Source organism: Streptomyces callyspongiae, assembly GCF_047200695.1.
GTDB lineage: Bacteria > Actinomycetota > Actinomycetes > Streptomycetales > Streptomycetaceae > Streptomyces.
In genome coordinates this window covers 56,007-237,875 of record NZ_JBJZOM010000008.1, presented here as the reverse complement: position 1 = coordinate 237,875, position 181,869 = coordinate 56,007, and the positions used below count along the sequence as shown (strand labels likewise).

138 protein-coding genes, 5 tRNA genes and 1 pseudogene (1 of these 144 cut by a window edge) are annotated in these 181,869 nt (G+C 72.4%); 90 read left to right on the top strand and 54 right to left on the bottom strand.

Annotation, left to right across the window (positions count from 1 at the left end):
• The 8 genes from ACL06G_RS10375 to ACL06G_RS10340 all read left to right on the top strand — a co-directional run.
• On the top strand, positions 1–1,665 hold a 1,665-nt coding region (locus ACL06G_RS10375; RefSeq protein ID WP_412785844.1), incomplete at its 5' end, for a condensation domain-containing protein.
• On the top strand, positions 1,662–4,916 hold the full coding sequence (locus ACL06G_RS10370) for a non-ribosomal peptide synthetase (RefSeq protein WP_412835756.1): 3,255 nt from the start codon (positions 1,662–1,664) through the stop codon (positions 4,914–4,916). The genes ACL06G_RS10375 and ACL06G_RS10370, both read left to right, overlap by 4 nt.
• Positions 4,913–15,661 (top strand): non-ribosomal peptide synthetase, encoded by a 10,749-nt coding sequence (locus ACL06G_RS10365; RefSeq protein WP_412835755.1) that lies wholly within the window; start codon positions 4,913–4,915, stop codon positions 15,659–15,661. Before ACL06G_RS10370 ends, ACL06G_RS10365 begins: the two co-directional genes overlap by 4 nt.
• Positions 15,662–15,673: 12 nt before the next feature.
• Positions 15,674–16,882, top strand: coding sequence for an FAD-dependent oxidoreductase (locus tag ACL06G_RS10360; protein WP_412785847.1), 1,209 nt, complete (start codon positions 15,674–15,676; stop codon positions 16,880–16,882).
• A complete protein-coding gene (locus ACL06G_RS10355) occupies positions 16,879–18,114 on the top strand; it encodes an acyl-CoA dehydrogenase family protein (protein ID WP_412785848.1) in 1,236 nt (411 codons plus the stop codon). The genes ACL06G_RS10360 and ACL06G_RS10355 overlap by 4 nt, the downstream gene beginning before the upstream one ends.
• A complete protein-coding gene (locus ACL06G_RS10350) occupies positions 18,111–18,878 on the top strand; it encodes a thioesterase II family protein (RefSeq protein WP_412785849.1) in 768 nt (255 codons plus the stop codon). The genes ACL06G_RS10355 and ACL06G_RS10350 overlap by 4 nt, the downstream gene beginning before the upstream one ends.
• Complete coding sequence (locus ACL06G_RS10345) at positions 18,878–19,486, top strand: class I SAM-dependent methyltransferase (protein WP_412785850.1); 609 nt, start codon at positions 18,878–18,880, stop codon at positions 19,484–19,486. Before ACL06G_RS10350 ends, ACL06G_RS10345 begins: the two co-directional genes overlap by 1 nt.
• Complete coding sequence (locus tag ACL06G_RS10340) at positions 19,462–20,952, top strand: MFS transporter (RefSeq protein ID WP_412785851.1); 1,491 nt, start codon at positions 19,462–19,464, stop codon at positions 20,950–20,952. Before ACL06G_RS10345 ends, ACL06G_RS10340 begins: the two co-directional genes overlap by 25 nt.
• A gap of 37 nt (positions 20,953–20,989) precedes the next feature.
• On the opposite strand, the gene alr is transcribed toward ACL06G_RS10340, so the two are convergent.
• On the bottom strand, positions 20,990–22,114 hold the full coding sequence (alr, locus tag ACL06G_RS10335) for an alanine racemase (RefSeq protein WP_412785982.1): 1,125 nt from the start codon (positions 22,112–22,114) through the stop codon (positions 20,990–20,992).
• A 666-nt stretch (positions 22,115–22,780) separates the two neighbouring features.
• Here alr and ACL06G_RS10330 point away from each other — a divergent pair.
• Together ACL06G_RS10330 and ACL06G_RS10325 are read left to right on the top strand one after the other, a co-directional pair.
• Positions 22,781–23,485: a LuxR C-terminal-related transcriptional regulator gene (locus tag ACL06G_RS10330; RefSeq protein ID WP_412785852.1), complete on the top strand. Its 705-nt coding sequence runs from the start codon at positions 22,781–22,783 to the stop codon at positions 23,483–23,485.
• 173 nt (positions 23,486–23,658) lie between these two features.
• Positions 23,659–24,201 (top strand): flavin reductase family protein, encoded by a 543-nt coding sequence (locus ACL06G_RS10325; protein ID WP_412785853.1) that lies wholly within the window; start codon positions 23,659–23,661, stop codon positions 24,199–24,201.
• A 55-nt stretch (positions 24,202–24,256) separates the two neighbouring features.
• On the opposite strand, the gene ACL06G_RS10320 is transcribed toward ACL06G_RS10325, so the two are convergent.
• Together ACL06G_RS10320 and ACL06G_RS10315 are read right to left on the bottom strand one after the other, a co-directional pair.
• On the bottom strand, positions 24,257–25,804 hold the full coding sequence (locus ACL06G_RS10320; RefSeq protein ID WP_412785854.1) for a tryptophan halogenase family protein: 1,548 nt from the start codon (positions 25,802–25,804) through the stop codon (positions 24,257–24,259).
• Positions 25,797–26,600 (bottom strand): tryptophan 2,3-dioxygenase family protein, encoded by an 804-nt coding sequence (locus tag ACL06G_RS10315; RefSeq protein ID WP_412785855.1) that lies wholly within the window; start codon positions 26,598–26,600, stop codon positions 25,797–25,799. Before ACL06G_RS10315 ends, ACL06G_RS10320 begins: the two co-directional genes overlap by 8 nt.
• Positions 26,601–26,928: 328 nt before the next feature.
• On the opposite strand from ACL06G_RS10315, the gene ACL06G_RS10310 reads away from it, so the two are divergent.
• Positions 26,929–27,150 carry a hypothetical protein gene (locus tag ACL06G_RS10310; protein ID WP_412785856.1) on the top strand — a complete coding sequence of 74 codons (222 nt, stop codon included), beginning with the start codon at positions 26,929–26,931 and terminating at the stop codon, positions 27,148–27,150.
• A gap of 332 nt (positions 27,151–27,482) precedes the next feature.
• Here ACL06G_RS10310 and ACL06G_RS10305 read toward each other — a convergent pair.
• Positions 27,483–27,555 (bottom strand) — tRNA-Arg (locus ACL06G_RS10305).
• Between the two features lie 329 nt (positions 27,556–27,884).
• On the opposite strand from ACL06G_RS10305, the gene ACL06G_RS10300 reads away from it, so the two are divergent.
• The 6 genes from ACL06G_RS10300 (at position 27,885) to ACL06G_RS10275 (ending at position 36,613) form a co-directional block, all read left to right on the top strand.
• Positions 27,885–29,540, top strand: a complete 1,656-nt coding sequence (locus tag ACL06G_RS10300; protein ID WP_412785983.1) for a dynamin family protein — start codon at positions 27,885–27,887, stop codon at positions 29,538–29,540.
• Between the two features lie 29 nt (positions 29,541–29,569).
• Entirely contained in the window at positions 29,570–31,966 is a 2,397-nt protein-coding gene (locus ACL06G_RS10295; protein WP_412835754.1) for a GTPase, read from the top strand.
• Between the two features lie 276 nt (positions 31,967–32,242).
• Positions 32,243–33,646 carry a Cys-Gln thioester bond-forming surface protein gene (locus ACL06G_RS10290; protein ID WP_412785858.1) on the top strand — a complete coding sequence of 468 codons (1,404 nt, stop codon included), beginning with the start codon at positions 32,243–32,245 and terminating at the stop codon, positions 33,644–33,646.
• 198 nt (positions 33,647–33,844) lie between these two features.
• Positions 33,845–35,509, top strand: a complete 1,665-nt coding sequence (ettA, locus tag ACL06G_RS10285; protein ID WP_412785859.1) for an energy-dependent translational throttle protein EttA — start codon at positions 33,845–33,847, stop codon at positions 35,507–35,509.
• A 29-nt stretch (positions 35,510–35,538) separates the two neighbouring features.
• A complete protein-coding gene (locus tag ACL06G_RS10280; protein ID WP_412785860.1) occupies positions 35,539–35,973 on the top strand; it encodes an acyl-CoA thioesterase in 435 nt (144 codons plus the stop codon).
• Positions 35,936–36,613, top strand: a complete 678-nt coding sequence (locus ACL06G_RS10275; RefSeq protein ID WP_412785861.1) for a DUF8010 domain-containing protein — start codon at positions 35,936–35,938, stop codon at positions 36,611–36,613. The genes ACL06G_RS10280 and ACL06G_RS10275 overlap by 38 nt, the downstream gene beginning before the upstream one ends.
• A 12-nt stretch (positions 36,614–36,625) precedes the next feature.
• Here ACL06G_RS10275 and ACL06G_RS10270 read toward each other — a convergent pair whose 3' ends face one another.
• From ACL06G_RS10270 to ACL06G_RS10260, 3 genes are read right to left on the bottom strand one after another with little or no spacing between them, the layout of a single operon-like run.
• The gene (locus ACL06G_RS10270) at positions 36,626–37,030 is read right to left on the bottom strand and encodes a globin (protein ID WP_412785862.1); all 405 of its coding nucleotides are present in this window, start codon (positions 37,028–37,030) and stop codon (positions 36,626–36,628) included.
• A 40-nt stretch (positions 37,031–37,070) separates the two neighbouring features.
• Positions 37,071–38,732 carry a thiamine pyrophosphate-binding protein gene (locus tag ACL06G_RS10265; protein ID WP_412785863.1) on the bottom strand — a complete coding sequence of 554 codons (1,662 nt, stop codon included), beginning with the start codon at positions 38,730–38,732 and terminating at the stop codon, positions 37,071–37,073.
• Between the two features lie 59 nt (positions 38,733–38,791).
• Entirely contained in the window at positions 38,792–40,315 is a 1,524-nt protein-coding gene (locus ACL06G_RS10260; protein WP_412785864.1) for a sodium:solute symporter family protein, read from the bottom strand.
• Positions 40,316–40,484: 169 nt separating this feature from the next.
• Here ACL06G_RS10260 and ACL06G_RS10255 point away from each other — a divergent pair, with 169 nt between their 5' ends.
• On the top strand, positions 40,485–41,972 hold the full coding sequence (locus ACL06G_RS10255) for a helix-turn-helix domain-containing protein (RefSeq protein ID WP_412785865.1): 1,488 nt from the start codon (positions 40,485–40,487) through the stop codon (positions 41,970–41,972).
• 48 nt (positions 41,973–42,020) lie between these two features.
• Here the strand turns inward: ACL06G_RS10255 and ACL06G_RS10250 are convergent, their stop codons facing one another.
• The 10 genes from ACL06G_RS10250 to ACL06G_RS10205 all read right to left on the bottom strand — a co-directional run bounded on the left by ACL06G_RS10250 (position 42,021) and on the right by ACL06G_RS10205 (position 55,065).
• Positions 42,021–43,073: an FHA domain-containing protein gene (locus ACL06G_RS10250; protein WP_412785866.1), complete on the bottom strand. Its 1,053-nt coding sequence runs from the start codon at positions 43,071–43,073 to the stop codon at positions 42,021–42,023.
• 224 nt (positions 43,074–43,297) lie between these two features.
• On the bottom strand, positions 43,298–44,533 hold the full coding sequence (locus tag ACL06G_RS10245) for a protein phosphatase 2C domain-containing protein (RefSeq protein WP_412785867.1): 1,236 nt from the start codon (positions 44,531–44,533) through the stop codon (positions 43,298–43,300).
• Positions 44,534–44,535: 2 nt separating this feature from the next.
• The gene (locus tag ACL06G_RS10240; RefSeq protein WP_412785868.1) at positions 44,536–47,073 is read right to left on the bottom strand and encodes a serine/threonine-protein kinase; all 2,538 of its coding nucleotides are present in this window, start codon (positions 47,071–47,073) and stop codon (positions 44,536–44,538) included.
• Entirely contained in the window at positions 47,070–48,425 is a 1,356-nt protein-coding gene (locus tag ACL06G_RS10235) for a coiled-coil domain-containing protein (protein WP_412785869.1), read from the bottom strand. The genes ACL06G_RS10240 and ACL06G_RS10235 overlap by 4 nt, the downstream gene beginning before the upstream one ends.
• Before the next feature lie 30 nt (positions 48,426–48,455).
• Positions 48,456–49,541, bottom strand: coding sequence for a glutamate ABC transporter substrate-binding protein (locus ACL06G_RS10230; protein ID WP_503167824.1), 1,086 nt, complete (start codon positions 49,539–49,541; stop codon positions 48,456–48,458).
• Positions 49,538–50,962 carry a GlnX family signal transduction membrane protein gene (locus ACL06G_RS10225; RefSeq protein ID WP_412785871.1) on the bottom strand — a complete coding sequence of 475 codons (1,425 nt, stop codon included), beginning with the start codon at positions 50,960–50,962 and terminating at the stop codon, positions 49,538–49,540. The genes ACL06G_RS10230 and ACL06G_RS10225 overlap by 4 nt, the downstream gene beginning before the upstream one ends.
• Positions 50,963–51,050: 88 nt before the next feature.
• A complete protein-coding gene (locus ACL06G_RS10220; protein WP_412785872.1) occupies positions 51,051–52,109 on the bottom strand; it encodes an N-acetylglucosamine kinase in 1,059 nt (352 codons plus the stop codon).
• A complete protein-coding gene (locus tag ACL06G_RS10215; protein ID WP_412785984.1) occupies positions 52,100–53,380 on the bottom strand; it encodes a family 4 glycosyl hydrolase in 1,281 nt (426 codons plus the stop codon). Before ACL06G_RS10215 ends, ACL06G_RS10220 begins: the two co-directional genes overlap by 10 nt.
• 100 nt (positions 53,381–53,480) lie before the next feature.
• Complete coding sequence (locus ACL06G_RS10210) at positions 53,481–54,056, bottom strand: DinB family protein (RefSeq protein ID WP_412785873.1); 576 nt, start codon at positions 54,054–54,056, stop codon at positions 53,481–53,483.
• 22 nt (positions 54,057–54,078) lie between these two features.
• The gene (locus ACL06G_RS10205; RefSeq protein WP_412785874.1) at positions 54,079–55,065 is read right to left on the bottom strand and encodes a mechanosensitive ion channel family protein; all 987 of its coding nucleotides are present in this window, start codon (positions 55,063–55,065) and stop codon (positions 54,079–54,081) included.
• Between the two features lie 293 nt (positions 55,066–55,358).
• Here ACL06G_RS10205 and ACL06G_RS10200 point away from each other — a divergent pair, with 293 nt between their 5' ends.
• A complete protein-coding gene (locus ACL06G_RS10200) occupies positions 55,359–55,898 on the top strand; it encodes an HNH endonuclease (RefSeq protein ID WP_412785875.1) in 540 nt (179 codons plus the stop codon).
• A gap of 174 nt (positions 55,899–56,072) precedes the next feature.
• On the opposite strand, the pseudogene ACL06G_RS10195 reads toward ACL06G_RS10200, so the two are convergent.
• A pseudogene (locus tag ACL06G_RS10195) lies at positions 56,073–58,889 on the bottom strand (beta-N-acetylglucosaminidase domain-containing protein); the annotation flags it as partial.
• A 726-nt stretch (positions 58,890–59,615) separates the two neighbouring features.
• On the opposite strand from ACL06G_RS10195, the gene ACL06G_RS10190 reads away from it, so the two are divergent.
• From ACL06G_RS10190 to ACL06G_RS10180, 3 genes are all read left to right on the top strand, one after another.
• Entirely contained in the window at positions 59,616–59,876 is a 261-nt protein-coding gene (locus ACL06G_RS10190; RefSeq protein ID WP_412785877.1) for a hypothetical protein, read from the top strand.
• 538 nt (positions 59,877–60,414) lie between these two features.
• Entirely contained in the window at positions 60,415–61,215 is an 801-nt protein-coding gene (locus ACL06G_RS10185; protein ID WP_412785878.1) for a DUF427 domain-containing protein, read from the top strand.
• A 74-nt stretch (positions 61,216–61,289) separates the two neighbouring features.
• Positions 61,290–61,541 (top strand): hypothetical protein, encoded by a 252-nt coding sequence (locus ACL06G_RS10180; protein ID WP_412785879.1) that lies wholly within the window; start codon positions 61,290–61,292, stop codon positions 61,539–61,541.
• 14 nt (positions 61,542–61,555) lie between these two features.
• On the opposite strand, the gene ACL06G_RS10175 is transcribed toward ACL06G_RS10180, so the two are convergent.
• Together ACL06G_RS10175 and pepN (ACL06G_RS10170) are read right to left on the bottom strand one after the other, a co-directional pair.
• Positions 61,556–62,125: a GNAT family N-acetyltransferase gene (locus ACL06G_RS10175; RefSeq protein WP_412785880.1), complete on the bottom strand. Its 570-nt coding sequence runs from the start codon at positions 62,123–62,125 to the stop codon at positions 61,556–61,558.
• Positions 62,126–62,369: 244 nt separating this feature from the next.
• Positions 62,370–64,964, bottom strand: coding sequence for an aminopeptidase N (pepN, locus tag ACL06G_RS10170; protein ID WP_412785881.1), 2,595 nt, complete (start codon positions 64,962–64,964; stop codon positions 62,370–62,372).
• Positions 64,965–65,231: 267 nt separating this feature from the next.
• On the opposite strand from pepN (ACL06G_RS10170), the gene ACL06G_RS10165 reads away from it, so the two are divergent.
• Both ACL06G_RS10165 and ACL06G_RS10160 read left to right on the top strand, forming a co-directional pair.
• On the top strand, positions 65,232–66,896 hold the full coding sequence (locus tag ACL06G_RS10165; RefSeq protein WP_412785882.1) for a TIGR03767 family metallophosphoesterase: 1,665 nt from the start codon (positions 65,232–65,234) through the stop codon (positions 66,894–66,896).
• A 75-nt stretch (positions 66,897–66,971) separates the two neighbouring features.
• Entirely contained in the window at positions 66,972–68,129 is a 1,158-nt protein-coding gene (locus tag ACL06G_RS10160; RefSeq protein ID WP_412785883.1) for a serine hydrolase domain-containing protein, read from the top strand.
• Between the two features lie 33 nt (positions 68,130–68,162).
• Here ACL06G_RS10160 and ACL06G_RS10155 read toward each other — a convergent pair whose 3' ends face one another.
• Entirely contained in the window at positions 68,163–69,263 is a 1,101-nt protein-coding gene (locus ACL06G_RS10155) for a hypothetical protein (protein ID WP_412785884.1), read from the bottom strand.
• 186 nt (positions 69,264–69,449) lie between these two features.
• Complete coding sequence (gene pepN / locus ACL06G_RS10150; RefSeq protein ID WP_412785885.1) at positions 69,450–72,050, bottom strand: aminopeptidase N; 2,601 nt, start codon at positions 72,048–72,050, stop codon at positions 69,450–69,452.
• A 154-nt stretch (positions 72,051–72,204) separates the two neighbouring features.
• Here pepN (ACL06G_RS10150) and ACL06G_RS10145 point away from each other — a divergent pair, with 154 nt between their 5' ends.
• Entirely contained in the window at positions 72,205–72,834 is a 630-nt protein-coding gene (locus ACL06G_RS10145) for a mycothiol-dependent nitroreductase Rv2466c family protein (RefSeq protein WP_412785886.1), read from the top strand.
• A 58-nt stretch (positions 72,835–72,892) separates the two neighbouring features.
• On the opposite strand, the gene ACL06G_RS10140 is transcribed toward ACL06G_RS10145, so the two are convergent.
• Positions 72,893–74,341, bottom strand: a complete 1,449-nt coding sequence (locus tag ACL06G_RS10140) for an amino acid permease (RefSeq protein WP_412785887.1) — start codon at positions 74,339–74,341, stop codon at positions 72,893–72,895.
• A gap of 238 nt (positions 74,342–74,579) precedes the next feature.
• Between ACL06G_RS10140 and ACL06G_RS10135 the strand changes: the two genes are divergently transcribed.
• The 3 genes from ACL06G_RS10135 to ACL06G_RS10125 all read left to right on the top strand — a co-directional run bounded on the left by ACL06G_RS10135 (position 74,580) and on the right by ACL06G_RS10125 (position 76,651).
• Positions 74,580–75,188: a biotin transporter BioY gene (locus ACL06G_RS10135; RefSeq protein WP_412785888.1), complete on the top strand. Its 609-nt coding sequence runs from the start codon at positions 74,580–74,582 to the stop codon at positions 75,186–75,188.
• Between the two features lie 99 nt (positions 75,189–75,287).
• Positions 75,288–75,779: a ribose-5-phosphate isomerase gene (locus tag ACL06G_RS10130; RefSeq protein ID WP_412785889.1), complete on the top strand. Its 492-nt coding sequence runs from the start codon at positions 75,288–75,290 to the stop codon at positions 75,777–75,779.
• Positions 75,780–75,841: 62 nt separating this feature from the next.
• Positions 75,842–76,651: an Fpg/Nei family DNA glycosylase gene (locus ACL06G_RS10125; RefSeq protein ID WP_412785890.1), complete on the top strand. Its 810-nt coding sequence runs from the start codon at positions 75,842–75,844 to the stop codon at positions 76,649–76,651.
• Here the strand turns inward: ACL06G_RS10125 and cpt are convergent.
• Entirely contained in the window at positions 76,639–77,190 is a 552-nt protein-coding gene (cpt, locus tag ACL06G_RS10120; RefSeq protein WP_412785985.1) for a chloramphenicol phosphotransferase CPT, read from the bottom strand. The genes ACL06G_RS10125 and cpt overlap by 13 nt on opposite strands.
• 70 nt (positions 77,191–77,260) lie before the next feature.
• Entirely contained in the window at positions 77,261–78,502 is a 1,242-nt protein-coding gene (locus tag ACL06G_RS10115; RefSeq protein WP_412785891.1) for a GNAT family N-acetyltransferase, read from the bottom strand.
• A gap of 161 nt (positions 78,503–78,663) precedes the next feature.
• On the opposite strand from ACL06G_RS10115, the gene ACL06G_RS10110 reads away from it, so the two are divergent.
• Complete coding sequence (locus ACL06G_RS10110; protein WP_412835753.1) at positions 78,664–79,821, top strand: SpoIIE family protein phosphatase; 1,158 nt, start codon at positions 78,664–78,666, stop codon at positions 79,819–79,821.
• A 55-nt stretch (positions 79,822–79,876) separates the two neighbouring features.
• Here ACL06G_RS10110 and ACL06G_RS10105 read toward each other — a convergent pair whose 3' ends face one another.
• Positions 79,877–80,983, bottom strand: a complete 1,107-nt coding sequence (locus ACL06G_RS10105; RefSeq protein ID WP_412785893.1) for an acyltransferase family protein — start codon at positions 80,981–80,983, stop codon at positions 79,877–79,879.
• Between the two features lie 597 nt (positions 80,984–81,580).
• On the opposite strand from ACL06G_RS10105, the gene ACL06G_RS10100 reads away from it, so the two are divergent.
• Complete coding sequence (locus tag ACL06G_RS10100; RefSeq protein WP_412785894.1) at positions 81,581–81,772, top strand: hypothetical protein; 192 nt, start codon at positions 81,581–81,583, stop codon at positions 81,770–81,772.
• Positions 81,773–81,904: 132 nt separating this feature from the next.
• Here ACL06G_RS10100 and ACL06G_RS10095 read toward each other — a convergent pair.
• Positions 81,905–81,975: transfer RNA gene (locus ACL06G_RS10095), tRNA-Gly, on the bottom strand.
• A 94-nt stretch (positions 81,976–82,069) separates the two neighbouring features.
• On the opposite strand from ACL06G_RS10095, the gene ACL06G_RS10090 reads away from it, so the two are divergent.
• From ACL06G_RS10090 to clpX, 5 genes are all read left to right on the top strand, one after another.
• Positions 82,070–82,146, top strand: a tRNA-Pro gene (locus ACL06G_RS10090).
• Between the two features lie 107 nt (positions 82,147–82,253).
• Positions 82,254–83,666, top strand: a complete 1,413-nt coding sequence (gene tig / locus ACL06G_RS10085) for a trigger factor (protein ID WP_412785895.1) — start codon at positions 82,254–82,256, stop codon at positions 83,664–83,666.
• 311 nt (positions 83,667–83,977) lie between these two features.
• A complete protein-coding gene (locus tag ACL06G_RS10080; protein ID WP_412785986.1) occupies positions 83,978–84,583 on the top strand; it encodes an ATP-dependent Clp protease proteolytic subunit in 606 nt (201 codons plus the stop codon).
• Between the two features lie 67 nt (positions 84,584–84,650).
• The gene (locus ACL06G_RS10075; protein WP_412785896.1) at positions 84,651–85,349 is read left to right on the top strand and encodes an ATP-dependent Clp protease proteolytic subunit; all 699 of its coding nucleotides are present in this window, start codon (positions 84,651–84,653) and stop codon (positions 85,347–85,349) included.
• Positions 85,350–85,484: 135 nt separating this feature from the next.
• Positions 85,485–86,774 (top strand): ATP-dependent Clp protease ATP-binding subunit ClpX, encoded by a 1,290-nt coding sequence (clpX, locus tag ACL06G_RS10070; protein ID WP_412785897.1) that lies wholly within the window; start codon positions 85,485–85,487, stop codon positions 86,772–86,774.
• A gap of 66 nt (positions 86,775–86,840) precedes the next feature.
• Here clpX and ACL06G_RS10065 read toward each other — a convergent pair whose 3' ends face one another.
• Positions 86,841–87,779 carry a hypothetical protein gene (locus ACL06G_RS10065; protein ID WP_412835752.1) on the bottom strand — a complete coding sequence of 313 codons (939 nt, stop codon included), beginning with the start codon at positions 87,777–87,779 and terminating at the stop codon, positions 86,841–86,843.
• Positions 87,780–87,908: 129 nt separating this feature from the next.
• Between ACL06G_RS10065 and ACL06G_RS10060 the strand changes: the two genes are divergently transcribed.
• The 17 genes from ACL06G_RS10060 to obgE all read left to right on the top strand — a co-directional run bounded on the left by ACL06G_RS10060 (position 87,909) and on the right by obgE (position 111,723).
• Positions 87,909–90,548 carry a valine--tRNA ligase gene (locus ACL06G_RS10060; protein ID WP_412785899.1) on the top strand — a complete coding sequence of 880 codons (2,640 nt, stop codon included), beginning with the start codon at positions 87,909–87,911 and terminating at the stop codon, positions 90,546–90,548.
• Positions 90,549–90,686: 138 nt separating this feature from the next.
• Positions 90,687–92,186, top strand: coding sequence for a bifunctional tetrahydrofolate synthase/dihydrofolate synthase (folC, locus tag ACL06G_RS10055; RefSeq protein ID WP_412785987.1), 1,500 nt, complete (start codon positions 90,687–90,689; stop codon positions 92,184–92,186).
• Positions 92,186–92,530, top strand: a complete 345-nt coding sequence (locus ACL06G_RS10050) for a DUF4233 domain-containing protein (RefSeq protein ID WP_412785900.1) — start codon at positions 92,186–92,188, stop codon at positions 92,528–92,530. The genes folC and ACL06G_RS10050 overlap by 1 nt, the downstream gene beginning before the upstream one ends.
• 80 nt (positions 92,531–92,610) lie before the next feature.
• Positions 92,611–93,024, top strand: coding sequence for a nucleoside-diphosphate kinase (gene ndk / locus ACL06G_RS10045; RefSeq protein WP_412785901.1), 414 nt, complete (start codon positions 92,611–92,613; stop codon positions 93,022–93,024).
• Positions 93,025–93,329: 305 nt separating this feature from the next.
• Positions 93,330–94,349 carry a rod shape-determining protein gene (locus ACL06G_RS10040; RefSeq protein WP_412785988.1) on the top strand — a complete coding sequence of 340 codons (1,020 nt, stop codon included), beginning with the start codon at positions 93,330–93,332 and terminating at the stop codon, positions 94,347–94,349.
• Positions 94,350–94,444: 95 nt separating this feature from the next.
• Positions 94,445–95,491 (top strand): rod shape-determining protein MreC, encoded by a 1,047-nt coding sequence (mreC, locus tag ACL06G_RS10035; RefSeq protein WP_412835751.1) that lies wholly within the window; start codon positions 94,445–94,447, stop codon positions 95,489–95,491.
• Between the two features lie 5 nt (positions 95,492–95,496).
• The gene (gene mreD, locus ACL06G_RS10030; RefSeq protein WP_412785989.1) at positions 95,497–96,219 is read left to right on the top strand and encodes a rod shape-determining protein MreD; all 723 of its coding nucleotides are present in this window, start codon (positions 95,497–95,499) and stop codon (positions 96,217–96,219) included.
• Between the two features lie 40 nt (positions 96,220–96,259).
• Positions 96,260–98,416, top strand: coding sequence for a penicillin-binding protein 2 (gene mrdA, locus ACL06G_RS10025; RefSeq protein WP_412785903.1), 2,157 nt, complete (start codon positions 96,260–96,262; stop codon positions 98,414–98,416).
• The gene (gene rodA / locus ACL06G_RS10020) at positions 98,413–99,612 is read left to right on the top strand and encodes a rod shape-determining protein RodA (RefSeq protein WP_412785904.1); all 1,200 of its coding nucleotides are present in this window, start codon (positions 98,413–98,415) and stop codon (positions 99,610–99,612) included. Before mrdA ends, rodA begins: the two co-directional genes overlap by 4 nt.
• A 51-nt stretch (positions 99,613–99,663) precedes the next feature.
• Complete coding sequence (locus tag ACL06G_RS10015; protein ID WP_412835750.1) at positions 99,664–101,166, top strand: CYTH and CHAD domain-containing protein; 1,503 nt, start codon at positions 99,664–99,666, stop codon at positions 101,164–101,166.
• A 96-nt stretch (positions 101,167–101,262) separates the two neighbouring features.
• The gene (locus tag ACL06G_RS10010) at positions 101,263–103,185 is read left to right on the top strand and encodes a TIGR03960 family B12-binding radical SAM protein (protein WP_412785906.1); all 1,923 of its coding nucleotides are present in this window, start codon (positions 101,263–101,265) and stop codon (positions 103,183–103,185) included.
• Positions 103,186–103,261: 76 nt separating this feature from the next.
• Complete coding sequence (locus tag ACL06G_RS10005; protein ID WP_412835749.1) at positions 103,262–104,053, top strand: GNAT family N-acetyltransferase; 792 nt, start codon at positions 103,262–103,264, stop codon at positions 104,051–104,053.
• Positions 103,992–104,774, top strand: a complete 783-nt coding sequence (locus tag ACL06G_RS10000; protein ID WP_412785990.1) for a TIGR03936 family radical SAM-associated protein — start codon at positions 103,992–103,994, stop codon at positions 104,772–104,774. The genes ACL06G_RS10005 and ACL06G_RS10000 overlap by 62 nt, the downstream gene beginning before the upstream one ends.
• A 242-nt stretch (positions 104,775–105,016) precedes the next feature.
• Positions 105,017–109,270 carry an Rne/Rng family ribonuclease gene (locus ACL06G_RS09995; protein ID WP_412835748.1) on the top strand — a complete coding sequence of 1,418 codons (4,254 nt, stop codon included), beginning with the start codon at positions 105,017–105,019 and terminating at the stop codon, positions 109,268–109,270.
• A 251-nt stretch (positions 109,271–109,521) separates the two neighbouring features.
• Positions 109,522–109,845, top strand: coding sequence for a 50S ribosomal protein L21 (rplU, locus tag ACL06G_RS09990; protein WP_412785909.1), 324 nt, complete (start codon positions 109,522–109,524; stop codon positions 109,843–109,845).
• A 14-nt stretch (positions 109,846–109,859) separates the two neighbouring features.
• Positions 109,860–110,114, top strand: coding sequence for a 50S ribosomal protein L27 (rpmA, locus tag ACL06G_RS09985; RefSeq protein ID WP_412785910.1), 255 nt, complete (start codon positions 109,860–109,862; stop codon positions 110,112–110,114).
• Between the two features lie 172 nt (positions 110,115–110,286).
• A complete protein-coding gene (gene obgE / locus ACL06G_RS09980; protein ID WP_412835747.1) occupies positions 110,287–111,723 on the top strand; it encodes a GTPase ObgE in 1,437 nt (478 codons plus the stop codon).
• A gap of 88 nt (positions 111,724–111,811) precedes the next feature.
• Here obgE and ACL06G_RS09975 read toward each other — a convergent pair whose 3' ends face one another.
• Complete coding sequence (locus tag ACL06G_RS09975) at positions 111,812–112,570, bottom strand: D-Ala-D-Ala carboxypeptidase family metallohydrolase (RefSeq protein ID WP_412785912.1); 759 nt, start codon at positions 112,568–112,570, stop codon at positions 111,812–111,814.
• 255 nt (positions 112,571–112,825) lie between these two features.
• Between ACL06G_RS09975 and proB the strand changes: the two genes are divergently transcribed.
• The 5 genes from proB (at position 112,826) to ACL06G_RS09950 (ending at position 117,859) form a co-directional block, all read left to right on the top strand.
• Positions 112,826–113,923 carry a glutamate 5-kinase gene (gene proB / locus ACL06G_RS09970; protein WP_412835757.1) on the top strand — a complete coding sequence of 366 codons (1,098 nt, stop codon included), beginning with the start codon at positions 112,826–112,828 and terminating at the stop codon, positions 113,921–113,923.
• A gap of 236 nt (positions 113,924–114,159) precedes the next feature.
• Entirely contained in the window at positions 114,160–114,585 is a 426-nt protein-coding gene (locus tag ACL06G_RS09965) for a DUF8830 family protein (protein WP_412785913.1), read from the top strand.
• Positions 114,586–114,681: 96 nt separating this feature from the next.
• Positions 114,682–115,950 carry a glutamate-5-semialdehyde dehydrogenase gene (locus tag ACL06G_RS09960; RefSeq protein WP_412785914.1) on the top strand — a complete coding sequence of 423 codons (1,269 nt, stop codon included), beginning with the start codon at positions 114,682–114,684 and terminating at the stop codon, positions 115,948–115,950.
• 79 nt (positions 115,951–116,029) lie between these two features.
• Positions 116,030–116,656, top strand: coding sequence for an SCO2584 family spore wall biosynthesis protein (locus tag ACL06G_RS09955; protein WP_412835746.1), 627 nt, complete (start codon positions 116,030–116,032; stop codon positions 116,654–116,656).
• 93 nt (positions 116,657–116,749) lie between these two features.
• Complete coding sequence (locus tag ACL06G_RS09950) at positions 116,750–117,859, top strand: SCO2583 family membrane protein (RefSeq protein WP_412835745.1); 1,110 nt, start codon at positions 116,750–116,752, stop codon at positions 117,857–117,859.
• 28 nt (positions 117,860–117,887) lie between these two features.
• Here ACL06G_RS09950 and ACL06G_RS09945 read toward each other — a convergent pair whose 3' ends face one another.
• A complete protein-coding gene (locus ACL06G_RS09945; protein ID WP_412785917.1) occupies positions 117,888–118,940 on the bottom strand; it encodes a M48 family metallopeptidase in 1,053 nt (350 codons plus the stop codon).
• 205 nt (positions 118,941–119,145) lie between these two features.
• Between ACL06G_RS09945 and ACL06G_RS09940 the strand changes: the two genes are divergently transcribed.
• The 7 genes from ACL06G_RS09940 (at position 119,146) to ACL06G_RS09910 (ending at position 123,610) form a co-directional block, all read left to right on the top strand.
• Positions 119,146–119,316: a hypothetical protein gene (locus ACL06G_RS09940; protein ID WP_412785918.1), complete on the top strand. Its 171-nt coding sequence runs from the start codon at positions 119,146–119,148 to the stop codon at positions 119,314–119,316.
• A gap of 64 nt (positions 119,317–119,380) precedes the next feature.
• Positions 119,381–120,016, top strand: coding sequence for a nicotinate-nucleotide adenylyltransferase (gene nadD / locus ACL06G_RS09935; RefSeq protein WP_412785919.1), 636 nt, complete (start codon positions 119,381–119,383; stop codon positions 120,014–120,016).
• Positions 120,013–121,731, top strand: coding sequence for an LCP family protein (locus ACL06G_RS09930; RefSeq protein WP_412835744.1), 1,719 nt, complete (start codon positions 120,013–120,015; stop codon positions 121,729–121,731). Before nadD ends, ACL06G_RS09930 begins: the two co-directional genes overlap by 4 nt.
• Before the next feature lie 122 nt (positions 121,732–121,853).
• Positions 121,854–122,276: a ribosome silencing factor gene (gene rsfS / locus ACL06G_RS09925; RefSeq protein WP_412785921.1), complete on the top strand. Its 423-nt coding sequence runs from the start codon at positions 121,854–121,856 to the stop codon at positions 122,274–122,276.
• Positions 122,273–122,920 carry a histidine phosphatase family protein gene (locus ACL06G_RS09920; RefSeq protein WP_412785922.1) on the top strand — a complete coding sequence of 216 codons (648 nt, stop codon included), beginning with the start codon at positions 122,273–122,275 and terminating at the stop codon, positions 122,918–122,920. Before rsfS ends, ACL06G_RS09920 begins: the two co-directional genes overlap by 4 nt.
• A 73-nt stretch (positions 122,921–122,993) precedes the next feature.
• Positions 122,994–123,066: transfer RNA gene (locus tag ACL06G_RS09915), tRNA-Ala, on the top strand.
• A gap of 310 nt (positions 123,067–123,376) precedes the next feature.
• The gene (locus ACL06G_RS09910) at positions 123,377–123,610 is read left to right on the top strand and encodes a hypothetical protein (RefSeq protein ID WP_412785923.1); all 234 of its coding nucleotides are present in this window, start codon (positions 123,377–123,379) and stop codon (positions 123,608–123,610) included.
• Here ACL06G_RS09910 and ACL06G_RS09905 read toward each other — a convergent pair.
• Positions 123,589–124,908 (bottom strand): glycosyltransferase 87 family protein, encoded by a 1,320-nt coding sequence (locus tag ACL06G_RS09905; protein ID WP_412785992.1) that lies wholly within the window; start codon positions 124,906–124,908, stop codon positions 123,589–123,591. The genes ACL06G_RS09910 and ACL06G_RS09905 overlap by 22 nt on opposite strands.
• Before the next feature lie 179 nt (positions 124,909–125,087).
• Between ACL06G_RS09905 and ACL06G_RS09900 the strand changes: the two genes are divergently transcribed.
• From ACL06G_RS09900 to ACL06G_RS09875, 6 genes are all read left to right on the top strand, one after another.
• Positions 125,088–125,160, top strand: a tRNA-Ala gene (locus ACL06G_RS09900).
• 234 nt (positions 125,161–125,394) lie between these two features.
• Positions 125,395–128,307, top strand: a complete 2,913-nt coding sequence (locus tag ACL06G_RS09895; protein ID WP_412835743.1) for a leucine--tRNA ligase — start codon at positions 125,395–125,397, stop codon at positions 128,305–128,307.
• Positions 128,308–128,454: 147 nt separating this feature from the next.
• Positions 128,455–129,204: a hypothetical protein gene (locus ACL06G_RS09890; protein WP_412785925.1), complete on the top strand. Its 750-nt coding sequence runs from the start codon at positions 128,455–128,457 to the stop codon at positions 129,202–129,204.
• A 103-nt stretch (positions 129,205–129,307) separates the two neighbouring features.
• Positions 129,308–130,159 carry a DegV family protein gene (locus tag ACL06G_RS09885; protein ID WP_412785926.1) on the top strand — a complete coding sequence of 284 codons (852 nt, stop codon included), beginning with the start codon at positions 129,308–129,310 and terminating at the stop codon, positions 130,157–130,159.
• A gap of 726 nt (positions 130,160–130,885) precedes the next feature.
• Positions 130,886–131,512: a ComEA family DNA-binding protein gene (locus ACL06G_RS09880; RefSeq protein ID WP_412785927.1), complete on the top strand. Its 627-nt coding sequence runs from the start codon at positions 130,886–130,888 to the stop codon at positions 131,510–131,512.
• Positions 131,513–131,546: 34 nt separating this feature from the next.
• On the top strand, positions 131,547–134,084 hold the full coding sequence (locus ACL06G_RS09875; protein ID WP_412785928.1) for a ComEC/Rec2 family competence protein: 2,538 nt from the start codon (positions 131,547–131,549) through the stop codon (positions 134,082–134,084).
• A gap of 18 nt (positions 134,085–134,102) precedes the next feature.
• On the opposite strand, the gene betT is transcribed toward ACL06G_RS09875, so the two are convergent.
• The gene (gene betT / locus ACL06G_RS09870; protein WP_412785929.1) at positions 134,103–136,229 is read right to left on the bottom strand and encodes a choline BCCT transporter BetT; all 2,127 of its coding nucleotides are present in this window, start codon (positions 136,227–136,229) and stop codon (positions 134,103–134,105) included.
• A gap of 337 nt (positions 136,230–136,566) precedes the next feature.
• On the opposite strand from betT, the gene ACL06G_RS09865 reads away from it, so the two are divergent.
• A complete protein-coding gene (locus tag ACL06G_RS09865) occupies positions 136,567–137,442 on the top strand; it encodes a hypothetical protein (RefSeq protein ID WP_412835742.1) in 876 nt (291 codons plus the stop codon).
• A 48-nt stretch (positions 137,443–137,490) separates the two neighbouring features.
• Here ACL06G_RS09865 and ACL06G_RS09860 read toward each other — a convergent pair whose 3' ends face one another.
• Both ACL06G_RS09860 and ACL06G_RS09855 read right to left on the bottom strand, forming a co-directional pair.
• The gene (locus tag ACL06G_RS09860) at positions 137,491–137,742 is read right to left on the bottom strand and encodes a hypothetical protein (RefSeq protein ID WP_412785931.1); all 252 of its coding nucleotides are present in this window, start codon (positions 137,740–137,742) and stop codon (positions 137,491–137,493) included.
• 76 nt (positions 137,743–137,818) lie between these two features.
• Entirely contained in the window at positions 137,819–139,495 is a 1,677-nt protein-coding gene (locus tag ACL06G_RS09855) for an LCP family protein (RefSeq protein WP_412835741.1), read from the bottom strand.
• A 173-nt stretch (positions 139,496–139,668) separates the two neighbouring features.
• Here ACL06G_RS09855 and holA point away from each other — a divergent pair, with 173 nt between their 5' ends.
• Positions 139,669–140,667, top strand: a complete 999-nt coding sequence (gene holA, locus ACL06G_RS09850) for a DNA polymerase III subunit delta (protein WP_412835740.1) — start codon at positions 139,669–139,671, stop codon at positions 140,665–140,667.
• A 234-nt stretch (positions 140,668–140,901) separates the two neighbouring features.
• Here holA and rpsT read toward each other — a convergent pair whose 3' ends face one another.
• The gene (gene rpsT / locus ACL06G_RS09845) at positions 140,902–141,168 is read right to left on the bottom strand and encodes a 30S ribosomal protein S20 (RefSeq protein ID WP_412785934.1); all 267 of its coding nucleotides are present in this window, start codon (positions 141,166–141,168) and stop codon (positions 140,902–140,904) included.
• Positions 141,169–141,398: 230 nt separating this feature from the next.
• Between rpsT and lepA the strand changes: the two genes are divergently transcribed.
• The 3 genes from lepA to hemW all read left to right on the top strand — a co-directional run bounded on the left by lepA (position 141,399) and on the right by hemW (position 146,746).
• Complete coding sequence (gene lepA / locus ACL06G_RS09840) at positions 141,399–143,279, top strand: translation elongation factor 4 (RefSeq protein WP_412785935.1); 1,881 nt, start codon at positions 141,399–141,401, stop codon at positions 143,277–143,279.
• Positions 143,280–143,542: 263 nt separating this feature from the next.
• The gene (locus ACL06G_RS09835) at positions 143,543–145,432 is read left to right on the top strand and encodes an AMP-dependent synthetase/ligase (RefSeq protein ID WP_412785936.1); all 1,890 of its coding nucleotides are present in this window, start codon (positions 143,543–143,545) and stop codon (positions 145,430–145,432) included.
• Between the two features lie 81 nt (positions 145,433–145,513).
• Entirely contained in the window at positions 145,514–146,746 is a 1,233-nt protein-coding gene (gene hemW, locus ACL06G_RS09830) for a radical SAM family heme chaperone HemW (RefSeq protein WP_412835739.1), read from the top strand.
• A gap of 10 nt (positions 146,747–146,756) precedes the next feature.
• Here hemW and ACL06G_RS09825 read toward each other — a convergent pair whose 3' ends face one another.
• Positions 146,757–147,620: a DUF3097 domain-containing protein gene (locus tag ACL06G_RS09825; protein ID WP_412785938.1), complete on the bottom strand. Its 864-nt coding sequence runs from the start codon at positions 147,618–147,620 to the stop codon at positions 146,757–146,759.
• Positions 147,621–147,642: 22 nt separating this feature from the next.
• A complete protein-coding gene (locus ACL06G_RS09820) occupies positions 147,643–148,362 on the bottom strand; it encodes an MBL fold metallo-hydrolase (RefSeq protein WP_412785939.1) in 720 nt (239 codons plus the stop codon).
• Positions 148,363–148,555: 193 nt separating this feature from the next.
• On the opposite strand from ACL06G_RS09820, the gene hrcA reads away from it, so the two are divergent.
• The 6 genes from hrcA to ACL06G_RS09790 all read left to right on the top strand — a co-directional run bounded on the left by hrcA (position 148,556) and on the right by ACL06G_RS09790 (position 154,086).
• Positions 148,556–149,572: a heat-inducible transcriptional repressor HrcA gene (gene hrcA, locus ACL06G_RS09815; RefSeq protein WP_412785940.1), complete on the top strand. Its 1,017-nt coding sequence runs from the start codon at positions 148,556–148,558 to the stop codon at positions 149,570–149,572.
• Positions 149,573–150,712, top strand: coding sequence for a molecular chaperone DnaJ (gene dnaJ / locus ACL06G_RS09810; RefSeq protein ID WP_412785941.1), 1,140 nt, complete (start codon positions 149,573–149,575; stop codon positions 150,710–150,712).
• 102 nt (positions 150,713–150,814) lie between these two features.
• The gene (locus ACL06G_RS09805; RefSeq protein WP_412785942.1) at positions 150,815–151,891 is read left to right on the top strand and encodes a nitronate monooxygenase; all 1,077 of its coding nucleotides are present in this window, start codon (positions 150,815–150,817) and stop codon (positions 151,889–151,891) included.
• Positions 151,888–152,637 carry a 16S rRNA (uracil(1498)-N(3))-methyltransferase gene (locus ACL06G_RS09800; protein ID WP_412785943.1) on the top strand — a complete coding sequence of 250 codons (750 nt, stop codon included), beginning with the start codon at positions 151,888–151,890 and terminating at the stop codon, positions 152,635–152,637. Before ACL06G_RS09805 ends, ACL06G_RS09800 begins: the two co-directional genes overlap by 4 nt.
• A 133-nt stretch (positions 152,638–152,770) precedes the next feature.
• On the top strand, positions 152,771–153,148 hold the full coding sequence (locus tag ACL06G_RS09795) for a histidine triad nucleotide-binding protein (RefSeq protein ID WP_412785944.1): 378 nt from the start codon (positions 152,771–152,773) through the stop codon (positions 153,146–153,148).
• A gap of 23 nt (positions 153,149–153,171) precedes the next feature.
• Positions 153,172–154,086 (top strand): ribonuclease Z, encoded by a 915-nt coding sequence (locus tag ACL06G_RS09790; RefSeq protein WP_412785945.1) that lies wholly within the window; start codon positions 153,172–153,174, stop codon positions 154,084–154,086.
• A gap of 37 nt (positions 154,087–154,123) precedes the next feature.
• Here ACL06G_RS09790 and era read toward each other — a convergent pair whose 3' ends face one another.
• The 6 genes from era to ACL06G_RS09760 all read right to left on the bottom strand — a co-directional run bounded on the left by era (position 154,124) and on the right by ACL06G_RS09760 (position 159,771).
• Positions 154,124–155,077: a GTPase Era gene (era, locus tag ACL06G_RS09785; RefSeq protein WP_412785946.1), complete on the bottom strand. Its 954-nt coding sequence runs from the start codon at positions 155,075–155,077 to the stop codon at positions 154,124–154,126.
• A gap of 82 nt (positions 155,078–155,159) precedes the next feature.
• Positions 155,160–155,510, bottom strand: coding sequence for a cytidine deaminase-like protein (locus ACL06G_RS09780; protein ID WP_503167825.1), 351 nt, complete (start codon positions 155,508–155,510; stop codon positions 155,160–155,162).
• Between the two features lie 53 nt (positions 155,511–155,563).
• Positions 155,564–156,907, bottom strand: a complete 1,344-nt coding sequence (locus ACL06G_RS09775; RefSeq protein ID WP_412785948.1) for a hemolysin family protein — start codon at positions 156,905–156,907, stop codon at positions 155,564–155,566.
• Positions 156,904–157,404 (bottom strand): rRNA maturation RNase YbeY, encoded by a 501-nt coding sequence (ybeY, locus tag ACL06G_RS09770; RefSeq protein WP_412785949.1) that lies wholly within the window; start codon positions 157,402–157,404, stop codon positions 156,904–156,906. The genes ACL06G_RS09775 and ybeY overlap by 4 nt, the downstream gene beginning before the upstream one ends.
• Positions 157,405–157,413: 9 nt before the next feature.
• Positions 157,414–158,508, bottom strand: coding sequence for a PhoH family protein (locus ACL06G_RS09765; RefSeq protein ID WP_412785950.1), 1,095 nt, complete (start codon positions 158,506–158,508; stop codon positions 157,414–157,416).
• A gap of 138 nt (positions 158,509–158,646) precedes the next feature.
• On the bottom strand, positions 158,647–159,771 hold the full coding sequence (locus tag ACL06G_RS09760) for a carbohydrate kinase family protein (protein ID WP_412785993.1): 1,125 nt from the start codon (positions 159,769–159,771) through the stop codon (positions 158,647–158,649).
• Between the two features lie 191 nt (positions 159,772–159,962).
• Here ACL06G_RS09760 and ACL06G_RS09755 point away from each other — a divergent pair, with 191 nt between their 5' ends.
• A complete protein-coding gene (locus ACL06G_RS09755; RefSeq protein ID WP_412785951.1) occupies positions 159,963–161,282 on the top strand; it encodes a family 4 glycosyl hydrolase in 1,320 nt (439 codons plus the stop codon).
• Between the two features lie 30 nt (positions 161,283–161,312).
• On the opposite strand, the gene ACL06G_RS09750 is transcribed toward ACL06G_RS09755, so the two are convergent.
• Both ACL06G_RS09750 and ACL06G_RS09745 read right to left on the bottom strand, forming a co-directional pair.
• Positions 161,313–161,582: a protealysin inhibitor emfourin gene (locus tag ACL06G_RS09750; RefSeq protein WP_412785952.1), complete on the bottom strand. Its 270-nt coding sequence runs from the start codon at positions 161,580–161,582 to the stop codon at positions 161,313–161,315.
• Positions 161,583–161,605: 23 nt separating this feature from the next.
• Positions 161,606–162,739, bottom strand: coding sequence for a M4 family metallopeptidase (locus ACL06G_RS09745; protein WP_412785953.1), 1,134 nt, complete (start codon positions 162,737–162,739; stop codon positions 161,606–161,608).
• A gap of 286 nt (positions 162,740–163,025) precedes the next feature.
• Between ACL06G_RS09745 and leuA the strand changes: the two genes are divergently transcribed.
• Positions 163,026–164,804: a 2-isopropylmalate synthase gene (leuA, locus tag ACL06G_RS09740; RefSeq protein WP_412785954.1), complete on the top strand. Its 1,779-nt coding sequence runs from the start codon at positions 163,026–163,028 to the stop codon at positions 164,802–164,804.
• Between the two features lie 68 nt (positions 164,805–164,872).
• Here the strand turns inward: leuA and ACL06G_RS09735 are convergent, their stop codons facing one another.
• A complete protein-coding gene (locus ACL06G_RS09735; protein ID WP_412785955.1) occupies positions 164,873–165,367 on the bottom strand; it encodes a YflT domain-containing protein in 495 nt (164 codons plus the stop codon).
• A 119-nt stretch (positions 165,368–165,486) separates the two neighbouring features.
• Entirely contained in the window at positions 165,487–165,699 is a 213-nt protein-coding gene (locus ACL06G_RS09730; RefSeq protein ID WP_412785956.1) for a hypothetical protein, read from the bottom strand.
• Positions 165,700–166,242: 543 nt separating this feature from the next.
• Between ACL06G_RS09730 and ACL06G_RS09725 the strand changes: the two genes are divergently transcribed.
• The 3 genes from ACL06G_RS09725 to ACL06G_RS09715 all read left to right on the top strand — a co-directional run bounded on the left by ACL06G_RS09725 (position 166,243) and on the right by ACL06G_RS09715 (position 168,708).
• Positions 166,243–166,962 carry a TerB family tellurite resistance protein gene (locus tag ACL06G_RS09725; protein ID WP_412785957.1) on the top strand — a complete coding sequence of 240 codons (720 nt, stop codon included), beginning with the start codon at positions 166,243–166,245 and terminating at the stop codon, positions 166,960–166,962.
• A 54-nt stretch (positions 166,963–167,016) separates the two neighbouring features.
• Positions 167,017–167,760 (top strand): DNA repair protein RecO, encoded by a 744-nt coding sequence (recO, locus tag ACL06G_RS09720; RefSeq protein WP_412785958.1) that lies wholly within the window; start codon positions 167,017–167,019, stop codon positions 167,758–167,760.
• 108 nt (positions 167,761–167,868) lie between these two features.
• Entirely contained in the window at positions 167,869–168,708 is an 840-nt protein-coding gene (locus ACL06G_RS09715; protein ID WP_412785959.1) for an isoprenyl transferase, read from the top strand.
• A gap of 34 nt (positions 168,709–168,742) precedes the next feature.
• Here ACL06G_RS09715 and ACL06G_RS09710 read toward each other — a convergent pair whose 3' ends face one another.
• The 4 genes from ACL06G_RS09710 to ACL06G_RS09695 all read right to left on the bottom strand — a co-directional run bounded on the left by ACL06G_RS09710 (position 168,743) and on the right by ACL06G_RS09695 (position 171,933).
• Positions 168,743–169,153, bottom strand: a complete 411-nt coding sequence (locus ACL06G_RS09710; protein ID WP_412785960.1) for a Fur family transcriptional regulator — start codon at positions 169,151–169,153, stop codon at positions 168,743–168,745.
• 94 nt (positions 169,154–169,247) lie between these two features.
• A complete protein-coding gene (locus tag ACL06G_RS09705; protein WP_412785961.1) occupies positions 169,248–170,132 on the bottom strand; it encodes a metal ABC transporter permease in 885 nt (294 codons plus the stop codon).
• On the bottom strand, positions 170,129–170,890 hold the full coding sequence (locus tag ACL06G_RS09700) for a metal ABC transporter ATP-binding protein (protein ID WP_412785962.1): 762 nt from the start codon (positions 170,888–170,890) through the stop codon (positions 170,129–170,131). Before ACL06G_RS09700 ends, ACL06G_RS09705 begins: the two co-directional genes overlap by 4 nt.
• Positions 170,891–170,928: 38 nt before the next feature.
• Positions 170,929–171,933, bottom strand: coding sequence for a metal ABC transporter substrate-binding protein (locus ACL06G_RS09695; RefSeq protein WP_412785963.1), 1,005 nt, complete (start codon positions 171,931–171,933; stop codon positions 170,929–170,931).
• 174 nt (positions 171,934–172,107) lie between these two features.
• Between ACL06G_RS09695 and ACL06G_RS09690 the strand changes: the two genes are divergently transcribed.
• Both ACL06G_RS09690 and ACL06G_RS09685 read left to right on the top strand, forming a co-directional pair.
• On the top strand, positions 172,108–173,490 hold the full coding sequence (locus ACL06G_RS09690) for a glycine--tRNA ligase (protein WP_412785964.1): 1,383 nt from the start codon (positions 172,108–172,110) through the stop codon (positions 173,488–173,490).
• A 139-nt stretch (positions 173,491–173,629) separates the two neighbouring features.
• The gene (locus ACL06G_RS09685; protein WP_412785965.1) at positions 173,630–174,790 is read left to right on the top strand and encodes an MBL fold metallo-hydrolase; all 1,161 of its coding nucleotides are present in this window, start codon (positions 173,630–173,632) and stop codon (positions 174,788–174,790) included.
• Between the two features lie 8 nt (positions 174,791–174,798).
• On the opposite strand, the gene ACL06G_RS09680 is transcribed toward ACL06G_RS09685, so the two are convergent.
• Positions 174,799–175,779 carry a carbohydrate kinase family protein gene (locus tag ACL06G_RS09680; protein WP_412785966.1) on the bottom strand — a complete coding sequence of 327 codons (981 nt, stop codon included), beginning with the start codon at positions 175,777–175,779 and terminating at the stop codon, positions 174,799–174,801.
• Positions 175,780–175,986: 207 nt separating this feature from the next.
• Here ACL06G_RS09680 and dusB point away from each other — a divergent pair, with 207 nt between their 5' ends.
• Entirely contained in the window at positions 175,987–177,135 is a 1,149-nt protein-coding gene (gene dusB, locus ACL06G_RS09675) for a tRNA dihydrouridine synthase DusB (RefSeq protein ID WP_412785967.1), read from the top strand.
• 31 nt (positions 177,136–177,166) lie between these two features.
• On the opposite strand, the gene ACL06G_RS09670 is transcribed toward dusB, so the two are convergent.
• Complete coding sequence (locus tag ACL06G_RS09670; protein ID WP_412835738.1) at positions 177,167–177,832, bottom strand: response regulator; 666 nt, start codon at positions 177,830–177,832, stop codon at positions 177,167–177,169.
• Positions 177,829–181,620, bottom strand: a complete 3,792-nt coding sequence (locus ACL06G_RS09665; RefSeq protein WP_412785969.1) for a hybrid sensor histidine kinase/response regulator — start codon at positions 181,618–181,620, stop codon at positions 177,829–177,831. The genes ACL06G_RS09670 and ACL06G_RS09665 overlap by 4 nt, the downstream gene beginning before the upstream one ends.
• A 68-nt stretch (positions 181,621–181,688) precedes the next feature.
• Here ACL06G_RS09665 and ACL06G_RS09660 point away from each other — a divergent pair, with 68 nt between their 5' ends.
• On the top strand, positions 181,689–181,869 hold the 5' portion of the coding sequence (locus ACL06G_RS09660; protein ID WP_412785970.1) for a SpoIIE family protein phosphatase. 1,670 nt of this gene lie beyond the right edge of the window; 181 of the gene's 1,851 nt are visible here — the first part of the coding sequence; its start codon is at positions 181,689–181,691; its stop codon lies beyond the right edge, outside the window.

The window sequence follows — 181,869 nt, the reverse complement described above, 5'->3', positions numbered from 1 at the left end:
GAGTCCCGCTCGACCGCGCCGCGGACCGTCGAGCTCGGCCCCACGGCGGCAAAGCTCATCGCCCTCGCGGCCGAGGTCATCGGCATTCCGGACGTCGACCCCTACGGCGACTTCTTCACACTCGGCGGCGACTCGATCATGGGCGTGCAACTGGTCTCCCGCGCCGCAGCCGAGGGCATGGAGATCATGGCGGCCGACCTCTTCCGGCACCGCACGGTGGCCGAACTCGCCGCCGTCATCGACGAGCGGAACGAGGGCGAGGAAGTGTCCACCACGGGCCTGCTGCCCCTCGCCCCCTTCCAGCGCGAGCTGTTCGCCCGTTCGGCACCCGCGTTGCCCACCGCAGTCCAGCAGTTCGCGCTGCCCGTCGACGCCGGTTTCTCGCCCGAGGCCGCCGCGCAGGCTCTCGCACTGCTGCTCCGCCGGCACCCGGGACTGCGCATGCGTTTCGCCGAGGGCGACGACGGCTGGGGCCAGCGCGACGCCGACTGGTCCGAGGAGGCCCTCACCGAGGCCGCCTACGTGCCGCTGATCGACCTCTCCGCACTTCCGGAGGATCGCAGGGAGAGCGCCGTCGCGCAGATGACGGACGAGATACGGGACGAGTTCGACCCCACGACCGGCCCGCTGGTGAAGGTCGCACTGTTCGATCTCGGTGAGGGGACGCGGCAACTCGTCTGGCTGTCCCACCTGCTGGTGGCCGACCTGCGGTCGCTGCAACTGCTGCTCACCGATTTCGCGGCCGCCGCGGAGCAGTTCCGGGACGGGGACCGCGCCGATCTGCTGCCGCCGACCCGCCCGTTCCCGCGCTGGGTCGAGCCGGCCGCACGGCACACCGTGGAGGAGACGAACGGCGAGGCCGGGACACCGCTGCCGCTCGGTGCCGGGGACGGTCCCGTGCAACGCTTCTCCACCGTGCTCGAGGCCGCCGAGGCCGACCGGCTGCTTGCCGGCGCGGCAGCCGCCTACCGGCTCACCCCCCGTGAGGTCGCCATCGCCGCCGTCGCCCGGGCCGCTCTGACCTCCGGGGGCGACGCGGACGTGCGGCTCGACGTCGAGGACGACGCCCGCGGCCTGGGCCTGGGCGACATCGACGTGAGCGAGAGCGTGGGACCGTTCGGGAGGACGCTGCCACTGGTTCTCGACCGTTCCGGCACCGAGGACACGGCCGCGTTGCTCACCTCCGCGAAGGACGCGCTGCGGGCCGCCTGCGGCCGCGAGGACACCACAGTCCCGACGACCGCTTCCCCGCCGCAGCTGCTGCTGCGCGACTTGGACGCGCTTGCCGAACTCCCCCGTCTGGGCTATCCCTTCATCCCCGACGGGCCGGTGGCACCACCCGCCTGGGACCCGGGCGCGGCGCCCGGAAGCCCCCTGGTCGTCACCACGTACAAGCTGGCCGGTCGCTGGCACATCGACTGGCTCGCCCGCGGTAACGAGGCCCACGCGCTGGCGGAACGGCTCTCCGGCCACGTCACCGAGGCCCTCGAAGCCATCGCCGTGCACTGCGACTCCGACGGGGCCGGCGGTGTCAGCCCCAGCGACTTCCCCCTGGCCGATCTCGACCCGGCGGCCCTGGCCGCTCTGACGGCCTCCCTCAAAGGCGACCCGCCCGGCGGCGGAGCCGACCCGACCGACGGCACGAGCACCGAGGTGATCCGATGAGGCTCGACGGCATCGAGGACGTCTACGAACTGTCCTCCATTCAGGAAGGTCTGCTCTTCCACAACCTGTACTCGCCGGGCGCCGGCGTCTACCTGGAGCAGATCACTCTCACTCTCAACGGCGACCTGGACGTGGACGCGTTCCGGCGTTCCTGGCAGACCATCGTCGACCGCCACCCCATCCTGCGCACCAGTTTCCACTGGGAGGGCGTGGGCAAGGCACTCCAGGTCGTGCACCAGCAGGTGCCGCTCGACCTGCCCGAGCTCGACTGGCGCGATGCCGGCGAGGAGGAACAGGAGGCGCGTTACGAGCAGTTCGCGCTCGAGGACCGCATGCGCGGATTCGCCTTCGACGAGGCGCCCCTCATGCGGACCGCGTTGCTGCGCACCGCCGACGACACCTGGCGGTTCTTCTGGAGCTTCTCCCACCTCCTCCTCGACGGCTGGTCCTTCGGCCTGTGCTTCTACGAGCTCACCCAGCTGTACAACGCGCTCGCCAAGGGCGAGGAGCCCCAGCTCGAGCCCGTCAAGCGCTACCGCGACTACGTCGCCTGGTGGAAGCGGCGCGACACCGAGGCTGCCGAGAAGTTCTGGGCAACCCACCTCGCCGACTTCGAGGCCCCCGAACGAGCGCTGGAACTCGGTTCGATCGACCGCCGCCCGCCCGGCCCCGGCGAGCCCAGCCACGGCATGCTGCCCGACCGCGACCTGGTCGCACTGGTCCCGCGGCTCGGCGAGGTCGCACGGGAGCACGGCATCACTGTCAACACCATCTGCCAGGGCGCATGGATGCTGCTGCTCAGCCGGTACCTCGGCCGGGACGACGTCATCGCCGGCTCCACCGGCACGCAGCGCCCGGCCGGCCTGCCCGGCGCCGAACAGATCATGGGCCCGATGCTCGCCACGATGCCGGTGCGTGCCCGCATCGACCACGACGCCGAGCTGATCCCGTGGCTGCGGGGGCTGCAGCAGGAGATGGCCGACGCCCGGGAGAACGCCGACATTCCGCTGCCCGAACTCCGCCGCATCGCGGAACTTCCCGGCGGGGCACCGCTCTTCGACATGGACCTCGCGTACGAGAACGTACCGGTGCCGGACATGACCCTGCACCGGTTGGAGATCGGCGAGTCCACCTACGACGGGCGGCCGCATTTCCCCATCACCATGATCATCATGCCGGGCGACCGGCTGCCGGTGCCGCGACTCGTCTACGACCGAACCCGGTTCCCCGACAAGGCCGCCGAGCGGCTCATCGAACACTTCTACACCGTGCTCACCGCCGTCATCGACGATCCCCACCGGCGGCTCGGCGAGATACCCGTGCTGCCCGAGAACGAGCGGGCGCAGCTGAAGGAGTGGACGGTCACCGAGCCGCAGCCCGTGCCCGGCTGCCTGCACGACCTCTTCGCCGAACAGGCCCGTGCCCGTCCCGGCGCCGTCGCGGCGGTCTGCGGTGCGCAGCGGCTGACGTACGCGGAACTGGACCGGCGGGCCAACCAGGTCGCGCACCGGCTCCGGGAGATGGGCGCCGGCCCGGACGCCCGGGTCGGCCTGGCCATGGAACGCTCGACCGACATGCTGGTCGCCGTACTCGGCGTCCTCAAGAGCGGGGCGGCCTACGTGCCCCTCGACCTCACCCACCCCGCCGAACGCACCGGCTGGACGCTCCGTGACGCCGACGTCTGCGCGCTCGTCACCCATGCCGAGGGCCGGGACCGCGCCCCGGATTTCCAGGGACCGGTGCTCGACCTCGACGCCGACGCCGACAGTGTCGACGCGCAGGACACCACTGCCCCGGAGCACGGTGCGTCCCCGGACTCCACGGCCTACGTCATCTACACCTCCGGCTCCACCGGCCGCCCGAAGGGTGTGGTCGTCACCCACCGCAACGTGGTCCGTCTGGTGACCGGATCCGGCACGCGCTTCGACTTCCGCGACGACGACGTGTGGAGCATGTTCCACTCCTACGCCTTCGACGTCTCGGTGTTCGAGACCTGGGGGGCCTTCCTCAACGGCGCCCGCCTCGTCGTGGTCCCCCGCGACACGGCGCGCTCCCCCGAGGACCTGCACGCCCTGCTCCGCGCGGAGGGCGTCACCGTGTTCAGCCAGACCCCGTCCGCCTTCAAGCAGTTCATGACGGTCGCACTCGGTGCCGACCCCGCCGACCCCGGGCTCCCGCTGCGCTACGTCGTCTTCGCCGGCGAGTACCTGGACATGCCCTCCCTCACCCCGTGGATCGAGCGGTACGGCGACGATGCCCCGCAGCTGATCAACATGTACGGCATCACCGAGGTGACCGTGCACTGCACCTTCCACCGGGTCACCGCGGAATCCATCGCCAGTGGGGTGCGCAGCAACATCGGCCGTCCGCTGCCGGACGTGCGCATCCACGTCCTGGACCAGCACGGCCGGCCCGCTCCCATCGGCGTCGGCGGAGAGATGTACGTCGGCGGTCCCGCTGTGGCCCGCCACTACCAGAACCTGCCCGAGGCGACGGCGGAGCGCTTCCTGCCCGACCCCCACGACGACCACCCCGATGCCCGCCTCTACCGCTCCGGCGACCTCGCCCGCTACCTGGAGAACGGCGAACTGGAGTTCCTGGGGCGTGCCGACCACCAGGTCAAGATCCGTGGCTTCCGTGTCGAGCCCGGGGAGATCGAGGCAGTGCTGCGCGGTCACCGGGACGTGACCGACATCGTGGTGCTGGCCCGCGAGGACACTCCCGGAGACCAGCGTCTCGTCGCCTACGCCGTCGCTGCCGAGCGCGACGGGCTCGCCGGTGAACTGCAGGACCTGGCCCGCCGTCATCTGCCCGAGCACATGGTGCCCTCGGCCGTCGTGCGCCTGGACGCGCTGCCGCTCACCGCCAACGGCAAGACCGACCGCGCCGCGCTGCCCTCTCCCGAAGGCGCCCGGCCCACCCTCGAGGCCGAGTACACCGCGCCGCGCACCGCCGTCGAGGAGAAGGCGGCCCAGGTGTGGGCGGAAGTCCTCGGTGTGGACCGGGTCGGCGTGCACGACGACTTCTTCGCCCTCGGCGGCCACTCGCTGCTCGCCACCCGTGTCGCGTTCAGCCTGTCCGCCGCGCTCGACGTCGAGGTGCCGGTCCGCACGGTGTTCGACCGGCCCACCGTCGCCGCCCTGGCAGCCTCGCTGGACGTGCCCGACAGCACGTCCGAGGACACCGCCGCCGCGCCCATTGCCCGGCGTGCCCGGGTCCGCCGCGGCGCCGAGGGAGGTGATCGGGCATGACCCAGGAGGAGACGTCCACCGCTGCGGCCCAGGCGCCCGGTGACGACGCCTTCGTGCTGCCCGCGACCTTCGGCCAGCGTCGGCTCTGGCTCCTCCAGGAACTCGAACCCGGCAGCGGGGCCGCCTACGTCGAGCACGTCGCGGTGCGCATGCGCGGCCCGCTGGACGGCGACGCCCTCCAGGCCGCGCTCGACCGGCTCGTCGAACGGCACGAGTCTCTGCGCACCGCCCTGACCCTCGTCGGCGAGGACCCGGTGCAGGCCGTGGCACCGCACCTGACCGTGCCGCTCACCCGCATCGACCTCACCGCCGAACCGGACCGGCTCGACGACGCCCTGCGCGACCACGTCGGCAAGCCCTTCGACCTCGCGCAGGCGCCGCTCTTCCGTGTCGCGCTGATCCGGCTCCGGGAGGACGACCACGCTTTCGTCGCAGCCTTCCACCACGCCGTGTACGACCAGTGGTCCGGCAGCGTGTTCATGCGGGAGCTGCTGACCTGCTACCGGGCCCAGCTCGACGGGACCCCCGTGGAGCTGCCGGAACTACCCATCCAGTACGGCGACTTCGCGGCCTGGCAGGAGGAACGGGCCGACAGCGCGCAGCAACGCGCCGAACTCGACCACTGGGCACGGCGCCTGTGGAACCTGCCCGTGCTGCACCTTCCCACCGATCACCCCCGTCCCTCCGTCCAGGCGCACCGGGGAGCCACCGTCACCGGCGAACTCCCCGCCGATCTGGTGCGGGCACTGGAGGAACTCGGCCGGGCCGCGGGCACCACACCGTTCATGACCTGTCTGGCCGCGTTCACCGCGGTGCTGCACGGCTGGACCGGGCAGGACGACATCGCGGTGGGCACCCCCGTGGCCGGCCGCGACCGGGCCGAGGTGCAGAACCTCATCGGCTTCTTCGTGAACAACCTGGTGCTGCGCACCGACCTCTCCGGCGACCCGAGCTTCACGCGGCTGCTGGAACGAGTGCGCGGCACCTGCCTGGAAGCGTACCGCCACGCCGAGGTGCCCTTCGAGCGGATCGTGGAACGGCTGGCGCCCGAACGGGACCTGTCGCGCAGCCCGCTGTTCCAGATCATGTTCGTCTTCGGCAACGTTCCGATGCCGACGACCGAGATCGGGGACCTGCGCATGGAGATGCTGCGCACCGACCCCGGTACCGCCAAGTTCGACCTGTTCTTCGCCCTCGTCCCGTACGGCGACGGCATGCGGGCCGTTCTCGAGTACGACACCGCACTGTTCGAGCCGTCCACCGCGCAGCGGCTGCTGGACCACTTCCGGCGGCTGCTCGCCGCCGCCGTCGCCGACCCCGACCGTCGCCTCACGCACCTGCCGCTCTCCTCGGCCGCCGAGGAACGACGTCTGGACGAGTGGGGCACCGGGCCGCGCCGTCCCCTGCCGGATCGGCCCCTGCCCCGGTGGTTCCCGGAGCGGGCCGGTGCCCATCCCGAGCGCACCGCCGTCGGCTGCGACCGCGAACGCCTCACCTACGGCGAGCTGGCCGATCGCTCCGCCCGGCTGGCCCGGTACCTCGAGGGCCGCGGTATCGGCCCCGGTTCCCGGGTCGCCGTCGCCCTGCCGCGCGACAGCGGGATGCCGGTCGCTCTCCTCGGGGTCCTCCGGGCCGGGGCCGCCTACGTGCCGATCGACCCCGAGCACCCCGCCGAACGCAACAGGTTCGTCCTCGACGACGCCTCGGCCTCCGCCCTCGTCACCACCGCCGACCTGGCCGAGCGGCTTCCGGCACCGGACCTCCCGGCCGTGCTGCTCGACCGGGACGCCGACGCCGTCGCCGCCTGCCCCGCCACGGCTCCGGACGCGGCGGGCCAGGACGACCCGGCCTACGTCATCTACACCTCCGGATCCACCGGACGCCCGAAGGGCGTCGTCGTGCCGCACCGTGCCTTGGCCAACCTGCTCGCCGCCATGGCCGAGAAGCCCGGCTGCGGCGAGCATGACGTGCTGGCGTCCGTGACCACGCTCTCCTTCGACATCGCCGCTCTCGAACTGTTCCTCCCGCTGGTCACCGGAGGCCGCGTCGAGATCGTCCCTTCCGACGAGGCTGCCGACGGCGAACGGCTCGCCGCCCGGCTGCGCCGGTGCGACGCCACCGTCCTGCAGGCCACGCCGACCACCTGGCGGCTGCTGCTGGACGCCGGCTGGCACCCCGGCGGGCGCCCGTTCACCGCCCTGTGCGGCGGCGAGGCCATGCCCACCGATCTCGCGCACGCCCTCGCGGCGACGGGTGCGGCCACCTGGAACATGTACGGGCCCACCGAGACCACCGTCTGGTCCGCGGCCCACCCGGTCCGCGGCGACGAGTCGACCGTGCCGCTCGGGCATCCCGTCGCCAACACCGAACTGCGGGTGACCCGACCCGACGGGCGGCGCTGCCCCGTCGGCGTCCCCGGCGAACTGTGGATCGCCGGCGAGGGACTGGCGGACGGCTACCTGAACCGTCCCGAACTCACCGCGGAACGGTTCGTCCCCCACCCGGACACGCCCGACGACCCCGACCGGCGCGCCTACCGCACCGGTGACCTCGCCCGCTACCGCGCCGACGGCACCCTGGAGTTCCTCGGCCGCACCGACCACCAGGTCAAGGTGCGCGGCGTCCGCATGGAACTCGGAGAGATCGAGGCCGCCCTCGCCGCCCACCCCGACGTGCGGGAAGCCGTCGCAGCCGTGCGCGAGGACACCACCTCCGGGGCCGGCCCGGAAGGTGCCACGGGCGACCTCCGGCTCGTCGGCTACCTGGTGCCCGAACCCGGCGCGGCGGACCTCGACGACCTGCCCCAGCGCGTGCACGCCCACGCCGTCGCCGAGCTGCCCGCCCCGATGGTGCCGGCCGCCTACGCGGTGCTGGATGCCCTGCCCCTCACCCCCAACCGCAAGGTCGACCGCAACCGGCTGCCCGCGCCGGAGACGACCGGCACCCGCCGCAGGGCGCACCTCGCGCCGCGCACCGACGCCGAACGCGCGATCGCCCGCGTCTGGTCCGAGGTCCTGGGCGTCGACGACATCGGTGTGCACGACGACTTCTTCGCGCTCGGCGGCCACTCCCTGCTCGCTGCCCGCGCCGCCGCCCGCCTGCGCAACCGCCTGGGGATCGACCTGCCGGTACGCGCGCTCTTCCAGAAGCCCGTGCTCGGCGAGCTCGCCGGCGCCCTCCCCCGTCCCGGTGACGACACCCGGCAGCTCACCCCCGTACCCCGTCTCCCCGAAACGGACGGTCCGCACGCCGGTTGCGTGCTGCTGCCCGCCTCCTTCCAGCAGCGCCGGGTCTGGTTCCTGCAGCAACTCGATCCCGACAGCGCCGGAGCGTACGTGCTCCACGGAGCACAGCGGCTGCGCGGCCCGCTGGACACCGGGGCGCTGCGCCGCGCTGCCGCCCTGCTGACCGAGCGGCACGAAACGCTGCGCACCTCCTTCACCGTCACGGACGACGAGCCGTTCCAGGTCGTCCACCCCACCGAGGCCGCTCCCGGGATGCTGCGCCTGGTCGACCTCACCGACGAGCCGGACGCCCTCGACGACCGACTCCGACAGGGCGCCACCAGCCCGTTCGACCTGGCCCGCCCGCCCCTGGCCCGCCTCACGGTGCTGCGGCTCGGCCCGGAGGAGCACGTACTCCAGCTCGTCCTGCACCACGCCATCGCCGACCGTCTGACCATCGACGTCCTCACCCGCGAGCTCGCTGCCGCCTACACCGCCGAGCAGGCCGGTGCGGCACCACAGCTCCCCGAACTCGCCGTCCAGTACGGCGACTACGCGGCCTCGCAGCAGGAGTGGCTCGACGGTCCGGAACCGGCGACGCAGATCGCCCACTGGCGTGAGCGCCTCGACGGGCTGCCCGTCCTGGACCTGCCCACCGACATGCCGCGTCCGGCCGCTCCCACGTACCGGGGCGCCACCCGCACGGCGGACCTGCCGCCCGAGCTGATGCGCCGCCTGGAGGAGCTCGCCGCCCGGCACGACGCCACGCTCTTCATGGTGCTGCTCGCCGGCTACGCCCTGCTGCTGTCGCGGTGGAGCGGGCAGGACGATTTCGCCATCGGTTCACCCATCGACAGCCGCAACCGTCCGGAGCTGGAGGGCCTGGTCGGGTATCTCACCAACAACCTGGTGCTCCGAGCGGACCTGGCCGAAGAGCCCTCCGTCGGCGAACTGATCCGCAGGGTCCGCGAGACCTGCCTCGACGCGTACGCGCACGGCGACGTGCCGTTCGAGAAGCTCGTCGAGGAACTCCGGCCCGAGCGCGACCTGACACGCAGCCCGCTGTTCCAGGCCATGTTCATCGCCGTCCACCTCGGGGCGCCCGGCATGGACCTCCCCGGCCTGGACAGCACACCGCTGACACCCGCAGCCGAGTCCGCCAAGTACGAGTTGACGTTCACCGTCTTCCCGCACGGCGACGGGCAGCGCGTCGTCGCCGAGTACCGCAGCGACCTCTTCCACGCCGCGACCGTCGGCCGCATGCTCGCCCAGTACGCCACGGTGCTGGAGCAATTGGCCGACGACGACGCGCGCCCAGTCGCCCGGATCGACGCGCTGCCCGCCGACGAGCACGCGCAGCTGGAGCGCTGGGGATTCGGACCGGCCCTCGACATCCCCGGAACCACCGTGGACGGCCTGCTGCGGCCCGGCTTCACCCGGTACGCCGACCGTGTCGCGGTCAGCCGGGGCGGTGAACGCCTCACCTATGCCGAACTCGACCGGCGCGCCAACCGGCTGGCGCACCGGCTGCGGGCCGAGGGCGCCGGCCGCGGCACGCTCGTCGCGCTGTTCATGGAGCGCTGCCCCGACATGATGGTCGCGCTGCTCGGCACGCTCCGCGCCGGAGCCGCGTACGTGCCGATGGAGGTCAACTTCCCCGAGGAGCGCCTGCGGTACCTCCTGGAGGACTCCGGGGCGGTCGCCGTCCTCACCCAGGACCACCTCGCCGGGGCGCTGCCGAAGACCACCGCGCGCGTACTGCGACTGGACGCCGACCGCGCCGAGATCGACGAGCAGCCCGCCACGGCACCGGAGCCCGCAACCGGCCCGGACGATCTCGCCTACGTCATCTACACCTCCGGATCCACCGGACGGCCCAAGGGCGTCGCGCTGCCCCACCGGCCCGTCGTCAACTTTCTGCTGTCCATGCGCGAGGAACCCGGCATGGACGCGGCGGACGTCGTGGCGGCAGCCAACACGGTGTCCTGCGACATGCCGGTCCTGGACCTCTACCTGCCGCTGCTGTGCGGCGCCCGCATCGAGATGGTCCCGCTGGACGAGGTGACCGACGGCGAGCGGCTTTCCGCAGCCCTCGCCGCTGCCGGCGTCACCTACCTCCAGGGCACCCCGACCACGTGGCGGGTGCTTCAGGAGGTCGGCTGGACACCGCCCTCCGGACTCGTCGCACTGGCCGGGGCCGAGAAGGTGCCCGCCGACATGGCGCACTGGCTCGCCGGGCACGGCGCGACCGTGTGGCACATGTACGGGCCCACCGAGACGACGGTCTGGTCCACGGTCCACCGGGTCGCACCCGAGGACGACCCGCTGCCGCTCGGGCATCCTGTCGCCAACACCGAACTGCTCGTCCTCGACCCCGGCCGGCGCCGCACCCCGATCGGTGTGCCCGGCGAACTGTTCATCGGCGGCGACGGACTGGCCCGCGGCTACCTGCAGCGCCCCGGGATGACCGAGGAACGCTTCGTCCCCGACCCCCGCGACCCGCAGCAGCGGCTGTACCGCACGGGCGACCTGGTCCGCTACCGGCCCGACGGCGCCCTGGAGTTCCTCGGCCGCACCGACTTCCAGGTGAAGCTGCGCGGCTTCCGCATCGAACTCGGCGAGATCGAAGCGGTGCTGCGCGCCCACCCCGCCGTCCGCGACGCCGTCGCCACCGTCCGCGAGGACACCGCGGGCGACCCGCGGCTGGTCGGGTACGTGGTGCTCGCCGAGCCGCGTGAGCAGGAAGGACTCGTCGAGGAACTGCACGCCGAGGCACGGGCCGTGCTGCCCGCCCACATGGTGCCCAGTGCGATGGTCGTCCTCGACGAGCTGCCCCTCACCCTGAACCGCAACAAGGTCGACCGTGCCAAGCTGCCCGCTCCAGAGGGGCGGCAGCGAGCAGGCCAGGGCGACTTCACCGCTCCCTCCGACCCGGGCCAGCGGCGCGTCGCCGACGTGTGGTCCGAGGTACTGGGCGTCGAGGAAGTCGGCGTGCACGACGATTTCTTCGCACTCGGGGGCCACTCCCTGCTCGCCACCCGGCTGGTGGCGGCGCTGCGCACCGCCACCGGCGTTCCCTTCGCCGTCCGCGACGTCTTCGAACGGCCCACCGTCGCCGGTCAGGCCGCTCTCCTGGAACAGGAGGGGGACCGCACCGGACCCCCTCCCATCGCGCCCCGCGGCACCGGTGGCGACGGCCCCTACGAGACAGTGCCGGCGTCCGCGCAGCAGCGCCGCGTGTGGTTCCTGGACCGCCTCTCCCCGCAGAGCGCCGGCGCCTACCTGATGCCCGGGGCCCTCCGCCTGCGCGGGGCCCTGGACACCGACGCGCTGCAGCGCGCGGTGGACACCGTGGTCGCGCGCCACGAGGCGCTCCGCACCTCCCTGGGCACCGAACGGGGTGAGCCCGTGCAGCACATCGCCCGCAGTGCCGCGCTTCCGGTCGAGCACGTCGACCTCACCGGAACGCCTCGGCAGGAGCGCGAGGAACGCCTGCACGACCTGCTGGCGGACGAGGCGAACCGGCCGCTCGACCTCTCCGTGGCACCCCTGGTCCGCATCACCCTGGCCCGGCTCGGCGACGACGACCACGTCCTCGCGGTCGTCTCCCACCACGCGATATCCGACCGGTTGTCCACCGAGATCATGGTCACCGAACTCACCCGGGCGTACGAGGCGTTCGTCGGGGGCGAAGTTCCGGACCTGCCGGCGGTGCCCGCCCAGTACGGCGACTACGCGCTGTGGCAGCGGCAGCACCTGGCCGGCGACCGGCTCGACGCCGAGGTGGCCCACTGGCGGGACCGCCTTGCGGGCGTCCCCGTCCTCGATCTGCCCACCGACGCGCCACGGCCCGCGAGCCAGACCCACACCGGCGCCGTCCGGTCCGTCGCACTGCCGCGGGCCACGGTGACGGACCTGGAGCGACTGGCGTCCGGCGAGGGGGGCACCCTGTTCATGGGGCTGCTCGCCGCCTTCACCGGCCTCCTGCACCGGCTCTCCGGCCAGGACGATCTGGCGGTCGGTACCCCGCACTCGGGCCGGGGGCACCCGCAACTGGGCGAAGCTGTCGGCTATTTCGCCAACACGCTCGCGCTGCGCTCGGATGCCGCCGGCGATCCGGCGTTCCGCGCCCTGATCGGACGGTTGCGCGAACGCTGCCTCGATGCCTACGAGCACGCCGAGGTGCCGTTCGAACGGCTGGTGGAGGAGCTCAGGCCGGAGCGGGATCTCTCCCGCAGCCCCCTGTTCCAGGTGCTGTTCATTCTGATGCCGCTGCCGGCCCCGACCCTGGACCTGCCCGGAGTGCGTGCAGAGCAGATGGAACTCCAGGGCAGCGGCGCGAAGTTCGACCTCACCCTCATCGTGCAGCCGGGAGCCGGGGACGACGACTGGCGACTGCACCTGGAATACAACAGCGACCTGTTCACCGCGGCCACCGCCGACCGGCTGCTCCAGCGGCTCCTCACCGTGATCCGCGCGGCCCTCGCCGCCCCGGACGCGCCGTTGTCCGAACTGCCCCTGCTCCCGGAGGAGGAGACCACCGCCCTCCGGCAGTGGGGAAGCGGCGCACCCTCCGCAGCGCTCCCGGACACCTGCGTACCGCAGCTGTTCGAGGCACAGGCAGCCCGGAGCCCGGGCCGCCTCGCCGTCCGATGCGGCGAAACGTCCCTCGGCTACGGCGAACTCGACGCCCGCGCCAACCACCTTGCGCACCGGTTGCGCGAACAGGGCGTGGGTCCCGGCACGCTGGTCGGGCTGTTCACCGAGCGGTCCACGGAGACCTTCGTCGGCCTGCTCGCCGTGCTCAAGGCCGGTGGTGCCTACGTGCCCGTCGAGCCGGCCCATCCGGCCGGCCGGGTCCGCGCCGTCCTCGATGCGTCGCGCGTCCGGCTGGTCCTTGTGACCGAGGAGACCGCCGCCCGGCTGCCCCGCTGCGACGCGCGGACACTGCTCATCGACGACAGGGTCGGGGAGCAGTCCGGCCATGCACCCGAGCCGGTCGCGGAACCGGACGACCTCGCGTACGTCCTGCACACTTCCGGCTCCACCGGCCGGCCCAAGGGCGTGGAGATCACGCACGGTGCTCTCTCCCACCTGCTCTCGGCCCTGACGGGACTGGGGTGGATCGACGAACACGCCCTGATGGCCGCTCCCACGACCCCCGCGTTCGACCTGTCCGTGCCCGACCTGTTCCTGCCGCTGGTCACCGGAGCCGGCATCGAGATCGTCCCGACCCGGGAGACCGGGGACGGTCCGGCCCTGGCCCGCAGGCTGCTGGACCGCGGCGTGACCGCGATGCAGGCCACGCCCACCACCTGGCAGCTGCTGCTGGACGCCGGCTGGGCACCCGGCGGCCCGTTCACCGCCGTCTGCGGCGGCGAACCGGTACCCGCCGATCTGGCGCGGCGGCTGCTGCGGGCCGGAGCGACCGTCTGGCACATGTACGGCCCCACCGAGGCCACCGTGTGGTCCACCGCGTACCGCGTGACCGGGGAGGAGACCAGACTGCCGCTGGGCGCGCCGCTGCCGGGCACCCGGCTGCGGGTGGCCGACAGCGAGGGCCGTACCAGCCCGGTGGGCGTGCCGGGCGAACTGTGGCTCGGCGGCGGCCAGCTGGCCCGCGGCTACCTCGACAGTCCCCGCCTGACCGCCGAACGGTTCGTGGCGCACGACGGGCAGCGCTGGTACCGCACCGGCGACGTGGTGCGCCATCGTGCGGACGGTGCACTGGAGTTCGTGGGGCGCGACGACTCGCAGGTCAAACTGCGCGGCTTCCGTGTCGAGCTCGGCGAGATCGAAGCCGTTCTCGGCGACCACCCGCAGGTCGCCCAGGCCGTCGCCGTCGTCCGCGAGACCCCTCTCCCCGGTCCGGCCGGCGGGGGAGGCGCCGCCACCGGTGACAAGCGCCTGATCGCCTATCTGGTCCCTGCCGCACCGGGCGACCTGGACGATGGCGGGGTGCAGGTGCTGCGCGCCGCAGCCGACCGATTGCCGGCGCACATGCTGCCCACCCGCGCCGTGGTGCTCGACGCGCTCCCCCTCACCGCCCACCGCAAGGTCGACCGCGCCGCGCTGCCGGCACCCGCCGACGACACGGCGACCGTGCCCGGCGACGCGTACCAGGCGCCGCGCACTCCCTCCGAGCGACGGCTGGCCGACCTGTTCGCCGACGCCCTCGGCCTGGAACGCGTCGGGGCGCACGACGACTTCTTCGCGCTCGGCGGCCATTCCCTGCTCGCCGCACGCGCCCACGCGCGCATCGAGGAGGAATGGCCCGGCGCACCCGGCGTGCGCGCCCTCTTCGAGCATCCCACCGTGGCCGGTCTGGCCGCCCTCCTCGACACCACCGGCGGCACCCGGCAGCAGGCGGACCCGGCTGCCGACGCCGTACTGGACGAGGGCATCCGTCCACGGCCCGGTCCGGACCGCCCCGCACCGCCGCGCCACACGCTGCTCACCGGCGGCACCGGCTTCCTCGGCGGCCACGTCCTGGCCCGGCTCCTCGCACACGGCGGAACCGAGGTGCACTGCCTCGTCCGCGCCGCCGACCGCGATTCCGCCCGTGACCGGCTCGTCGCCCACCTCGTCGCCCTCGACGTGTGGGAACCCGCATGGGAGGGCCGGCTGCACGCTGTCCCCGGCGACCTCGCCGCACCCCGACTGGGCCTGCCGCCGGACGACTTCGCCGCACTGGCCGAACTCTCCGATCTCGTCGTCCATGTCGGGGCGGTGGTGAACTACGCACTGCCGTACGCCGATCTGCGGGACGCCAACGTCGACGGCACCCGCGAAATCATCCGGCTCGCCACCGAAGGGCGGCCCACACCGCTCCACCTGGTCTCCAGCCGCGCCGTCTTCGGCAGCGCCCGGGGCGGCCGCGCCCTGCGCGAGGACGACGTCCCCACGAGCCCGCCCTACGACGACAACGGCTACGCGCAGACCAAGTGGACTGCCGAGCAGTTGGCGAGGGAGGCCGCACGGCGCGGGCTGCCCGTCGCCGTTCACCGGCCGGGACGCGTCGGCGGCGACAGCCGCACCGGCGCCTGGCGCAGCGACGACGTCGCCGGCCACATGATGCGCGCCTGCGCCCTGGTCGGCATGGTGCCCGACACCGACCTCGCCACCGATCTGGTGCCCGTGGACCAACTCGCCGCCGCTATGGCCGCCCTGGCGCTGCGGCCGGACGCTCTCGGCGAGACCTTCCACTACGCGCCGCCCGCCAAGGCGCCGCTGCGGCTCCTGCTGGACGCCCTGCCCGCGGCGGGGCATCCCGCACGGCTCGTGTCGCCGCGGGAGTGGTTCGAGGCGGTGCGTGCACGTGCCGACGGCGCCCACGATCCCGGACTCGACCTCGTGGTGCGCGACTACGCGCCGCTCGCCGACGGGCGGGCGGGGGATTGGCGCGAGCCGGACTACGACCACTCCACCACGACCCGGCTGCTCGGCGGCGACACCGGCTTCACCGCCACCGACAGCGCCCTGCTCGCCCGCTATCTGCGGGCGATGGACATCACCTCGTAAGACGGAGGAGACGTGCCCACACCACCCAGCACCGACCGCCCGGTCCTGATCGCCGGGGCAGGCATCGGGGGCCTCACCGCAGCCCTCGCGCTCGCCCGGCGCGGCTTGCCGGTCGCCGTCTACGAGCGGCGCGAGGGCAAGGAGATCGTCATGGCCGGCAGCGGCCTGACCATCTGGAGCAACGCCACCACCGCGCTCGGCAGCCTCGGACTGACCGACGCCCTCCTCGCCGCGGGCGAGGAGGTGCGCGGCGGCAACAGCGTCAACGAGCACGAGCGCGTCATCTACACGATGCGCACGGCCCGCCACACCTGGCCCGGCAGCGTCCCCTCGGTCAGCATCAGCCGCGGCGACCTCGCCGACCTGCTGATGGGCGCCTGCGAGGAAGCCGGTGTGCCGCTGCACCTGGGGCGGCGCTGCGTCGGCTACGAGGACGGTGCGGACGGGGTGACGCTGAAGCTCGAGGACGGCGAAACCGTCCGGGGCAGCGTGCTCGTCGGCGCCGACGGCATCCGCTCGGCGATCCTGACGCAGCTGAACGGCGGACTGCCGGAACCCCTGTACACCGGTCGTTCCACCTACCGCGGCATCAGTCCGTCCTCGGAGGGGCTGGAACCCGGACTCGTCTACATGTTCCACCACGCCGGGACCAAGGTCGGCGGCGGAGCCTGGCACGTCGGCCGCGACCGGGCCGCGTGGACGCTGAGCTGCGCCACCCCGCCCGGAGGCCGGGACGAGGCCGGCACCCTGCACCGGCGTGCCACGGAGCTCGCCGCCCCGCTGCCCGGACTCCCCAGCCGTCTGGTGGCCGCGACGCCTCCCGAGGCCGTGATCCGGACGGACATCTTCTACCACGACTGGCGCGAGCACTGGGGCGAGGGCCGGGTCACCCTGCTCGGCGACGCCGCGCACGCCATGCCCACCGACCTCGGGCAGGGAGCCTGCCAGGCCATCGAGGACGGAGTGGTGCTCGCCGACGTGCTCGCCTCGCACGAGGATCCGGTCGCCGCGCTCCGTGCCTACGAGGACCGGCGCATCGCCCGTGTCCGTTGGGTGCGCGAGCAGGTCATGCGCATGGTGAAGCTGCCCCAGATCGAGAACCGCCTGGTCAAGTGGCTGGTCAACAAGCTGGTCGCACCGGTCGTGATCGCGTTCAAGCAGCGCGCCCTGTGGCGGGAACTCCAACGCCCGCCGCTGCCGGTGGAGGAGGCGCACGGATGACCGCCGAGGTGCCCCGTCCCCTGTCCTGGCTCACCCCGGACGAGGACGCCTGGCGGGCGGAAGTCGCCCGTTTCGCCGAGAAGGCGGTGGCCCCTCGCGCCGCCGCCATGGATGCCGAGGCCCGCTTCCCGGACGAACTGCTCACCGAACTTGCCGCGGCCGGCCTGCTCGGCGTGCAGGTGCCGGAGTCGTACGGCGGCCGCGGCGGCGGGCTGTTCCACGTCGTCCTGGCGATCGAGGAACTCGCGAAGGCCGATCCGGCCACGGCCGTCCTCGTCGACGTGCAGAACGCCCTGGTGACCCAGGCGCTCCTGAGCCACGGGACCGGGGACCAGAAGCGCGGCCACCTGCCCGTGCTGGCCGGTGGCACCGTCGGGGCCTTCGCGCTCTCCGAGGAGCACTCCGGCAGCGACGCCCTTGCCCTGGCCACCACCGCCACACCCGACGGGCAGGGCTACGTCCTCGACGGCACCAAACGCTGGATCACCAACGCCGCCGAGGCCGGACTGTTCCTGCTGCTCGCACGCGTACCGGACCGAGGGGTCACCGCCTTCCTCGTCGACCGCTCGGCGGAGGGGCTCACGGTCGGCGAACGCACCCCGAAGATGGGCATCCGGGCCACCTCCACCTGCGAGGTGCACCTCGAGGCCGTGCGGGTCTCCGCCCGTTCCGTCCTCGGCCGGCCCGGGCAGGGCGACGTCGTCGCCGTGAGCACGCTGGACATCGGCAAGCTCGGCATCGCCGCCCAACTGGTCGGCCTCGCCGACGGCGCGCTGTCCGCAGCCGTCGCCTACGCACAGGAGCGCGAGCAGTTCGGCCGTCCGATCGGCGCCTACCAGGGAGTCCGCTTCCCGCTGGCGGAGGCGGGCGCGGCGCTCGACGCCGCCCGCGTGCAGCTGTACAACGCGACGCGGCTCGCACAGCACGGCGCGGAGCACGCCGAACTGACGCGGGCCACCTCGACCGCCAAGTACCTGGCCTCCCAGTGCGCCGAGCGCACCGCCTCCCTCGCCGTCGAAGTGCTCGGCGGCAACGGCTTCGCCGTCCACGGAGGAGTGGAGAAGCTCTACCGCGACGCGAAGGTCGGCACCATCTACGAGGGAACCTCCAACATGCAGTTCCGGACCCTCTCCGCCCTGCTGCTCCGCGGCGTCGCCGAACACTCGGGAGACGCCGCGGCCACGGACCAGGACCTCAGGGGCGGCGCGGCGAGGACGGAGGCCGCACCGTGACACGGCCCTCCGCCCCGCACATACGCCCGCTGCGGCTGTTCTGCCTCCCCTACGCCGGCGGTTCCGCGGCTCGCATCTACCACGACTGGGCGCGCCTGCTCCCGGAGCACGTGGAGCTGTGGCCGCTGGAACTGCCGGGCCGCGGCAGCCGGATGGTCGAAACGCCCTGCTCCACCGTGGACGCCCTGGTCGACGACCTGGTGCACACCGCGCTCGGCGCGATCGACGGACCCTATGCCCTGTTCGGACACAGCCTGGGCGGACTGCTCGCCTTCGAACTCGCCCGGCGTCTGGAACACGCCCACCGGCGGCCGGCGGCCCACCTGCTGGTCTCCGCCTTCGAAGCCCCCGACCTGCCCACCGAACCCGACCGCGACCACCTGCTGCCGGACGACGAGTTCCGGCTCCGTCTCCACGAACTGGCGGGCACACCCAAGGAGGTCATCGACAACGACGACCTGATGGAACTGCTGATCCCGGTGCTGCGCGCCGACTTCACCGCGGTCAACACCTACCGGCTGGGTTCTCCGTGGCTCCGGCTGAACTGTCCGCTCACCGTTTTCGGCGGCCTCGACGACCCGGAAGCGCCTCCGCACACCCTGCGCGCCTGGCAGCACCGCTCCACCGGCCCGTTCCGGCTCCGCCTGCTGCCCGGCGACCACTTCTTCCTCCACACCGAACAGTCCCTGTTGATCGACGCGGTCCTCGACGCGCTCGACACCGCCGAAGCGGACGCCGGAGAGCGCCGCGAAAGGAAGGCCTGATGCGCCCCTGGCTGTACAACACCCTCTACCGGCTCGGCGTCGCCCCCTGGGACACCGGAGTACGTCCCCACCTGACCGAGTTGCTGGATTCCGGCCGGATCAAGCCCGAGGAGGGCCGCCGCAGGGTCCTCGACCTCGGCTGCGGCACCGGTTCGGAATCCGTTCACCTCGCGGAGAACGGCTTCGAGGTGGTCGGGGTCGACTATTCCTCCGTCGCGCTGGACCGCGCCCGCGCACTCGCCCGGCACAAGGGGGTGGAGGACCAGTGCCACTTCGTGCACGGCGACATCAGCTCCCACCCCATTCCCGGTGTCGAGGGCACGTTCGACGTGGTCCTCGACTTCGGAGCCCTGGACGACATGACGGGCGACCCCCGCCGCGGCATGGCCGACCTCATCCACCGCTACTCGCGCTCCGGCGCCGTCTTCGTGCTGTGGTGCTTCTACGCCCGCAAGGAGGACGTGCCCCGCTTCCGGTTCGCCGGCGTGTCCAAGATGCACAGCATGCTCGAACCCGGTGAGGAACAGGATCTGTTCGGCGCCGACTTCACGATCGAACACCTCGACTCCCCGGAGCACACCGCGTGTTTCGTGATGACGAAGAAGTGACGGCCCGGACACCGGCGGGCCCGGCCGAGCGGACGACGGTCCCCTCGGCCGGGCCCGGCGAGAAACGGCTCACCCTGCTCGTCGTCTGCTCCGCCCTCTTCCTCGCCCTGCTCGACTCCACCGTCATCAGCCTGGCGCTGCCCACCGTGCAGCGCGACCTGAACGCCGGTGTCGAGGGCCTGCAGTGGATCGTGGACGGCTACATCCTGCTGTACGCGGCGCTGCTGCTCACCGGTGGAACGCTGGGCGACCGCTTCGGCCGGCGCCGGGTCTTCCTGGGAGGCATGGCCGTCTTCCTCGCGGGCTCGCTGCTGTGCGCGCTCTCCGGATCGGTGGCCACGCTCATCGCGGGACGGGCCGTCCAGGGCGTCGGTGCGGCTGCCGTCACGCCGCAGACCCTCGCGATCCTCGCGCAGGTCTTTCCCGGCGAACGCGAGCGGGCCCGTGCCTTCGGCACCTGGTCCGCCGTCTCCGGGCTGGCGCTGCTCCTCGGGCCGGTCGCCGGGGGAGCCCTGGCCGAGCTCTTCGGCTGGCAGAGCGTGTTCCTGCTGAACCTGCCGATCGGCCTGGTGGCCCTCGCCGCCGGACGGCGCCTGCCCGCCGCGACGGCCGTGCGGACGCCGCGTCCGCTGGACCCGGTGGGGCAGCTGCTCGCCTTCGCCTCACTCGCGCCGCTGACCTACGGACTGGTGGAGGGGCCCCGCTCGGGCTGGCACAGCATGCCCGTGGTCGCTGCTCTCGCCGTCGCCGTCGCCTCTGCGGGTGCGCTGCTGGTCTTCGAGCGCCGCACCGCGCATCCCATGCTGCGGCTGGACCTCTTCCGGATCCGTACCTTCTCCGGAGCCACCGCGGTCACTTTCCTCGTGGCCTGCGGACTCAACGCCGGGTTCCTGCTGCTCAGTCTGATGCTCCAGGTCCTGGGCGGGGCCGACGCGTCGGTTGCCGGCCTACGGCTGCTGCCCACCATGGCCGCGATCGTCGTCGCCGCGGCGGTGGCCGGACGCGTCTCCGCGCGGTTCGGCCCCCGGCCACTCGTCCTGGTGGGCACGGCCACCGCGGGGATCAGCCTGATCTCCCTGGGAGCCCTCGCGGTCGGTGAACGGTACGTGCTGTGGTGGCCGCTGCTGGTGCTCATGGGACTGGGTATCGGCATGGTGATGTCCCCGAACAACGCGGCGCTGGTGGGCAGCGCACCGTCGGACGCCTCCGGCCAGGCGGCGTCGATGGGTGCGGCGTCCCAGCAGGTCGGGGCCCTGCTCGGAGTGGCGTCGCTGGGTCTGTTCCTCACCGGGGCGGTGCTGGGCCGGGCCGGTTCCGGCGGCAACGGGGGAGAGGATCCGTCCGCCGGTGCGGCACCGGACGGACTTGCGGCGGCGCTGGAGAGCGGGCTGCTGGCGGCGGGGACCTGCTACCTCCTCGCAGCGGTGGTGGCCGCGCTGCTGATCCGGACGAATCGGCAGGACTGACGTACCGGTGAGCCGCGCGCCACCGGTGGCGCGCGGCTCACCGGTACGTTCGGGGGACGCGCGCCCCGATGCCGGTCACCAGCTCGTTGGTGAGGGTTCCCAGTGGCCGGGCCCACTGCGCGGCGGTGGGCTCCCCGGCATCGCCGGGGCCGAACAGCACGACCTCGTCCCCCGCCGCGGCCTCCGCGGTGCCGAGGTCGAGCATGAACTGGTCCATGCACACGCGTCCGGCGATCGTGCGCCGTCGTCCGGCTGCCAGCACGGGCGCCACGCCGCCGGCCTGCCGCGGAACGCCGTCGGCGTAGCCCAGCGGGACCAACCCCAGGTGCGTGGCGCACGTGGTGGTGTAGACGTGGCCGTAGGAGACGCCCTGTCCGGCCGCGGCCGGTTTCACCTGCGCCAGTCGGGCCGCCAGAGTCATCGCGGGGCGCAGGTCGTGCGGCGCGAGCGGCCGGTCCGGCCAGAGTCCGTACACGGCGATGCCGGGACGCACCAGGTCGAAGTGCGCATCGGGAAGGGTGAGTGTGGCCGCGGAGTTGGCCAGATGACGCATCTGGGGGCGTGCCCCTGCCCGTTCGGCGACCTCCAGCGCCTCCCGGAACGCATCGAGCTGCCGGCGGGTCCGTGGCTGCCGGGGGTCGTCGTCGGAGCCGAGGTGCGACCACACGCCGACCAGTTCGATCAGGCCGTCCGCCTGGGCCTTCAGCGTGTCCTCCACAAGGTGCAGCCACTGCGACGCCGCGGCGCCGCCCCGTCCCAGGCCGGTGTCCACTTTCAGGTGTACGCGGGCGGGAACTCCTGCCCGGGCGGCGCCCTCGGCGATCTCCCCGACGGCCCATGGCTCGCTCGCCGACACGTCGATCCCCGCCGCCGCGGCCGACTCCCACGGAGCTCCGGGAGTGTGCAGCCAGCACAGGACGGGTGCGTCGATTCCGGCATCGCGCAGCCGCAGCGCCTCGGCCAGGGTGGCGGTGCCCAACCAGCGGGCTCCGGCAGCGAGTGCGGCCCGCGCCACGGGCACTTCCCCGTGCCCGTACCCGTCGGCCTTGACGACCGCCATCACCTCCGCGCCGCGTGCGGCCTCCCGCAGCAGCCCCACGTTGTGGCGTACGGCTCCGAGATCGACGGTCGCCTCGGCGGCGTGTGCATTTCTCACATTCAGCACGGTACGAGCAGGTGGCGATGCGGGAGCAGCCGCACGCGTCGTGCCCGATGGTGCGGCCCGGTCGGGTACCCCGATCGGGTACCCCGACAGTCCACTCCGAACGGCGCATCGACGAAGGGCGATTTTCGGCCATGGCTGGATGTCGCAAAACCGGCGTGTTCCGGCAGGGGCGGAGCCTGGTTCCGTCAGGAGGACATCGTCTCTGCCGCATCGTCACGCCGATGAAACCCCCTCTTCGATGTCGCCGGCAAAGCAAAGGAGTCGGGCCGGAGGGTGCGGTGGGTCGCCGCATTTCCCGCGCGGGAAACCGTGGTTGAAATGCAAACGAATTTAGCTGTAGGGCGCAGCGACCGTGTATGTGTCTCCGGATATGTGTTTGGCGTGAACCTGACGAGTAGAAATGCGAGTTCCTGTTCTCGACGTGCGGTTTCGGAGGGGTGTGTGGTGCTGCTTCACCGCATCTCGATCTCAAACATGGAAGCGCTTCATTTTGCACTTCCTGGTCTTCTTCCCGCCTGCCAAACGGAGTTGTAGCGTCCGCAGTTGGGCGCGCGCCAGGAGGGTGGCTCACGCCTCGCCCCCGAGTGGCGGTCCGGCAGGCCCCATCGCCGGACTCGGACGGCACCCCCCCAATGAGTCGCATACACACGAGGAGAGTGGCTGGTGAACCACGAGGCGATCCACCGTTCCGATGCTCCCGAACTGGTCGGAGACAGTGCTCTCGGTCGGCTGGAAGTCATGATCTTTCATCGGGACGAGATCTTCCGCAGTGGATTGAAGACTCTGCTGCGGTCTCTTCCGGGTGTGTCCGGAGTCCATGTCACCGACAGTGCGACGAGGGCCCGTACCGCTCTGATCGACCGGCGGCCCGACGCAATGCTGGTGTCTTCCTCCCTCGATGCATCCACCCTCAAGGATCTGCTGACGGCCGCGGAGCGGGCGGATGTCAAGACACTGCTGCTGCTGTCCTCGCTCGACCGCGAGCGGGTGCGCCGAGCCAGCCGGCTCTCCGCCCAGGGGTTCCTGCTCGAGCCCGGCCTCGACGCCACCGGTCTGATGCAGGCACTGAACACCGTCGCCCGCGGCGAGATAGCGGTTCCCCCGCTCCTGGTGCAGGAGCTCCTGACCGAGATGAAGACAGGTGGCAGGGCCGACACCGGGCCGCAGCTGACTCCGCGCGAGGAAGCCGCTCTCTCGTTGCTGGTCGAGGGTATGAGCAATAAGCAGATCGCCCGGCGGCTGGGCATCTCCGAGCACGGAGCCAAGCGCCACGTCTCGAATGTCCTCGCCAAGTTGAACTGCCCGAACCGGACGGTCGCGGCCGTGGTCGCGGTCGAGGAGGGACTGATCCCGGCGCCCCGCCACTGAGACCCGGCAGGCCTCGGCGGAAGGTGAGTGCGGGCGTGGTGATACCCGATCGGCCACCTCCGCCGGGCTGCCCGATCTCGTACCGAGTTCGGCGGTCGCTGCGACCGCGGTGCGCTCCTAGGGTCCGCAGTACCGCTGCCCGCACGCGACGAGCTGCGAAAGGCTGACCGACCATGACCCCTGCCGTCCCCGGCCGCCTCGCCTCTCCGGCACGGACGACCGACCGGTTCCGCACCATGATGAGCGCCTTCCCCAGCGGAGTCGCCGTGATCACCGCCGTCGACGAGTCGGGCGACCCGCACGGCATGACCTGCACCTCGCTCTGCAGTGTCAGCGTGACGCCGCCGACCCTGCTGGTGTGCCTGGACGAACGCAGCGGCACCCTCGGGGCACTCGCCGCGGGGGGCCTGTTCGCCGTGAACCTCCTGCACGCACGGGGCCGTACCGCCGCCGAACTGTTCGCCGGCCCCGTTCCGGACCGCTTCTCGCGGATCGGCTGGGAACCCTCGCCGCTGCACGGGATTCCGGCGCTGACCGGGCACGCCCACACGGTGGCGGAATGCCGGGTGGCCCGGTCGGTACCGGCGGCCGACCACACCATCGTCGTGGGCGAGGTGCGGAACGTCCTGGAACTGCCGGAGGCAGCCGACCCGTTGATGTACGGGCGGCGCAGCTACGGCCGGTGGACGGATGCCGGCGGGGTCACCGCGCTCTGACCCCGCCGGCCGCTCCGTCCCCGCCTGCACCATCCCCCACCGGCCCCCGGAACACTCACCCGTGGAACTGCGCCAGGTAGTCCCGCTGGCTCGGCATCTCGGCCACCAGACGCGCCGACTGCTCCCGCACCGCGGCGAACTCGCGCTGCGCGTCAGCCTCGTCCAACAGATCCAGCGCGGGATGGGAACGAGCCGGCCGCCTGCCCATGCCGAGCAGCATCACGTTGTACGAGTAGGGCTCGAAGCCGTGGTAGTGCGGATAGATGCTGTCGTCTGACGGCAGCCGCGACTCCCACAGCCGTCGCCGTTCGGCCATCCCTTCCGGCACCGCCCGGTCCTTCGCGGCCTTCCAGTACGGCGTGTCCTCCCGGGTGGCTGCCTTGTAGTGCAGCACCAGGAACTCCTTCACACCGTCCATGCACCGTGCCACGGCCCGGTTGTATCCCTCGGCCAGGCCCTCGTCACGGGCCTGCGCCGGGAAGTACCGGACCAGTTGTTCGATGCCGTACTGGATGAAGAAGATGCCCGTCGACTCCAGTGGCTCCACGAAGCCGCTCGACAGTCCGATGGCCACGCAGTTGCCCACCCACGAACGGCGGTTGCGTCCGATGCGCATCCGTACGTGGTTGGCCTCCGCACCCTCGGCGGCCGGCCCGACGAACCGCCGCAGCTCGGCCTCCGCCTCCTCCGGTTCGCAGAACTGCGAGGAGTAGACGTAACCGGTGCCGATCCGCTCGTACAGCGGAATCGTCCAGATCCATCCCGCACCGCGCGCCGACGCGGTGGTGTACGGCGGCATCTCCCGGTCGCCGTGGTACGGCACGCGCAGCGCCACGGCGCGGTCGTTGGGCAGCACGTCCTGGAAGGACTCGAACGGTTCCCCGAGGGTCTTGTTGATCAGCAGGCCGCGGAACCCGGTGCAGTCGATGAACAGGTCGCCGTCGATCACCCCGTTCTCCCGCGTGGTGACTCCGGTCAGCAGGCCCTGCTCGTCGCGGCCCACGTCCACCACGTCGTCCAGCACCCGCCGCACCCCGCGCCGGGTCGACCAGCCGGCGAGGTACTCGGCCAGCATGGCGGCGTCGAAGTGGTAGGCGTAGGGGAACTGGGTGTCCTGGTCCGCCATGGTGGTGTACCGGAGCCGGTCGCCGCCGTCGTGCAGCGAGGACTCGAACAGCCCGCCGTCCAGCCGCTTCGGCGAGCGCTTGGCCTCGCACAGCGCCGGCAGGACGTAGCACGCCTCGTCGAACCGGCGCGTGCTGTCGCCGAGTTTGACCCACCAGTCGGCGAGCGTGAAGTTCTGTGCGGTGCGCAGGCGTTCGAAGGGGTGGTAGAAGTGCTCGCCCGGCCTGCCCCAGTCCTCGAAACGGATGGCCAGCTTGTACGAGGCGTTGCAGGCCGGCATCCAGTCCCGCTCGGCGAGACCCAGGTAGTCGAAGAAATGCCGCACGGTGCTGAAGGTGGCCTCCCCGACGCCCACGGTCGGGACGTTGGCCGACTCCACCAGGGTGACCGAGAGCCGGTCGCCGAACGTCGCGCGCAGATACGAGGCCGTCATCCAGCCGGCCGTACCGCCGCCCACGATCACCACGTTGTCAACCATACGGTTGATCTCCTTCCTGGAAGCCGGTCGTGCGGGAGCTCTGCCACTCCCACAGGTAGGGGAAGAACCGGTGGCGCAGAGTGCGCTCGAGGTAGTCGATCGACGTGCCCCCGGTACCGGGGGTGAAGCCCCCGATCATCCGGCGCACCAGCGACACGTGTTCCGTCCGCCAGCGCAACCACAGGTCGTCGAAGTCCAGCAGCAGCTCGCTCAGCGCATACAGGGGCGAGGCGGCCCATCGGCGGGTGCGAAGATCCGCCCATCGTGCGAGGCCGCTCCGGAGCGCCGCCTCCTGATGCGCCCGGGCGACACTCCGTTCCCCGAGCGTGCGGGTCACCGCCTCGGGCAGCGTTCCGCCGCACACCGTGCGAAGGTCGGTCAGATACGTCTCGTCCCGGAGGCCGCAGAGGACTTCCAGTTCCCGGAACTGGGCGGACTGGAAGCCGCTGGCCGTGCCGAGGCTCTCGCGGAAGTCCTGAAAACTCTCCGGCGGCAGGGCGCGCAGCGTGCGCATCTGGGCCAGGAGCGCCTCGACCACGTGGTTGCCGCGCCGCAGCACACCGCAGCCCTCCACGAACCGGTCGGCGTCCAGCAGCATCACCAGCCGCCGCTGGTCCGAGACCAGCAGCCGGAACCAGAGCTCCATGGCCTGGTGAACGACGACGAAGTGCAACTCGTCCGGGTTGCCGCTTCTCGGCTGCTGAAGGTCCAGCAGCTCCGGAAGCCGCAGGTAGCTCGCGTAGGTCAGCTCGCGGGCAGCGAGAGGTTCGGGATGCCTCCCGGCGACCGTCACCATGCCGTGGTTCCCTCCCGTGCGGACAGGGCTCACCACCCTGCTGGTCGCGGTGGCCCGGCGACAGACCCGGAAGAGGTGACGGAACGACCGCCCTCCGGGGTACCCGTTCGGGCACCGTCAACATGCGCTTCCGACCTGTCGCCGAGCGCTCGGTACTCCGGGCGGGCGGCTTCGCGGTTCCCCATCACGGTGTACGGCCCGGGGGCTTTACCGGGCGGCGTCCTACCCGATCGCGCGGAGAACATCGGCAAGCCAGACCAAGTGGTGGCCCACAGCCCGGTCCGGATCGGCGAGCAGGTCCTGTTAGGTGCTGCCACGAATCGGTGAGTTGTCCGATCATGATCGTTCTCGGTTCGCCGAGGACGGCATCGAGCTCGTCACCGGGTATGGACCAGAAGTCCTCGCGTTCGAGTGCTACTGCGCTGCCGACTGGCGCTCCGATGTGTCGCAGCGCCAGGTCGAAGGCGTGCCGGAGCTGGTCGAGCGGGATCTGGAGAGGTTCGTCGGCCATGTGCTCATCATGTCGGTTTGGGACCTCGGGGCGACGTGAGGAGCCGATGCTGTTCCGCAGAGGGCCGACTTCTGTGAGGCGCCGGCTCGATGGCCAGCCAGCTCACCGCCACCACCGCCATGCCGTCACCCAGCAAGGAGAGCGCGACCCCGGTGAGGACGCGCCGCGGCATGGAGCCTCGGTCTCCGCCAGGAGTTCGCGGAGGAGGGGCTGGGCGCCGGCTCCGGCACCATCGTCCCGGCCACGCTCGCGCCACAGCCGTGACCGGGGCGGCGATCCGCTCCGTGAGTGCCGGCCCAGCCCCCACGCGCGCGACGATGCCCCCGAACCCGCAGGTTCGAGGGCTTCCGATGTCCGGGGACATCACCGTGCGCCCCCGGCAGGACTCGAACCTGCGGCCAAGCGCTTAGAAGGCGCCTGCTCTATCCGCTGAGCTACGGGGGCCTTGTGGGGTCGCGGGTGGGCGGTCCCACCCCCGAGGCCGTGCTCCGGCCAAGGATAGGGGCAGGCGCGTCCTGCTGCTTCACGTCCGCGACGGGTTGTAAAGGTTCGGTGAAGCGGTCTCGATACTCGCAGGCTACGGCGATCCGTGCAGCAATTTCGGCGACTCGCAAGGTGGGTGTTGCGCAGTCGTTATGGCTGGATGCGGTGGTGCCCGACCCGCGGCCCCGGCAAGGGGGCCCACCAAGGGATCCCGAGTGATTTTCGGTGATGAGACACCCGAAACGCTTCAAAAAGCCTGCAAAATTGGGCATTCTTCTGCTGTGGCGATCTTGGAGGCACAGTCCGAACTGCTCGACGCGCTCACCGTGCTGCGCGACCGCGTCGCCGCCGTGCGCCTTCCCCTGGCCCTGCCGGGAGTGGAGCGGGCCCGGCGCTCGCGTACCGAACTGCTGGCCCAGCTCGACGACTACCTGCTTCCGCGGCTGCGCGTGCCGGAGGCGCCGCTGCTCGCCGTGGTCGGCGGATCCACCGGCGCGGGCAAGTCGACCCTGGTCAACTCGTTGGTGGGGCGGCGGGTCAGCGAGGCCGGCGTGCTGCGGCCCACCACCCGCACCCCGGTCCTGGTCTGCCACCCCGAGGACGAGCACTGGTTCGCGGGGGAGCGGGTGCTTCCCGGCCTGGAACGGTTGTGGATGCCCCGTCAGGAGGACGCCCATACCGTGGGAGGCTCCGACGACGACCCCCACGGACCCTTCGGTGCGGAGGCCGTCCCGGAGACCTCCGGACTCGCCGTGCGCGTCGAGACCGAGCCCGGCATCCCCCGCGGCCTCGCACTCCTGGACGCGCCTGACGTCGATTCACTCGTGGTGCGCAACCGCGACCTTGCGGCCCGACTGCTCTGCGCCGCCGATGTCTGGGTGCTGGTGACCACCGCGGCCCGCTACGGCGATGCGGTGCCCTGGCACCTGCTGCGTGCCGCGAAGGAGTACGACGTGGTGCTCGCCGCCGTCCTGGACCGGGTGCCGCACCAGATCGCCGACCAGGTCTCCGAGGAGTACGCGGCCATGCTGGCGCGCGAGGGGCTGGCTCGGGTGCCGCGCTTCACCGTGCCGGAACTGCCGGAGTCCGCGGGCGGCTCCGGACTGCTGCCCATGACCGCGGTGGCGGGCCTGCGGGAGTGGCTGGGCCGGTGCGCGAACGATCCGGCAACGCGTGCGGCGGCCGCGTCGCGCACGGCGTCGGGGGCGCTGGCCTCCCTCCGGTCGCGGGTGGGTGCCCTCGCCGGGGCCGCCGCGGCCCAGCACGCGGCCACGGTGCGCCTGACGCGGCAGGTCGACGACGCCTTCGACGACGCCGCCTCCCAGGTCTCCCGGCTCACGACCGCAGGCGGGCTGCTCGCGGGCGACGCGGCGGCCCGCTGGGCCGGGTTTCCCCTGGACAGCGCGGGCGACGAGGTGCTCGACGCCTTCACCGAGGGCCTCACGGCACTCCTCGTGGGCGCCGTTTCCGCGGCGGGCGAGCGCATCGCGGCGGCGTGGCGCGCCGAGCCCGGGGCTCCCGTCGACACGACCGGGAGCCCCGTCGCGCTGACGGAGGAGCGCCGGGGGCGTATCGGTCTCCTGGTCCGGCGCTGGCGCCGGTGCGTGGAGGAGCTGGCGGACGAGGAGCTCCGCGCCGCGGAACGGAGTGCCGCCGACCCCGAGGAGACGGCTGCGCGGCTGGCCGTCTGCCTGCTCGGCGGCCCCGAGGCCGAGGACGGTGCGGCCGGGTCTCTGCGGGCCTCGCTCGGCCCGGAGGCCGCCGAGCGTCTGCGGGAGCGGGGCGGACGGATTCTCGGCACGTGCGTGGAGCGCGTACTGAACGGCGAACGCGAGCAGTGGCTGGCGCCGCTGGACGACCTCGGCGCCGCCCCGGACAGCCAGGTGGAGCTGGTTGCCGCGTTCTCCGTACTGCGCAGGACCGAGGCGGCGCGGCCGCAGCCGTAGCCGCCGCTCAGCGAAGGAGAGGTGACGCAGTGACGGATGGCAGCGCGCCGGACGGCGCAGGCGGCCGGACCGCCGGTCCGGAACCGCGGAGCGCCGGCCCCGGGGAAGCCGCGGACGCGGCGTCGTGGCCTTACGACCGCCGTTCGGCGGCGGAGCCCGCCTGGCCGGCGGCCGACGGGGGCCGGGATCCGGCACCCGCGCAGGTCTTCCGCCCCGAGGCCGCACCCGCGGCGGACGAACCGGAGACGGGGACAGCGATGGCGCCGCCCACGAACCGGATGCCGTCCGAGGCCGGCACGCCGTCCGTCCCGCCGCTGCCGGAAGGACCGCCGGAGCCGCCGGTGCACGGCGAGCCCGCTCCGCCTCCGGACCCTGCCGGGCACCGCTGGGACGACGGGCTGATCGCCCGGCGAGCCCCCCGGTCGCCGGCCGGTCCCGCCGAGGGTGCGCAGGCGCCGCCCGCCTCCGGCGATGCGTCTCCCGGAGCGGGGGAGGCCGGCACGCCCGCACCGCTGCCGCGGACTCCTCGACCGGACCGGACCGGTGCGTCCCCGCAGACCGCCGACCCGCAGCGTTCGGGGGCCCCGGAGCCCTCCGGCACGGCCCGTGCACGCAGCGTCGACGCAGACGACCGCCCTGCCCCGCCCACTGCTCCGCGGCCCCGTGCTCAGCGGCCCCCGGGGGCGGGCGGCCTTCCCGCTCCCGACGGGCTCGGTGCCGGACCGGTCGGCGGTCCGCTCCGTCACCGGCTCGCCGCGCTGCGCGAACTGATCGGCCTCTCCCGCACGCGCCTCGACGGCAAGGTGCTCGCGGAGGCGGGCCGCGTCCTCGACGAGGCAGGGGCCCGGGCACAGCTCTCCGCCGCCTACACGACGGTCGCGCTCGCCGGCGCGACGGGGAGCGGCAAGTCCTCCCTGTTCAACGCCCTGGCTGGGCGGGAACTGAGCGAGACGGGGCTCCGCCGCCCCACGACCTCGCAGCCCGTGGCCTGCACCTGGGAGGCGGAGCGCGAGGGCGGCGCCGACGGTCTGCTGGACCGTCTCGGCGTGGCTCCCACGATGCGGCGGCGCGTGCGGGACGCCGCTCTGCACGGGCTCGTGCTCATCGATCTGCCGGACCACGACTCCGTCGCCCCCGACCACCGCGCCTACGTCGACCGGCTGCTGGGGCTGGTCGACGCGGTGGTGTGGGTGGTGGACCCGGAGAAGTACGCGGACGCGGCCCTCCACGAGCGCTACCTGCGTCCCTTCGCCGGATACGCCGAGGTGAGCTTCGTCGTCCTCAACCAGGTCGACCGGCTCTCCGGGGACGCGGCAGAGGCGGTACTGCACGACCTGCGCCGTCTGCTCGACGAGGACGGCATGGCGCTGGGCGACCACGGCGAACCCGGCGCGCGGGTACTCGCCACCTCGGCGCTCACCGGCGACGGCATGACCGAACTCCGCCAGGAACTGGGTGCGTTCACCGCGTCGCAGCAGGCGCCCGCACTGCGCCTGACGGCGGATCTGGACGGCGCCGCCGAGCGGCTGCGGCGGGTGTACGCCGACCCGGAACTTCCGGCACCGGTGGGCCTGACGGACGCGGACCGGGAGGAGTTCGAGGACCTGCTCGCCACGGCCGTCGGTGCCTGTGCGGCGGGGCAGGCGGCGGAGCGCGCCTGGCTGCGCCACGCGGAGCGTTCCTGCGGCACTCCGTGGTCCCAGCTCGTGCGCCGGAACGACGAACGCAGGTCCCGGACCGCCGCTGCCCCGGGGGCCTCCTCGAGCGCGGGTGCCGCGGAGTCCGGGGCGGAACCGGGCGGGGCCGCGGCGTCCGAGGTGCGGGTGGCACGCCCGGTCGTCGCGCATGCGGTGCGGCAGGTGGCGGAACGAGCGGCGGCCGGGTTGCCCGCCGCGTGGCGGAAGACCGTCCGCGACGCGGCGTGGAGAGGAGCCGACGGCCTGCCGGAGGAACTGGAGGTCGTGCTCGCCGAGGCCGCTGCCGAGGCGCCGCTCGCAGCGGCTTCGGGGCCCGGCGGCTCCGGTGCCGTGCGCGGGAGTGGGCGGCACCCGCTGCGACCGAGGATCACGCGGCCGCCCTGGTGGACGGCGGCGGCCCTCGTCCAGGGACTGTTCCTCTCGCTCCAGATCGTCGGCATGCTCCTGCTGGCGGGCGCCGTCGCGGGAGTCCACCGGGGCGGCCTGTGGCTGCCGGCGCTGCTGGTGCTCGGCAGCACCCTCGGCGCTCCCGCGGTCGCGGCGGGGTGCCGGGCCGCGGCCCGCGGGCCCGCACGGGCGTACGGGCAGGAGGAGGAGCGCCGCCTGCGCCGCCTCTCGGCGGGCTGCGGGCGCACCCGGGTGCTGGAACCGGTGGCGGCGGAACTCCTGCGCTACCGGGAGGTGCGCGAGCAGTACGTGGTGGCGGCCGGCGAGGGCGGGCCCTGCTGACGGCCCGTGAAGGGTGCCCGCGACGGCACGCGACGGTGTTCATCGCTCAACCGAGGCCTCTACCAAGGGAGTTCGGTGCGCGGCCTACATCCCCTTCCGTCGGATTCCCTCGATAACGATTCCGATTCGGAACGCGTGGACGGAGAGGATCGAGGGGAAGGCGGTTCGCCTGTCTACCTACGATCCCTGGGGTACGCACGGGGGTTCGGAGACTGTGTTCGGCGGGACGGCGTCAACTCCTCGACCTTTCGCCTGTCCTGCCCGGAGGGGAAGAGCATGACATCTGTTCGTGGACGGGCCGTCTCCCGTCTTGCTGCCGCGGTTTTGGCCCCGGGCCTGCTCGCGGCGGGGGTGCTGTCCGGCGCGGGGACCGCCGCGGCGGACGACGCCCCGAGCCATCCGGGTGGCGCGTCGGCCGTCCTCGACGGCCTCGACACCTACGGCAACGCGCTGCTCGTCGAGGAGGACGGCGAGCAGCGAACGGTCGGCGCCGGCCTGTTCCGGATGACCGTCGAGGGCGGCGGCACCCTCAAGACGTACTGCATCGACATCGCCAACCCCACCGTGGACAGCGCCGGCTACAAGGAGGTGGGTTGGAACCAGTCCTCCCTCGACGGGAACCGCGACGCGGGGAAGATCCTCTGGATCCTGCAGAACTCCTACCCGCAGGTCGACGTCGACGCGTTGGAGGCCGAGCTCCACACCGAGTTGACGGAGGCCACGGCAGCCGCCGGCACCCAGGTGGCCATCTGGCGCTTCTCCGACAAGGCGGACGTCACCGCCGCCGACCCGGCTGCCGAGAAGCTCGCGGACCACCTGGAGGCCGAGGCCCGGAACGTGGCCGAACCCCGGGCGTCGCTCGAGCTGGGCCCGGCCGCCGTCTCCGGCAGGGCCGGGGAACGTCTGGGCCCGGTGACGGTGGACACCAACGCCGGGACCGTCGCCGTCGGGGCACCGACCGGTGTGACCGCGGGCGACGTGAAAGTCGTCGACGTCGACGGCAAGCCGCTGACCACGGCTGCCGACGGCAGCGAGCTGTACTTCGAGGTTCCGGACGGGGCCGAGCCCGGCGAGGCCCGCGTCACCGTGCAGGCCAGCACCAACGTGCCGGTCGGGAGGGCCTTCGTCAGCGACGAGGTCACCAGCCAGACGCAGATCCTGGCCGGCTCCAGCGACTCGACCGTGACCGCGACGGCGACCGCCCACTGGGCGGAGCGCGGTGCCGTTCCCGCCGTGACGGCCGAGAAGAACTGCACCGCCGGGGGCGTGGACGTCACCGTCACCAACCCGGGCGACGAGGCGTTCGCCTTCACGCTGGCCGGCGAGGAGCAGGAGATCGCCGCCGGCGACACCCGGACCGTCACGGTCCCGGTCGAGGAGGACCGGACCTACGAGATCACCGTCACCGGCCCCGGCGGTTTCGAGCGGACCTTCTCCGGCGTGCTCGACTGCCGCACGGCGACCACGGCCGGTGACGAGGGCACCACGACGCAGACGGGCGCCGTGACCCCCGCCGACCAGCCGGCCTCGGTCGCCGACGGCGCCGACCTCGCGGAGACCGGGAGCAGCAGCAACACCCCGCTGATCGTCGGCGTCGCCGTCGCCCTGGTGGCGGCCGGAGCCGGTGCCATGCTGATCGTCCGCAGGCGCGGCGCCACCGGTTCCCCGGACGAGGACTGACGGTCCGCGGCACAGGCTGCGCCGGTCACCCCGTGCGACCGGCCGGCGACGGGGCGGCCCCCTGCGGGCCGCCCCGTTTCGGTGTACGCCCTCTCATGCGGCAGGATGGGACGCGTATGCCTCGCGCGCGGTGTCTTCCGCCGCGCGCCCAGACCCCCGCGGCACGAGCCGCACGACTCCACTGGCGGACGGTTTCTCTTGGCTGAGTTCATCTACACCATGCGCAAGGCGCGCAAGGCGCACGGCGACAAGGTGATCCTCGACGACGTCACCCTGAACTTCCTGCCCGGCGCGAAGATCGGTGTCGTGGGCCCCAACGGCGCCGGCAAGTCCACCGTGCTGAAGATCATGGCCGGCCTCGAGCAGCCCTCCAACGGCGACGCCTTCATCTCGCCCGGCTACAGCGTCGGCATCCTCCTCCAGGAGCCCCCGCTCGACGAGTCCCGAACGGTCCTGGAGAACGTGCAGGACGGCGTCGGCGAGACCAAGCAGAAGCTCGACCGCTTCAACGAGATCGCCGAGCAGATGGCGACCGACTACAGCGACGCGCTCATGGAGGAGATGGGCAAGCTCCAGGAGGAGCTCGACCACGCCAACGCGTGGGATCTGGACGCCCAGCTGGAGCAGGCCATGGACGCCCTGGGCTGCCCGCCCGGCGACTGGGCCGTCACCAACCTCTCGGGCGGTGAGAAGCGCCGCGTCGCGCTCTGCAAGCTGCTGCTCGAGCAGCCCGACCTGCTGCTGCTCGACGAGCCCACCAACCACCTGGATGCCGAGTCCGTGCAGTGGCTGGAGCAGCACCTGGCCAAGTACGAGGGCACCGTCGTGGCCATCACCCACGACCGGTACTTCCTGGACAACGTCGCCGAGTGGATCCTCGAGCTCGACCGCGGCCGCGCCCACCCCTACGAGGGCAACTACTCCACCTACCTGGAGAAGAAGCGCGCCCGTCTGAAGGTCGAGGGCCAGAAGGACGCCAAGCGCGCCAAGCGCCTCAAGGACGAACTGGACTGGGTCCGTTCCAACGCCAAGGGCCGGCAGGCCAAGTCGAAGGCGCGTCTGACCCGCTACGAGGAGATGGCCGCCGAGGCCGAGAAGACCCGGAAGCTGGACTTCGAGGAGATCCAGATCCCGCCGGGCCCGCGCCTGGGCAACGTCGTCGTGGAGGTCGAGAACCTCAGCAAGGCCTTCGGGGACAAGGTCCTCATCGACGACCTCTCCTTCTCGCTGCCGCGGAACGGCATCGTCGGCGTGATCGGCCCCAACGGCGCCGGCAAGACGACGCTGTTCAAGATGATCCAGGGCCTCGAGGAGCCGGACTCCGGTGCCATCAAGGTCGGCGACACGGTCAAGATCTCCTACGTCGACCAGACCCGGGCCAACATCGACCCCAAGAAGACGCTGTGGGCGGTCGTCTCCGACGAGCTCGACTACATCAACGTCGGCCAGGTCGAGATGCCGTCCCGCGCCTACGTCTCGGCGTTCGGCTTCAAGGGGCCCGACCAGCAGAAGTCGGCGGGCGTGCTGTCCGGCGGCGAGCGCAACCGCCTCAACCTGGCCCTCACCCTGAAGCAGGGCGGCAACCTGCTGCTCCTGGACGAGCCCACCAACGACCTCGACGTGGAGACGCTCTCCTCGCTGGAGAACGCGCTGCTGGACTTCCCCGGCTGCGCCGTCGTCGTCTCCCACGACCGCTGGTTCCTGGACCGCATCGCCACCCACATCCTCGCCTACGAGGGCGAGAGCAAGTGGTTCTGGTTCGAGGGGAACTTCGAGTCGTACGAGAAGAACAAGGTCGATCGGCTGGGCCCGGACGCGGCCCGTCCGCACCGGGCGACGTACAAGAAGCTCACCCGAGGCTGAGCGGAGCGAGGACGAGGAGCGGGATCGCCGTGCGCCACACCTTCGCGTGCACCCTGCGCTGGTCGGACATGGACGCTTTCGGGCACGTCAACAACGTGGTCTTCCTGCGCTACCTGGAGGAGGCCCGGATCGACTTCATGTTCCGGCTGGCGCGGCAGGCGGACTCCGGTGCCTTCACCGGCGGTTCGGTCGTGGCCCGGCACGAGATCGACTACCTGCGGCCGCTCGTCCACCGGCACGAGCCCGTGACGATCGAGACGTGGGTCGCCAAGGTCGGTGCGGCGGCGGCGACCCTCTGCTACGAGATCAAGGACGGGGACACCGTCTACGTCCGGGCCGGCACAGTGGTGGTTCCCTACGACCTCGAGCGGGAGCGGCCGCGCCGGCTCTCCGCCGAGGAGAAGTCCTTCCTGGAGGAGTACTTCGATGACAGCGCCGGCGCAGCGACGCCTGGTCTTCGCTGACCCCGGGGAGGCGGCCGCCGTGGCCGCCTTCCTGGGGCGGCTGCTGCGCTGGGAGAAGGGCGCAGCCGTTCGGCTCCAGGCGGGCGGGGGAGTGCTGGGTGTGTTCGCCCGCCCGGCCCGCTTCGAGGTGTTCGCCGTCCTGACAGCGCGGCTCCTCGATTCCGCGGCGGCGGACCTCACCGTCTCCGCGGGCGAGCTGTTGGAGGGCATCGACGAGGAGAGCGAGTCGGTCGGCCTCCCCGGCGAGGTCACCGGGCCGTCCTGGGCCGGCCTGCTGCCGCCGCGCAGCGGATGGAGCCGGGTCGCCGACCTCTCCGCCTCCGGGGTGCGCCAGGGAGCGGCGCAGGTCGTCGCCGAATTCCGCAGCCGCACGGAGGCCCTGCCGCCCGAGGAGCGTACCCGTGCCCGCCTGGACGCCCTGGCCGAGGAGATCTGGGACCGGCGGCTGCACGGAACGGCACTGCCGCTGCGGGCGGTGCACGCCGCCCACGCCCTCGGGTTCCTGCACGGGGAGGGCACGCCCGCGCTCTTCGACGCAGGCCCGTGGCTGCGGCTGGGCACGCCCCGCGGTTCGGTGATCGCCCGCAGCAGGGGTGCGGTGCCCCGGCCCGGTGCGGGCCTCAGCGTCACCCCGGTCTGACCGGTCGCAGCACTAGTCCGCAGTGTTGATCATGGACCCTGCGGCGTAGACGAGGTAGTGCCACAGCTGGCGTTCGTGCTCCGGTTCCAGCTCGAGGCTGTCCACGGCGTCCCTCATGTGCCGCAGCCACGCGTCGTGCGCGGCGCGGTCCACCGTGAACGGGGCGTGCCGCATCCGCAGCCGCGGGTGGCCGCGGTTGTCGCTGTAGGTGCGGGGGCCGCCCCAGTACTGCATGAGGAACAGGGTCAGGCGTTCCTCGGCCGGTCCGAGGTCCTCCTCCGGGTACATCGGCCTGAGCAGCGGGTCCTCGGCGACACCCTGGTAGAAGCGGCGGACGAGCCGCCGGAAGGTGTCCTCGCCGCCGACCTGCTCGTAGAACGTCTCGGTCTGCAGGCTGCCGCGCGGAATCTCCATCACGCCCCCATGGTCGCAGATCCTCCCGGCGATCACGCCGGTGCTACGGCGCGCGGTCCGCGGACGGTGCCGGGGCGGGCGCGGTCCGGTGCGTGGGGGCGAACATCCTCGGTGCCGCGGGCAGCACGACCACGGCGGGCCCCGGTGCGGACATGGCCGCCGCCAGGTCGTCGCGCAGCCGTTCGGGGGCGGTGCGGATGGCCGGGACGCCGAAGGATTCCGCCAGAGCGACGAAGTCGGGGCCGGTCAGGTCCGTGGCCGCCGGGGCGCCGAACGCGTCCGTCATGTACGCGCGGAGGATGCCGTACCCGCCGTCGTCCACGACGAGCCAGGTGACCGGCAGGTCGTGCTGCCGTGCCGTGGCGAGTTCGGCGATCGAGTACATCGCCCCGCCGTCCCCCGACACCGCGAGCACCGGACTGCGGGCCGGACCGGCCGCCGCCGCACCGAGCGCGGCGGGGAAGCCGTACCCCAGACCGCCCGCGCCCTGGGCCGAGTGCATCGGTCCCGAGCGCGGATCGAAGGCCGACCACGCCCAGTACCCCAGGATCGTCATGTCCCAGAAGGTCGCGGCGTCGTCCGGCACGGCCTCACGGATGTCGGCGAGGAGTGCGCGTTCCGCGGCGAGGTCCTGGCTGTCGAGCCGCTCGCGGACCAGAGCCAGGAGCCTGCGCGCACGTGCCGCGCCGTCCCCGGCCGGGCGGGGCGCGGTCTCGTCGGCGAGTGCGCCCAGTGCGGCGCGGGCGTCGGCGTGCAGTCCGAGCGCGGCGTGGTTCGCCTCGAGCTTGCCGAGGTCGGCCTCGATCTGGACGAGTGTCCCGCGGGGGGTGAACGTGTGGTAGTTCGAGGACAGTTCGCCCAGCCCGGACCCCACGACGAGCAGAACGTCGGCGTCCTCCAGGAGTTCGGTGGTGTGCTGGTCCTCCAGCCAGGACTGCAGCGACAGCGGATGGTCCCAGGGGAAGACTCCTTTTCCGCCGAAGGTGCAGGCCACCGGGGCGTCCAGGAGTTCGGCCAGCCGCAGCAGTTCGGCCTGCGCCCCGGCACGCACCACGCCGCCGCCGGCCAGGATCGCCGGTCGCGCGGCCGCGCCCAGTGCGCCGGCGGCCGCCGACACCAGCTCCCGGCGTGGCGGCAGCGGGCGGGTGTCCGCGGCCAGGTCGCGGACCGGTGGCACCGCTGTCGGCGCGCTCAGCAGGTCCTGCGGAATCTCCACCCACACCGGGCCGGAGGGCGGTTCGAGTGCCTCCGCCCACGCCGCGGCCAGGGCGGAGGGGATCTGGGACGCCGCTCGCACGGTGCGTGCCGTCTTCACGACCCCGCGCAGCGTCCCGGCCTGGTCCTGCAGCTCGTGCAGGAAGCCTCGGCGCGCGCCGCCCAGTCCCGCGACGGGGATCTGGCTGCCGATCGCGAGTACGGGTGCCGACGCCGCCGCGGACTCCTGGAGCGCGGCGGAAGCCAGCAGCGCCCCGGGCCCCGTGGAGAGCAGCAGTGGAGCGACGCTGCCGGTCACGCGGGCGTACGCGTCCGCGGCGAAGGCCGCGTTGTTCTCCACCCGCATCCCCACCAGGTCGAGCGAGGAGCGGCGCACGGCGTCGAAGGCGCCGAGGGCATGCTGTCCGGGAAGGCCGAAAACGGTGCTCGCGCCGAGTGCGGCGAGGGATTCGGTGACCAGATCGCCGCCGGTGCGCAGCGGGAGAGGCATGGGCTGGGGTGTCCTTCGTGGTGCGGGCGGAGGCGGTGGCCGGACGGTCGGTGCGGAGGCTACGCGGAGTGTGCGGGGTCGGTGTCCTGCCGGGCGGATGCGGAACTCCCCGCCGTTCCCTCGGCACCCGAGGGCTCCGCCTCGTCACCGCGGCCCGCGAGACGCTCGCGCCACTGCTCCAGGCGTTCCGGGTCTGTGGGCCGGCCGGCAAGACTCACCGCCACGTAGGCGACGAGCGCGGCGATCAGCCCGTAGTAGATGGGTTCGGTCGCGAGCATGCCCTTGGCGATCATGGTGACGACGACGGTGATCCCGCCCGCGCCGACGGCGGTGAACGCTCCGGCGGCCGTGCCGCGCTTCCAGACCAGTCCGCCGAGGATCGGAACCAGCAGGCCGCCGACGAGGAGGTTGTAGGCGACGGTCAGGGCCGCCACCACGTCGTCGATGGCGACGGAGATCGCGATGACCGCCACGCCCATGAGGACCACGAACGTCCGGTTGTCGCGGACCTCGTCGCCCTCGCGTGCCGCTCCGTCCGCCGCGCAGCGGCCTCCCCGGCGCCGCAGCCGGACCCAGATGTCGTTCCGCGCGACCGTCGCGCACGCGATCAGTGCCCCGGAGGACGTCGACATCACCGCGGACAGGGCCGCCGCCAGGACCAGTCCCGTGACGCCCACGGGCAGGGCGTCCCCGGCGATGACCGCGAAGGCGTTGTCCGCGCGGGCGAGGTTCGGGTACAGCACCTTCGCGGCCGTGCCGATCACGGCTCCGGCCAGGGCGTAGGCCAGACAGTACGTGCCGGCCACGGTCCCGCCGTTCCGCGCGACCCGGTCGCTGCGGGCGGTGAAGACCCGCTGCCAGATGTCCTGGCCGATCAGCATGCCGAACGAGTAGACGAGCACGTAGGTGATGACCGTCTGCGTGCCGATGTTCATGGGGGAGAAGTAGTCGTCGGGCAGTTCCGCCCGCATCCCGTCCCACCCGCCGGCGCGGTACACCGCGAGCGGCAGCAGCAGGATCAGCACGCCGAGCGTCTGCACCACGAACTGCACCATGTCGGTGAGGGTGATGGACCACATGCCGCCGAGCGCCGAGTAGCAGACCACGATGGTGCCGCCGAGGAGGATCGCCGGCACCCGGTCGAGTCCGAGGACGACGTCGAAGATGGTGGCGTAGGCGATGGTCGACGTGGCGGCGAGCATCAGGGTGTACGCCCACATCACGATGCCGGACACCAGGGCGGACGGACCTCCGTACCGCAGTTCCAGCATCCGGCCGACCGTGTAGACGCGCAGCCGCGAGATACGGGCGGAGAAGACGATGCTGAGCACCAGCAGGCCGACACCGATCGTCACGACCAGCCAGGCGCCCGACAGGCCGTACCGGTACCCCAGGCCCACCCCGCCGATGGTGGAGGCGCCTCCCAGCACGATCGCGGCCATCGTGCCCGAGTACAGGGCCGGCCCGAGGCGCCGCCCGGCGACCAGGTAGTCGCTGGTGGACCGTGCTTTGCGCATGCCCCACCAGCCGACACCGACCATGCCCGCCAGATACATCACGATCACTGCGTAGTCGACGGTCATGAACGCTCCTCGGTCCGGGGGAGAGCGACGGTGGGGACACGTCGCGTGGGAGGAAGGCCGCGTCACAACCTAGGTATCCGCCGAACGGCTGAGAAGTGTACGTTTCCTCCACCCGCGGCCCGCGCCGTGTGCGCACCGCACCGTTCTTCTCGCCGCTCCGGGAGCCCTCGTGAACGACCCGCCGCCGCCCACCCCTTCGGTGCCGCTCGGCGCGCTGCTGGCCGACCGGAGCCTCGGGCTGGGGCAGGTCGCCGGCCCGCGGTCCACCGGGATCCGGGTCCACGCCGTCCACACCAGCGAGATGGCCGATCCTGTGCCCTACCTCCTCGGCGGCGAACTGCTGCTCACCGCCGGCGTGCACGCGACCGCGACCGCCGGGGGCGGACGGGACGCCGAGGCCCATTGGGACGGTTACGTCGCCCGCACGGTGCAGGCCGGTGCCGCCGCGCTCGGGTTCGGCATCGACCCCCTCTACGATGCGGTGCCGCCCGCCCTCTCCGCCGCCTGCGACCGGAGGGAACTCCCGCTGCTGAGGGTGCCCGGCAGGACCCAGTTCACGGCCGTGGCCCGGGTGATGTGGCAGTTGCTCGCCGATCGGCGCCACCGGGAGCTCCGCAGGCTGAGCGCTGCGCAGCAGGCACTCAGCAACGCGGCGACCAGGGCGCACCCGGTGCCGGCGGTGCTGGCGCAGTTGGCGGAGCAGACCGACGGCTGGGCGGTCGTCCTCGACGGGTACGGCCGGGACCTGGCGACGGCAGGCACCGTGCCCCCGGCTCCGGTGCGTGAGGATCTGGTGGGTCTCGCACGGCGGTTGAGCGCCTCGCCGTCCTCGGCGGCGGGAACCTCGCGGGCCTGGCGCCTGAGCGCCTTCGCCCTGACCGGCGGTGGTGACGAGCGGTTGGCGCTGGGCGTGTGCGCGCCCCACCACGACGGCAACGACGACGCGGTCGCCCGGGTCGCCGTCGTGCTGCTGTCGCTGCTCACGAGCCGGCGCGGCGGGACCGGCAGCGGGGGACGGCTCCCGGCCGCGCTGGTGCGTCTGCTGCTCGGGGCGTGTCCCGACGAGGCCGTGTCCCTGTTGCGCCCCGGGGCCGAGCGGTGGACCGTGGTCCACGGAAGGCGCCGCGGCCCCGCCGAGGACAGCGGCCCGCTGGCGCTCGCCGCGCTCGCGGCGGACCTGGACACCGATCTGCTCGACCTGGACGGCGACCTGCTGCGGGCGCTCGTTCCCGGGGACGGCCCCGCCGAGGCCCCGCCGGGGTGGACTCTCGGGGCGTCCTCACCGGCGCCGCCGGACGCTCTGGAACGGGCGGGCCGGGAGGCGGCACGGGCTCTGCGGCGTGCCCGGGCGGAGCATCGGCCGCTGGTTCGGCAGCGCCCCGTCGAGGGGCGTGACGTCTCCTCGCTGCTCGTCCCGGACGAGGCGCGACCGGTGGCCCGTGCGCGGCTGCGGCCGCTCCATGAGCGGCCCGAACTTGTCGAGACGCTGCGGATGTGGCTGTCGGTGCACGGCAGTTGGGACCGGAGTGCGGTGGCTCTCGGCGTGCACCGCAACACGGTCCGGCAGCGCGTCGCTCGGATCGGACGCCTGCTCGACGCGGACCTCGGTGACGCCGACGAACGGGCCGAGCTGTGGCTCGCGCTCCGGTGGCTGTGAGGCGGGGCCCGGCGGAGCCCGGCCGGCACGGCCGGGCTCCGCCGGGTGTCAGCCGAAGTGGAGGGTGATCGTCGTCCAGGCGCCGACGTGGACCTGGTCGCCGTCACGGAGCGGCACCGGCACGAAGGGCTGGATCGGGTCCTCGCCGCCGTTCACCGTCGTGCCGTTCGTGGAGTTCTGGTCGACCACCGACCAACTGCCGTCCGGCTGCGCCACGAGAAGGGCGTGCTGGTGGGACACCCCGGGGTCCTCCGGAGCCCGGCCCAGGTCGATGTCGGGGGACTCGCCCGTGGAGTTGCGGCGGCGCCCGATCGACACCTGCTGCCCGGTGAGCGGCAGTTCGTGCTCGGCCGAGTACGCCGGCAGGTTCAGCGCCGACGCCTCCGGGCCGCTGCGCTGCATCATCGCCGCGAAGTACTCGCGGTCCGGGGCGACGACCGCCGTCCAGGAACCCGACTGCGGCGGCCCCTGACCGCCTCCCTGCTGCGGCCCCGGTCCGCCCGCACCGCCCGGAGGAGGAAGTGTCCAGTCGCCGCTGGGCGGCGACTGCCGGCCCGTGTCGTGCGGGGCCGGTGGTGGCGGCTGCTGCGGGGCCTGGTGCGGCGGCGGGGCCGGCGGGGCGTGGGCTGCCTCCGCGGGCGCGCCGTGCGGCGGGTAGCCGTAGCCGCCCTGCGCCGGGTATCCGGGACCCTGCGCCGGTGGGGCGCCGCCGTGGCCGCCCCACGGGTCCGGCGGGGGAGCCTGCGGGTAGCCGTAACCCCCGCCGGGGCCGTGCTGCTGCGGCGGTTGCTGCTGAGGAGCCTGCGGGTAGCCGTATCCGCCCGGCGGCTGGGCCGGCGGAGCCTGCGGCGGGCCCTGTTGCGGGTGGCCGCCGTGCTGTCCGTGCGCCGGCCCGCCGTGGTGGGGAGGTTGCGGGTAGCCGTAACCTCCCTGCTGCGGCACGTGGCCCGGCGCCGGTTGCGGGGGAGCGGGCGGCGCACCCGGACCGGGAGGTCCCGGGACACCGGCCCCGGGCGGGCCGGACGGGCCGGGCATGCGGTGACCGCACACCTCGCACCAGTCGTCGGCCGCCGACTGGTGGCCGTTCGGGCAAGTCGGCATGGTCGTGCCTCCCCCATCATCACTGCGGCTCTGTCGGTACGGGCCCTCGCGGGCCGTGCACCGAGGGTCCCGGGGCGTGACCCGGACGACCCTCGTTCTCGTGGAACAGTACCCGGCGGGGGCCTCCCGGAGTCGACGCCGTCGGGAGCGGCCGGCGTGCGGCGGGCCACACCGCCCGCCGCACACGGGGGCGCGGCGCGCGGTGTGGCCTGGTTCGTCCGCCTTCAGGGGTGGTCCGCGGACCGTTGCGGAGTGGTGAACGGCACCACCGCCACCGTCACGTTGTCGTGGCCCCCGCCGTCGAGGGCCAGGCCCACCAGATGCCGTGCCGCCGCGAGCGGCCGCTCCGCGGCGTCCGGCGGTACCGCCTCGGCCATCTGCCGGGCGGTCTCGGCGTAGTTCCACAGACCGTCGCTGCACACCACGACCACACCGGAGCGGTCCGGCTGGAACGAGGCGGTGTGCGGGTCGAGTTCGTACGCGTCCGCGCCCAGCCAGCCGGTGATCGCGTGGGCGCGCGGGTCGGCCTGGGCCTGGGCCTCGGTCATCAGTCCCGAAGCGACCATATGGGCCGCCCAGGAGTCGTCCGTCGTCAGCCGGGCGGGGCGCGCGTCGCGGTCGTCGGGGACCCAGTAGGCGCGGCTGTCCCCCACCCAGCCGACGGTGAGTACGCCGGGCGTGACCACGGCACCGACGATGGTGCAGGCCGGGGCGTTGCGCTGGGCTGCTCGTTCCTCGTCGGTGGCCAGCACGTCCACGGCGTCCCCCGCGGCGACGAGCGCGTCGTGCAGGGCCTGCTGCGGATGCACGTCCCGCGGGAGGGAGGCGCACAGCGAGGCCGCCGCCGCCTCCGCGGCCGCCTCGGACGCCCGGTCGGACCGCTGGGCCGAGGAGACGCCGTCGCACACGACGGCGATGCGGGCGGCCTCCCCGGCGGGAGTGCGTGCGGCCGCGAGCGTGAAGAAGTCCTCGTTCCGACGGCGACGCAGCCCCAGATCGCTGACTCCTCCGGCACCGTCCCGCTCGCGTTCCCAGTGGTCGCGGGCGACGGGCTGCTGGTGCCCGCAGTCCGTGCAGTGGCCGTCGGGGCCGACGGCGCCGGTGCCGCAGGCCACGCAGTGTTCCGTGTCCGGGGAGTCGTCGCGGGTTTCCGCCGGTGCCGGGGCATCGCCGGGCCGGTGCGCGCCGTGCGCCGGTTCCGCGTGAGCGTCCCCGTCCCCGCCCGCCCCGGGCGCTCCCGCTCCCGGCCGGAGCGAGGTGGTCACGGGATCGTCCCCGACGGTTCCGGCGCCGCTTCCGTCGCCCGCACTCCCGGCGGCGAGCGGCGCGGGCGACGGCGGTGCGGGGGTCGCCTGCGGAACGGCGGGCAGCGCCGTGCCACAGGCGCCGCAGAAGCGGTCTCCCGCCTCCGCGGGTTCGTCGCAGCCGGGGCAGGCCGACGGTCGCTCGTTCTGTGGCATCGTCACACCCATGTTCGGGGGCGGATGCGGTTGGCCCGCTCCACCAGTTCGATCCTCTCAGAGCCGGACTGCGCCAGCCTGGCGAGGCGCCGCAGGGACCGCTCCAGGCCCTCCCGCAGCCGGCCCTCCTCCGGTACGGCCTCCAGCAGGGGCAGCACGTGCCCGTCCAGCACCGGCCGGGCGGCGATCACCCAGTCCAGCGCGCTCCCCAGCACCTCGCAGATCAGCTGCTCCAGGCGCAGCGCGTCGAGCCCGCCCTCGCGCAGCAGTTCCACCTGACGCCCGGCGGCGCACAAATCCTGGTACAGCGGTTCGCGGGGGTCGCGTCCCCGCAGGCGCGCCCGCACGGCCGCGACCCGCGCCGCCACGTGATGGCTGGAGGACTCCGGCACCGATTCCAGCGCTCCGACGGCCCCCGCTCGGTCGCCGAGCGCGAGGCGGACCCGGGCGAGTCCGAACGCGGCGCTCACGAACGCGTGGTCCGTCGCCCACACCAGCCGGTAGTACTCCGCAGCGTTGTCCCACTGGCCCAGGGCCTCCGCGCAGACGGCGAGGGCCAGCTTGGGAGCCGGCTCGCCGGGGAACGCGTCGTGCACCGCCTCGAAGGAGACCGCCGCGGTCCGCCGATCCCCGGACGTCAGCGCCGTGAGCCCGCGGTACCACACGACCCGCCAGTCGTCGGGGTGGTGCTCCTCCAGCGCGGCGAGCGCGTGCGCCGCGTACCGTCCGGCGTGCGGAGCGTCCGACTCCAGTCCGGCCCGCAGCTCCCGCAGCCGACGTTCCACGGAGTCGGCCGGTGCGTGCGCGAGAGCGGCCGCGACCTCCCCGGGGGACGAACCGGCCAGCCCCGCGAGGAACCCGGCGCAGGGGTCGCCCGGATCCACCAACGGAACGGGGAGTGCCAGCGCCGCCGCTGCCGTCCGGAAGGGAGCACCGGAGGGACCGGCCGTCGGAGCGGGCGGTGCCTGCGGCGGCGCCGCGCGTCGCCGACGCGTCGCCGGGCGCGGCCCGAGCACGGAGGGCTCGCCCAGCGCCGGACCCGCCGGTTCGCTGTCGACCACCCGCAGTTCCGTGCCGAAGAGGGACGAGAGCGCGGGCTGAGGCTGCCCCGTCCGCAGCGCGACGACCTCCCGCAGCACTCCCGTCAACTGCTCCGCCATGTCCTGGGCGGAGGCGAAACGGCGCCGCGGGTCGGGGTCGGTGGCGCGGACCAGGAAGCGGTGGAAGGACTCGTACCTCCGGAACACCTCCACTTCCTCCGGAGCCGGCAGGTCGGTGGCGTAGGTCGTGGTGCAGCCGGAGAAGTCGAAGGTGAGCACGGCCAGGGTCCGCGCCACCGTGTACAGGTCGGAGGCCACCGACGGGCCGACCCGGGGCACTTCGGGAGCCTGGTACCCCACCGTGCCGTAGACGGAGCTGCTGTCGTCGTCCATCCGGCGGACGGCCCCCATGTCGATCAGCTTGAGACGGTCCTCCTGCTGGATCGCGTTGTCGACCTTGAAGTCGCAGTAGAGCAGATTGCGGGCATGGAGGTGCCCCAGCGCCTCCAGGGCCTCGATGCCGTACGCGCAGGCCTGCTCGACGGGCAGCGGATCACGGCGCCCCTGCGGGGTGCGGCGGGCGTTGGCGATGTCCTTCAACGACCGGCCGCCGACGTACTCCATCACGATGTAGCCGTCGAGGCTGCCGGTGTGCCGGTCGGGGTGCTCCACGAAGTTGTAGATGCGGACGATGTTGGCGTGCTCGATCTCGGCGAGGAATCGGCGCTCCGCGATGGCCGCGGCCATCGCCTCCTCGTCCCCGGTGTCCAGCAGCCCCTTGAGAACCACCCAGCGCCCCGCGACCGCGTGGTCGACCGCCAGGTAGATCCAGCCGAGGCCGCCGTGCGCAAGACAGCCCGCGACCTCGTACTGGCCGTGCACCACGTCGCCGCGGCGCAGTTTGGGCACGAAGGAGTACTTCTTGCCGCACTGCGTGCAGAAGCCTTCGGTGCGTCCGGGACGGCCGCGCCGCGTGCGCCCCACGGGGGCACCGCACTCCGGGCTGCTGCAGAAGCGCCTCCGCTCCGGCACCTCGGGGTTCGCCAGCACCCGCGTCGCGGGATCGGCCCGCGGCACCTGCGGCACGGACACCAGTCCGGCCCCGAGGCGGGTGCGCGTCGACGCACCGGAAGAGGCGCGGGAGTTGCGGACCGACACCGACGGGGCGACACCGCGTTCGGACGGCCGCTCGGGCAGGCTCCCGGAGACCGAGCGCCGTGAGGCCCGGGACGGCGAGGAACCCGCGGCCCCGGCACTCGTGGTGCCGTCCACCGACCCGTACCCCGACGGTCCCGGGCGGCCGGGGCCCGTCCCGGGGGCCGTACCGGGGGGCGGCACCGGGGCTCCGGGGGCCGTACCGCAGACGGAGCAGAGCGAGGCACCCCCGGAGCCGGTGTCCCGATGGACGCCGGGGCAGCCCGGTTGCCGGCAGGCCCACCCGCCGGTTTCCGCGCGGTGCTCCGGATGCGGTGCTCCCTGCGCCTGCGAGGCGGTGTTCATGCGTCCCCCCTGTGCTCGACGGCGGCCCTGTCGCCCCGCCCCGATGCGTCGTCCTGGCCAGTCCCGCGGCCCTGGCGCGGCAGCAGGGCCTCCTCCGCCGCTTCCCGGTACCGGCGCAGGGCGGCCTCGGCAGCGCCGAGATCGCAGGGAACGCTCCACAGGATGCGGCGCGCCGCGTCGTGCCGTTCGGCCAGAACTGCGTCCCCAGCCATGCCCTGCTCGGTGATCCTCGCACGACAGGCGTCCAGCCTGCCCCGCAGTTCGGCCCGCACCGCGAGCGGCGCCGTCACCGCCTCCAGGGAGTCCCGTGCCCGCCCGAGTTCCTCCTCGGCCTGCTGCTCCAGCGAGTCCAGCAGCGGCGAGAGCCGGTTCCAGCGGGCGTACCGCCGGTGCTCGACGGCCCGCGCGGCCTGCTCGTACAGGGCGGTCGGCGGTCCGCTCACCGCGGGGACCTCCGAGGCGGCGATCTTCGCCAGCACCTCGGTGCGGGCCGTCCGGGCCTCGGCGAGGGTGCGGTCGGCGCGGGCCAGCACGTCGCGCAGCCGCAGCAGCCGCTCCTCCGCGTCCCGGCGTACCGTCAGGACGGCGTCGATCTCGCGGCGCACGTCCTCCAGAGCCCGGGCCGCGGTGTCGTAGCGTCGGGTGTCCGGACGTCCGCTGCCCGGGGCGGAACTGCCGCCGCCACCGGTCCAGAACTCCAGGGGGTCGCGGAGCACGTCGTCGCGCAGCCGGTGGAGTTCGGCCGTGATCGCCTCGAGTTCGTCACCGGACGGGTGTTCGCCGGGCCGCACCCCCACAGAGTGGGCGAGGGACCGGACGCGGCGCAGTTCCTCGGCGAGCAGGTCGATGCGGGCGGGCAGCGCCGACCACACCGTGTCCGCTGCCGCGACCACGTCGAGCACCTGGGCGTACCAGGCGTTCATGCGCTGCACCAGCTCGGTCAGCGTGACCTCCTCGCAGCGGTCCTCGGCCCCGGCCGCGGATTCCGCTGTTCCGTCCGGCCCTTCGACGGCCGCGGGTATCGCGACGGTGCCGCACAGCAGGGCCGTGAGGTCGGTCAGGTCGTCCCGGGTGGGCCAGCGGTGCCGGGCCCGGAGCTCACGGGCCCGGCGCAGGGTGGCGGTGTAGAGGTCGAAACAGGTCCACAGGCGGTGCAGGACGCGCTCCGCACCCTCCCATCGCCGGGCGGTCGTCCCGGCCAGGTCGGCCCCCTCCAGCAGGCGGCGCCCGGCATGGTCCTGCAGGGCGATGAGGGTGGACTCGACCGCTTCGCGCTCGGTGTGGAGACGGGACAGTTCACCGTCCGCCTCCTCCCGGCTCATGGCCGGTCCGGTGGGTCGCGGGGAGCCCATGATCACCTCGCTGCTCGGCTGCGGTCGCGCTCAGTCCTGGTACACCGGTTCCGGCGGAGCGGGGCGTTCCGCGGCGCCGCCCTCCATCATGGTGCCCAGCCACCGTTCGTACGAGGCCCTCCAGCGGCTCCGGTCGCCTCCCGCACGGTAGTTCTCGAGCACGCGGTTGACCCGGCGCACCAGGTCCTCGTCGTCCAGGTTCATGGCGACGCCGTACGGCTCGACCGTGACGGGCTCGCCGACGAGTTCCATCGCCGGATCCTGGGCGACCTGGCCGGCTCCGAGCGCGTTGTCGGTGAGGACGGCGTCGGCCTCGCCCAACTGGACCCTGACCAGGCAGTCCAGCTGGTTGGCGACCTCGACCCGCTGCACGTCCAGCGCCGAGTACTCCCCGTCCGTCAGCAGGCGCTGGGCCGTGGAGCCCCTGGCGGTGCAGACGCGTTCGCCCTCGACGCTCTCGTCGAGGCCGGTGATGCCGCTGCCGCGCGGCACGACGAGCTGCTGTCCGCTGCGGAAGTACGCGGTGGAGAACGCCACCTGATCGGCTCGTTCGCAGTTGACGGTCATGGTGCGCACGACCATGTCCACGTCCCCGTTGCGGACGGCAGGTATCCGGCGGTCGGTGGGGATGGTCTTGAACACGATCTGCGGGTCCGGGCCCAGCAGGTCCTCCGCGATCGCGCGCACCAGGTCGATGTCGAACCCTGCCAACTCGCCCGTCGCCGGGTTCCGGTAGCCCCAGAGGTAGCTGTTCTGGTCGACCCCCGCGATCAGCCGGCCGCGCTCCTGGACGCGTCGCACCGCGGTCCCGGCGGCCGCCGAGGGCCGCAGACTGGCCGTGGGAGGCAGGCCGTCGGCGCACGCGGTGGGCTGTGCGGGAGAGCCGGGGCGCGCCACGGAGCCCGCGGGGGCGGTGAGTGGAGCCGCCCGGTGGTGTGCGGCCCGTGCCGCCGTCCCCGACCTCACCGCGGTGTCCCCGGAACCGCCCGCGGGCAGCGTGTTCACCGCGGCCAGCAGTGCCGTGACCGCGGCGGCCGACGCGAGCGCCGTCGTCCGTCGTCCGCCCGTCGCTGTGCTGTCGAACCTGCCGGTGCCCGGCACGTGGCGCCTCCTCATCGGTACTCCGCCAGGCCGCGTCCGATGCCGAACAGGACGCCCGCCGTGCCGAGCACGGCCAGTACCGCCGCCCCGGCCGCAAGTCCCGTCAGCGCGGCGCGGCCGTCGGATGCCGCCGTCGCGAACTCCGCCTGTTCATGGGCGCTCGCCTCCCGCAGGGAGGTGCTGACCCGGTCGAACGCCTCGCCGGTGGTGTCCGCCTCCCGGCCCGTCACCCGGGCGACGGCGGCGGCGTAGTCCCCGGCGTCCTCCGCCGCTGCCGCCTCGCGGTGCCGGGCACGCCAGTCGTGGAGCGCCCTCCGGGCGGTCTCGACCGGCTTCCGTCCGGCCGGGTCGTCGGCCAGCTCCAGCGCCTCGCCGAGCAGACCGTCCGGAGTGCGGCTCTCCCCGCTCTCCGGGCCGGCCACCCGTTCCATCAGCCGAACCGAGCGCTCCTCGTACAGCCCGCCGGCGCCGCGGGTGACGAGCCACATGTTCTCGGCGCCGCGCGCCTGGAGCGAGCCGGTCCACGCCTCGTTGAGTACGTGCAGCGATCGGGCGCCCTGCTCGTCCGCGGCGTCGAGGGAGGAGCGGGCCAGCGCCGTGGCCGCCGTGAGCCACAGCAGCGCGAGGAGCGTCGCCGCCGTGGCACCCACCAATCCGGGGCTCAGCACCCGGTTGGTGCGGAGGTAGTGGCGCCGCTGAGCCGCGCCGAGCGCGCCGAGGGCCAGGATTCCGGCGGCAGTGGCGGCCCACGGCCAGGATCGGGCCCGTGCCTGGTCGGCGCGGAGCCGGGCGGTCTCCGCCCGGTGCAGATCCCGCGCCGAGGGGAGCAGCTTCTCGTGCATCTGTTCGTTCGCGTAGCGGAGGTAGGCCCCTCCCAGCGGCAGCCCCTGCCGGTTGTCGGCCTGGGCCGCGCCCACCAGGCCCGTGTAGTGGGGCAGTTCGCGGTTGAGTTCGGCGATCTCCCGATCCGCCGCACCGGAGCTCTCGCTGTCGGCGGCGGCCTTGGCCAGCAGTTCCGAGGCGCGGCGGATGTCCCGCACGTAGCGCTCCCGTACCGTGCGCGATGCCTCGCCGCCGGCCAGGAAGCCGTCCGCGGCCGTGGTGTCGGCGTCCGCCAGGGAACGGTAGAGGTGTGCCGCGTTCTCGCTGAGCGGCTGGCTGCGGTCGATCACGGCGTCCGCCGCGGAGGCGCGCTCCGACACCTGCCAGGCCGTCAGGGCGCCGAAGCAGAGCAGGAGCAGAGCGAGGACGGCGCCGAGCCCGCGGAGGCGGCCCGGTTCGGTGGTGGCGGCCCGGCGGCTGCGGTGCAGCGCGTCACGCCAGGCACCGCGGCGGGCCGGCGGTACCGGCTGCTCCTCGGGCACGGAGCGCCGCCACGTCGGCGCCGAGGACGGCGGCGGCACACTCGGCGGCCATGCTGCGGGCGGCTGACTCACGCTGATACTCCCCCTGGACGTGCGTTCCCCGCGCAGCAGTATGACGGCAGACGCCCGCGGGAACATCGGGCGGCCCCGGATCTTGTTCCTATCGCGACGTTCCCGCGCGTCCCAGAGGGTGCCGCGGATCCGTGGCGAAGACCTGTGCCCGCAGCCGGGAGCACGCGGCAGCCGGCGCGTGCGTGCGGTCGAGGCCGAGGAGGGCGGCGCCCAGCACCGGCGGGTCCTCGCACATCACCGGGACGGCCGACGGCGCCCGCTCCGCCAGCTGTTCGTGCAGCCGCTCCTCCAGCACGCGGCGCCGTGCGGCGAGTACGCCGCCGCCCAGCACCACCGGGGTGGCGCGCTGCGTCAGACCGAGTGCCTCCAGCGCGACCACGGCGAGGGCCACCACCTCGTCCGCCTGCCGCCGCACCACCGACCGCGCCACCGGGTCGCCCTCCTCGGCCGTCGCGAACAGCACCAGTGCCGCCTCCGCACGCCGTGCCGGGGACAGGTCCCCCAGATGCAGTGCCTCGATCAGCGCGTACATCGACGGCAGGCCGAAGCGGGCCGGGAGCCGTTCCGCGAGCTCCGTGTGCTCGCCCCGCCCGTCGGCGGCACGCGCCGCATGCCACAGCGCCTCCTCCGCCAGCCACGCTCCGCCGCCCCAGTCGCCGGAGAGACGTCCGAGCGCGGGGAAGCGATGCGTGCGCCCGGCGCCGTCCTGCGCCACGCAGTTGATGCCGGCGCCGCACACCACCGCCACGCCGTGACGCTCCGCGGTGGCGTCCGCCAGACCGGCCCGCAGCAGGGCGAAGGTGTCGTTCCGGACGACGTGGCGGATACCCCAGCCCCGCGCCCGCACCGCCTCCGCCAAGTCCCGTTCCTCCCGCGGCAGGTCGGCGTTGGCCAGGCAGGCGACCACTTCCTCTGCGAGCGGGGCGCCGCCCTCTCCCGGGCAGGCCGCCGCCTCGGCCGCGCTGGCCACCACGGCGGCCAACTCCGCCATGGCGGCGCGGACCCCGACGGTGGGCGGGCGGAAGCCGCCGCCGCGCGCGGAGCCCAGCACCCTGCCGTCCCGCGCCACCAGCGCCACGTCGGTCTTGCTGTTCCCGGCGTCGACAGCGAGGACCGCGGCGTCCGGAGCGCCAGGGGTCAAAGCCACGGGAGGTACTCCCGGTTGTGCGCGAGGAGCCTGTCGGCGAGTGCCTCGGCGCGGTCGTGCTGACCGATCAGCGGATGGGCGAGCAGCGCCTTCTCGACGCGGTGGCGTCCGCCGTGCAGTGCCGCCTCCCGCGCCAGTTCCTCGTACGCCGATACGTGCGCGACGAGCCCGGCGTACAGCGGGTCGAGTGCCGGAGCGGGCAGCGGTTCGGCACCCGAGGGCGACACGTGCGCCGGTACCTCGACGACGGCGTCGTCGGGCAGGAACGGCAGCGTGCCGCCGTTGCGGACGTTCACGGCCTGCACCGAGCCCGCCTGCCCCGTGCCGCCGGTTCCGTCCCCGAGCAGCGCGGCGGTGAGGGCGACGGCGGCCTCCGAGTAGAAGGCGCCGCCGCGCTGCGCGAGCAGGTCCGGCTTCTCCCGCAGCTCCGGGTCCGCGTACATCCGCAGCAGCCGCTCCTCCAGCCGGGCCACGTCGCTCGCGCGGGACGGCTCGGTGCGCATCCGGGCCACCACGCTGTCGTGCGCGTAGTAGTAGCGCAGGTAGGGGGAGGGGACGAGGCCGAGCCGCGCCAGGACGGCGTGCGGCAGCCGCAGTTCCTCCGCGAGCTCCGCGCCGTGGTCGGCGAGCAGGCGCGGCAGCAGGTCGGGTCCGTCGGGACCGCCGTGCCGCACGGCGAGCTCCCAGGTGAGGTGGTTGAGCCCGTAGTGCTCCAGGTGCAGTGCGTCGGGCCGGGTGCCCAGCAGGGCGGCGAAGGTTCGCTGCAGATGGATCGCGACGTTGCACAGCCCCACGGCGCGGTGCCCGGCGTCCAGCAGCGCCCGCGTCACGATGCCCACCGGGTTGGTGAAGTCGACGATCCATGCGCGGGGGTTGCGGCGGCGGATGTGCTCGGCGATGTCCAGCACCACCGGCACGGTGCGCAGCGCCTTGGCCAGGCCGCCCGCTCCGGTCGTCTCCTGGCCGACGCAGCCGCACTCCAGCGGCCAGGACTCGTCCCCGCCGCGCGCCGCCTGCCCGCCGACCCGCAGTTGCAGCAGCACCGCGTGCGCCTCCACGGCCGCGTCCAGGTCGCTGGTGGTGGTGACCTTCGCCGGATGGCCCTGCGCGGCGAGGATGCGGCGGGCGAACGAACCCACGGGGGCCAGCCGGTCCGTCGAGGGGTCGATGAGGACGAGCTCCTCCACGGGCAGGCTGTCCCGCAACCGGGCCAGTCCGTCCACGAGTTCGGGTGTGTAGGTGGAGCCGCCGCCGACCACGGCGAGTGTGATGCTCAACGGTGCCCTCCGGGACGCGGGAGCGGACAGGACAGCTCCGGACCCTAGCCGCCCGCCGGGCGGCCGGGGGAGTGCCGCGACGCGCCCGCGGCGGCTACTCGCCCGTCGAGCCGTCGACCGCCTCCCTGAGCAGGTCGGCGTGGCCGTTGTGACGCGCGTACTCCTCGATCAGATGGGTCAGCACCCAGCGCAGCGAGACCCGGTCCCGGCCGCCCCACGCGGCGTGCGCGACGTCGAGCGCGCCCGGCCCGTCCTGCGCGAGGCGTGCCGCCACGACGGCACGGGAGCGCTCCACGCGCTCGGCCCACAGCCGCCGCAGCCCCTCGCCCGACTCCTCCGCGGCGCTGTGCCACTCCCAGTCCGGCTCCGCCCGCCAGTCCACGTCGTGCCACGGCGACGGCAGCTCCTCGCCGGCGACCACCTCGGTGCACCAGTGGTCCTCGACGAGCGCCAGGTGCTTCAGCAGGCCGCCCAGCGTCATCGACGTCGGCGGCAGCGGGGTCCGCAGTGCCTCGTCCCCCAGGCCGCGGCATTTCCACTCCAGGGTCGCGCGCTGGTGCTCCAGGAAACCCAGCAGCGTCGCCGCCTCGTCCCCCCGGTGCGGCGGTTCGGGCCGTCCCTGCGCGTCGGTCTCCGCGCAGGGCTCCGTGTCGGATTTCGCTTCGGTCATGTGCGGCACGGTAGCCGCCGCCTCACGCATCCGCGCGGGATTTCCGCAGCGAGACCCGGGCCGCACCGGCGCCGAGCGACGCGTCGTCGACGATGCGGATGCCGCGGGCATCGAGCGTCCGCTTGATCCGCCAGCGCAGTTCGCGCTCCACGCCGACCGCCTTCCCCGGCATGGTCTTCGCGGCGACCCGTACCGTCATGGAGTCCAGCGTGAGCGCGTCCAGGCCGAGGACCTCCACGCCGTCCCACAGCAGCTCGTCCCAGGGCTCGGAGTCCGCCAGGTCCTGGCCCGCCGCCGTGATCGCCTCGCGCACCCGGTCCAGGTCCTCGGCCGCGTGCACCTGGACGTCCACGGACGCCGTGGCCCACCCCTGGCTCAGGTTCCCCACCCGCTTGATCTCGCCGTTGCGCACGTACCAGATCTCGCCGTCGTCGCCGCGGAGCTTGGTGACCCGCAGCCCGATCTCGAGCACGATTCCCGTCGCCTCGCCCGCGTCGACCCGGTCACCGACGCCGTACTGGTCCTCCAGCAGGATGAACGTCCCGGTGAGGACGTCGGTCACCAGGTTCCGGGCGCCGAAACCGAGGGCCACACCGGCCACGCCGGCACTGGCCAGCAGCGGGGCGAGGTCGATGCCGAGAGTGGAGAGGACGACCATCCCCGCGGTGCCGAGGATCAGCACGGAGGAGATGCTGCGCATCACCGAGCCGATCGCCTCCGACCGCTGGCGCCGTCGTTCGGCGTTCACCAGGAGGCCCCGCAGCGCGTTGCCCGCCTCGGCCTCGGACCTCCGGTTCATCCGTTCCACGAACGTGGTGATCGAGCGCCGTACCAGGAAGTTGAGCACCAGGGCGACGGCCAGGATCACCAGGATGCGGACGCCGCCGCTCAGCCACGACTCCCAGTTCCGCTCGACCCAGCCGGCGGCGTCGCCCGCCGAGCGCCGGGCGTCGTCGAGGGAGGGGACAGTCGGGTCGGGAGAGGGCTCTGCAGAGGCCGAGAGGAACACTGGTCAACCTTCCGTGCGGGTACGCGCGCCGCACCGCGGGGGCGCTGACGGACCTGGGGGCGTACGCGGACGGACGTCGCCCACACTAACGGCGCAGCTCGCGCCGCCCGCGGTTCCACGTGCCGGTGTGACGTGTTCGGCGTCGTCCGCGGCGGTGGACGGGGCGGTGGTGTGGCGCAAAACACGCTCGGTGCGTTACCGGGCCGTGGTGGCGCGGGAGCAGGGGCAGGCGACACACTGAGGTGAGATCGTCCCGGCGCGAGCCACGCGCCGCCGACGTACAAGGAGGCACCGTGCCGCATGTCCTGGTCCTCAACGCGTCGTACGAGCCCCTGGGCGTCGTACCGCTCCGCCGCGCGCTCATCCTCGTGCTCAACGACAAGGCCGTGTGCCTCGAGGAGTCCGGCGCCCTGATGCACAGCGCGACCCGCGTCATCCCCGCCCCCAGCGTCGTCCGTCTGAAACGGTTCGTGCGGGTGCCCTTCCGGGGGCCCGTGCCGCTGACCCGCCGCGCGCTCTTCGCCCGCGACGGAGGCCGCTGCGCGTACTGCGGTGGCGTCGCAACCAGCGTCGACCACGTGATCCCGCGCAGCCGGGGAGGTCAGCACACCTGGGAGAACGTGGTGGCCGCCTGCCGCCGCTGCAATCACGTCAAGGCCGACCGCCATGTCGCCGAGATCGGCTGGCGGCTGCGTCACAAACCCGCACCGCCGTCCGGACTGGCCTGGCGGATCATCGGCACGGGACACCGGGACCCGCGCTGGTTGCCGTACCTGCAACCGTACGGAGCCGACGACGCCATGGCCCGGGTGGACGGCAGAATACCTGCCTGAATCCGGGCCTTCGCTGTGTCGTGACCCGTGCCTGCTGCCGGAGGCAGCGTCCCCGAGGCCTGCGCCCTTCCCGCGCTTCCCGTCGTCCTCACGGATCGCGTACGCCTCCACCGACCACAGCGAGTAGCCGAAGCGGGTCGCGCGCTCCACGCCCTGCATGCGCAGGTAGCGGGTGTCCGGCGGGGTGTCCATCCGCACGGTCTCCCTGCCGCCGCGCCCGTGGCCGACCTCCGCGACGGTTCGCCACGTCCGTCCGTCGGGCGACGCCTCGATGCGGTAGCGCCTGCCGTACGCCTCCTGCCAGTGGAGTACCAGCCGCCCCACGCGCGCGGGGCCGTCCAGGCGCAGCTGCAGCCAGGCGTCGTCCTGCGGAGGCGACGACCAGCGGCTCTCGGGGTCGCCGTCGGCCGCCGCCGGGGCCGGGAAGTCCGGAGTCTCGTCCGCCGAGGAGGTGACCTCCGCGCGGCGTGCCAGATCGGGGCCGCCCGTCGCGGGGAAGGCCCGCACGGTGACGCTCTGCCGCTGGCCGCCGAAGGCCACATCCACCCGGTGCGCGCCGGGCCGTACGTCGGGGGCGGCGGTGATCTCCAGCGGCACCTCGGTCGTGGCGCCCTGCTGGACCGTGACCTGTGACGGCGCCCGCACCGTCAGCCCGTCCGGGGCGTCCACACGCAGCGCGCCCCGCACGTCCCGGGGGCTGCGGCCGGTCAGTACGGCGTCGACCTTCGCCGGGGCGCCGCCCGTCGTCGCGTACGCCTCCTTGTGCGACAGCTCGAGGGCGGTACCGGGCGTGTCCGCGTACCAGGGGGTGATCTCGTGCACCACCGGACGGCGCGAGTCCTCGTGCCAGCGCAGCCGCACGGCGTCGGCGGTGACACCCCCGGCGTCCGCCTGCGTCCAGCCGCCCTCCGACAGCTGCCCGACCCGCTGCCAGGCTCCGTCGGGCGTGCGCACGTCGATGTCCGCGCGGGTGTCCGAACCCGGCCCGGACAGCACGGTCACCGCGGCGAGCGGGCGCGCAGCGGGCAGCTCCAGCGTGACGGCGTCTTCCACGGGGTCACCGGGAGCCGTACGGGCCCGGTAGGCGGTGCCGGGGTCGCTGTCCGCGGCCTTCCGCACGGAGCCCCCGCGCCGCCCGGCGGGGCCGTGGACCGCGGTGGACCGCGCGGGCGCGTCGCGGTCGTGCACGCCGGCCCAGCCGTCCGCCGTCCGCAGCGCCCGGTCCAGGAATGCGGGCAGCACGCCCTTCCCGACCACGGCCGAGGCGTCCTGCGCCTCGGACCGCAGCCGGCGCAGCTCGAGTTGGGCACGCCAGGCGCTCGTGCCGTCGCCCCGCGACTGGGCCAGTAGCAGCCCCACCGCCGTGTCGCCTGCCCGGCCCAGCAGGGAGAGCTGGCGCAGCCACGGCTCCGCGTCCCGGGCCAGTCGCCCGGGCACCTGCCGGGGGGACCGCTCCATCGCCCGGAAAGCCTCCCGGAGGTGCTCGGCAGCCTCCCGGAGCTGCTTCCGGTCGCCGGAGCCGTGCGCGGCCCAGAAGTCCTCGATGAGTGGCCGCAGGTACGCCGACTCCTCGCGGCCCAGCATCGAGGACGCGTCGTTCCCGGCCAGTGCCCCGACCGCCTCCCGGCTGCGGGGGTCGGTGCCGGCCAGTTCCTCGATCGCCGCCCGCCACGACTCCTCCGGGTGGTAGTCGCGCGGATTCCATGCGAAGTCGGCGGCGGTGAACAGCGGGATGCGGGAGGCGACGGGCTGCGCCATGGCGCCTGCGAGCAGTCCGGCCGACCCGCCCGCCACCGCCGGGTCCCGACCCTGGTAGGGCCCGAGGAAGAGCCGCTCGGGGGCGTAGTCGTTCACCGGGTAGTTGTCGGTGGTGACCACCGGCTGCTCCGGGTAGGCCGCGCGGACGTCCGCCAGTTCCCCGCCGGTGACGGTGCGGGGCACCACACCCACCCCCGTCCAGGCCACCTGCACTCCGTCGCGGAGATGCCGGGCGAGCGCCGTGCGGTAGGCGGTGCGGCCCTCCTGGTAGAACTCCGTGGGAAGCACGGTCAGCTGCTGCAGGTCCAGGTGTCCGCGGGCACGGGCCGCCGCGAAGTGGGCCGCGACATGGTTGGCGAGTTCCGCCTGCGCGCGTGCCGCTGCCTCCGGGCCGGTCCCGTACGTCTCCGCGTCCGCGCTGCAGTGCCACTCCCGGTAGCTCACGTCGTCGAACTGCAGGTGGAAGGCGCGGAAGCCCAGCGCCCGCATGGCGTCCAGCTTCCGCACCAGCGCCCGGCGGTCCTCGGGCGAGGAGAAGCACAGGCTCTGGCCCGGCGAAACGGCCCAGCCCAGCACCACGTGGTTCTCCCGGGCACGCTGTGCCAGTGCACGGAAGTCCGCCCGCTCCGCCGCGGGGTAGGGGTCGCGCCAGCGGGCCGCCTGGCGGTAGGGGTCGTCTCCGGGGGCGTAGAGGTAGCGGTTCTGCTTGGTACGGCCCAGGAAGTCGAGCAGTTCGAGGCGTTCGGCCCGGCTCCAGGGCTCGCCGTAGAACCCTTCGGTGACGCCGCGGACCGGCGCGGTGGGCCAGTCCCGTATCCGCACGCCGGGGAATCCGGGCACGCCGTCCCGCTCGACCACCAGCCGGCGCAGCGTCTGTGCGGCGTGGAACAGTCCGTCCTCGCCGGTCCCCGCGAGCGCGACGGTGGCCCGGCCGTCGGTCTCGCCCACCGCCAGCCGGTAGCCGCCGGGCGGCAGGTCTCCCGTCGGGGACGCGCCGAGCGCCCGCAGCGCCGGACCGGCAGCCTTGTCGCCCACGCGCACCACGGTCCCGCGGAGCGGCCCGTCCCCGCCGGTGTCGGTCTCGTGGACCGTGCCGGCGCCCGCGTCCCGGAGCGCCGCCTGGACGGTGCGCACCGCGAACCGGTCCGCGTCGGTGTCGGCGACGAGGGTGACTTCGCCGTCGACGGGAGCGAACGCCCCGCCGGCGCGGACGGACTGGGGTCGTGGCCGCACGGACGGCACGCCGGACGCGGTCCGTTCGCCCTCGCCCGCCTGCGGGGCGTCGCCCGGACCGTTGTCGGCGGGAGCGGCCTGCGCGGCCGGGGAGCCGCCGAGGAGGCCGGAGACGACGGAGGCGACAAGTGCGGCGGCGCCGGCCCGCCGCGCCAGGCGGCGAGGACGGCGCGGCCCGGGCACGACCGGTTCCGATGACTCCACGACGGCTCCCCTGATCGGCGGCGTCTCCGTGCGCCGCGCTGACGTCGACCTGTGCTGTCCCCCGCCTGCGGAGTCTCCCCCGCGCAGGCCCCGGTCACCCGGCGTGCGTCGTCCCGGGTACGGGGTCTGCCGTCCGGGGCGGAGCGGCCCGGCGCCCGCGTTCCCCGGGGCGCCGGGCCGCTCCCGCCGAGGCGGCAGTGCACCAATCTAGCGGTACGCGACGGAAGTCGGCCCCGCACGTACGGCGCCGGTGTGCCGTCCCTTCCCGGCGCCCCGGCCGGGGGCACGGAACCCGAATGACACAGGGGGTGGCAGGGCATCGCCCTGGGTGAGCGCGACGTAAAATGTGGAGTGCGATGGCCGTGATGTCCGAATCATGTTCGCGTACGGGCGCCTCCCGCAGGCAAATCGCCGCAGAAAAGTACGTGAGGTCGGCCACGATCGTTCGCCGAACACCCTTGCCGTCCCGCAGGCTGGGTAGGGCTCGCAATGACCACGACCATCCATGAACGGAGGCCCGCCGTGGCCACGTCCGCAGAAGCACTGATGACCGTACTGATTCCCAAACAGGCGCACGGGCCGGTGGAACCGGCCGGAGTCTCCGACCCCGACTCCGGTCTGGACGGCTCGTGCACCTGCGGTTGCGCCGAAGCTCCCCTGACCAGCGAGCCCCCGCTCGCCGATGTGGCTCCCCTGACCAGCGAGCTGCCCATCGCCGCCGAACTGCCGCTCACCAGTGAGCCGACCGGTACCGGATTCGGCACGGAGTCCACGGACATCTGATGGAGCGCCTCGCGCGGCTCGCGGCGGCGCACGGTGTCTCCACGTTCCACGAGCCCCGACAGGGCTCCGTGGTCGAACCCCCCGAGGAAACCCTCGTCGCCGTACTCGGCGCCCTCGGCGTCGACGCCGCGTCCCCCGAGCCGTACGCGAGGCTCTGTCCGAGACACGACCGGCAGGCGCGGAACCGACTGCTTCCGCCCACGGTCGTCCTGCTCTCCCCGTCCGGAACCGGAAACCTTCCCGACCTGCCCGAGGGCACCGCACTCCGCGTCCACGCCGAGTCCGGGCAGTCGACCGTGTGCCCGCTCCTTCTCTCGGAGCGCCGGAAGGCGCGGCGCGGCGGCCGGAGCCTCGGCCTGCGGCGCGAGGTTCCCCCTCGCCCCCCGGCCGATGCGCCGCCTAACGCGATGTCCTCGCCGACCGGGGCTCCGCGCTGGAGGACCACACCACCTGGTGCGCCCTGGCGGAGGTGCACGCGCTCTTCGAGGAGCTCCCCGACGCACTGGAACCGTGACCGCCGCCCCGATCGGAGCACCGCATGTCGCTCACCCACCCCGGCGGCCCGCTGGCGCCGCGGCACCCCGCCGCCGTCAACTACCGGATCGACGGGCCGGCGCACGTCCTGTTCCAGCATCCCTTCCCCCGCCGCGTCCGCGCCCTGCTCGACGGCCGCACCGTGCTGGACACCGTGCGCGGCACCCTGGTGCACGAGACCGGGCTGCCGCCCCAGCTGTACGTCCCGCGCGAGGACGTCCGCACCGACCTCCTCGTACCCAGCGACCACCGCACCCACTGCCCCTTCAAGGGCGACGCCGCCTACGCGTCGGTGAGCGCCGGTGGCCGGGTCGCGCAGAACGCCCTGTGGCACTACCCCGACCCCGTCCCGGCGGCCGCATGGCTGCGCGGCCTCGTCGCCCTCTACTGGGACCGGATGGACACCTGGCTCGACGAGGACGACGAGGTGTTCGGGCATCTCGCGGACCCCTATCACCGGGTCGACGTGCGGCCCGCTTCCCGCCGGGTGCGGGTCCTCGCCGACGGGGTGGAGATCGCCGCCACGCACCGGGCGATGCTCCTCTCGGAGACCGGGGTGCCCAACCGGTTCTACGTGCCGTGGGCGGACGTCCGCGCCGTGCACGTGGAACCGGCCGTGACCCGCACCGACTGCCCGTACAAGGGCCGGGCCTCGCACGGCTCGCTTCACGCCGGCGACCTCCGCCTCCCCGGTGCCGCCCACTGGTACCCCGAGCCGCTGCCGGAAGCGGCCCGCGTGGCCGGCCACGTCTGCTTCACGGGCGAGGGTGTCGAGACCCGCTGCGAGGACCCGGAAGCGGACTGAGGCGCGCCGCCGGGACGGAGGCCGAGCCGACCCCGGGCGCGCGGGCCGCGAGGCCATTGGTTACCGTCGGGGACGTGAAGACGAACGCCAAGACGAACGCGCTGCGCGCCGGTGCCCTGACGGCCGGTACGGCCGCCCTCACGGCTCTCACCACGTCCCCCGCCCTCGCCGTTGTCCGTGACGACGGCGACCAGCCGGGAGAGGGCATCAGCCTGGTGGAGACGCTCGGCCTCTACGTCGTCGCCCCCATCGCGCTCTTCCTCATCATCGCCGCGCTCGTCGTCGTCGGCGACAGGTCCGGCACGCAGCGCCACGGCAACGACTGACACGCTCCCGGCGTTCACGCCTCGCCGCGCGCACAGCGGCGGTCGTCGGGGAGCCGGCGGGCCGGCCGTCCTGCCGTCGCGGGCATCGTCAGTGAGATCCAGGTGTCGGGCGGCACCCCCGGCAGTCGGTCGGGCACCGCTCGGTGCTCCTCGGTCCACTCGTCCCCGGTGGCCCGGGTGGCGACGCGCCGCCAGAAGCGCACGGCGGTGGAGTTGGCGTCCTGGAACGGGATGCCCCACCGGCCGGGGTGCAGCTCCAGAATCCGGACGGCGGCGGGCAGGCCGAGACCCGAGCGGCGCGCTCCGCGGATCACGAAGAAGCTGTTCATGACGCGCACCGGAGCAGCCAGACCGCGGACGAACGCGAACCCCACGGGCTGCTCGTCCCGGGCCAGCAGGTAGGGGACGCGGTCCGCGGTGTCGTCGAAGGCCGCCTCGAGCCGCTCCTGGCCGTAGCGGCCGTCCGGTCCGGGCAGGTCCTGCGACACCTGGAACTCCGACATGTCGTGGCGGAACAACTGCCACAGCCGTTCCACAAGGGGGCGGTCGGCGGCCTCGGCGCGCCGGACGGCGGGGCCGTTCACGCCACGCTGCCCGGGGCACGGAGCGAGCGGCTGCGGCGTTCCCCGGCACAGCGCGCGGCGGGCGCGGCCGGACGGGAGAGGGCGTTGGTCATGGAGCGATGCTAAGGGCCGCCTGGGGCGCGGAGTTGCCGGTTCGTTCACACCGGCCGGTGGCTGTACCGGTCCGCTGCACTGATGAGTGCGGTGTCGTGTCGTGCCCGGCGCCGCCCGGGGCAGCGCCGGGCACGACCTCACAGCGTGCCGGTCAGCCCGCGGAGCGGGCGGCCGCCGCGTCGGCGGTCCGGGCGTTCAGCGCCCGCGCGACACCCGCACGCGACTCCGTGACCAGACGCCGCAGCGCCGCCGACGGCTCGGCCTCGGACAGCCAGCGGTCGGTCGCCGCCAAGGTCCCCTCCGCGACCTGCACGGTCGGGTAGAGGCCCACCGCGATCTGCTGCGCCATCTCGTGGCTGCGCGACTCCCAGACGTCCTTGAGCGCCGCGAAGTACTTCTCGGTGTACGGCTCCAGGAGCTCCCGCTGATCGGTCTGCACGAAGCCGGCGATCACCGCTTCCTGCACGGCGTTCGGCAGCGTGTCGGACTCCACGACGGACGCCCACGCCGCGGCCTTCGCCTCCGGGGTCGGCAGCGAGGCCCGCGCCGTCGCGGCGTGCCGCTCGCCGGCGGAGGTGGCGTCGCGCTTCAGCTCGTCGTCGATCTCCGCCTCCCCGGCGCGCCCGGTGGCCGTCAGCCGCTGCAGCAGCGCCCAGCGCAGGTCGGTGTCGACCGCGAGCCCCTCCACGGAAACGGAGCCGTCCAGCAGCCCCGACAGGAGGTCCAGCTGCTCGCCGGTCCGTGCGGTCGCGGCCAGAGCCCGGGCCCAGGCCAACTGGTGGTCGCTGCCGGCCTCCGCGGCGCGCAGTTGCTGCCGGGCGAACTCCGACCAACGGCGCAGCCCCTCCTCGCGCCACTCCGGCGCGGCGTACAGGTCCAGCGCCAGCTTGACCTGCCGGTGCAGGGACTGCACCACGCCGATGTCGGACTCCTTGCCGATGCCGGAGAGCACCAGCTCCAGGTAGTCGCGGGCCGCCAGCTCGCCGTCCCGCGTCATGTCCCAGGCGGCCGACCAGCACAGTGCGCGCGGCAGGGACTCGGCGAAGTCGCCCAGGTGGGCGGTGACCGACGCCAGGGACTCCTCGTCGAGCCGCACCTTCGCGTAGGACAGGTCGTCGTCGTTCAGCAGCACCACCGCGGGGCGGGCCCGGCCCCGGAGTTCGGCGACGTGCGTGAGCTCCCCCGTCACGTCGAGTTCGACGCGGTCGGTGCGCACCAGCTTTCCGCCCGCCGACTCGTCCAGGTCGTACAGACCGATCGCGATCCGGTGCGGACGCAGCGTCGACTCGCCCGACGCGCCCTCCGGCAGTGCGGGCGCCTCCTGGCGCACGGCGAAGGAGGCGATGTTCCCCGAGCCGTCGACATCGATCACCGGGCGCAGCACGTTGATGCCCGCGGTCTCCAGCCAGGCCTTCGACCATGCCTTCAGGTCGCGGCCGGAGGTCTCCTCCAGTGCGCCGAGCAGGTCCGTCAGGCGGGTGTTGCCCCACTCGTGACGCTTGAAGTACGCCTGCACCCCGCGGAAGAACTCGTCCATCCCCACGTACGCGACGAGCTGCTTCAGGACGGAGGCGCCCTTGGCGTAGGTGATGCCGTCGAAGTTGACGAGCACGTCGTCCAGATCGCGGATCTCCGCCATGATCGGGTGCGTGGACGGCAGCTGGTCCTGCCGGTACGCCCAGGTCTTCATCTGGTTGGCGAACGTCGTCCAGGCGTGCGGCCAGCGGCTGCCCGGCGCGTACGCCTGGCAGGCGACGGACGTGTACGTGGCGAACGATTCGTTCAGCCACAGGTCGTTCCACCACTCCATGGTGACCAGGTCGCCGAACCACATGTGGGCCAGCTCGTGGAGGATCGTCTCCGCCCTGATCTCGTACGCGGCGTCCGTCACCTTCGAGCGGAAGACGTACTGGTCGCGGATGGTCACCGCACCCGCGTTCTCCATGGCGCCCGCGTTGAACTCCGGCACGAACAGCTGGTCGTACTTCGCGAACGGGTAGGGGTAGTCGAACTTCTCCTGGAACCAGTCGAAGCCCTGCCGGGTGACCTCGAAGATCGCGTCCGCGTCCAGGTACTCGGCGAGGGACGGCCGGCAGTAGATCCCCAGGGGCACGCTCCGGCCGCCGCCCTCCCAGGTGCTGTGCACCGAGTGGTACGGACCGGCGATCAGCGCCGTGATGTAGGTGGAGATGCGCGGGGTGGGGGCGAACCGCCACACGTTCTCCGACACCTCGGCCGGCTCGGGGGTGGGCGAGTTGGAGATCACCGTCCACCCCTCGGGCGCCGTCACGGTGAACGTGAAGGACGCCTTCAGATCGGGCTGCTCGAAGCAGGCGAACACGCGGCGCGCGTCCGGCACCTCGAACTGGGTGTACAGGTAGGCCTGCTCGTCCACGGGGTCGACGAAGCGGTGCAGACCCTCGCCGGTGTTGGTGTAGGCGCAGTCCGCGACGACCCGCAGCTCGTTCCGCCCCTCCGCGAGGCCGTCCAGCGTGATGCGGGAGTCCTCGAAGACGGCTGCCGGGTCCAGGTCGCGTCCGTTCAGCGTCACCTCGTGGACGGCCGGTGCCACCAGGTCCGCGAAGGTGTCGCCCGCCTCCGCGGCGTCGAAGGCGACCGTGGTGATCGAACGGAAGGTGCCACCCTCCTGCGCTCCGCTCAGGTCCAGCTCGATCCGGTAGCTCTCCACGGCCAGCAGCCGTGCCCGCACCTGCGCTTCGGCGCGGGTCAGATTCGTCCCAGGCACGTCGTCATCTCCTCGTTGATAGCGGTTCCGTCATCCTTCCATGCGACCCGTGTGACGGATCTGTGGACACCCTCGGAGGGTGCGGTGCCGGCGCCCTCCACTCGCCCGCCCGCCCGCCCGTCCGCGGTGATCCCTGCACCGCGATGGGTGCCCCGGGTTCCCGGGCAGTTCAGCCGGCCGCCACCCCTGTCGCCGAGCATCCTGGAAGGGACGGCCCGACCCACGGCCGCCGTCCCGGTCCGTACACGACACTCCGGGAGGCACCGTATGACCCGTGCCCGTCCGCCGCACGGAACCGACCGCCGCACTCTGCTCGCGGCCCTGGGCGCCACCTCCGTGGCCGCCGGGCTCGGCACCGTCCTCGACCCCGCGGAGGGCGGTGCCCCCGCCGCGGAGGCTGCCCCGAGGCTTCCCTCTCCGCGCACGGCTCCCGCACACGCCGCCACGACCCTGTCGACGGCCGCCGCGCCGAAGGGCAGCGGCAGCTACCGGCGCCTCGACCACGGCCCGGGCTGGGGGCGCGTGGTCCGGGAGGACGTGGCCGCCGCCCGCGGCCGGCGCACCGCCGACCGGACCGTGCTCGCCTCCTTCGTCCAGCTCACCGACCTGCACCTGGTGGACGTGCAGCACCCGCTGCGCACCGAGTACCTCCGGGCCGCACGCACCAACGGCTGGCGTCCGCAGGAGGCGCTGTCCGTCGCCGGCGTCGTCTCCCTGATCGAACAGGTCAACGCTTTGGACGGCGGGCCGGAGACCGGCGCCCCGCTGGACTTCGTGATGACCACCGGCGACAACACCGACAACAACTGCACCGCGGAACTGGAATGGTTCCTCACCGCGATGACCGGCGGTCGGATCACGCCGAACACGGGCGACCCGCAGGTCTACGAAGGCGTGCAGAACAGCGGCAACCCCGTCTTCTGGCACCCCGAGGCCGACCTGCGGGACGTCCACAAGGAGCTCGGCTACCCCCGCCTGGAGGGATATCTGGAAGCGGCCACCCGGCAGGTGGTCAGCCCGGGACTGACCGTTCCCTGGTACGGGACGGTCGGCAACCACGACGCGCTGCCGGGCGGCTGCTACGCCGGTGGCGACGCCTTCCTCGCGGACTTCGCCGTCGGCGACCGGAAGCTCTTCTCCCTCCCGGCGTCCGAGGGCATGGCCCTGTGGCGCCGCAGACACGACGGGCTCGACCCCACAGGCGTCCATTTCAAGGAACTGCTGCGGGCCCACGCCCGCGACATGCGCCCGGTCACGCCCGACCCGCGGCGCGCCCCGTTCACCCCCCGGGACTACGTCGAGACCCACCTGGACCCCCGCTTCACCGGCCCCGGGCCGGTCGGCCACGGCTACACCGAGGCCAACGCGGCCGAGGACCGCCTTTACTACAGCTTCCGCATCTCCGACGACGTGATCGGCGTCAGCCTGGACACCACCCGGCGCGGCGGCCACTACGTCGGGGCCGTCGGCCGCACCCAGCTGCGCTGGCTGGAGCGGACACTGCGCAGGCACCGCGACGACCGCGTGATCGTGTTCAGCCACCACACCTCGCAGAGCACGCCGGACGGCGGGGCCGAACTGGTGGACCTGCTGCGGCGCCACCCGAGCGTGCTGGCATGGATCAATGGGCACAGCCACCGCAACGAGATCCTGCCGCACGGTTCCTTCTGGGAGATCACCACCGCCTCCCACGTCGACTTCCCGCAGCTCGCCCGGGTCGTCGAGATCACCGACAACCGGGACGGCACCCTGTCGGTGTTCACCACGCTCATCGAGTCCGCCGCACCGCACCGCACCGACCACGAAGACCTGAGCCGTACCGGACTGGCCTCGCTCTACCGCGAACTGGCGTTCAACGCCCCGGGACGCAGTTCACGACTCGCAGGGGAGCCGAAGGACAGGAACACCGAGCTCCTCCTGACGGCGCGGTGAGAGCCTTGTGAGGATCGCTGCGCGGAGCGCCCGCACCGCGGTCCCGGCTGCCGGGGACGCCTAGGGTCGGCACCCATGTCCCTGCGCAGCGTCGCCGCCGCCGTCGCGGCGACCGTCGCCGTGGTGGTGCTCTCCATGAACTCCTCCGTGGCAGCCGATCTCCGGCACGCCCGCACCGAGGCCGTCATGGACGAACTCCTGCGGCAGCAGCGTGTGCCGGGCATCCTCGCCCGTGCCGAGGACGGCAGCGGGGTGTGGCACCGGGCGGTCGGTGTCGCCGACCGCTCCACGGGCCGACCGCGGCACCCCGGGGACCGCTTCCGCGCAGGAAGCATCACCAAGACGTTCGTCGCCACCGTGGTCCTCCAACTCGACGCCGAACGACGCCTCGACCTCGACGACACCGTGGCGGATCACCTCCCGGGCCTGGTCCGCGGACACGGCCACGACGGCCGCCGCATCACGCTGCGGCAACTGCTCGGCCACACCAGCGGCATCCACGACTTCACCGACAGCGCCTTCTTCCGGCACCGCTACACCGGTGCGGGATTCTGGCGCCACCGCTACGACACCCGCACCGCCCGCGAACTCGTGCGCACCGCGGTGCGCCACCGCCCCGCGTTCGCACCGGGAACGGGCTGGGGCTACAGCAACACGAACTACGTGCTCGCCGGCCTCGTCATCGAGGAGGTGACCGGGCACGGTTACGCGGAGGAGATCGAACGGCGGATACTCCGGCCGCTCGGGCTGCGCCGCACCTCGCTGCCCGGCACCGAGCCGCGCATCGACGGCCCGCACGGGGAGGCGTACTCCACCCTGTACCGCGGAACCCCCGGAGAACGGAAGCACGGGCCGCGGATGCACGACGTCACGACTCTGAACCCGTCCGTCGCCGGTGCCTCGGGGGAACTCGTCTCCACGACCGGCGACCTCATCCGCTTCTACCGGGCCCTGCTCCGGGGCGGGTTGGTGCCGCACCGGCAACTGGCCGAGATGATGACGACCGTCCCCACGCGCGAGGGACACGGTGACCGGTACGGGCTCGGCATCCGCGCGCTCGCCCTGTCGTGCGGCACGACGGTGTGGGGGCACGGCGGCGGCATCCACGGCTCGGGTTCGACCGCGGCCGCCACTCGGAGCGGGAGGCACGCCGCCGCGTTCAACCTCAACGCGGACTGGGTGCCGGGGCGCGTGAGCGGAGTGGCCCTGCTGGAAGCCGAGTTCTGCGGCTGACGAGCCCGAGCGGCACCGTCCCGGCGGGCCGTCTCAGCGCGGCAGCACCTGCAGCTCCGTGGCGGGCTCGCGGTCCGCGGCCGCCGCGAGCGCGGTGCGCACCACCGCGGCCTGGTGCTCGGGGGCCTCCCGGAGTCCGCCCGGGGTCAGGTGCACCACCGTGATCCCGAACCGTTCCAGCACCTCGCGCTGCTGCGCGTACGCGTCCCCGAGGAGATCCTCGCCCGCAGCGGCGCCGAGCGCACCGGTCGCCCGGCACCGCAGAGGGGCGTCGATGCTCACCGCGACGGCCTGATCCGGCCAGTACGCGTCCACGCCTCCCAGGAACGGCCCGCCGGGCAGGCGTAGTTCGACGTTCCAGCAGGGTTGGGGCACGTCCCGGGTGCGCACCAGCTCGTACAGTCGTCCCTCCGCCACCGAGCGGCCGGCGGCTACCAGGTCGTCGACGGCTCCGGCGACACGGACGGTGGAGAGCAGCCCGGCCTCGGCCAAGGTGTCCAGGAGCTCGCCGGGCTCGCAGTGGTGCTGTTCCACGGCCTCGGTGAGCAGGGCCCGTACCGCCTGCGGGTCGTCCGTGTGCGCGACGGCGTCGGCGAGCGCCCGGTGCACCGGTGCCACCGGCACGCCCGCGAGGACCGTGCCCGCGGGCATCGCCCCGGAGCCGCGGTGCACGACGCGGGCGAAGCCCGTGGAGCGGGGACCGCCGCTGCCGGGAACGAGCACGTCGATCCGGTTCAGGGCCGTCAGTGGGGGAGTGGCGGTGAAGCCGTGCAGTGCGAGTGCGGCGGCGCCGGTGATCAGTGCGGCCGGGCCGGGTGCACCGTCGTGCGGGTCGGCCGGTGCACAGCTCGTGCTGGCGTGCAGCAGGACGGCACGGAGCCTGTCCTGGCTGGTGGGCGTATCGGCGCGGAGCAGGAAGACATCGGGGAGCAGCATCCGCCACGGGCCGCCGGGGCGGCTGTGCTCCGCCGCCTCCAGGGAGGTGACGCCGTGCGCCCGGAGCACCCGAGCGGTCGTCACGCGGCAGTCGGGAAGCGGCGGAGGACTGTCCGCCGCGGCCGCGGGGTCATCGCGCCGCACGTGCTCCGGGAACCGGTCGGACGGAGAGGGCGTGAGGGGCAGGTCGTGCGTCATGGGGGTGGAATGCCCGTCGCCGGACGGCACCCAACGGCTGTGACGGAGTCGTCGACGAATCCGGACAAAGCCATGGCTCCGTCACCGTGCGGCCCGCCATCGCCGTGCCGGCCCCGGCACCCTGCCGTCCCCCGGTGCCGCGGGGCGCCGGGGGACGGGTTCCGGATTCCGCGCGGAGCAGCCGGTTCACTCCGCCGTCGCGTCGCACGCCCGGCCGCGCAGGGCGCGGGCAAGGTCGTCGCGCGCCTCCAGGACCAGGCGGCGCAGCGCCGGAGCCGCATCCGGGTGGGAGTCCAGCCACGCGTCGGTGGCGTCCACCGTGGCCTGCTCGGTCTGCAGGGACGGGTAGAGGCCGCGCACGAGCGACATGCCGATCTCGATGGACCGTGCACGCCACACCTCTTCCAGCGCCGCGAAGTAGCGGGCCGTGTACGGGGCGGTCAGGGCGCGCTGCCCGGGCTGGTGGAAGCCGCTGACGGTCGCCTCCACCATGGCGTTGGAGAGCCGGTCGCCGGTGACCGCGGCGTCCCACGCCTGTTCCTTGACCTCTGCAGAGGGCCGGGACGCCAGCAGCCGCACCTGGTGGCGCTTGCCGGAGGCGGTGTTGTCGCGGTCGAGTTCCGCGCCCAGCACGGCCGCGTCCGCGCGGCCGTGCGCCGCGAGCGGCTCCAGCAGTGTCCAGCGGAGCTCCTGGTCCACGTCGAGGCCGTCGACGGATGTGGTGCCCGCCAGCAGGTCCTCCAGCAGGCGCAGATCCCGGGGGCTCTCGGCCGAGGCGGCGAAGAAGCGGGCCCAGGCGAGCTGGTGTCCGCTGCCGGGCTCCGCCCGGTGGAGCTGCTCCCGCGCTTCCTCGGCGAGCATCCGACCGGCCTCCTCCCGGTAGCCGGGCGACACGTAGTGCACCTGGGCGGTCCGCGACCAGGCGTGCAGCATCTGGAGTACCCCGATGTCGCTCTCGCCGCCGGCGAAGCGCACCACCGTCCGCAGGAACTCGCGGGCGGGCAGCAGGGCGTCGCGGGTCAGATTCCACAGGGCGGACCAGCACAGCGCGCGGGCCAGCGGATCGGTGAGCGCTCCCAGGTGCTCCCGCAGCGTGGCCAGGGAGCCCTCGTCGAAGCGCACCTTGCAGTACGTCAGGTCCTCGTCGTTGACCAGGACGAGGTCGGGGCGTTCGCACCCGCTCAGCTCCGGTACTGCCGTGCGCATCCCGTCGACGTCGACCTCGGCGCGTGCGTAGCGGGTGAGCGAGCCGGCCTCGTCGAGCCGGTACAGGCCGACGGCGACGCGGTGCGGTCGCAGCACGGGGTGGCTCTCCGGCGCCTCCTGCAGCACCGCCAGCTCGCCGACGCGGCCCTCGGCGTCGGGTGTCACCTCGGGGGTGAGCGAGTTGACGCCCGCCGTCTGGAGCCAGGACTTCGCCCACTCGCCCATGTCGCGGCCGGAGGTCTCCTCCAGCACCGCGAGGAGGTGCTGCAGTCGCGTGTTGCCCCAGGCGTGCCGCCGGAAGTAGCGCCGGGCGCCCTCCAGGAACGCGTCGCGCCCGACGTAGGCCACGAGTTGCTTGAGCACCGAGGCGCCCTTGGCGTAGGTGATGCCGTCGAAGTTGAGCTTGGCATCCTCGAGGTCACGGATGTCGGCGGTGATCGGGTGTGTGGACGGCAGCTGGTCCGCCCGGTAGGCCCAGGACTTGCGGCGGTTGGCGAAGGTGATCCAGCCGTCCGAGAACCGGGTGGCCTCCACCATCGAGAACGAGCCCATGAAGTCGGCGAAGGACTCCTTCAGCCACAGGTCGTCCCACCACTCCATGGTGACCAGGTCGCCGAACCACATGTGCGCCATCTCGTGGAGGATCACGTTCGCGCGGCCCTCGTAGGAGGCACGGGTGACCTTGCCGCGGAAGACGAACTCCTCGCGGAAGGTGACGCAGCCCGGGTTCTCCATGGCTCCCAGGTTGTACTCCGGCACGAACGCCTGGTCGTACTTCCCGAAGGGGTAGGGGAAGTCGAAGTGCTCGTGGAAGAAGTCCAGTCCCTGTTTGGTGATGCGGAAGATGTCGTCGGCGTCGAAGTGCTTCGCCAGGCCCTTGCGGCAGAGCGCGCCGAGCGGGATCTCGAGTTCCGTGCCGTCCTGGGCGCGGCGCCGGTACACGTCGGTGACGTGGTGGTACGGGCCGGCGACCACTGCGGTGATGTAGGTGGAGATGGGCTGCGTGCGGGCGAAGCGGTGAACCGAGGCCCGGCCCTCGTCGAGCGGCTGCGGCTCTCCGGTCTCCGCCCCGTTGCTCAGCACGGTCCAGGAAGCGGGCGCGGTGACCACGAAGTCGAACGGCGCCTTCAGGTCCGGCTGTTCGAAGTTGGCGAAGACACGCCGGGCGTCGGCGGGCTCGTACTGCGTGTAGAGGTAGACCTCGCCGTCCTCGGGGTCGTGGAAGTGGTGCAGCCCTTCGCCGGTACGGCTGAACGCGCACTGTGCGTCGACCACGAGCTCGTTGTCCGCTGCCAGGTCGCGCAGTTGGAGGCGCGCGCCGTCGAAGTCGGTGTCGGGGTTGAGGGACCGGCCGTTGAGCGTGGCGGAGTGCAGGGCGGGCGCGATCAGGTCGACGAACGTCGCGGAGCCCGGTTGGGCGCAGCGGAACCGGATGGTGGTGGTGGACCGGAACGTGCGCGGCCCGTCGGCGGGCGGCGCCGTCAGCGCGGACCGCACGTCGAGAGCCACCTCGTACCCGTCGACGGTCAGCAGCTCGGCACGCCGCCGGGCCTCGTCGCGTGTCAGATTCTCACCGGGCACGTCCTGCTCCCTTGTTTCACAGCCCTACGTCGAACACCGGGGATCATCGCACGATGCCCGGTGCAGCATCATCGGGGAATGCCCCCGCGCGTCGACACGTTCGCGGGAGAGCGGATCCTCGCACGACGGAACGACGACCCAAGGAGCAGACGGCATGCCCGAGAAGACGTCCGCGGAATTCTGGTTCGACCCGAAATGCCCCTGGGCCTGGCTCACCTCCCGGTGGATGCTCGAGGTCGAGAAGGTGCGTGACGTCCACGTCCGCTGGCGTGTGATGAGTCTCGCCGTGCTCAACGAGAACAAGCTCGACGAGCTGCCCGAGGGGTACCGCGAGATGCTGCGCTCCGCCTGGGGGCCGGTACGGGTCTGCATCGCCGCCGAGCAGGAGTTCGGCAGCGAGGTGCTGGGGCCGCTCTACACGGCGCTGGGGACCCGGTTCCACAACCAGGCGCGTGAACAGGACCGCGTGACCCTGGTGGAGGCGCTGGAGGAGGCCGGCCTGCCCGCCTCTCTCGCGGACGCCGCCGACTCGGACAAGTACGACGCCGAGCTGAGGGCGTCGCATGCGGAGGGCATCGACCTGGTGGGCCAGGACGTCGGCACGCCGGTGATCGCGGTTCCGGGGGCCGACGGCGGGCGCATCGCCTTCTTCGGCCCGGTCGTCACGCCGGCGCCCAAGGGTGAGGCCGCGGGGCGGCTCTGGGACGGCACCCTGCTGGTCGCCTCGACTCCCGGCTTCTACGAGATCAAGCGCACCCGCGACGAGGCGCCGCGTTTCGACTGACGCCCTTCCCTCTCCGGCCTGGCTGTGGCGGGGCCCGCTCCACTGCTGTGCGTGCCGGTCAGCTCGCGTCGACCGGTGCGGCTTCCGCGTCGGCAGCGGCGTGCCGCGCGAGGCGCTGGCGCAGCAGCCCCACGGCCGCGAGCGCCAGCGTGAGTCCGCCGGTGAAGTACAGCTGCAGCCTGGTCTCCTCGTTCCGCGCCATGAGGACCAGCACCGCCGCCATCGCCGCGAGGGCCACCCAGCTCAGGAAGGGGAACGCCCACATCCGCACCACGAGCCTCTCCGGCTCCTCGCGCTCCAGGCGGCGGCGCGTGCGGATCTGCGACACCGCGACGAAGCCCCACACCACCAGAATCGCCCCGCCGATCATGTTGAGCAGCCAGGTGAAGAGGGTGTCCGGCCACCAGTGGCTCAACAGGACCGCGAAGAATCCGAAGGCCGACGAGGCCAGGACCGTCCTGCGCGGCACCCCACCGGAGACCCGGCCCAGGAACGCCATGCCCTGACCTCGGTCGACCAGGGAGTAGGACATCCGGGATGCCCCGTAGATGTTGGCGTTCATCGCGGACAGCAGGGCGACGAGCACCACCACGTCCATGACGGTCGCGGCCGCCGGTACGTTCAGGGAGTCGAGGGCGGCGGCGTACGGGCCGGCCTCGACAGCGGCGGAGTCCCAGGGCACCAGCGTGACGATCACGGCCACCGAACCGACGTAGAACACCGCGATCCGCCACATCGCCGTCCGCACGGCGTTCGCCACGCCCCGCACCGGGTTCTCCGACTCGGCCGCCGCGATGGTGACGGTCTCCAGGCCGCCGTAGGCGAAGACCGAGGCGAGCAGGCCCAGGATCAGGCCCTCGGAGCCGTGCGGGAAGAACCCGCCCTCGCCGAGCAGGTGGCCGGTGCCGGGGGACCGCGTGCCGGGCAGGGCACCGGCGAGGGCCAGCGCCCCCAGCACGAGGAATCCCACGATGGCGAGCACCTTCAGCAGGGCGAACCAGAACTCGTACTCACCGAAGTTCTTCACCGAGGTCAGGTTCGTGCCGCAGAAGACCAGCATGAACAGTGCGACCCACATCCACGACTCGGTCCCGGGGAACCAGCCCGTCATGATCTCTGCGGCGCCGATCCCCTCGACGGCCACCACCACGCAGAGGAGGAACCAGAAGATCCAGCCGACGGTGAAGCCCGCCCAGGGGCCTATCGCCCGCTCGGCGTGCGTGGAGAACGCTCCGGACGAGGGGTGCGCGGCGGACATCTCGCCGAGCATCCGCATGACCAGCATCACCAGGAGGCCGGAGGCGGCGTAGGCGAGGATCGCTGCCGGGCCCGCCGCCGCGATGGCGGCGCCGGAGCCGACGAACAGGCCGGCGCCGATGACGCCACCCAGCGCGATCATGGACAGGTGGCGCTGTTTGAGACCGTGGGAGAGGGGCGTGGGGGAGGTGGGGTCCGGGCCGGCCGTTCCCTGCGGGGGTGCCGACTGTTCCGTTGTCGTCATGGGCATGAGGGCCGTTCGTCGGTGCGGGTCGTAGGCGGGGTCCGCGCGATGCGGAACCTTGTGTTCCGGTGGTCCGGTGCCGACAGCGTCCCGTTCGACGGCAGCCGCCTCCCCGGGTGTCCAGCATTCGGACACCCGGACCGCGTCCGGGCGCCGACCGGGTACGCCCCGGGCACGGGCGCCTCCGGGGCGTGAGTTAGCGTCGAGCGGTCCGACCCCGACCTTCCGACGACCGGAGCGCACCATGTCCGCCCTGACCAGCACCGCACACGCCGCGCGGCCCGGAACCGTCCTCGCCGACGTCCTGCCCGCCACCAGCAGCGGGCGGGCCCACGCCCGGAACGCCGCCCTCGTCGCCGGAGGCGCTGTCCTGACCGGCCTGGCGGCCCAGCTCTCGGTGCCCGTGCCCGGCTCCCCGGTGCCGGTCACCGGACAGACCTTCGCCGCGCTCCTCGTCGGAACCGCCCTGGGTGCCCGGCGCGGATTCCTCTCCCTGGGCCTGTACGCCGCCGCCGGCGTCGCCGGGGTCCCCTGGTTCTCCGAGGGGGCCTCCGGCGCCGCGATGCCGTCCTTCGGCTACATCCTCGGCATGATCCTCGCGAGCGCCCTGGTCGGGGCCCTCGCCCGGCGCGGAGGCGACCGCGGCCCGCTGCGCATGGCGGGAACGATGGCCGCCGGTACCGCCGTCATCTACGCCGTGGGCGTGCCGTACCTGGCTCTGGCGACCGGTATGACCGCCCAGCAGGCCCTGGCCGCGGGCCTGGTGCCGTTCCTCATCGGCGACGCCCTCAAGGCCGCGCTCGCGATGGGCGCGCTGCCGGCCGCGTGGCGGCTCACCGGGCGCAGCGACTGAAGCGGTCCGCCGCCGCCCGGGGACCGGCGCCCGGGCGGCGGCGGACCGCTGCACCACGGCGCGCGCACACCGCGTGCACGGGTCTCCTAGACTGCTCGCATGCGCGTCTACCTCGGCTCCGACCACGCCGGTTACGAACTCAAGAACCACCTCGTCGAATGGCTGCGGTCCGCCGGGTACGAGCCCGTCGACTGCGGACCCCACCTCTACGACGCCCAGGACGACTACCCGCCCTTCTGCCTGCGTGCGGCCGAACGCACCGCTGCGGACGGCGAGTCGCTGGGCATCGTGATCGGCGGCTCCGGCAACGGCGAGCAGATGGCCGCCAACAAGGTCAAGGGCGTGCGCTGCGCGCTGGCCTGGAGCGAGGAGACAGCGGCCCTGGCGCGGGAGCACAACAACGCCAACGTGGTGAGCGTCGGCGCCCGCATGCACTCCACCGAGGACGCCGTGAGGTTCGTCGAGACCTTCCTCGGCACCCCGTTCTCGGGGGACGAGCGGCATGTGCGCCGCATCGACATGCTCTCCGCCTACGAGATCACCGGAACCCTGCCCGACATCCCGGCGCACCACCCGGCACAGGACGACTGACCGCGCCGGACACCGTCCCGCGCGGTCCGAGGCCGGGAACGCCGGGAACCGGGAGGAACTCCATGCCCGAGGGGCACACCCTGCACCGGCTGGCGGCGGACTTCCGCGACCGGTTCGCCGGCCGCACCGTCCACGCCACGAGCCCCCAGGGGAAGTTCGCCGACGGCGCCGCGCTGCTCGACGGCCGGGAGGCCGAGGGCGCCGAGGCACACGGCAAGCACCTGTTCCTGGCGTTCACCGAGGGCGCCCGCGTCCACGTCCATCTCGGCCTCTACGGCACCTTCCGGTTCGCGGAGGGGCCTGCGGCGGCACCCGTCGGCCAGGTCCGGCTGCGGATCGCCACCGAGGAGACCTGCGCGGACCTGCGCGGCCCGACCCGCTGCGCGCTCGTCACCCCGCAGGAGGCCCGGGCGGTGGCGCAGCGGCTCGGACCGGACCCGCTGCGGGCCGACGCGGACCCGGACCGGGCGTGGGCCCGCATCTCCCGCAGCCGCAGCACGGTCGCGGCACTGCTCATGGACCAGAAGGTCGTGGCGGGTGTCGGGAACGTGTACCGCGCCGAAGTGCTCTTCCGCCATGGCATCGATCCCTACCGCACCGGACGCGACCTCACGCGCGACGAGTGGCAGGCTCTGTGGGAGGACCTGACCCGTCTGCTGCGGCAGGGAGTGCGGGACAACCGCATCGACACGGTCCGCCCGGAGCACACCCCCGAGGCGATGGGGCGCGAACCGCGGGTCGACGACCATGGGGGCGAGGTGTACGTGTACCGCCGTGCAGGCGCTCCGTGCCACGTCTGCGGCGGTGCGATCCGCACCGCCGAACTCGCCGCGCGCAACCTCTTCTGGTGCCCGGCCTGTCAGCAGCGCTGACCGTCGCCGGGCCCGGACCGTTCGACGCGGGCGGCGATGGTACGGGCGCACACCAGCGACTCGGTGCGCGTGGTGTCGACCTCCAGGTCGTAGGAGACGCCCCGGTGGACGTGCTCCGCCTGCGAGGCCGCCATCCCCGCCACGCGATCGCCGCGTGCGAGCTCACGCCCGGCGGCGACCGTGCTCGCGCACCGGACCCCGACCCACAGCACGGGCAGTCCGCCCAGTGCCCTCTGCCACCGCCGCTGCGACTCGGCTCCGCCCAGGAAGACGTCGTCGACGATAATCCTCGCTCCCGCACGGGCCATCGCCGCGACACCCTCCGTCCAGGCCGCCTCCAGCGCCCGGAAGTCCTCGCCGACGCTCACCCCGCCGTCGGTACCGAACACGATCCCGCCGTCGGACGCCCGCATCCTCGCGGGCAGGGCGTCCACGAACGCGTCGCAGCCGAAGGCCGGCCACGGGTCCGGCAGCACGGCCTGCAGGCACCTGACGATGCCCGACTTCCCGGAACTGGAACCGCCGTTGAGGATAATCATCCGTGTCGTCACGGGCTCACCGTAGGGCGACTCCCGCGCGGTGCGCCACGGAATTCGGCGTCGGCGCGGGTCAGAAACCGTGCGGGTTCCACGGCGCCACATCGCTGAGGAACGCCCGCGAGGCCTCCGCCACCGCGCCCTTCCGCTTCTCCCGCACCCGTCCTGCCGCGGCCAGTGCGGAGAGCGGGGTGCCGCCGAGAAGGACGGAGCCCAGCTCCCGTGCCGTCAGCGCGAGGTCCGCCTCGCCACGGGCCGGGACGCACTCGGCGCCCCGCGAGTCCCCCGTCAACCGCCATCGCCCCTCGTTCCAGGGGCAGAAGGGGTCCTCCACCTCGAACACCACGTCCACCGGGGCCGCGTACGCACGGCAGCCGAGGGCCTCGGCCACGTCCACCACCCGCAGGTGGATGCCGTCGCGGAGGGCGACGTGGCAGCGGCGCACATCGGTCACCATGTGCAGCCACGGGTCGTCGAGCGGGCGCCCGTCGACGACCAGCCGGCACGTCAGGTCGGTCTCGAAGAGGAACCGCAGCAGCGCGCCGTGTGCCGCGGGGTCCAGTGCCTCCAGGTCGTGCAGGAGCACCTCGCCCTCGGCGTTGTCCACCTCGTCGGAACCGGCACGTACCGCGTAGCGGGCGTAACCGCACAGCTCGCCGTCCCGTTCGGCCAGCACGCACTGCACCGGGGTGGCGCCACGACGATGGCTCGGCGGGTCGTGCAGCGGGACGCGCTCCCACCCCGGACGGCGTTCCAGCATCCCCGGCCGCAGCGGCACCCGTGCCGCGTAGAGCCGTTCGCACGCCGCCACCACGGCGTCGTCGCCGGCCTCGACCAGGCGCAGTCGTACGGCGTCCGCGCCGGGAGGCGGCACCAGCCCCGCGCGGAGCGTGTCCACCCGGGCGGTGATCTCCTCACTGGCCGCGCCGAAACCGAAGCGCCCGTAGATGGCCGGTTCGGAGGCGCGCAGCACCGCGAGCGGTTCGCCGCGGTCGTGCACGTCGTCCAGCAGCCGCCGCATCATGGCGGTGAGTACGCCGCGACGGCGGTGCGTCGGCTTCACACTCACCATGGTCACGCCGGCTGTCGGGACGACCGTGCCGCCCGGCACCGTCATCCGGAAGCTGAACGCGCCCGAGGTGCCGCACATCTCCCCGCCGTCCTGCGCCACGAGCGACCGGGAGTGTTCGATCACCCCGCTCCACTTGTCCCGCGACTCCGGGGCGAACGTGGTGCCGAACGCGGCACGGATGACGCCGTACCAACCGTCCAGATCGTCCGGTTCGTCGCGCAGCAGGCGCAGCTCGGTGTCCATGGGCCATGCCTAGCAGGGAGCGGCCCGTCCGGCGAGTGATTTTCGTCTCCGCCCGACACGCCCCGGGAGCACGAAGCCCGAGGGCGCACGGTATCTGTGGAAGGTCCGGGTCCGCACCAGGAATCGACGCTTCGGTGGCGAGGTCGCTAAGGTCCCGGGACATGGCACTACGGCGCGCGGGCGGCAGACCTCCGGCGGCCCGGCTGCTCCAGGCGAACAAGGCGTGGCACCGGGTCCGTACCGCTGTGCGCCGTTCCGCCGTGGACTACTTCCGCGGCGGAGGGCCCGACTGGATCGCTCTCGGCGCTCTGCTGCTGACCCTCCCCGCCATCACGACGGCCACCGTCGTGAACCCGCAGTGGTGCGCTCCCGAGATGCTGGCCCTGCCCGTGATCGCGGGCGGACTGCTGCTGCGCCCCGCCAGCCTGCTCGTGCTGTACGGGGCCGCGGCCGCCGCCCTGATCGTCGAGGCGGCCGTCCTCGCCCCCGTCGACTCGGGCGTCCGTGTGGTGACCCCGGGGACCATCCTGGTGGTCGCCGCCGTCGGGGTGTCCGGGCTGCTGGTGGCGCAGTTCCGCCGCCGTGTCGGCGTCCCCTGGCGACGCGGCGGCACCATGCTCTTCGACCTGCGGGAACGCATCCGCGTCCAGAGCAGGCTGCCCGCCGTGCCGAACGGCTGGCACCGTGAGATGTCGCTGCGCCCCGCCGGCGGGCAGTCGTTCTCCGGCGACTTCGTGGTGGCCGCCCGCACCGGACCGGAACGCCGCACGTTCGAAGTGGTCCTCACCGACGTGTCCGGCAAGGGCATGGACGCCGCGTCGCGGGCACTGCTGCTCTCCGGCGCCTTCGGAGGGCTGCTCGGTTCGCTGCCCCCGCACGACTTCCTGCCGGCGGCCAACGGCTACCTGCTGCGCCAGGAGTGGGAGGAGGGCTTCGCCACGTCGGTGCACCTGGTGCTGGACCTGGACTCCGGCGACTACGAGCTCTACTCGGCGGGCCACGTCCCCGCTCTGCAGCGCGACGCGGGCGCCGGGCGCTGGGAGGCCGTCTCCGCCGAGGGGCCGCTGCTGGGTGTGTACGACGGTGCGCAGTTCGACCCGGTGAAGGGCCGGCTGCGGCAGGGCGACGTGCTGATGCTGTTCACCGACGGACTGGTGGAGACGGCCGAGCGGGATCTCATGGACGGCATGGACCGACTCACCGGAGAGGCAGACCGTTACGTCCCGGGCGGTTTCGAGGGGGCGGCCTGGCACCTGATCGAGGCGGTGGCCGGCGACGTCAACGACGACCGGGCCCTGCTGCTGATCTCCCGCCGCTGAGGCCGTCCGCCCCGGCCGCTCCGTCACCCGCCCGCCCCACCGGGCACCTGCTGTGTCAGCCGCTCGCGCCGGCGGGCCGCCGGGTGCGCGGACCCTGCCGCGCCCCCGGCTCCGTGTCACGGCTGGCGGTGCTCGGCTCCTCGCGCGGGTCCTGGCGGAAGAGCCAGGACATGTCGGGTTCGATGGCGAAGCGGAACACGGCCCGCACCGGTGCCGTGCACAGGGCCGTCATCAGTGCTCCCGCGAGCAGCGTGATCGCCAGTCGGCTCAGCGGGTGGTCCATCCCCGCGAGGTCGTCCCACTGGAACTCCCGGAACACCTTGATCGGGTACGTGTGCAGCAGGTACGCGTACAGCGTCCCGGCGCCCAGCGCGGTGAACCAGTGGCGGCCCTGCGGCACCCAGTTCAGGAAGCAGGCCGTGAGCAGCACCGAGCAGCCGAAGAGGGCCAGGTACATCGCTCCTCCGGCCCAGGCGGGCACTCCGAAGGCGGCTGCACTGTCGGTGTGGAGCAGCCAGTTGGGATCCATCCGCGGAACGAGCCAGTACGTGAACACCGCGGTGGCGAGGAGGACGGCCGCGGACGGTGCGCGCAGCCGGTACTGCTTGACGCGTTCCAGGTGCTGCGGGCGGAGGTGGAGTCCGAGCACGAAGAACGGGAGGAACTGCAGCACCCGCATCATGTTGTAGTCGTCGCCGACGCTGGGCGTCACGCTCGCGAGAAGACCGATCGCCAGGGCGACGGGTACCGGCTGCCGAAGCCGTCGCCACAGCGGCGTCGTCAGCCGCCAGATGAAGAGCGCGGCGAGGAACCACAGGGCGAAGTTCGGCCGCTGCACGCTGAACTCCTGGCCGGGATGCGCCAGGAGGCGCATGAAGAGCGTGAAGGCCACCTCGCACACCAGGTACGGCACCACGATGGTGGTGACCAGACGCTGGATCTGTGCCGGCCTGCCCGTGAAACTCCGCGACAGATAGCCGGAGATGATGCTGAACGCCGGCATGTGGAAGGCATAGACCAGGAGGTAGAGGGCGGCGACGGTGCGACTGTCGTCGCGCAGTGGCGCCCAGGCGTGACCGATGCCGACGAGCAGGATCGTCAGGTACTTCGCGTTGTCGAGGAACGGATCGCGGGACGCACTCCGCGGATCCGGTGTCGACACGGCGGGTGTCCCGGCGGGGTGTGTCGCGCTCTCCGCCGGCTCCGGCCGACGCGGGGAGCGCCGGCGGGGCAGCAGGGAACGCACATTACGAACGTGCAACATTGACGGAACACTAGTCACTCTTTCCGCTCGAAAGGAAATCCCGCCCACGCCCCCTCGGGTGTCTCCGCATTCTCGGTGCTGCGACTGGGTGAAAACGTTTCACGCCCCGCCCCACCTGCTCCGATGCACGGGAAGAGGTGATCGTGAAAGAGCTGGAAAGAAGTCTCGGCGGGTCCGTGAATGAATGTGCAGCGCCGGGCTCGGCGGTGCGTGGCGGGGAAGTGCCGAGAATCACGGAATCATCACGACGTGGAATCCGGTGGGGCTCCCCGCTCGTCCGGTCCCGTGGGCGGGACCGGGCGAGCGGGGAGCCCGGCACGTGCCGCATTCCGGAGCGCCGGGCCCGCCTCCCGTGCGGCCCCGGGGCGGGGTGCGGCCCCGATGCGGCGTCAGACCGGCCCATCGTCACTGCGGTTGATGGCACGATGGAGCCGACGAGGGCTCCGAAGGCGGGTCCGGCGGGTCAGGTGCGACGAGGGCAAGGGTGTGATCGATGTGGAGATTTCGCTGTCGGTGGTGCTGCTGCTGGCGATCGTTCTCGTGGTGATGATCAAGGGCGGCTCCATCAAGCCGGGTCCCGCGATCGTCGCGGCGCTCTTCGGCTTCTTCCTCGCCGCCAGCGGCGCGGCCCCGCCGATAAACGACTTCCTGCAGTCCGTGGCCAGCACCATCAACAACATCGGCTGAGTCGCCGGTGCTCCGGCCTTCCCCGGCACTGTGGACTCCCGGGGAACGGTTCCCCGGCCCGTACGACGTTCGGCCCGGCCCCTGGGAAGAGGGGCCGGGCCGAGCCGGCAGGACGCACGTGTCCTCGTCGAGAGCGGGCGACGGGAATCGAACCCGCGTAGCTGGTTTGGAAGACCAGGGCTCTACCATTGAGCTACGCCCGCGTGCACCGCACGGGACAGGCCGGGTGACGGCCCGTTCCGCTGTCGTTGCGGCACGGAATGCATCGTACGGCATGTACTCTACGTGTCGCACCGACGGGGTGTGGCGCAGCTTGGTAGCGCGTCCGCTTTGGGAGCGGAAGGTCGTCGGTTCGAATCCGGCCACCCCGACCACGTAGTATGGCCGCATTGCGCGTACCTGTGTCGTGTCCGCATATTCATGCCGCACTCGGGGCGCCCCATTCTCATACCCCCAGCAGTCAGCCCCAAGGAGACCGACCGTGAAGAGCGCCGTTGAGAACCTGAACCCCACCCGGGTTCGGCTCACAGTCGAGGTGCCCTTCGAGGAGCTCAAGTCCAACCTCGACGCGGCGTACAAGAAGATCAACCAGCAGGTCACGGTGCCCGGCTTCCGCAAGGGCAAGATCCCCGCGCGGGTCATCGACCAGCGATTCGGTCGCGGTGCCGTCCTCGAGGAGGCTGTCAACGACGCGCTTCCGCAGCTCTACCAGTCGGCCGTCGAGGAGGGTGAGCTCACCCCGCTCGGCCAGCCCGAGGTCGACATCACCGAGCTCAAGGACAACGAGCTGCTGGCCTTCACCGCCGAGGTGGACGTGCGTCCCTCGATCGAGGTCCCGGACTACTCCGGCATCGAGGTCACCGTCGAGGCCACCGAGGTCACCGACGAGGACGTCGACAAGGCCGTCGAGCAGCTGCGTGAGCGCTTCGCCTCCACCTCCGTCGTGGAGCGGGCCGCCGCGGAGGGCGACGTCGTGAAGATCGACCTGGAGGCGAAGGTCGACGGCGAGGTCCTCGAGGACGGAGTCGCCTCCGGTATCGACTACACCATCGGCTCCGGCGAGCTGCTCGACGGCATCGACGAGGCCGTCACCGGTCTGGAGGCCGGCGGCTCCGCCACCTTCACCTCCGAGCTCAAGGGCGGCTCCGGTGCGGGCCGGGAGGCCGAGGTCAAGGTCGACGTCTCCACTGTCTCCGCCCGTGAGCTTCCCGAGCTGGACGACGAGTTCGCCCAGCTCGCCAGCGAGTTCGACACGCTGGAGGAGCTCCGCGAGGACAGCCGCAAGCGGCTCGGCCAGTCGAAGAAGTACGAGCAGGCCACCGAGGCCCAGGAGAAGGTGCTCGACGCCCTCATCGAGCTGGTCGAGATCCCTGTCCCGGACAAGCTGCTCGAGGACGAGGTCCGCACCCGCAAGGAGAACCTGGTCAACCACCAGCTCGCCCAGATGGGGATCGACCTTCCGACCTACCTGCAGATGCAGGACAAGTCGGAGGAGGACTTCGACGGCGAGCTGAAGGAGCAGGCGGTCAAGGGCATCAAGACCCAGTTCCTGCTCGACGAGCTCGTCACCCAGGAGAAGCTGAACGTCAGCCAGGAGGAGCTCACCGAGCACCTCATGCGCCGCGCGCAGTCCTCCGGCATGAGCCCCGACCAGTTCGCGCAGGCCGTGGTCGAGGGCGGCCAGGTGCCGATGCTCGTCGGCGAGGTCGCCCGCGGCAAGGCGCTGTCCGTCGTGGTCGAGGCCGCGACGGTCAAGGACACCAACGGCGAGGTCGTCGAGCTCGACGAGGAGGACGAGACGGCCGAGACCGTGTCCGCCGACGAGGCCGCCGGGGAGACCCGGGCCGACGGCGACGCCGAGGGCGCGGAGAGCTCCGAGGGCGACAAGGCCTGACGCCCGCGCAACGACCCTCCGAGGACCCCGGCCGCCCCGTGCGGCCGGGGTCCTTTTTCGGCAGTGGACCGGGGAACTCCCGCGCCGGCACGGAGAGGCGGAGGTCAAGCTGACAGCGAACAGCCACCCGTTGCGGGAGTGCCGCCGCCGACCAGCGCGTTAGGGTCCGTAGACACGAGGGCGAAGCCCTCCTCGGCCCGCCTCGCACCAGGCGCCGCGGAGAAGGGCCCGCCCGCAAGACGACGCCAGTGACGGCCACGCCGAATCGCAGCCGTCCGTACACACGAGCAGGTGGACACGTGACGCTTCCGATGCCCTCCGCCGCCGCTGAGCCCAACTTCGGTGGCGGCCTCGGCGACCAGGTCTACAACCGACTGCTCAACGAGCGGATCATCTTCCTCGGGCAGCCGGTCGACGACGACATCGCCAACAAGATCACCGCGCAGCTGCTGCTCCTTGCCGCCGACCCGGACAAGGACATCTACCTCTACATCAACAGCCCCGGCGGATCGATCACGGCCGGCATGGCGATCTACGACACCATGCAGTACATCAAGAACGACGTGGTCACGATCGCCATGGGCCTCGCCGCTTCGATGGGCCAGTTCCTGCTCAGCGCCGGCACGCCGGGCAAGCGGTTCGCGCTGCCGAACGCCGAGATCCTGATCCACCAGCCGTCCGCGGGTCTGGCCGGTTCCGCCTCGGACATCAAGATCCATGCGGAGCAGCTGCTCCGCACCAAGAAGAAGATGGCCGAGCTGTCGGCCCAGCACACGGGTCAGAGCATCGAGCAGTGGACCCGGGACGCGGACCGCGACCGCTGGTTCAACGCGCAGGAGGCCAAGGACTACGGCCTCATCGACGAGGTGTACGGCTCCGCGGCCGAACTTCCCGGCGGCGGCGGTACGGGCGCGTGAGCCCCGCCGGCTCGCCCCCGTCCCCGCTCCGCCTTCCGCAGCCAGCCTCTCACCAGGAGACACCGCGATGACCAGCCTTTCCCACATGCCCGGTACCGGCAGCACGGGCCCGACGACCGGCTCGCAGGGCCGCTACACCGGGCCGTCGCCCGACGCCCGGTACGTCGTTCCCCGCTTCGTGGAGCGCACCTCGCAGGGCGTGCGCGAGTACGACCCGTACGCGAAGCTCTTCGAGGAGCGGGTGATCTTCCTCGGCGTCCAGATCGACGACGCCTCCGCGAACGACGTCATGGCGCAGCTGCTGTGCCTGGAGTCGATGGACCCCGACCGTGACATCTCCGTCTACATCAACAGCCCCGGCGGCTCGTTCACGGCGCTCACGGCGATCTACGACACCATGCAGTTCGTGAAGCCGGACATCCAGACCGTCTGCATGGGCCAGGCCGCCTCGGCCGCCGCCGTGCTGCTGGCCGCCGGCACACCGGGCAAGCGCATGGCCCTGCCCAACGCCCGCATCCTGATCCACCAGCCGTACTCCGAGACCGGCCGCGGCCAGGTCTCCGACCTGGAGATCGCGGCCAAGGAGGTCCAGCGGATGCGGACGCAGCTGGAGGAGCTGCTCGCCAAGCACTCCACCAAGGACATCGAGCAGATCCGCGACGACATCGAGCGGGACAAGATCCTCACCGCCGAGGAGTCCCTGGAGTACGGACTGATCGACCAGATCATCACGACCCGCAAGGGTTCGGTCGATCTCGGGGGCTGATCCGCCCCACCAGCCCCCCTTGGACGCAGTCGTTCCAAGGGGGGCACACTTCGGCGGTGCGGGAAGGTACCGTCTTCTGTGCACGTACCTCGGTCCGTCGAGCGGACGGATCCCAGGCGATAGGGGAAGCACCTCGTGGCACGCATCGGTGACGGCGGCGACCTGCTCAAGTGCTCGTTCTGCGGCAAGAGCCAGAAGCAGGTGAAGAAGCTCATCGCGGGGCCAGGCGTGTACATCTGCGACGAGTGCATCGACCTGTGCAACGAGATCATCGAGGAGGAGCTCGCCGAGTCCTCCGAGGTGCGCTGGGACGAACTGCCCAAGCCCCGTGAGATCTACGAGTTCCTCGAGGGATACGTCGTCGGTCAGGAGGCCGCCAAGAAGGCGCTCTCGGTGGCCGTCTACAACCACTACAAGCGGGTACAGGCCGGTGAGAACGGCAATCCGCAGAACCGCGACGACGGCATCGAACTCGCCAAGTCCAACATCCTGTTGCTGGGCCCCACCGGCTCCGGCAAGACGCTGCTCGCGCAGACCCTGGCACGGATGCTCAATGTGCCCTTCGCCATCGCCGACGCCACGGCGCTGACCGAGGCGGGCTACGTGGGCGAGGACGTCGAGAACATCCTGCTGAAGCTGATCCAGGCGGCCGACTACGACGTCAAGAAGGCCGAGACCGGGATCATCTACATCGACGAGATCGACAAGGTTGCCCGAAAGAGCGAGAACCCGTCGATCACCCGCGACGTGTCCGGGGAGGGCGTCCAGCAGGCCCTGCTGAAGATCCTGGAGGGAGCCAGCGCCTCGGTGCCGCCGCAGGGCGGCCGCAAGCACCCTCATCAGGAGTTCATCCAGATCGACACGACGAACGTGCTGTTCGTCGTCGGCGGCGCGTTCGCAGGACTGGAGAAGATCATCGAGTCGCGGGCCGGTGCCAAGGGCATCGGGTTCGGCGCGGACATCCGTTCCAAGCGGGAGATCGAGGAGAGCAACCAGTTCGAGGACGTCATGCCCGAGGACCTGGTGAAGTTCGGCATGATCCCCGAGTTCATCGGCCGCCTCCCCGTCATCACCAGCGTGCACAACCTGGACCGCGAGGCGCTGCTGAAGATCCTCATGGAGCCCCGCAACGCTCTGGTCAAGCAGTACCAGCGCCTCTTCGAACTCGACGGTGTCGAGCTGGACTTCGATCGCCCCGCGCTCGACGCCATCGCGGATCAGGCGATCCTCCGCGGCACCGGCGCACGTGGACTGCGCGCCATCATGGAAGAGGTCCTGATGTCCGTGATGTACGAGGTCCCGTCGCGCAAGGACGTGGAGCGTGTCGTCATCACCGAGGACGTCGTGCACTCGAACGTGAACCCCACGCTTGTGCCCCGAACCCGTGACGCGGGCCAGGGCGAGCGGCGCGACAAGAGCGCCTGACGGGCTCCGGGAACGGGAAAGGGGCGCTCGGCAACGGCCGGGCGCCCCTTTCGTGCTTCGGTGCGGTCAGCCGACCGGGACGCGGACCTCGTTGCGAAGGTCGGCGGTCCGCTGCGCGGCGTCCTCGAGGGTGAGAGTGCTGGAGGCGTCGATCAGTGACACCGCGGCCAGGGTGCTGTTGTCACCCCAGGCGCAGATCGGGAACGTGCTGGGCACGCCCGGCGCGGTCTGACCGCTGTTCTCCATCATCTGGCACTTCATGTACCCGTTGAAGTCGTTCGGCGCCTGCTGCTCGGCATTGCCGACGAGCTTGAGGTTCGACGTCTCCGTGGCGTCCTCGAAGACGCTGTCCACCGCGCCCTCCGGGTCGTCCACCTCGCCGTAGGCCCCGAACAGCGAGAGCGCCTTCATGTTCTGCAGGTCGCTCGGGGAGGTGTCCGGGTCGGTCGGGTCCAGGGTGTTGTAGTTCTCCGACACCGCCGTGCCGTCGGCGATGCCCGCCTCGTCCATCTCGGACTGCGACATCTCCTGGGACGTGCCCTGATTGCTGCTCCTGTACTCGCCCAGCACCGTCTGCGGCGTCTCGAGCTTGTGCGGCCCGTCGTCCGCGATGTCGCTCCCGCCGCCGGTGCTCAGCACGATCGCGACGATCACGGCACCCACCAGCGCCAGCGAGCCCACGATGATCGCGACGGTCTTCCCCGTGCTGCTGCCGCCGCCCTGCGGAGGCATGGGCATGCCGGGCTGCTGGCCGTAGGGCATGCCGGGCTGACCGGGCGCACCGTACGGCTGCGGCTGTCCCGGAACCGGCGGTTGGCCGCCCCAACCGGGCTGCTGCGGGGGTTGCTGCGGGTAGCCGTAGCCGGGCTGCTGCGGGGGTTGCTGGGGGTAGCCGTAGCCCGGCTGGCCGGGCTGCCCCTGGGGCGGCGGGGCGGGCGCACCGTACGGACCGGGCTGTCCCTGCGGCTGGCCGTAAGGGCCCGGTGGCGGCTGGTTGTGACTCATGGTGCGCGTCCCCTCCGTTGCTGTGCGTATGAATGCGCACCGACATCCTGACGGACGTGACGACGGTGCGCTGCATCGGGGCACAAACCGATTCGAGACCATCACATGTGCCGCCGTAGACTGAGCGCCGTGACTGACGACACCCAGCAGGGTCCCGCGATGCACGGGTCCCGGACAGCAGCCCCAGCAGATCTGCCGACCCAGTACGCGCCGGCCGAGGTAGAAGGGCCGCTGTACGAGCGCTGGGTGGAGCGGGGGTATTTCGAGGCGAGCGCCAAGAGCGAGAAGCCGCCGTACACCATCGTCATCCCGCCGCCCAACGTCACCGGTTCGCTGCACCTCGGCCACGCCTTCCAGCACACGCTGATGGACGCCCTGACCCGCCGCAAGCGGATGCAGGGCCACGAGTCGCTGTGGCTGCCCGGCATGGACCACGCGGGCATCGCGACGCAGAACAAGGTGGAGCAGCAGCTCGCCGAGGAGGGCAAGTCCCGCCAGGACCTCGGCCGTGAGGCGTTCGTCGAACGCGTCTGGCAGTGGAAGGAGGAGTACGGCGGGAAGATCCTGGGCCAGATGCGGCGCCTCGGCGACGGCGTCGACTGGTCGCGCGAACGCTTCACCATGGACGAGGGCCTGTCCCGTGCTGTCCAGACCGTCTTCAAGCAGATGTACGACGACGGCCTGATCTACCGGGCCGAGCGCATCATCAACTGGTGTCCGCGCTGCCTGACCGCCCTCTCCGACATCGAGGTCGATCACCAGGAGGACGACGGCGAGCTCGTCTCCCTGAAGTACGGGGACGGTGAGGACACCGTCGTCGTCGCGACCACCCGCGCCGAGACCATGCTCGGCGACACCGCGGTCGCCGTCCACCCGGAGGACGAGCGCTACCGGCACCTGATCGGCAGGCGCATCAAACTGCCGCTGACCGGCCGGACGATCCCGGTCGTCGCGGACGAACACGTGGACCCCGGGTTCGGATCCGGCGCGGTCAAGGTGACGCCCGCGCACGACCCGAACGACTTCGCCATCGGCCGCCGGCACGACCTGGAGTCGCTGACGGTCATGGACGAGCGCGGCGTCATCACCGCGCACGGCCCCTTCGAGGGGCTCGACCGGTTCGAGGCGCGTTCCACGATCGTGGGCGCGCTGCGCGAACAGGGCCGGGTCGTCGCGGAGAAGCGCCCCTACGTCCACTCCGTCGGGCACTGCTCGCGGTGCAGTACGACCATCGAGCCGCGGCTGTCCATGCAGTGGTGGGTCAAGGTCGGCCCGCTCGCCAAGGACGCCGGTGACGCCGTCCGCGACGGCCGCGTCACGATCCACCCGGCCGACATGGCGAGCCGCTACTTCGAGTGGGTCGACCACATGCACGACTGGTGCATCTCCCGCCAGTTGTGGTGGGGACACCGCATTCCCGTCTGGTACGGACCGGACGGCGAGGTCCGCTGCGTCGGCCCCGACGAGGAGCCCCCGAGCGGCGAGGGCTGGGCGCAGGACTCCGACGTCCTGGACACCTGGTTCTCCTCCGGCCTGTGGCCGTTCTCCACTCTGGGCTGGCCCGAACGCACCCCGGACCTGGAGAAGTTCTACGCGACCGACGTCCTGCTGACCGGTCACGACATCATCTTCTTCTGGGTCGCCCGGATGATGATGTTCGGCCTCTACGCGATGGACGGCACACCCCCGTTCCGCACCATCGCCCTCACCGGCCTGGTCCGGGACGAGCACGGCAAGAAGATGTCCAAGTCGTTCGGGAACGTCGTGGACCCGCTGGACTGGATGGAGGCATACGGTTCGGACGCGCTCCGCTTCACCCTCGCCTCCGGCGCCAACCCCGGCACGGACGTGCCGATCGGCGAGGACTGGGTGAAGGCGTCGCGGAACTTCGCCAACAAGATCTGGAACGCGACGCGCTTCGCGCTGATGAACGGCGCCACCGTCGCGGGACCGCTGCCGTCCCCCGAGGAGATGACGGCCGAGGACCGTTGGATCCTCTCCCGCCTCAACGCCACGGTCGCCGAGGTGGACACCCACTACGACGACTTCCAGTTCGCGCGCCTGGCGGACGCGCTCCGGCACTTCGCCTGGGACGAGGTCTTCGACTGGTACGTCGAACTCACCAAGACCACCTTCGCCAGGGGCGGTCGGGCCGCCGAGGTCTCCGGCCGTGTGCTGGGCGAGGTCCTGGACGTGCTGCTGCGGCTGCTCCACCCGGTCGTGCCGTTCGTCACGGAGGCCCTGTGGACCACCCTCACCGGGCGGGAGTCCGTCGTCGTGGCCCCGTGGCCGCAGGACTCCGGTTTCCGGGACGCGTCGGCGGAGCAGGAGATCGCCACCCTCCAGCAGGTGATCACCGAGGTCCGCCGGTTCCGTGCCGATCAGGGCCTGCAGCCGGGCCAGCGGGTCCCGGCGCGCCTGGCGGCCGAGGGCACCCCCCTCGCCGCGCACGAGGACGCCATCCGTGCCCTGCTGCGGCTGGAACCCGCGGGTGAGGACTTCTCGGCGACGGCGTCCCTGCCGGTCGCCGGGGCCACGGTCGCGCTCGACCTCTCGGACGCCATCGACTTCGAGGCAGAGCGCAAGCGCCTGACCAAGGACCTCGGCGCCGCCGAGAAGGAACTCGGGCAGGCGACCGCGAAGCTGGGCAACGAGGGGTTCCTGGCCAAGGCACCGGAGCACGTGGTGGCGAAGATCCGTGACCGGAAGGCCGTCGCGGAGGCCGACATCGAGCGCATCAAGGGGCAGCTGGAGCGCCTGCCGGGTTGATCCCGGAGAGCCGGACGAGCGCCGTACGGGGCTTCCCGTGCGGCGCTCGCCGTCTTGCGGTGGTGGCCGGGCGGGCGCACTGCCCCCTTCCGTAGACTTGCGACCGTGAGCGAGCAGCCCCCAGAACCCGACGAACCGATGCCCGGCGATTCCGCTGCCGACCCCTTCGAGGAGATCGTCGGCGAGGAGACCGACCGCGACCCCGATCTCGCCGTGATCGAGGCAGGCAGCCGGACCCTCCGTGCCCAGGCGGGGCCGCCCCAGCCGGACGTGGTGCCCGCCCGCCCGGAGGACCCCGAGACCGATCGGGCGCTGCGCGAGGTCGAGGAGGAGCTGGCCACCCGTTGGGGCGAGACGAAACTCGACCCGTCCCGGGAGCGCATCGCCGCGCTCATGGACGTGCTCGGCGAACCGCAGCGGGCCTACCCGTCCATCCATGTCACGGGCACCAACGGCAAGACCAGCACCGCCCGCATGATCGAGGCCCTGCTCGGCGCGCTCGACCTGCGCACCGGCCGCTACAGCAGCCCGCACGTGCAGTCGATCACCGAGCGGATCAGCATCGACGGAGCCCCGGTCACGGCCGAGCGTTTCGTCGAGAGCTACCGGGACGTCGCCCCCTTCGTGGAACTGGTCGACGCCCGGCAGTCGTACCGCCTCTCCTTCTTCGAGGTGCTCACCGCCATGGCGTACGCGGCCTTCGCGGACGCGCCGGTGGACGTCGCCGTCGTCGAGGTGGGCATGGGCGGTACCTGGGACGCCACGAATGTCATCGACGCCGATGTTGCCGTGATCACGCCCATCTCGCTGGACCACACCGATCGCCTCGGCGACACCCCCGAGAAGATCGCCGCCGAGAAGTCCGGCATCGTGAAGACGGACTCCCGTGTCGTTCTGGCCCAGCAGCCCGTCGAGGCGGCGTCGGTGGTGCTCCGGCGCGCGGTCGACGTCGACGCCACGGTTGCGCGGGAGGGCATGGAGTTCGGCGTGGTCTCCCGCGAGGTCGCGGTGGGCGGTCAGCTCATCACGCTGCGGGGGCTCGGCGGCGAATACCCCGACGTCTTCCTGCCGATGCACGGCGCCCACATGGCGCACAACGCCTGCGTGGCGCTGGCGGCGGTCGAGGCCTTCCTCGGTATCGGCGGCGAGAACGCCCGCGAGCTCGACATCGAGACCGTCCGCCAGGCCTTCGCCTCGGTGGCGACGCCGGGCCGCATGGAGCTCGTCCGATCCTCGCCGTCCGTTCTGCTGGACGCCGCCCACAACCCGGCCGGTGGGCAGGCGGCCGCGGCCACCGTCGGTGAGGCCTTCGGGTTCAGCAGGCTGGTCGGCGTCGTCGGCTGCAGCGCGGAGAAGGACGTGAGGGGCCTCCTCGAAGCCTTCGAGCCGGTCTTCACCGAGGTCGTGGTGACGCGCAACGCGACCCACCGGGCGATGGACGTCGACGAACTGGCCGCTCTGGCCGTCGAGGTGTTCGGGGAGGACCGCGTGCAGGTCGAGCCGCGGCTCGACGACGCGCTGGAGGCCGCCATCGCCCTGGCGGAGGAGGAGGGTGAGTACGCCGGAGCCGGCGTCCTGGTCACCGGCTCGGTCTTCACCGTCGGCGAGGCACGGCTGCTTCTCGGAAGGGGCCGGTAGTGCGCACCCTCTGCGCGAGTACGCTGATCGGCGAGTTCTTCGTGATCGGGTTCGCGGGACTCGTCGCGATGCGGCTCAGCGACGTCTCCGCCACCACGATCTGGGCCGTCAGCGCGACGGGGATGCTGCTGTCGCTGCTGCTGTGCGGGATGCTGGGCCGCCCGTGGGCGGTACCGGGCGGATGGGCCCTGCAGGTCGGCCTCGTCGCCGGGGGGTTCGTGGTCCCTTCCCTGTTCTTCCTGGGAGCCTGCTTCGCGGGCCTGTGGTGGGCCTCCGTGCACTACGGGCGCAGGATCGACGCGGCGAAGGCCGCTCGGGCAGCAGCGGAGGCGGACACCGCCTGAGAACGCCGCGGGGGTCCCGTGTAGCCTCTGACCACCCCCGATACCCGCGTCCCACGCAGTATTCCCAAGGAGCACCGCACATGAGTCAGCGCACGCTCGTCCTCCTGAAGCCCGACGCGGTCCGCCGCGGTCTGATCGGTGAGATCGTCGGCCGTATCGAGAGCAAGGCGGGCTGGACCATCCGTGCCATGGAGCTGCGGACGCTGGAACGACCGGTGCTGGAGAAGCACTACGCCGAGCACATCGACAAGCCGTTCTACCCTCCGCTCATGGACTTCATGACCTCCGGCCCCTCCCTGGTCATGGTGGTCGAGGGCGAGCGCGTGATCGACGGGCTGCGTGCCCTGGCCGGAGCGACGGACCCGATCGCCGCCGCGCCCGGGTCCATTCGGGGGGACTTCGGGACGATCGTGCGCGAGAACCTGGTGCACGCCTCCGACTCCGAGGAGTCCGCCGCGCGCGAGCTCGGGCTCTTCTTTCCCGACTTCGCCTGATTTCCCCGCTGACGAGGCGTCAGCTGCGGGCCCCCGGTGACCTGGGGCAACATGAGGAATCCGCTCGTCCTTCCGCATATTTTCAGCCGTTCGGGGGAAGGCTTCACCCGAACACGACGTCACCGTTCCGGGGGACGAACGGTGTTCTCCCGAGAATGGCGGAGGAACCCTCGCTGCGGTTCCCGGAGTCCGCGTCTACGATGGAATCTCGCTTCTCCGCGTAGCGGTTTCCGCAGCTTCCCCCTGCCGTCCCGCACGCCACATCGCTCCAGTTGGAAGGCCAGACGTATCCTATGGCGAACAACATGTCGTTCATCGGCCGTGACATGGCTGTCGACCTCGGGACCGCCAACACGCTGGTGTACGTCAGGGGTCGCGGGATCGTTCTCAACGAGCCGTCCGTCGTCGCCATCAACACGAACACCGGCGGCATCCTCGCGGTCGGTGCCGAGGCGAAGAAGATGATCGGCCGCACCCCCGGCAACATCGTCGCGGTCCGCCCGCTCAAGGACGGCGTCATCGCCGACTTCGAGATCACCGAGCGGATGCTCCGCTACTTCATCCTGAAAATCCACAAGAGGCGTTACCTCGCGCGTCCCCGGGTCGTCATCTGCGTGCCCTCGGGTATCACCGGTGTCGAACGACGCGCGGTCATCGAGGCGTCCACGCAGGCCGGCGCCCGGCAGGTCCACATCATCGAAGAGCCGATGGCCGCAGCCATCGGCTCCGGCCTCCCGGTCCACGAGGCCACCGGCAACATGGTCGTCGACATCGGCGGCGGCACCACCGAGGTCGCGGTGATCTCGCTCGGCGGGATCGTCACCGCGCAGTCCATCCGCGTCGCCGGCGACGAGCTGGACAACGCGATCATCCAGCACATCAAGAAGGAGTACAGCCTCCTTCTCGGCGAGCGCACCGCGGAGAGCATCAAGATCACCATCGGTTCGGCGTACTCCCACGACAAGGAGGAGCACACCGAGATCCGGGGCCGCGACCTGGTCAGCGGCCTCCCGAAGACCGTCGTGATCTCCGCCGCCGAGGTGCGCAAGGCCATCGAGGAACCGGTGAACGCCATCGTCGACGCGGTGAAGACCACCCTCGACAAGTGCCCGCCGGAACTCTCGGGTGACGTCATGGACCGCGGCATCGTTCTCACCGGGGGCGGCGCACTCCTCCGCGGTCTCGACGAACGCCTCCGCCACGAGACGGGCATGCCCATCCACATCGCCGAGGACCCGCTGGACTCCGTGGCGCTCGGATCCGGCAAGTGCGTCGAGGAGTTCGAGGCCCTCCAGGAGGTCCTCGACTCGCAGCCCCGGCGCTGACGGTCCGGCCGGAGCCCCGGCCGGACTTCCGGCACCACAACACCACAACCGACACCGACCGCCCGGTCCCACGGAGAAAGGCACGGCCGCCGCACGTGAGGGATTCCCGAGAAAGCCGGCTGCTGCTCGTCCTGCTGGTCGCCATCGCGTTCGCACTGATCACGGTGGACCTGCAGGGAGGCGAGCAGTCCCCGCTCGACGGCGCGCGGCGCACCACCGCCTCCGCACTCGGACCTGTTCAGGAAGGTGTGTCCGACGCCGTCGACCCTGTCGGACACGCCATCTCCGCCGTACGGGAGTCGGGGGAACGCCACGACCGCCTCAAGGCGCTCCGGCAGGAGAACATGGAGCTCCGCCGCAAACTGGGCTCCGACGACCGGAACCGCTCCAGAGCCCGAGAACTCGACAGCCTGCTGCGCACCGCCGGGGCAGGCGGCTACGGCATCAAAGCCGCCGAGGTCATCGGCATCGGTGCCGCTCAGGGATTCTCCTGGACGGCGACCATCGACGTCGGCAGTGAGGACGGCATCACCCCCGACATGACGGTGATCAACGGCGCCGGCCTCGTCGGCCGCACCACCACCGTCGGTACCTCCACCTCGACCATCCTGCTCGCGAACGACCCCGACTTCACCGTGGGCACGCGCATGGAGGGCAACTCCGAACTCGGCTTCGCCGCCGGACAGGGAAGCGACTCCATGACGGTGCAGCTCCTCAACGGCAAGGCCCGCGTCGAGAAGGGCGATCGACTCGTCACGTTCGGATCCCACAACGGCACCCCGTTCGTGCCCGGCGTACCCGTCGGCGAGGTCTCCAAGGTCGAACGGCAGACCGGTGACCTGACGCGGACACTCCGCATCCGGCCCTTCGCACGGTTCACCCGCCTGGACCTCGTCGGCATCGTCGTGGAACCGCCCCGCAAGGATCCCCGGGACAAGGTGCTCCGCCCGAAGGAGCCGAAGAAGCCCGAGCCCGCCCCGACGGTCACCGTCACCGCGACGCCCGGCGCCGCACCGCCGGACGAGGACGGTGCCCAGGCCGCGCCACCGGCCCCCGGCGACACCGCCGCACCCGACACGAACAACCCCGACGAGCCCGCCGAGCCCGCCGAACCGGGCCCCGAGGCCCCAGGAGCTGAGTGACCGTGATGCGCGCCAACCGGATCCTGCTCTCCACCGCCTTCGTGCTGCTCGCGCTGATCGTGCAGGTCGGCATCCTGGCACGGCTCCAACTCCCCGGGGCCGTGCCCGACCTGCTGCTGCTGACCGTGCTGGGTCTCGCCATGGTGTACGGCCCGACCGGCGGAGCCCTCGTGGGGTTCGGTGCCGGTCTGCTCGCCGACCTCGCCCCGCCCGCCGACCACGCCGTCGGCAGGTACGCCATGGTGCTCTGCATCGTCGGCTACCTGGCCGGACTGACGAAGCCCGAGAACGGCCAGCACCGGTCCGCGACCCTGCCCATGGCCGTCGTCGGCGGTGCCGCCGTCGGCTCCACGCTGCTCTACGCCGGCGTGGGCGCTCTCGTGGGCGACTCTCCTGCGCTGAACACCGGCATCGGGGGCCTGCTGCTCACCGCCATCCTCTACAACCTCCTCCTGGCTCCGTTCACGGTTCCCCTGATCATGGCGGCGGCGCGCCGCACCGCGCGCGATCCCCTGGGGGACGGGACGACCTCCGGGACCGGCAGGAGCAGCGCCGCGTCCGGCTGGACCGTCGGCAGCGGCACCCTGCGTTCCGGGTTCCTCGCCGGCCGCAGCGTACGCAGCGTGCGCAGCGGCAGGCCCGCATCCTTCGGTGGCCCGCGCGGCTCCCTCATCGGCCGCTCCGCACGGAACAAGGCGGCGAGCATCAAGGGGGTCAAGCGGCTGTGAGCGTGCTGGGGCGACAGACCGACCACCGCGAGGGGAACGCATGAGCAACATCCCGGAGACCGGACGCACACCGCGCATCACGATCCGCATGGTGGCCATCCAGATCCTGGTGTTCTCCCTGCTGATCACTCTCGGCGGGCGGCTCTGGTACCTGCAGATCCGCAACGGCGACGAATACACGGCGCAGGCCGTGGGCAACCACGTCCAGCAGGTCGTGGAGCCCGCCGTCCGCGGCTCCATCCTCGACGCCCGGGGCGTCCCCCTGGCCGACAACGAGACCCGGCTCGTCGTCTCCGCCTCCCGCACCGCCCTGCTGAAGATGGACGACGGCGGCGCCGCCGTCCTCACCCGCCTGGCCGAGGTGCTCGACCTGCCGCCGGACGACGTGAAGAAGCGGGTGCGGCTCTGCGACGCGGAGACCCCCAAACCCTGCTGGAACGGCTCGCCGTACCAGCCCATCCCCATCACCGACGAAGCCACCGCGCAACAGGCCCTCACCATCCGGGAACGCTCCGAGGACTTCCCCGGCATCACCGCCGAGCCCAAGGCCGTACGCCGCTACCCCGCGCCCTACGGCGCCGACACCTCCCAGGTGCTCGGTTACCTGTCGCCCGTCACCGACGAGGAGATCAAGGAGGCAGAGGACAGCGAGAACCCCTTCCTCCCCTCCGACCAGATCGGCCGTTCCGGGCTCGAGCGCAGCTACAACCAGGCGTTGCGCGGCGACGCCGGCGTCACCGACTACGAGGTCGACAAACTCGGCCGGGTCATGGGCCAGTCCGAGAGCCAGCGGCCCGAAGCCGGATCCACGCTCATCACCAGCATCGACTCCCGCATCCAGGCCGTCGCCGAGCGCGAGCTGAAGGCGGGCATGAAGATGGCGCGCACCCAGTTCGACCACAACACCGGCCGCAACTACGAAGCCGACGCCGGTGCCGTGGTCGTGATGGAGTCCGACACCGGGCGCCTCGTCGCCATGGCCTCCAACCCCGAGTACGACCCCAACTCCTGGGTCGGCGGCATCTCCGCCAAGGACTACGAGAGGCTCACGAGCAAGAAGTCGAACTACCCGCTGATCAACCGCGCCATCCAGGGCGTCGCCGCACCCGGATCGATCTTCAAGGTCGTCTCCAGCTCCGCCGCGGTGCGGGCCGGCTACCCCTTCGACGGCAGCTACGACTGCTCCTCGGCCTACAGCGTCGGCGGCCACGTCTTCAAGAACTACGAGTCCCAGAGCTACGGAGCGATCAACCTGGGCCGTGCCCTGGAGGTGTCCTGCGACACCGTCTTCTACCGCCTCGCCCACCAGGAGTGGAAGAAGGACGGCGGGATGGAGCCCAACAAGTCCGCGAACGACTGGTTCTACCGGACGGCGCACGACTTCGGCCTCGGTGAGGAGACCGGCATCGACCTCCCCAACGAGGTCAGCGGCCGCGTTCCGGACCGTCAGTGGAAGCGCGACTACTGGGAGGCGAACAACGACTCCTGGTGCAAGGTGAAGAACCCCAAGACCTTCGCCGAGAAGATCGCCAAGGAGAACTGCGTCTCCGGGATGAAGATGCGCGCCGGCGACGCCATCAACTACTCCATCGGCCAGGGCGACACCCTTGTCACCCCCATCCAGATGGCCGTCATCTACAGCGCCATCAGCAACGGCGGAAAACTGATGGACCCGACCGTGGGCAAGGCCGTCGTCAGCGCCGACGGCTCGACCGTGGACCCGATCGAGCCCAGCTCCCACGGCAAACTGCCCATCAGCAGGAAGACGCTGAACCAGATCGACCAGGCCCTCGCCGGAGTCGCCACGCACGGCACCGCGGCATGGCGGTTCGCCGACGTGGGATGGCCGCAGAAGAAGATCCCCATGCACGCCAAGACCGGTACGGCCGAGGTGTACGGCAAGCAGACCACCTCGTGGTTCGCCACCTACACCGACGACTACACCATCGTGATGACCATCTCCCAGGGCGGCACCGGCTCCGGAGCTTCCGGCCCCTACGTGCGCAACATCTACGACGCCATCTACGGGGTCCAGGAGGACGGCTCCATCAACAAGAAGAAGGCGCTGCTGCCGGAGCCGGAGAAGGCCCTCCCGAAAATCAGCAAGAACGGGCAGATCCTGTCCCGGTTCTCCAAGAAGTTCGAGGCCGCCAATCTCAAGGCCCAGGCCGGGGGCGACGACGGGAGCACCGAGTGACCGACCGTTCCTACGGACTGGCCGGCTACGGCCCCCAGCAGCGCTCCGCCTGGCGCCGCGCCACCGCGCGCGACTCCGTGCTGTGGCGCCTCGACTGGCCGCTGCTCACGGCCGGCACGGTGCTGTCCCTCCTGGGATCGCTCCTCGTCTGGTCCGCCACCCGCAACCGGGACACCCTCAACCACGGCGACCCGCAGTACTTCCTCTGGCGCCACGTGCTGAGTCTGCTCATCGGACTGGGCCTGATGGCCGGAACGGTCTGGCTCGGCCACCGGCGGCTGCGCGGTGCCGTTCCCGTGCTCTACGGCATCTCCGTGGTGCTCGCGCTCCTCGTCCTCACTCCCCTCGGTGCCACCATCAACGGCTCCCGGGCCTGGCTCGACCTCGGCGGCGGGCTCTCGCTCCAGCCCGCCGAGTTCGTCAAGGTCACCGTGATACTGGCGATGGCGATGCTGCTGGCCGCCCGGGTCGACGCGGGCGACCGCGAGTTCCCCGACCACCGCACTGTGCTGCAGTCGCTCGGCATGGCAGCCGTCCCCATCGGCGTCATCATGCTCATGCCCGACCTCGGCTCCACGATGGTCGTCGTGTGCATCGTGCTGGGCGTCCTGCTCGCCTCCGGCGCCTCCTACCGCTGGATCATCGGCCTCTCCCTCGCGGGCATCGGCGGAGCTGTGGCCGTCTGGCTGCTCGGAGTGCTCGACGAGTATCAGATCAACCGCTTCGCCGCGTTCGCCAACCCCTCGCTCGACCCCCGAGGGGTCGGCTACAACACCAACCAGGCGCGCATCGCCATCGGCTCCGGAGGGCTCTGGGGCAAGGGACTCTTCGACGGCACCCAGACCACCGGCCAGTTCGTCCCCGAGCAGCAGACCGACTTCATCTTCACCGTGGCCGGCGAGGAACTCGGCTTCGTCGGCGGCGCGGCCATCATCGGCCTCATCGGCCTGGTGCTGTGGCGCGCCTGCCGCATCGCCCGCGAGACCACCGAGCTCTACGGCACCATCGTCGCCGCCGGCATCATCGCCTGGTTCGCGTTCCAGACCTTCGAGAACATCGGCATGACTCTCGGCATCATGCCCGTCGCGGGCCTGCCGCTGCCGTTCGTCTCCTACGGCGGCACCTCCATGTTCGCGGTGTGGATCTCCATCGGCCTGCTGCAATCGATCAAGGTGCAACGACCGGTGTCCGCCTGACACCCACCGGTCGGCGTTGCCGTACGTCCTCCAGGGGCCTACGTTTCCCTCATGGCGGACATGGTGCGCGAGGTCGAGCGGAAGTACGAGGCCACCGACGACACCGAACTCCCCGACCTCCACGTCAAGGGCGTGGCCACGGTCACCGACCGCGGCCACGCCACCCTCCGCGCCGTCTACTGGGACACCGCCGACTCGCGTCTCGCCGCCGACGGGGTCACCCTGCGCCGCCGCACCGGCGGCACCCATGAGGGCTGGCACCTCAAACTTCCCGCAGGCCCGCACACCCGCGACGAGTACCGCGTCCCCCTCGCCGCGTCGCCGCCGCGCACCCTGACCGCCCTCGTCCGCTCACGCGCGCGCACCGAGCCGCTGGAGCCGATCGTGGAACTCACCTCCGAACGTCACACGTTCCACCTCCAGGACGCCGAGGGAACTCTGCTGGCCGAGGTGTCCCGCGACACGGTGACCGCCACCCGGCTCGGCACCGACGACACCCCGACCGCACACTGGACCGAGATCGAGGCAGAACTCGCCGACGGGCCTCCCGAACTCCTCGAGCGCGTCGGGAAGCGACTGCGCAAGGCCGGCCTCCGGCCGTCACGCGCGGCATCGAAACTGCAGCGCGCGCTCGACGAGACCGGCGGAACGCCGCCCTCCTCCGAACCCGGGCCCCCGCCGACGCCGCGGAACGCCGGAGACCACGTCCTGGCCTACGTCCGCACCCAGGTGCGCGCGCTCGTCGCCCTGGACCCGGCCGTGCGCCGGAACCAGCCCGACTCCGTGCACCGGATGCGGGTCGCGACACGGCGACTGCGCAGCTGCTTCCGCTCCCACCGCGCCGTCCTCGACCGCTCCACCACCGATGCCCTCGGAGAGGAACTGCGGTGGCTCGCCGCAGAACTGGGCCAGGACCGGGACCGCGAGGTGCTCATGGACCGCCTCCTCGACCACCTCGCGCACCTTCCCCGCCCCCTCCGGCTCGGCCCGGTGCGCACCCGGCTGCACACCTACGACCGCGCACGCCGTACCCGCAGCCGCCGCAGTGTCACCGCGGTCCTCGACGGACGCCGCTACCTCGCCCTCCTCGACGCCCTCGCCGACCTGCTCGCCGACCCGCCTCTGCGACCGGCCGCGGCGAAGCCCGCCGAGCGCGTCCTCGCCCGCGCCGTCCGCCGTGACACCGCACGTCTCGACGCCCGCGTGCGCGAGGCGCTCGCCGCCCCGGCAGGAGACGCACGCGACCAGGCCCTGCACCGCGCACGGAAAGCGGCGAAACGCGCCCGCTACGCCGCCGAGGTCGCACGCCCCGCCCTGGGGAAGCCGGCGGCGAAACACGTCGAACGGACGACCGCTCTCCAGCGGCTCCTGGGCGACCACCACGACGGCGTCGTCGCCCGGGCCGCACTGCGCGACCTCGCACAGCAGGCACACGACGCCGGCGAGCACTCGTTCACCTACGGTGTGCTGTACGAGCAGGAGAGGACGCTCGCACAGGGCTACGAGCGCGACCTGCCTGCCGCCCGGCGTGCCGCGACCGAGCACCGCTTCTGACGCGTCCACGGCGGGGGAGGGGCCGGCTCCGGGGCACGTTACGCTGGAGAGTCACCTCACCCGAAGACGCCGCACCCTGATCCGAGGACACCACCCATGCCAGTCGAGTCGGTCTTCCCGCGCCTGGAGGCACTCCTCCCGCACGTCCAGAAGCCGATCCAGTACGTCGGCGGCGAGCTCAACTCCACCGTCAAGGACTGGGACTCCACCGACGTCCGCTGGGCGCTGATGTACCCGGACGCCTACGAGGTGGGCCTGCCCAACCAGGGCGTCATGATCCTCTACGAAGTGCTCAACGAGCGTGAGGGCGTGCTGGCCGAGCGCACCTACAGCGTCTGGCCCGACCTCGAGAAGCTCATGCGCGAGCACGGCGTGCCGCAGTTCACCGTCGACGCGCACCGTCCCGTGGGCGCCTTCGACGTGCTCGGTGTCTCCTTCGCCACCGAGCTGGGCTACACCAACCTCCTCACCGCCCTCGAGCTCTCCGACGTCCCCCTGGCGGCGGCGGACCGCACCGAGGACCATCCGATCGTGATGGCGGGCGGCCATGCCGCCTTCAACCCGGAGCCGATCGCCGAGTTCATCGACTGCGCAGTCGTCGGGGACGGCGAGCAGGCGGTGCTGGAGATCACCGACATCATCCGCGCCTGGAAGGACGAGGGACGCCCGGGTGGGCGGGAGGAGCTGCTGTTCCGCCTGGCCAGGACGGGTTCGGTGTACGTGCCGGGCTTCTACGACGTCGAGTACCTGGCGGACGGCAGGATCTCCCGTGTGGTGCCGAACCGCTCCGGTGTGCCGTGGCGCGTCTCGAAGCACACGGTCATGGACCTGGACGACTGGCCGTACCCGAAGCAGCCGCTGGTGCCCCTGGCCGAGACGGTGCACGAGCGCATGTCGGTGGAGATCTTCCGCGGCTGCACGCGCGGCTGCCGGTTCTGCCAGGCCGGCATGATCACCCGACCGGTCCGGGAACGCTCCATCACCGGTATCGGCGACATGGTCGACAAGGGCCTCAAGAACACGGGCTTCGAGGAGGTCGGCCTGCTGTCGCTGTCCTCCGCCGACCACAGCGAGATCGGGGACGTCGCCAAGGGGCTGGCCGACCGCTACGAAGAGGACAAGATCGGCCTCTCGCTGCCCTCCACCCGGGTCGACGCCTTCAACATCGACCTCGCCAACGAGCTCACTCGCAACGGGCGTCGTTCCGGCCTCACCTTCGCGCCCGAGGGAGGGAGCGAGCGGATCCGGAAGGTCATCAACAAGATGGTCTCGGAGGACGACCTGATCCGCACCGTCGCCACCGCCTACGGCAACGGCTGGCGGCAGGTGAAGCTCTACTTCATGTGCGGCTTGCCGACCGAGACGGACGAGGACGTGCTCCAGATCGGCGACATGGCGGTCAACGTGATCGCCAAGGGCCGCGAGGTCGCGAAGTCCAACGACATCCGGTGCACGGTCTCCATCGGCGGGTTCGTACCCAAGCCGCACACGCCGTTCCAGTGGGCGCCGCAGCTGTCCGCGGAGGAGACCGATGCCCGGCTGGGCAAGCTCCGCGACAAGATCCGCGCGGACAAGAAGTACGGCCGCTCCATCGGTTTCCGCTACCACGACGGTCGGCCGGGCATCGTGGAGGGACTGCTCTCCCGCGGCGACCGGCGGGTCGGTGACGTCATCCGCGAGGTGCACCGCCGGGGCGGCCGCTTCGACGGCTGGCGCGAGTACTTCAGCTACGACCAGTGGATGGAGGCGGCCGCGGCGACGCTGCCCGAGCACGGCGTGGACGTCGACTGGTACACGACCCGGGAGCGTGCCTACGAGGAGGTCCTTCCCTGGGACCACCTCGACTCCGGTCTCGACAAGGACTGGCTCTGGGAGGATTGGCAGGACGCCCTCGACGAGACCGAGGTCGAGGACTGCCGCTGGGACCCCTGCTTCGACTGTGGCGTGTGTCCTCAGATGGGCACCGACATCCAGATCGGTCCCACGGGCAAGAAGCTCCTGCCGCTGACGGTGAAGTGAGCCGCCGGGCGGTCCGCACGGGCTGCCCGGGGAAAGCCCCTGGCATCTCCCCGGGGCGGTCGGCAGACTGCCGGGCATGCCCGAACTGATGCTTCCGACCACCGCCGTCCGCCGCTCCTTCGTCGCCGCGATGGCGGAGTTCGAGGCGGAGGGGCGCTCCGGCGACGGCACGTCCCTGGGGGACGACCTCGCCGGGTTCGGCGGTGTCTGGCACGAGGCGGAGGGCTTCGCCGCCTATGTGGCGGCGGTCCGGGCGGACGAGTGCGAGGAGACGCTGCGGCGGGCCGGGTTCGTGCCGTGCACGACCTACTGGTACATCGACGGTGACACCTACCTCGGACGCTTCGCGATCCGGCACCGCCTCAACGATTTCCTCCACGAGCAGGGCGGGCACATCGGGTACGACGTGCGTCCCTCGGCGCGCAGGCGCGGCCACGCCACCGCGATGCTCCGTGAGGGGCTGCGGCACGCCCGTGTCCTGGGCATCGAACAGGTGCTGATCACCTGCGACCACGACAACTCCGCCTCGCGCAGGGTGATCGAGAGCGGTGGTGGGTCTTCGAGGACCGGCGCGGGGACAAGCTGCGGTACTGGGTACCGACGGTCTGAGCCCCCGGATCCGGAGAGGCGCGTACTCTGGACGGCAGGATCATCCGTGCGTGGGCGCACCACAGGGGCGCGACGGTACGGACTTCCGCCCCCTTGCACCTGTACATCCAAGGGCGGCCGCCCGGGGCGTGCCGCCCTGCACCGAGGAGAGAACCCTGGGCAAGCGACAGCCCGAAGGCCCGCCGCCCGCACCCGCGGTGCAGCGCATCCGACTGCGCTACACCAAGCGCGGCCGCCTCCGGTTCACCAGTCACCGTGACTTCCAGCGCGCCTTCGAGCGCGCGCTGCGGCGCGCCGAGGTGCCCATGGCGTACTCGGCGGGATTCACGCCGCACCCGAAGGTGTCCTACGCCAATGCGGCGCCGACGGGTACCGCCAGTGAGGCCGAGTACCTGGAGATCGGCCTCGTCTCCCGGCGTGATCCGGAGGATCTGCGCCGGAAGCTCGACGCCTGCATGCCGACGGGCCTCGACCTGACGGATGCGGTGGAGGCCCGCACCTCCGACTTCACCGACCGGCTCCGGGCCTCGGCCTGGGAACTGCGGATGGAGGGGGTGGCCCACGACGAGGCACGCCGTGCGGTCGACGCCTTCCTCGCGGCGGAGACGGTCGAGGTCCGGCGGAGGACGAAGAAGGGTATCCGGACCTTCGACGCACGCGCTGCCGTGGCTGCGCTCGACATCGGTGCGGTCACGCGGAGCGAGCACGATGGGCCGGGACAGCATCCTTGTGCGATACTGCGGCTGGTAGTGCGGCACCTGACACCTGCCGTACGACCCGACGACGTCCTGTCCGGGCTCCGCGCTACGGCCGACCTGGCGCCGCCGGTCCCTGTCGAGGTGACCAGGCTGGCGCAGGGGCCGCTCGATGAGGAGTCCGGCACGGTGACCGACCCGCTGGTGCCCGACCGCGACGCAGCCCTCGCCGCGACGGCGCCGAGCGCGGTCGCCCCGGAGACGACCGGGGCCGTCACCGCGTAGGTACGCAGTCGACGCGTCGCCGCCGACGCGAGCGCCAGGGAGCCACCCTGGCAGCTGACCGGCAGGCGGGCGCATGGAGACAGAAGACTTTCGCCGTAGCCGGACCCGCAGGGACGGAACCGGCGAGTGACACGAACAGCTCCCGAGCGGCGCCCGCGCCCGACGGGACGCGGCAGCGCGAGAGGCGCAGGCCGCGACCGGAGGGGCGTGGCGCCCGGGAGCGTGACGGGAGAACTGCCCGCATGCCCGAGCGCACCGACTCCGCAGCCGCGGAGAACATCGAGAACACGCAGAAGACACCGCTGGCGACCGGGCCGGCCGATCGTTCGGAGGCTGCCGGCAGCCCGAGCGACACCCTGCCCCCGCGCCGCCGGCGCCGCGCGTCGGCCCCGGCGGGTGCGCCGCCCGCGGCCCCTGCGGCACCTGCCCCGGAGAGCCTGCCCGCTGCCGCGGAAGCCGCTCACGAGGTGGCCCAGGACAGTGCCCCGGCGGTTTCCGCGGAGCCTCCTGCCCGTCCGCGCCGTCGCGCCACGCGGAAGACCGCCGCTCCGTCGGCCGCTTCCGCGGCGCAGGTCCAGGACGCGCCACCTGTCAGTGAGGGTGTGAGCGGGGCGACCGCTTCGGGTGCCGCCGCCGTGGCGGCGGACGAGCTGTCCGCTGCCGGTGGGGCGACCGGCGGGGAGGACGCGCACGCCCAGGAGTCTGCTGCTGCCGATGCGCCGCGGCGCACGCGGCGGCGTGCCACCCGTCGTACTTCCGCACCCGCGGGGGCTCCGGAGTCCGCCGGGAGCGGCGACCGGCCTGCCGGGAACGTCCGGGACGGCGGGGACGGCGGGGACACCGCCACCGCGGCCCCGGAATCCGGCTCCGTCCAGGACTCCGAATCAGCAGCCGGGGAGAAGGCGGCCGCCACGGCCGGCGGTACGTCCCGGGGCGGGGCTGCCCGTTCCCGTCGGCGGTCCACGCACGGGGAGTCCTCCGCCGCAGCCGACACCGCGGTGGACGAGGCGTCCGGCAAGGCCGCGCAGGACGGGAAGGCCGGTTCCGCGAAGGACGGCTCCGAGGAGCCGTCCGCAGCGGGCCGTACGCGCCGCCGGTCGGCGCGGAAGGCCGCCGGTGCTCCGCAGGAGCAGGGAGCGGAGAAGGCTGCTACGGCCGGTTCCGCGAAGGCTGCTGACGGGGCCGGCGAGACCGAGCGGTCCGCCGGTGGCGGGTCTGCCCGCAAGCCGGCGGCGAAGCCGCCCGTGGCAGTGTTCCAGGCACCCGTCTTCACCGAGCCGATGTTCCAGACTCCGCAGAGTGCCGCCGCCGAGGCCGCCGCCGAGCGGGCTCTTGCGGAGGACGGCGAGGACGAGCAGGACGAGCAGGACGGGGCCCCCTCCGCCCCCGCCGGCCGTGGCCGTCGGGGCGGCGGCGAGGACGACGGTGGCGACTCCCGTGCCGACGAGGCGGACGACGAGGGCGGCGACGGCGACCGTCCCACGCGCCGTCGCCGGCGCGGCGGGCGTCGCCGCCGCCGCGGCGAGCAGGCCGAGACGCAGGACGCCGCCCGTGGTGCCGATTCGGGGCCCGACGAGGAGGGCCGTTCCGGCGACGAGGACGACGAACCGGAGGACGCGCGGGACGAGTCCGGTTCCGGGCGTGGGACGGAGTCGGACGGGTCCGGTGCCGGCTCGGGCGGCTCGTCCAGCAGCTCGCGGCGCCGGCGCCGGCGCCGCCGCCGCAGCGGGGACAGCCCCGACAGCGCGCCGTCGGACGGCGACCCGGAGCGGACCGTCGTCAAGATCCGCGAGCCGCGGAAGAAGAAGGACCCGGAGCCTGCGGACGAGGTGCAGGCCATCAAGGGCTCGACCCGGCTGGAGGCGAAGAAGCAGCGGCGCCGTGAAGGCCGCGAGCAGGGCCGGCGGCGGGTGCCGATCATCACCGAGGCGGAGTTCCTCGCCCGCCGCGAGGCCGTCGAGCGCGTCATGGTGGTGCGCCAGAACGGCGATCGCACGCAGATCGGGGTGCTCGAGGACGACGTCCTCGTCGAGCACTTCGTGAACAAGGAGCAGTCGACCTCGTACGTCGGCAACGTCTACCTCGGCAAGGTGCAGAACGTCCTGCCGTCGATGGAGGCGGCGTTCGTCGACATCGGCAAGGGACGCAACGCCGTTCTCTACGCCGGTGAGGTCAATTTCGAGGCACTCGGCATGGCGAACGGCCCGCGGCGCATCGAGACGGCGCTGAAGTCCGGCCAGCCGGTGCTCGTCCAGGTGACCAAGGACCCGATCGGGCACAAGGGCGCGCGGCTCACCAGTCAGGTGTCGCTGCCGGGCCGGTACCTGGTGTACGTGCCCGAGGGGTCGATGACCGGCATCAGCCGCAAGTTGCCCGACACCGAGCGGGCGCGGCTGAAGCAGATCCTCAAGCAGGTCGTCCCGGAGAACGCCGGTGTGATCGTCCGTACCGCGGCCGAGGGCGCGAGCGAGGAGGAGTTGCGCCGCGACGTGGAGCGGCTGCAGGCGCAGTGGGAGGACATTCGGAAGAAGTCGCAGAAGGGCAACGCGCCGACGCTGCTCTACGGCGAGCCGGACATGACGGTCCGTGTCGTCCGCGACATCTTCAACGAGGACTTCTCCAAGGTCGTCGTCTCCGGTGAGCAGGCATGGGAGACGATCCACGGGTACGTGTCGCATGTCGCACCGGACCTGGTGGAACGGCTCCAGAAGTGGACGTCCGACGTGGACGTGTTCGCCACGCACCGGATCGACGAGCAGCTCACCAAGGCGCTGGACCGCAAGGTGTGGCTGCCCAGCGGTGGTTCGCTGGTGATCGACCGGACCGAGGCGATGGTCGTGGTCGATGTGAACACCGGCAAGTTCACCGGCCAGGGCGGCAACCTCGAGGAGACCGTCACCAGGAACAACCTGGAGGCGGCCGAGGAGATCGTGCGGCAGCTGCGGCTCCGCGACCTGGGCGGCATCATCGTGATCGACTTCATCGACATGGTGCTGGAGTCCAACCGCGACCTGGTACTGCGGCGGCTCCTCGAGTGCCTGGGCAGGGATCGTACGAAGCACCAGGTGGCCGAGGTCACCTCGCTGGGGCTGGTCCAGATGACGCGCAAGCGCGTGGGTCAGGGCCTGCTCGAGTCGTTCTCCGAGCCGTGCGTGCACTGCAACGGCCGGGGCCTGATCGTGCACGTCGAGCAGGCGCATGCCGCCGGTGGCGGCGGGGGCGGCAAGAAGAGCCGGAAGAAGCAGAAGGCCGCGGCTCAGGCGGCCGCCGCCGAGGTGGAGACCGCAGCCGCGCCGGAGGCCGAGCCGGAGCGGGCCGCGGGAGAGGCCGAGAAGTCCGAGAAGCCGGGGAAGCTGCCCGAGCCGGAGTTCGTCCCGGACGAGGAGCTCTACAGCACGGCTGCCGAGGCCGAGGCGGCGGCTGCGCGCGGCGGACGTTCCCGTCGCCGGGGCGGCCGCAAGGCGTCCGCGCCGGCAGGGCCGCCGAAGGCGGAGTCCGAGGCGTCTGCGGAGGCGGAGAAGCCGGCGAGGAAGTCCGGGCGGAAGTCCGCGGAGAAGGCCGGGAAGAAGTCGGCGAGCAAGGCCGCGGAGCCCGCTGCGGAGTCGGTGTCGCAGGCTGCGCCGTCCGGGGCCGCGACGGAGTCGTCGGACGGGACTGCTCCGGAGCCTGCCGCGGGGCAGCGTTCCCGGCGCCGCGCGCGCCGGAAGGCGTCCGCGCCGGCGGGCGCGCCGCAGGGCGACGCCGCAGAGGCCGCCGGTTCGATCGTGGTGTCCGCAGCGGCGTCGACGGAGGCCCAGGGCTCTCCGGAGCCCCCGGTGCAGGAGTCCGCTGCGGCGGACGGTGGTTCGGTTTCGGCGGAGGCGGCGCCGCGTGGCCGTCGTCGGGCGACGAGGAAGGCGTCGGCGCCGGCCGGTGTGCCGGAGGTGGCGGAGGGCGACGGCAGCGCGATCGTCGTGCCCGCGGTCGACCGGTCCGCTGCAGCGGGTTCCGATGCCGCACAGTCCTCGGTGCAGGAGTCCGCTGCGGCGGACGGTGGTTCGGTTTCGGCGGAGGCGGCGCCGCGTGGCCGTCGTCGGGCGACGAGGAAGGCGTCGGCGCCGGCCGGCCCGCCGGAGGTGGCGGAGAGCGAGGAGGGCGCGATCGTGCTTCCCGCCGCCCGCGTCGAGGACTCCGCGCGGCAGGCTTCCGAGGGCGGCGGAGCCGTGGAGGAGTCCCCGGATTCCGGGAGTGCCAAGAAGTCGGCACGTTCCGCGGCGAAGAAGGCGACCGCCCGCAAGAGCAGCACGGCGAAGAAGGCTGCTCCGAGGAAGTCGGCCGCGAGGAAGTCGGCCGCGAGGAAGGCGACCGCGAGGAAGGCCGACGCGGCCGAGAGCGCCGGAGCCTCCGCGGGTACGGAGAACGGAGCGGACGCCACGGTGGAGACGAAGGCGGCGAAGCGGGCGGCGGCGGCCGACCAGCAGAGCGCGCCGTCCGTTTCGGCCCCGGCCGAGGACTGACGGGCGGGCCGGCCCGGTCCGCCCCGTGCGGGAGTGGACCGGGCCGGGTTTGACCCGCTGGTCAAGGCCCCGTAGCCTTGACCTTCGGCGTGTCGTCAGGATGCGCCGCACTTCTGAGCAACTCCCTCCCGGGTCGATGTCGCGACATCCGCGGGAGAGGCCGTTCATTCCTCAGCGGAACCGTCGGGATTCACCTCCCGCCTGGGCGGCTGGCATCAGAGGTCCGAATCGAGCGAGAGAGAGCGAGAGTCGTGTACGCGATCGTGCGCACCGGTGGCCGCCAGCAGAAGGTCGCCGTCGGCGATGTCATCGAGGTTGACCGTATTTCCACCAGTGAGGTCGGCGACAACGTCGAACTCTCGGCCCTGCTCGTGGTGGACGGCGAGTCCGTCACCAGCGACCCGTGGGTGCTGGCCGGCGTGAAGGTTCAGGCCGAGGTCGTGGACCACCACAAGGGTTCGAAGATCCGGATCCAGAAGTACAAGAACAAGACCGGTTACAAGAAGCGGATCGGTCACCGCCAGCTGCACACCGCGCTGAAGATCACCGACATCCCCGCCCCGGCCGCGAAGTAAGGGACTGAGAACACATGGCACACAAGAAGGGCGCATCGTCCACCCGGAACGGCCGCGACTCCAACCCGCAGCGGCTCGGTGTGAAGCGCTTCGGCGGTCAGCTCGTCAACGCCGGTGAGATCCTGGTCCGTCAGCGCGGCACCCACTTCCACCCGGGCACCGGCGTCGGTCGCGGTGGCGACGACACCCTGTTCGCGCTGGACGCGGGTTCGGTGCAGTTCGGCACCCGTCACGGCCGCAAGGTCGTGAACATCGTTCCGGGCGAGTAACGGCCCGGTTCGGCACCGACACACTTCGCGAGGGCGGACCGCCGCTTCCCGTACGGGGGGCGCGGGACCGCCCTCGCCGTGTTCGCCACCCCGGCGCCCGGCAGGCGGCCGTGCTCCGCGACCCCACGCACCCCCTCACGCCAGTGATCCCCATGCCAGGAGGCATCCCGTCATGACCACCTTCGTGGACCGCGTCGACCTGCACATCGCCGCGGGCAACGGCGGACACGGCTGCGCTTCCGTGCACCGGGAGAAGTTCAAGCCGCTGGGCGGCCCCAACGGGGGGAACGGTGGGCGTGGCGGCGATGTGGTGCTGGTGGTGGACTCGGGTGTGACCACGCTCCTGGAGTACCACCACGGTCCGCATCGCAAGGCCGCCAACGGCAAGCCCGGAGAGGGCGGTCACCGGTCCGGCAAGGACGGCGGCGATCTCGTGCTGTTGGTGCCGGACGGCACGGTGGTGCTGGACGGCTCCGGCACCGTCCTCGCCGACCTGGTGGGCGAGGGGACCACGTTCATCGCCGCCCAGGGCGGCCGCGGCGGTCTGGGGAACGCCGCCCTGGCGTCGGCGCGCCGCAAGGCGCCCGGGTTCGCGCTGCTCGGTGAACCGGGGGAGACGCGTGACATCGTCCTGGAGCTGAAGACCGTCGCGGACGTCGCGCTGGTCGGCTACCCGTCGGCCGGCAAGTCCTCCCTCATCTCGGTGATGTCGGCGGCCAAGCCCAAGATCGCGGACTATCCGTTCACCACATTGGTCCCCAACCTCGGCGTGGTGACCGCGGGTGCCACCGTGTACACGGTGGCGGACGTTCCCGGTCTGATCGAGGGAGCGAGCGAGGGCCGGGGGCTGGGCCTGGAGTTTCTGCGGCACGTGGAGCGCTGCGAGGTGCTGGTGCACGTACTCGACTGCGCGACGCTGGAGTCGCACCGGGACCCGCTCTCCGACCTCGATGCCATCGAGAGCGAACTCGCCCAGTACGGCGGACTGGACGGCCGACCGCGGTTGGTCGCTCTCAACAAGACCGACGTCCCCGACGGCAAGGACCTCGCGGACATCATCCGTCCCGACCTGGAGTCCCGCGGGTACCGGGTGTTCGAGGTCTCGGCCGTCGCCCGCACGGGTCTGAAGGAACTGTCCTTCGCGCTCGCCGGCATCGTGGAGGAGGCGCGCGCCGCCCGCCCGCCGCAGGAGGCCACGCGTGTCGTGATCCGTCCCCGGCCCGTGGACGACACGGGATTCACGGTCAGCAAGGAGGGCGAGCTGTACCGGGTGCGGGGCGAGAAGCCGGAACGGTGGGTGCGGCAGACCGACTTCCACAACGACGAGGCCGTCGGCTACCTCGCCGACCGGTTGAACCGTCTCGGGGTGGAGGACGCGCTGCTCGATGCGGGGGCCCGGGAGGGCGACGGAGTGGCCATCGGGCCGGAGGGCGAGGCGGTCGTCTTCGACTGGGAGCCCGCCATGGCCGCCGGTGCGGAGATGCTCGGCCGGCGTGGCCAGGACCAGCGCATGGACGCGCCTCGGCCCGCCGCGCAGCGCCGCCGCGACCGGCAGGCCGAACGCGACGAGGTCCAGGGCGCCTTCGACGACTTCGATCCGTTCGCCTGACGGGCCGACGGGCCGACGGGCCGACGACGTGTGGCCCCTGCCCCCGCGGAGGCGGAGGCAGGGGCCACGGTGTGTTCCGGGGATCCCGTCAGCAGTTCGGCGCGCTCCAGAACTGGCTGGACTTGTTGCCCACGTGGGTGTGGTCGTTGTGGTTCGGGTAGCCCTGGCTGAGGATCTCCTCGAAGCCCGAGTCCTTCGCCTCGTCGAACATGGAGCACTGCGAGGGACCGCTGGCCAGGCCGAGGTCCGCTGCCTGCCCGTACATGTGGAGGCTCGTCGAGGAGCCGCCGACCGAGCTGTTGCAGGAGATGCTGCGGAAACCGGAGGTGATCACGATGGGCCGGTCGCCCAGCTTGTGCCGCAGGGCCTCCAGCTGCCACATGATGCGGCGGATGTTCTGCTTCGCGGTGGCTGCCGAGACCTTGCCGCCGGTGAAGTCGTTCTCGCCGCAGCTGTTGTTGAATTCGCCGTAGCTGAAGTGGACCGGTGTGCAGTCGGCGTCCTGCAGTGCGTAGAGCTTGTTGAAGGTCTGCGACCCGGCGACACCGTCGGCGGTCAGACCGTAGCCGGCCTGGAAACGTCTCACGGCGGACTCCGTCGCGGGGCCGAACTGGCCGTCGATGGCGATGTTCTGGCCGCGGGCCGCCCAGCCTGCGACGCGCTCCTGGAGCTGCGCCACGTCGCTTCCGCTCGAGCCGTTGCTGAGCGTACGGCTCCAGGTGTAGCAACTGTCCGCGGCAGCGGTTTCGGCGGTGGCGAGGTTCGCCGTGAGGCCGCCGGCCACCAGCAGGACGGCTGCGAGCAGGCCGCGCAGTGCGCGCAGCCCGAAGAGGCGATGGTGCGCCATGGACTCCTCCAGGGACATCGGGATCCGAATTTGACATGTACAGTAGAAAAGATCCGCTGTCTGTCAAGGCCGCCGCGACATCCCGCACCTGATCCGCGGACGCCGGACCACCCAGCCGTGACACGTCCGTCCGACTCCCGGACACGGCCCCGCGCACCGGTACGCCTGCCGTAGATTTGCTCCTCGAGACCGCACTGAACAGCACGAGAAGGAACGGGCAACGACGTGTCAGGCGCAGCAGGCCGACAGCAGGCCGTGGCGGACGCCCGCCGGATCGTGGTCAAGGTCGGCTCCTCGTCGCTCACCACTGCCGCGGGCGGCCTCGACGCGGACCGGGTCGACGCACTCGTGGACGCCCTGGCCGCACACCCGGATCGGGAGGTCGTGCTGGTCTCGTCCGGCGCGATCGCCGCCGGCCTGGCGCCGTTGGGGCTCACGCGCCGGCCGCGCGACCTCGCACGCCAGCAGGCCGCGGCAAGCGTCGGCCAGGGACTGCTGGTCGCCCGCTACACGGCATCCTTCGCCCGCTACGGGCGCCGGGTGGGGCAGGTGCTGCTCACCGAGGACGACACCAGTCGCCGCGCGCACTACCGCAACGCGTACCGCACGCTCGACCAACTCCTGGCGATGGGCGCCGTACCGGTCGTCAACGAGAACGACACGGTGGCCACCGACGAGATCCGTTTCGGCGACAACGACCGGCTCGCCGCCCTCGTGGCCCACCTCGTCCGCGCCGATCTGCTCGTCCTGCTGTCCGACGTCGACGGTCTGTACGACGGAGACCCGGCCACCCCCGGTACCTCGCGGATCGCCGAGGTCGGCGGGCCCGCCGAGCTGGACGGCCTCGACATCGGCTCCGCCGGCAGCTCCGGAGTCGGCACCGGTGGCATGGTCACCAAGGTCGAGGCGGCCCGCATCGCCGCCGCTGCCGGGGTGCCCGTGATCCTCACCTCGGCCGGGCGGGCCGGGCAGGCCCTCGCCGGTAGCGTCACCGGGACCTATTTCCGTCCCACTGGGCGCCGCACCGCCGGCAGACTGCTCTGGCTGGCGCACGCCAGCACACCCCGAGGTGCCCTGGTGCTGGACGACGGGGCTGTCTCGGCCGTCGTCGACGAGCACCGTTCGCTGCTCCCCGCGGGCGTCACCCGCGTGGAGGGGGACTTCACGGCCGGGGACCCGGTCGAGCTCCGGGACGACCGCGGCCGTGCGGTGGCACGAGGGCTCGTCAACTTCGACGCACGGGAGATCCCCCGCCTCCTCGGCCGCTCCACCCACGAACTCGCCCGCGAACTCGGCCCCGCCTACGAACGGGAGGTCGTCCACCGGGACGACCTGGTGGTGCTGCACCGCTGAGGAGGGCCGGCCGTCGTTCGCCTGTTCGCCTGACGCCCGCACGGGGTGTCAGGTACGGACGGGATCGGTGAAAGTCCCGCCAATCGGCGGACAGCTTCGGTAAAAAGGCCACGCCGCTCCGCGGGGACTGGTCGACTGCACACGCGGCGTCGTGGGGGCCACGGCCGCCGCAACCGAAGCGGGAGCAGGGCAGGCAGCAGCACTTCGCACCACACCAGCCATACCAGGAGGCCCGGGTGAGACGACTGGCAAGCGTCGGGGTCTCGGCACCCCCGGACTGCGAGCGGGCCGCACACGGCGCGCGGAACGAGGAGCAGGAGACCTCGCGGCTGTGGCACGTGACGCTCAGTGTGGCGGGCGCGGAGGCCCCCCTGAAGGAGGTGCGGCGCGCCCTGGAACAACTCGCCCACGACCACCCGTTCCTCCTCGCCAGCAGGTACGCCAACGATCGCGCGGAGATCCGGTACTGGGAGGAGGCGCGCGATCTGCACGATGCTGCGGCGGTCGCCCTGCGGCTCTGGGGCGAGCACCGCTCGACCGCGAACCTGCCGCCGTGGGAGATCGTGGGCCTGGAGGTCATCGGCCGCGAGACCTACCGGCAGCGCGTCGCGCAGGGACACGGCCCCGCCCCCGCCACCCCGGTGGGCGTCCACCCGTTCTGAGGAGCCCACGAGCCGTGTCACCCCGCGTCGCCGTGGCGTCCCGCAGCGTGGACGGTCGGAACCCGATCCCGCCCCTTTCTGGCTAAGCTGCACGGTATGAGTACCGGCGCAACCCCCGACCCGCCCGTGACCGCGGCCGCGCGGCGGGCCCGCGAGGCCGCCGCCGACCTGGCGCCGCTGCCCCGCACCGCGCGCGACGCGGCACTGCTCGCGATCGCCGACGCACTCGTCGAACGCGGTCCCGAGGTCCTCGCGGCGAACTCCCGCGACGTGGCCGCCGCCCGCGCGTCGGGCACGCCCGAGCCGACGGTGGATCGCCTCACCCTCACCACCGAGCGGATCGCCGCGATCGCCGACGACGTCCGCGACGTGGTGGCGCTGCCCGATCCCGTGGGCGAGGTGGTCCGCGGCTCGACCCTTCCCAACGGGCTGGAGCTCCGCCAGGTACGCGTACCGCTCGGCGTCGTCGGCATCGTCTACGAGGCCCGCCCCAACGTCACCGTCGATGCGGCGGCGTTGTGCCTGAAGTCCGGGAACGCGGTGCTGCTCCGCGGCTCGTCGTCCGCACACGCCTCGAACAGCGCGCTGGTCGAGGTGCTCCGGAGCGCCGTGGCCGGAGCCGGGCTGCCGGCCGATGCCGTCCAGCTGGTTCCCGGCGAGGGGCGGGAGCCCGTGCACGCGCTGATGACGGCGCGTGGGCTGGTCGACGTGCTCATCCCGCGCGGCGGCGCGTCCCTGATCCGCACGGTCGTCGCCGAGTCCACGGTCCCGGTCATCGAGACGGGCGTCGGCAACTGCCACGTGTACGTCGACGAGAGCGCCGACCCGGACACCGCGCTGCGCATCCTGCTCAACAGCAAGGCCCAGCGCCCCAGCGTGTGCAACGCCGCCGAGACGGTACTGGTGCATGCCGGGATCGCCGACACCTTCCTGCCCCGTGCCCTGGAGGCGCTGCACGCAGCCGGCGTCACGGTGCACGGCGACGCCGCATGGCAGAAGACCGGCGCCGCCGTCGTCCCGGCGACGGAGGCGGACTGGGAGACGGAGTACCTGGGGCACGAGATCGCGGCGGCGGTCGTGCCCACGCTCGGCGACGCGGTCGCCCACATCCGCCGCTGGAGCTCGGGCCACACGGAGGCGATCGTCACGCGCGACACCGAGGCCGCGCGGCGCTTCACCTCACTGGTGGATTCCACCGCGGTGATGGTCAACGCCTCCACCCGGTTCACCGACGGCAGCCAGTTCGGGTTCGGCGCCGAGATCGGGATCTCCACCCAGAAGCTGCACGCCCGCGGGCCCATGGGCCTCCCGGAGCTTACCTCCACCAAGTACGTGGTGACCGGTTCCGGGCACGTCCGCGAGTGACACCTGAACCCCCTTCGCATTCCGGCCGATTCCGCGCTCTCCCTGCCCGCATCGCCCGATTCGCACTACGCTGGACCACGTGCCGGAGGATCTGGGGGGCAGGCCGTCGCCCGACGGCGAGGAGCCCGACGAGGAGAACCACGGAAGAGCGGACGACGAGTTCGCCGCCGTGGTCCTCGACGAGGAGTTCGTGCGGTCCGCCGACGTCCACGAGCCGACGGCGGCGGAGCGGATGCTCGCGGCTGCCCAGCCGCACCCGGAGAACGACCTGCCGCGGCCCTGGGACGAGGGATACGTCCACGGCCCACCCGGGCAGAGCGATCCGGGGGACGGCTCCGGGACGACCCACGGCTTCGGCTTCGGCTACGACGCGCGGCCCGGCGGCGCCCACCCGCAGCACGAATACTCCGCCGACGACGGGGATCCGCAGGAGTACGACCCCGACGAAGCGCTCTACGGACCCGACGGCGCCGACCGGCCCTACCGCGGCCACGTGCGCTGGCAGCGTCCCGTCGCCCTGCTCCTCGCCGTGGTAATGGGTGTGGGCGTGGTGGCGCTGGCCTTCGCCGCGGTCTACCGCAGCGCCTCGGCCCAGCGGGACCGGCCCGCGCCCTCCCCGGCGACCGGCCTGGACATCTCCGGCAGGGACGGCGCCGGCGGTCCCGGCACGCCCGCCCGGGCCGTGCCCGCTCGGCCGGACGAGTGAGCGTCCACCGGTCCGCGACGGGTGACGTGCGGCGGGCCGAAGTCCCCTGCCGCAGGGCGTTTACGGCGGCCCCGCGCGACCTACCCTGAAGGTATGGCAGGTCGTGAGAAACCTCCCGAGGGGCCTCTCGACGAAGGGTCGGGGGGCGGGGACGACGAATACCGCTCGCTCGTCTTCGACGAGTCGTTCGTGGACGCCGCCCGTCTTCAGGAGTACTCCGCTCAGGAGCGCCTCGCGGACGAGGAACACGCGGCCGTACGGAGCCGGACCCCGGCCGCGCCCACGGACCGGGCCACCCCGCGTTCCCCCTCGCGGCAGGGTCTCGCCCTCGTCCTGCTGATCGTCGTCGCCTTCGGCACCGCGGTCTACCTGGGTGTCCGGAACCCGCTGCCCGAGCCGGCGCCCGCTCCGGCGACGGCGGCACGCATGTCGATCGTGCCGCTCTCCCCGCGCGGCACCGTCCCCGGAGCCGCCCCGCAGGACCTGTACGACCACTCGCCCGCGAAGGACTACCGCATCGGGGCGGACGGAGTCACGCTGCCCTCCTCCATCCGCCGGACCGACCACTTCTCGGCGAACCAGGTACTCGCCGCGCTCACCGGGGCCAAGGAGTACGTCGTCACCAGTTCCCTCGATCCCGCGGTCCTCACCTCCGGGGAGGTCCGGCCGGTGCAGACACTGCTCGACCCCGGCCAGCAGGGCCAGTTCGAGCTCAGCATCGACCGCCCCCGCGACGACGGGCACCACGCACCGGCCGGATGGATGGTGCGGTTCGACCCGGACAGCGTCGCGCTGGCGACGCCCGGGGTCCGGGTCGAGGGAACGCTCGACGTGACCGAGACCGGCGACAACGCCCTGGAGGTCGTCGCCGACCACGTCTTCGTCTACGCGCTCCGGCCCGCCGGAAGCGACGCACGCGCCGACGCCTCGCTGTTCACCGTCCGGCGTGCGGTGCGTTTCCACTTCGCGCGCGAGGACCTCACCCAGCAGCAGCTGCGGGTACGGAGCGTGGCCGTGCAGGCAGGGCCGATGGCCTGCGCGGGGTCCCACGCGGCGACGCTCGCACCGCTGCTCGCCGGCCGGAACGCCCCCGGGGACCGGCCGCCGGCGACCGATCCGTACGACAGGGGCAGCACCTCCCGCGCCGCGGTGTGCGGAGTGCTGCCCCCGAGCGCTCAGCCGTCCCCCGTGGGCAGCCGGTAGCGGCCGCGCCGGTGCGCCGGCCCGCCCCTCAGGCGTCGTCCGAGGAGTCGTTCCGCCGGCCGGTGAAGCTGTCCCGCAGCCGCCCTCCGAGGTCGCCGGCGCCTCCCGCGAGGTCGCGCACCAGTCCGACCAGGGGGTCCTTGCTGCGCTTGACGGTGTCGGCGTAGTGGTCTGCGGACTGCCGGAACGAGTCGGTCACGGACGTCTCGTCGTCGTCCCCCCGCCGCGGGTAGTGGCCGTCCATGATCCGCTGGTAGTCCCGGGTGGCCGCCCACTTGCGCAGCTCGGCCGCCCGCACCGCGGTGAACGGATGGCTGCGGGGCAGCACGTTCATGATCTTCAGCACCGAGTCGCGCAGGTCCCCGCCCGCCTCGTACTCGTCCGCCTGCCGCAGGAACGCGTCCACGTTCATCTCGTGCAGGTGGTTGCCTCCGGCGAGCTTCATCAGACCGCGCATCGACGCCTGCAGGTCCTGTCCGACGAGCAGCCCGGCACGGTCCGCGGACAGCTCGGACTTGCGGAACCACTCCCGCAGCGCGGTCACGATCGCCATGACGGCCATGTTGCCCAGCGGGATCCACGCGACCTTCAGCGCGAGATTCGTCAGGAACAGCAGCACGGTGCGGTAGACGGAGTGGCCGGAGAGGGCGTGCCCGACCTCGTGGCCGACCACCGCCCGCATCTCCTCCTCGTCCAGCAGCTCCACCAGGCCGGTGCTGACCACGATGATCGGCTCGTCCAGGCCGACGCACATCGCCTGCGGCTTCGGGTCCTGGGTCACGTACATGGGAGGAGTCTTCGGCAGGTCCAGGATGTAGCAGGCGTCCCGGAGCATGCTGTGCAGGTGCGCGAACTGCTCGTCGGAGACCCGGACCGAGTCCGACAGGTAGAGCAGGCGGAGGCTGCGTTCGGGCAGCAGCCCGCTGAGCGCCTTGAAGACCGTGTCGAAGCCGCTGAGTTTACGCAGCGCCACCAGGGCGGAGCGGTCCGCAGGATGTTCGTAGGCCCGCGAGGAGATCTTCGGGAAGCGGCGCCGTTCCCGTCCGGGGAGATGGCGGGTGCTGTCGTTGCCTTCGGTCATGGTCGGACTTCCCCCTCGTCGACTGGAACACCCAGCGTAATCCGTGCCGGCGGACCGCGTCCGCCCCGTGGCGGATCCGGGCTCCGGCGCCTGCCGGGACGGCTGCGAGGGCCGGTCGGGGTGAGTCCGTGCCGGGTCGGTGCATACGATGTGGCGCGGAAGACACCCAGCCCCAGTTCCTCTCACCGGACGGTTTGAAGCAGTCATGACTCTGATCAGCTCCGCGCACAGCACTCTCGTCGCCCTCGCCTCGGAAGGCGGAGCCGAACACGGCGGAGAGCACGCCAGCCTGAGCCCGTACCTCGCCGGCGGCGGTGCCCTGCTGGCGCTGCTCCTGCTGCTCTGGATGACCACCCGCTTCAACCGCGACCGCTGAGCCCGCTGCACCTCACGACCGCGAGGATGGGCGGCGAGCGGAAGAAAGGCTAAGGTCGGCACGCATGGGAGAGCACAAGGTGCCGGGCGCCGGCGCGCGGCGACTGGGCGTGATGGGTGGGACCTTCGATCCCATCCACCACGGCCACCTGGTCGCCGCCAGCGAGGTGGCGGCGCGGTTCGCCCTCGACGAGGTGGTGTTCGTGCCGACCGGACAGCCGTGGCAGAAGACCCACAAACGGGTCTCGCCGGCAGAGGACCGCTATCTGATGACGGTCATCGCGACCGCGTCCAATCCGCAGTTCTCCGTGAGCCGTATCGACATCGACCGGCCAGGCCGCACCTACACCATCGACACCCTGCGCGACCTCCACGCCGAGCACGTGGACGCCGAGCTGTTCTTCATCACCGGCGCCGACGCCCTCGCCCAGATCCTCACCTGGCGGGACGCCGACGAGCTGTTCTCCCTCGCGCACTTCATCGGGGTCACCCGGCCCGGGCACGCCCTCACCGACCCGGGACTGCCGGACGGCGGCGTTTCGCTCGTCGAGGTGCCAGCCCTGGCCATCTCCTCGACCGACTGCCGCGCCCGGGTGGAACGCGGCGACCCGGTCTGGTACCTGGTCCCGGACGGTGTGGTGCGCTACATCAACAAGCGCCAGTTGTACCGGAACGGGGGAGAGGAGGCGGCCCGCCCGTGAGCGACCCCTACGGCACCGACGGCTACGGCTGGGACCCCTACGGCGGGCAGCAGCCGCAGATCGTCGGCTACGACGAGTACGGCCGTCCCGTCTACGCCCAGGACGCCGCGCAGAACCCCGCTGCCCACGGCACCGGCACCCATTACGGCCCGCCCCACGACCCGTACGCGCCGCAGACCGGCCCGCAGCCGGCCGTGACCGATCCGTACGGCGTGCAGCAGCCCGACGGCGGGCAGTACGCCACCGGACAGTACCCTGCGGTCCCGCCGCAGGCGGAGCAGCCGTATCCGGCCGATCCGTACGGTCGGCCCAACGGCGGCTACGACCCCTACGGTCCCGCCGCCGACACCGGCGGCTGGGATGCCGCTGCCGTGGCCGGGCACACCGGCACGATCCCCGTGCAGGCGGCGCCGACGGACGCCCCGCCCTCCGCGTCGCAGCCGCGGTCGAACGCGCAGGCGGAGCCCTACGACACCGGCGAGTTCGCGTTCGTGGAGGAGGCGACCGACGCCTCCGAGGACGTCATCGACTGGCTGAAGTTCACGGAGAGCCGTACGGAGCGGCGCGAGGAGGCGAAACGCCGCGGCCGCAACCGCAAACGGGCCCTGGCGGTTCTCCTGGTCCTCGCGGTGCTCGGCACGACCGGCTGGCTCTGGTACGAGGGCAGGCTGCCGTGGCTCGGCGCCGCACCCGGCTCGGAGGCCTCCGTCGCGGGACAGCAGCGCGACGTGCTCGTGGTGCACCTGCGGACTCCCGACAGCGAGGAGAGCTCCACGGCGCTGCTGGTCGACAACGCCACCACTGGGCAGGGCACCACCCTGCTGCTGCCCAACTCCCTGGCGGTGACCACCTCGGACGGTTCCACCACGACGCTGAGCAAGTCCGTGGAGGACGAAGGGGCCACGCCCACCCGCGACGCCCTGAACCGGCTGCTCGGTGCCGACATCAAGGGCACCTGGCGACTGGACACCCCCTACCTGGAGATCCTCGTCGACACCGTCGGCGGCATCACGCTGGACGCGGACGTCACGGTGCCGGGCAGGAAGAAGGACGACAAGCCGCTGGTGAAGAAGGGCAAGGCCAGGGAGCTGGACGGCCGTGCCGCTGTTGCCTACGCGACCCACCGCGGCGCCACCGAGCCCAAGGACGCACAGCTCGCCAGGTTCGGGCAGGTGATGCAGGCGGTGCTGTCCGAGATGTCCACCGGCAAGGAGTCGGCGACCAAGACGGTGGAGGCCCTGGGGCAGATCCTCGATCCGTCCATCTCGCAGGCGTCCCTGGGGGCGTCGCTGTCCTCCCTCGCGAAGCGGGCTCAGAGCAACGCCTACCGCACCGAGGTGCTTCCGGTCCGTGGGGACGGCACGCTGAGTACGCGGACCAGTGACGGACTGGTCGCCGAGGTGCTCGGCGGCACCGTGCAGAACTCCGACCCCGACGCCGCCCCCCGGGTCGCCCTCCGCAACGCCGCGGGCGACGAGGGTGCCGACGACGCGGCCCGGGTGAGTCTCGTCAACGGCGGCTTCACCGTGGTCGGGGCGGCGAAGGCCGACAAGGTGAGCGAGGAGTCCCGCGTGATCTTCGGGGATGCCGCCCAGAAGGCACGCGCCACCTCGGTCGCCAAGACACTCGGACTGCCCGACGACGCGGTGGGCAAGGGCCGGGGGGCGAACAACGCCGATGTCACGGTGGTCCTGGGCGAGGACTACGACGGATAGGCGCGGCGCCCGATCGGTGCGGGGGTCGCCCGTACGGGGTCGACGGCGGCCCCGTACGGAACGTCGGCGGAGCGTGAGACCCTTGCTCACGAACCGTCCGCCACGATCGAAAGCAACTGCCTGTGACCGCCACCGACCGTTCCGTCGAGCTGATCAACGCCGCCGCCCTGGCCGCTGCCGACAAGCTCGCCCACGATGTCGTCGCCTACGACGTGAGTGACGTCCTCACCCTCACCGACGCCTTCCTCCTCGCCTCCGCCCCGAACGACCGGCAGGTCAAGGCCATCGTCGACGCGATCGAGGAGCGCCTGCAGAAGGAGCACGGCGCCAAGCCGGCGCGTCGCGAGGGCGAGCGCGAAGGCCGCTGGGTGCTGCTGGACTTCGTCGACATCGTGGTCCACGTGCAGCACGCGGAGGAGCGCGTCTACTACGCGCTGGAACGCCTGTGGAAGGACTGCCCGGAGATCGAACTGCCCGAGGAGGCCCGCGCCACCCGGGGCCGGGGGGAGCAGGAGGGCGGCCCGGAGGCGGAGGAGGCGCCGTGACCGTCGCGCCCTCCGGTCGCAAGATCGTCCTGTGGCGGCACGGCCAGACGTCCTGGAACCTCCAGCGCCGCTTCCAGGGCTCGACCGACATCGCCCTCACCGAGGAGGGCGAGGCCCAGGCGCGGCGTGCCGCCCGGCTGCTCGCCGCTCTCGAACCGCAGTCGATCATCGCCTCCGACCTGCAGCGCACCCGTGCCACGGCCGCGGAGCTCGCTCGGCTGACCGGCCTCGAGGTCCGGCACGACGCGAACCTGCGCGAGACCTACGCCGGGGTCTGGCAGGGGCTCACCCACGAGGAGATCGTGGGCCGTTACGGGGAGGAGTACGCCGCCTGGAAGCGCGGTGAGCCGGTCCGGCGCGGCGGTGGCGAGCTCGAGACGGAGGTCGCGGACCGGGCCGCGCCGGTCGTCGAGCGGAGTGCCGACAAACTCGGTGACGGCGGCACCCTGGTGGTCGTGAGTCACGGCGGCACCATCCGCACCACCATCGGCCGGCTGCTGGGGTTGGCGCCGGACACCTGGGAGGCGCTGGGCGGTCTGTCCAACTGCTGCTGGTCGGTGCTCGGTGACAGCCCTCGCGGGTGGCGTCTGCTGGAGCACAACGCGGGTACCCTGCCCGAGCCGGTGCTCGGCGACGACGACTGAGCCGGATTTCGCGAACCGGCCGGTCACCGGTTAAGCTTCTTCCCGTTCACGGCGCGGGAGCGCCGAAGAACGCGGGGCTATAGCTCAGTTGGTAGAGCGCTTGCATGGCATGCAAGAGGTCAGGAGTTCGATTCTCCTTAGCTCCACATTCCGTATCGACGCATCCCGTCTCCTTCCTCCGGAGGCGGGATGCGTCGTTTCTCCGGGGGGAGTGCCGGTGTTCCTCGGCTCGTCCCGCGGTGTGCGGGACTTCCCGTGCGGGACTGCTGCGAACGCCCGGGACGTGGCAGAATCGGGCGCGACGAGAGGGGCGGCTCACCGAGGAGGGCGGGAGCGATGCCGACCGTGCTTCCCAGGTGCCCCTCGTGCGGGTCATCGGACATCGCCCTGGTACTCGGCGACAATGGAGGGACTTCCTACGTGTGCACGGCCTGCGGCCAGACCTGGAGCTGACGGATGGGCGCACACAGCAGGAAATGCGACTGGTGCGGCAGCGGCACGCCCGTGGTGCGCGACATGGAACCGGCGAACGACCGGTACCAGTACTGGTGCGAGGACTGCGCGCGGGCGCTGATCATACGGGGCGACCCCATCGAGACCTACCGCGAGCTCGACGGTGAGCCCATCTACGGGCGCCTGCTCGACGAGCACTGCACGCTGAAGCGCTTCTACTCCTTCGCGAGCGCCTGAGGTGGGGCCCCTCGACGCTCCCGCGTTCCGGGAAGCGGGAGTCCGGGTGACCGGTGGGCCCGCCGAACGACCGAGGCCGTGAGGCACAGGAAGGCGATTCCGGCAGCCGGGTAGACCGCGGACAACGCCATGTGGGCCGCGTCCTGGTGGAGTTCGAGCCGGTCCGACCGGTCGGGGCTGTGCGGCACCCACCACAGCGCGTACGAGCAGAACACCCCTGCGCCCGCTGCCGTCGTCCACCACCAGCCGCGGCGTTGCCGGCGCAGTGCCTCGGCCACGAGCAGGACACCCGCCGGGACGCACCACACCCAGTGGTGCGACCAGGAGACGGGGCTGACCAGTAGCGCGGTCACCGCGCAGGCGGCGGCTGCCCAGGCCTGCGCACGGGGCAGCCGCGGTGCGGCGTGCAGCGCGGCCACCGCGACGGCCAGGCCCAGACCCGCGGCCGTCACGGAGGCCGTGGCGGCCGCGGGACCGGGGTCCCCGGTGTGCAGCGCGCGTGCCAGTACACCGTGCAGCGACTGGTTGGCGGTGTCCTCGGCGTTGCCGACCCGCTCCGCATGGAGAAGCACCTCGGTCCAGAAGGTGCGCGAGGTGCCGGGAAGCACCAGTGCCGCTGCCGCGGCGGTGGCCAGGAAGGTGGCGGAGGCGACAGCCGCCTGCCGCAGCCTGGGGCTCCGGGGCCACGGCCCCGGCGACGGTCTGCGCGAGGCGTCGCGCTCCCGGTGGCCGCGGACGGCGGCGAGGCCAGGGACCCGGATCGTGCCGTGCCGGACCCGGGCCATGCCGGCGAGCGCCAGGTACACCGCGAAGAGCGCCGGCGTCAGTTTGATCCCCGCGGCCAGACCGATGCCGACACCGGCCCAGCGGTCGGTCGGCCGACGCGCCAGGTCCCACAGGACCAGGGCCGCCAGCAGCAGGTTGATCTGCCCGTACCGCACCGTCGTCCAGACGGGTTCGCACCACACCGCCACGGCGGCCACCAGGGCGGTGGCGGCGGGGCGCGACTGCCGCCGGACGCCGGTGAGCCGCAGCGACAGGCCGGCCACCGCGAGCAGCAGGAGCAGGTTGCCCGCTGTCGCGAGCGAGCGCACCAGTGGCACGTCGAGCAGCGCCAGCGGTACGAAGAGCAGGGCGGCGAACGGCGGATAGGTGGCCGGCAGGTCCGCATCGGTGGCGCGCAGGGCGTACAGGTCGGAGCCTTCGAGGACGGCCCTCCCCTGGGCCCGGTAGACCAGGACATCGATCAGGGACGCGTCCGCGGCCCGCTGTGCGGCCCAGAACACGGCGAAGGACATCAGACACAGGACTCCGGCGACCGCCGGGCGGCGCAGCGCACTCACGGCTGACGACCGTACCGTGGGGTGGACCGGGAGCGGCGATTTGGCGGATCGCCTTTCCGTCCGTGTAGAGTGGGCTTCGCCGTCGCGGGGGCACCGCAGGAGAACTGCCCGAGCCTTGCGCGTCGGACCAATCCGGGGCTATAGCTCAGTTGGTAGAGCGCTTGCATGGCATGCAAGAGGTCAGGAGTTCGATTCTCCTTAGCTCCACCCGGTGAAACAGGGCCGCTTCCGGGCGGTCCTTTTTCGTGTGCTCGGCTCTTGCGGGGGTGCGGTACTCTGTGCTCATGCGTGCCGTACGCCTTCTGCTTAGCGGGCCGCGCTGACCGGTTCCGACCCCACCGGGCCTCCTGAAAGGCCGGGTCGGATTCAGCGCGGCGTCCCCTCCTGTGCGAGGGGATTTTTCGTTTGTGGGCAGAGACGACCGATGGAGCTTTGAGAACGATGAGCGAGACCACGACCGCAGCCGCGCAGAACGCGGCTCCCCATCGCTACACGGCGGCCCTGGCCGCCGACATCGAGGCACGCTGGCAGGACTTCTGGGACAAGCAGGGCACGTACGAGGCCCCGAACCCCGGCGGTGGCGAGCTGGGCGGGGACGTCGGGCTCGTCGAGCGGCCCAAGAAGTTCATCATGGACATGTTCCCCTACCCCTCCGGTGCAGGGCTCCATGTCGGTCACCCGCTGGGCTACATCGCCACCGACGTCTCCGCCCGCTTCCACCGGATGACCGGCCACAACGTGCTGCACACCCTGGGGTTCGACGCCTTCGGGCTGCCCGCCGAGCAGTACGCCGTGCAGACGGGCACCCACCCGCGCGCCTCGACCGAGGCGAACATCGTCAACATGAAGGCGCAGCTGCGGCGCCTGGGACTGGGACACGACCAGCGCCGGTCGTTCGCCACCATCGACCCCGGCTACTACAAGTGGACCCAGTGGATCTTCCTGCAGATCTTCCACTCCTGGTACGACCACGAGGCGAAGCGGGCCCGTCCGATCGACGACCTGGTCGAGGAGTTCGAGTCCGGCAGCCGTGCCACTCCCGAAGGGCGCGCCCCCTGGGCCGAACTGGACGCGCAGCAGCGGGCGGACCTGCTGGGGGAGTACCGCCTGGCCTACGCCTCGGACGCGCCGGTGAACTGGTGCCCGGGCCTGGGCACCGTGCTGGCCAATGAGGAGGTCACCGCCGAAGGCCGTTCCGAGCGCGGCAACTTCCCGGTCTTCAAGGCGAAGCTGCGCCAGTGGAACATGCGCATCACCGCCTATGCGGAGCGGCTGCTGGAGGATCTGGACGGCCTGGACTGGCCGGAGGCCATCAAGCTCCAGCAGCGCAACTGGATCGGCCGCAGCGAGGGTGCCCGCATCGACTTCCCCGTCGACACCGCCGGCGGCGAGGAGCACACCGCGATCACGGTGTTCACCACCCGTCAGGACACGCTGTTCGGCGCGACCTACATGGTGCTGGCCCCGGAGCACGACCTGGTCTCCGGCGAGGGGCATGCCGCGTCGATCGTGCCCGAGGCGTGGCCCGCGGGCACCGACACGTCCTGGACGGGCGGGTACGCCACCCCGGCCGAGGCCGTCGCCGCCTACCGGGAGCAGGCGGCCGCCAAGTCGGACGTGGAGCGGCAGGCGGAGGCCAAGGACAAGACCGGGGTCTTCACGGGGGCCTACGCCACCAACCCCGCGAGCGGGGAGCGGGTGCCGGTCTTCATCGCGGACTACGTGCTGACGGGCTACGGCACCGGGGCGATCATGGCCGTGCCCGCCCACGACGAGCGGGACTTCGCCTTCGCCCGTGCCTTCGGGCTGCCGATGCGCTGCGTCGTCGAGCCGAACGACGACCGCGGCACCGACCCCGACCGGTGGGACGGCGCGTTCGTGTCGCACGACGCCCGGCTGGTCGGCTCGGCCGGACAGCGCCTCACCCTGGACGGGCTGGACGTCGCGACGGCCAAGGCGAGGGTCAGCTCCTGGCTGGCCGAACAGGGCATCGGCGAAGGGACCGTCAACTACCGGCTGCGGGACTGGCTGTTCAGCCGCCAGCGGTACTGGGGCGAGCCCTTCCCGATCGTCTACGACGAGGACGGCATCGCACACGCGCTGCCCGAGTCGATGCTGCCGCTGGAGCTCCCGGAGGTGGAGGACTACTCGCCGCGGACGTTCGACCCGGACGATGCCGACACCCAGCCCGAGACCCCGCTGTCCCGCAACGAGGAATGGGTGCACGTCACCCTGGACCTGGGTGACGGCCGCGGGCCGCGCGCGTTCCGCCGCGAGACCAACACCATGCCCAACTGGGCCGGCTCGTGCTGGTACGAGATGCGTTACCTGGACCCGCACAACGACGAGCAGCTGGTCGACCCGGCCGTCGAGCGGTACTGGATGGGCCCGCGGGAGGGCATGCCGACCGGGGGCGTCGACCTCTACGTCGGCGGTGCCGAGCACGCCGTGCTGCACCTGCTCTACGCCCGGTTCTGGTCCAAGGTCCTCTTCGACCTGGGGCACGTGTCGGCCGCGGAGCCGTTCCACAAGCTCTACAACCAGGGCATGATCCAGGCCTACGTCTACCGCGACGCCCGTGGCATCGCGGTACCCGCGGCGGAGGTCGAGGAGCGCGACGGCGCGTACTGGTACGGCGGCGAGAAGGTCACCCGCCTGCTGGGCAAAATGGGCAAGTCCCTGAAGAACGCGGTGACCCCCGACGAGATCTGCGACGAGTACGGCGCGGACACGCTGCGGCTGTACGAGATGGCCATGGGGCCGCTGGACGTCTCGCGCCCGTGGGACACCCGGGCCGTCGTCGGCCAGAACCGGCTGCTGCAGCGCCTGTGGCGGAACGTGGTGGACGAGGGCACCGGCGAGGTCACCGTCACCGACGACGAGCCGGGCGAGGACACCCTCCGCGCCCTGCACAAGTCCGTCGACGGGGTGCGCGCGGACCTCGCGGAGCTGCGGTTCAACACCGCGATCGCGAAGATCACCGAGCTGAACAACCACGCGACCAAGCTGGACCGCGTGCCGCGGCAGGTCGCCGAGGGCCTGGTCCTGCTGATCGCACCGCTCGCTCCGCACATCGCGGAGGAGCTGTGGCGGCGGCTGGGGCACGATTCCTCCGTCGTGCACGCCGACTTCCCCGTCGCGGACCCCGCGTACGTGGTGGACGAGTCCGTCACCTGCGTCGTCCAGATCAAGGGCAAGGTCAAGGCCCGTCTGGAGGTCCCGCCGTCCGTCACCGAGGAGGAACTGGAGGCGGCGGCCCTCGCCGAGCCCGCGGTCGTCTCCGCGCTCGACGGCGCGGGAATCCGCAAGGTCGTCGTCCGGCCGCCCAAGCTGGTCAACATCGTCCCGGCCTGAGCGGTCCCCGCGCAGCCGGGCCCGCGCCCCCGGAGCATCCGGGGCGCGGGCCTGCGCGGTCCGGAACCCACGCGGCGCTCCGCCCGTTTAGGCTGGAGGAACGGGAGGAAGCCGCCACCGCACGACCGGTGAACCGAAGGAGCAGGCGTGGAGTTCGTCATCTGGGCCCTGATCGTTCTCTTCGTGCTCTTCACGACCCTCGGCATCGTCGTCACGGTCAGGACCGCCCGTGCCGTGCGCCGAGGCGTGGAGCGCACCAGCAGCCAGGTGCGCCGGACGGTGGAGGACACCGCCCTCAAGGCACGTACCGCCCAGCCGGGGCCCGTGGGTGAGGCCGCGCGTATCCGGCTGGAACTGCGGGCCTCCTTCGACAGCACGCGGGCGGCCCTGGAGAGCGGGGCGTCGGACGACCCCGGCCTCCGCGAGGCAGCGGCCCTGCTGGAGCAGCTCCACGGGCATGCCCGCAGACTCGACGAGGAACTCCGGCTGCTGACGGAACGGGAGCCCGACCGCGAGCGGATCGCCGCCCGGCTGCCGGAAGCGCGCGAGCGTGCGGCCTCGCTCCGCCGGTCCTCCGACTCGCTCCGGTTCGCCGCGCAGGACCGCGCGCGGGAGTACGACGCGGACAGCCTGGACGCCCTGCGGAACCGGATCGAGATCGAGTCGGGGGCGCTGCGCGGTTTCCGCGAACCGCCCGCCGGAACGCCCGGCGCCCTCCGGGGCGAGGCGGGGCAGCCCGGCCGCAGGGCGGTCCACACCGAGGACGTCGGGAGCGAGCGGGCGGAGCCCGAGGCGATCGAGCAGCACTGGTCCCGGAAGCCGACACTTCCCCGGAACGGCCCGTCGGCCGGCGCGGGGGACCGGCGGACCGAGCAGCGGGGCGACGCCCGCCCCTGAACGGCGCCGGCCCCCGGGCGGAGCACGCGCCGGACCCCTTCCTGCCCGGCGAACGCCGGGGTGGTGCAGGCGGACCGTCGACGCGGACGCTAGCCTCCACAGCATGGCTCGTCATGTCGCTGTCGTCACGGACTCCACGGCGTACCTGCCGCCGGAGATGCTGGAGAAGCACCACGTCACGGTGGTGCCGCTGACGGTGGTCCTCGACGGCCAAGCTCTGGAGGAGGGCACCGGTATCACCGCTCCCGCCCTCGCGCAGGCGTTGCGCAAGCACCTGCCGGTCACCACGTCCCGCCCGAGTCCGGAGACCTTCGCGGCCGCCTACCGTGCGATCGCCGAGGCGGACGAGGACCTGGACGGGATCGTCTCCCTGCACCTCTCCTCGGAGGTGTCCGGGACCTACGACGCCGCCGTGCTCGCCGCCCGGGAGGCGCCCCTGCCGGTGCGGGTGGTCGACACCGGGATGGTCGCCATGGCCCTCGGGTTCTGCGCGCTCGCCGCCGCCGGAACGGCGGGTGCGGGCGGCACCCTGGACGAGATCGCTGCCGTCGCCGAGGAACGGGCCGGGAGGACCACTGCCCACTTCTACGTCGACACGCTCGACTATCTGCGCCGCGGCGGCCGTATCGGTGCGGGACAGGCACTGCTCGGGTCCGCGCTCGCGGTGAAGCCGCTGCTGGAGTTGGCCGAGGGGCGCATCGGCATGGTGGAGAAGGTCCGCACCGCCTCGCGCGCCATCGCCCGGCTCGAGGAACTCGCCGTGCAAAGCGCCTCCGACGCCGACGTGGACATCGCCGTCCACCATCTCGCCGCCCCGGAGCGGGCGGACCGGCTGGCCCGGAACCTTCGCGAACGGGTTCCGGGCCTGGTCGACCTCCACGTCAGCGAGGTGGGAGCCGTCATCGGCGCCCACACCGGACCGGGACTGCTGGGCGTCGTGACCTCCCGCCGCTGACGGCAGCCACCCCCCGCGGGAAACCCGTACGGGTGGGCGAGTTGTCCACATCCCGCGCGTCGTCCCCAGAAGACGCCGCCCGGCCCCACGCGGCGCAGGCGCTGCCTAGCGTCCTGTGGCATGACCTCGCGATCACGCCACGACAGCCGCGGTCCGGGGCGCCCCGGCCGTCATCGCGCCCGCCCCGCCCGTCGCTCCGCTCCGGTACCGGCCGCCGGCCGCGACGGAGTCCGCCGTGCCCGGGACCTCCTCACCCAGCCGTGCGAGCGCACCGTTCCTCCCGCACATCTCCCGGCACGCGCCCCGGCACCACCGGTACCGCTGCCCGGACTCCCGTGCCGGGGCGTACGTGTCCTCGCCCGTCGCTCCGGCACTCCGCCGTCCCGCGAAAGGGAACCGAGCAGCTGCGCGCCGACGGGGCGGAGTACCCGGGGCCGTCCCGGTGCGGCTCTGCCGCGACCGGTGGCGATCGCCGCGGCGCGTGCGGCCGTGCGGCGATCCCGGGCAACCCTCCCCGGACCCGGACCCGGACCCGTCCCGACCGGCGCGGCAGGTCGCCGCTCCCGCCCGGACGCTTCCGTCGGCGGGTCCCCGGACCGCAGGGCCCCCGCCGGCCCGGAACCGCCGCCCACCGGCCCCGGCGCGGCGGACTCCGGTGGGCGGGGAGACGCCCGGCCGGCAGGGGAACGCATCCGCCTCGCCCTCCTGGAGCGCCTTCCGCTCTGGGTGCAGCTGCGCTGTGCCGTCGAGGGCAGGACTCTCGCCGCGCTCTCCCTCGCTCTGCTCGTCGCGGTCGGGTTCGGGGTGTACCGCTTCGTCGACGGCGGTCCGCGCACCGTGCGGGTGGCCGCGGCCGAACCCGTCGCGGCACCGGTGCGGACGGCCTCCGGAACGGACTCCGCGGAGGCCGGCGGACGGTTCCTCGTGATCGACGTCGCCGGTGAGGTGCGCGACCCGGGAGTGCACCGGCTGCCGCAGGGCTCCCGGGTCGAGGACGCGCTCGAAGCAGCGGGAGGCGTGCGCCCGGAGGCCGGTGAGGAGGCACAGTCGGCACTGAATCGGGCGCGGCGGCTCGTCGACGGCGAGCAGATCCTCGTGGGAGCCCCCCGCGCCCCCGGGACCGTTGCCGGGGGCGTACCGGGCACGCCACCCGCCGTCGCACCGCGGATCAGCCTCAGCTCCGCCACCGCAGCGGAGTTGGAAACCCTGCCCGGCGTCGGTCCGGTGCTGGCCCGCCACATCATCGAGCACCGCCTGGCCCACGGCGGGTTCACCTCGGTCGGCGGGCTCCGCGAGGTCGACGGAATCGGCGACGCCCGCTTCGCCGACCTCCAGCCGCTGGTCTCCCCGTGAACCGACACGATGCGGCACCCGGCCGGACCGTGCCGTGACCCCCCGTCGTGCCGACAAGCGCGCGGGAGAGATCCCGCAAGCTCCCCCAGCCCCCCGCCGCAGGGCATCCGTCCACGCCGCCTCACCGGGTCCGCTCGGGGCCGGCGATCCTCGCCAGGACGCCCCCACGGACCTGCGGTTGGTGGTGCCCGCGCTGGCGGCCTGGGCGGCGGCAGCCGCCGCCCCCCTGCTGCGGGCCCCCGTGCTCCGCGTCGGCCTGGCGCTGTGTCTCGGGACCGCGTGCGCCCTGGCGTGGTCCGGGCGGAGGCGGTGGCGTCCGGCGCCCAGCGCTGCCGGGAAGCGCCTCGCAGCGGCCATGACGCTGGCGTGTGCGGCGGCCGGCGCCGCGTCGGCCGGTCTGCACGCGGCGGATGTGAGCCGCGGTCCGGTTCCCCGGCTCGCGGCCGAGCGCGCCGCCGCGACCGTCCACCTGCGGATCACGGGCGATCCGCGCCGCACCGCTCCACGCATCCGCGGTGCGCGACGCACCTCCGGCGTCGTCCTGGTACCCGCCGAGGTGACGCGGGTGGCGGCATCGGGAAGCGGCGTCAGCACCTCCCGGGCCCCCGTGCTGCTGCTCGTCACCGCGGACCGCTCCGTCGCCGCCACCTGGCAGCGGCTCCTCCCCTCGACCGTCGTCCGCGCGGACGTCCGGCTCGCGCCGCCGGACCCCTCCGCCCGCGGCAGGGACCTCGCCGCCGTGCTCCGCACCGACGGTCCCCCGCAGCGGATCCGCGGGCCGAGTACGGCGCAGCGGGCCGCGGGCGGTCTGCGCGCCGGGCTGCGGAACGCCACCGAGTCCCTGGCGCCGGACGCGCGTGCCCTGCTGCCCGGGCTGGTCGTCGGAGACACCTCGCGCGTCCCGGAGGAACTGCGCGACGCCTTCCGCGCCACGGACATGCAGCATCTGCTCGCGGTCAGCGGCGGCAACCTCACGATCCTGCTGGTACTGCTCATCGGTCCGCCCGGCCGGGCCGCACGCGCCGAACGCGGCGGGCTCGCAGCCCGGTTCGGTCTCCCGCTGCGGGCGACCGCCGTGCTCGCCGCTCTCGTCACGCTCGGATTCGTGCTCGTGTGCCGCCCGCAGCCCAGCGTGCTGCGGGCCGCCGCCTGCGGCCTCATCACCGTCTGGGCGCTCGGCAGCGGCCGCCGCAGGTCGCTGCTCCCCGCCCTCGCGGCCGCGGTACTGGCCCTCGTCCTGGGAGATCCGCCGCTGGCACACGACCCGGGTTTCCTGCTCTCCGTCCTCGCCACGGCTTCGCTGCTCACGGTCGCGCCGCGCTGGAGCGCCGCGCTGCGCGGGCGGGGCGTGCCGGGACGACTCGCCGAGGCCCTGGCCGCTGCCGCCGCGGCGCAGGCCGCCTGCGCCCCGGTCGTGGTGCTGCTCTCCGCCCACGTCTCACTGGTGGCCGTCCCCTGCAACCTCCTGGCGGAGTTCGCCGTCGCACCGGCGACCGTTCTCGGGTTCGGCGCTCTCCTCACCGCACCGCTCTCCCCGTCCCTCGCCGAAGCCCTGGCCTGGCTCGGAGGGCACCCCACCACGGTCGTCGCCACCGTGGCCCGGACCGGCGCCTCGGTGCCGGGCGCCACCGTGGAGTGGCCCGACACCTGGGGCGGCGCCCTGCTCCTGGCCGCCCTGGTGGTCGTGTCGGCCCTGCTCGTGCGCCGGGTGCCGGTCCGTGCCGGAGGCTGCGCGGTGCTCGCCGCCGTCCTGGCCGTGGCCCTGTTCCGTCCTCCGCTGCTGACCCGGACGCTCACGGGCTGGCCTCCGCCCGGCTGGCGTCTCGTGGTGTGCGACGTGGGACAGGGGGACGCCGTCGTGCTGAACGCGGGGGAGCACGCCGCGGTGGTGGTGGACGCGGGACCGGACCCGGAGGCGGTGGACGCCTGCCTCACCGACCTGGGTGTCCGGACCGTCCCACTGCTGGTCCTCACCCACTTCCATGCCGATCACGTCGCTGGCCTCCCCGGAGTGCTGCGCGGGCGGGCGGTGGGCGCCGTGCAGGTGACGTCCCGGCAGCACCCGCCGGATCAGGTCGCGTTCGTGCACCGCACCGCGGCCGCGGCGGGGCTCCCGGTGATCCGCGCGCGGCCCGGGGAGCGGCGCCGCACCGGGCCGCTGCGCTGGCGCGTGCTCTGGCCGCCCGCCGGGACGCTTCCGGCGGGAGAGGAGGGCGAGGAGGCCAACAACGCCAGCCTCACGCTGCTGCTCCGCACCGGTCCGCTCACCGTCCTGCTGCCGGGGGATCTCGAGCCCCCCGCGCAGCGAAGCTTGTTGGAGACCCATCCGTGGCTCGGTCCGGTGGACGTCCTGAAGGTCGCGCACCACGGCTCGGCGTACCAGGAGGTGGAGCTGCTGGACCGGGTGCACCCCCGCATCGCCCTCGTCTCCGCCGGGACCGGCAACCCCTACGGGCACCCCGCGCCGAGCACGCTGCGGTCCCTGGAGGCCCGGGGAGCCGTCGTCGGCAGGACCGACCGGTCGGGTTCCCTCGCCGTCACCGAGGGAGGGAACGTCGTCTCCGCCCGCTGACCGGAGTCCGCCGCTCCGTCAGCCGGTGACGTCCGGAAGGTGCGCCTCGGGCGCGTCGGGACGGTGGTCGGGGAGTGTCGAGCGGGCGGACGCCTCGCGGTGCAGCCGGAGGAACTCCAGGTGGCGCTCGTACTGGTCGAGGATGTCGCCGATGAGCTGCTCCTGGGTGTAACCCATCACGTCGTAGCCCTGGTTGCCCTCGGAGAGCTGCACCTCGAAGCGCACGTAGGAGTCGTGGGTGGAGACGGACCGGGTGGCGAACCCGGGCGTGGGCCGCTCGACGGGCCACACCCGGTACACGAACTCGTCACCGGTGCCGATGTGGACCCGCAGCCCGACGTGCTCGATGCCGTTCTCCTCGTCGACGCCCTGCAGGAGTTCGGCGTCCGTGCCCTGGGCGCGGAGTTCCTCCGACACCTCCTCGAACGCCGGGCGGCACACCTCGTCGAGGAACCGGGTCGCGGCCCTCCTGCCGGGGAAGCTCAGCGCGCGGGCGAGCCGCTGCCGCCAGGTCCGGGCGGCAGCGGGCCCGTGGTGGGCGGTGCGCCCGGACAGCGACGACGGCAGTGTGGCGGTGAGGGCGTCCTCCCGCATGCGTTCCGTGCGCAGGGCGCTGTAGAGACCGGCCATGATCAGGAACATCACGAACGAGAACGGCAGCCCCATGATGATGGTGGCGTCCGTCAGGGCCTGCACGCCGCCCACGATGAGCATCGCGAGGGTGAGCAGACCGGTTGTCAGGGCCCAGAAGATCCGCAGCCATCCGGCCGCGTCGGTGACGGGCGTAGGGAGGTCGGAGCAGAGGTTGCCCATGACCAGCGCCCCGGAGTCGGCGGAGGTGACGTACAGCAGCAGCCCCACGAACGTCGCCAGCCCCGCGCTGAACAGCGCGCCCGGGTACTGGTCCAGCAGCCCGTAGAAACCCTGCTCCGGTGCGTTCATCGCGGCCTCGCCGAACGCGGTGTTGCCGTCCCGCACGACGAACAGCGCGCTGTTGCCGAACACCGCCAGGAACATGCCGGTGAAGAGGAAGGGGATGACGAGGGTGGCGGCGACGAACTGCCGCAGGGTGCGGCCGCGCGAGATACGGGCCAGGAACAGTCCGACGAACGGTGCCCAGGCGATCCACCAGGCCCAGAAGAACAACGTCCAGGTGTCCAGCCACTCCGTCGGCTGGTCGTAGGCGAAGGTGTTCAGGGTCATGGACGGGAAGCGGGAGACGTAGTCGCCGATGTTGAGCACCAGGGCGTTGAGCAGCCGGATCGCTCCGGCGGCGAAGAGTACGTAGAGCATCAGCACGACGGCGAGGATCACGTTCAGCTGGGAGAGCCGCCGGATGCCTTTGTCGACGCCCGCGGCAGCGGAGACCGTGGCCATGACGACCGCGACCGCGATCAGCCCGATCTGTGCGGGAAGCCCCTCCGGTACGCCGAAGAGGAACTTGAGCCCGTAGTTGAGCTGGACGACGCCGATGCCGAGGGAGACGGAGATCCCGAAGACCGTGCCGATGATGGCCGCCAGGTCGACGGTGTCGCCGATCCTGCCGTGGATCCGCCGCCCGATGATCGGGTACAGCGCCGAGCGGATCGCCAGCGGCAGCCGGTACCGGAAGGCGAAGTAGCCGAGCACCATGCCCATCAGCGCGTACATGGCCCAGCCGGTGATCCCGTAGTGGAAGAGCGTCCACACCACGGCCTGCCGGGCGGCCTCGAGGGACTCGGGGGTGCCTGCCGGCGGCGCCAGGTAGTGACTCACGGGGCCGGCGACGGAGAAGAACATCAGGTCGATGCCGATTCCGGCGGCGAACAGCATGGCCGCCCAGGCGAACAGTCCGTAGTCCGGCTGGTAGTGCTTCGGACCCAGCTTGATCGTGCCGTAGCGCGACACCCCGATGAACAGGACGAACAGCAGGTACAGGGTGGCGGCCAGGAAGTAGTACCAGCCGAACCAGGAGGAGATCCTGTCGACCGCCACGCCGATCGCTTCCTCGGCACCGGCAGGGGTCGCGATCGCCCAGACGGAGATGGCGAGGATCAGTACGGCGGAGCCCACGAACACCACGGGTTTGAGGCGGTGCTCCCTTTCCGGCCCGGTGTCGGCCGGTGAGCCCCCCGGAGCGGCTGCTTTTTCCCCTGCGGTCGACACGGCCGTGTTCCTCCTTCGCCGAGGAGAGGAGCGGCATTCCGGGGCCGGGGCGGCTGCCGCGGCGCGGCACGGGACGCCGGGGACCTCTGCGGACACCCGCATGTCCTGCGCCACGGGTGGGACAGCAGTCTTTGCGGGCGGGGCGGTGCAGTCCAGCACTCCGGCGACGTGTCGGTGGCCATGGCCGGTTCGGCGTAACGGACACCTCGTGCCCGGCGAGGTCGCGGAAGGGGGCGGGCCGTCCTGCGGCATGGCCGATAACCGCCACCGGCGGGACGACGATCATGCACAGTGCCAGCGGAAAACGATCAAGAACGTTCCGCAGAGGAGACGGGCCGTGCCCCAGAAGAATCACGACAGCAACGCGCTGGCCATGCTGCACAGCACAGTTCTGCACAGCGGCACCGAACAGCGCGAGGCGCTCACCACCGGTCTCGACGCCTTCCGGGAGAGCGTCGAGGCGTCCCTGGGAGCCATGAAGGGAGTCCTCTCGGGCGAGCTCCAGGACATAGGACGCCGGCTCACCGCCGTGCAGCAGGATCTCGCGGACGGCAGAGCCGGCGCCGAGCGGGGTTCGGGGGAGGTCAGGCGCTCCCTGGAGCAGTTGCAGAGCGAAGTGGAACGGCTGAGGGAAGCCGTGCAGACCGACCGGCGCCCCCGCCCTGAGCCGCCTGTTCCCGGGACGGCCGAGGCGCCGGTCCCCGACCCGCAGCCGCCGCTCGCGGTGCCTCCCGGCCCGGGTGAGCCGGCGCGTGCCGGGGCGGACCGCGCACCGGAGTCCGGCAGCGAAACGGGAGCGCACGGTCCGCAGGTGACCGAGGCCCATCGGGACCTGCTCTGCCAGGCGGCCCGGATCTCCTCCGCGTTCCTGGTGTGCCACCGGGATCTGTGGGAGTTCGTCTCCGGGCTGGCGGGTCGGCATGCGCACTTCCGCATGCCGTCGCAGATCGCCGACCGCGGGGACGACCGCATCGCGGCGGCGCTCTCCGGACGGTCGCTGATCGCGGTGCTGATCAGTCTCTGGGAAGTGCGGCACGCCGCGGAGGACGGCGGGGGCGACTGGGCTCTCGCGACCACCGTCTACGGACGCATCCAGGACGGTCTCGCCGCTCTCGCGCCGGGCGGGGATCCGGTCACCATCACGCTCGACGACCGCTCTCCCGCGGAGGACGACGCCGGCCCGTCGGCCGTCGTGCCCGCCCGCTCGCGCTGAGCGGGCCGGACGGTGGCCGCACGGCCCGCCCGCCGTCCGGCCACCGCGTCAGTCGCGCTCCAGCCAGCCCTCGTGCTCCTCGGCGAGTCCGTGGAGCGTCTCCGGATCGTGCGAGGCCCCGCCGTCCTCGAGGACCACCAGCCACTGGGCGTCCTCCGCGTCGTCCTCGCCCGCCAGGGCCTCCCGGACGAGTTGCGTGTCCTCGGGGTCGGCGCCGAAGCGTTCGGCGAGTGCGTCGGACACCTCCTCCGCCGCGTCGCGGTCGGGGAGGACCAGGATGTGTCGTACGTGCTCGGTCACCCGGCCATTGTCGGGGTGGCCTCTTCCCGGACGACCGCCGGGGCGGGCACCTCGGACGGGGGCGGTGCCGGAGGGGTCAGGCGGCGCAGCGCTGCTCGTCGGCCCGGAACTGCGGCACGTCGTCCGCGAGTGCGCCCGGTGCCGCGAGCTGCTCGCCCGGCCGGGTGAAGTCCGGGCCGAGGGTCAGCGTCATCGGTTCCTTCCCGCCGGTGCGCGTACCGGTCTCCCGGAGAGCTGTGTCGGGCAGCTGGAGGAGGCCGGCGAGGGTGGCGGCCTGGCCGGCCTGGTCCGGGGCGTAGGCCAGGACGGTGCTGTCGGTCTCCTGCGGCGCGTTGCCCGCGTTGGTGGACCGCGGCACCCCCTGCTCGTTCTGCAACCATGCGACGGTGCGCTGCGCCGCGCCGGTGGAACTGCCGCCGTTGAGCACATCGACGCGCACCGCTGCGGGCTCGACCTCTCCGGTCTGCTTCCCAACCTTCCCGCTGTTGTTCCCCGCGCCCTTGCCGCTCTTCTTCCCGTGCCCGCCGTTCGGCGCGGAGTCCGAACGGAGCGAACGGAACAGCGGTTCGGCCTTGCTCCCGTCGAGGACCACGGAGTAGCGGAAGCGCCCGGTCTGGTCCGGATTGTCCACCACGGGTGCGGTGACGAAGGTGATGTCGCCGGTCTCGACCTGCCGGAGGTCCTCCGCGAGGCGCATGAGTTTCTCGACGCTGCCGATGCCGGTGTCGACGGTCAGGGACTCCGTCGCCACCTCTGCCAGGTCGAGCAGTTTCCCGGGGTCCCTCAGCGTCCGGTCGGACTTCAGGCCGCGGATGAGCGAGCCGAGGAACTGCTGCTGCACGGCGATCCGGTCGAGGTCGCTCCGGTTGCCGAAGGCGTGGCGGGTGCGGACGAAGGCGAGGGCCTGTTCGCCCTCGACGACGCTGTGCCCGGCGGGGAGGCGCAGATGGGAGTCCGGGTCGTCCACCGCGTGCTCGACGCACACGTCGACCCCGCCGACGGCCGTGGAGAGGTCCTTCACCGCGTTGAAGTCCGCCATCAGGAAGTGGTGGATCTGCAGCCCGGTGAGCTGCTCCGCCGTCTTCACGGTGCAGCCGGCGTCGCGTCCGTCCTGGCCCAGGCTCTTGTTGAACCGGACATCCTGTAGGCCGGGTATCGTCCGCCGGGTTCCGTCGGCCTGTTCGACCGGGCAGTCGGGGATGTCGGTGATCAGGTCGCGGGGCAGGGAGACGGCCGAGGCGTGGGACCGGTCGGCTGCGACGTGCAGCACGAGGTTGGTGTCGGCGTGGCCCACGCTGCCCCGGTCGCCGTATCCCGTGTTGCCCTCGCCCTGCCGGCTGTCGGTGCCGATGATCAGAATGTTCATCGGCTTCCCGGTGCGGGTCGCCGGGGCGTCCCGTCCGAGGTCGACCGTGGACAGGTTGCCGTTGAGGTGCTGCAGGTAGAGGTAACCCGTCGTCAGGCCGGCGGCCAGCAGGAGCCCCAGCGCGAGACCGCCCCGGACCAGGACCGTGCGTGCCGTTCCGCGCCGCTTCTGCGTCCTTCTGCGCCGGCCGCCGCCGTCCGGTTCCGCCGTGGGTTCCTCGCGGTCGCCGGGCTCTCTCCCGCGGGTGTTCCCGGAGGGACGGCGCGGACGGGGGAGTGGCTGCGTGGGCTCGTCCCGCAGCACGTAGCTCCCCGTCCCGGGGTCGAACACCCACTGGTCCGCGGGGTCGACGGCAGCGTTCGTGCGTCCACGGCGTTCCGTGTCCACGTTCAAGAACCTTTCTCCCGGCCGCTGCGGGTCTCCCGGCTGCGGCGGGCGCCTCCCATCGGCGCCGAGGACATGCCGAGTGGGAGACGGACGAGCGGGGAGAACGGTTGTACGCTGCTCGTCCGGGACGCGGAGGACGGAACTGTCGTTGCGACGTGGGATGCTGAGAAGCGATGGCCGGTACCCGTGACAACACCTCCGACGACCCCCTCGCACCCGTGACGGTGGCGGTGGGGCAGGAAGAACTGCTCCTGGACCGCGCGGTGCAGCAGGTGGTGGCCGCGGCGCGCGAGTCCGACCCCGACACCGACGTGCGGGAGCTCGCCTCGTCCGACCTGCAGCCGGGCACACTCGCCGAGCTGACCAGTCCTTCGCTCTTCGCCGAGCGGAAGGTCGTCGTGGTCCGTGCCGCCCAGGATCTGGCGACGGACAGCGTCAAGGCGGTGAAGGCCTACTTCGCGGCCCCCGCCGAGGAGATCACCCTCGTCCTGCTGCACGCCGGCGGTGCCAGAGGGAAAGGCGTGCTGGACGCCGCACGGAAGGCGGGCGCACGGGAGGTGCCGTGCGCCCGCATGACCAAGCCGGGAGAGCGGCTGGCGTTCGTCCGCGGCGAGTTCCGCGCGGCCCGGCGCTCGGCCACCCCGGAGGCCTGCCAGGCACTGGTGGACGCCATCGGCAGTGACCTGCGGGAGCTGGCCTCCGCCTGTTCCCAGCTCGCCGCGGATGTCGAGGGCACCATCGACGACACGGTCGTCGCTCGCTATTACACGGGCCGCGCCGAAGCGTCCAGCTTCGCCGTCGCCGACCATGCCGTGGAGGGGCGCCCCGCCGAGGCGCTGGAGGCGCTGCGCTGGGCACTGTCGACGGGGGTCGCGCCGGTGCTGGTGACCAGCGCTCTGGCCCAGGGGGTGCGCTCCGTGGGGAAGCTCGCCTCGGCGCCGCGCGGCATGCGGCAGGGGGAGCTGGCCCGGGAGCTCGGTATGCCGCCCTGGAAGATCGACCGCGTGCGGAAGCAGATGCGGGGCTGGTCGGCGGACGGTCTCGCGACGGCACTCCGCGCCGTGGCCGCGGCCGATGCCGGCGTCAAGGGAGGCGGGGACGATCCCGAGTACGCACTCGAGCAGGCAGTGCTCACCGTCGCCCGGGCGGCCCGGGCGGCCCGGGCGCACTGAGCGAGCGGGCTGTCCGGTCGCCCGCCGCACCCGCGCACGACGCAGCCCCCGGAACCGGCCCTGGGGAGGGGCTCGGTCCGGGGGCTTCGCCGTGGATTCTTCGCGCCGCACCCGCGTGGCGAACGCAGGCCGCGTGCGGCGCACTGCCGAGTCTCGTACCGGTCACGCGGCGGAGTGAGAGGGCCCGCCGGGGTCGTGATCCGGTCAGTCGAAGCGGTCGGCCGGGAAGGTTGGTCAGCCCTTGAGGGAGGAGACCTTCTGCGCGAGCGCCGACTTCTTGTTGGCGGCGTTGTTCTTGTGCAGAACGCCCTTGCTGACGGCCTTGTCGAGCTTGCGGCCGGCCTCGCGGGCGGCGGCGTTCGCCTTCTCGGCGTCACCGGCGGCCACGGCCTCGCGGGTGCGACGGATCGCGGTCTTCAGCTCGGACTTGACCGCCTTGTTGCGCCGGCGGGCCTTCTCGTTGGTCTTGATCCGCTTGATCTGGGACTTGATGTTCGCCACGAATGAGCCTTTGCGGGTTCAGTACGGTTCTTCTGTGTGTGCTCTCCGTATGCACGAAGGCACAGCGGCCCAGGCTATCAGCAGCGGCTCCGGCCGCCGAATCGCCTTCTTCCGGCCCCGCTGCGCGGGGGTGGTGACGGACGCCCGTGCCCGGGGCGGGGCGTGTGCATGGGACGATGGGTGGGACTAGCGTTCCCCGAAGCCCTTATCCAGACCCGACAGGACACTGCGTGCCCGCGACCCCATCGAACGTGCCGGAGCCGAGCCGTACCGACCCGGCGCTGATCCGTAACTTCTGCATCATCGCGCACATCGACCACGGCAAGTCGACGCTCGCCGACCGCATGCTCCAACTGACGGGCATCGTCGAGGAGCGACAGATGCGCGCCCAGTACCTCGACCGGATGGACATCGAGCGTGAGCGCGGCATCACGATCAAGTCGCAGGCCGTCCGGATGCCCTGGAAGGCGAAGGACGAGGCGGACCGTGCGGCGTCGCACATCCTGAACATGATCGACACGCCGGGGCACGTCGACTTCACCTACGAGGTCTCCCGGTCCCTCGCGGCCTGCGAGGGGTGCATCCTCCTCGTCGACGCGGCGCAGGGCATCGAGGCGCAGACTCTCGCCAATCTGTACCTGGCGATGGAGCACGACCTCACCATCATCCCGGTGCTGAACAAGATCGATCTGCCTGCCGCGCAGCCGGAGAAGTTCTCCGCCGAACTGGCGCACCTGATCGGCTGCGAGCCGGAGGACGTGCTGAAGGTCTCCGCCAAGACCGGCGAGGGCGTCGACGTGCTGCTCGACGAGGTGGTGCGCCAGGTCCCGCCCCCGGTCGGTGTCGCCGACTCGCCCGCCCGCGCCATGATCTTCGACTCGGTGTACGACGCCTACCGCGGCGTCGTGACGTATGTGAAGGTCGTCGACGGCATGCTCGGCAGGCGCGAGCGCATCCGGATGATGTCCACCGGTGCCACGCACGAACTGCTGGAGATCGGTGCCAACTCCCCGGAGATGAAGCCCTCCGACGGGCTGGGCGTCGGTGAGGTCGGCTACCTCATCACCGGTGTGAAGGACGTCCGCCAGTCGAAGGTGGGCGACACCATCACCCAGCAGCACAAGGGTGCCGAGGAGCCGCTCGCCGGCTACAAGGACCCGAAGCCGATGGTCTTCTCGGGCCTCTACCCGATGGACGGCTCCGACTACCCGGAGCTGCGCGACGCCCTGGAGAAGCTGCAGCTCAACGATGCCGCGCTGACCTTCGAACCGGAGAACTCCGCCGCCCTGGGCTTCGGTTTCCGCGTCGGGTTCCTCGGGCTGCTGCACCTGGAGGTGATCAGGGAGCGGCTGGAGCGCGAGTTCAACCTGCCGCTGATCGCCACCGCGCCGAACGTGATCTACCAGGTGCGGATGGAGGACGGCACGGAGTACACCGTCACCAACCCCACCGAGTTCCCCTCCGGGAAGATCGAGACGGTGCAGGAGCCCATGGTCAAGGCGACCCTGCTGGCGCCGAGCGAGTTCATCGGCGCGATCATGGAACTGTGCCAGTCGCGGCGCGGCAACATGCAGGGCATGGACTACCTGTCCGAGGACCGGGTGGAGCTGCGCTACACCCTTCCGCTCGCCGAGATCGTCTTCGACTTCTTCGACGCGCTGAAGTCCAAGACCCGCGGCTACGCCTCGCTCGACTACGAGCCCAGCGGGGACCAGACCGCGGACCTGGTGAAGGTCGACATCCTGCTGCAGGGCGACAAGGTGGACGCCTTCTCGGCCATCGTGCACAAGGACAAGGCGTACGGCTACGGCGTGCGGATGGCGAACAAGCTCCGCGAGCTCATCCCGCGCCAGCAGTTCGAGGTGCCGATCCAGGCGGCAGTCGGCTCCCGGATCATCGCCCGCGAGACGGTCCGCGCGATCCGCAAGGACGTGCTGGCCAAGTGCTACGGCGGTGACATCTCCCGCAAGCGGAAGCTGCTGGAGAAGCAGAAGGAGGGCAAGAAGCGCATGAAGGTCGTGGGCCGGGTCGAGGTCCCGCAGGAAGCCTTCATCGCCGCGCTCTCCACCGACGACTCCGGTGGCGGCGACTCCTCCAAGGGCAAGAAGTAGCGGCACGGCGCGGGCCCGTCGCCCCTGTTCACCGCCCCTGTTTCACGGCGCGTCCCGTAGGGCGCGCCGTGAAGCGTGTGGCGGTCGTGTGTGGACTTCCCCGTGGTACCCCGCTCCCGGTCACGCTCCGGTATCGACACGGCCTCCGACCCCTTACATACGAGGTTCGTGGCGCTTAGTCTGAGCGCGGCTCCCTGGTTACTCGTGAGTCACAAGGGAGAGTCACCCAGAGTATGTACTTCACCCCGGGCCCGGAGGATGTCGTGAGCGACACACAATCCCTGATCGAGAACCGGCCGCCCTCCGTGGCGTCTCTGTTGCTGGAGCGCGTGCAGGCCACCCCGGACGCCGAGGCGTACCGCTACCCGGTGGCCGCCTCCGGCGACGGCCCCGAGGAGTGGCGCTCCTACAGCTGGGCCGAGGCTGCCGAACGTGTCTTCGCCGTTGCGGCCGGGTTGATGGCGCTCGGCGTGCGGCCCGAGGAACGGGTCGCGATCGCCTCGAACACCCGGGTCGACTGGATCCTGTGCGACCTCGGCATCCTCTGCTCCGGCGCGGCCACCACCACGGTCTACCCGAGCACCGATGCGGGCGAGACGGCCTACATCCTGGCCGACTCCTCCAGCCGCGTGCTCATCGCCGAGGACGCCTCCCAGCTGGAGAAGGTGCGGGAGAAGCGTGCCGAGCTCCCCGAACTCGCCCACGTGGTGGTGATGGAGGAGGCGGACGCCGTCGCCGCGGAGGACGACCCGGAGGACTGGGTGCTCTCCCTCTCCGAGCTCGCCCGGCGCGGGAAGGCCCACCTCGAGGACAACCCGGAGTGCGTCAGGAAGACCGTGGCCGGGCTGCGCTCCGACCAGCTCGCCACCCTCATCTACACCTCGGGTACCACCGGGAAGCCCAAGGGCGTGCGGCTGCCGCACGACTGCTGGTCCTACATGGCGAAAGCCATCGCGCAGACCGGGCTGGTCACCGGCGAGGACGTCCAGTACCTGTGGCTGCCGCTGGCGCACGTCTTCGGCAAGGTCCTCACCGCCGCCCAGGTCGAGGTGGGGCACGTCACCGCTGTCGACGGACGCATCGACAGGATCATCGAGAACCTGCCCGTGGTGCGGCCGACCTACATGGCCGCCGTCCCCCGGATCTTCGAGAAGGTCTACAACGGTGTGGCGTCCAAGGCGAAAGCCGGCGGCGCCGCCAAGTACAGGATCTTCCAGTGGGCCGCGGGCGTCGCGCGCGAGTACGGCAAGGTGACCCAGGACAACTTCCGCCGCACCGGAGTCGCCTCCGCCCCCGCCGGGCTGAAGGTCAAGCACGCTGTTGCCGACCGGCTCGTCTACGCGAAGCTGCGGGAGGCCTTCGGCGGCAACCTGCGGGCCTGCATCTCCGGCTCCGCCGCTCTCGCGCCGGACATCGGCTACTTCTTCTCCGGCGCCGGGATCCACATCCTCGAGGGGTACGGCCTCACCGAGTCCAGCGCCGCCAGCTTCGTCAACCCCGGTGAGGCGTACCGCACCGGCACCGTGGGCAAGCCGCTGCCCGGAACCGAGGTGCGGATCGCCGAGGACGGCGAGATCCTGCTCCGCGGCCCCGGCATCATGGAGGGTTATCACGGCCTCCCGGAGAAAACCGCCGAGGTACTGGAGGAGGACGGCTGGTTCCACACCGGGGACATCGGTGAACTCTCCTCCGACGGCTACCTGCGCATCACGGACCGCAAGAAGGACCTGATCAAGACCTCCGGCGGCAAGTACATCGCCCCCGCGGAGGTCGAGGGCCAGTTCAAGGCGATCTGCCCGTACGTCTCCAACATCCTCGTCCACGGCGCCGACCGGAACTTCTGCACCGCGCTCATCGCGCTCGACGAGGTGTCGCTGATGCAGTGGGCCGCCGAGCAGGAGGGCCTCGCGGGCAAGGAGTACGCCGAGGTCGTCGTCTCCGAACAGGTGCGCGCGATGGTCGGGGACTACGTGGAGCAGCTCAACTCCGGACTGCAGCGCTGGCAGACGATCAAGAAGTTCCGCGTCCTGCCGCGGGACCTGGACGTCGAGCACGGTGAGCTGACGCCCAGCCTGAAGCTGAAGCGACCGGCCGTGGAGCGTGAGTTCGGCCACCTGATCGAGGAGATGTACTCCGGGTCCCGAGAGGCCTGAGCGGAGTGGGGCGGCAGCCGGGTTTCCGGCTGCCGCCGGGCCCGCGCCCGGTCCGGGGCTGCGGGAGGTCACAATGGGCCCATGCCCTCCGCACTTCCCGACGGCGAACCGGTACCGCACGACGGCTCGCTGCCCGCCTCCGCGACGGCCGACGCCGCGGACCGTCCGCTCGGCTTCTACCTGCACGTGCCGTACTGCGCCTCGCGCTGCGGGTACTGCGACTTCAACACCTACACGGCAGGTGAGCTGCGTGGCGCGGGCGGTGTCCTGGCCTCCCGCGAGGACTACGCGGACACCCTCGCGCAGGAGGTCCGGCTGGCGCGGAAGGTGCTCGGGGACGATCCGCGCCCCGTGCGGACCGTGTTCGTGGGGGGTGGTACCCCCACACTGCTCCCGCCGGAGGACCTCGGCCGGATGCTGGCCGCCGTGCGCGAGGAGTTCTCCCTGGCCGACGACGCGGAGATCACCACGGAGGCCAACCCCGAGTCGGTCGACGCCCGCTACCTCGCCGAGCTGCGGGAGGCGGGCTTCAACCGGGTGTCGTTCGGCATGCAGAGCGCCCGGGCCCACGTGCTGCGCGTCCTGGACCGCAGCCACACCCCCGGACGCCCCGAACAGTGCGTCGCCGACGCGCGGAGGGCCGGGTTCGACCACGTCAACCTCGACCTGATCTACGGCACGCCGGGGGAGAGCGACGACGACTGGCGTGCCTCCCTGGAGGCGGCGCTCGCCGCCGCGCCGGATCACGTCTCCGCGTACGCCCTGATCGTCGAGGAGGGCACGCAGCTCGCACGGCGGATCCGCCGCGGCGAGGTGCCCATGACCGACGACGACGCGCACGCGGACCGCTACCTGATCGCCGACGAGATGCTCGCCGCCGCGGGCTTCCACTGGTACGAGGTGTCCAACTGGGCCCTCTCGGACGCGGCGCGCTGCCGGCACAACGAGCTGTACTGGACGGGCGCCGACTGGTGGGGCGCCGGACCCGGCGCGCACAGCCACGTCGCGGGCGTGCGCTGGTGGAACGTGAAGCACCCCGCCGCCTACGCCCGGGCGCTGGACGCCTCGCGGTCGCCCGGTGCGGGCCGCGAGGTCCTCTCCGCCGAGGACCGGCGCGTCGAGCGGGTCCTGCTGGAGCTGCGGCTGGTCCAGGGCTGTCCGCTGGACGTGCTCACGCCGGCCGGGCGCGCGGCCGCCCGGCGGGCGCTGGACCAGGGGCTGCTCCGCCCGGAGCCGTTCGGTGAGGGTCGCGCGGCCCTCACCCTCCGCGGGCGTCTGCTGGCCGACGCGGTCGTCCGGGACCTCGTCGACTGACGGGTGCCGGTCAGCGGCCGGGAGGGCCTCCCGTCGGGCCGCCCACGGTCACGTGGTCGATGAGGTGTTCCACCGGGCCCAGCAGGCCGGGTTCCAGGTCGCGGTAGGAGTGCACGGAGCGCAGAATCCGCTGCCAGGCGGCGCCGGTGTTCCGCGGCCATCCCAGGGCCTCGCAGACGCCGGTCTTCCAGTCCTGGCCGTGCGGCACCCGGGGCCACGACGGAATGCCGACGGCGGCCGGTTTGACGGCCTCCCAGATGTCCACGAACGGGTGGCCGACCACGAGTACGAGGTCCTCGCCCCGGGTCGCGGCGACCTCCGCGGCGATTCGCGACTCCTTCGACCCCGGCACCAGGTGGTCGACCAGGACACCCAGTCGGGCGTCGGGCGTGGGCCCGAACGCGTCCACGACCGCCGGAAGGTCGTCGACACCCTCGAGGTACTCGACGACGACGCCCTCGATCCGCAGGTCGTCGCCCCACACCTTCTCCACCAGCTCCGCGTCGTGGCGCCCCTCGACGTACAGGCGTCCGGCGCGCGCGACCCGGGCGCGGGCACCGGGCACCGCGACCGAGCCCGACGGTGTGCGGCGCGGAGCCGCCGGGGCGGCGCTTGCGGGGCGCACCAGCGTGACGATCCGTCCCTCCAGGAGGAACCCCCGCGGCTCCATCGGGAAGACACGGTGCGCCCCGAAGCGGTCCTCCAGCGTCACCGCGTTCCCTCCGGAGGTCTTCTCGCAGTCGATCACCGCCCCGCAGAAGCCGGTCGTCACCTCCTCCACCACGAGGTCCCGTTCGGCGGGCACCTCGGGGACGGGAGCGGCGCGGCGCTTCCAGGGCGGGGTCAGGTCGGGGTCGTACCGGCGGCTGCGCATCCGCCCATTGTGTCCGGACGCGTCAGGCGGAGGCGAAGCGACGGGCCAGACCGTCGCGTTGGGCGCGGAGGAACGCGGCGTCCACGACGGCGCCGTGGCCGGGGACGTACCGGGCGTCCTCGCCGCCGAGAGCCAGCAGCCGGTCCACGGCGGCGGGCCACTGCCCAGGCTGCGCGTCGTCCCCCGCCTGCGGCGGTCCCGACTCCTCGACCAGATCGCCGCAGAACACCACCGGGGGAGCGCCCGGGGCCCCTCCGGGCACCAGGACGGCCAGATCGTGCCCGGTGTGGCCCGGGCCGGCGTTGACCAGTACGGCACGGCGGTCGCCGCCCAGCGCGAGGGTCATCTCGCCGCTGACCGGGTGTTCCGGGAGGACCAGCGCGTCGGCTGCCTGGGCCGCCGTGTCCGCCGCCAGGCCGTGCCGACGGGCGTCGTGCCGGAGGGACTCGCGGCCGCCGCGCAGAACACGGTCCAGACCCACCGCGCCGTACACCTGGACTCCGGCGAAGGCCGCTGTGCCCAGCACGTGGTCGAAGTGGCCGTGGGTGAGCGCGACCCTGGTCACGGGCCTCCCGAACAGCTCCCGCAGCGATGCGCGGAGCGCCGCCCCCTCGGCGAGGGAGGATCCGGTGTCGATCACCAGCACGCCGTCGGGACCGGCCACCGCCCCGGCCGTCGCGTCCCACCGGGGCAGCCGGGTGCGCACCACGCCCGGTGCGAGCTCTTCCCACATGCCGTCCATGCCGCGACGCTACCGGTACGCAGACCGTGTCGCCCCTCCGCGGTGCGTGCCCGCGGTCCCGGGTGTGGACGCCCTTGCTCTGGGCATGGCATCCCGCCGTACACTTGGCTGCGAAACGCTGGCACTCGTCCCACGAGAGTGCCAGGCGAGCGGAGGCCGGACAGCCGGACACGGCCCGACGGGAGGTGCGCACGTGCTCAGTGAACGCAGGCTCGAGGTGCTGCGTGCCATCGTCCAGGACTACGTCGGCACCGAGGAGCCGGTCGGCTCCAAGGCGCTCACGGAGCGCCACAATCTCAAGGTGTCGCCGGCCACCGTCCGCAACGACATGTCGGCCCTGGAGGACGAGGGGTACATCGCCCAGCCGCACACCAGTGCCGGCAGGATCCCCACCGACAAGGGGTACCGGCTGTTCGTCGACAAGCTGGCCGGTGTCAAGCCGATGTCCTCGCCGGAGCGACGCGCCATCCACAACTTCCTGGAGGGCGCCGTCGACCTGGACGACGTCGTGGGGCGCACGGTCCGGCTGCTGGCGCAGCTCACCCGGCAGGTGGCCGTCGTCCAGTATCCGTCGCTGACCCGGTCGACAGTGCGCCACGTCGAACTGCTGGCGCTGGCACCGGCCCGGCTCATGCTGGTGCTCATCACCGACACCGGACGCGTCGAGCAGCGCCTGGTCGACTGTCCCACCCCGATCGGCGAGACCACCGTCGCCGATCTGAGGGCCCGGCTGAACGGCCGTGCGGCCGGGCAGCGCTTCACCGACGTGCCGCGTCTGGTCCAGGACCTTCCGGAGGGCTTCGACGCGGACGACCGGGGAACCGTCTCGGCGGTGCTCGCCACCCTGCTGGAGACGCTGGTCGAGGAGACCGAGGAACGCCTGATGATCGGCGGAACCGCCAACCTCACGCGCTTCGGCCACGACTTCCCGCTCACCATCCGCCCCGTCCTGGAGGCGCTGGAGGAGCAGGTCGTACTGCTGAAGCTGCTCGGCGAGGCCACGGATTCCGGCATGACGGTGCGAATCGGTCATGAGAATGCTCACGAGGGCCTGAGTTCCACGTCGGTGGTTTCAGTCGGTTACGGTTCGGGCGACGAGGCGGTCGCCAAGCTCGGCGTGGTGGGGCCGACCCGCATGGACTACCCCGGAACGATGGGAGCGGTACGCGCAGTGGCACGTTACGTCGGACAGATCCTCGCGGAGAGTTAAGTGGCGACCGACTACTACTCCGTCCTGGGCGTGGAGCGCGACGCCTCGCAGGACGAGATCAAGAAGGCCTTCCGCAGGCTGGCGCGCGAACTGCACCCGGACGTCAATCCGGACCCGAAGACGCAGGACCGCTTCAAGGAGATCAACACCGCCTACGAGGTGCTCTCCGACCCGCAGAAGAAGCAGGTCTACGACCTGGGCGGCGACCCGGCCGGACCGGGCGGCGGCGCGGGAGCGGGCGCCGGCTTCGGCGGCGCGGGCTTCGGCAACTTCTCCGACATCATGGACGCGTTCTTCGGAACCGCCTCGCAGCGCGGGCCCCGCTCGCGCACGCGCCGCGGCCAGGACGCGATGATCCGGCTGGACGTCGAACTGCACGAGGCGGCGTTCGGGACGACCAAGGAGATCCAGGTCGACACCGCGACCGTGTGCGGCACCTGCTCCGGCGAGGGCGCCGCGCCGGGCACCTCCGCGCAGACCTGCGACATGTGCCGCGGCCGCGGCGAGGTCTCGCAGGTCACCCGCTCCTTCCTGGGGCAGGTCATGACCTCCCGGCCCTGCCCGCAGTGCCAGGGATTCGGCACCGTCGTGCCGACGCCCTGCCAGGACTGCGCCGGCGACGGCCGCGTACGGTCGCGGCGCACCCTCACCGTCAAGATCCCCGCGGGTGTCGACAACGGCACCCGGATCCAGCTGGCCGGCGAGGGCGAGGTCGGGCCCGGCGGCGGCCCGGCGGGCGACCTCTACGTCGAGATCCACGAGACCCCGCACCCGGTCTTCCAGCGCCGCGGCGACGACCTGCACTGCACCGTCACCATCCCCATGACGGCCGCGGCCCTGGGCACCAAGGTGCCGCTGGAGACGCTGGACGGCATGGAGGACATCGACATCCGCCCGGGCACGCAGTCCGGCCAGTCCGTCCCGCTCCACGAGCGCGGCGTCACCCACCTGCGCGGCAACGGCCGCGGCCAGCTGATCGTGCACGTCGAGGTGACCACGCCGACCAAGCTCGACCACGAGCAGGAGGAGCTGCTGCGGCAGCTCTCGCGCCTGCGCGGCGAGGAGCGGCCCCAGGGGCAGTTCCAGCCCGGTCAGCAGGGGCTCTTCCACCGCCTCAAGGACGCGTTCAACGGCCGCTGACGCCTCTCCCCCCGGGGTGGGCCCCCGCCCGCCGGCGGTCCACCCCGGAGAGCTCCCACGGCCCCCGCCCGGACTGCTCCCGGGGCATGGCAGGATGACGCCATGTCCTCCGCGCAGTCCCCGCTCTCCGACCTCGTCGAGCATCCGATCGTGCAGGCCCCGATGGCGGGCGGCACGTCCGGTCCCGAGCTCGCCGCGGCCGTCAGCAACGCCGGTGCGCTCGGCTCCCTCGCCGCCGGCTACAAGACGCCGGAGGCCGTGTACGAGGAGATCCGGCACCTGCGGATGCTGACCGAGCGGCCGTTCGGCGTGAACGTCTTCCTGCCGCAGCCGCCTCCTGCTGCCGGTACCGATGCAGTCGGGAGCTACCGGGAGCGGCTCGCCGGCGAGGCGAGGCGTTACGCCGCCGAGCTCGGCGACACCGACCGCGGCTCCGACGACGCCTACGACGCCAAGATCGCCGTGCTTCTCGAGGCGCGCGTGCCGCTGGTCTCCTTCACCTTCGGGTGCCCCGACCCCCGGGTGCTGCGGGCGTTCGCCGACGCGGGCACGCGGACCGTCGTCACCGTCACCTCCGTCGAGGAGGCTTTGGACGCGCAGCACAACGGTGCCTTCGCCGTGTGCGTGCAGGGAGTGGAGGCCGGCGGCCACCGCAGCACCTATCAGGACCGTCCGGAGCGGGACGGGGAGGGCACCGGCCTGCTGCCGCTGCTCGCCGAGGTGGGCGACGCCGTCCGGATCCCCATGATCGCCGCGGGCGGGCTGATGCGCGGCAGCCAGATCGCCGGCGTGCTCGCCGCGGGCGCCGTCGCCGCGCAACTCGGCACCGCTTTCCTGGTGTGCCCGGAGTCCGGAGCGCACCCCGAGCACAAGCGTGCCGTGACCGACCCGCTGTTCTCCCACACCGAACCGACCCGGGCGTTCTCCGGACGCTCCGCGCGGGGTCTGGTCAACCGGTTCGTCCGCGAGCACGGGCCGCACGCGCCCGCGGCCTACCCCCAGGTCCACTACCTGACGGCTGGGCTGCGCAAGGCCGCCGCCCGGGCCGGCGACCCGCAGGGCATGGCCCTGTGGGCCGGTCAGGGACATCGGCTGGCCCGAGCCCTGCCCGCTGCCCGGCTCGTGGACACCCTGGTCGAGGAGCTCACCGCCGCCCGTGCCGCACGGAGCGTGGCGTGACCGCGCCCGTCTTCCTGCTCGACCGGCCGGACGATCCGCCGCTGACCGGCCCGGGAAGCGTCGTCCTGACCGGACCGGAGGGCCGCCACGCGGTGTCCGTCCGCCGGATGCGCGTCGGCGAGGAGATCGTCCTCACCGACGGCGCGGGCACCGCCGCGTACGGCACGGTCGCCCATCCGGAGGGGAAGGACCGGCTCGAGGTCACCGTGACCCGGGTCCGCACCGAACCGGAACCCCGCCCCCGCATCACGGTCGTGCAGGCCCTCCCCAAGGGCGACCGCGGGGAGTTGGCCGTCGAGACCATGACCGAGACCGGCGTCGACGCGATCGTGCCGTGGCGCGCCTCCCGCTGCATCACGCAGTGGCGCGGCGACCGCGGCGCCAAGTCGCTGGCCAAGTGGCGGGCGACCGCACGCGAAGCGGCCAAGCAGTCCCGCCGGCTGCGCGTCCCCCACATCGCCGAACCCGCCACCACCGGGCACCTCGCGACGCTGCTGTCCCGGGCGGACTTCGCGGCCGTGCTCCACGAGGAGGGCGCCGCCCCGCTGGCCGGGGCACACCTCCCCGAGGCCGGCGAACTGGTCCTGGTCGTCGGCCCCGAGGGCGGCGTCTCCCCGGAGGAACTGCGGACGTTCGCCGAGGCCGGGGCACGTCCCCACCGCCTGGGCCCGACCGTGCTGCGCACCTCCACCGCGGGTACGGCCGCGCTCGCGCTCCTCCTGAGCCGCACCGGTCGCTGGGCCTAGCTCCGCCTCCCCGCGCATGCCCGCACCGCCGTCGCTGCCCGCAGCGGCGGGGCGGAAGCGTCCGCCGAGTCCGCGCCTCCGCACGCGATAGCATCCGCTGCGTACACCGACATCTCACAGCGGAGGCGCCACCGTGGCGGGAGAACCCCAGGACGACTGCCTGTTCTGCAAGATCGTCGCAGGCGAGGTCCCCGCGACCGTCGTCCGTGACACGGAGACGACGCTGGCCTTCCGGGACATCAACCCGCAGGCCCCCACCCACATCCTCGTGATCCCCAAGGCGCACCACAGCGACGCGGCGTCGCTCGCCGCCGAGGCGCCGCAGCTCGCCGCCGACGTGCTGCGCGAGGCGGGCGCGGTCGCCGAGGGCGAAGGCATCGCCGTCGCCGAGGGCGGGCCGGGCACCGGCTACCGCGTCGTCTTCAACACCGGGACCGGAGCGGGCCAGACCGTCTTCCACGCCCACGCCCACGTCCTCGGCGGGCGGGGCCTCAACTGGCCTCCCGGCTGAGCCGCGCTCCGGTAGGGTTCCCCGTGTCGGTACGCGAACTCGTCGTCCTCGGCACCGCCAGCCAGGTGCCGACCCGTCACCGCAACCACAACGGCTACCTGCTGCGTTGGGACGGTGAGGGCCTGCTGTTCGACCCCGGCGAGGGCACACAGCGGCAGATGGTGCACGCCGGGGTGGCGGCCCACGACATCCACCGGATCTGCCTCACGCACTTCCACGGGGACCACGCGCTGGGCCTCCCCGGGGTGGTGCAGCGCCTCAACCTCGACCGGGTTCCGCATCCGGTCACCGCCCACTACCCCGCCTCCGGCGCCGACTTCTTCGCACGGATGCGGTACGCCACCGCCTACCGCGAGACCGTACGGCTGCACGAGGAGCCGATCCCGCCGGCGCCGGAGTCCGTCCTTCGCGAGAGTGCCGGGTACACCCTCACCAGCCACCGGCTGTCCCATCCCGTGGAGGCGCACGGCTACCGGCTCGTCGAGCCGGACGGCCGCCGCATGCTTCCCGAACGGCTGCGGGAGCGGGGCATCGCCGGTCCCGACGTGGGACGGCTGCAACGGGAGGGCACGTGGCGCGGTGTCACCCTGGACGAGGTGAGTGTCCCGCGGCGGGGACAGCGTTTCGCCTTCGTCATGGACACCCGGCTCTGCGACGGCGTGTACGCGCTCGCGGCAGGCTGCGACATGCTCGTCATCGAGGCGACCTTCCTCGACGAGGACATCTCCCTGGCCGAGGAGTACGGGCACCTGACCGCCGGTCAGGCCGGTCGGGTCGCGGCCGACTCGGGCGTGCGGCACCTGGTGCTCACGCACTTCAGCCAGCGGTATCCCGATGCCGGGGAGTTCACCCGCCAGGCCCGCGCTGCGGGCTTCACCGGCACCCTCACCACGGCCTCCGACCTGGACCGGGTACGGCTTCCCCGACGCCGCCCGTAGCGGAGGGCGGGAGCGGCATCCGGCGCCGGGCGTGTGCTCAGAACCCCAGGCGGCGCAGCTGCTTGGGATCCCGCTGCCAGTCCCGGGCGACCTTCACGTGCAGATCCAGGTAGACGGGTGTGCCCAGCAGTGCCTCGATGTGTTTGCGCGAGGCCGTCCCGACGTCCTTGAGGCGGCGCCCCTTCGGGCCGATGACGATGCCCTTCTGACTGGTGCGCTCGATGAAGATGTTGGCGTGGACGTCCAGCAGCGGCCGGTCCGCGGGCCGTCCCTCCCGGGGCAGCATCTCCTCGACCACCACCGCGATCGAATGCGGCAGTTCGTCCCGCACGCCCTCCAGGGCGGCCTCGCGGATGAGTTCGGCCACCATGACCTGCTCGGGTTCGTCGGTCAGGTCGCCGTCCGGGTAGAGCGCCGGACCTTCCGGAAGGAGCGGTACCAGCAGGTCCGCGAGCAGGCCGACCTGCCGGTCGCCGGTGGCCGAGACGGGGACGATCTCCGCCCATTCGACGCCCAGCTCCTTGCCGAGCCGGTCCACCGCGACGAGCTGCTCGGCGAGTGCCCGGGAGTCCACCAGGTCCGTCTTCGTCACCACCGCGACCTTGGGGGTGCGCTTCAGCGCCGCCAGCTCGCCGGCGATGAAGCGGTCTCCGGGGCCGATCTTCTGGTCCGCGGGGAGGCAGAAGCCGATGACGTCGACCTCGGCCCAGGTGGTGCGCACCACGTCGTTGAGGCGTTCGCCCAGCAGGGTCCGCGGCTTGTGGAGGCCGGGAGTGTCGACCAGGACGAGCTGCGCGTCGGGGCGGTGGACGATGCCGCGGACGGTGTGCCGGGTGGTCTGCGGACGGTTGGAGGTGATCGCGACCTTCGTGCCCACCAGGGCGTTGGTCAGCGTGGACTTGCCGGCGTTGGGCCTGCCGACGAAGCACGCGAAACCGGAACGGTGCGCGGCGCCGGCCGCCGCGTCGGAGGAGGGGGAAGGAGCGTCCATGCCCGCCATTGTCCCCGATGGCACGGCGTGCCCCGACCACCGCCCGGTGCCGCCGGGCTCGGGTTGCCGGGGCGCCGGGGCCTCAGCCGGCCTGCACGGTGCTGCGCAGCTCCCCGTCCGGGCCGGCAAGCAGCACCGGCGTCCCGGTTCCTCCCAGGTCCCGCACGGCGGCCAGGTCCTCGTCCGTGACCTGCTCGGACTCCGACACGACGGCGGCCGCCTCGAGGCCCTTCGCCCCGGAGGCGACGGCCATCGCGACCGCGGTGCGCAGCGCGCTCAGCGGAAGCGAGGGCAGCTCCACGGAACCGGCGACGTAGGTGCGCCCGGTCTCGTCGCGCACCGCCGCACCCTCCGGCACGCCGTTGCGGGCCCGAGCGGAGCGGGCCAGCGTCACGATCTTGCGGTCTTCGGGGTCCATCGCCTGCTCGGTCATGGGGGAGAGCATAGGCGTCCCGCCGACCGCTTCCGAGAGCGCCCCGGTGTCTTTCAGGCAGGGTGGCGATCGCGGTCGGCGGGGAACTCCTGGTCGGCGGGAGCGGCCTCGCGCACCGGCTCGACCAGCACCGTGGTGATCCGGTTCCGGCGTCCGGCGGGGGCCTCCGCGGTCAGGCGCAGGGCGCTGAGCGTCGGGTCCGAGTGGTCCTCGGAGAGGTCCACGGTCGTGGTGGCACCGGCGATCGGCACCCTGCCGAGGTTCTTCGCCAGCAGCCCGCCGACGGTCTCCACGTCCTCGTCGTCCCAGTCGACCAGGTCGTACAGCTCGCCCAGGTCGCCCAGGTCGAGGCGCGCGGTGACGCGGAAGCGGCCCTGTCCGAGATCCTCGACCGGGGCTTGTTCCTTGTCGTACTCGTCCGTGATCTCGCCGACGATCTCCTCGAGGATGTCCTCGATCGTCACCACGCCGGCCGTGCCGCCGTACTCGTCGACGACGACGGCCACGTGGATGCGGTCGCGCTGCATCTCGCGCAGCAGGTCTCCCGCGTTCTTGGTGTCCGGTACGAAGGCCGCGGGGCGCATGGCCGTGGTGACCAGTTCGTTCTCGTTCTCCCGGTTGATGTGGGACTTCCGCGCCAGGTCCTTGAGGTAGACGATGCCCAGCACGTCGTCCTCGCTCTCGCCGACCACCGGGATGCGGGAGAAGCCCGAGCGCAGCGCGAGGGTCAGGCCCTGGCGGACCGTCTTGAACCGCTCGATGGTGATCAGGTCGGTGCGGGGCACCATCACCTCGCGCACGAGCGTGTCGCCGAGTTCGAAGACGGAGTGCACCATCTTCCGCTCCTCGGCCTCGATGAGCGACTCCTGCTCGGCGAGGTCGACCAGCGCCCGCAGCTCCGCCTCGCTCGCGAACGGGCCCTTGCGGAATCCCCTGCCGGGTGTGAGGGCGTTGCCGAGCAGGATCAGCAGCTGCGGCAGCGGGCCGAGCACCCGCGCCAGCGGCACGAGCACGTAGCTGGCGGCGGTGGCGGTGTTGAGCGGGTGCTGCCGGCCGATCGTGCGGGGAGAGACGCCCACCGCCACGTACGAGACCAGCACCATCACCGCGAACGCGACGAGCAGCGCCTGCCAGGGATCGTCGAAACTGCGCAGGCAGGCGTAGGCGACGAGGACTCCCGCGGCCACCTCGCTCGCCACGCGGACCAGCAGCGCGAGGTTGAGGTAGCGGGTCGGGTCGGCGGCGACGAGCCCGAGCTTCGCGGCGCCCTTGCGCCCCGAGCGCACGGCCTCCTCGGCGCGGAAACTCGTGGTGCGGGCCAGGCCGGCCTCCGCGCAGGCCGCGAGCCACGCGACGACGACAAGCGCGCCCGCCCCCAGGACCAGTTGCGCGGTCATGACGTCATCGTGGGGGCGGGCGACGGTCCCGTGAGGCCGCGCTCGGCGCGCCACCCGTCCACGATGGCCGCCTGCAGGCCGAACATCTCGGTGCGCTCGCCCGGTTCCTCGTGGTCGTACCCCAGCAGGTGCAGCACGCCGTGGACGGTCAGGAGCTGAAGCTCCTCGTCCATGGAGTGCTGCGTCGCCGCCTCGGCGCCCTGCTTCGCCGCCACGTCGGGGCAGAGGACGATGTCCCCCAGGAGGCCCTGCGGCGGGTCCTCGTCCTCACGTGTGGGCGGCCGCAGTTCGTCCATGGGGAAGGACATCACATCGGTGGGGCCGGGGAGGTCCATCCACTGGAGGTGCAACTGCTCCATGGCGTCGTTGTCGACCGCGATCAGGGACAGTTCCGCCAGCGGATGGATGCGCATGCGGGTCAGGGCGTAGCGGGCGATGTCGTGCAGCGACTGTTCGTCGAGCGTGCGCCCGGACTCGTTGTTGACGTCGATGGACATGTGTGGTGCTCAGCGTTTCCCGTTGCCTCGGGCGCGGTCGTGCGCGCGGTCCCTGCTGCCCTTGCGCCGCGCGGACGCGTCCTGCGCGGCGGTGCCGTTCTCGGTGCCGTTCTGCTCGTCGTAGCGGTCGTAGGCGTCGACGATACGGCCGACGAGTTTGTGCCGGACCACGTCGGTGCTCGTGAGGAAGGAGAAGTGCACGTCCTCCACGCCCTCGAGGATGTCCCGCACCTGCCGCAGCCCGCTCTTCGTCCCGCCCGGCAGGTCGACCTGTGTGATGTCGCCCGTGACGACCACCTTGGAGTCGAAGCCGAGCCGGGTGAGGAACATCTTCATCTGTTCGGGGTTCGTGTTCTGCGCCTCGTCCAGGATGATGAAGGCGTCATTCAGCGTCCGCCCGCGCATGTAGGCCAGTGGCGCGACCTCGATGGTGCCGGCGGCCATCAGGCGGGGGATGGAGTCCGGGTCGAGCATGTCGTGCAGCGCGTCGTACAGCGGGCGCAGGTACGGGTCGATCTTCTCGTAGAGCGTGCCGGGCAGGAACCCGAGTCGCTCGCCCGCCTCGACGGCGGGACGCGTCAGGATGATGCGGTTGACCTGCTTGGACTGGAGAGCCTGCACCGCCTTCGCCATGGCCAGGTAGGTCTTGCCCGTCCCGGCCGGGCCGATGCCGAAGACGACGGTGTGCTGGTCGATGGCGTCGACGTACCGCTTCTGGTTGAGCGTCTTGGGCCGGATGGTGCGGCCGCGGTTGGACAGGATGTTCTGCGTCAGGACCTCGGCGGGGGCGGAGTGCCCGCCGTCCCCCTCGCCCGCCTCGGCCTTGCGGAGCATGGAGATGGTGCGTTCCACCGCGTCCTCGGTCATCGGCTGCCCGGTGCGGAGCACCAGCATCATCTCGTCGAACAGACGCTGCAGCAGGGCGACGTCCTCGGGAGCGCCGGTGGCCGTGATCTCGTTCCCGCGGACATGGATGTCGGTGCGGGGGAACGCCTCCTCGATCACGCGCAGCAGGGAGTCGCCGGAGCCGAGCACGGTCACCATCGGGTGCTTGGACGGCACGCTGAAACGGGCGGTGTCCTGGTTCGTGGTTGTCTGCGTCATGGGCGGCCTCTGGGGCCTGCTCATCCCTCTCCGTGCTGCGACTACTGGTGCCTCCAGAATACGCCGAGCCGCTGACGCGCCCCGAGCCCTTTTCCCGCTCCGGTCGCACTCGCGGCGTGCGGCGGGCCGGACCCTCTCTCAGGCCTCGCGGAAGCCGAGCGTCGGTACGGCGCGCAGCCGCGGCCCGGGGCGCCCGCAGCGCGGCAGCAGCGCGTCGAGGAAGGCGAACCGGCGGAGGTCCTCCGGGCCCTGCCCGGCCGTCTCCGAGCCGTGCCGCACCCGCTCGTACCACGCTCCGACCTCCGCCCAGCCCGGTGCGGACAGCGAGCCGCCGAACTCCTGCACCGACAGCGCGGACGTCAGCCCCGCGAACGCCAGCCGGTCCGGCAGCGGCCACCCCGCGAGCGTGCCGGTGACGAAACCCGCGGTGAACACGTCGCCGGCGCCCGTGGTGTCCAGCGCGTCCACCGCGATGGCAGGAACCTGTGCGGTCTCGCCGGTTCGGCCGTCCGCCGCGCACGCGCCGTCGGCTCCCATCGTGACCACGGCCAGCGGAACCCGTTCCGCGAGCACCCGCGCGGCCCGCAGCGGGCAGTCGGTGCGCGTGTAGCGCATGGCCTCTGCCGCGTTCGGCAGGAACACCTCGCACCGCTCGAGCCCGGGCAGCGCTGCCAGGTCCCAGCGTCCGCTGTCGTCCCAGCCGACCCCGGCGAACACCAGGCTGCCGCGGTCGGCGGCCGTCGCCACCCACTCCTGCGGCTCCCCCGGCTCCAGCGACGCCACGCAGGCACGTGCCGGGGGAGGGCACTCCCGGTCGCCCTCCAGCGCCGGGTCGCGCGGCGGCGCCACGTGGCCGTGCGAGACCATCGTGCGCTCCCCCTCGTACGCCATGGACACGGTCACGGGTGAGTGCCAGCCCCGCACCGTGTGCGACATGGACAGATCGATGCCCTCGCCGCGTTCCAGGGAGTCGCGACAGTAGTCGCCGTACATGTCGTCCCCGAAGGCGGCCGCCAGCGATGTGCGCAGTCCGAGCCGCGCGAGGGCCGTGGCCATGTTCGCCACCCCTCCCGGGCTGGAGCCCATGCCCCGGGCCCAGGACTCCGTGCCGCGTACCGGCGCGGCGTCCAGTCCGGTGAAGACGATGTCCAGGAACACCGTCCCCGTCAGGTACACGTCGCAGTCCGGGTCGTGGGGCGTCCGCAGCGCCGCGAGCGGGTCCAGTCGCTCGCCGGGCGCGTCCCCCGGCCGCTCGCCGCTCACCCGCCCGGAGCCGACCCCTTCCCCGGCCCGGCGGTCGTCACCGTTCCTGCCTGCCGTCCTGCCCGTGCCCACCGTGTTCTCCTCGCGCTTTCGCCCGCCCGTTCGCCCTGCCCGGGCCGTTCCGCGCCGCCTCGCCCCGTCCCGTGTCCCGCGCGGGCCGCGCCGCCGCGTCGTGCGGTACGTTCCGCAGCATGCGGCTGACGATTCTCGGCGGAGGCGGTTTCCGCGTACCTCTGGTGTACCGCGCCCTGCTCGCCCGGGCACGCCGGGACGCTCCGGTGCGTTGCACCGAACTGGTGCTGCACGACACGGACGCCACCCGCGCTCGCGTGATCGCCTCCGTTCTCGCCGCCCAGGCCCGGGACGTGCCGGGGGCGCCTCCGGTGCGCGTGGAGCCCGATCTCGACGACGCCCTGCGCGGCACCGACTTCGTCTTCTCCGCAGTACGTGTCGGCGGAACCGGGGGCCGGGTGCGCGACGAGCAGGTGCCGCTCGCCGAAGGGGTGCTGGGACAGGAGACGGTCGGCGCCGGGGGCGTCCTCTACGCGCTGCGCACCGTGCCGTTCGCGCTGCACGTCGCCGAGCGCGTCCGCGAGGTCGCACCGCACGCCTGGGTCGTCAACTTCACCAACCCCGCGGGCATCGTCACGGAAGCCATGGGACGCGTCCTCGGCGACCGCGTCATCGGCATCTGCGACTCCCCGGTCGGTCTGGTGCGCCGCGCCGCCCGGGCGGCCGGTGCCGATCCCGCGCAGGTGCGCGGCGACTACCTGGGGCTCAACCACCTCGGCTGGCTGCGCTCCCTCACCGGCCCCGACGGCCGCGACCTGCTGCCCGGCCTCCTCGCGGACGACGCGGCACTCGGCTCCTTCGAAGAGGGGCGCCTGTTCGGCCCGGACTGGTTGCGGGCCCTGGGGAGCATCCCCAACGAGTACCTGCACTACTACTACTTCCGGCGCGAGACGCTGGCGGCCGTGCGCGCGGCCCCGGAGACCCGGGGCGCCTTCCTGGACCGGCGCCAGCGGGCCTTCTACGACGCCGCGGCCGGTGCCCCGGAGCGTGCGCGGGAGTTGTGGGAACGCACGCGGCGGGAGCGGGAGGAGACCTATCTCGCCGAGAGCCGCGAGGCCGCAGGCGGCGGGCAGCGTGACAGCTGCGACCTGGAGGGCGGCGGGTACGAGGAGGTCGCGCTCGCACTGATGGAAGCGCTCGCGAGCGGGACCCGCGCCGAACTCGTCCTCGACGTCCCCGGTGCCGGCCTGGTGCCCGCGCTGCCCGCGGACGCCGTGGTGGAGGCGGTCTGCGAGGTCGATGCCCGGGGGGCGCGGCCGCTCCCGTGCGCCGCTCCCGGTGCGGCCGAACTCGGCCTGATGCTCCAGGTCAAGGCCGTGGAACGCGCCGCGATCGAGGCGGCCCTGACGGGTTCGCGCGCCGCGGCACTGCGTGCGCTCGCCCTGCACCCCCTGGTCGACTCCCCGGCGGTCGCCGCCCGCATCCTCGACCGCGCCTGACGGGCACCGGCGGCCCCCCGGGGGCGCCCGTCAGGCTCCCTCCTGCAGAACCCGGACGATCAGGCTCCGCTGCGCCTCGCTGAGCCGCGGGTCGGCGCAGTACGCGACCTCCCCGTCCGCCTCGATCTCGTAGTGGAATCCGTCCGGCACACCCGTGGGCCGCTCGGCACGGTGCCCGTCGGCCAGCGCCTGCTCGGCGAGCGGCACGAGGTCCTCCGCGCCGGCGCGGGAAGCGGTGTCCACCGAGGCGCGGCGGGTCAGGCCGCCGAAGCCTCCCGTCCGGGTGACGGTGATGCGCATGGGTCTCCTTCGTCGTCGGCGGTTCAGGAGCTGCGCACGGCCCCGCGGTTGCCGGGGCGCGCGGACTCGGCACCTTCCCGCACCGCGACGCCGACGTCCGTCCAGGCCTGGAGCAGCGCCTTGCTCACCGCTCCGCGGCCGTGACGGGCCTCCGCCGCCGCCACGGTGGCGCCGGCGAACTCGGCGAACCCGGCGTCCGGGCTCAGTGCGTCGGACGTCAGTGTGTCGTACCAGACCTGCCCGGCCCGTTCCCACGCGTGGCCGCCGAGCGCCACGGCGAACCGGTGGAACGCCCGGTTCGGGATACCGGAGTTGATGTGCACCCCGCCGTTGTCGTCGGGGGTGTGCACGAAATCGTCCATGTGTCCCGGCTGCGGGTCGCTGCCCAGGACGTCGTCGTCGTACGCTGTGCCGGGGGCGCTCAGCGAGCGCAGGGCGCGTCCCCGCACCTGCGGGGTGAAGAGGCCGGCGCCGATCAGCCAGTCGGCCTCGCCCGCGGTCTGGCCCAGCTCGTGCTGCTTGACCAGGGAACCGAACACGTCGGACACGGACTCGTTGAGGGCACCGGACTGTCCGCGGTACTGCAGGTTCGCGGTGTACTGCGTGACGCCGTGCGCGAGTTCGTGGCCGATCACGTCCACCGCGAGAGTGAAATCGCGGAACACCTCGCCGTCGCCGTCGCCGAACACCATGCGGCCCCCGTCCCAGAACGCGTTGGCGTACTGTTCGCCGTAGTGCACGCTGGCGTCCAGCGGCATGCCCGAACCGTCGACGGAGCTCCGGCCGAAGGCGGAGCGGTAGAGCGCGATGGTCGCCCCGAGGCCTGCGTACGCGCGGTTGACCGAGGCGTCGGCCACCGCGTCCTCGCCCTCGGAACGCACCCGCTTCCCCGGCAGGGCGTCTCCGCCCTGCGCGTCGTACACCGTGCGCCGGGTCTCCGCCGTGGGGTCCGGTCGCTCCGGCAGGGGCTGCGCGGGGATCGCCCGGGCGGCCTGATGGCGCCTTCCGCGCTGCGCGGCGTCCCGCGCCCGGGTGCGGGCGGCGGGCACGGAGAGCCGGGGATCGTCGGACGCGGCGAGCCGGTCCAGGAGGTGCGGCGGCACGATGCCGCGGCACCCCGGGGCAGCAGGGGAGCAGGATGCGGAGTGAGAGTCCATGACCGCTCAATGTGGCACTCTGTCACGGTCCTGTCACCGGATGCTGTCGGTATTTAGCGAGAAGGGGGCATCGGCGCGCGCGCCGCTGCCGCTGCGGGTCCGCATGGTGATACGTGGCCCCGCGCGGCCACGGTCTCGGTTACGGTGGCCCGACCATGCGATACGGGCTGCTTCTCCTTAGCCGCCGCGGCGAGGGTCTGTAAGTCTCACGACCGACCCCCTCCCCGCGGAGTCCGGTGCTGCACCGTCGGTCCCCGAAGCACTCAGCCAAGGAGCCCCGCGCGTCATGACCTCCTCCGAATCCCGGTCCGTGCGTCCCGCCACCCCCATCACCGCGGCCACCGTGCGCCAGCGGCCCTCGGGGATGCCCCACCACCGCTACGGGCGGTACAAGGCCGTCGACATCCCCGACCGCACCTGGCCGGACAACCGCATCACCGCTGCGCCGCGGTGGCTGTCCACCGACCTGCGGGACGGCAACCAGGCACTGATCGATCCGATGTCCCCGGCGCGCAAGCGGGAGATGTTCGACCTGCTGGTGTCGATGGGCTACAAGGAGATCGAGGTCGGCTTCCCCGCCTCGGGGCAGACCGACTTCGACTTCGTCCGCTCGATCATCGAGGAGGACGTCGTCCCCGAGGACGTGACGATCTCCGTCCTCACGCAGGCCCGCGAGGAGCTGATCGAGCGCACCGTCGAGTCGCTGCGCGGCGCCCACCGGGCCACCGTCCACCTGTACAACGCAACCGCCCCCACCTTCCGGCGGGTCGTCTTCCGGGGCTCCCGCGAGCAGGTCCGGCAGATCGCCGTCGACGGTACGCGCCTGGTGACGGAGTACGCGGAGAAGATCCTCGACGGGGACACCGTCTTCGGCTACCAGTACAGCCCGGAGATCTTCACCGACACCGAGCTGGACTTCGCCCTCGAGGTCTGCGAGAGCGTCATGGACGTCTGGCAGCCCGAGGAGGGCCGCGAGATCATCCTGAACCTGCCCGCCACCGTGGAGCGCTCCACCCCCTCCACACACGCGGACCGCTTCGAGTGGATGTCGCGGAACCTGTCGCGGCGCGAGTACGTCTGCCTGTCCGCCCACCCCCACAACGACCGCGGAACGGCGGTCGCCGCCGCCGAACTGGCCGTCATGGCCGGTGCGGACCGCGTCGAGGGCTGCCTGTTCGGGCAGGGGGAACGCACCGGCAACGTCGACCTGGTGACGCTGGGCATGAACCTGTTCTCCCAGGGCGTCGATCCGCAGATCGACTTCTCGCGCATCGACGAGATCAAGCGGACCGCGGAGTACTGCAACCAGATGGAGGTGCACGCCCGCCACCCCTACGCCGGCGACCTCGTGTACACCTCCTTCTCCGGCTCCCACCAGGACGCCATCAAGAAGGGCTTCGAGGACATGGAGGCCCGCGCGGAGGCGGCGGGCGTGCGCGTGGAGGACATCGACTGGGAGGTTCCCTACCTCCCCATCGACCCCAAGGACGTGGGACGCTCCTACGAGGCCGTCATCCGGGTCAACTCGCAGTCCGGCAAGGGCGGGATCGCCTACGTCCTGAAGAACGACCACAGCCTGTCGCTGCCGCGGCGGATGCAGGTCGAGTTCTCCAGGATCATCCAGGCCCGGACGGACACCGGGGGCGGGGAGGTCACGCCGGCCGAGATCTGGGCCGTCTTCCAGGACGAGTACCTGCCCGCATCCGGCTGGGGCCGCATCGCCCTGCACGGTGTGCAGACCGCCACGTCGAGCGAGCACCCGGACAGCGAGGCCACGGAACTGACCGTCGAGGCCACGGTCGACGGTCGGGGGACCTTCCTGACCGGAACGGGGAACGGCCCACTGGCCGCGTTCTTCGACGCGCTGCAGGCCGTCGACGTGGACGTACGGCTGCTGGACTACGTCGAACACACCATGAGCGAGGGCGCGGGCTCCCAGGCCGCCGCGTACATCGAGTGCGCCATCGGCGACAAGGTGCTCTGGGGCGTCGGCATCGACGCGAACATCGTCCGCGCCTCGCTGCAGGCCGTGGTCTCCGCCGTCAACCGCGCCTTCCGCGCCTGAGCACACCGCACCGTTCGCCGCTGCCGTGCCGCCGCGCGGGAGGCGCGGCCGCACGGCAGCGGCGGCGGTCAGGCGGTGCCGGAGGACAGGCCGGCCCGCTGCAGGACGGAGCGGGCCTCCTCCGCGTGCCCGTCCCGTGCGATGACGTCGTAGCGCGAGGCCGCCAGCGAGCGGGTGGAGGAGAAGTCCCGCGTGCCGCCGGTCGCCGCGTGGCCGACGAAGCCGAAGACGGCGCCCCACACGGCGCCGATCAGCAGGCCGCCGAGGATCAGTCCGAGCCAGGTCGGTCCCGGCGTGAACAGGCCCACCAGCAGGCCGATGAACAGCCCGAACCACGCGCCGGTCGCCGCGCCGCCCGCCGCTGCCCGGCCCTTGGTCAGACGTCCGGTCACATGCTCGACGAGCCGCAGGTCGGACCCGACGATGTCGAGGTGTTCCACGGGGAAGTGCTCGTCGGACAGTGTGTCGACGGCGGCCTGCGCCTTGTCGTAGGAGTCGTAGCTCGCCACGGTGTTCCAGGCGTCGCTGACCGGGTTCCTGGGTTCTGGATCGATCGAGGACATGCCGGGCCCTTCCTCCGGAGGGAACCATCCGGCCGCCGGGTATCCCGACCGGGCCGTTTCACCCGCTCACTCCGCAGGGCCGGGCCCGGGGGCCGGCAGGCGCCGCATCCGCGGTCCGGTCAGCCCCGCGCCCGCGCCGTCGTCCGCAGCGCGCCCGCCTCGCGGACGGAGTGGGCCGTCCGGCGGGCCTCCCGCATGTCCGCGAGGTTCTTGGTCTCCGGCCCGAAAGCGCTCGCGAGGCGCTCCCTGCGGCGCTCCCTGCGCACGGTCGTGGCCATGAGCAGGGCTATCAGGGCGACTGCCCCGCCCACCGTCATCATCAACGTCGTCATGTGCGATCTCCCCTCGGACACGGTTCGCGGAGGTCGCCGTGCGGCCGGCGCCCTCTCTCGGATGCTGTCGTCCGGGGACCGGTGGAGGTGCCACTGCGCCCGGGCCGGAGCGGGTGACATCGGATGCGGCAGCGGGCCGCGGTTCCCGGTGTCCGGTAGCCGGCCGGGACGGAACGTCACCACCGGCGGTCCCCACGGATCAGGACGTCCAGCACGTGATCATTACCACGGCCGGGCCGGTCGGCGACAGCGTCTGACCTGAGCTTTCCCGCTCTGAAGCTCCGTCAAAGCTCCTACGGCCCCCGCGACGCGGGTCGAGTCGACTTCGTGACCGGGCCGATGCCCGCGCGTTGCCGTCCGTCGACCGGCCCGCCGGCCGTCCACCGCCCGCGACGACGAAACGCACCGCGACAGCCGTGCAGGTGGGGGCGAGGGCGACTGCCGCCGGGTGCACCGGTCCGCTGTGAGGGGGCTGACGGGGATCGGTGGATGTGGTTAACATCACCCGACCCGGCAGCGTTGCCGAAGTGTGAGGGAGGTGCGGTGTTGCGTTCCCGTGTCCGGCGCAGCCGCTCGGTGTCCGGTCCGCGCCTCGCGGGTGTGCGCACGGCGTGGCGCACGCTCGACGACGGTGAGTTCTTCTGCTCCGGCTGCGGCGGTGACCGCAGCTACCGGCTGCGGACGGGCCGTCGTCGCTTCACCGTCCTGGGGGTGCCGCTGGTGCCCCGCGGCGAGGTGGCGCCCGTCGTCGAGTGCGCCGCCTGCCGCAGGCGGCACGACCCGGCCGTGCTCGAACGGCTCACCACGCACCGGCTGGCCGGCATGCTGCGGGACGCCGTCCACACCGTGGCCGTCGCGATGCTCGAGGCGGGCGGCTCCGGCTCGGCCGCGACGCGCCGGGCGGCCGTGGCCGCCGTGCACGCCGCCGGCTACCCGGAGTGCACCGAGGAGGGCGTCCTCGCGCGGCTTGTCGGCCTGCACACCGGCCCGCTGCACCATGTCCGGGCGGACGATCCGGCGCAGGACCCCGGCGCAGGTCTGTCGGCCGCGCACCAGGAGGTGTGCGAGGCCCTGGAACCGCTCGGCCCGCACCTGGAGCGCCCGGGCCGTGAGGCGCTGCTGCTGGAGGGCGCGGCGATCGCCCTCGCCGACGGCCCGTACGAGGCCGCGGAGCGCGAGATGCTGGACGCCGTGGGGAACGCCCTGGCGCTGCACCCGGAGGAGACCGAGCGTCTGCTGGCGGCCGCGCGCACTCCGTCCTGATCGGTTCCGGGCCCGGTGGCCCGCGGACCTCCGCGCGTGCGGGAGAATGCCGTCATGAGTCTGTTCCGCGACGACGGCATCGTGCTGCGCACCCAGAAGCTGGGTGAGGCGGACCGGATCATCACGCTCCTCACGCGGAACCACGGCCGTGTCCGCGCCGTGGCCCGCGGGGTCCGCCGCACCAAGTCCAAGTTCGGTGCCCGGCTCGAACCGTTCAGCCACGTCGACGTGCAGTTCTTCGCCCGTGGCGGCGAACTCGTCGGGCGCGGCCTGCCGTTGTGCACGCAGACCGAGACCATCGCCCCCCACGGCAGCGGCATCGTCGGCGACTACGACCGCTACACCGCCGGTACCGCCATGCTGGAGACCGCGGAACGATTCACCGACCACGAGGGCGAGCCGGCCGTGCAGCAGTACCTGCTGCTCGTCGGCGGGCTGCGCACCCTGGCGGGCGGGGAGCACGCACCCGGGCTCGTCCTCGACGCCTTCCTGCTGCGCTCCCTCGCCGTGAACGGCTACGCGCCGAGCTTCGAGGACTGCGCCAAGTGCGGCATCCACGGCCCCAACCGCTTCTTCTCGGTCGCCGCGGGTGGCACGGTGTGCGCCGACTGCCGGGTGCCGGGCAGCGTGGTGCCCTCGCCCGAGGCGGTCGGGCTGCTGGGCGCGCTGCTCACCGGCGACTGGCGGACCGCGGACGCCGCCGAGGCCCGGCACGTGCGGGAGGGCAGCGGGCTGGTCTCCGCGTACCTGCACTGGCACCTTGAGCGCGGGCTGCGTTCGCTGCGCTACGTGCGCTGAGCGGGTGGCCGGAGCGTTCCGTGCGGTGGGCTAGGCTCGCGGCGTACACGTCCCGCACGCGGTTCCCCGAACGAACGTCCCGCACGACCCGATGGAGCTGAGTCACCCATGGCCCGTCGCGGAATGCTGTCCCGGCAGCGTCGCTCCTCCGCCGACTACGCGGTCCCCGAGCCGCACCCATCCGGCGCCAGGCCGCCGCAGATCCCCGCCGAGCTGGTGCCGAACCACGTGGCGGTCGTGATGGACGGCAACGGCCGCTGGGCGAAGGAGAGGGGCCTGCCGAGGACCGAGGGCCACAAGGTCGGCGAGGGCGTCGTGCTGGACGTCCTCAAGGGCTGCCTGGAGATGGGCGTCAAGAATCTCTCGCTCTACGCCTTCTCCACCGAGAACTGGAAGCGCTCGCCCGAAGAGGTCCGCTTCCTGATGAACTTCAACCGGGACGTGATCCGCCGGCGCCGCGACGAGATGGACGCGCTGGGCATCCGCATCCGCTGGGTGGGCCGGATGCCGAAGCTGTGGAAGTCCGTGGTGCAGGAGTTGCAGGTCGCGCAGGAGCAGACCGAGGACAACGACGCCATGACGCTGTACTTCTGCGTCAACTACGGCGGGCGTGCGGAGATCGCCGACGCGGCCAGGGCGGTGGCGGAGGAGGTCGCGGCAGGACGTCTCGACCCGGGCAAGGTCAACGAGAAGACGTTCGCCAAGTACCTCTACTACCGGGACATGCCGGACGTGGACCTGTTCCTCCGGCCCTCGGGCGAGCAGCGCACCTCCAACTACCTGATATGGCAGACGGCCTACGCGGAGATGGTGTTCCAGGACGTGCTCTGGCCGGACTTCGACCGCCGCAACCTGTGGGACGCCTGTGTGGAGTACGCCCGCCGCGACCGCCGCTTCGGGGGCGTCGCGGTGAACGAGACGCGGTCCGCCGGCCCCGGACGGGCGTAGCGCGACCGCGCCGCGCGCCGGGGCGCGCCCGGGTTCAGTCCTTGGCGCAGCCGCCGCAGGTGCCGAAGATCTCGACGGTGTGGCCGACGTCCACGAACCCGTGCTCGGCCGCGACCGCGTCGGCCCACCGCTCCACGGCGGGGCCCTCGACCTCCACGGCCTTGCCGCAGTGCCGGCACACCAGGTGGTGGTGGTGATCGTCGCTGTGGCAGCGACGGTAGACGGCCTCGCCTTCCGCCGTGCGCAGCACGTCGACCTCCCCGGCGTCGGCGAGCGACTGGAGGGTGCGGTAGACGGTGGTCAGGCCGACCGAGTCGCCCCGGTGCCGGAGCATGTCGTGCAGCTCCTGAGCGCTGCGGAACTCCTCGACCTCCGCCAGCGCCGCCGCTACCGCTGCGCGCTGCCGGGTCGATCGTCCGCGGACGGGGGGTCCTGCGCTCGCCACCGTTGCCTCCTCCATGTGTTCGGGCTGCCGTGCGGGCCTGCGGGCCGGCTGGCCATTGTGCCAGCCGGAACCGTCCCCGCCGCGGCATCGGGTCTCACCCGGTGCCCGTCGAGGCGCTCTCTGCTTCCAGGGTGCCCGAGGGACGGCCTTCCGTGTCGCGTGCCGCCCGGCGGCGTGTCAGGGGCGCCGCCGCGACGGCGGCCAGTCCGAACAGCGCGATGGCCAGCAGCACGGTCCCCGCCCCGGCCGGGACCGACGCGTAGTACGAGGTCACGGTGCCGGAGAGCGTCACGAGGACGCCGATGGTCACGGCCAGGCCGAGGGTGGCCGCGAAGCCTCGCGCGACCTGCTGGGCGGTGGCGACCGGCACCACCATGAGTGCGCTGACGAGCAGCAGCCCGACGACCTGCATCGCCACCGTGACGGTGACGGCGGCGGTCACCGCGAGCAGCAGGTTCAACAGGCGCACGGGCAGGCCGGTGACTTTCGCGAACTCTTCGTCCTGGCAGACGGCGAAGAGCTGCCGGCGGAGTCCGAAGGCAACCAGGAGCACGAACAGGGCGAGGACGGCGATGGTCGTGACATCGCTGTCGGAGACCGTCGTGATGGAGCCGAAGAGGTAGGTGAGGAGGCTGGAGTTGGACTCGCCGGGTGTGAGGTTGATGAGCATGATGCCGCCGGCCATGCCGCCGTAGAAGAGCAGTGCCAGGGCGACGTCGCCACGCGTCCTGCCGTAGGAGCGGATGAGTTCCATGCCGACGGCGCCCAGCGCCGCGACGATCACCGCCATCCACACCGGGCTGGTGGAGAGCAGGAAGCCGAGCGAGACACCGGTGAGGGCGATGTGCCCGATGCCGTCGCCCATGACGGCCTGGCGCCGCTGGACGAGGTAGATGCCGACGGCGGGTGCGACGACTCCCACCAGGAGTGCCGCGACGAGTGCGCGCTGCATGAAGTCGTAGCTGAGCATCTCGGTCATGGCAGCAGTCCGCTTTCCACGTCGAGGGCCGGTTCGGCCCGTGGGGTGTCCTGGGGGTGGCAGGCGGGGTCGTGCAGTCGGCCCGGGTCGTCGACGCGTTCCACGCGCCCGTCCGCCAGGACCACGGCGCGGTCGATGAGTGGCGCCAGCGGGCCGAGCTCGTGGAGCACCACCAGTACGGACGTGCCGCGGCCGACCTGTTCGCGGAGCGCTTCGGCCAGGACCTGCTGGCTCAGCAGGTCCACGCCTGCCAGCGGTTCGTCCATGATCAGCAGGTCGGGGTCCCCGGCGAGGGCACGGGCTATGAGGACGCGCTGGTGCTGTCCGCCGGACAGTGCCCCGACCGGGTCCTTCGCCCGGCCGGCCATGCCGACCACGTGCAGGGCGCGGGTCACCGCGGCCCGGTCGTCGCGGGTGAGCGGGCGGAAGCGGCGGTGTGCGAGCCGTCCGGCGGAGACCACTTCGCGGACGGTGGCCGGTACGCCGGCGGTGGCTGTGGAGCGCTGCGGGACGTAGCCGACGCGCCGCCAGTCGCGGAAGCGGCGCAGCGGCGTGCCGAAGAGTTCCAGCGTGCCGGAGGCGAGGGGGGTGCGGCCGAGCACGGTGCGGACGGTGGTCGACTTGCCGGAGCCGTTGGCTCCCAGCAGGGCGACGACCTCGCCGTGCCCGACGGACAGGTCGATACCGTGCAGTACGCGGCGTGCGCCGAGTTCCGCGGTGGCGTCGTGGAGGGCGATGGCGGGTTCCGGCTGCGGCATGGTGTCTCCTTCGCGGTGCCGGACGGGGCGTGGGCCGCTCACTGCGCGCCGAGCGCGGTGCGCAGCGCCTGCAGGTTGTGGTGCATGCGGGAGAGGTAGTCCTGGGTGTCGGATTTCGGCGCGGTCTCCAGGGTGTCGAGGACGTCGGTGCGCAGTCCGAGGTCCTCGGCGAGGGTCTGCGCCGCGTCGTCGTTCGCGCGGCTCCCGGAGAAGACGGTGCGGACGCCGTCCTCCTCGGCCGTGCGGTGGAGGTCCTTGATGTGCTCGGCGCTGATGGAGCCGGATGCGGGGTCGATGCCGGAGATCGACTCCTCGTGCAGGTGGTAGCGGTCGGCGAGGTAGCCGAACGCGGCGTGCGTGGTGACGAAGGTGTCGGTCTTCCGGTTGCGGAGGCCGGTGCGGAAGTCCTCGTCCAGCTTCTCCAGCCTCGTGACCAGGTCGGCGGTGTTCTTCCGGTACGTTTCCGCGTGCTCCGGGTCGGTGGTGGCGAGTTCCTTCCCGACTCCCTTCGCGATGGCGGCGTAGCGCACCGGGTCGAGCCATACGTGCGGGTCGCCGCCGCCCGGCATGGTGTGTTCGTGGCCCTCGGGTGCGCCGTGCTCTTGTTCGCCGTGCTCTTGTTCGCCGTGTTCGCCGTGTTCGCTGTGCTTCTCCAGGGAGGTGTAGGAGCCGGCCTCCGCCGTGTGCTCCACCTCCGACTGCGCCACCGCCTCGTCGACGGCGGGCTGCAGCCCCTTCAGGTAGACGACGAGGTCCGCCTCGCCGAGTTCGCCGACCTGCCGGGGGGTGAGTTCGAGGTCGTGCGGCTCCGCGCCGGGGGACGTCAGCGAGGTGACGTCCACGTGCTTTCCGCCGATCTCCTCGGCCAGGTACTCCATCGGGTAGAAGGACGCCGCGACGTCCACGCGCCCGTCGTCCGCCGCGGCGCCACCGCTGCCGCAGGCGGTCAGGGTGAGCAGGCCGAGGGCGGCGGCCCCGGCGAGTGCGCAGGTGGCGGGGCGGGCCCGGAGGGGGTGTCGGCTGATGGAGTGACGAGCGTTCATGACAGTCATTTTCACTACAGATGGAAATGATTGTCAAATTACTCGATCGGCCTACGCGGTCGGGTGTCCGCGCCGGGCGCATCCGGTGCCACCGTGCCGCGCCACCGATTTGATCCGGGACCCGTTCTCGCCGGTAACCTGAGGTATTCCGTCGTCGTTGATGAAGAGAGCACCGTGGCCGCCGACAAGATCGACACCATCGTCAGCCTCAGCAAGCGCCGTGGCTTCGTGTACCCCTGCAGCGAGATCTACGGCGGTCAGCGAGCCGCCTGGGACTACGGTCCGCTCGGTGTGGAGCTGAAGGAGAACATCAAGCGTCAGTGGTGGCGCTCCATGGTCACCTCCCGTGAGGACGTCGTCGGCATCGACTCGTCGGTCATCCTGGCGTCCGAGGTCTGGGAGGCCTCCGGGCACGTCGCCACGTTCACCGACCCCCTCACGGAGTGCACCTCCTGCCACAAGCGCTTCCGCGCCGACCACCTGGAGGAGGCGTTCGAGGCCAAGCACGGCAGGCTGCCCGCCGACGGCCTGACCGACGTGAACTGCCCGCACTGCGGCAACAAGGGCGGCTTCACCGAGCCGCGCCAGTTCTCCGGCCTGCTGTCCACCCACCTCGGCCCCACGCAGGACTCCGGCTCGGTCGCGTACCTGCGTCCCGAGACCGCCCAGGGCATCTTCACCAACTTCGCGGCCGTCCAGCAGACCTCCCGGAAGAAGCCCCCGTTCGGCATCGCCCAGATGGGCAAGTCCTTCCGGAACGAGATCACCCCGGGCAACTTCATCTTCCGCACCCGCGAGTTCGAGCAGATGGAGATGGAGTTCTTCGTCAAGCCGGGCGAGGACGAGAAGTGGCACGAGTACTGGATGGAGCAGCGCTGGAACTGGTACCGCGACCTCGGTCTCCGCGAGGAGAACATCCGCTGGTACGAGCACCCCGCCGAGAAGCTCTCCCACTACTCCAAGCGCACCGCCGACATCGAGTACCGCTTCAACTTCGGTGGCAGTGAGTTCTCCGAGCTCGAAGGTGTCGCGAACCGCACGGACTTCGACCTCTCCTCGCACGCGAAGGCCTCCGGCCAGGACCTGTCGTACTTCGACCAGGAGGCCGGCGAGCGCTGGACGCCGTACGTGATCGAGCCCGCGGCGGGCGTCAACCGGGCCATGCTCGCCTTCATGCTCGACGCCTACATCGAGGACGAGGCGCCCAACGCCAAGGGCAAGATGGAGAAGCGCACGGTCATGCGCCTCGACCCACGCCTGTCGCCGGTGAAGGTGGCCGTGCTGCCGCTGTCCCGCAACGAGCGCCTGTCGCCCAAGGCCCGCGGCCTGGCGGAGACGCTGCGCAAGCACTGGAACATCGACTTCGACGACGCGGGCGCCATCGGCCGCCGCTACCGCCGCCAGGACGAGATCGGCACGCCGTTCTGCGTCACCGTCGACTTCGACACCCTCGACGACAACGCCGTGACGGTGCGCGAGCGCGACACCATGAAGCAGGACCGGGTCTCCCTCGACCAGATCGAGGGCTACCTCGCGGGCCGGCTGCTCGGCTGCTGACCGTTCCTCCTGCGCCCGCGCGCAGGAGCCCACCGCCGCGGCGGGGCACTTGCCGTGTCCCGCCGCAGCGGTGGACCGGCGGAACACCCGGTGCCGTGCGAGCGTTTTCGCTGCACACTGGCTGAGGAGGATCTGTTCCATGACCGGACCACGGCTCGCGGCCTTCGGTGCCGAACCGACCGGTGAGCGCCTGCGACGCATCGAGCGCTCGCCGCACTACGACGCGGTCACCAGGGCCTTCCGCAACCCGGACCCCGCCGCGAAGCCGCCCCCGGCCACCGGCTCCCGCTGGGACGTGCTGCGCGACCTGCTCGCCCGCAGGGAGCGCCGGCCCTCCGTGCCGCTGCCGGTCCGTCGCCCCGACCTGACCGCGCCGCCCCCGTCGGGGCTGCGCCTCACCTGGCTGGGCCACTCCACGGTGCTCGCCGAGATCGACGGCCGCCGGGTCCTCTTCGACCCGGTGTGGGGCACACGGTGCTCCCCCTTCACCTTCGTGGGGCCCCGCCGCTTCCACTCGCCGCCGCTGCCGCTGGAGGAGCTCGGCGGGGTCGACGTCGTCGTGGTCTCCCACGACCACTACGACCACCTGGACATGCCCACCGTGCGGGCACTGGCCCGCTCCGGCGTCCACTTCGCCGTGCCGCTGGGGGTCGGCGCCCACCTGGAGCGATGGGGGCTGCGACCGGACCGCTTCACCGAGTTGGACTGGCACGACTCGACCGAGGTCGCCGGCCTGACGCTGACGGCGACCCCGGCCCGCCACTTCTGCGGTCGCGGTCTGCGCAACCGGCAGCGCACGCTGTGGGCCTCCTGGGTCGTCGCCGGGCCGGACCACCGCGTCTTCCACAGCGGGGACACCGGCTACTTCCCCGGATTCGCCGACATCGGCTCCGGTCACGGCCCGTTCGACGCCACGATGATCCAGGTCGGCGCGTACAGCGTCCACTGGCCCGACATCCACATGACGCCGGAGGAGGGCGTCGAAACACACGTCGACCTGTGCGGTCCCGCGTCCCGGAGTGTGCTGCTGCCCATCCACTGGGGCACCTTCAACCTCGCACCCCACCCCTGGTACGAGCCGGGGGAGCGGATGCTCGCCGCTGCGGCGGAGGCCGAAGTGCGCCTGGCGGTGCCGGTTCCCGGCGGCGCCTTCGAACCGGCGGCGGCGCAGCTTCCTGGTGTGCCCTGGTGGCGGAACGTGGGCCGTGCCGCCGGTGCACGCGCCACCGGCGGCCCCGCACGACCCGCGGCGTCCGGGTCCGGCGATCCCGCGGCGGAACCCGGCCGTCTCGCCGGCTGATCGGGCCTCTACCTGCCTGCCGTCTCCGTACCGTCCCGCAGAGTCTCCGCCCACGGCGGGTTCGCGCCGCGCACCGCGCACACCGCTGCCGCGACGCGGGCGCCGTACCGCAGCGCCGCCTCCACCTCGCCCGCGGACAGCGCGTCCAGCCGTCCTCCGAGGGCGCCGCGGGAGTGCAGGGCGTGGAGGAAGCCCGCCATGAAGGAGTCGCCCGCCCCGACGGTGTCGACGACCTCGACGGGCGGCGCGGCCACCTGCAGCGGTTTGCCGTCCAGCGAGGCCCACACGCCGTCCCCGCCGAGAGTGACGACGACCAGGCGCGTGCCGTGCCCGTGGAAGACCTCCGCCGCCTCCTCGAGGCTGCTGCCGGGGCAGAGGTGGTGCAGGTCCTCGTCCGAGAGGCGCAGCACGTCGGCCGCCGCGCACCAGCGGGGCAGCCGCTCCCGGTACACGGCGGGTTCCACCAGCAGCGGCCGCACGTTCGGGTCGATCGACACCGTGGCCCGCTCCCGCACCCGGGGCAGCAGCGCCTCCACCGCGCTCGCGCCCGGCTCCCGCACGAGCGCCAGCGAACCGGTGTGCAGGCAGGAGAACGGCGCCGCCGTGGCCTGCTCCAGTTCACCCGCGTTCCACTGCCAGTCAGCCGTCCCCTGGGCGTGGAAGCTGTAGGCGGCGCTGCCGTCGGCGGCCAGGTCGGCCACCGCGAGAGTGCTGGGCTCGGCGGCGGGCACCGTCGCCGAGAGGTCCGCGCCGGAGGCGGCGAGGTGCTCGCGGAACAGCCGGCCGAACACGTCCTGCGCCAGCCGCCCCAGGAAGCGCGTCGGGGTGCCCAGCCGGGCGAGGGCGACGGCGGTGTTGGCGGGCCCGCCGCCGGGGTGGACGTCCAGCCCCAGCGAGGGCGTGCCGGTGCTCGTCCCCGGCGTGACGAAGGCGTCGGCGACGCACTCGCCGAGGACGGCGACAGGGGCTGCTGCGGAGTCGGGTCTCACGGTGCTGGTGCCGCCTCTCGGATCGGTGCCACGTCGGGAGGGCCACGGTAGCGGTGCCGCACCGCTCGCGGCAGAGGAGAGGGAGGCGTGACGTCGGCCGCTCGTGGCGGGCGGGGGCGTACGCACCGCGGTGCGTACGGGACAATGGAGCCTGCCGGAGAGTCCCGCGCAGCCCACGTGCCCGGAATGGAAAGGTCGCCCCGCGTCATGCCGCAGCCGCTTCGGATCGGCACCCACACCGTCTCGCCGCCGGTGGTCCTCGCCCCCATGGCGGGGATCACCAACGCCCCGTTCCGCACCCTGTGCCGGGAGTTCTCCGGCGGGCGGGGGCTGTTCGTCAGCGAGATGATCACCACCCGTGCCCTGGTCGAGCGGAACGAGAAGACCATGCGCCTGGTGCACTTCGACGCGAGCGAGCGCCCCCGTTCGATCCAGTTGTACGGCGTCGACCCGCTGACCGTCGGCAAGGCCGTCCGCATGATCGCGGAGGAGGACCTGGCGGACCACATCGACCTGAACTTCGGCTGCCCCGTCCCCAAGGTCACCCGCAAGGGCGGCGGTTCCGCGCTTCCGTACAAGCGGAACCTGCTGCGCTCCATCCTCCGGGAGGCCGTCGCCGGGGCCGGGGGCCTGCCGGTGACGATGAAGATGCGCAAGGGCATCGACGACGAGCATCTGACCTACCTCGACGCGGGGCGCATCGCCGTGGAGGAGGGCGTGACGGCCGTCGCCCTGCACGGCCGCACCGCCGCCCAGCACTACGGCGGCACGGCGGACTGGGACGCCATCGCCCGGCTCAAGGAGACGGTGGCCTCGGTCTCGGACATCCCCGTCCTGGGCAACGGCGACATCTGGTCCGCCGACGACGCGCTGCGGATGGTCCGGCGCACGGGCTGCGACGGCGTGGTGGTCGGCCGCGGCTGCCTGGGCCGGCCCTGGCTCTTCGGCGACCTGGTCGCCGCGTTCGACGGCGAGGGGCCCGCGGCCTACGCGCGCCCCACATTGCGGGAGGTCGCCGCGACGATGCTCCGGCACGCCCGGCTGCTGGGAGAGTGGCTGGAGGACGAGTCCCGCGGCGTGATCGACTTCCGCAAGCACGTCGCCTGGTACACCAAGGGCTTCTCCGTGGGTTCCGACCTGCGCAGGAAGCTCGCGGTGGCCTCGTCGCTCGACGGGATGGGCGAGCTCCTGGAGCAGCTCGACCTGGACCAGCCCTGGCCGGCGGCGGGCGCCGACGGGCCGCGCGGACGCACCTCGGGCCGGAACCGCGTGGCACTCCCCGACGGGTGGCTGGCGGATCCGTGGGACCGTGCCGGCGTCGCTCCCGACGCGGAACTGGAGACGTCGGGAGGCTGACCGGGCCCGGGCGCCCGGGCCTTCCGGCCCGTCAGGGCCGCCGTTCGGCGCTCCCCAGGGAGCGGATCACGGTCTCCAGGTCCGCGACGCGGGCGGACAGGTCCTGCGAGGTGCGGTCCCCGCCCTCGCGGAGCAGGACCTCGATCTGCACGAGTTTCCGCATGATCTCCGCGAGCCGCTCGGACTGCTCCACCGTGTCCGTGGCCCCCGCGCCGGTCCCCGTCCGTTCCCCGGCGTCCTCGGGGGGAGTGACCAGCAGGCGGCGCAGCTGCTCCGCCTGCACGGCCAGTTGGCGGTTCTTCCGGTGCAGTTCGAGGAAGACGTTGACCTTGGTCCGCAGCACCCACGGATCGACGGGTTTGGAGAGGAAGTCGGCGGCCCCCAGTGCGTAGCCGCGGTAGGCGTAGTCGCTGTCCACGTCCGTACCGGTGAGCAGGATGAGGGGGACATCCTTGGTCTGGTCGAGGCGCTTGATGTTCCCCGCGGTCTCGAAGCCGTCCATGCCGGGCATCAGCACGTCGAGCAGGACGACGGCGAACTCCTCGCGGAGCATGGCCTTCAGCGCCTGTTCGCCGGAGCGGGCGGAGACCACGCGCTGTCCGAGGGGGACCAGGACGGCCTCCAGCGCGATGAGGCTCTCCTCGGTGTCGTCCACGAGCAGGATGCTCGACCTGTCGGGAGCGGGCGGCGCGCTCATGGGGTCGTTTCCGGAGGTTCGCCGCCTCCGTCGTCGGTGGCGGGCGGGCCGCCGTTCGGGGTGTTCCGGTCGTGGGCCTGCAGCAGCTCGTACATGATCTCCAGCAGTTGGTCGACGTCGACGGGTTTCGGCGCGTAGGCGTCCGCGCCGCTCTCCAGGGCCTTGTCGCGGTCCCCGGACATGGCCTTGGCGGTGATCGCCACGATCGGCATGTCGGCCATCCGCGGCGTCGTGCGGATGGTGCGGATCGCTTCGTAGCCGTTCATCTCCGGCATCATGATGTCCATCAGCACGAGGGAGATCTCGGGGGACCGGTTCAGCACGTCGAGGCCCTCGGCGCCGTTCTCGGCGTACTTCACCGACATCCCGACCCGTCCCAGCACGTGGGTCAGCGCGAAGACGTTCCGGATGTCGTCGTCCACGATGAGGATGTGGCGGCCGGTCAGCACCTCGCCCGGGTGGCCGCTGAGCCAGCGGCTGAGCTGCGTCGTCTCGGGCCAGGTGTCCTCGAGGCCGCCGCCTTCGTCCAATGCCTCGCGGGCGGCGACCGTCTCCTGAGGGGGACCGGTCTCCTCGGGCGGCCGGTCCGGGGCGGGGGGCGGGCCGGAACGCCCGGCGACCCCGGGTTCCGGCGGCGGGCCCCCGGCCGGCTGCTGCGGCGGCGGGTGCTCGGCAGGAGGAGGTTCGGCGGGCGCGGTGGGCTGCGGCGGAACGGGGCGGGTGCGGGGCAGGCTCGGCCGGTCCGCGGCCGTGGGGCCGAGCGGGTGCGTCAGGCCGGGCCTGCGCGGGGGCGAGCCAGGTGTGCGGCTGCGGATGCGCGGTTCGGCGGCCTCGCGTTCCGCGGACGTGCCGCCGCCACGGTAGACCGCCGGCACGTGCAGCGTGAAGCAGGACCCTGCGCCCTCCTCGCTCCGCACGTCGATGCGGCCTCCGAGCAGGTGGGCGATCTCGCGGCTGATGGACAGCCCCAGTCCGGTGCCGCCGAACCTGCGGCTGGTGGTCCCGTCGGACTGGCGGAAGGCGTCGAAGATCGTGTCCAGTTCCGCTTCGGCGATGCCGACGCCGGTGTCCAGGACGGAGAAGGCGACCACCGTGCCCGCGCCGCGGAGGCTGTCCTCCTCGAACTCCTCCGGTGCCACCCGGTCGACCCGCAGCTCGACGCCTCCGGAGGGGGTGAACTTGACGGCGTTGGACAGCAGGTTCCGGAGGATCTGCTGGAGCCGCTGCTCGTCCGAGAACAGTTCGCGGGGGACGTCGTCGGCGACGTTCACCTGGAAGGACAGTTCCCGTTCGGAGGCGAGGGGGCGGAAGGTGGCCCGTACGTAGTTGAGCAGCTTGGTCAGCGGGAGCCGCTTGGGGCGGACGTCCATGCGGCCGGCCTCGACCTTCGACAGGTCGAGGATGTCGTTGATGAGTTGCAGCAGGTCGGAGCCCGATCGGTGGATGGTGGAGGCGAACTCCACTTCCTGCTGCGAGAGGCGCCCGTCCGGGTTGTCGGCGAGGAGCCGGGCCAGGATGAGCAGCGAATTGAGCGGCGTGCGCAGCTCGTGCGACATGTTCGCCAGGAACTCCGACTTGTACTGGGACGAGCTGGCGAGCAGCTCCGCCTTCTCCTCCAGTTCCGCGTTCGAGCGCTGCAGCTCGTCGGAGCGCTCCTGGAGCTCCGAGGTGAGCCGCTGGGATTCCGAGAGCAGCGACTCGGTGCGGGCGTTGGCGAGGATCGTGTTGATCGACACGCCGATGGTGTGGACGAACTGGTCGAGGAAGGTCAGGTGGATCTCGTTGAACCTGCTGAAGGAGGCCACCTCGATCACGCCCAGTGCCTGGTCCTCGAAGAGCACGGGGAGGATGAGGATGTTCGAGGCGGGGGCGGCGCCGAGTCCGGACCGTACCTGGACGTAGTCGGGGGGCGCGTCCTCGATGAGGATCCGTTCCTTCTCCCTGACGGCCTGAGCGACCAGGCCGTGGAGCGGGGTGGATCCGTCCGGCCCGCCGCCGTCGCTGCTGTGGTCCTCGCTGCCGTAGCCGGCGATGAACGTGAGCTCGCGGTCGCGCCCGCCGTCCGGGTCGACCAGGAAGAAGGCGCCGGCCTGTGCGTTCACCAGCGGCGCCAGTTCCCGAAGGATCAGGTCGGCCACGTCCACCAGGTCGCGGTGCCCGCGCATCTGGCCGGCGATCCGCGTGAGGTTCGACTCCAGCCAGTCCTTCGTCCGGGTGGTCTCACGGAGATTCGTGACCATCACGTTGATGTTGTTCTTGAGGTCCGCCACCTCGCCTTCGGCCTCGACGGTGATCGACCGGGTCATGTCGCCCTGCGTCACGGCGCTCGCGACCTCGGCGATCGCCCTGACCTGCCGGGTGAGGTTCAGCGCCAGTTCGTTGACGTTCGTCGTCAGCCGCTTCCAGGTGCCGAAGACCCCTTCGACGCGGGCCTGTCCGCCCAGCCTGCCCTCACTGCCGACTTCGCGGGCGACGCGGGTCACTTCGGAGGAGAAGGACGAGAGCGTGTCCACCATGGTGTTGAGGGTCGTCTTGAGTTCGAGGATTTCGCCGCGGGCGTCGACGTCGATCTTCTTGGAGAGGTCGCCGTTGGCGACGGCGGTGGCGACCTGGGCGATGTTGCGGACCTGCGAGGTCAGGTTGAGGGCCATGGAGTTGACGTTGTCGGTGAGGTCTTTCCAGACGCCGGAGACGCCGGGCACCTGGGCCTGTCCGCCGAGGTTGCCGTCGGTGCCGACTTCGCGGGCGACGCGGGTCACTTCGGAGGAGAAGGACGAGAGCGTGTCCACCATGGTGTTGACGGTGGTCTTGAGTTCGAGGATTTCGCCGCGGGCGTCGACGTCGATCTTCTTGGAGAGGTCGCCGTTGGCGACGGCGGTGGTGACCTGGGCGATGTTGCGGACCTGCGAGGTCAGGTTGAGGGCCATGGAGTTGACGTTGTCGGTGAGGTCTTTCCAGACGCCGGAGACGCCGCGGACCTGGGCCTGTCCGCCGAGGTTGCCGTCGGTGCCGACTTCGCGGGCGACGCGGGTGACCTCGTCGGCGAACGCGGACAGCCGGTCCACCATGGTGTTGACGGTGACCTTCAGCTCCAGCAGCTCGCCGGCGGTGTCCACGGTGATCTTCCGTGTCAGGTCCCCGCGGGCTACCGCGGTGGTGACCTCCGCTATGTCCCGGACCTGACGAGTCAGTCGGACCGTCATGGTGTTCAGCGATTCGGCGACGCCCTTCCAGGACCCGGACAGGCCCTGCGCCTGGACCTGTCCGCCGAGGTTGCCCTCGGTGCCGACCTCGTGCGCGACGCGCGTCAGTTCATCGGTGAATAGGGCGAGTTGGTCGACCGTACGGTTGAGGCCCACGGCCAGACGCCGCAGGTCGCCGTTGAGTCGATGGGTGCCGTCGTGGAGCGGCATGTGCTCGGTGAGGGTGCCGTCGGCCACCGCGTCCAGCACCTGCGTGGCACCGACGATCGGGGTCGCCAGCGCTTCCACGAGCCGGTTGACGTCCTCCACGCCTGCCGCCCAGCCGCCCGGTCCCGGCGCGGGCGCCATCCGTTCGTCGAGTTTTCCCTCGCGGACGACCTCCCGCCGGACGCGTCCCAGTTCACTGCTCAGGTGCTGGTTGCGGGCGGCGATGTCGTTCAGCGCGCGGGCCATGGCACCGACCAGCCCCCCGTCCTCCGGCTCCTCGACCCGCGCCGAGAAGTCGCCGTCACCGAGGGACCTCAGTGCCGCGGCAAGGGGGCGCAGATCGGCCGCGCTCACCGCTTCGTCCCGCGAGTCCGCCATCGCGGTCTCCCAGCGCTCTGCCCCGAGTACAATGTCCGCAATCGATTGTAATCGGATCTTTGCCCCACATGTCCTCTTGGGGGCCGCCAGTGCGACCGACCGCAGTGCAGGACAGCGCCGCCGCCCGGAAGGCCCTTCCGGCCGGTGAGCGAGCCCCCGCGCAGGCGCGCACCTTCGTGCGGGCCGTGATCGCCGGCAGGGCCCTGGGCATCGGTTCCGCAGGAGCGGTCACCGAGCGGCTCGCCGACA

What these genes read in the sequence shown, in the direction of transcription:
- ACL06G_RS10135 (WP_412785888.1), top strand. Translation starts at nt 74,580, where the DNA reads ATGTCCGCCCTGACCAGCACCGCACACGCCGCGCGGCCCGGAACCGTC.
- ndk (WP_412785901.1), top strand. Translation starts at nt 92,611, where the DNA reads ATGAGTCAGCGCACGCTCGTCCTCCTGAAGCCCGACGCGGTCCGCCGC.
- ACL06G_RS09820 (WP_412785939.1), bottom strand. Translation starts at nt 148,362, where the DNA reads ATGGACGGCATGTGGGAAGAGCTCGCACCGGGCGTGGTGCGCACCCGG.
- ACL06G_RS10140 (WP_412785887.1), bottom strand. Translation starts at nt 74,341, where the DNA reads ATGCCCATGACGACAACGGAACAGTCGGCACCCCCGCAGGGAACGGCC.
- ACL06G_RS09945 (WP_412785917.1), bottom strand. Translation starts at nt 118,940, where the DNA reads ATGACCGAAGGCAACGACAGCACCCGCCATCTCCCCGGACGGGAACGG.
- ACL06G_RS09750 (WP_412785952.1), bottom strand. Translation starts at nt 161,582, where the DNA reads ATGCGCATCACCGTCACCCGGACGGGAGGCTTCGGCGGCCTGACCCGC.
- ACL06G_RS10325 (WP_412785853.1), top strand. Translation starts at nt 23,659, where the DNA reads ATGACCCCTGCCGTCCCCGGCCGCCTCGCCTCTCCGGCACGGACGACC.
- ACL06G_RS09745 (WP_412785953.1), bottom strand. Translation starts at nt 162,739, where the DNA reads ATGGACTCTCACTCCGCATCCTGCTCCCCTGCTGCCCCGGGGTGCCGC.
- ACL06G_RS10005 (WP_412835749.1), top strand. Translation starts at nt 103,262, where the DNA reads ATGCCCGAACTGATGCTTCCGACCACCGCCGTCCGCCGCTCCTTCGTC.
- ybeY (WP_412785949.1), bottom strand. Translation starts at nt 157,404, where the DNA reads ATGTCCATCGACGTCAACAACGAGTCCGGGCGCACGCTCGACGAACAG.
- ACL06G_RS10245 (WP_412785867.1), bottom strand. Translation starts at nt 44,533, where the DNA reads ATGCCACAGAACGAGCGACCGTCGGCCTGCCCCGGCTGCGACGAACCC.
- ACL06G_RS09765 (WP_412785950.1), bottom strand. Translation starts at nt 158,508, where the DNA reads ATGACGCAGACAACCACGAACCAGGACACCGCCCGTTTCAGCGTGCCG.
- ACL06G_RS09665 (WP_412785969.1), bottom strand. Translation starts at nt 181,620, where the DNA reads ATGGCGGACTCGCGGGACGAAGCGGTGAGCGCGGCCGATCTGCGCCCC.
- ACL06G_RS10290 (WP_412785858.1), top strand. Translation starts at nt 32,243, where the DNA reads ATGACATCTGTTCGTGGACGGGCCGTCTCCCGTCTTGCTGCCGCGGTT.
- ACL06G_RS09700 (WP_412785962.1), bottom strand. Translation starts at nt 170,890, where the DNA reads ATGCCGCAGCCGGAACCCGCCATCGCCCTCCACGACGCCACCGCGGAA.
- ACL06G_RS09780 (WP_503167825.1), bottom strand. Translation starts at nt 155,510, where the DNA reads ATGACCGAGCAGGCGATGGACCCCGAAGACCGCAAGATCGTGACGCTG.
- ACL06G_RS09885 (WP_412785926.1), top strand. Translation starts at nt 129,308, where the DNA reads ATGGCTCGTCATGTCGCTGTCGTCACGGACTCCACGGCGTACCTGCCG.
- ACL06G_RS10230 (WP_503167824.1), bottom strand. Translation starts at nt 49,541, where the DNA reads ATGAGGAGGCGCCACGTGCCGGGCACCGGCAGGTTCGACAGCACAGCG.
- ACL06G_RS10075 (WP_412785896.1), top strand. Translation starts at nt 84,651, where the DNA reads ATGACCAGCCTTTCCCACATGCCCGGTACCGGCAGCACGGGCCCGACG.
- ACL06G_RS09960 (WP_412785914.1), top strand. Translation starts at nt 114,682, where the DNA reads ATGAGTACCGGCGCAACCCCCGACCCGCCCGTGACCGCGGCCGCGCGG.
- ACL06G_RS10110 (WP_412835753.1), top strand. Translation starts at nt 78,664, where the DNA reads ATGGCACTACGGCGCGCGGGCGGCAGACCTCCGGCGGCCCGGCTGCTC.
- folC (WP_412785987.1), top strand. Translation starts at nt 90,687, where the DNA reads ATGCCCGGCGATTCCGCTGCCGACCCCTTCGAGGAGATCGTCGGCGAG.
- ACL06G_RS10040 (WP_412785988.1), top strand. Translation starts at nt 93,330, where the DNA reads ATGTCGTTCATCGGCCGTGACATGGCTGTCGACCTCGGGACCGCCAAC.
- ACL06G_RS10370 (WP_412835756.1), top strand. Translation starts at nt 1,662, where the DNA reads ATGAGGCTCGACGGCATCGAGGACGTCTACGAACTGTCCTCCATTCAG.
- ACL06G_RS10145 (WP_412785886.1), top strand. Translation starts at nt 72,205, where the DNA reads ATGCCCGAGAAGACGTCCGCGGAATTCTGGTTCGACCCGAAATGCCCC.
- ACL06G_RS09695 (WP_412785963.1), bottom strand. Translation starts at nt 171,933, where the DNA reads ATGAACGCTCGTCACTCCATCAGCCGACACCCCCTCCGGGCCCGCCCC.
- ACL06G_RS09825 (WP_412785938.1), bottom strand. Translation starts at nt 147,620, where the DNA reads ATGCGCAGCCGCCGGTACGACCCCGACCTGACCCCGCCCTGGAAGCGC.
- ACL06G_RS10130 (WP_412785889.1), top strand. Translation starts at nt 75,288, where the DNA reads ATGCGCGTCTACCTCGGCTCCGACCACGCCGGTTACGAACTCAAGAAC.
- ACL06G_RS09910 (WP_412785923.1), top strand. Translation starts at nt 123,377, where the DNA reads ATGGGCGCACACAGCAGGAAATGCGACTGGTGCGGCAGCGGCACGCCC.
- mreD (WP_412785989.1), top strand. Translation starts at nt 95,497, where the DNA reads ATGCGCGCCAACCGGATCCTGCTCTCCACCGCCTTCGTGCTGCTCGCG.
- ACL06G_RS09670 (WP_412835738.1), bottom strand. Translation starts at nt 177,832, where the DNA reads ATGAGCGCGCCGCCCGCTCCCGACAGGTCGAGCATCCTGCTCGTGGAC.
- obgE (WP_412835747.1), top strand. Translation starts at nt 110,287, where the DNA reads ATGACCACCTTCGTGGACCGCGTCGACCTGCACATCGCCGCGGGCAAC.
- ACL06G_RS10365 (WP_412835755.1), top strand. Translation starts at nt 4,913, where the DNA reads ATGACCCAGGAGGAGACGTCCACCGCTGCGGCCCAGGCGCCCGGTGAC.
- ACL06G_RS10260 (WP_412785864.1), bottom strand. Translation starts at nt 40,315, where the DNA reads ATGACCGTCGACTACGCAGTGATCGTGATGTATCTGGCGGGCATGGTC.
- ACL06G_RS10250 (WP_412785866.1), bottom strand. Translation starts at nt 43,073, where the DNA reads ATGCCGACTTGCCCGAACGGCCACCAGTCGGCGGCCGACGACTGGTGC.
- ACL06G_RS09775 (WP_412785948.1), bottom strand. Translation starts at nt 156,907, where the DNA reads ATGACCGCGCAACTGGTCCTGGGGGCGGGCGCGCTTGTCGTCGTCGCG.
- ACL06G_RS09950 (WP_412835745.1), top strand. Translation starts at nt 116,750, where the DNA reads ATGGCAGGTCGTGAGAAACCTCCCGAGGGGCCTCTCGACGAAGGGTCG.
- ACL06G_RS10275 (WP_412785861.1), top strand. Translation starts at nt 35,936, where the DNA reads ATGACAGCGCCGGCGCAGCGACGCCTGGTCTTCGCTGACCCCGGGGAG.
- ACL06G_RS10315 (WP_412785855.1), bottom strand. Translation starts at nt 26,600, where the DNA reads ATGGTGACGGTCGCCGGGAGGCATCCCGAACCTCTCGCTGCCCGCGAG.
- ACL06G_RS10320 (WP_412785854.1), bottom strand. Translation starts at nt 25,804, where the DNA reads ATGGTTGACAACGTGGTGATCGTGGGCGGCGGTACGGCCGGCTGGATG.
- ACL06G_RS10080 (WP_412785986.1), top strand. Translation starts at nt 83,978, where the DNA reads ATGCCCTCCGCCGCCGCTGAGCCCAACTTCGGTGGCGGCCTCGGCGAC.
- dusB (WP_412785967.1), top strand. Translation starts at nt 175,987, where the DNA reads ATGCCGCAGCCGCTTCGGATCGGCACCCACACCGTCTCGCCGCCGGTG.
- mrdA (WP_412785903.1), top strand. Translation starts at nt 96,260, where the DNA reads ATGAGCAACATCCCGGAGACCGGACGCACACCGCGCATCACGATCCGC.
- ACL06G_RS10015 (WP_412835750.1), top strand. Translation starts at nt 99,664, where the DNA reads ATGGCGGACATGGTGCGCGAGGTCGAGCGGAAGTACGAGGCCACCGAC.
- ACL06G_RS09905 (WP_412785992.1), bottom strand. Translation starts at nt 124,908, where the DNA reads ATGTCCTTCGCCGTGTTCTGGGCCGCACAGCGGGCCGCGGACGCGTCC.
- leuA (WP_412785954.1), top strand. Translation starts at nt 163,026, where the DNA reads ATGACCTCCTCCGAATCCCGGTCCGTGCGTCCCGCCACCCCCATCACC.
- ACL06G_RS09755 (WP_412785951.1), top strand. Translation starts at nt 159,963, where the DNA reads ATGCGGCTGACGATTCTCGGCGGAGGCGGTTTCCGCGTACCTCTGGTG.
- ACL06G_RS10240 (WP_412785868.1), bottom strand. Translation starts at nt 47,073, where the DNA reads ATGAACACCGCCTCGCAGGCGCAGGGAGCACCGCATCCGGAGCACCGC.
- ACL06G_RS10345 (WP_412785850.1), top strand. Translation starts at nt 18,878, where the DNA reads ATGCGCCCCTGGCTGTACAACACCCTCTACCGGCTCGGCGTCGCCCCC.
- nadD (WP_412785919.1), top strand. Translation starts at nt 119,381, where the DNA reads ATGGGAGAGCACAAGGTGCCGGGCGCCGGCGCGCGGCGACTGGGCGTG.
- ACL06G_RS10115 (WP_412785891.1), bottom strand. Translation starts at nt 78,502, where the DNA reads ATGGACACCGAGCTGCGCCTGCTGCGCGACGAACCGGACGATCTGGAC.
- ACL06G_RS09975 (WP_412785912.1), bottom strand. Translation starts at nt 112,570, where the DNA reads ATGGCGCACCATCGCCTCTTCGGGCTGCGCGCACTGCGCGGCCTGCTC.
- recO (WP_412785958.1), top strand. Translation starts at nt 167,017, where the DNA reads ATGAGTCTGTTCCGCGACGACGGCATCGTGCTGCGCACCCAGAAGCTG.
- ACL06G_RS09685 (WP_412785965.1), top strand. Translation starts at nt 173,630, where the DNA reads ATGACCGGACCACGGCTCGCGGCCTTCGGTGCCGAACCGACCGGTGAG.
- ACL06G_RS09735 (WP_412785955.1), bottom strand. Translation starts at nt 165,367, where the DNA reads ATGTCCTCGATCGATCCAGAACCCAGGAACCCGGTCAGCGACGCCTGG.
- cpt (WP_412785985.1), bottom strand. Translation starts at nt 77,190, where the DNA reads ATGATTATCCTCAACGGCGGTTCCAGTTCCGGGAAGTCGGGCATCGTC.
- ACL06G_RS10185 (WP_412785878.1), top strand. Translation starts at nt 60,415, where the DNA reads ATGTCGCTCACCCACCCCGGCGGCCCGCTGGCGCCGCGGCACCCCGCC.
- ACL06G_RS09715 (WP_412785959.1), top strand. Translation starts at nt 167,869, where the DNA reads ATGGCCCGTCGCGGAATGCTGTCCCGGCAGCGTCGCTCCTCCGCCGAC.
- ACL06G_RS09995 (WP_412835748.1), top strand. Translation starts at nt 105,017, where the DNA reads ATGCCCGAGCGCACCGACTCCGCAGCCGCGGAGAACATCGAGAACACG.
- ACL06G_RS10165 (WP_412785882.1), top strand. Translation starts at nt 65,232, where the DNA reads ATGACCCGTGCCCGTCCGCCGCACGGAACCGACCGCCGCACTCTGCTC.
- ACL06G_RS09895 (WP_412835743.1), top strand. Translation starts at nt 125,395, where the DNA reads ATGAGCGAGACCACGACCGCAGCCGCGCAGAACGCGGCTCCCCATCGC.
- ACL06G_RS10235 (WP_412785869.1), bottom strand. Translation starts at nt 48,425, where the DNA reads ATGGGCTCCCCGCGACCCACCGGACCGGCCATGAGCCGGGAGGAGGCG.
- ACL06G_RS09805 (WP_412785942.1), top strand. Translation starts at nt 150,815, where the DNA reads ATGTCCTCCGCGCAGTCCCCGCTCTCCGACCTCGTCGAGCATCCGATC.
- ACL06G_RS09940 (WP_412785918.1), top strand. Translation starts at nt 119,146, where the DNA reads ATGACTCTGATCAGCTCCGCGCACAGCACTCTCGTCGCCCTCGCCTCG.
- ACL06G_RS10210 (WP_412785873.1), bottom strand. Translation starts at nt 54,056, where the DNA reads ATGACCGAAGCGAAATCCGACACGGAGCCCTGCGCGGAGACCGACGCG.
- era (WP_412785946.1), bottom strand. Translation starts at nt 155,077, where the DNA reads ATGGACGCTCCTTCCCCCTCCTCCGACGCGGCGGCCGGCGCCGCGCAC.
- ACL06G_RS10125 (WP_412785890.1), top strand. Translation starts at nt 75,842, where the DNA reads ATGCCCGAGGGGCACACCCTGCACCGGCTGGCGGCGGACTTCCGCGAC.
- hemW (WP_412835739.1), top strand. Translation starts at nt 145,514, where the DNA reads ATGCCCTCCGCACTTCCCGACGGCGAACCGGTACCGCACGACGGCTCG.
- ACL06G_RS10160 (WP_412785883.1), top strand. Translation starts at nt 66,972, where the DNA reads ATGTCCCTGCGCAGCGTCGCCGCCGCCGTCGCGGCGACCGTCGCCGTG.
- holA (WP_412835740.1), top strand. Translation starts at nt 139,669, where the DNA reads ATGGCCGGTACCCGTGACAACACCTCCGACGACCCCCTCGCACCCGTG.
- ACL06G_RS10010 (WP_412785906.1), top strand. Translation starts at nt 101,263, where the DNA reads ATGCCAGTCGAGTCGGTCTTCCCGCGCCTGGAGGCACTCCTCCCGCAC.
- rpmA (WP_412785910.1), top strand. Translation starts at nt 109,860, where the DNA reads ATGGCACACAAGAAGGGCGCATCGTCCACCCGGAACGGCCGCGACTCC.
- ACL06G_RS10065 (WP_412835752.1), bottom strand. Translation starts at nt 87,779, where the DNA reads ATGAGTCACAACCAGCCGCCACCGGGCCCTTACGGCCAGCCGCAGGGA.
- ACL06G_RS09705 (WP_412785961.1), bottom strand. Translation starts at nt 170,132, where the DNA reads ATGACCGAGATGCTCAGCTACGACTTCATGCAGCGCGCACTCGTCGCG.
- ACL06G_RS09730 (WP_412785956.1), bottom strand. Translation starts at nt 165,699, where the DNA reads ATGACGACGTTGATGATGACGGTGGGCGGGGCAGTCGCCCTGATAGCC.
- ACL06G_RS10155 (WP_412785884.1), bottom strand. Translation starts at nt 69,263, where the DNA reads ATGACGCACGACCTGCCCCTCACGCCCTCTCCGTCCGACCGGTTCCCG.
- ACL06G_RS10355 (WP_412785848.1), top strand. Translation starts at nt 16,879, where the DNA reads ATGACCGCCGAGGTGCCCCGTCCCCTGTCCTGGCTCACCCCGGACGAG.
- ACL06G_RS10265 (WP_412785863.1), bottom strand. Translation starts at nt 38,732, where the DNA reads ATGCCTCTCCCGCTGCGCACCGGCGGCGATCTGGTCACCGAATCCCTC.